181 protein-coding genes and 8 pseudogenes (1 of these 189 running past the window's edge) are annotated in these 230,686 nt (G+C 59.9%); 92 read left to right on the top strand and 97 right to left on the bottom strand.

The features are described 5' to 3' along the window. Positions 1-83: 83 nt before the first annotated feature. From FH08_RS53060 to FH08_RS0136010, 5 genes and pseudogenes are all read right to left on the bottom strand, one after another. Positions 84-185, bottom strand: a pseudogene (locus FH08_RS53060) (IS6 family transposase); the annotation flags it as partial. A gap of 356 nt (positions 186-541) precedes the next feature. Next, positions 542-925: a VOC family protein gene (locus FH08_RS0136025; protein WP_031362990.1), complete on the bottom strand. Its 384-nt coding sequence runs from the start codon at positions 923-925 to the stop codon at positions 542-544. A 112-nt stretch (positions 926-1,037) separates the two neighbouring features. Continuing rightward, positions 1,038-1,502, bottom strand: a complete 465-nt coding sequence (locus FH08_RS0136020) for a hypothetical protein (protein WP_035568380.1) — start codon at positions 1,500-1,502, stop codon at positions 1,038-1,040. A gap of 468 nt (positions 1,503-1,970) precedes the next feature. Next, positions 1,971-2,387, bottom strand: coding sequence for a cupin domain-containing protein (locus FH08_RS0136015; protein WP_152603001.1), 417 nt, complete (start codon positions 2,385-2,387; stop codon positions 1,971-1,973). 72 nt (positions 2,388-2,459) lie between these two features. Further along, positions 2,460-3,395, bottom strand: a complete 936-nt coding sequence (locus FH08_RS0136010) for a LysR family transcriptional regulator (protein ID WP_031362987.1) — start codon at positions 3,393-3,395, stop codon at positions 2,460-2,462. Here FH08_RS0136010 and FH08_RS0136005 point away from each other — a divergent pair. Further along, entirely contained in the window at positions 3,394-4,335 is a 942-nt protein-coding gene (locus FH08_RS0136005; RefSeq protein ID WP_031362986.1) for an MBL fold metallo-hydrolase, read from the top strand. The two genes, FH08_RS0136010 and FH08_RS0136005, sit on opposite strands and share 2 nt — an antisense overlap. A 422-nt stretch (positions 4,336-4,757) precedes the next feature. Here FH08_RS0136005 and FH08_RS0135995 read toward each other — a convergent pair whose 3' ends face one another. From FH08_RS0135995 to FH08_RS0135985, 3 genes and pseudogenes are all read right to left on the bottom strand, one after another. Beyond that, on the bottom strand, positions 4,758-5,441 hold the full coding sequence (locus tag FH08_RS0135995) for a glutathione S-transferase family protein (RefSeq protein ID WP_200878840.1): 684 nt from the start codon (positions 5,439-5,441) through the stop codon (positions 4,758-4,760). Between the two features lie 159 nt (positions 5,442-5,600). After that, positions 5,601-5,837: pseudogene (locus FH08_RS50860) on the bottom strand (glutathione S-transferase family protein); the annotation flags it as partial. A gap of 55 nt (positions 5,838-5,892) precedes the next feature. Then, positions 5,893-6,834 carry an alpha/beta fold hydrolase gene (locus tag FH08_RS0135985; protein ID WP_031362983.1) on the bottom strand — a complete coding sequence of 314 codons (942 nt, stop codon included), beginning with the start codon at positions 6,832-6,834 and terminating at the stop codon, positions 5,893-5,895. A gap of 182 nt (positions 6,835-7,016) precedes the next feature. Here FH08_RS0135985 and FH08_RS0135980 point away from each other — a divergent pair, with 182 nt between their 5' ends. Further along, a complete protein-coding gene (locus FH08_RS0135980; RefSeq protein ID WP_031362982.1) occupies positions 7,017-7,934 on the top strand; it encodes a LysR family transcriptional regulator in 918 nt (305 codons plus the stop codon). 345 nt (positions 7,935-8,279) lie between these two features. Continuing rightward, positions 8,280-9,944, top strand: coding sequence for an FAD-dependent oxidoreductase (locus tag FH08_RS0135975; RefSeq protein WP_031362981.1), 1,665 nt, complete (start codon positions 8,280-8,282; stop codon positions 9,942-9,944). A 244-nt stretch (positions 9,945-10,188) separates the two neighbouring features. Here the strand turns inward: FH08_RS0135975 and FH08_RS0135970 are convergent, their stop codons facing one another. Beyond that, positions 10,189-11,148, bottom strand: a complete 960-nt coding sequence (locus FH08_RS0135970) for a cupin domain-containing protein (protein ID WP_031362980.1) — start codon at positions 11,146-11,148, stop codon at positions 10,189-10,191. Between the two features lie 316 nt (positions 11,149-11,464). Between FH08_RS0135970 and FH08_RS0135965 the strand changes: the two genes are divergently transcribed. From FH08_RS0135965 to FH08_RS54210, 3 genes and pseudogenes are all read left to right on the top strand, one after another. Continuing rightward, entirely contained in the window at positions 11,465-12,004 is a 540-nt protein-coding gene (locus tag FH08_RS0135965; protein ID WP_031362979.1) for a carboxymuconolactone decarboxylase family protein, read from the top strand. A 151-nt stretch (positions 12,005-12,155) separates the two neighbouring features. Continuing rightward, positions 12,156-13,556 (top strand): FAD-dependent oxidoreductase, encoded by a 1,401-nt coding sequence (locus tag FH08_RS0135960; protein ID WP_031362978.1) that lies wholly within the window; start codon positions 12,156-12,158, stop codon positions 13,554-13,556. A gap of 151 nt (positions 13,557-13,707) precedes the next feature. Then, a pseudogene (locus FH08_RS54210) lies at positions 13,708-13,965 on the top strand (hypothetical protein); the annotation flags it as partial. 345 nt (positions 13,966-14,310) lie between these two features. Here FH08_RS54210 and FH08_RS0135950 read toward each other — a convergent pair. Next, positions 14,311-15,642, bottom strand: a complete 1,332-nt coding sequence (locus FH08_RS0135950; RefSeq protein WP_031362976.1) for a PLP-dependent aminotransferase family protein — start codon at positions 15,640-15,642, stop codon at positions 14,311-14,313. A gap of 88 nt (positions 15,643-15,730) precedes the next feature. Between FH08_RS0135950 and FH08_RS0135945 the strand changes: the two genes are divergently transcribed. The 3 genes and pseudogenes from FH08_RS0135945 to pstS all read left to right on the top strand — a co-directional run bounded on the left by FH08_RS0135945 (position 15,731) and on the right by pstS (position 18,060). Then, complete coding sequence (locus tag FH08_RS0135945; protein ID WP_031362975.1) at positions 15,731-16,327, top strand: DJ-1/PfpI family protein; 597 nt, start codon at positions 15,731-15,733, stop codon at positions 16,325-16,327. Between the two features lie 153 nt (positions 16,328-16,480). Continuing rightward, a pseudogene (locus tag FH08_RS53725) lies at positions 16,481-16,687 on the top strand (epoxide hydrolase); the annotation flags it as partial. A gap of 335 nt (positions 16,688-17,022) precedes the next feature. Next, positions 17,023-18,060 (top strand): phosphate ABC transporter substrate-binding protein PstS, encoded by a 1,038-nt coding sequence (gene pstS, locus FH08_RS0135935; protein ID WP_051888787.1) that lies wholly within the window; start codon positions 17,023-17,025, stop codon positions 18,058-18,060. 134 nt (positions 18,061-18,194) lie between these two features. Here pstS and FH08_RS53720 read toward each other — a convergent pair whose 3' ends face one another. After that, positions 18,195-18,374, bottom strand: a complete 180-nt coding sequence (locus tag FH08_RS53720; RefSeq protein ID WP_235210606.1) for a hypothetical protein — start codon at positions 18,372-18,374, stop codon at positions 18,195-18,197. A gap of 232 nt (positions 18,375-18,606) precedes the next feature. Here FH08_RS53720 and FH08_RS53715 point away from each other — a divergent pair, with 232 nt between their 5' ends. Both FH08_RS53715 and FH08_RS0135920 read left to right on the top strand, forming a co-directional pair. Next, positions 18,607-19,170 (top strand): LysR substrate-binding domain-containing protein, encoded by a 564-nt coding sequence (locus FH08_RS53715; RefSeq protein ID WP_326929002.1) that lies wholly within the window; start codon positions 18,607-18,609, stop codon positions 19,168-19,170. Positions 19,171-19,318: 148 nt separating this feature from the next. After that, complete coding sequence (locus FH08_RS0135920) at positions 19,319-20,899, top strand: methyl-accepting chemotaxis protein (protein ID WP_035568282.1); 1,581 nt, start codon at positions 19,319-19,321, stop codon at positions 20,897-20,899. On the opposite strand, the gene FH08_RS54495 is transcribed toward FH08_RS0135920, so the two are convergent. Then, entirely contained in the window at positions 20,896-21,243 is a 348-nt protein-coding gene (locus FH08_RS54495) for a hypothetical protein (protein WP_419178040.1), read from the bottom strand. The two genes, FH08_RS0135920 and FH08_RS54495, sit on opposite strands and share 4 nt — an antisense overlap. Then, positions 21,240-22,175, bottom strand: a complete 936-nt coding sequence (locus FH08_RS0135915; RefSeq protein ID WP_031362970.1) for a substrate-binding domain-containing protein — start codon at positions 22,173-22,175, stop codon at positions 21,240-21,242. Before FH08_RS0135915 ends, FH08_RS54495 begins: the two co-directional genes overlap by 4 nt. A 194-nt stretch (positions 22,176-22,369) precedes the next feature. On the opposite strand from FH08_RS0135915, the gene FH08_RS0135910 reads away from it, so the two are divergent. From FH08_RS0135910 to FH08_RS0135900, 3 genes are all read left to right on the top strand, one after another. Further along, on the top strand, positions 22,370-23,122 hold the full coding sequence (locus FH08_RS0135910) for an IS6 family transposase (protein WP_051888786.1): 753 nt from the start codon (positions 22,370-22,372) through the stop codon (positions 23,120-23,122). A gap of 247 nt (positions 23,123-23,369) precedes the next feature. Continuing rightward, positions 23,370-24,764, top strand: a complete 1,395-nt coding sequence (locus FH08_RS0135905) for an ISNCY family transposase (RefSeq protein WP_031362968.1) — start codon at positions 23,370-23,372, stop codon at positions 24,762-24,764. A gap of 617 nt (positions 24,765-25,381) precedes the next feature. Next, positions 25,382-25,864, top strand: coding sequence for a RidA family protein (locus FH08_RS0135900; RefSeq protein ID WP_035568280.1), 483 nt, complete (start codon positions 25,382-25,384; stop codon positions 25,862-25,864). 62 nt (positions 25,865-25,926) lie between these two features. Here the strand turns inward: FH08_RS0135900 and FH08_RS0135895 are convergent, their stop codons facing one another. After that, entirely contained in the window at positions 25,927-26,658 is a 732-nt protein-coding gene (locus FH08_RS0135895; RefSeq protein WP_051888785.1) for a porin, read from the bottom strand. A 53-nt stretch (positions 26,659-26,711) separates the two neighbouring features. Further along, positions 26,712-26,911 (bottom strand): annotated as a pseudogene (locus FH08_RS50845) (IS5/IS1182 family transposase); the annotation flags it as partial. Positions 26,912-26,991: 80 nt separating this feature from the next. Here FH08_RS50845 and FH08_RS0135890 point away from each other — a divergent pair. Next, entirely contained in the window at positions 26,992-27,564 is a 573-nt protein-coding gene (locus FH08_RS0135890) for an AAA family ATPase (RefSeq protein WP_051888784.1), read from the top strand. 191 nt (positions 27,565-27,755) lie between these two features. Here FH08_RS0135890 and FH08_RS0135885 read toward each other — a convergent pair whose 3' ends face one another. Then, on the bottom strand, positions 27,756-28,565 hold the full coding sequence (locus FH08_RS0135885; RefSeq protein ID WP_031362964.1) for an isocitrate lyase/PEP mutase family protein: 810 nt from the start codon (positions 28,563-28,565) through the stop codon (positions 27,756-27,758). 91 nt (positions 28,566-28,656) lie between these two features. Here FH08_RS0135885 and FH08_RS0135880 point away from each other — a divergent pair, with 91 nt between their 5' ends. Then, a complete protein-coding gene (locus FH08_RS0135880) occupies positions 28,657-29,577 on the top strand; it encodes a LysR family transcriptional regulator (RefSeq protein ID WP_051888783.1) in 921 nt (306 codons plus the stop codon). 242 nt (positions 29,578-29,819) lie between these two features. On the opposite strand, the gene FH08_RS0135875 is transcribed toward FH08_RS0135880, so the two are convergent. Beyond that, positions 29,820-30,278: an Lrp/AsnC family transcriptional regulator gene (locus FH08_RS0135875; RefSeq protein WP_031362962.1), complete on the bottom strand. Its 459-nt coding sequence runs from the start codon at positions 30,276-30,278 to the stop codon at positions 29,820-29,822. Positions 30,279-30,402: 124 nt separating this feature from the next. Between FH08_RS0135875 and FH08_RS0135870 the strand changes: the two genes are divergently transcribed. Both FH08_RS0135870 and FH08_RS50840 read left to right on the top strand, forming a co-directional pair. Then, positions 30,403-30,933, top strand: a complete 531-nt coding sequence (locus tag FH08_RS0135870) for an RBBP9/YdeN family alpha/beta hydrolase (protein ID WP_031362961.1) — start codon at positions 30,403-30,405, stop codon at positions 30,931-30,933. Positions 30,934-31,144: 211 nt separating this feature from the next. Next, entirely contained in the window at positions 31,145-31,348 is a 204-nt protein-coding gene (locus FH08_RS50840; protein ID WP_075583433.1) for a DUF1737 domain-containing protein, read from the top strand. 228 nt (positions 31,349-31,576) lie between these two features. On the opposite strand, the gene FH08_RS49765 is transcribed toward FH08_RS50840, so the two are convergent. Together FH08_RS49765 and FH08_RS0135860 are read right to left on the bottom strand one after the other, a co-directional pair. After that, positions 31,577-32,425 carry a hypothetical protein gene (locus FH08_RS49765; protein WP_051888782.1) on the bottom strand — a complete coding sequence of 283 codons (849 nt, stop codon included), beginning with the start codon at positions 32,423-32,425 and terminating at the stop codon, positions 31,577-31,579. A gap of 189 nt (positions 32,426-32,614) precedes the next feature. Beyond that, positions 32,615-33,547, bottom strand: coding sequence for a LysR family transcriptional regulator (locus FH08_RS0135860; RefSeq protein ID WP_031362959.1), 933 nt, complete (start codon positions 33,545-33,547; stop codon positions 32,615-32,617). A gap of 131 nt (positions 33,548-33,678) precedes the next feature. Here FH08_RS0135860 and FH08_RS0135855 point away from each other — a divergent pair, with 131 nt between their 5' ends. The 22 genes from FH08_RS0135855 to pqqE all read left to right on the top strand — a co-directional run bounded on the left by FH08_RS0135855 (position 33,679) and on the right by pqqE (position 59,195). Then, positions 33,679-34,542, top strand: coding sequence for an amidohydrolase family protein (locus tag FH08_RS0135855; protein WP_031362958.1), 864 nt, complete (start codon positions 33,679-33,681; stop codon positions 34,540-34,542). A gap of 170 nt (positions 34,543-34,712) precedes the next feature. After that, a complete protein-coding gene (locus FH08_RS0135850; protein WP_031362957.1) occupies positions 34,713-36,014 on the top strand; it encodes a dicarboxylate/amino acid:cation symporter in 1,302 nt (433 codons plus the stop codon). A gap of 112 nt (positions 36,015-36,126) precedes the next feature. Continuing rightward, positions 36,127-37,224: a porin gene (locus FH08_RS0135845; protein ID WP_031362956.1), complete on the top strand. Its 1,098-nt coding sequence runs from the start codon at positions 36,127-36,129 to the stop codon at positions 37,222-37,224. A gap of 97 nt (positions 37,225-37,321) precedes the next feature. After that, positions 37,322-38,347 (top strand): amidohydrolase family protein, encoded by a 1,026-nt coding sequence (locus FH08_RS0135840; protein WP_031362955.1) that lies wholly within the window; start codon positions 37,322-37,324, stop codon positions 38,345-38,347. Between the two features lie 2 nt (positions 38,348-38,349). After that, positions 38,350-39,033, top strand: a complete 684-nt coding sequence (gene ligK / locus FH08_RS0135835; RefSeq protein ID WP_031362954.1) for a 4-carboxy-4-hydroxy-2-oxoadipate aldolase/oxaloacetate decarboxylase — start codon at positions 38,350-38,352, stop codon at positions 39,031-39,033. Between the two features lie 13 nt (positions 39,034-39,046). Beyond that, the gene (locus tag FH08_RS0135830; RefSeq protein ID WP_031362953.1) at positions 39,047-39,754 is read left to right on the top strand and encodes a substrate-binding domain-containing protein; all 708 of its coding nucleotides are present in this window, start codon (positions 39,047-39,049) and stop codon (positions 39,752-39,754) included. Between the two features lie 363 nt (positions 39,755-40,117). Continuing rightward, entirely contained in the window at positions 40,118-41,347 is a 1,230-nt protein-coding gene (locus tag FH08_RS0135825) for a HAMP domain-containing protein (protein WP_031362952.1), read from the top strand. A gap of 340 nt (positions 41,348-41,687) precedes the next feature. Beyond that, a complete protein-coding gene (locus FH08_RS0135820; RefSeq protein WP_031362951.1) occupies positions 41,688-42,887 on the top strand; it encodes an NnrS family protein in 1,200 nt (399 codons plus the stop codon). 185 nt (positions 42,888-43,072) lie between these two features. Beyond that, on the top strand, positions 43,073-43,546 hold the full coding sequence (locus FH08_RS0135815) for a pyridoxamine 5'-phosphate oxidase family protein (protein ID WP_031362950.1): 474 nt from the start codon (positions 43,073-43,075) through the stop codon (positions 43,544-43,546). Between the two features lie 214 nt (positions 43,547-43,760). Beyond that, positions 43,761-47,585, top strand: coding sequence for a nitrate reductase subunit alpha (locus FH08_RS0135810; RefSeq protein WP_075583422.1), 3,825 nt, complete (start codon positions 43,761-43,763; stop codon positions 47,583-47,585). Further along, positions 47,582-49,123: a nitrate reductase subunit beta gene (gene narH / locus FH08_RS0135805; protein WP_031362948.1), complete on the top strand. Its 1,542-nt coding sequence runs from the start codon at positions 47,582-47,584 to the stop codon at positions 49,121-49,123. Before FH08_RS0135810 ends, narH begins: the two co-directional genes overlap by 4 nt. Further along, the gene (narJ, locus tag FH08_RS0135800) at positions 49,123-49,803 is read left to right on the top strand and encodes a nitrate reductase molybdenum cofactor assembly chaperone (RefSeq protein WP_031362947.1); all 681 of its coding nucleotides are present in this window, start codon (positions 49,123-49,125) and stop codon (positions 49,801-49,803) included. Before narH ends, narJ begins: the two co-directional genes overlap by 1 nt. Positions 49,804-49,857: 54 nt before the next feature. Continuing rightward, on the top strand, positions 49,858-50,541 hold the full coding sequence (narI, locus tag FH08_RS0135795) for a respiratory nitrate reductase subunit gamma (RefSeq protein ID WP_031362946.1): 684 nt from the start codon (positions 49,858-49,860) through the stop codon (positions 50,539-50,541). Between the two features lie 15 nt (positions 50,542-50,556). Continuing rightward, positions 50,557-51,354 carry a peptidylprolyl isomerase gene (locus FH08_RS0135790; RefSeq protein WP_031362945.1) on the top strand — a complete coding sequence of 266 codons (798 nt, stop codon included), beginning with the start codon at positions 50,557-50,559 and terminating at the stop codon, positions 51,352-51,354. Positions 51,355-51,453: 99 nt separating this feature from the next. Beyond that, positions 51,454-52,692, top strand: a complete 1,239-nt coding sequence (locus FH08_RS0135785) for an MFS transporter (protein WP_031362944.1) — start codon at positions 51,454-51,456, stop codon at positions 52,690-52,692. A 50-nt stretch (positions 52,693-52,742) separates the two neighbouring features. Then, entirely contained in the window at positions 52,743-53,159 is a 417-nt protein-coding gene (locus tag FH08_RS0135780; protein WP_419178038.1) for a ribonucleotide reductase subunit alpha, read from the top strand. Between the two features lie 603 nt (positions 53,160-53,762). Then, complete coding sequence (locus tag FH08_RS0135775) at positions 53,763-55,727, top strand: sigma-54-dependent Fis family transcriptional regulator (RefSeq protein ID WP_031362942.1); 1,965 nt, start codon at positions 53,763-53,765, stop codon at positions 55,725-55,727. Between the two features lie 278 nt (positions 55,728-56,005). Then, on the top strand, positions 56,006-56,080 hold the full coding sequence (gene pqqA, locus FH08_RS52185; protein ID WP_101613798.1) for a pyrroloquinoline quinone precursor peptide PqqA: 75 nt from the start codon (positions 56,006-56,008) through the stop codon (positions 56,078-56,080). 65 nt (positions 56,081-56,145) lie between these two features. Beyond that, complete coding sequence (pqqB, locus tag FH08_RS0135765) at positions 56,146-57,069, top strand: pyrroloquinoline quinone biosynthesis protein PqqB (protein ID WP_031362941.1); 924 nt, start codon at positions 56,146-56,148, stop codon at positions 57,067-57,069. 2 nt (positions 57,070-57,071) lie between these two features. After that, positions 57,072-57,791 carry a pyrroloquinoline-quinone synthase PqqC gene (gene pqqC, locus FH08_RS0135760; protein ID WP_031362940.1) on the top strand — a complete coding sequence of 240 codons (720 nt, stop codon included), beginning with the start codon at positions 57,072-57,074 and terminating at the stop codon, positions 57,789-57,791. Next, entirely contained in the window at positions 57,788-58,069 is a 282-nt protein-coding gene (pqqD, locus tag FH08_RS0135755; protein ID WP_031362939.1) for a pyrroloquinoline quinone biosynthesis peptide chaperone PqqD, read from the top strand. The genes pqqC and pqqD overlap by 4 nt, the downstream gene beginning before the upstream one ends. Before the next feature lies 1 nt (position 58,070). After that, positions 58,071-59,195 (top strand): pyrroloquinoline quinone biosynthesis protein PqqE, encoded by a 1,125-nt coding sequence (pqqE, locus tag FH08_RS0135750; RefSeq protein WP_031362938.1) that lies wholly within the window; start codon positions 58,071-58,073, stop codon positions 59,193-59,195. A 172-nt stretch (positions 59,196-59,367) separates the two neighbouring features. Here the strand turns inward: pqqE and FH08_RS0135745 are convergent, their stop codons facing one another. The 3 genes from FH08_RS0135745 to FH08_RS0135735 all read right to left on the bottom strand — a co-directional run bounded on the left by FH08_RS0135745 (position 59,368) and on the right by FH08_RS0135735 (position 62,874). Next, positions 59,368-59,679 (bottom strand): high-potential iron-sulfur protein, encoded by a 312-nt coding sequence (locus FH08_RS0135745; RefSeq protein WP_031362937.1) that lies wholly within the window; start codon positions 59,677-59,679, stop codon positions 59,368-59,370. A 136-nt stretch (positions 59,680-59,815) separates the two neighbouring features. Then, positions 59,816-61,051, bottom strand: coding sequence for a c-type cytochrome (locus FH08_RS0135740; protein ID WP_031362936.1), 1,236 nt, complete (start codon positions 61,049-61,051; stop codon positions 59,816-59,818). 77 nt (positions 61,052-61,128) lie between these two features. Next, entirely contained in the window at positions 61,129-62,874 is a 1,746-nt protein-coding gene (locus FH08_RS0135735) for a methanol/ethanol family PQQ-dependent dehydrogenase (RefSeq protein ID WP_031362935.1), read from the bottom strand. 449 nt (positions 62,875-63,323) lie between these two features. Between FH08_RS0135735 and adh the strand changes: the two genes are divergently transcribed. Next, the gene (adh, locus tag FH08_RS0135730; RefSeq protein WP_031362934.1) at positions 63,324-64,844 is read left to right on the top strand and encodes an aldehyde dehydrogenase; all 1,521 of its coding nucleotides are present in this window, start codon (positions 63,324-63,326) and stop codon (positions 64,842-64,844) included. Between the two features lie 104 nt (positions 64,845-64,948). Here the strand turns inward: adh and FH08_RS0135725 are convergent, their stop codons facing one another. After that, positions 64,949-67,243: a TonB-dependent receptor family protein gene (locus FH08_RS0135725; RefSeq protein ID WP_051888781.1), complete on the bottom strand. Its 2,295-nt coding sequence runs from the start codon at positions 67,241-67,243 to the stop codon at positions 64,949-64,951. Between the two features lie 314 nt (positions 67,244-67,557). Between FH08_RS0135725 and FH08_RS49760 the strand changes: the two genes are divergently transcribed. The 4 genes and pseudogenes from FH08_RS49760 to FH08_RS48890 form a co-directional block, all read left to right on the top strand. Next, the gene (locus tag FH08_RS49760; protein ID WP_235210605.1) at positions 67,558-68,424 is read left to right on the top strand and encodes an energy transducer TonB; all 867 of its coding nucleotides are present in this window, start codon (positions 67,558-67,560) and stop codon (positions 68,422-68,424) included. A 7-nt stretch (positions 68,425-68,431) separates the two neighbouring features. Then, complete coding sequence (locus FH08_RS0135715) at positions 68,432-69,169, top strand: MotA/TolQ/ExbB proton channel family protein (RefSeq protein WP_200878839.1); 738 nt, start codon at positions 68,432-68,434, stop codon at positions 69,167-69,169. Beyond that, entirely contained in the window at positions 69,166-69,591 is a 426-nt protein-coding gene (locus FH08_RS0135710) for an ExbD/TolR family protein (RefSeq protein WP_031362930.1), read from the top strand. The genes FH08_RS0135715 and FH08_RS0135710 overlap by 4 nt, the downstream gene beginning before the upstream one ends. Before the next feature lie 221 nt (positions 69,592-69,812). Beyond that, positions 69,813-70,151, top strand: a pseudogene (locus FH08_RS48890) (DDE-type integrase/transposase/recombinase); the annotation flags it as partial. A 126-nt stretch (positions 70,152-70,277) separates the two neighbouring features. Here FH08_RS48890 and FH08_RS0135700 read toward each other — a convergent pair. From FH08_RS0135700 to FH08_RS0135685, 3 genes and pseudogenes are all read right to left on the bottom strand, one after another. Further along, on the bottom strand, positions 70,278-71,876 hold the full coding sequence (locus FH08_RS0135700; RefSeq protein WP_200878848.1) for a methyl-accepting chemotaxis protein: 1,599 nt from the start codon (positions 71,874-71,876) through the stop codon (positions 70,278-70,280). A 121-nt stretch (positions 71,877-71,997) separates the two neighbouring features. Continuing rightward, positions 71,998-73,086, bottom strand: a pseudogene (locus FH08_RS48885) (IS630 family transposase). A gap of 533 nt (positions 73,087-73,619) precedes the next feature. Beyond that, entirely contained in the window at positions 73,620-74,450 is an 831-nt protein-coding gene (locus FH08_RS0135685; RefSeq protein ID WP_031362927.1) for a helix-turn-helix domain-containing protein, read from the bottom strand. A gap of 364 nt (positions 74,451-74,814) precedes the next feature. Between FH08_RS0135685 and FH08_RS0135680 the strand changes: the two genes are divergently transcribed. Continuing rightward, positions 74,815-75,363, top strand: coding sequence for a carboxymuconolactone decarboxylase family protein (locus FH08_RS0135680; RefSeq protein WP_031362926.1), 549 nt, complete (start codon positions 74,815-74,817; stop codon positions 75,361-75,363). Positions 75,364-76,291: 928 nt separating this feature from the next. On the opposite strand, the gene FH08_RS0135675 is transcribed toward FH08_RS0135680, so the two are convergent. The 5 genes from FH08_RS0135675 to FH08_RS0135655 all read right to left on the bottom strand — a co-directional run bounded on the left by FH08_RS0135675 (position 76,292) and on the right by FH08_RS0135655 (position 81,682). Further along, positions 76,292-77,539 (bottom strand): enolase C-terminal domain-like protein, encoded by a 1,248-nt coding sequence (locus FH08_RS0135675; protein WP_031362925.1) that lies wholly within the window; start codon positions 77,537-77,539, stop codon positions 76,292-76,294. 76 nt (positions 77,540-77,615) lie between these two features. Then, positions 77,616-78,908, bottom strand: a complete 1,293-nt coding sequence (locus FH08_RS0135670) for an MFS transporter (protein WP_031362924.1) — start codon at positions 78,906-78,908, stop codon at positions 77,616-77,618. A gap of 86 nt (positions 78,909-78,994) precedes the next feature. Further along, a complete protein-coding gene (locus FH08_RS0135665) occupies positions 78,995-79,762 on the bottom strand; it encodes an SDR family oxidoreductase (protein WP_031362923.1) in 768 nt (255 codons plus the stop codon). A gap of 110 nt (positions 79,763-79,872) precedes the next feature. Further along, a complete protein-coding gene (locus FH08_RS0135660; RefSeq protein ID WP_031362922.1) occupies positions 79,873-80,592 on the bottom strand; it encodes a FadR/GntR family transcriptional regulator in 720 nt (239 codons plus the stop codon). Positions 80,593-80,728: 136 nt separating this feature from the next. Beyond that, a complete protein-coding gene (locus tag FH08_RS0135655) occupies positions 80,729-81,682 on the bottom strand; it encodes a LysR family transcriptional regulator (protein WP_031362921.1) in 954 nt (317 codons plus the stop codon). 171 nt (positions 81,683-81,853) lie between these two features. Here FH08_RS0135655 and FH08_RS0135650 point away from each other — a divergent pair, with 171 nt between their 5' ends. Next, positions 81,854-83,209 carry an NAD(P)/FAD-dependent oxidoreductase gene (locus tag FH08_RS0135650; RefSeq protein ID WP_031362920.1) on the top strand — a complete coding sequence of 452 codons (1,356 nt, stop codon included), beginning with the start codon at positions 81,854-81,856 and terminating at the stop codon, positions 83,207-83,209. Between the two features lie 123 nt (positions 83,210-83,332). On the opposite strand, the gene FH08_RS0135645 is transcribed toward FH08_RS0135650, so the two are convergent. From FH08_RS0135645 to prpR, 3 genes are all read right to left on the bottom strand, one after another. Further along, positions 83,333-84,373 (bottom strand): glycosyltransferase family 2 protein, encoded by a 1,041-nt coding sequence (locus FH08_RS0135645; protein ID WP_031362919.1) that lies wholly within the window; start codon positions 84,371-84,373, stop codon positions 83,333-83,335. Positions 84,374-84,595: 222 nt separating this feature from the next. Further along, positions 84,596-87,727, bottom strand: a complete 3,132-nt coding sequence (locus tag FH08_RS0135640; protein WP_035568274.1) for an autotransporter outer membrane beta-barrel domain-containing protein — start codon at positions 87,725-87,727, stop codon at positions 84,596-84,598. A gap of 229 nt (positions 87,728-87,956) precedes the next feature. Further along, positions 87,957-89,939 (bottom strand): propionate catabolism operon regulatory protein PrpR, encoded by a 1,983-nt coding sequence (gene prpR, locus FH08_RS0135635; RefSeq protein ID WP_031362917.1) that lies wholly within the window; start codon positions 89,937-89,939, stop codon positions 87,957-87,959. A 195-nt stretch (positions 89,940-90,134) separates the two neighbouring features. Here prpR and prpB point away from each other — a divergent pair, with 195 nt between their 5' ends. The 4 genes from prpB to prpF all read left to right on the top strand — a co-directional run bounded on the left by prpB (position 90,135) and on the right by prpF (position 96,179). Further along, a complete protein-coding gene (prpB, locus tag FH08_RS0135630; protein ID WP_031362916.1) occupies positions 90,135-91,031 on the top strand; it encodes a methylisocitrate lyase in 897 nt (298 codons plus the stop codon). Between the two features lie 25 nt (positions 91,032-91,056). Continuing rightward, on the top strand, positions 91,057-92,223 hold the full coding sequence (gene prpC / locus FH08_RS0135625; protein ID WP_031362915.1) for a bifunctional 2-methylcitrate synthase/citrate synthase: 1,167 nt from the start codon (positions 91,057-91,059) through the stop codon (positions 92,221-92,223). Positions 92,224-92,307: 84 nt separating this feature from the next. Continuing rightward, on the top strand, positions 92,308-94,905 hold the full coding sequence (acnD, locus tag FH08_RS0135620) for a Fe/S-dependent 2-methylisocitrate dehydratase AcnD (RefSeq protein ID WP_031362914.1): 2,598 nt from the start codon (positions 92,308-92,310) through the stop codon (positions 94,903-94,905). 83 nt (positions 94,906-94,988) lie between these two features. Continuing rightward, positions 94,989-96,179, top strand: a complete 1,191-nt coding sequence (prpF, locus tag FH08_RS0135615) for a 2-methylaconitate cis-trans isomerase PrpF (RefSeq protein ID WP_031362913.1) — start codon at positions 94,989-94,991, stop codon at positions 96,177-96,179. Positions 96,180-96,223: 44 nt separating this feature from the next. On the opposite strand, the gene FH08_RS0135610 is transcribed toward prpF, so the two are convergent. Together FH08_RS0135610 and zwf are read right to left on the bottom strand one after the other, a co-directional pair. Beyond that, entirely contained in the window at positions 96,224-96,658 is a 435-nt protein-coding gene (locus tag FH08_RS0135610; RefSeq protein WP_031362912.1) for an RDD family protein, read from the bottom strand. Positions 96,659-96,684: 26 nt separating this feature from the next. Then, positions 96,685-98,148, bottom strand: coding sequence for a glucose-6-phosphate dehydrogenase (gene zwf / locus FH08_RS0135605; protein ID WP_031362911.1), 1,464 nt, complete (start codon positions 98,146-98,148; stop codon positions 96,685-96,687). A 637-nt stretch (positions 98,149-98,785) separates the two neighbouring features. Between zwf and FH08_RS0135600 the strand changes: the two genes are divergently transcribed. Beyond that, positions 98,786-99,709: a GGDEF domain-containing protein gene (locus FH08_RS0135600; RefSeq protein ID WP_160172539.1), complete on the top strand. Its 924-nt coding sequence runs from the start codon at positions 98,786-98,788 to the stop codon at positions 99,707-99,709. Positions 99,710-99,765: 56 nt separating this feature from the next. On the opposite strand, the gene FH08_RS0135595 is transcribed toward FH08_RS0135600, so the two are convergent. Beyond that, positions 99,766-101,877 carry a putative bifunctional diguanylate cyclase/phosphodiesterase gene (locus FH08_RS0135595; protein ID WP_031362909.1) on the bottom strand — a complete coding sequence of 704 codons (2,112 nt, stop codon included), beginning with the start codon at positions 101,875-101,877 and terminating at the stop codon, positions 99,766-99,768. An 864-nt stretch (positions 101,878-102,741) separates the two neighbouring features. On the opposite strand from FH08_RS0135595, the gene FH08_RS0135590 reads away from it, so the two are divergent. The 3 genes from FH08_RS0135590 (at position 102,742) to FH08_RS0135580 (ending at position 104,665) form a co-directional block, all read left to right on the top strand. Next, a complete protein-coding gene (locus FH08_RS0135590) occupies positions 102,742-103,263 on the top strand; it encodes a hypothetical protein (protein WP_031362908.1) in 522 nt (173 codons plus the stop codon). Continuing rightward, complete coding sequence (locus FH08_RS0135585; RefSeq protein ID WP_051888777.1) at positions 103,263-104,231, top strand: LysR family transcriptional regulator; 969 nt, start codon at positions 103,263-103,265, stop codon at positions 104,229-104,231. The genes FH08_RS0135590 and FH08_RS0135585 overlap by 1 nt, the downstream gene beginning before the upstream one ends. 203 nt (positions 104,232-104,434) lie before the next feature. Further along, positions 104,435-104,665 (top strand): hypothetical protein, encoded by a 231-nt coding sequence (locus FH08_RS0135580; RefSeq protein WP_031362906.1) that lies wholly within the window; start codon positions 104,435-104,437, stop codon positions 104,663-104,665. Between the two features lie 958 nt (positions 104,666-105,623). On the opposite strand, the gene yghU is transcribed toward FH08_RS0135580, so the two are convergent. Then, complete coding sequence (gene yghU / locus FH08_RS0135570; protein WP_031362905.1) at positions 105,624-106,502, bottom strand: glutathione-dependent disulfide-bond oxidoreductase; 879 nt, start codon at positions 106,500-106,502, stop codon at positions 105,624-105,626. Positions 106,503-106,730: 228 nt separating this feature from the next. Here yghU and FH08_RS0135560 point away from each other — a divergent pair, with 228 nt between their 5' ends. The 6 genes from FH08_RS0135560 (at position 106,731) to FH08_RS0135525 (ending at position 114,803) form a co-directional block, all read left to right on the top strand. Then, positions 106,731-107,849, top strand: coding sequence for an FUSC family protein (locus FH08_RS0135560; protein WP_081889676.1), 1,119 nt, complete (start codon positions 106,731-106,733; stop codon positions 107,847-107,849). A 655-nt stretch (positions 107,850-108,504) separates the two neighbouring features. After that, complete coding sequence (locus FH08_RS0135545; protein ID WP_235210604.1) at positions 108,505-108,996, top strand: polyhydroxyalkanoate granule-associated phasin; 492 nt, start codon at positions 108,505-108,507, stop codon at positions 108,994-108,996. Between the two features lie 98 nt (positions 108,997-109,094). Then, positions 109,095-109,880 (top strand): class I SAM-dependent methyltransferase, encoded by a 786-nt coding sequence (locus FH08_RS0135540; RefSeq protein ID WP_235210603.1) that lies wholly within the window; start codon positions 109,095-109,097, stop codon positions 109,878-109,880. 76 nt (positions 109,881-109,956) lie between these two features. Beyond that, positions 109,957-111,918: an acyl CoA:acetate/3-ketoacid CoA transferase gene (locus FH08_RS0135535; protein WP_031362901.1), complete on the top strand. Its 1,962-nt coding sequence runs from the start codon at positions 109,957-109,959 to the stop codon at positions 111,916-111,918. Between the two features lie 96 nt (positions 111,919-112,014). After that, entirely contained in the window at positions 112,015-113,679 is a 1,665-nt protein-coding gene (locus FH08_RS0135530; RefSeq protein ID WP_031362900.1) for an acetolactate synthase large subunit, read from the top strand. Next, the gene (locus tag FH08_RS0135525; RefSeq protein ID WP_031362899.1) at positions 113,676-114,803 is read left to right on the top strand and encodes a zinc-dependent alcohol dehydrogenase family protein; all 1,128 of its coding nucleotides are present in this window, start codon (positions 113,676-113,678) and stop codon (positions 114,801-114,803) included. Before FH08_RS0135530 ends, FH08_RS0135525 begins: the two co-directional genes overlap by 4 nt. Before the next feature lie 209 nt (positions 114,804-115,012). On the opposite strand, the gene FH08_RS0135520 is transcribed toward FH08_RS0135525, so the two are convergent. The 22 genes from FH08_RS0135520 to FH08_RS0135415 form a co-directional block, all read right to left on the bottom strand. After that, positions 115,013-117,028, bottom strand: a complete 2,016-nt coding sequence (locus FH08_RS0135520; protein WP_031362898.1) for an acyl CoA:acetate/3-ketoacid CoA transferase — start codon at positions 117,026-117,028, stop codon at positions 115,013-115,015. A 354-nt stretch (positions 117,029-117,382) separates the two neighbouring features. Further along, positions 117,383-118,567, bottom strand: a complete 1,185-nt coding sequence (gene tssA, locus FH08_RS0135515) for a type VI secretion system protein TssA (RefSeq protein ID WP_031362897.1) — start codon at positions 118,565-118,567, stop codon at positions 117,383-117,385. Then, positions 118,564-122,775 carry a type VI secretion system protein gene (locus tag FH08_RS0135510; RefSeq protein WP_031362896.1) on the bottom strand — a complete coding sequence of 1,404 codons (4,212 nt, stop codon included), beginning with the start codon at positions 122,773-122,775 and terminating at the stop codon, positions 118,564-118,566. The genes tssA and FH08_RS0135510 overlap by 4 nt, the downstream gene beginning before the upstream one ends. A 37-nt stretch (positions 122,776-122,812) precedes the next feature. Then, positions 122,813-123,568 carry a DotU family type IV/VI secretion system protein gene (locus FH08_RS0135505; RefSeq protein WP_031362895.1) on the bottom strand — a complete coding sequence of 252 codons (756 nt, stop codon included), beginning with the start codon at positions 123,566-123,568 and terminating at the stop codon, positions 122,813-122,815. A 64-nt stretch (positions 123,569-123,632) separates the two neighbouring features. Beyond that, positions 123,633-124,955, bottom strand: coding sequence for a type VI secretion system baseplate subunit TssK (gene tssK / locus FH08_RS0135500; protein WP_031362894.1), 1,323 nt, complete (start codon positions 124,953-124,955; stop codon positions 123,633-123,635). Positions 124,956-125,033: 78 nt separating this feature from the next. Further along, a complete protein-coding gene (locus FH08_RS0135495) occupies positions 125,034-125,549 on the bottom strand; it encodes a hypothetical protein (protein ID WP_051888776.1) in 516 nt (171 codons plus the stop codon). After that, positions 125,546-126,973, bottom strand: a complete 1,428-nt coding sequence (locus FH08_RS0135490; protein WP_031362892.1) for a dicarboxylate/amino acid:cation symporter — start codon at positions 126,971-126,973, stop codon at positions 125,546-125,548. Before FH08_RS0135490 ends, FH08_RS0135495 begins: the two co-directional genes overlap by 4 nt. Then, positions 126,970-127,671 carry an aspartate/glutamate racemase family protein gene (locus FH08_RS0135485; RefSeq protein ID WP_031362891.1) on the bottom strand — a complete coding sequence of 234 codons (702 nt, stop codon included), beginning with the start codon at positions 127,669-127,671 and terminating at the stop codon, positions 126,970-126,972. Before FH08_RS0135485 ends, FH08_RS0135490 begins: the two co-directional genes overlap by 4 nt. Before the next feature lie 8 nt (positions 127,672-127,679). Beyond that, positions 127,680-128,954 (bottom strand): dicarboxylate/amino acid:cation symporter, encoded by a 1,275-nt coding sequence (locus FH08_RS0135480; RefSeq protein WP_031362890.1) that lies wholly within the window; start codon positions 128,952-128,954, stop codon positions 127,680-127,682. 41 nt (positions 128,955-128,995) lie between these two features. Beyond that, complete coding sequence (locus tag FH08_RS0135475) at positions 128,996-129,889, bottom strand: substrate-binding periplasmic protein (RefSeq protein WP_200878846.1); 894 nt, start codon at positions 129,887-129,889, stop codon at positions 128,996-128,998. A gap of 95 nt (positions 129,890-129,984) precedes the next feature. After that, on the bottom strand, positions 129,985-130,233 hold the full coding sequence (locus FH08_RS0135470) for a hypothetical protein (protein WP_031362888.1): 249 nt from the start codon (positions 130,231-130,233) through the stop codon (positions 129,985-129,987). Positions 130,234-130,245: 12 nt separating this feature from the next. After that, a complete protein-coding gene (locus FH08_RS0135465; RefSeq protein WP_031362887.1) occupies positions 130,246-130,632 on the bottom strand; it encodes a DUF4280 domain-containing protein in 387 nt (128 codons plus the stop codon). A 2-nt stretch (positions 130,633-130,634) separates the two neighbouring features. After that, positions 130,635-131,375 (bottom strand): toxin-antitoxin system YwqK family antitoxin, encoded by a 741-nt coding sequence (locus FH08_RS0135460; protein WP_235210602.1) that lies wholly within the window; start codon positions 131,373-131,375, stop codon positions 130,635-130,637. Beyond that, entirely contained in the window at positions 131,372-133,264 is a 1,893-nt protein-coding gene (tssI, locus tag FH08_RS0135455) for a type VI secretion system tip protein TssI/VgrG (RefSeq protein ID WP_031362885.1), read from the bottom strand. The genes FH08_RS0135460 and tssI overlap by 4 nt, the downstream gene beginning before the upstream one ends. Positions 133,265-133,268: 4 nt before the next feature. Then, a complete protein-coding gene (gene tssH / locus FH08_RS0135450; protein WP_031362884.1) occupies positions 133,269-135,998 on the bottom strand; it encodes a type VI secretion system ATPase TssH in 2,730 nt (909 codons plus the stop codon). Then, positions 135,995-137,158, bottom strand: coding sequence for a type VI secretion system baseplate subunit TssG (gene tssG, locus FH08_RS0135445; RefSeq protein ID WP_031362883.1), 1,164 nt, complete (start codon positions 137,156-137,158; stop codon positions 135,995-135,997). Before tssG ends, tssH begins: the two co-directional genes overlap by 4 nt. Further along, positions 137,113-138,876: a type VI secretion system baseplate subunit TssF gene (tssF, locus tag FH08_RS0135440; RefSeq protein ID WP_031362882.1), complete on the bottom strand. Its 1,764-nt coding sequence runs from the start codon at positions 138,874-138,876 to the stop codon at positions 137,113-137,115. The genes tssG and tssF overlap by 46 nt, the downstream gene beginning before the upstream one ends. Further along, a complete protein-coding gene (tssE, locus tag FH08_RS0135435; RefSeq protein ID WP_235210601.1) occupies positions 138,869-139,297 on the bottom strand; it encodes a type VI secretion system baseplate subunit TssE in 429 nt (142 codons plus the stop codon). Before tssE ends, tssF begins: the two co-directional genes overlap by 8 nt. A gap of 99 nt (positions 139,298-139,396) precedes the next feature. Further along, complete coding sequence (locus tag FH08_RS0135430; protein WP_031362880.1) at positions 139,397-139,885, bottom strand: Hcp family type VI secretion system effector; 489 nt, start codon at positions 139,883-139,885, stop codon at positions 139,397-139,399. A gap of 65 nt (positions 139,886-139,950) precedes the next feature. Next, positions 139,951-141,471, bottom strand: a complete 1,521-nt coding sequence (tssC, locus tag FH08_RS0135425; protein ID WP_031362879.1) for a type VI secretion system contractile sheath large subunit — start codon at positions 141,469-141,471, stop codon at positions 139,951-139,953. A 72-nt stretch (positions 141,472-141,543) separates the two neighbouring features. Then, entirely contained in the window at positions 141,544-142,086 is a 543-nt protein-coding gene (gene tssB, locus FH08_RS0135420) for a type VI secretion system contractile sheath small subunit (RefSeq protein WP_031362878.1), read from the bottom strand. 617 nt (positions 142,087-142,703) lie between these two features. Next, positions 142,704-144,473 (bottom strand): hypothetical protein, encoded by a 1,770-nt coding sequence (locus FH08_RS0135415; RefSeq protein ID WP_235210600.1) that lies wholly within the window; start codon positions 144,471-144,473, stop codon positions 142,704-142,706. Positions 144,474-144,875: 402 nt separating this feature from the next. On the opposite strand from FH08_RS0135415, the gene FH08_RS0135410 reads away from it, so the two are divergent. The 3 genes from FH08_RS0135410 to FH08_RS0135400 all read left to right on the top strand — a co-directional run bounded on the left by FH08_RS0135410 (position 144,876) and on the right by FH08_RS0135400 (position 146,314). Continuing rightward, positions 144,876-145,061, top strand: coding sequence for a DUF3563 family protein (locus FH08_RS0135410; protein WP_031362876.1), 186 nt, complete (start codon positions 144,876-144,878; stop codon positions 145,059-145,061). Positions 145,062-145,189: 128 nt separating this feature from the next. Then, a complete protein-coding gene (locus FH08_RS0135405; RefSeq protein ID WP_031362875.1) occupies positions 145,190-145,696 on the top strand; it encodes a universal stress protein in 507 nt (168 codons plus the stop codon). A 225-nt stretch (positions 145,697-145,921) separates the two neighbouring features. Beyond that, positions 145,922-146,314 (top strand): hypothetical protein, encoded by a 393-nt coding sequence (locus FH08_RS0135400; protein ID WP_031362874.1) that lies wholly within the window; start codon positions 145,922-145,924, stop codon positions 146,312-146,314. A gap of 84 nt (positions 146,315-146,398) precedes the next feature. Here the strand turns inward: FH08_RS0135400 and FH08_RS0135395 are convergent, their stop codons facing one another. From FH08_RS0135395 to FH08_RS0135365, 8 genes and pseudogenes are all read right to left on the bottom strand, one after another. Continuing rightward, positions 146,399-147,160 carry a hypothetical protein gene (locus tag FH08_RS0135395; protein WP_031362873.1) on the bottom strand — a complete coding sequence of 254 codons (762 nt, stop codon included), beginning with the start codon at positions 147,158-147,160 and terminating at the stop codon, positions 146,399-146,401. Positions 147,161-147,541: 381 nt separating this feature from the next. After that, complete coding sequence (locus FH08_RS0135390) at positions 147,542-147,745, bottom strand: hypothetical protein (protein ID WP_031362872.1); 204 nt, start codon at positions 147,743-147,745, stop codon at positions 147,542-147,544. A 63-nt stretch (positions 147,746-147,808) separates the two neighbouring features. Further along, entirely contained in the window at positions 147,809-148,138 is a 330-nt protein-coding gene (locus FH08_RS0135385) for an HdeA/HdeB family chaperone (RefSeq protein WP_031362871.1), read from the bottom strand. A 263-nt stretch (positions 148,139-148,401) separates the two neighbouring features. After that, entirely contained in the window at positions 148,402-148,956 is a 555-nt protein-coding gene (locus FH08_RS0135380) for a glycine zipper family protein (protein ID WP_031362870.1), read from the bottom strand. 153 nt (positions 148,957-149,109) lie between these two features. Beyond that, positions 149,110-150,699 carry a class I adenylate-forming enzyme family protein gene (locus FH08_RS0135375; protein WP_035568269.1) on the bottom strand — a complete coding sequence of 530 codons (1,590 nt, stop codon included), beginning with the start codon at positions 150,697-150,699 and terminating at the stop codon, positions 149,110-149,112. A gap of 151 nt (positions 150,700-150,850) precedes the next feature. After that, positions 150,851-150,988: pseudogene (locus FH08_RS50830) on the bottom strand (DNA-binding response regulator); the annotation flags it as partial. A 24-nt stretch (positions 150,989-151,012) separates the two neighbouring features. Further along, on the bottom strand, positions 151,013-152,005 hold the full coding sequence (locus FH08_RS0135370) for a hypothetical protein (RefSeq protein ID WP_031362868.1): 993 nt from the start codon (positions 152,003-152,005) through the stop codon (positions 151,013-151,015). A gap of 579 nt (positions 152,006-152,584) precedes the next feature. Further along, the gene (locus tag FH08_RS0135365) at positions 152,585-153,478 is read right to left on the bottom strand and encodes an amidohydrolase family protein (RefSeq protein WP_031362867.1); all 894 of its coding nucleotides are present in this window, start codon (positions 153,476-153,478) and stop codon (positions 152,585-152,587) included. A 268-nt stretch (positions 153,479-153,746) separates the two neighbouring features. Here FH08_RS0135365 and FH08_RS0135360 point away from each other — a divergent pair, with 268 nt between their 5' ends. Beyond that, the gene (locus FH08_RS0135360) at positions 153,747-154,943 is read left to right on the top strand and encodes a helix-turn-helix transcriptional regulator (protein ID WP_031362866.1); all 1,197 of its coding nucleotides are present in this window, start codon (positions 153,747-153,749) and stop codon (positions 154,941-154,943) included. A 127-nt stretch (positions 154,944-155,070) separates the two neighbouring features. Here the strand turns inward: FH08_RS0135360 and FH08_RS0135355 are convergent, their stop codons facing one another. From FH08_RS0135355 to FH08_RS0135345, 3 genes are read right to left on the bottom strand one after another with little or no spacing between them, the layout of a single operon-like run. Further along, positions 155,071-156,582, bottom strand: a complete 1,512-nt coding sequence (locus tag FH08_RS0135355; RefSeq protein ID WP_031362865.1) for an aldehyde dehydrogenase — start codon at positions 156,580-156,582, stop codon at positions 155,071-155,073. 16 nt (positions 156,583-156,598) lie between these two features. Then, the gene (locus FH08_RS0135350) at positions 156,599-157,987 is read right to left on the bottom strand and encodes an MFS transporter (protein WP_031362864.1); all 1,389 of its coding nucleotides are present in this window, start codon (positions 157,985-157,987) and stop codon (positions 156,599-156,601) included. A gap of 47 nt (positions 157,988-158,034) precedes the next feature. Then, positions 158,035-158,766 (bottom strand): enoyl-CoA hydratase/isomerase family protein, encoded by a 732-nt coding sequence (locus FH08_RS0135345; RefSeq protein ID WP_031362863.1) that lies wholly within the window; start codon positions 158,764-158,766, stop codon positions 158,035-158,037. 68 nt (positions 158,767-158,834) lie between these two features. Between FH08_RS0135345 and FH08_RS0135340 the strand changes: the two genes are divergently transcribed. From FH08_RS0135340 to FH08_RS0135325, 4 genes are all read left to right on the top strand, one after another. Beyond that, positions 158,835-159,596: a GntR family transcriptional regulator gene (locus FH08_RS0135340; protein WP_031362862.1), complete on the top strand. Its 762-nt coding sequence runs from the start codon at positions 158,835-158,837 to the stop codon at positions 159,594-159,596. A 273-nt stretch (positions 159,597-159,869) separates the two neighbouring features. Then, complete coding sequence (locus FH08_RS0135335; RefSeq protein WP_031362861.1) at positions 159,870-160,385, top strand: hypothetical protein; 516 nt, start codon at positions 159,870-159,872, stop codon at positions 160,383-160,385. Between the two features lie 198 nt (positions 160,386-160,583). Continuing rightward, on the top strand, positions 160,584-161,009 hold the full coding sequence (locus FH08_RS0135330; RefSeq protein WP_031362860.1) for a hypothetical protein: 426 nt from the start codon (positions 160,584-160,586) through the stop codon (positions 161,007-161,009). Positions 161,010-161,018: 9 nt separating this feature from the next. Beyond that, positions 161,019-161,378 (top strand): hypothetical protein, encoded by a 360-nt coding sequence (locus FH08_RS0135325; RefSeq protein ID WP_031362859.1) that lies wholly within the window; start codon positions 161,019-161,021, stop codon positions 161,376-161,378. Positions 161,379-161,467: 89 nt separating this feature from the next. Here the strand turns inward: FH08_RS0135325 and FH08_RS0135320 are convergent, their stop codons facing one another. Beyond that, positions 161,468-162,610: a branched-chain amino acid ABC transporter substrate-binding protein gene (locus tag FH08_RS0135320; protein WP_031362858.1), complete on the bottom strand. Its 1,143-nt coding sequence runs from the start codon at positions 162,608-162,610 to the stop codon at positions 161,468-161,470. A 225-nt stretch (positions 162,611-162,835) separates the two neighbouring features. Between FH08_RS0135320 and FH08_RS0135315 the strand changes: the two genes are divergently transcribed. After that, positions 162,836-163,759: a LysR family transcriptional regulator gene (locus FH08_RS0135315; RefSeq protein ID WP_031362857.1), complete on the top strand. Its 924-nt coding sequence runs from the start codon at positions 162,836-162,838 to the stop codon at positions 163,757-163,759. A 44-nt stretch (positions 163,760-163,803) separates the two neighbouring features. On the opposite strand, the gene speB is transcribed toward FH08_RS0135315, so the two are convergent. After that, positions 163,804-164,781 (bottom strand): agmatinase, encoded by a 978-nt coding sequence (speB, locus tag FH08_RS0135310; RefSeq protein WP_031362856.1) that lies wholly within the window; start codon positions 164,779-164,781, stop codon positions 163,804-163,806. A gap of 685 nt (positions 164,782-165,466) precedes the next feature. Here speB and FH08_RS0135300 point away from each other — a divergent pair. Further along, on the top strand, positions 165,467-172,735 hold the full coding sequence (locus FH08_RS0135300; RefSeq protein ID WP_160172538.1) for a non-ribosomal peptide synthetase: 7,269 nt from the start codon (positions 165,467-165,469) through the stop codon (positions 172,733-172,735). A gap of 120 nt (positions 172,736-172,855) precedes the next feature. Here FH08_RS0135300 and FH08_RS0135295 read toward each other — a convergent pair whose 3' ends face one another. Further along, complete coding sequence (locus FH08_RS0135295) at positions 172,856-173,650, bottom strand: FRG domain-containing protein (RefSeq protein ID WP_031362853.1); 795 nt, start codon at positions 173,648-173,650, stop codon at positions 172,856-172,858. Between the two features lie 122 nt (positions 173,651-173,772). On the opposite strand from FH08_RS0135295, the gene FH08_RS0135290 reads away from it, so the two are divergent. Next, on the top strand, positions 173,773-175,827 hold the full coding sequence (locus FH08_RS0135290; RefSeq protein WP_031362852.1) for a M3 family metallopeptidase: 2,055 nt from the start codon (positions 173,773-173,775) through the stop codon (positions 175,825-175,827). Between the two features lie 158 nt (positions 175,828-175,985). Continuing rightward, complete coding sequence (locus FH08_RS0135285; protein ID WP_031362851.1) at positions 175,986-176,906, top strand: PhzF family phenazine biosynthesis protein; 921 nt, start codon at positions 175,986-175,988, stop codon at positions 176,904-176,906. 63 nt (positions 176,907-176,969) lie between these two features. Here FH08_RS0135285 and FH08_RS0135280 read toward each other — a convergent pair whose 3' ends face one another. From FH08_RS0135280 to FH08_RS0135230, 11 genes are all read right to left on the bottom strand, one after another. Continuing rightward, positions 176,970-177,803: a M55 family metallopeptidase gene (locus FH08_RS0135280; protein WP_031362850.1), complete on the bottom strand. Its 834-nt coding sequence runs from the start codon at positions 177,801-177,803 to the stop codon at positions 176,970-176,972. A gap of 19 nt (positions 177,804-177,822) precedes the next feature. Beyond that, positions 177,823-178,875: a P1 family peptidase gene (locus tag FH08_RS0135275; protein ID WP_031362849.1), complete on the bottom strand. Its 1,053-nt coding sequence runs from the start codon at positions 178,873-178,875 to the stop codon at positions 177,823-177,825. Beyond that, a complete protein-coding gene (gsiD, locus tag FH08_RS0135270) occupies positions 178,872-179,780 on the bottom strand; it encodes a glutathione ABC transporter permease GsiD (RefSeq protein ID WP_035568265.1) in 909 nt (302 codons plus the stop codon). The genes FH08_RS0135275 and gsiD overlap by 4 nt, the downstream gene beginning before the upstream one ends. Before the next feature lie 7 nt (positions 179,781-179,787). Next, complete coding sequence (gsiC, locus tag FH08_RS0135265) at positions 179,788-180,708, bottom strand: glutathione ABC transporter permease GsiC (protein ID WP_031362847.1); 921 nt, start codon at positions 180,706-180,708, stop codon at positions 179,788-179,790. A 114-nt stretch (positions 180,709-180,822) separates the two neighbouring features. Beyond that, positions 180,823-182,385: a glutathione ABC transporter substrate-binding protein GsiB gene (gene gsiB, locus FH08_RS0135260; RefSeq protein WP_031362846.1), complete on the bottom strand. Its 1,563-nt coding sequence runs from the start codon at positions 182,383-182,385 to the stop codon at positions 180,823-180,825. Between the two features lie 106 nt (positions 182,386-182,491). Next, complete coding sequence (locus FH08_RS0135255) at positions 182,492-184,405, bottom strand: dipeptide ABC transporter ATP-binding protein (protein ID WP_031362845.1); 1,914 nt, start codon at positions 184,403-184,405, stop codon at positions 182,492-182,494. 72 nt (positions 184,406-184,477) lie between these two features. After that, complete coding sequence (locus FH08_RS0135250) at positions 184,478-185,458, bottom strand: isoaspartyl peptidase/L-asparaginase family protein (protein ID WP_031362844.1); 981 nt, start codon at positions 185,456-185,458, stop codon at positions 184,478-184,480. Beyond that, the gene (locus FH08_RS0135245) at positions 185,455-186,444 is read right to left on the bottom strand and encodes a MurR/RpiR family transcriptional regulator (RefSeq protein WP_031362843.1); all 990 of its coding nucleotides are present in this window, start codon (positions 186,442-186,444) and stop codon (positions 185,455-185,457) included. The genes FH08_RS0135250 and FH08_RS0135245 overlap by 4 nt, the downstream gene beginning before the upstream one ends. 376 nt (positions 186,445-186,820) lie before the next feature. Further along, entirely contained in the window at positions 186,821-187,039 is a 219-nt protein-coding gene (locus tag FH08_RS0135240) for a hypothetical protein (protein WP_031362842.1), read from the bottom strand. A 118-nt stretch (positions 187,040-187,157) separates the two neighbouring features. Beyond that, entirely contained in the window at positions 187,158-187,976 is an 819-nt protein-coding gene (locus FH08_RS53710; RefSeq protein WP_235210599.1) for a Fic family protein, read from the bottom strand. Between the two features lie 836 nt (positions 187,977-188,812). Beyond that, complete coding sequence (locus FH08_RS0135230; protein WP_031362840.1) at positions 188,813-190,357, bottom strand: MFS transporter; 1,545 nt, start codon at positions 190,355-190,357, stop codon at positions 188,813-188,815. Between the two features lie 290 nt (positions 190,358-190,647). Here FH08_RS0135230 and FH08_RS0135225 point away from each other — a divergent pair, with 290 nt between their 5' ends. Continuing rightward, on the top strand, positions 190,648-191,553 hold the full coding sequence (locus FH08_RS0135225) for a LysR family transcriptional regulator (RefSeq protein ID WP_031362839.1): 906 nt from the start codon (positions 190,648-190,650) through the stop codon (positions 191,551-191,553). Positions 191,554-191,583: 30 nt separating this feature from the next. Here FH08_RS0135225 and FH08_RS0135220 read toward each other — a convergent pair whose 3' ends face one another. Together FH08_RS0135220 and FH08_RS0135215 are read right to left on the bottom strand one after the other, a co-directional pair. Beyond that, a complete protein-coding gene (locus FH08_RS0135220; RefSeq protein ID WP_031362838.1) occupies positions 191,584-192,207 on the bottom strand; it encodes a trimeric intracellular cation channel family protein in 624 nt (207 codons plus the stop codon). Between the two features lie 54 nt (positions 192,208-192,261). Further along, on the bottom strand, positions 192,262-193,155 hold the full coding sequence (locus tag FH08_RS0135215) for a LysR substrate-binding domain-containing protein (protein ID WP_031362837.1): 894 nt from the start codon (positions 193,153-193,155) through the stop codon (positions 192,262-192,264). A gap of 158 nt (positions 193,156-193,313) precedes the next feature. On the opposite strand from FH08_RS0135215, the gene FH08_RS0135210 reads away from it, so the two are divergent. Beyond that, complete coding sequence (locus tag FH08_RS0135210) at positions 193,314-193,931, top strand: glutathione S-transferase (protein ID WP_031362836.1); 618 nt, start codon at positions 193,314-193,316, stop codon at positions 193,929-193,931. Positions 193,932-193,993: 62 nt separating this feature from the next. Here the strand turns inward: FH08_RS0135210 and FH08_RS0135205 are convergent, their stop codons facing one another. Genes FH08_RS0135205 through FH08_RS0135195 form a run of 3 tightly spaced genes read right to left on the bottom strand, consistent with a single transcriptional unit; the run spans position 193,994 to position 200,967 of the window. Next, entirely contained in the window at positions 193,994-194,917 is a 924-nt protein-coding gene (locus FH08_RS0135205) for a transglutaminase family protein (protein WP_031362835.1), read from the bottom strand. Continuing rightward, on the bottom strand, positions 194,914-197,487 hold the full coding sequence (locus FH08_RS0135200; RefSeq protein WP_031362834.1) for a circularly permuted type 2 ATP-grasp protein: 2,574 nt from the start codon (positions 197,485-197,487) through the stop codon (positions 194,914-194,916). Before FH08_RS0135200 ends, FH08_RS0135205 begins: the two co-directional genes overlap by 4 nt. Before the next feature lie 24 nt (positions 197,488-197,511). Continuing rightward, positions 197,512-200,967: a DUF2126 domain-containing protein gene (locus FH08_RS0135195; RefSeq protein ID WP_031362833.1), complete on the bottom strand. Its 3,456-nt coding sequence runs from the start codon at positions 200,965-200,967 to the stop codon at positions 197,512-197,514. Between the two features lie 271 nt (positions 200,968-201,238). Between FH08_RS0135195 and FH08_RS0135190 the strand changes: the two genes are divergently transcribed. Next, on the top strand, positions 201,239-202,384 hold the full coding sequence (locus FH08_RS0135190; RefSeq protein ID WP_051888775.1) for a zinc-binding metallopeptidase family protein: 1,146 nt from the start codon (positions 201,239-201,241) through the stop codon (positions 202,382-202,384). Between the two features lie 140 nt (positions 202,385-202,524). After that, positions 202,525-203,328, top strand: coding sequence for a transglutaminase-like domain-containing protein (locus FH08_RS0135185; protein ID WP_031362831.1), 804 nt, complete (start codon positions 202,525-202,527; stop codon positions 203,326-203,328). A 106-nt stretch (positions 203,329-203,434) separates the two neighbouring features. On the opposite strand, the gene FH08_RS0135180 is transcribed toward FH08_RS0135185, so the two are convergent. Beyond that, a complete protein-coding gene (locus FH08_RS0135180; protein ID WP_031362830.1) occupies positions 203,435-203,869 on the bottom strand; it encodes a VOC family protein in 435 nt (144 codons plus the stop codon). Positions 203,870-204,086: 217 nt separating this feature from the next. Here FH08_RS0135180 and FH08_RS0135175 point away from each other — a divergent pair, with 217 nt between their 5' ends. Then, positions 204,087-204,953, top strand: a complete 867-nt coding sequence (locus tag FH08_RS0135175; protein WP_035568262.1) for a LysR family transcriptional regulator — start codon at positions 204,087-204,089, stop codon at positions 204,951-204,953. 104 nt (positions 204,954-205,057) lie between these two features. On the opposite strand, the gene FH08_RS48880 is transcribed toward FH08_RS0135175, so the two are convergent. Continuing rightward, positions 205,058-205,993 carry an alpha/beta hydrolase gene (locus FH08_RS48880; protein ID WP_051888842.1) on the bottom strand — a complete coding sequence of 312 codons (936 nt, stop codon included), beginning with the start codon at positions 205,991-205,993 and terminating at the stop codon, positions 205,058-205,060. A gap of 134 nt (positions 205,994-206,127) precedes the next feature. Between FH08_RS48880 and FH08_RS0135165 the strand changes: the two genes are divergently transcribed. The 3 genes from FH08_RS0135165 to FH08_RS0135155 all read left to right on the top strand — a co-directional run bounded on the left by FH08_RS0135165 (position 206,128) and on the right by FH08_RS0135155 (position 208,844). Continuing rightward, positions 206,128-207,039: a LysR family transcriptional regulator gene (locus FH08_RS0135165; protein WP_031362827.1), complete on the top strand. Its 912-nt coding sequence runs from the start codon at positions 206,128-206,130 to the stop codon at positions 207,037-207,039. A 136-nt stretch (positions 207,040-207,175) separates the two neighbouring features. After that, the gene (locus FH08_RS0135160) at positions 207,176-207,805 is read left to right on the top strand and encodes a TetR/AcrR family transcriptional regulator (RefSeq protein ID WP_031362826.1); all 630 of its coding nucleotides are present in this window, start codon (positions 207,176-207,178) and stop codon (positions 207,803-207,805) included. A 31-nt stretch (positions 207,806-207,836) separates the two neighbouring features. Continuing rightward, positions 207,837-208,844, top strand: a complete 1,008-nt coding sequence (locus FH08_RS0135155) for a DMT family transporter (RefSeq protein WP_075583420.1) — start codon at positions 207,837-207,839, stop codon at positions 208,842-208,844. A 366-nt stretch (positions 208,845-209,210) separates the two neighbouring features. Here the strand turns inward: FH08_RS0135155 and FH08_RS0135145 are convergent, their stop codons facing one another. The 4 genes from FH08_RS0135145 to FH08_RS0135125 all read right to left on the bottom strand — a co-directional run bounded on the left by FH08_RS0135145 (position 209,211) and on the right by FH08_RS0135125 (position 213,775). Further along, positions 209,211-209,444 (bottom strand): hypothetical protein, encoded by a 234-nt coding sequence (locus tag FH08_RS0135145; RefSeq protein ID WP_031362823.1) that lies wholly within the window; start codon positions 209,442-209,444, stop codon positions 209,211-209,213. 389 nt (positions 209,445-209,833) lie between these two features. Then, positions 209,834-210,601 (bottom strand): response regulator transcription factor, encoded by a 768-nt coding sequence (locus FH08_RS0135140; protein WP_031362822.1) that lies wholly within the window; start codon positions 210,599-210,601, stop codon positions 209,834-209,836. A 671-nt stretch (positions 210,602-211,272) separates the two neighbouring features. Continuing rightward, positions 211,273-212,334, bottom strand: a complete 1,062-nt coding sequence (locus tag FH08_RS0135135) for an NAD(P)-dependent alcohol dehydrogenase (RefSeq protein ID WP_031362821.1) — start codon at positions 212,332-212,334, stop codon at positions 211,273-211,275. 532 nt (positions 212,335-212,866) lie between these two features. Continuing rightward, the gene (locus FH08_RS0135125) at positions 212,867-213,775 is read right to left on the bottom strand and encodes an AraC family transcriptional regulator (RefSeq protein WP_035568364.1); all 909 of its coding nucleotides are present in this window, start codon (positions 213,773-213,775) and stop codon (positions 212,867-212,869) included. 279 nt (positions 213,776-214,054) lie between these two features. On the opposite strand from FH08_RS0135125, the gene FH08_RS0135120 reads away from it, so the two are divergent. From FH08_RS0135120 to FH08_RS0135095, 6 genes are all read left to right on the top strand, one after another. Then, positions 214,055-214,900: an oxidoreductase gene (locus FH08_RS0135120; protein ID WP_031362818.1), complete on the top strand. Its 846-nt coding sequence runs from the start codon at positions 214,055-214,057 to the stop codon at positions 214,898-214,900. Positions 214,901-215,143: 243 nt separating this feature from the next. Continuing rightward, complete coding sequence (locus tag FH08_RS0135115) at positions 215,144-216,268, top strand: PLP-dependent cysteine synthase family protein (RefSeq protein WP_031362817.1); 1,125 nt, start codon at positions 215,144-215,146, stop codon at positions 216,266-216,268. Positions 216,269-216,491: 223 nt separating this feature from the next. Continuing rightward, on the top strand, positions 216,492-217,313 hold the full coding sequence (locus tag FH08_RS0135110; RefSeq protein WP_031362816.1) for an isocitrate lyase/PEP mutase family protein: 822 nt from the start codon (positions 216,492-216,494) through the stop codon (positions 217,311-217,313). A gap of 461 nt (positions 217,314-217,774) precedes the next feature. After that, positions 217,775-219,655 (top strand): ABC transporter ATP-binding protein, encoded by a 1,881-nt coding sequence (locus FH08_RS0135105; RefSeq protein ID WP_031362815.1) that lies wholly within the window; start codon positions 217,775-217,777, stop codon positions 219,653-219,655. Between the two features lie 72 nt (positions 219,656-219,727). Beyond that, positions 219,728-220,942: a glycosyltransferase gene (locus tag FH08_RS0135100; RefSeq protein ID WP_031362814.1), complete on the top strand. Its 1,215-nt coding sequence runs from the start codon at positions 219,728-219,730 to the stop codon at positions 220,940-220,942. Positions 220,943-221,144: 202 nt separating this feature from the next. Next, the gene (locus tag FH08_RS0135095) at positions 221,145-221,519 is read left to right on the top strand and encodes a hypothetical protein (RefSeq protein WP_031362813.1); all 375 of its coding nucleotides are present in this window, start codon (positions 221,145-221,147) and stop codon (positions 221,517-221,519) included. A 199-nt stretch (positions 221,520-221,718) separates the two neighbouring features. On the opposite strand, the gene FH08_RS0135090 is transcribed toward FH08_RS0135095, so the two are convergent. Beyond that, on the bottom strand, positions 221,719-222,885 hold the full coding sequence (locus FH08_RS0135090) for a porin (protein ID WP_031362812.1): 1,167 nt from the start codon (positions 222,883-222,885) through the stop codon (positions 221,719-221,721). A 457-nt stretch (positions 222,886-223,342) separates the two neighbouring features. Between FH08_RS0135090 and FH08_RS0135085 the strand changes: the two genes are divergently transcribed. The 5 genes from FH08_RS0135085 to FH08_RS0135065 all read left to right on the top strand — a co-directional run. Beyond that, the gene (locus FH08_RS0135085) at positions 223,343-224,266 is read left to right on the top strand and encodes a LysR family transcriptional regulator (protein WP_031362811.1); all 924 of its coding nucleotides are present in this window, start codon (positions 223,343-223,345) and stop codon (positions 224,264-224,266) included. A 39-nt stretch (positions 224,267-224,305) separates the two neighbouring features. After that, positions 224,306-224,980: a response regulator transcription factor gene (locus tag FH08_RS0135080; protein WP_031362810.1), complete on the top strand. Its 675-nt coding sequence runs from the start codon at positions 224,306-224,308 to the stop codon at positions 224,978-224,980. A 252-nt stretch (positions 224,981-225,232) separates the two neighbouring features. After that, a complete protein-coding gene (locus tag FH08_RS0135075; RefSeq protein ID WP_031362809.1) occupies positions 225,233-228,463 on the top strand; it encodes an efflux RND transporter permease subunit in 3,231 nt (1,076 codons plus the stop codon). Continuing rightward, positions 228,453-229,652, top strand: a complete 1,200-nt coding sequence (locus FH08_RS0135070; RefSeq protein WP_031362808.1) for an efflux RND transporter periplasmic adaptor subunit — start codon at positions 228,453-228,455, stop codon at positions 229,650-229,652. The genes FH08_RS0135075 and FH08_RS0135070 overlap by 11 nt, the downstream gene beginning before the upstream one ends. After that, positions 229,645-230,686: the 5' portion of an efflux transporter outer membrane subunit gene (locus tag FH08_RS0135065; protein WP_031362807.1), read on the top strand. Its footprint extends 374 nt past the window's final position; only the first 1,042 of its 1,416 coding nucleotides appear in the window; it begins with the start codon at positions 229,645-229,647; the stop codon falls past the right edge of the window. The genes FH08_RS0135070 and FH08_RS0135065 overlap by 8 nt, the downstream gene beginning before the upstream one ends.

The following is a 230,686-nucleotide window of genomic DNA, read 5'->3' as shown; positions in this document are numbered from 1 at the left end:
TCGTGATCGAACATCGCGAGTGAGCAGGTCTAATTTTTCACGACAAATGGGAAGCATGACTTGTCGTGTTCTGCAGTCTCGCGCCGCACGCACAGCAACATCAAATCGAGCGGATAGTGGAGGCGCTTCAGCACCCGGGCGATGCCCGGAGCAAGCGTCTTTCGCCATGTTTGCGCTTCCTTCATCGCGCAGCCAAAGCATATTTGTCAGCCGCGAATACTACCTCTCCCGCATTAGCGCAGGAGAACCAGTTCGGGTCTCAGCGGACATTACCGAGCCAACTGTCCAACGCTCGCAAAGGCTGAGCCTGTGCCGTCAGGCGCGCTCAAGGCATCGGCCGTTGCTGCTTACTAACCGCCGTTCCTGCGGCGCTGCGTTAAACGGCGGCAGTGGGTCGCGTGCTGACTGTCGCGAGAACACCCGTGCTCGATCAACGTGCGATCGGCGACCAGCGCGCATGCCGAGAAATCCCCGGGCTTCTCATCAGGCCAATCATGCCGGACACGCATTCCCGGTCCGGACCGGAAGCCGACTGGATTCCTTATGCGCCGCTGCCGTACGGCTGCGTGATGATCTCGAGATTGTGGCCGCTCGGGTCTTCGAAATACGCGCCTCGACCGCCATCGTTCGTATTGATCTCGCCCTGCCGGCGGTGAAAGGGATCCGCCCAGTAGGGCAATCCGCGGCCCTGTATTCGCGCAAGAATGCAATCGAACTCCGTCTCGCTCACCAGAAACGCATAGTGTTCCGGCCGCGTTTGATGATCATCGCTGTAAAAGTCCAGCGTGACGCCGTTATCCAGTTGCACGGCAAGGAACGGCCCGAATGGCTTCGGCTCGGGAAGTCCGAGTATTTCTGCGAGAAATGCCGCCGATGCATCCCTGTTCCGCGCGTACACGATAGTGTGATTAAGCGTGATGCTCATGTTCGCTGCTCTCCTTTCGCCGCTTGCGTGACAGTGCCTGCTCATGGTGCCGGCCGGCGTCATAGCCCAACCCACGCTCCGTCCCTCGCGCAACCGCTGAACATGGCTCCAATCAGTGCGGCTGACCGAGGCACGCATCGGCGACGTCGACGATCGGCTCGCTATCGGCGTGGGCTTCGGGAAAGCGATCGACACATTTGATCTGTAGTAGCGTCCACCATGTACCTGGCGGATCGTGGCCGAGCCACATCACCGTCGCGGCCGCTTTGGTTCGAAGCCTCCATCGCTGCCAGTCGGCGCCCGTTGGTGAAAAATGGCCCTGACTGTCGGTGTATTGGCCCGGGTCCAGATCGTAGCGTTTCAGGTAGGCCGGATTAAGGCGCTCATCGAGCGTAACCTGCTCACCATGGGCGATGCGCGCCCGTTCCCGTGTCTCGTCCTGACTGAAATCGCTCACCGCACGGCTGATGACCGACAACTCGAACAGCAGCACTGCGCCAGTTGCCAGACATGTCGTGGCAAGGCAGAGCACGAACACCCAAAGAATCCGCCGACCGACTATTAGTGTGCGCGCCATCAAGTCCCCTGGCCTCGCAATGTGATGAAAAGAACTCGTGCCGTTCCAGCGCGGAAATTCAGCAGACGTTTCCGCTCCCCTCTTCAAACGATACAACTTCACGTGCCGGTGGTCCAGACTGACCGCTGCGATGTTCCCGGGCCTCGACACGGCGGCAATATGAACTGAAGTGGCCTGCGTCAGGAAACCATGCAATGGTGAGCGCCAACATGGAGTGGTGCCGCGGATCTTGCATCGCAACGGTAGTTGGTTCGGGTGGCCGCTTTTCACTCTGCATGAGGGGAGCTGACAACGAGCATCTATCTTTATGCCGACGATGATCAGCGGCATACCGGGACGGAGAAAAAGCATCGCGTCCACTGGCAATGTCTCGCGGTGCTATCCCCTTACCGGCGAGTGATCGGCCACAGGAGAAATTCGAAGCCAAGTGAGCATGGCCCGCACATGTCGTTTTGCTGCTCGACGAGATCAATGCAATGGATCGAGAAAAGGCGTGTCCGGGTCGCTGGTGTAAAAGACAACGACACGGAGCGAATCGCTATTGCTGCGGTTATAGCCGGTCATCTTCACGTGCGGCGGCTCCACCATTGCCTGACCTTGAGTGACGGTGACGGGTGCTCTGCCTTCCATCTCCAAAGTGAAGGCACCCTCCAGCACATAGACAGTCACCGGAAACCTGTGCGTATGAAAAACGGTTTTATCGCCGGGTTTGAAACTCGCTGTTAAAACGCGAAGTTCCTGTTTTTCGCCTCTCGGCATGCCCTCGACAACTTGTTGAAGAAGTATTTGAGGTTTGACGGTTCCCGACTCTTGTGCGGCGCAAGGTAGGCAAAAAGCCGAGCCCAAAGCGACGGCTGCGAAAGCCAGACAGGTAGTTGTTTTCAATTTGTATGCTCCATTCAATACACGTCCCGGTCACGTGGTGAGTATTGGCAGGACATCGTCGCGTGCCGCATCTCATGTGAGGCTACGCATCACCTCGTTCCTTACTCCGGGAATCGTCGCCAGTTCCTGCTTGAGTTCAGCACGCCACGTCTGCAGGCGATACGTCTGGGTCTTGACCGGAAACACCGCATGCACTGGCCACTCGGGCAGACGCCAGTCGGCGAGCAACTGGACGAGTCGCCCGCCGCGGATGTCGGCATCAACGGCGTAGCGATGAATCAACCCGACGCCCGCACCTGCCAGTAGCGCCTCGCGGTGCCCAACGATCTGGTCGATCCTGAGGCGGGGCGTAACCCTGACTTTCTGCTTGCGGCCTCTACGTTCGAGGCAAACGTCGTCGCCGTCCAGCAGTCCCGAGAATGCAACCCACGGCAACGACTGCAAGTCAGTTGGCCGTGCAACCGGTCGAATCAAACACCGAGGATGACTGACCAGAACCTCTTCCAGCACGGCCAGTGGTCTTGCAAACAGGGACGAATCGGCAAGTTTGCCAATGCGGATGGCAACGTCGATTCCTTCGCTGACCAGATCGCTCTGGCTGTCGGACAGGCAAAGCTCCAGGGTCACCTTCGGATGCCGTTCGACGAACCGACCGCAAAACGGCGCAATCACGAAAGCGCCAAATCCTGACGGGGCGGCAATGCGGATACGCCCTTCAACCTCCGCGTTATCGCCCGTCAATCGTTCTCGCAGAATGTCGTCCGATTGCACGATGAGCCGCGCCTGCTCGTAGACCATCCTTCCGGAATCGGTCACGCGCAGGGTGCGGGTGGTTCTGATGACGAGCGCGGTGCCGTAGGCCGTCTCGAGATCCTGCAGTTGTCGCGACACCGTCGGCTGCGTCGTGCCGAGGTCCCTTGCCGCCGCCGATAGGCTGCCACGCTCGACGATCCGCAAAAACGTTCTCAACTGCGACAGGGATGCATCCTTCGTCATGGCCTCACCCATGTGGTTTCCGTATGAATTATATGCGTTCTATGCACCTTCTCTCATGCCGGTCAGTGGTCAACAATTCAACGGCGTTCTCTTCCAACCCGTTCAAGGAATGGCCATGTTCAATGTTCACGTTTTCAGATCTGCCGAATCTGCATTTTTCGTCAACTCATTTATCATCGAAACTGGGCGCGGCCTCGTGCTCGTTGACACCCAGTTCCTGACATCCTCCGCGCGGCAGTTGTGCGAGGCGATCCGGGCCCACGGCAAGCCCCTTCTCGCAGTCTTCATCACTCACCCGCATCCCGATCACTTCAGCGGCACGGCCGAAATTGTGCATGGGTGGCCGGGACTACCGATCTACGCAACCCAGGCAACGATCGACGTCATCCGCACGACGCAAGCCGAGAAGCGTGCCGCATGGACTCCAGTCTACGGCGACGATTATCCTCAGGAGACGGTGCTGCCCAATACTGTGGTGGTGCCCGGTCAGTCTATCTTTGTGGACGGTCTTGAGCTGCGCGTAGACGATCTTGGCGAGGGAGAGTCCGCCGATATCACCGTTATCCACTTGCCGCAGAGCGATCAACTAATCGCCTCGGACCTGCTGTATCACCGCGTGCACCCCTGGCTCGCTGAAGGTCGGACAAAGCAGTGGCTAAGCCAGCTTGAAATCGTGCGTGAGCGATATTCGACTGCGACCGGCATCTTCGCGGGACACGGCGAAGCCGCCGGGCCGAACGCCCTGACGCAGCAGGCGGAGTACCTCAACACGTTTCGTAACTGGGTGCGCGACGGAATAGGCGACCTCAGGCACCCTACGCACGAGGAAAAGAGCATGGTCGCTGGAAAAGTACTTCAGCGATACCCGAACTATCCGCTTCAGATGCTCGTTGAGATGAACATCGATGGAGTTGCAAAGGAACTCGCAGCTGAGTTTGAATCGGCGCGCTGACCCGGCTATCGTTCACATGGGGGCGAGACGAGGAACTCCACAGTGCCGGGTGCTGCAACCGGAGCCAACGAAATGTTATCGACCGGATCGTCACCGAGTGCGACGGCGCGTGACACTAACTCGATGCGCAGCCCGCGGACTTCGAGCATCGCGAAGTCCGCGCTGACCGCGTCGAAACGGCCTCGCCCGGTTACGACGAAACGCAACCGGGATTCGTATCACGTGATCATCGCCCTCAGGTCGCCGACGGCCAGCGCCACGTTATGCAGCCGCAGACCGTGCGCGGGCGGGGGAGTGGGATGAACTCTGTACATGACGGTTGCTCCTATCCGTGCACGAGCCATACCGTTGCGCGTCATCGATTCAGGATTCAGGGCTGGCCACCCGCAGGTGACCAGCCCGGGTCGTGCTGCGAGTCGCGTTTAGACTGCCAGCGACGCGTTTTGCGGGAACAGCGCTCGACGGGTTTCCTCGTCGAACTCCGCTTTCAGTGTGAGCTTTTCCTTTAGCGCCTGGGCTCGTGCTGCGGCCGGGCGTGCGGAGATTTCTTCGACCAGATGCTTGACGTGCGGATAATCGGTGAGGCCTTTCTCGCCGAGGATGTAGCCCGCGAAATTGGCCCAGCCCCACAGCGCCATATCGGCGATCGAGTAGGTGTCGCCCGCCAGATACTTCGACGCAGCGAGACGCTCGTTGAGAATGCGGTAGTGACGCTCGACTTCCTTCAGGTATCGGTTGCGTGCATACGGCAGGGGTTCCGGCGCGTGGTGCTGGAAGTGCACCGCCTGGCCCGAAAACGGCGACAGGCCGGTTGCGACGAACATCAGCCATGACAGCATTTGCGCATGTTGCGATGGCGTGGACGGCACGAACTTGCCATGCTTCGTGCCCAGGTGCAGCAGGATTGCGTGGGAATCGAATACGGCGATGCCGTTGTCCAGGATAGCCGGCACCTTACCGTTCGGGTTGATCTTCAGAAACTCGGGCTTATGTTGCTCGCCCTTGAACGTATCGACGGCCACGAGTTCGAACGGCGTTTGCAGTTCTTCGAGCATGAGCGCGACTTTCAACGGATTCGGCGACGGATGGAAGTAAAATTGAATCATGGTATTTCCTTGGGGATAAGACGAGGCGGATCATGGCCACGTCGGATGGTGCGTGGCCAATCTTTGGTTTGGCGCGTGCCTCAGATCGCGCCATCAGATGAATTAACGCAGGAAGCGGGTTAGCGCCGCGCGGGTGGCAATCAGGCGCTACCTTTCAGCTCATGAACGCTGTGGCGTGAAGCCTGTGAGCCGTGCGCGGTTGTGCGGCGCGGAGAAATCAAGCACGGGGCCAAGCGGCACGATGCCGGCCGGATTGATCCCGCGATGGCTCTCGTAATAGTGCCGTTTGATGTGCTCGAGATTGACCGTGTCCGCCACACCGGGAAGCTGATAAATCTCGCGTGTGTAGGCCGAGAGATTCGGGTAGTCGGCGATCTGGCGCAGGTTGCACTTGAAGGGCTACTCCTTGTGTTGCGACGCGTCTCGTGTGAGCGGGGCGGTCGTGAACGGTTTATTTCGGCGATGGCGTATTGATGAACTGAACGATAGCCGGGATGGTTTGTTCGGACGCTTCTTCCATTAGCCAGTGTCCCGAACCCTGGATGACGATGCCCTGCACATTCGTATCGACGAGACGCGCCTGGTTGATCAGGAAGGTACCCGAGGCCTTTTCTCCGGTCAGCACCAGCATCGGTATCGTCAGCGGTGTTTTCGCGAACTCTGCAAAGTCTTGGGCGTCTTGCGGGAACGCACGGAAGTACTCGAACCCCGCGCGCATCCGCCCTGGCTGGGCGTAAGTCGCGGCATACAGTTCACGATCGGCCTCCGGCATCGAGTGCTTGGGATCTGCTGCGAAGTCGTTCCAGAAGTGTTCGAAGTAAATCCGCTCACGTCCCTCAACCAGCTTCAACGGCGTCTCCCCGTAAAAGTTGTAGTGCCACTTGTCGCGCAATAGCCATACCTTCTGCCAGTCGCCCACGCCGGGCAGGAAAGCATCCATCAGTGTGATGCTTTCGACCTCGTCCGGATACTGGGCAGCATACGCATAGGCCACCATCAGCCCGATATCGTGTCCGACGATCTTCACCTTGCGATAACCGAGCGCGTGAACCATTGCGTGAATATCCTGCGCCATGGTCTTCTTGTCGTAGCCGGTTTCCGGCATGCTTGAAGCACCGGCGCCGGGCAGATCAGGCGCAATGACGACGCGCCGGTCGTCGAGTTGCTGGATCAGCGGCAACCACATATGACTGGATTCCGCGTAGCCGTGCAGCAGCACGACGGGTGTGCCGGACCCATGCCCGGCTTCCACGTAGTGCAGTTCGACACCGTTCGTATTGATCGAATGATCCTTGATGCGCGGGCTCGTTGCGGCATGTGCCGCGGCTTGCAACGCTCCAGCAACCACAAGCGCGGCGCCGAGTTGACGTGCGACCTTACGGATAATTCTCATGACTTTCTCCGGTGATGAACCGTTGCGCTCCCGCCATGCTTTGAACCTGGTGCGGTGCGTCCGACGCCAGCGTCGGGATCCTGTGCGTACTGAATGGTTTCAGATCGCGTAGTGATATGGTGGACTGCAGGTATCCATTTGCCGTACGATTTTCCCGATGAACACGTTCGACGGAGTTGCACATGCTCTCTGAAGAAGAACTAGGATTGCTCAACGCGATTCGCGAAACCGGCAGCCTGTCGCGTGCAGCGGCCCGGCTAGGCAAGGCGCCGTCGACGGTGTCCCATGCGGCAAGACAACTTGAAACACGTTTCGACGCATTGCTGTTCGATCGCCGTCGTTACCGGCTGCAGCTCACCCCGGCGGGAAATCTGCTGACGGAAGAGGCGGGCCGGCTGATGCAAGACATGTCGCGCATGATGCAACGCGTGCGGCAGATCGCTAGTGGCTGGGAGGATCGCTTGTGGATCGTCAGTGACGAAATCCTCGAGTTCGAACTGTTGGTACCGGTGATCCGCGCATTCGATGCACTGGAGTCCGGGGTCAAGTTGCGTATGACGAATGAAGTGCTGGGCGGGACATGGGAGGCGCTGCGTGATGGACGGGCCGATCTCATCGTCGGCGCGACCAACGAACCGCCGGCCATTCCTGGCCTGCGCTGGTTCGAACTCGGCGTGATGGAGTGGGTGTTTGCGGTATCGCCGCGCCATCCACTGGCGGCTGCCAAAGGTCTGCTGAAACGTGAAACCATCTCGGCGCATCGTGCCGTGGTGGTTGCCGATTCGGCGCGTACGACGGCGGGGCGGGTGTATGGGCTCGTCGGCGGCCAGGCTTCGCTGGCGGTACCCAGCATGCGCGCCAAGATACTCGCGCAGCGCAATGGTCTGGGCGTCGGCTGGTTGCCGCGGCATCGGGTCGCCGGGTTGCTCAAACGTGGCGAACTGGTGGAAAAGACCACGATCGATCCGCGTGAACCCAACGTGTTGTACGTCGCGTGGCGTGGCGATCAGGAAGGTCGCGCGCTGCAGTGGTGGCTGGAACAACTGCGCCAACCACGGCTAGCCAAGCGGTTGGTGCGAGGTATCGATCTGTTTTTGTGAGTCTGCTTTTTATTTATTATTTTATAATACGTCATCCTGATTGATGGCCACGGCGCAGCGGTGCAGTGGCGTGGCACGCGCGACTGCCTCTTGTACGATTCAGCGTCTGCCATGCGAAACACGAGGGCTGCGATTGTCGTAGTTCAAAGACAAGTGCAAGTGTCCGGTCACAGTCAAAGTTGAGATATCCTGCTTGATTGGTTGCCAGAATCCTGAAAGAGATACCGCGATATATGGTCAGCGGGGAGAGCGGCTCGATCGCGTGTTGCAACCGGAGATATCATATCCCCAGTGGATGCAGCAGTTCCACGACAGGGATCACGTCTCAACTTGATGGAATCCGCCATGAGCAAAGACTCTTCAGGTAAGCCCAACGAGCTGTCGTCAGGCGGCAGCCGCTACCATCAGGTATATCCCACGCTGGACGAAAGGCAACTGGCGATATTGGAGCGATACGGCGAGCGACGCAAGCTCAAAACCAACGACATCCTCTACTCTGAAGGCGACCGGCACACCGCAATGTTCGCCGTTCTCTCCGGAACGATCGAGGTGATCCGAGCGTCCGTTCAGGGCCCCCGATTACTGGGCACACATGGCCCCGGCAGTTTCACCGGTGAGGTTGCCACGCTCGCCGGCCGGGCTGCGGTCGCAACAACACGCGTCGTCTCCGATTGTGAGGTCATTGTCATTGATGAGGAATCGCTGCGCGCGCTCGTGATCGCTGAAGCGGAGTTGAGCGAAACCATCATGCGGGCCTATATCTTGCGCCGCGTCGCTTTCATCCAGGGCCAACACGTAGGCCTGGTGGTGATTGGGAGTACGTCCTCGGCCCCAACACTACGCCTGCGCCACTTCCTGAGCCGCAACGGTGAGCCCTCGGCCTACTTCGATATCGTTGAACACGCAGAGGCCATGGAACTCCTGATGCACTATGGCGCAACCGAAGCCGACATTCCGGTTGTGATCACGTTGCAAGGCGTGGTGCTGAGGCAACCCAGCCACCGGGCCGTCGCGGACGCAATCGGTCTGAGTCCGGACAGGCTCAATGGCGAGCACTTTGATCTCGTGGTGGTGGGCGCGGGGCCCGCGGGGCTCGCGGCCGCGGTGTATGCCGCATCGGAGGGATTGAAGGTGGCGGTTCTGGATGCCAAGGCGCCGGGGGGCCAGGCCGGCACCAGCTCGAAGATCGAGAATTACTTTGGCTTTCCGACTGGCATATCGGGGCAGGCGCTAGCCGGCCGCGGCCTGTCTCAATGTCGTAAGTTCGGCGCCGAGGTCGGCGTGCCCATCGAGGCGTTGACGATCGACTGCACGGACGCGTCGTTTCACATGGGCCTGGATCAGGACGAGTGTGTTTACGCTCGCGCTGTCGTCATTGCCACCGGTGCGCGCTATCGGAAGCCGGACCTTCCCCGTCTCGAGCATTTCGAGGGGCGCGGCATCTACTACAGTGCGACATTCATGGAGGGGGCGTTCTGCAAAAACGAAGAGCTGATTGTAGTGGGCGGCGGGAATTCGGCCGGACAGGCTGTGGTATTTCTTGCGAGGTTCGCGCGTCATGTCCACGTCGTTATTCGCGGCGACGGACTCAGTGCGAGCATGTCGGATTATTTGATCAGGCGCATCAACGCGACGACCAACATCACGCTTCACACGCGGACACAGATCGTCGAGTTATGCGGCGAGTCGAAACTTGAGGCAATAAAGTGGGACCGGCAGGGGCAGGTCGAACAGAAGCCCATCCAGCACGTTTTCCTTTTTCTGGGAGCCCAGCCCAACACCCGGTGGCTTGGCGATTGTGTCGCCCTGGACAAGGATGGGTTTGTGCTGACCGGTGCCGATACGGGCGACAGCTGGCAAGCGGAGCGCCCGCCGCATGATCTGGAGACAAGCAGGCCCGGTGTGTTTGCTGCCGGTGACGTGCGGAGCGGCTCCGTCAAGAGAGTGGCGGCTGCTGTGGGAGAGGGGGCAGCCGCCATTCAGGCCATTCACCAATATCTTGCAAGGTGAGGGTGAGGTGGGTCGAGCCTTTGTCATACGCTCGCTCATCGCATAATCAACCGGTTCGCCGCTGGACAGGTCTTTCAGGCCAGGCGGCAATCCGGTCGGCCCGTAGCGTTAGCGTACGACCCCCCTTTCTCGAGAACACCCCGTATACATCGCTGTGGATAACGAGCAGGTAGAGAAGCTGCGCGAATTAGATGGAACGATTAGAGCGTACGAACCGGGATTGCTTCGGCGCGATGCCACGCCGTCATGCGTGGAGATTTCCGCCGGACGAGCGCCAACGCGCTGGCGAAACACCGATATGACGCTTGAAAACGCGTTGAAACGCCGCATTCGATTGATAGCCTACCGCCTCACCGATCTCAGCGACCGGCGTGGCGGTATGCAACAGCATTCGGCCCGCGATGGTCATTCGAACCTCAGTCAGGACATCCGACGCCGAGCGGCCGATGCCCTCCTGAAACTGACGTATGAAAGTCGCTCGGGACATATTGCAAAGCCCCGATAGCTGATCCAGGGTCCAAGGCTCACCCGGTGTTTCAAACATCGCGGATATCGCAGGTTGCAAACGAGGCCGCCTCGAGAGCGCGAGCAAACCATGCGGCGGCTCAGTACCTTCGGCGGCGAAACGCAACGTCAGTGCGAACAACGCCGCCGACAGGTGATTGACGAACATCTCGCTGCCAGGGCCGGGATCGTTGGCCTCCTCGTACATCAGTTCGATCAGTTGCCTCAGGCGGGTGCGGACAATGGATTGCGCCGAACCCTCGACGTCGTTACCTGGTTCGGGCAATGCGCTATGCACAACCAGGCGGCCTGGCAGATGGTCGCGTAACAGCCCGTCTGGAACTGCACCGAGCAGAAACCGTCCGCATAGGAAGTCAGCTTTTTCGCCTGTCCGGTCGTTCTCAAAGATAATCAGCGACGCCTTCCGGCTCCTGGTTTCCGGCGCCGCTGTTTCCCCGCTACCGTCATGAATAAGATGGGCGTTGCCCGCTGGAAACAGGATGATGTCGCCTGCTGTCAACCGTTCGGGCGGACCGTTCTCGTCTTCGAGAATGGCATGGCCGGACAACAGGATGTGGTAGGGGATTTCTCGCACGCCAGAGACGGCCTGATCGATTTTCCACGGCGCACCGAAAACACAGCGCAGCTCCAGCTGCCCTGTGACGGGTATCAGTGAAAGCAGTCGACTTAGCAGATCCATGTGAACCGGGTGAGCATGTTTTCGCGTCGTTCTGGACTAAGTACCAACGCATGCCAAGCGGAGCGTCGACGCAAACAATGACGTCGGATTCTACTTGGTTAATGCGCGGCTCTCATTGGTAACTTCGTACTGCGCTGCCCGACGGACCCGTCACACCGTTTGAGATCATCGTTGAAGCGTTTCGACGAGCAGAGTTATTTAAGCGGAGATTGTTTGATACTTTTGAGCATAATAATGGCAATATTTAGTATCGTAAATATCACTCGTGGAATCTAAAGTGGAGGCTCTTAATCACCACCTCTGAAGGAGTCCCACCATGAGCCGCATCACTTTCCCCGCTATCGCCACCGCCACCGGCGCCACCGCTGAGGTCTACGCGCAGGTCAAGAAGATCGCTGGGGGCACCGTGCCTAATCTCTTCGCGGCTGTCGGTCACGTGGCCCCGGAGACGCTCTCCGCCGTGCTGAACGCAGAAGGCGTGCTGGCAGTTGGAAGCCTGAGCAAACAGGATCTGGAAACCATCAAGCTGCTGGTCAGCGAGCAGACCGGCTGCGACTACTGCGTAGCTGCACACGCGATGCTGGGCAAGATGACAGGCCTGTCGACCGAGGCACTCAAGCAGATTCGCGCCGGGCAGGCCACCGGCGATGCCAGGCGCGACGCACTCGTGCACTTCGTGCTGAATTTGCAGAAGACGAGCGGCACGATCAGCGAGAACGAATTTGCCGCTATTCGCGCGGCAGGCTATACCGAGACGCAACTGGCTGAAATTTCGTTGGCCGTTGCCATGACGATTTTCACCAATACGTTCAACCGTATCAATGATACCGACGTCGATTTCCCGCCGGTCAAGTAACAGAAAACATCGCGCAGCGTGTAGTCCACGCGGTGGTTACACGCTCGCACCGCGCATGTAGGTGTTGTCACCATCACTGCCACAAGATCTGACACGCGATGAACGACGGCCGTGCCGGACTCAATAGACCTTTCCCCGATTGGAGGATGTTATGTCTCACGTTGAACATTTCGATACTGTGATCCTTGGCAGCGGCCAGGGCGGCAAACTTCTGGCATGGCACCTCGGGCGGTTGGGCCAGCGCGTGGCCGTCGTGGAACGACAGTGGGTGGGGGGATCATGCCCAGCCGTCGCATGCCTTCCCAGCAAGAACGAAATCTGGAGCGCACATGTTGCGCATGTGACGCGCCATGCTGCGGACTTCGGTACGGTCACGGGGCCCATCATCGTCGATATGGCAAAGGTTCGCGAGCGCAAGCGCGGCATGGTCGAGCGCGAGGTCACGGCTCACCTTGACGCCTATGCGGCGAGCGGCGCCGAACTGATCATGGGCAGCGGCAAGTTTGTCGGACCCAGGACGATCGAAGTTGAACTCAACGATGGCGGGAAGCGTACGGTTAGCGGCGACCAGGTTGTGGTCAATGTCGGAACCCACGCGGCCATTCCCGATATCCCGGGACTGCGCTCCGCTGAACCGTTGACCCACATTGGATCACTGGAGTTGGGCTACGTGCCGGAACATTTGGTGGTGTTGGGTGGGGGGTACGTTGGGATTGAGATGGCGCAGGCCTATCGTCGTTTCGGCAGCCGCGTAACAATTATCGAACGCGGGGAACGACTGATGATGCGTGAAGACGATGATGTCGCCGAAGTGATGCTCGCCATTTTGCGTGGAGAAGAAATTGACGTTATCTTGAACGCCGAAACGGTGAAGGTGGAAGGCCAGTCCGGATCGGGTGTCCGGGTTGTGCTGCATACTGATTCTGGCGAAAAGGTGATCGAAGGCAGCGACCTTCTCGTCGCGGCGGGGCGGGTTCCGAATACTGCGGGCATCGGTCTGGAAGCTGCCGGTATTGAGTTGAATGAACGGGGGTATATTCGTGTGAACGAGCGGTTGCAAACGGTCGCGCCTGGCGTCTGGGCGATAGGCGAAGCGGCGGGCAGTCCGCAGTTCACCCACGTGTCCGTCGACGACTTCCGAATCGTGCGCGACAACATGGCCGGCGCGGACCGCAGGACGACAGACCGGTTGATTCCGTACACGATGTTCACCGAACCGCCGTTAGCTCATGTGGGGTTGAGCGAACGCGAAGCGCAGCACAAGGGCATTGCGGTTCGTGTCGCGAAGCTGCCGATGACTAATGTGCTGCGAACCCTTGCGACCGATGAGACGCAGGGATTCATGAAGGTACTCGTCGGAGCGAAGGATGATCGCATTCTGGGCTTCACGATGATTGGCGCCGAAGCGGGTGAGGTGATGGCCGCGATGCAGACGGCTATATTGGGAGAGCTGCCCTATCAAAAGCTTCGCGATGCGGTGATTTCGCACCTGACTTATGCCGAAGGGCTTGGGCCGTTGTTGTCGAATGTACCAGCTCGGGCTGCAGGATAAGGTTTCGAACTGCACAATGTGCGCTTGATCTTCGGTAGACCAGATTAAATCTTGTATCGTTGTTTGAGTGAACGTTTCAACTCGCGACCAGATGGATCCTTGAGGCGGTCATGGCGCCTGGTTGCGAGACTTTTACCACACAGCGAGTACTTCACGTGGCATCGTTACTTCCGTCGAAGCGAGCGCGAAGAAGCACGGCATAATCCGGCAAACGCCTCGTGTGAGCATTTCCACCCGACTTATTGCACTCGCGAAGCGAACGTTGGGACGAAGCGACCTCAAGCAATTCACCGACTGGAATGACGGCCGGCCCGAGACTGAGCTCAATTTCAAATTCTATCGTCAGGCAACGAACAAGATCGCTGGTATCTCGGAAGAAGCCGCGGCGTTTCTCAGTGGATTCTTCTAGCGCAGTCGACTAGCGATAGAGGTCGGTCGGGTACGGTAGTTCGTCATCCGGCGAGACCCCGATGTTCGGACTGACCGTGTACTTCGGAGTTCGGCCAATTTCGGTCAGTCAACGCGGTTTCGTGGATCGTCGCCCATCGCTACTTAGCACGCACGGTAGTGGCGACTTAACGCCTCATGTTTTCGGGGATTTACTCGCCGCTGCAAGTGGGTGACTGTATCGGCCCATCACTCCAGGTGCACCCAATGCTCTGCGATCGCATCGATAGATTCGGTGCGCTGTCCGCAGCCTGCGGTACGAATTGCAAAACGTCGTTACTCGCGATGAATGTGTCCCTATCGGTGATCAGTAAGTCTGGTCCGCTATGACCCTGGCCACCGTTCCCAGGGATCGCTCGAGCGTGCTTAAGCTGACGGAACCAAGTGCCAACCGGATGGCGTGAGGCACATGCGCAGACGCTGAAAACGGATGGGCGGTCGACACTGAAATTCGCTCGCGACTCAACGCCATTGCGATTGCGTCCGCCCGCACCTCTTGAGCCAGAGGAAGCCAGAGAAAATACGACGCGGGATGGCCGACCCGTTTCAGGTCACCCAGCACGCGACCGGCGATATCCTGGCGAACCGCAGCATCCCGCCGTTTTTCAGCCTCTAGCATGGCGACGGTGCCGTCCTCGATCCAGCCGCACGCAATCGCCGTCATGGTCGCCGGGGTGTTCCAGGTTGTGGCCCGGATCATTCGTTCGAGCTTGGGAATCCATTCGGCCGGCGCATGGATGAAGCCGACGCGCAGCCCTGTCGAGACACTCTTCGACAGGCTCGATACATAGACTGTTATCTCCGGCGCAAGCGATGCGAGCGGCGGCGGTGCGGCCTGCGCGAGGAACGCGTAAGCCGCGTCCTCGATAAGCATCAGCCCATGCCGTCGTGCAATGGCGACGAGTTCCCGGCGCCGCGTCGCGCTCATCACCCAGCCGAGCGGATTGTGCAGCGTGGGCATCGCGTAGACAGCGCGCACTCGCCGCCGTTTGCAGAGCGTCGCCAACGCGTCCAGGTCCGGGCCGCTTCCTGCGGCTGGGATCGGTGCGAGTTCCAGGTGATTCGTCTCGGCGGCCAGTTTGAATCCTGGATAGGTCAATGCGTCCACGGCTACCACGTCGCCGGGCTCGAGCAACGCCATGGCGGTCGTCGTCAGTCCGTGCTGTGCGCCACTGACAAGCAAGGTGGTTTCGGCCGTTGCCTTCAGGCCCCGGCTGGCCAGGTGGTGTGCCACCGTCGCCCGCTCATGCTCGCGCCCGCCATGGGGCTGGTATCGAAGCATGGACTCAAGGTCGCCCGCTGCCGCGAGCTGGCGTAGCGCCGCCCTGAAGAGATCGGTCTGGTCCGGCAACGACGGATAGTTGAAGCTCAGATCGACCGTGTCCGCGCTCCACGCGGCAAGGTCATTGACTTGAGCGCGAGGCAGCGGCTCTTTGACGAAGGTGCCTCGGCCCGTTTCGCCACTGACCAGACCCATGACCTGCAGCTCGGCGTAGACCCGCGTCGCCGTGACCAGCGCAAGGCCTTCGCGAGCAGCCAGGTCGCGATGCGTCGGCAGACGCGTCCCGGGTCGCAGACGGCCTTCACGGATATCCGCCGCGAGGCGGTCGACCAGTTGTTTGTAGCGCCGATCAGGCATGCCAATGTATCCATGACAATTTTTTGATTGTATCGATTCTCGGTCTTACCATGGCGCAACACAAGCTCTCCACTCACACGAGGACGCCATGCACATCGCCATCCTGACATTCGAAGGCTTCAACGAACTCGATTCACTCATTGCTCTGAACATTCTTGCCAGGGTCAAAAGGCCCGGCTGGCGTGTTTCGGTTGCGAGTCCTGCGCAGCGCGTGCGCTCGATGAATGGCGTGGTGCTGGAGGCGCAAGCGTCTCTGCAGGACGCATGTGACGCGGATGCGGTGCTGGTGGGTAGCGGAATACGAACCCGGGACGTCGTCGCCGATACGGATTTGATGTCGCGAATCAGGCTCGACCCGACTCGCCAGCTGCTGGGCGCGCAATGCTCGGGCACCCTGATTCTCGCAAAACTCGGGCTGCTGGATGGCGTGCCTGCGTGCACGGATTCGACGACCAAGCCATGGGTCGAGGCGGCCGGCGTCGCGGTGCTTAACCAGCCATTCGTGGCCAGGCAGAATGTCGCGACCGCAGGAGGATGCCTGTCGTCGCAGTATCTGGCTGCCTGGGTGATCGCGCGTCTGGAGGGTGTCGAGGCTGCGCGCAGCGCGATTCATTACGTGGCGCCTGTGGGGGAAAAGGAGGCTTACGTGACGCGCGCGGTGGCGAACATTTCGCCATTTCTTTAAGGCAATCGAGTCGCTGCCTGCGATATGCGCTGCGCAACTCTCGACCGCGTCGGTCAGGATCGTGATGCGATCGGACACACCGGGCGCCGCCTCCTGAGAAGGCAATACGTCTCATGGGCTGTAGCGCGAGCGCCTCCGTTCACGCGGGCCAATTATTCGGAAAACAACGCGAACAATTTCAATGCGGTCGATATCTCGATTCCGGCGGCAGTCACGGTGTTTCCGGGCGAGATCTACCAGGCGCCTCGTACCTGGACGGAGCGCAGTTACCACCGCCTGATCTACTTCGACGAAGTGAGCAAAGGTGGACACTTTGCAGCGTGGGAACAGCCCCAGCTTTTCGCGCAAGAGCTTAGGGCTGTGGTCAAGAACTTTGCGCTAAGGTGTTCTGATTACTTTTGCCTGTCTGAGCGCCGGATTGATCGCCACCTGACACGCAGCGTCGATCCGCCTCTGCTGGGAAAGCGAATGTCTGCTTTTTCGGCCCGGTCATTCTGTTTGTTGGACTACGTACGAATACGAATTGACACTTTCACCTTCCTTGACTGAGGCTATTGCTCACGTATTCATGAGCCGTAAACGCTTGCGGGTACAGCGAAAAAGCGTACGCAGACGCAATCTCCTCTCACGACGTATCTCGTCTCTTGGCTCGCGCCGCTCAACGATGTCACACAACAATTCGAAGGGAGATAGTCGTGAGACCTTTTCTACTGTTGATTGGCGCTTTGGTTGGCGGGTCACTCGTCGTCGCGGTCCAAGCCGCCGACATTACTGGCGCTGGCAGCACGTTCGCGGCTCCTCTTTACTTCAGGTGGGCCGCCGAGTACCAGAAGGCCGGCGGAGGCAAGGTGCTCTACCATAGCGTTGGCTCATCAGATGGCCTCAAACAGATCCTTGCAAAGGAGGTCGACTTTGCGGGCTCGGACGCGCCACTTACCGACGATGAACTAACGAAGGATGGGTTGCTGCAATTCCCGACCGTTGTCGGGGGTGTGGTACCCGTCGTCAACCTTCCCGGCATCAAGGCGGGCGAGTTGACGCTGTCAGGTCCGTTGCTTGGCGACATTTTCCTCGGCAAGATCCAATACTGGGACGACCCGGCAATTGCTCAGTTGAATCCGAAAATCAAAATGCCCGATACCCCCATTGCCGTGGTGCGTCGCCAGGATGGGTCGGGCACAACCCTCATCTGGACGCACTATCTCGCGCAGGTTAGTCCCGAGTGGAAAAGCAAGGTTGGAGAGGGCACTAGTGTGCGCTGGCCGCGTGGATTAGGCGGCAAAGGAAATGAAGGCGTGGCCACCTACGTCGGGTATCTTCCCGGCGCGATAGGTTATGTCGCATGGGACTTCACGAAGCAAAACCATATGACATACGTGGCCATGAAAAATGCGTCGAGCGCCGCTGTCGAACCCAGTGCGCGGACCTTCAAAGCGGCGGTCGCAGACGCTGATTGGTCAGGATCGCACAACCAATTCCTGACCAATCAACCGGGCAAGGATGCATGGCCAATTATCGGCGCTACGTATGTGTTGTTGCGTATGACGCAGGACCAGTCATACCGCGGCGAGGAAACGCTCAAGTTCTTCGACTGGGCGTTCAAGAGCGGGGGGCAGGCTGCGGAAGACCTGGACTACATCTCACTTCCGGTCTCGGTTGAAACGGAAATCCGCTCGCAATGGCGCACAGGAGTGAGCGCTATTCCTTCGCGCAAATTCGTCGCCGGGCAATGATTCGACAGCCCTTGCGCGTGTATTCACTTGCAGGGAGGCGTATGAGACAGCGACATGCGTTTTCGATCCACCTGTGCGAGGAATTCGCGGTGCTCGTTGCAGGTATTTTGCTTGGCCATCTATAGCGTGCCTGGTCAGATGTCCGTATCAGTTTGCGCGTGGTTGAGGAAGCATCCCGTGAACATCGTCAGTCCCAGAAACGCGAATGCCTCGGTCAGATGCTCGTCGCCCCAGCCGGCCTTTTGAGCGGCTTTCCATGTGGCGTCGGTGACCTTTCCCGAATTCGCAGCGGCTTGCCTGACCACGTGGGTCAACGCGTCGGTCCTGGCGTCTCCCGTGGATGTGCTAGTCCGCAGCGCGGTTACCTGGATGTCTGTTCAACCGCTCATGCCGGCGAATCGACTGGCTATACCAATCATGTAGTCGTTCCCGACTGTGACCGCAGTTGCAAGATTTAGCGCCCCGCCCGCGCTTGACCAGATTCTCGAGATCGGGCGGCTCCATGCAGATGAGCAGGCACCGCCCGGCTCGGTTCGCGTCGCCGCGATGGCTCGCCCGTTCGAACTCCTCGGGATGGAATGGCTGGTCGAGTTTTACGCGCGCTATCCACACATCAGCCTCGAGTTCCTGCTCGACGATACGCCGACAGACCTGATCTCCGAGCGCATAGACCTGGCCCTGCGCATGGGCATTGAGACTGGTAGCGGCTTCAAGGTACGTCGGCTCGCGCCGAGTGCAATGATCCTGGCCGTAAGTCCGGCCTATCTGGAACGGCGCGCTGCGCCACGCACGCTGCATGAACTGGCCGAACCATGCAATTCGATAGTACGGATGTCCAGCAGAGGGTCCATCGTTATGCGGAGGAGGTCATTGCGCCAGGGTCGCCTTACTGGGAGGCGCGCAAAAAATATGTCGAGCTGGGGTTTGGCTGTCGACGGGCTTGTTCCCAGGAGGCGGTGGTTAGTATCTCGGGTTAGGGAGCTGACGAATGCACTCGTTGCTTCCTCCGTAGATGCGCGCTGGCCGTATACCCCAGCCAGCAATGCATCTATCGATCACACTCGCCGTTACATCAACCGGAGAAAAAGGCCTCCGTCCGAGGCGGCTTAAGGATATCCCTACCTCCAATTCAGGAACGACTCATCGAATGGTGTCTTCAGCGGTCGGAGTTTGCAGCCGTATACCTGTAGTGCGCGAACTCTGATAGTCCCTATTGTCGGCGGATATTTTTCCCTTAAGGTTATTGAAGAAACTGACTATGCCAACGTTTATTTCCAACCTTCCCATTGCCAAGCGACTGGCTGCAGGATTTGTTGTGGTATTGATTATGTCGATGATCAGCATCGTCATAGGGCTTGCCCGCCTGTCCTCTGTGGCGCAAGCAACCCGCGATCTGGTTGCCAATCCAATACAGACCGAGCGGCTTGTCAACGACTGGTCACGCAATATCAATACCGCGGTGACCCGCACGACCGCGATTGCCAAGAGCGCTGACCCTGGCCTTGCCAGTTACTTTGTGGAAGAAGCAATGGCTTCTTCCACGGTGTCAGGAGCGTTACAAAAGTCAATAGAAGCTTTGATGATCTCTGACGAGGAAAAGACCTTGTTTGGCGCAATTGGTGAACAGCGCAAAATTTTTATCTCTACCCGCGACCAGATTTATGCACTGAAAAAATCGGGCAAAGCCGAGGAGGCGAACCAATTGCTAGAGCAAGAGTTCATACCCGCGTCCAGGCTCTTCGTGACGAAGGTTGACGCTTTAGTGAAGCAGCAGCGCGCAGAAATTGACAAGGTGGCCACGCAGATTGAGGCCAACTACGAATTCAGCCGCACACTGATGATCGCTCTTGGAGTGGTCAGCCTGCTGCTGAGCGTGCTGTGTGCGTGGCTGATCTCCGGCAGCATCACCAGGCCGCTGCTGAAAGCCACCGGGGTAGCCCGCCAGGTCGCCGAAGGTGATTTGACCGCCCGTATTGATAATCACAGCACCGACGAAGTGGGCCTGTTGCTCAACAGCCTGAGAGACATGCAAACCAGTCTCGTGCGCGTTGTCTCCGACGTACGTTCCGGCTCGGAAAACGTGGCCACCGCCAGTGCCGAAATCGCCCAGGGCAACGACGACCTCAGCGCCCGCACTGAAAGTCAGGCCAGCGCCCTGGAAGAAACCGCCGCCTCCATGGAAGAGCTCAGTTCCACCGTGCGCCAGAACGCCGAGAATGCCCGCCAGGCGAACCAGTTGGCCATGAACACGTCTGACGTCGCCATACAGTGTGGCGGAGTCGTCAATCAGGTCGTGGAAACCATGAAAGGTATCAACGACAGTTCCAGGAAAATCTTCGACATCATTGGCGTCATCGACGGCATCGCCTTCCAGACCAACATCCTGGCCTTGAACGCTGCGGTGGAATCAGCCCGTGCCGGTGAGCAGGGTCGCGGCTTCGCGGTAGTGGCCAATGAAGTGCGCAGCCTGGCCGCACGTTCCGCCGACGCGGCCAAGGAAATCAAAAAGCTCATCAGCGCCAGCGTGGAACGCGTAACTCAGGGTTCGGCCCAGGTCGAGCAGGCCGGCCTCACCATGACCGAAGTCGTCCGCTCCATCCGCCGCGTCACCGACACCATGGGCGAGATCAGTGCCGCCAGCAACGAACAATCCCTGGGCGTGGCCCAGGTCGGCGAGGCTGTCACCCAGATGGACGAGGCCACCCAGCAAAACGCCGCGCTGGTGGAAGAAATGACCGCCGCGGCCAACAGCCTGCGCGACCAGTCCCACGAACTAGTGCAAGTGGTCTCGATCTTCAAGCTCGACGGCGGCGCAGGTCTTGCCACGTCGCTGGGTTAAGGGAAATGAGACGACAGTCTTGGGCGTGCTCGACATAGCCGACGAGCCACGCCGGAGTGGATTGAGCGAGGCCAACGCCTCGCGCAGCAGATCCGGTAAATATCGGTCAGGCTACCCTCAACGTGCAGGACTCCGATCTGGTGCCGGTCGTTGTCACAGTAATAAATGGGGAACTCCCTGACGACCGCATCTTTGACCTGTACTGAACCTCGGGAAACCTTGAACGGACTGGTGACGTATGTTTCGCGGACTTCGACATAGCGTATCAATGGCAGATGCAGCATGCCGTCGAGCTGATCCGGGTGAGATGACCGTCGTGCGAAAAGCTGTTCTGGAGTGCTTATCGGGTGTAATTTTCCAACACCGCACGGATCGCCGGATCATTCAAGTTGTCCGGCGTTACCGTGACCACGTTGACAAAAACTTTGGGGCGCGGCGGACGGCCTCGCAAGGCCCCAACCAATGCTTCCAGCGCAAGATAGCCCATGCGGTAAGGGTCTTGCAATATATCAACATACACGATGCCACGTCTGAGTCCATCCATGAATTCTGGACGCCAGTCGAATACGACCAGACGCGGGCGATCTCCGATCGACCGGGCGTCAATAACCCGCAAGGCGCCGTAGGCGATTGGCTCAGCGGGTGCAAAAACGGCATCGAGGTGACCCGGATAGGCGTTCAACGCCTTGGCGGTCAAGCTCTCCGCTTCACGGGGCCGGTAACCCACATAGATATCGATAACCACATTCCATCCCTCTTCCCGTGCCACGCTTATGAACCCGTTTTCTCTCGCGGTCGTGGAGCTGATGTTCGGTGCGAGCCGCAACACTGCTACCTTGGCGCCCTTGCGAAGGACGGGGACAAGGCTGAGCGCAGCCTTTCTACCTGCACCAAAATTGTCCGTATAGACGGTCGAAATGCCGTCGTAGTCAGCGCTGTCCCTATCGACGAGAACTACCGGGACGGAGATCGATACCGGGGTTTTGCCCACCAGCGGTTCCGGTGCCAGCACGACCCCAGCCACGCCCTGCTGCACCAGGTAGTCGATGATGTGCAACTGGAGATTCGACGTGTCGAGCGACGTCCCATCCGATGGGTTGCGAATCAGGAGCTGGACATGCTGATCGTGAGCCGCCTGTTCAATTCCCTTGATCATCGCTTGGTAGAAGAGAAGTGATGACCCCGGCAGGACGACACCGATTGTGGTCTCTTTCGCAATCAATTCGGTCCCGGTCAAAGCGGAAAGAAGGAAGAGAAACAATAGGATCTTGCGCATGGCGACTGACCATCCTTATCAAAATCGATCGGACCTGGTTTCGCTTGGGGAGGAAGATTCCCTCAGGACGATACCTCGTTCGAGGAGAGCAGCCACAACCAGGCTACCTCGCACAAGTATACGGCGGAGCAGAACCTTCGAAGGTATTGTCACGTCGTTGGCATGTTGCCGGAAATGCAGCGACAATTGTGGGCATGACACGAACTGCTCTCCAACACAACGCACCTGCCAACGACCCCATCTTCTATGCCGGCTACCGGTTCCCACCCGATGTGATCAGTTATGCGGTGTGGCTGTACTATCGTTTTCCGTTGAGCCTGCGCATGGTCGAGGAGTTGCTGGCTGCCCGGGGCATTGACCTGACGTACGAGACGGTGCGACGCTGGTCAGTGAAGTTCGGCCTGTGCATTGCCCGGCGCATCCGGTCCACTGCTCTCGAGCGAGGCGACAAGTGGCACCTCGACGAAGTGGTAGTCACCATCAACGGCAAGAAGCACTGGCTGTGGCGGGCGGTGGACCAGCACGGCGCAGTGCTCGACGTGCTGGTGCAAAGCCGGCGCCACAGGCATGCGGCACGGCGGTTGATGCGCAAGCTGCTCAGGAAGCACGGACGCGCACCGCGCGTTCTGATCACCGACAAGCTCAGGAGCTACGCTGCTGCGAACCGGGACCTTGGGCTGAACGTTGAGCATCGCCAACACAAGGGATTGAACAACCGGGCCGAGAACTCGCATCAGCCAACGCGGGTGCGCGAGAAGGTGATGCGCCGCTTCAAATCAGCGCGCCACCTGCAGCGGCTTACCTCGGTCCATGATCAGGTGGCAAACCTGTTCATGCACTGCCGCTACAACACGAACGCGCAAGAGAAGCGGGCCGAACGCACGCAAGCCTTCGAGGCGTGGGAGGCCGTGACCGGGCATTCGATGTTGGGTCGTCTTGCCGCGTAACACAGGATTCCATACGTTCTATGATTTCACTCGCACGACCATCAACAATGTGACAGTACCGCTGGAATACCTTGGACATGTTGTATTTTACATAATACAAATTATCAACTTTTAAGATCTAAGGGCAAAGTAGTAATGTCGTACTTAGGCAAAGTTCAAATGTCGTAGCTGAGCCAATTTCGGATCATGCTGGATACCGGTTCTCAGGCTGCCGGAGTCCATCGTGACGCTTACCGGGAAGATCACCATGACGATGCGTGAGCTGGATCGGCTCAAGGTTATTGAGGCCGTGATCGAAGAACGGCTGATGCCCTGGCGTGCCGCTGAGCGGCTCGGTATCAGCCGGCGTCAGGTGGAACGGCTGACGGGCCGGTATCGAAGCGAAGGCGCCGCCGGTCTGGTTTCCCGCCGTCGTGGTCGATCGAGCAATCATCAGTTACCGGTCGATCTGGGCGCCCAGGCCATGGCGCTGATCCGTGAGCGCTACGCCGACTTCGGCCCGACGCTCGCCTGCGAGAAACTGCGTGAGTGCCACGGGCTGACATTGTCGAAGGAAACGGTGCGCCATCTGATGAGTGATGCCGGGCTATGGGTGCCGCGCCGGCAACGCCCACCCAAGATTTACCAGCCGCGCTCGCGCCGCTCGTGCCTGGGCGAGCTGGTGCAGATCGACGGCTGCGAACACGCCTGGTTCGAAGCACGGGCGCCGCAATGCACGCTGCTGGTGTATGTCGACGATGCGACCAGCCGGCTGATGACGCTGCACTTCACTGCGACCGAGTCGACCTTCAGTTATTTCGAGGCAACGCGCCACTACCTCGCGTCACACGGCAAGCCGGTGGCGTTCTACAGCGACAAGGCGAGCGTGTTTCGCAGCAACCAGTACGCCACGAAGGGCGGAAAGGGAGTCACGCACTTTGGACGAGCGATGTTCGAGCTGAATATTGATACGTGGTGTGCAAACAGCAGCTCGGCCAAGGGTCGCGTGGAGCGGGCGCATTTGACGTTGCAGGACCGGCTTGTGAAGGAGATGCGTCTACGCGGCATCAGCACGATCGAAGCGGCGAATGCCTATGCGCCCTCCTTCATGGCAACCTACAACGCACGCTTTGCGAAACCGCCGCGCAGCAGCTTCGATGCGCACCGGCCACTGCGTGATGATGAAGAGCTCGATGTGATTCTCACCTGGCGCGAGCCGCGACGCGTGACGAAGTCACTGACGGTGCAGTACGACCGCGTGATCTATCTGCTTGGAGATACGCCGGCCAATCGCAAGCTGGTACACCGCTACATCGAGGTCTGGGAGTTTCCGGACGGGCGCATCGAGATTCGGGCAGACGGCATCGCTCTGCCCTATGTGTCCTATGACCGGCTCTCCGAGATCGATCAAGGCGCGGTGATCGATCACAAGCGTCTTGGCCATGCCTTGCAACTGGCCCAGGTGCTTCAGGCACAACGCGATAATCGCCGTGCGTCGGGTTCGCCGTCACGCACGAACCGTGGTGCAGCCGTACGCGAGAAGGAACGACTTCCGGGCACGAAGAAGCAGCGCGAGTTCACGAATGAAGATCTGAATGCGGCGCTCAAGTTGATTGCCGCTAAGCAGGCCAAACCTGCCACTCGACCAAGCAAACCGAAGTAGCGGATTGCAGGAACCGGCTGCGCGAACGTAAGCGCAGTGCCAGTTCAAAACTGTCCTTCAACACCGCGTGCCGTTTTAAACCAGGAGACAGACAGAATCTCGCTGACACACTCCCGGCTACGACATTTGTACTTTGCTGCCGCTACGACATCTGTATCTGGCCTCGACATAAACTCTAAGGGCAATATCCTAATGTCGTGTTTGAGCAAGATAGAAATGTCGTGTTTTGGTGCTGGTGCGATGCCGGGAGCTTCCGATTCAACGATGGGAACTTCGTTCGACCACACTTACGATTGATGCAATGGTCATAGGCGAAAATTGGCGCCGCAATCAACTTTTTTGCGTGGATACATGACTTGAGGTAATGCGTGCTGGCAGGCATCGAACGAAAACTGAGATGCACCCCACCATGCTTACAGCTAACCTGACACATGCTTCGCGCTCATCCGTGCCGTACTTATATTCAATTGTCCGGCGGTATCCGGATCGGCTAACATGAAACCGCGATAGCGGAGATGGATGGCCTGCTAACGGCGACCCTGCGGATTGGCAATTACCGCTCTCTATAGATGACCGGCCGCTAAACCAGCCGGAGATGAGTTTGGACTCTTTGAACAATGACTACTTCAAACACTCAGACAACCGATCAAATTACCCGGCATCGCAATCCTGCTTCCGAAACCGAACCTTGGGCGCGCGAATTCGCCGAGGTAATTGAAATTTCATCGGGAGTCGAGCAAGTTGTGCTGAGTGGCGTCGGTCCTCAGATCGCCGATCCAGAGGCGCAGCCCGACACGTCGTCGGCATATGGGAACACCGCAGTACAGACGTTGAGCGTGCTCACGCAGATCGAGAGAATCCTGAACGCTCGTGGCTACATCATGGCTGATATCGTTTTGATGCAGGCTTTGCTCGTTGCCGACCCGTCGGGTGACGGCTCCGCTGATTTCGCCGGGTTTTCGGAGGTGTACAACCAATTCTTCGGTACAGATGAGCAGCCAAACGTGCCGGCACGCACACGAGCACAGGTTATTCGCCTTGTCCCGCCAGGCTGGCTGGTCGAGATAACGGTAACCGCTTGTCGTGCAGCGTCTCGCTGAGCAGAAAAGTATAAAAAAGTCGAACCCATATTTGCCTGCAATGATGGGTTCGTCGTTGGATATCAGAACTTGTGCACGATACCTAGACGAAATGCCATCTGATTTCGGCCCGATGATGCGCTCGCAATTGCACCGTCGAAAATATCGGCTGTTTTCGCACCTGCAATCGCTCGTTGAAACGATGCCATTGCGTAGACCTCCGTCCGCTTAGAAAGCTTCTTGTCCGCGACCAGCCCCGCAAGGTGATATCCGATGTTTTCGCCCGAATATCCCAACTTGCCGTAGGTGAAAGTGTACTCACCCCCAACGGAAAGCGTCGGTTCGACAACGTAGTTCATCCAGACATCGTAATTGGAGAACGTCACGGTCGATGTCGTGCCGTTTGCGTCGTCGAACAGCGTGCGCGTGTAATCGCCGCCGAAGGTTGCCCAATCGAATCGATAAGAAGCGCCAAGACCGATGATCTGTTGATTCACCGGGTTGCCAACATAGCTGAACAGTCCGGCAGCGCCGATCGCGGCACCGCTTGTGTTGCCAACGAAATCGCCGTCGGGAAAGAGTGTTGCTGGATCCTTCGCGAAGAAATAAGCCCCCGCCAGCAGGAGACGTCCGTTTTGATAGCGTGCACCCGCACTCCACGTGCCGACTGTCGCGACGCCTGGCGCGTTTGAGTTCGTGAGCCCGAGCATGCCCGCGAATGAAACGCCGCGATAATCGACGCTCGTGAATTTCACAGAGTTACTTACGCGGAAAGAGTCGCTGGTGTTATCGATATCGCCTGAGTGAGCGAACATGGGTCCCCACTGACCGTTGAAGCTGGTCGGTTGGACGAAATCGACAATTTCGTCTCACGCATCCGCTGGGGCAAGATCGCGATCTTTTCGTATAGACGCACGGTCTTCACATCGAAACCTATCGGACTCATCCGGTCCGCGGTTGCAATCAGGTCGAGGGATTGCTGAACGCTTTCCTCAATCTGCTGCCGCTTGTCGATCTTGCCGGCCTGTAGTTCCTGTCACGGCTGTTCACAGCCTTAAACTTGCTGCCGGGATTACTCAGAGCGACTCTTACTTGTCTCATTCCGTGCGCTACTTTATGCTTTGGCACCCTAATTCGAGCGCCTGGAAATGATGAGTGAGAGCAGGTTTCTTGACGGTGTTGGATCTTGTAACGCAGCCACTCTCCATATGGTCTGCGGCAAAATTGCCTCGGGCAAGTCCACGCTAACGGCTCGCCTGGTGAATTCTCAGCGGACGGTCTTGATCAGCGAAGACGTATGGATCGCGCGTCTTTATCCGGAAGAAATTCATACGCTGGCAGACTATGTGCGCTGCGCGGGACGCCTCAAGACGGTCCTCACCGAGCACATTCAATCGATCCTCTCGGCCGGGATATCGGTGGTACTGGACTTCCCATTCAACACGGCCAACACTCGTGCATGGGGGCACTCTTTATTTCGGGCCGCCTGCTGCGAACATCAGCTTCACTATCTGGATGTGAGCGATGAGATTTGCAAATCCCGGCTAAGGGTGAGAAACGCGTTGGGCGAACATCCATTCCAGACGACCGAAGCTCAGTATGAGCTGATCACCCGCTATTTCGTCCCGCCCGCGCCAAGCGAAGGATTCAACATCGTGGTGTACGACGAGACAGGGAATGTCCGTTGCCGGAGCGCGCACGACATTGGATTGTCCAGATAGAAGCAAATCCCGATGGCTGCTCCTGGCCGCTCTGGGCTCGACGGCGATCGGCGGCACGGCTTGCGCGGTCTTCCTACCCCGCATGCCATTCTCATTATTAGGGTGTTAAAGCTGCGCGCGGTCGGACCGTGTCGCGAGATAAGTCGCAGCAATTCATCGATCGTCAATGATCAAGGGCCCACCAAAAAGCGTTAATTTGAAAATAACGCATCGACCTGTGAATAGGGCGCGGCACCCTCGAACAGAGGTTCCGATCTACCGTCGGTGAGAAAGTCTGTCACTAGTGTGGACGTGTGCGCCCAAAGACTCTGCGGAATCCACGAGCCAACGCTGACCCGACGCACGCCGAGTGCTGCCAATTCAGTCGCAGGAGGCAGTTCTGGCCACGCAATTACGTTCAGCAACAAGTCAGTTCCCGCCGCAATCTGCTTGATGTCCGCGCGGGCGGCGACGCCTAGCACGAACAATCCGTCCGCCCCGGCGTCGGCATATCGCTTTGCGCGCGCAAGAACTTCAGTAACACGGTCCCCTGTTGGCACCAGACCAAGAGCGTAAACATCGGTGCGTGCATTGATATAAATCCTAACGCCACAGCGTTCGCCCGCCTCTCGCGCTCTTTCGATTTTCCCAGCCAGTACGTCCGGAGTCGAATGTCCGTCCTGGATATTAATGCCGACCGCGCCAGCGTCGATGAACCGGCCGACCGTATTTCTGACGTCTTCAGTTTCGCCGGTGTAGCCGCTTTCGATATCGACGCTAAGGGGCACATTGATTACGCGGGCGATCGCTGCAACGCTTGCAAGATGCTGGCCAAGCGGCATTGCATCTCTGTCACGGTAACCCATCGACCATGCCACGCCGGCGCTCGTGGTCGCGATCGCTGAGGCACCGAGATTCTCAATCAAGCGTGCGCTACCTGCGTCCCAGGCATTCGGTAGTCGAAGGGGACTTGGCCCTTTATGAAGATCGGCGAAGACAACCGCGTTGCTCTGAGGATTCATCATGTTCTCCGTAGAAAACACTGATTTTATTGATCCTCCAACTGGATGATAATAACTACAAATCCAATACATTCATTCTCGGGGAGAACCAATGGAGGAACCATCACTGCACCTTGTGCGCGCATTCGTCACGGTGGTGGAACACCAAAGCTTCGCAAAGGCAGCGAAAGAACTCAGGATGACGCCGTCCTCAGTCAGTCGACTCGTAAAGGCGCTCGAAGAGCAACTGGGCGTCCTGCTTATCAATCGAACGACGAGGGCGATGTCGCTGACCGATGCAGGGCAACGTTATTTTTCGGATTGCGGGGCGGCGTTTGACCTTTTGCGCGGCGCATATGAGCGGACGCGAGACGAGCAGCATTTGCCGCGCGGTACGCTTAAGCTCAGTGTGTCGGTTTCGTTTGGCCGTGAGCAAGTAGTGCCGCATTTGTCAGCGTTCATGCAAGCCTACCCCCAACTCCAGCTCGACCTTCTCATGACAGATCGCTATGTAGACATCGTTGCCGAGGGCGTCGCTGTGGCAATCAGGATTGGTCACCTTCCGGACTCGACATTGATCGCTCGAAAGTTGCTGGAAAACCGCAGAATTCTGGTTGCAGCTCCTTGTTATCTCGAACGACACGGTGCTCCAAAGGACATCGAGGAACTTAATCGACACGAATGTCTAGTCTCAACGGCAAATCACGACGGTCAGATCTGGCGGCTGACTAGCCATGCCGGTGAGCGGTCATTTCATCCGCGCGGACGTACGCGGGCCGACAGCGGTGATGCAGTCAAACGACTATGCGTTGATGGACTTGGCGTCGCCTTTCACTCTGAAGTGACAATGGCCGAGTCAATACGTTCGGGCGAGTTGGTGCAAGTACTGCCGCAATGGACCGGAAAGGAGACCGGTGTCTATTGTGTCTGCCCTCCTCGGCCAATCGGAGCCGCCGCAAAGGCATTCATAGACTTCCTGAGCAGCCGCTGGAACGAATCTCTGCGCTCTGCGCTTATCCGACCCGAAACGTAGTTCGCAATGAGCCGATCAAATGACGGCTTACGTATGAGAGGTGGACACATTCGCCAGAGACGACCCTCGAGCGGATGCTCGCTACGCACGATTTCAACGTCCGATCAGCCCCGAAGTTGTTATCGATTTTGGATTCAGTGCGCTTTACCCGCTGACCTGATACACGCGGAAGCCGCGCCGCTGCCTGCCAGCGGTTCGCAAACCGCCGTCGACGCACGCTCGCATTTGCACATGGTAGCCACTCAACGTTGCGATCCGCATATCGTCTTCGGTGGATAGCTCGCCAGCACGACTGAGGTCGTCACTGGTCCGAATCTGGCCAACGCGTCGATTGCCGCTTCGAGCTGCGTCATCTCCTCGACCACAATGCGAACCATGAAGCAGTCTTCGCCAGTGATCCGGTGCGCCTCGACGATCTCAGCCATCGTTTCGAACGCGCTCAGGCAACGTTTTATCTCAGCGTGGGTTGTGCGGATCCGCACGATCGCTGCGATACCACGGCCCACTAGACCAGGATTGATCCGCGCCGAGTAACCCTCGATTACGCCTTGCTCTTCGAGTCTTTTGATGCGGGCGGTGACAGCCGGCTGTGAAAGTCCAATCTGCTTTCCGAGCTCGGTATTGCTGATGCGCGCATTGCGTTGGAGCACCTCCAATATCCCCCAGTCAAGCCTGTCCAACGTTACCTGCTTTTGTTTCATCTGTACGAACCCCCAACTCCAGTCGATTTGATTGTGCAGCGCCGTTAATTCATTTGATTCTCGATGTTGCCTGAATTCGCGCGCTTTTACACTGGATGCTCATTCAATGATGGAGAACTGGCAGATGGATCACCCCGTTTTCGTTGTCCCCGGCATCGGCAATTCCGGTCGATTGCACTGGCAAAGCGTGTGGCAGACGGCGCATCCAGACTGGCGTCGCCTCGTTGTCGAAGATTGGGATCAGGTCGTATGCGACGATTGGGTATCGGCAATCGAACGACAGGTAGCAGAAAGCGGCGAGGACACCGTCATCGTGGCGCACAGTCTCGGATGCCTGGCGGTCGTGCATTGGGCGGTTCGCCGTTCAACCCGGATCCGTGGCGCGATGCTTGTCGCCGTGCCGGACCCGGCCACATCGGCATTTCCCGCAGCAGACGCAACCGGATTTGCGCCTTTGCCATCGGAGCAGCTACCGTTTCCTACTATCGTTGTATCCAGCTCCAACGACCCCTATTGCGACGCAGACTATGCGCGTCGCTGCGCTAAAGCGTGGGGTAGCGTACTCGTCGAAGCTGGAGCACAGGGGCATCTCAACGCGGATACCGATATGGGCGATTGGCCTGAAGGATTTAGACTGCTGCAAACGCTGGCCTAAGAGGGTTACCGGGATTACGTCCGCCAACGCCCTGTTCATCGCGGGCCCGGGCGGTGGATTGGGCCGGTTCGACCTCACGGAATCCGCCGGTCCTCTACAAAGCCGCCGATCAAAGCGGAGACCCGATGTATTCTGGCGGGGAGGATTGACATTTATATTCAGGCAGCGCTTCGCTGTCACAATGCCGCACATCAAATTTGGGAGCACAGCTATGTCTTCTGAGCCGCCTGACGGCTTGCCACGCTATCGTCTTCTTACCGGAATGGATGACGCTGCTTTCTGCCATAGGGTTTCGGACGCGCTGGCGCTGGGGTATCAACTCTATGGCTCGCCCGCAGCGACTTTCAACGGGAACAACGTGGTCGTTGCACAAGCGATCCTTTGGGGAGCGAGGACTGCGCCTGGGGAATCATGATGTAAGTGGGGTCGTCTCAGAATTCGGAAAAAATCGTACTACAAGGGCCTCCCCGTTGAGCACAAGCTCAAACGCGGTTTTCTGTTGTTGACGAACTGCATTGCTTTGCCAGAGTGACGTGAGAAGGTGAAGGACTGCGGGAGAGCGTGCAAAAGTGGGGGAGATCGGTTTCGTCAGGCCGCCACGGCTTAGTGCAAGGAAGAGTGAACCAAACTGTGGGAGGTCAATTCACGCTGCTCGGCGCGCGTTCGGCGAGTTTGCAACTGCAGAAGTCTCGGTCAACCCGACAAGTTTCTTAACCGAAAATTCTTCGTTGAGAACGGCAACTCTGACTTGCGCCAGACAGTGCGCGCCCTCGTCCGTCCATCGCATTTGTTGCCTCTTCGCCATGCGATGGCTGACCACCAGGTTCACCGCGGACTCTGCAATGCTGCTGCTGATCGGTAGTCCCTTGTGATAGCGCATTGCATAGTTCACCAGCGTACCCGCGTTGTGCCCGATGTAGAAGTACAGGCGGCGCAGGTTCCAGTACAACGTCGAGTGCACATAGCCTTCCCTTGCCAACAGCGTGGCATCCAAGGCTTTGATGCGGAAAACCGATTGCCGGCTCTTTCCATGCCAGACCAGCCACTTGGCGTGATCGATCTCTATCTCTACAGCGATTCGCTCGTGGGGCTCCATCGTCTGGCTTCCTAACACCGAGTTCTTGGCAGCCTTGAACTTCATCGCGATGTGAAACCAGTCCAGGATCCTTCCCCTGGCGAGTTGGTTGCCGTCCACAGCCTTGCCGAATTCGCCAGCGTCATCGCTGATCACGGTGACTCGCTCGTCTGGAGCCACGCCGCTTGCAAAAAGAAATTGGTCCAGCCGCGCGGGCGCCGATGGCACCATCTTATGCACGTACGCGTAGAGACGCGGGGTACGATCAGCAAGAGTTGCACGGCCCGCAACGATGTTGACATGTCGATCCCGAGTCAACTTCTGCGCCCAAGGCGATTTCAGCTCGGCAAGGTCGCGCGCCGCTTTGCGGCTCTTGGGGCTGCTGCTGAAGCTCAGCCAAGCCGAGTCGACGCTCATGCAGCCGACGGTGGTCGATTCGCGAACCTGCTCTGCGCTGACCGCTTTTGGTCCAGACGCGATATCGCGCTCGATCTGCGCGTCCAGCGCCCTACCGATGGCGAGGATCCGACGGCGAGTACTACCGAAGGAAATCCCTTTGGGATGTCGAGTTGACCAAGAGAGCGGACGTGCGACGTAAACGTAGGGTCAGGTAGCAGTGCCGTAGAGCGGCAATATTCTGGATTCGAGCATTGCGATAGCCTGGATTGCGAGTTGCGACAGGGTGTGCTTGCTACTGGTCGCGATCGCAAGACGGCTGAAGAGCGTCGGCTCGGTAATGCGGATTACCTGGAAGCGCCGCTTGAGTGCATCACTGGTCGTCGCGTTAAGTGGAAGTACCGCGTAGCCGATGCCCTCGTCGACGAGATCGAGAATCGAAATCACCGCATCGACCTCCAGTTCGATCCGCAATCTGACGCCTTGCTCCGCGGCAGCCGCCTCAACCATCCGTCTGATCGCGTGCATCCGACCGGGAATCACGAGCGGATAACGCGTGATTTCCCGCAACGGGATCGCCGCTAGCGGCGCGCGCACTGTCTCGTCGTGCGTGGTGCCGTCCGTGCCATTGTCCGGGCCAATCAAAAACAGTTCTTCAGTGAAGACGGTTCGCTTGTCGATCAGCGGTGTATCGAACGTGTCATAGAGCACCGCCACGTCGATACGTCCCATCATCAGCCACTCGACCAGGTAGGTCGACAAGCCTTGCGCAACCGAGATGGTCGCGCCGGGAAACGAAGTGCGAAAACCCCGCACCAATTCATTCGTAGCGACCCTGGCAAAACTCGGCGTAATGCCAATGGCGAAATGGCCGCCAGCTGCGCCGCGCAACGCATCCAGATCCTGCGAGGCGCGCTGAATTTGCTGCAAGATGCCCTTCGCATGCGCGAGCATCCGCTGACCGGCGGGCGTGAGCGATACGCCGCGGCCGTTGCGCTCGAGCAGCGTGTGCCGCAATTCCACTTCCAGGTGCCGCACCAGCCGGCTCAAGGCGGGCTGGTTGGTGTCGAGCGCAATCGCAGCGCGCGTAAAACTGCCGAGTTCGGCGACATGAACGAAGGCCTCCAGCTGCTTCAAGTCCATTTTCCGTGAGCCATGTGAATTTTACATATCAGCTAGTTGAGTATTGAGATTGTAGCGACGCAGGCTCGCGGCCACAATGCGTTCAACCAGAGAAAGCCGCGCCCTGCGGCAATGATATCGAGACGACGCCCATGAAATCCTGCCTGCCGCCCGATCCCCTTCCCGTTCAGCCCGCCCAGCGCCTGCCGGCCGGCGCCTGCGACGCGCACTGCCACGTGTTTGGCCCCGCCGAAGTCTTTCCGTACGCGCCAGAGCGCAGTTACACGCCGCCGGACGCGCCGTTCGAACGCCTGGTTGCGCTGCACGATTTCCTCGGCGCGAGCCGCGGCGTGATCGTGCAGGCAAGTTGCCACGGCACTGACAACACCGCGATGCTGGATGCGATTTCACGCGGCAACGGACGCTATCGCGGCGTCGCGATCGTCGACGGCGCTGTCACCGACGAACAATTGGCCGACCTCGACGCGCGCGGCGTGCGCGGCGTGCGCTTCAATTTCGTTGCACATCTGGGCGGTGCGCCCGACCTCGACGTTTTCGACAGCGTGCTCGAGCGTATCGAGCGGCTCGGCTGGCACGTCGTGCTGCATCTCGACGCGCAGGACATCCTGCAATACGCGGAACGGATCGCACGCATCAAAGTGCCATTCGTGATCGACCACATGGGCCGGGTTCGTGCCGACGCCGGTGTCGATCAGCAGCCGTTCCGCCAGCTTCTGGAATTGATGCGCAATCCGCTCGCATGGGTCAAGGTGTGCGGAGCCGAACGCGTGTCCGCGGGCCACCGTCCATTCGACGATGCAATTCCCTTCGCGCGCACGCTGATCGAAGCCGCGCCCGACCGGGTCCTGTGGGGCACCGACTGGCCGCATCCGAACATCAGCCACGACATGCCGAACGACGGTGAACTGGTCGATTTGCTGTTCCGCTTCTGCCCGGACGCGGCGCTGCGCGAACAACTGCTCGTCACGAACCCGGCACGGCTTTACGGATTCTGAGCGAACCGTTCGCTTCACTCACTTTTGAACTGCCACACCAAGAATGGCAGTCAGGCGGAAATCCCGAATCGACCGGTTTTCCACCACCCTTCCAGTCAGGAGACAAGCATGACCGATACGCATCGCCACGTGGCCCATCCGGCCCATTTGGCTTATCTGGGAGCAGCGCCATGAATGACAGTGCCGTCATGACGCCCCCCGCACGAAGCTCGAAGAAACCGTTCTACCGCACGCTGTATTTCCATTTATTAGTCGCGATCTTTCTCGGCGTACTGCTCGGTCATTTCATGCCGTCGCTCGCCGTGCAGATGAAGCCGCTCGGCGACGCGTTCATCAAGCTCGTCAAGATGGTGATCGGCCCGATCATCTTCTGCACCGTCGTCTCCGGCATGGCCGGCATGGGCGACATAAAGAAGGTCGGGCGTGTCGGCGGCAAGGCGCTGTTGTATTTCGAAATCGTGTCGACACTGTCGCTCGTGATCGGGCTCGTGGCCGGGCATCTGTTTCATCCCGGCACCGGCTTCAATCTGGATCCCGCAACGATCGATACCAAAGCGCTCGCCGGATTCACGACTGCCGCGCATCAACAGAACACGGTCGAGTTTCTGATGCAAATCATTCCCGACACCGTCGTCAGTGCATTCTCGACCGGTAACGTGCTGCAGATTCTCCTGATCTCGGTGCTGTTCGGCGCCGCGCTCGCGGCCACGGGCGAATATGGCCGGCCACTAGTCCGCATGATCGACCGCTTTGCACACACGTTCTTCGGCATCGTCCACATCATCATGAAGGTTGCGGCGATCGGCGCGTTTGGATCGATCGCGTTCACGATCGGCACCTATGGCATCGGCGCCGTACTGCCGCTGCTGAAGCTGATCGGCGCGTTTTACCTGACACTCGCCTTCTTCGTGCTGGTCGTGCTCGGGATCATTTCCCGGTTGCTCGGTTTCAGCATTCTGCGTTTCCTGAGCTATATCCGCGAAGAAGTTCTGATCGTACTCGGCACCAGTTCGTCTGAGGCCGCGCTCCCGCAGATGCTCGAAAAGCTCGAACGGCTCGGGTGCTCGAAATCGGTGGTGGGTCTCGTGATTCCAGCCGGCTATTCGTTCAATCTCGACGGCACCAACATCTATCTGACGATGGCTGTGCTGTTTATCGCGCAGGCGTTCAACATTGAACTCAGCCTCACGCAGCAGCTGACGCTCGTGGGCGTCGCGACGCTGACGTCGAAAGGCGCGAGCGGCGTGGCTGGCGCGGCCTTCGTGATGCTGACCTCGACGCTGCTGGTCTTCCCGATTATCCCGGTGTCCGGAATGGTGCTGATCCTTGGCATTCACCGCTTCATGGGAACGGGGCTCGCGATTGTCAACACCATCGGCAACGGGGTCGCCACCTTGTTGGTGTCCGCGTGGGAGCACGAGCTTGACCGTTCGAAACTGAACGCCGAACTGTCCCGCCGTCACATCGAATGACCGGCTAGCCGGCGGGAAAAACCCTCGTGTGTTTCGCTGTCTGCGTGTGCTGCTCGTGCACGCAGCGGGAGGCGCTCGCGCATAAAACTACAAACTGGTTTGGAGATGAAACATGAAGTCAGCAAAAAACAGCGCAACCCCCAGGCTTCCAAAACTCAACGCCACCCGCCTCGGCACGGCATTGCTCGCGGCAAGCGGGCTTGTCGCACCTGCCGCGTATGCGGACGATTCGCAGGCAGCGGCCGGCGCAGCGTCGATGTCAAGCTCTTCCGTGCAGCTGTATGGGTTGATCGGTATGTATATCGATAGCTCGAAGCTGAGCACCACGCGTTCGAGCACGGTACAGGAAGGCGGCGGCGGAATGACAACTTCTTTTTGGGGCATGCGCGGCAAAGAGGACATTGGTGGCGGCAATGCGGTGTTCTTCGCGCTCGAAAGCTTCTTCAGGCCAAACACGGGGCAGATGGGGCGCAATACGACGGATGGTTTGTTCTCGCGCAACGCCTATGTCGGCTTGACTGGCGCATACGGCACGTTCAAATTTGGTGAACAAACCAATCCGACGTATTTCAATCAGATCCTCGTCAATCCGTTCGGCGGATCGGTGGTGTTTTCGCCATTGATCGTGCAGTCGTACACGGCAAGTTACAACAATACGCAAATCGGCGACACCGTTTGGGCAAACGCCGTCGAATATGTTTCGCCCAACTATGGCGGACTCACCGGCACGGCGATCTACGGCGTCAGCAGCACTACGGGTCAGCAGGGGAAGGACAATATTGGTTTGCATCTGACATACGTAAGCGGTCCGCTCACAGCCGTGCTCTCGGCGCAGCGTGCACGGGCGGCTGCGGTCGCGCCGTCGAGCGGACAATATCTGTATCTCGCAGGCGCCGCATACGATGCAAAACTCGTCAAGGTCTATGGAGCCGCGCAGATGACCAGTAACAACGATGTCGAGACCGGCTCGCATACGTATGAACTGGGCGTCTCGGTGCCATTGTCCCCGTCGAACCTGATCCTCGCCGAATGGGCGCGCACGAAGCACAGCGCGCCACTGAACCATAGCAACGTGCGCAACACCGGATCTGTCGCATATGAATACATTTTGTCCAAGCGCACGTATGTGTATGCGGTCTATTCCTACGACAAGCTGACGGCCAATCCGTCGGGCAGTACCTACGGTGTCGGCATGCAGCATTCGTTTTAGGACGAGGTGCCTCTGCAGGCGAACAAGGTGTACTAATGAAGTTGGCGCGCATACCACTCGGGTAATCGCGCCGGGAATTCAACTAGTTGGAGCGACGATGATCATCGACATTCACGGCCACTACACCACCGCGCCGAAGGCGCTGGAGGCGTGGCGCAACCGCCAGATCGCTGGCATCAGCAATCCGTCGGAGAGACCGAAGGCGTCCGAATTGCAGATTGGCGACGATGAGCTGCGCGAGTCGATCGAGGGCAACCAGTTAAAGCTCATGCGCGAGCGCGGCCTCGACCTCACCATCTTCAGCCCGCGGGCGAGCTTCATGGCGCATCACATCGGCGACTTTGAAGTTTCCAGCACATGGGCTGCGATCTGCAACGAACTGTGCTTTCGCGTGAGCCAGTTATTCCCCGATCACTTCATCCCCGCCGCAATGCTGCCGCAAAGCCCGGGCGTTGATACGGCCACCTGCATCCCCGAGCTCGTCAAGTGCGTGGAGCAGTACGGCAACGTGGCGATCAACCTGAATCCCGATCCGTCGGGCGGTCACTGGACGAGCCCGCCGCTCTCGGATCGCTACTGGTATCCGATCTACGAGAAGATGGTCGAGTACGACATCCCCGCAATGATCCACGTGAGCACGAGCTGCAACGCGTGTTTTCACACCACGGGCGCGCACTACCTGAACGCGGACACGACCGCCTTCATGCAATGCCTGACCTCGGACCTGTTCCGCGACTTTCCAACCTTGCGCTTCGTGATCCCGCATGGCGGCGGCGCCGTGCCATATCACTGGGGTCGCTTCCGCGGGCTCGCGCAGGAGCTGAAAAAGCCATTGCTGAAAGATCATCTGCTCAATAACGTCTTCTTCGATACCTGCGTTTATCACCAGCCGGGCATCGACCTGCTCACGCGCGTGATTCCCGTGGACAACATCCTGTTTGCGAGCGAGATGATTGGCGCGGTGCGCGGCATTGATCCGGAGACGGGAAACTATTTCGACGACACGAAGCGCTACATCGAGGCCGCGCATATCGATGCCGACGAGCGGTACAAGATTTACGAGGGGAATGCGCGCCGTGTCTACCCGCGCCTCGATGCAGCACTCAGAACGAAAGGACATTGATCATGTATGAGCTTGGAGTCGTGTATCGCAACATTGCGCGAGCGCACAGCGATGCGGCCACCGGACTGGGTGCGCTCGGTTCTGCAACCGTCCACGAGGCCATGGGACGCGTGGGCCTGATGAAACCCTATATGCGTCCAATCTACAACGGCGCGCAGGCGGGGGGAACGGCGATCACGGTCCTGCTTCAGCCGGGCGATAACTGGATGCTGCACGTCGCAGCCGAACAGATTCGGCCGGGCGACGTTGTCGTTGCCGCCGTCACGGCCGATTCCACCGATGGCTTTTTCGGCGACCTGTTGGCGACGAGCTTCAAGGCGCGCGGCGCACGAGGACTCATCATCGACGCAGGCGTGCGCGACGTGCGCGTGCTGGCGCAGATGAACTTCCCGGTGTGGAGCCGCGCGATCTCGTCCAAAGGAACGGTCAAGGCGACGCTCGGGTCCGTGAACATTCCCGTGATATGTGCCGGGGCATTGGTGACGCCTGGCGACGTCGTCGTGGCGGACGACGACGGTGTGGTCGTGGTGCCCGCAGCATGGGCGCAGAAGGTTCTCGAAAAGGCCACCGCCCGAGAAGCCAACGAAGGCGAGAAGCGCGCCAAACTGGCCTCGGGTGTGCTCGGCCTCGATATGTACAACATGCGCGAGCCATTGCAACAGGCCGGTCTGCGCTATATCGACTGATAACGGCGGTCAAATGGTCATTGATCAAAACATGCGCAAGAAGATCACCGGTATTTCATCGATGGCTACGCGTCAGGTGCTGGCAGAATTGGTCGAAGATTATGAGCGACGATCGGGGTGCACGGTGGTCATCGAGTCGGTCGGCGGCGTCGCCGCTGCCCGGCGCGTTCAGGAAGACGAGCAATTCGATATCGTCGTGCTCGCGGCGGACGCGATCGACCGGCTCGCCGTAGGCGGCCTGGTCGATCCGGCCAGTCGGGTCGACCTGGCCCGTTCGGGCGTGGCGATTGCGGTGGCGGCTGGGGCGCCGCGACCCGCAATCGGCTCCGAAGCGGCCGTTCGCGATGCCATTCTGGCCGCGCGCACCATCGGCTATTCGACAGGTCCCAGCGGTTCGCACCTGAGCCGTCTGTTCGAGCGCTGGGGCATTGCTGAAACCATCGCGGCGCGCACCGTGCAGGCACCGCCAGGCGTCCCGGTAGGCACGCTTGTCGCCCGCGGCGATGTCGAGCTTGGTTTCCAGCAATTGAGCGAGTTGATGCATCTACCAGGCATTGATGTCGTAGGCTCTTTGCCATCCGAAATCCAGATCATCACGGTTTTTTCGGCGGCCATATGCACAGCATCCAGACAAAAAGATGCCTCGAGGGCGCTGCTCTCGTTTCTGGCCTCCCCCGAGGCCGGATCCGCCAAGCTTCGTCACGGCATGGAGCCGGCATGACAAGAGATGACCTTGCTTTGAAACTGCCGTGCACGTGACCACGGCGCTCGTTACCAGGCAGGCATCGCGGCTACATGCGTGCGCGAAGCTTCATTGTGACAGCGTGTCCGCGAATGGAATCGTGTTGTGGAGCGGGCAGCTGCCACCCGCTCGGCGTATGGGCGGCGGCCTTGCGCGCCGGCCCCGGCTGCGAGTGCTTTCGAGCGCCGGAGCGTGATCTTCAGTAAGTCCCGCATGTCTTCGTCTCGCATCTAATGGTGTCCCACGCACCGCCATCCTCGCGGTAATCCCGCTGGGACATGTTGAGCGGGCCTACTTAAACGCAGTTGCCCCTTGCGCGACAGCTCATAGAACAAAGGTTGCATGAAACTCGCCACCAAACTCTGGATTTCAACTGCGTTGCTGCTTGTGCTGATTTTTGGCGTCGTCGGCCTGTCGATGTGGCGGTTCGCGAGCATGGAGGCGCAACGGGAAATCGCGCTGAAGATACTGTCGGGCAAAGTGACTGCAGCCTACGCTTGGTCGAAACTCGCGGACACCGCGGCATTGCGCACCCAGGCGATGATTATTAGCGCCGATCCGGCTTTATCAGACGTCTTCAACCACGACAACGCCGCGACAATTTCTCAGATCGTCGGAGTGCAGAAAACGATAGCCACCCTCGCGCACACGCCTGCTGACCGCAAGCAACTCGACACTGTCGCCGAGTTGCGCAAGCAGGTACTGGCAACCCGCGACAAGATCGTGGCAATGCGATCCAACGAGGCCGGGAAGCCGGCGGCGCTTGCCATGTTGAACGAAGAATACGTGCCGATTCAGACTGCTTACGGTAAGGCGATCAGGACATTCGTGGAACTGCAGGAGCAGCAGTTGGCGATGGCCCAGGAAAATTTCGAGCGTCAGCAATACACCATTGTTGCGACAACAGCGATACTGATTGTGATCCTCGCGCTTAGCGTACTTGCCGGTGCTGCTGCACTGATCCGATCAATTCGCAGCCCTTTGCTCGAAGTCAATCAATTAGCGGCGAGAATTGCGCAAGGTGATCTGAGCGCGGAGCTAACGGTATCCCGCGTCGACGAATTTGGCGAGCTGATGGGGTCCGTCCTCGCGATGAATCGCTCGCTGGCGGGCATCGTTCAGCGCATTCGTGCCGCATCCGAAAGTATCGGTACAGCATCCAGCCAGATTGCATCTGGCAATCTTGACCTGTCGCAACGCACCGAGCAACAGGCAGCGTCGCTAGAAGAGACGGCGGCCAGTATGGAAGAGTTGACCGGCACCGTAAGACAGAACACCAACAATGCGCGGCAGGCCGGTGCACTTGCATTGAGTGCTGCGGACACGGCGGCGGCGGGCAACGAAGTTGTGAGCCGTGTTGTCGCCACGATGGCGGAAATCAGCCAGAGTTCGGCAAAGATCGGCGTTGCACTGGCGCTCACGCAGATGGACGAAGTGACCCAACAGAACGCCGCGCTCGTCGAAGAAGCGGCGGCGGCCGCGCAGTCACTCGAAGAACAGGGCCGCGACCTGAAGGCGACCGTCGCCGTGTTCAAAATATCGGACTATAAGCCCCTCCCGAGCAATGAGTGAGCGGTGGCTCGCAGCATGCATAGACCATTTACGACTTCTGTTGCAATAAGGCGATCCACTAGATGTGCGGAACGACATGAACGACTGAAAGCTCGCTGAAGACGTTGAAGCCGGCGGTGGGCCGAGTGCTCAATCGCTTGCATCGACTTCCCCGCGGCATGTAGGCGGCGGCTGCGCACAGCAAGCGACCCATCGGGGCTTTTCGCTGCCGGCTCCAAGACTTGCCAAGTGCCGCCGAAACCATCTGCCTGCAATCGAACTTGAAGCGCGAAGATCTTTCCCCTTCGCAGTCAAATACACATTAAGATATATTTAGAATGCATGCTTTGTAGGAGCTGCAATGAGAGTCACCGAACCAGTCGCCGACCCACCACACCAAGAAGCATCAGACTTGGCAGTCCTTCGGCTCGGATTTCGACCGTTCTACCTTGGCGGGGCCTTCTTCGGCTCGCTTGCCATCGCGTTCTGGGTGTTCGCCCTTCACGGCTATTTAGTCGCAGGTCGTTCTGCAGCCCTGAGTGGCCTCCTCTGGCATGCTCACGAAATGATCTTCGGCTTTGTTGCCGCAATCGTGGTGGGCTTCCTGCTGACAGCCGTGCGCGCGTGGACCTCGCTCGACACGCCACGAGGCTCGTCGCTCGCGTGGCTCTGGCTCCTTTGGGCGGCTGGGCGTGTACTGGTCTGGACCGGCCCGGAGCCCGTCGCAGCAGTCGTGGATTGCGCCTTCCTGCCGATCGTTGCCGTCGTGTTGTTGCGGGTGTTGATCGCCGCAAATAATCGTCGCAACTTATTCCTGCCTGTTGCGTTGGCGCTCTTCGGGGTATTAAACGCACTTTTCCATTGGTGGGCGTGGCAAGGCCGTGGCGACCTCGCATTGCGCGACGCATACGCCTCGGTTGGACTCGTGGTTATGTTTGTCACTGTAATCGCGGGGCGCGTGGTACCGATGTTCACGGCGAATGCCATTCCCGGTTTCTCAATAAAACGCTGGAAACTGATCGAGACCCTCGCCGCGCCGGTCGTCGTAATCACCTTTCTCGCCGATGCGCTCCCGACACCGCCCTTGCTGATCGCGGCATGCGCGTGCACTGCGGCGGTAGTTCATGGCGTCAGGGCCGCGGGATGGCGCTCGTGGCGACTCGGAATGCGGCCCATTCTCTTGATCCTGCATGTCGCCTATGTGTGGATCCCCGCAGGATTCGTCATGCTCGCGCTGGCAGCCCTTGGCGCCGTGCCGCACACGCTTGCGCTCCACGCGTTCAGCGTCGGTGCGATTGGCTGCGCCATCATCGCGATGATCACCCGTACCGCGCTCGGACATACCGGCCGGCCGATTGTTGCGGGCCGGGCGGAGATCGCGAGCTACGGATTAATCATCGCAGCAGGCCTTCTGCGCGTCTTCGGACCGTGGCTGGGAGGCGGCACGGCGCAAGTCTGGATCGACACAGCGGGGCTGTGCTGGTTCGCGGCACTAGTCATTTATTTGCTGAAATACGTGCCCTATCTGATCGCGCCACGAGTTGATGGAAAGCCTGGTTAACACCCCCGAAACGATACTTTACATTAAATCACGTTGTGATATATAGACACGCCAGCGATGGCGAGACGCGGTTGGTAACGGATCGTTAGCGACTTGACATAGGTCAAACGAAGGTACCCGGTACGGAGCGAAGCTACGACCATTGATGAGACACAACCCGCTTCGCGCGGCAAGGAGACACATCGATGGATGCGAAGCTGAGACAACTCATATTGGAGATCATCGAAACAGGACGTGATCTGTCTCTGGCAACGCTGCGCGAGGACGGCTATCCACAAGCCAATGCGATCGGCTACGCCAACGATGGCCTGACTCTCTTCTTCGGAACGGCGCGCACCAGTCAAAAAATCAAAAATATTCTGCGATGCAGCAAAGTATCGCTGACCATCAACATGGCATACAACGATTGGGAACAGATCAGAGGTCTTTCCATGGCTGCGACTGCGCACATACTGGCAGATGATTCGCCAGAACGTGCGCGTGCGATGGACCGGCTCCTCGCGCGTTTCCCGACAGCATGGGACATGTCACCTCCCGCCGAGCCGGGCCAGGTTGTCTTCGTCAAACTTGTTCCGATCGTCGTCAGCGTGATCGATTACACGCGCGGTTTCGGTCACAGCAAACTGGTCGAAATAGGCGTACGTGACCTGCCTGGCTAAGCGCGCAAATCTGGAGCGTTCATAACCAGAAACAGGATTCTCTTCGCAATACGAACTAAAATTAATTTTTAAAAAAACAGAAAACGTCACCCTCGTTCTTAGGCACGTTTTCCCGTAGCCCCTTCAAACGGGGCTACTACCACCATAAAAATACACAAGAAATGCATATTTTATGCATAAACTTCGCGCAAACCGGACGTTAGGAGTAGATCGGATGAGCCATTTTATTGATCGCCTGAAATACTTCTCCACTTCGAGGCCGACCTTCTCGGAAGGTCACGGAATGACGACCCAGGAAGATCGTGGGTGGGAAGATGCCTACCGGCAGCGCTGGCAGCATGACAAGATCGTGCGCTCTACCCATGGCGTTAATTGCACCGGCTCGTGTTCCTGGAAGATTTACGTCAAAAGCGGGATTGTCACGTGGGAAACCCAGCAAACCGATTATCCGCGCACCCGTCCAGATATGCCGAATCACGAACCGCGAGGCTGTGCGCGCGGCGCGTCGTACTCTTGGTACCTCTACAGCGCAAACCGTCTTAAATATCCGCTGATCCGCAGCACGCTGCTCAGGCTGTGGCGCGAAAAACGACTGACGCTGGAGCCCGTGCAAGCATGGAGCGCTATCGTCGATGACCAGCAAGCCCGTGCCTCGTATACGCGTCGCCGTGGTCTCGGTGGCTTCGTTCGTTCAAGCTGGGACGAGGTCAACGAGATCATCGCGGCGGCGAATATCCACACCATCAAGCGGCATGGTCCGGACAGGGTGGTGGGGTTTTCGCCGATACCCGCCATGTCGATGGTTTCCTACGCGGCAGGCAGCCGCTATCTCTCGTTGATCGGCGGCGTCAACCTGAGCTTCTACGATTGGTACTGCGACTTGCCACCCGCCTCGCCGCAAACCTGGGGCGAGCAGACCGACGTTCCCGAATCAGCTGACTGGTACAACTCGACCTTCATCATGATGTGGGGGTCCAACGTACCGCAAACGCGCACCCCCGACGCGCACTTCATGACCGAAGTACGGTATCGCGGCACCAAAGTCGTGTCGATCTTCCCGGACTATGCGGAAGGCGCCAAGTTCGGCGACATCTGGCTGCACCCGAAGCAAGGCACCGATGCCGCGCTCGGTCTTGCCATGGGCCATGTCGTGCTCACGGAATTCCACGTTGCGGGCAAGAGCGCATATTTCGCGGACTACTGCCGTCGCTATACCGACATGCCGCTCCTCGTGCGGATCGTTAAACAGGGCGAGCACTTTGTGCCGGAGCGTCTGCTGAGATCAGACGAGTTCGACCACGCATTGGGTCAAGATAACAACGCCGCATGGAAAACAGTGGCCATCGACGAACTGAGTGGAAAGCTCGTCACCCCGGTTGGATCGATCGGGTTTCGCTGGGGCCAAAAGGAAGGTGGCGATGCCGGCAAATGGAATCTGAAAGAAGAGGATGCGCAAGGTACGCCGATTCGACCGGTGATGTCGTTTGTCGAGGATCACCATGAGGTGATCGATGTCGCCTTCCCGTATTTCGGCAACGTCGAACATACTCACTTTACTCATACAGGCCATGCCAGCGTATTGCCGCGCCGCGTCGGTGTGCGTAAGGTGACGACTCGCGATGGCGACGTGCTCGTCGCCACGGTGTACGACCTGTTCATTGCCAACTATGGCGTAGATCAGGGCCTGGGCGGCGCCAATGTCGCGGCCAGCTTCGACGACGACGTGCCCTATACCCCGGCCTGGCAGGAGAAGATTACGGGCGTCAAGCGACATGAGGTCATCGCCGTTGCGCGCGAATTTGCCGACAACGCCCACAAGACCGAGGGCAAATCGATGGTGATCCTCGGCGCCGGACTGAACCACTGGTTCAACATGGACATGAGCTATCGCTCGATCATTAACCTGCTTGTCATGTGCGGGTGTATCGGGAAATCGGGTGGCGGTTGGTCTCACTATGTCGGCCAGGAAAAGCTTCGCCCGCAAACGGGATGGTTGCCGCTTGCGTTCGCAACCGACTGGCACAGGCCGCCGCGCTTCATGAACGGGACCTCATTTTTCTACGCGCATACGGACCAGTGGCGCTATGAAACCATGAGGGTTACCGAGCTGCTCTCGCCGCTGGTCGATGGCAGCCAGTTTGCCGAGAGCCCGATCGATTACAACGTCCGGGCCGAGCGCATGGGCTGGTTGCCCTCCGCACCGCAGTTCAAGACCAACCCGCTTGAGGTCGGCCGCGCGGCAGCCGGGTCGGATGCCGCCGCCTACGTCGCAAATGGACTCAAGGACGGCTCGCTTGAAATGTCATGCGTAGATCCCGACGCACCGGAGAACTTTCCGAGAAACCTGTTTGTCTGGCGTTCGAACCTGCTCGGCTCGTCGGGTAAAGGGCACGAGTATTTCCTCAAGCATTTGCTTGGTGCCGAGCATGGCGTGCAGGGAAAAGACCTGGGCGCAAGCGCCGGGATCTTGCCGAAAGAAGTGAAGTGGCACGATAAAGCGCCGCAGGGCAAGCTCGACCTGGTAGTGACACTCGACTTCAGAATGTCGACCACGTGCCTCTATTCGGACATCGTCTTGCCGACGGCAACCTGGTACGAAAAGGACGATATGAACACGTCCGACATGCATCCGTTCATCCATCCGCTATCCGCAGCCGTCGATCCCGCGTGGCAATCCAAGAGCGATTGGGATATCTACAAGGGCATCGCGCACAAGTTCTCTGAATTGACCGTTGGTCATCTCGGCATAGAACACGATGTGGTGTTGTCGCCGCTTCAGCATGACAGTCCGGGGGAAATCGCTCAAACCGATGGGATCGCTGACTGGGGCCACGACGAATGCGATCCGGTTCCGGGCAAAACGATGGCGAGCGTCGTGACCGTCGAGCGGGACTATCCGAACACCTATCGCAAGTTCACCTCTCTCGGCCCTCTTCTCGAATCGCTCGGCAACGGCGGCAAGGGCATCACATGGCAAACCGGCGAAGAGATCGAACAGCTTCGCGCATTGAATTATCCGGTCACTGAAGAAGGTATGTCACACGGACGTCCTCAGATTCTTTCGGCAATCAATGCTGCCGAGGTGATTCTGTCGCTTGCTCCCGAAACCAACGGCGCTGTCGCGGTCAAAGCCTGGCAGGCTCTGTCGGCACTCACTGGCATCGATCACACCCATCTCTCGCGCGCACGCGAGGACGAAAAAATCCGCTTTCGCGATATTCAGGCGCAGCCGCGCAAAATCATTTCGTCTCCGACGTGGAGCGGGATCGAATCCGAGCATGTCTCATACAGTGCAAGCTATACGAACGTGCATGAACTGATTCCATGGCGCACCCTTTCGGGACGCCAACAGCTTTATCAGGATCACGCATGGATGCGCGATTTTGGCGAGTCGCTGTGCGTCTACAAACCACCGATCGATACGCGCAGTACGGTAGGCATGGCGGGCAGCCGCTCGAACGGGAACCTCGAAATTGCACTGAACTTTCTGACTCCTCATCAAAAATGGGGAATTCATAGCACCTACACCGACAATCTGTTGATGCTGACGCTCTCGCGCGGCGGCCCGATCGTCTGGATCTCCGAGATCGATGCCAGAAAAATTGGCGTGGTCGATAACGACTGGATCGAAGCCTTCAATGTGAACGGAGCGCTGACCGCTCGGGCGGTTGTCAGTCAGCGTATCCCCGTGGGCGCCGTCATGATGTATCACGCGCAGGAAAAGATCATTAACACGCCTGGGTCCGAAGTCACCGGCGTACGCGGGATCCACAATTCGGTCACGCGCATCATGCCGAAGCCGACCCACATGATCGGCGGTTATGCGCAGCTCTCCTACGGCTTCAATTATTACGGCACGGTCGGCTCCAATCGCGACGAATTTGTGATCGTACGCAAAATGAACACAGTCGACTGGAAGGATGAGTCGACCCCATCGTCAGTGCTCTCGCCGGCAGAGGCTGCCCGTCATCAACACACCCTCGCCCATGGCGCCCCGACGCTTGCGATGGCCAACGATGAGTCAGGAGATAAAAAATGAAAATCCGCGCTCAGATCGGCATGGTCATGAATCTGGACAAATGCATCGGCTGCCATACGTGTTCGGTCACTTGCAAAAACGTCTGGACCTCACGCGAAGGGATGGAATACGCGTGGTTCAACAATGTCGAGACCAAGCCAGGCATTGGTTACCCGAAGGACTGGGAAAACCAGGATCGCTGGAACGGTGGGTGGAAGCGCAAGACGAACGGCAAGATCGAGCTTCGCGCCGGTAGTAAGTGGCGTGTGCTCGCGACTATTTTCGGCAACCCGAACCTGCCGGAAATAGACGACTACTATGAACCATTCACCTTCGACTACGCGCATTTGCACGACGCACCGGACGTCAAGGTTGGACCGGTTGCCCGGCCGCGATCGCTGATCACCGGCGAGCGGATGGAGAAAATCGAATGGGGCCCCAACTGGGAAGAAATCCTCGGCGGCGAATTCGAAAAGCGTAAGCAGGACTACAACTTTGACCAGGTGCAAACGGACATCTACGGGGAGTTCGAGAACACCTTCATGATGTATCTGCCGCGACTCTGCGAGCACTGCCTGAACCCTGCATGCGTCGCCTCCTGTCCTTCCGGCGCGATTTACAAGCGCGAGGAAGACGGCATCGTCCTGATCGATCAGGACAAGTGCCGAGGCTGGCGCATGTGCGTGTCGGGATGCCCCTACAAGAAAATCTACTACAACTGGCAAAGCGGCAAATCGGAGAAGTGCATCTTTTGCTATCCGCGCATTGAGGCAGGCCAGCCGACAGTGTGCTCGGAAACGTGCGTCGGCCGGATTCGCTACCTCGGCGTCCTGCTGTATGACGCCGACCGGATCGAAGAAGCCGCATCGGTTGCGGATCCGCAAGATTTGTACGAAGCACAGCTTTCCATCTTCCTCGATCCAAATGATCCGGCCGTGCGTGAGCAGGCCGCTCGCGATGGCGTGCCGGACAACTGGCTTGAAGCGGCGCGTCATTCGCCGGTGTACAAAATGGCGATGGAGTGGAAGATCGCCTTCCCGCTGCACCCCGAATACCGGACCTTGCCGATGGTCTGGTATGTCCCTCCCCTGTCACCCATTAATTCGGCCACCAACGACGGCCGCCTCGGCATGAAAGGACTGCTCCCCGATGTCGATTCGTTGCGCATCCCCTTGCGATATCTGGCCAACCTGTTGACGGCGGGACGCGAAGCGCCCGTGCGCCTGGCGCTCAAGCGAATGCTCGCCATGCGCGCATTTATGCGTGAGCGCCATGTCGAGCGTCGTGAAACTCCCGAACTGCTCGCCGAAGTCGATCTGAGCAGCGCGCAAGTTGACGAGATGTATCGCTATCTTGCGATCGCCAATTACGAGGACCGCTTTGTCATCCCGACGGCACACCGGGAATATGCCGAGGATGCTTTCGACCTGCGCGCATCGTGTGGCTTTTCGTTCGGCAATGGGTGTTCGGATGGCACGACTGAAACCAGCTTGTTCGGAGGCCGCAAAGGCATCGGCAAGGATCGAAAGACGATTCCAATTCGCGCGGCGGGTGAGTAATGGACAACAACGGATCGATTTTCAGCATGTTGAGCGCGCTGCTCGACTACCCGGATGAATCTCTCGTTGAGGGGCTGGCCGAGATTCGTACTTCAATGGCACGTCATCGGGCCTTTGCACCCGCCACACGTGACGCTCTGATCGCGCTGGTCGACCAGTTGGCGTCGCGACCACTGCTGGACCTGCAGGAAGACTACGTGGAAACGTTTGATCGAGGGCGGGCAATGTCCCTTTACCTGTTCGAACACGTCCATGGCGAGTCACGCGAGCGGGGACAAGCCATGGTCGATTTACTTGCGATGTACGAAGCAAAAGGACTGTTTCTTGGCAGAGGCGAGTTGCCTGACTATCTTCCCGTCTTCCTGGAATTCCTCGCACAGGAAACACCCGCCAAGGCCCGGTCGCTGCTAGCTGAAATCGCCGACATCAACCGGCAAATTGCGACGAAGCTCGCCGAGCGCGGTAGCGCGTACTTTGCAGTGGTAGCCGCTTTGTTGCCGCTCGCCGGCGAGGCATCGCTGGACGTTACACCATCCGCGCATGTTCCAGACTCGAAGATCGATGGTGAGGCGCTCGATCGCGAGTGGCAGGACGAACCCGTTAGTTTCCTGGGTGCGCAAGCCCCTGTCTCAGCACAGTCTCAGCCTATCCAGTTTTACGACAAACGACCACCGCGGTAGCCCGGCAAAACTGATTACCGTGTTCAAAAGCATGATTCTCGTTGGAGATGCCTCATGAATCAGCACTTCATCAATTCGCTTTTGTTTGGCATTTATCCCTATGTCTGCCTCGCGATCTGGCTGCTTGGCAGCCTGATCCGTTTCGATCGTGAACAGTACACGTGGAAGAGCGATTCCTCGCAACTGCTCAGACGCCGGCAACTACGCCTGGGGAGCAATCTGTTTCACATCGGTGTACTGATCGTTATTGCCGGACACTTCGCAGGCTTTCTGGCGCCGCACTGGATGGTGTCGCCGTTTCTGAACGCCTCGCAACATCAATTCATTGCAATGGCTGCAGGCGGTAGTGCCGGCATCGTTGCAATCATCGGGTTGTCGATTCTGCTGTATCGACGGCTATCGGACCCGCGAATTCGCATCAACAGCGCGCATGCGGACATTCTTGTCCTGGTCATATTGTGGTTGCAGCTTGCGCTCGGACTTTCCACCGTCCCGCTTTCATTGGCTCACATGGACGGGCTCATGTTCGAAACGCTGAGCACCTATGTCAAGGGAATTGTCACGTTCCAATCCGTCGCCGATCTCATTGCTCCGGTACCGCTCGTCTACAAAATCCATATCGTGCTGGGCTTCACGATCTTCCTCATTTCTCCCTTCACGCGTCTTGTTCATATCTGGAGCGGCATGGCAACCGTAGGCTATTTGTTTCGGCCGCACCAGATCGTGCGTAAGCGCTAACGCGAGGAACATCACATGTCTTCAAACACGAACGGCGCATCGGCGGTATCAGACCCGGTCGAGCTCAGTGTCAACGGCGTCTTGATCGCTGCGGCCACAATCGATGCCGAATCTGCGTCCCATCTGAACGAAGCCGATCCGGACCGGGCCGCGCGTCTGGCATTGGTGGTGCGTGAGTTGCTCACACAGCGAGCTGTGACAATGGGTTTGCTTGCGGCGCACGCCGAACTTGATGATCCGATCACTGACCGCCTCCTGGAACTGGAATGTGCGACTCCCGTGCCATCCGATCAGGAATGTCAGCGCTACTACGCGGCAAACGCGCAGAAGTTCCGCAGTCCGGACCTGGTCCTGGCGCGCCACATCCTCTTTGCGCTGACAGACAAGTCGGCAATGACCCAGGTCCGCGCCCGCGCGGAAGAGGCGCATCGCGAACTCGTTCAGCACCCCGATCGGTTCGAAGCGCTCGCCGCGACCTTGTCAAACTGCCCGTCCGGTCAGGTCGGCGGAAATCTCGGCCAGTTGACCCGCGGCGAGAGCGTGCCCGAATTCGAGAGGGCAATTTTCGATAGCAAACAGATCGGCTTGCTGACGGGTCTCGTCAACACGCGGTATGGCTTTCATATCGTGTTGGTGGAGCGCCGGATCGAGGGGCTCTCGCTGCCCTTCGAAGCGGTTCGAGAAACCATCGGACGCTATCTTCTGGAACATGTCAGGCATAAGTCGATTCAGCAATATTTGACGCTGCTGGCCGCAAGCGCCGACCTGCGCGGCATCACACTGGATGTACGCCCCGGACTGCTATTGCAGTAGCGCTCCGGGCGTCGCCTCTGGAAGTTTTCTTCAAACCCGTGCCAATCGATCGCGCCCGAGTGCCAACCGGCACTCTGGGCATCCTGATCTGGAGCAACTATGGCCTCACGAAAAAGTCCGATGTTGGTGTTATGCGTCACCACGCTGGCCTTTATGGTCTGCTTCGTGGTCTGGATGATGTTCGGCGTAATTGGCATCCAGCTACGAACCGATCTCAACCTGAACAGCACTGAGTTCGGGCTGCTGACAGCAACACCGGTTCTGACTGGCGCGATGTTGCGTTTGCCACTCGGCATCTGGACCGACCGTTTCGGCGGTCGCTTGGTCATGACCGTATTGCTGGTTCTGTGTGCCATCCCCGTATTCCTGATTTCTTTTGCGACGGCGTTCTGGCAGTTTGTCGCGATCGGACTGTTTCTTGGCGCTGTCGGCGCATCGTTTGCGGTGGGCACGCCCTATGTCGCCCGCTTTTTCCCCCCTGAAAAGCGTGGCTTTGCGATGGGATTCTTCGGCGCCGGCACGGTTGGCGCTGCCGTGAATTTGTTCATCACCCCATCGCTGCAGGCAGCCTATGGCTGGAGAGCCGTCCCGAAGATCTATGCGTTGGCACTACTGGTCACTGCGGTTATTTTCTGGCTGGGATCGGCACCCGACCCCGGTGTCGGTAAGACATCAGGACCCTGGTACAAACAGTTCCTTGTGTTGAAAGACCCGAAGGTCTGGAAGTACTGCCAGTACTACTCGATTTGTTTCGGTGGCTTCACCGCCTTGTCGCTATGGATCCCTCAATACCTAAAGGGCGAATTCGGTCTGTCGGTTGTCGCCGCTGCAGCTTTAGCAGCGGGCTTCTCGCTTCCAGGGTCAGTACTGCGGGCGCTCGGCGGCAGTCTCGCCGATCGATTGGGCCCGCACAAAGTGACCTGGTGGGGATTGTGGGTCGCATGGATATGCTTGTTCCTCTTGTCGTACCCGGATACGGCCTTTGTCGTGAGCACGATCAATGGTCCGCGTAGCTTCCATATCCACCTGGGGTTGCCCGTGTTTATCGGGTTGCTGTTCATCCTGGGCGCGGTGTTTGCGTTCGGCATGGCGTCCACATTCAAATACGTCGCTGACGATTTTCCAGAGCAAATGGGTGTCGTGACCGGCATTGTGGGTTTAGCAGGCGGATTGGGCGGCTTTCTGCTACCGATCCTCTTCGGCATCATCCTCGACTGGTTTGGCCTGCGCTCAAGTTGCTTCATGTTGCTCTATGGAATTGTCTGGGTGTCCCTCATCCTGCTCTATCAATCGAGCGTGCGGCGGACCCGGTTAGATGGACAACTCGACCGCGGTTGAGCAGCTGGTCACCGCGTGGCGCCGGTGCCACGCCTTTAGGATACGCAAAAATGAGTATGAGCATTTCGAGTTTTGAGGACCTGGTCACTGTCGCGCGGCAACAAGCGGAGCCGCAACGGTTGTTGTTCGTCTTCACCCGAGTGGAGTTGCCCGAGGACTGCACGCCAGAGCAGCGAACCCGTTTCGAAGCGGGTGTTGGCGGTGTCCTGACGCCGTTGGCATGCCTCGACAAAACGCCAGAAGAATTAGGCGCATTTGACGAATTGCTCGAAGAATCCCGTCAGTTCCTTCAGGATTGGACGATCGTCTTCGTTGCAGCGCTGTCGGGCAAAAACGGGCGCGCACCAACTTCCGAAGAAACCGAAGCGCCTTTGAACAACATGGTGGAATCGATCAAGGCGGGAACCGTGGGCGTGTTCGTTTCATTCGGCTTCGACGGGCTACCGGTTATATTGAGTGCCTCTTGAACGGTCCACTATGTGGGCGCCTGTCGAGGTGGGCCTGGACCAGCTTCCGCGCGCATAGACTTCTGTCATCTCCTGATGAAAGGATAGTCATGTTCGGCAAACGAGACGGAGCGCCGAATCGGCGGCACCCGGCAGAATTTCAGATGGCAGAGCTCTGGATGAGTGCTTTTCTCTTTCGCGGAGCCGATAGCCGTGAATCTGTCAGTGATGCGGGTGCAGTCGCTTGGTAAGCGCCTCGCATACACAAGTTCGGATCCCAGGCCGAATGTCGCTGAGGCGACGGACGCCACACCCCATGACGGCATTCCACGGCAGTGGATCGCCTGCTCGTGCAAGATACATGACGATGACTTAGCGGTCGAAGCAGCGTGGTCAAGCGGGTAAACGCCTAGGCGCTGATAGAGCATCGGGATGGATGCACGAGCCATTGACCTTCGTCAATTGGGCCGCTTGACGGTGGGCCAACATGCAATGACAAGAAGGAGTCGTCCTGCGAAGAGCCCCATCAAGTGCCCCAAAATGCACACTGGCGCGGGACTTGCTCTAAGTTTTGCCTACGATGTTCCGGCGAGACGATCGGAGCCCAACGAGCAGGAGGAGACAATGCGCGATGATGCCAATCACGTTGATACGCCATTAGTACAACATGAAGCCGAATGGCTTACGCCATCAATCCAGAAATCGCACCAACGCTCTGAGACCTTCGGATTGAGCGCATTGATGCGGCCAGACTACGATGTACTGCCTGCCGCCGAACTTGCCCTAAAGCTTGAGCAAAGCCGCATATTGTGCGCACACGCTACCCCGGTGATGGAATCGCTTCATGAGCAGATCGTCAACACGCAAAACGTGATCGTATTGACCGACGCCGAGGGACTGATTCTTCATTCGATCGGCGACGATGATTTCCTGCGGCGGGCCGAGAAAGTCGCGTTACGTCCCGGCGCGAACTGGGCAGAACAGCAGCAAGGCACCAATGCGATCGGCACTGCCATCGCTGAATGTTGCCCGACCGTCGTGCATGGCGCGCAGCACTACCTGGCCGCAAACCGTTTTCTGACTTGTTCCAGCGTGCCGATCCTCGGTCCGTATGGGGACCTGATCGGCGTGCTGGACGTAACGGGCGATCATCGCAGCTATCACCAGCACACGATGGCACTCGCGAAGATGTCAGCACAGATGATTGAAAACCATCTGTTTACCAATACCTTTCGCGAGACGTTGCAGATTGCCTTCCATGGCCGCGCAGAGTTTCTCGGCACATTGATGGAAGGTATCGCCGCATTTACCTGTGACGGACGCTTCCTGTCCGCGAATCGCAGTGCCCAATTCCAACTCGGGCTGCCGCTTACGGCCTTGCGCGCTCACACGCTGTCGTCGTTGTTCGGCCTCAGTAGCGCACAGTTGATCGACCGCCTGCGAGCAAACCGGGATCGGCATCTGTCGCTGAACCTGAACACCGGTGCAGTTGTCTGCGCGAACGTCGAGTTTCGGCGCGCCGTGCTCGCTGACGGCGGATGGTCGCACAAGCCGAGCAGCGAGGCGAGGCCGGACGCTCTCCGTGCGCCGAAACCTACCGCTCCCGCCGCTCCGCTTTCGAGGCTCAGCTATCTGGACACTGGCGACCCGCAGGTGGCCAACGTCATCGCCAAGGTACGCAAGGTCATTGGCAAGGACATTCCTATCCTGATCACCGGCGAGACCGGAACGGGCAAGGAACTGCTGGCCCAGGCGATACATAACGATTCGCCACGCCGCTCGGGCTCATTCGTGGCGGTCAACTGCGCGTCGATTCCGGAAAGCCTGATCGAATCCGAGTTGTTCGGCTATGAGGAAGGCGCGTTCACCGGCGCGCGGCGCAAAGGCGCTGTCGGCAAGCTGTTGCAGGCGAACGGCGGCACGCTCTTTCTTGACGAAATTGGCGACATGCCTTATCCACTGCAAGTGCGCCTGCTACGGGTGCTGCAGGAACGTCTCGTCAATCCGCTCGGCTCGACCAAGTCAATCCCGGTCGATATTGCGATCGTCTGCGCGACCCATCGCGATCTGCGCGAGATGATCGCTCAGAACCGTTTTCGTGAGGACCTGTACTACCGTTTGAATGGACTGGTGGTTAAGTTGCCGCCGCTGCGCGAGCGAACGGATCTCGCGTCTGTGATTCAGAAGATGCTGCAATGCGAGTCGCTCGGCGACGCCGACGGAGCAAGCCTAAACGTTGATAGCGAAGTCATGACGCTCTTCAAACAATGCGCGTGGCCAGGCAACTTTCGCCAACTCGGCAACCTGCTACGCACAGCTTCAGCCATGGTCGACGCCGACGGGCAGATACGGCACGAACATCTGCCAGACGATTTCTTCGAAGATCTCGACAATGCGGGCACTGCGCCGCCGGGGACAATTGACGCCGTGGCGCGGCAAAGCGCGCGTCTCCAGGACGTTGCCGTCTTTGCGATCACCGCAGCCGTTGCCAAGCATCACGGGAACGTATCCGCCGCCGCACGTTCGCTCGGTATCTCGCGCAACACCATCTACAGGAAGATGCCGGCGCCGCCGTGCACCGATGACTGAACGGAAATCTCCTCCCCACAGGCTGCTTCACGTGTGTCATTTTGCAACATGGGTGCGCTGAAACAGAACACCGCTCAGGCAACGGATCGGGGAGAGGTTTCCGATGATCGACGGGCCGCAACGCGTGCGTGCAGTCCTCCAACTCTTCCTTCTGACCAGCACAGCATCCAAAGCGCTACGAACACCGCTTGCCACTCCCGGCACAGACCTTGCATTGAATGAACCGACCGCTTCCCAACTGCGGTTTTTCACTCACAAGCGTTTTCAAGGAGACAGCCATGCATTGGATCACCCCCGCCTATACAGACCTGCGTTTCGGCTTCGAAATCACGATGTACATCGCCAACCGCTGAAGCAACGACAAAGCGCCGCCCACTGCCGTTGCTGACGGAGTGTGGGGGCGCCCGGAGCATCGTTCATGAAGATCAAGATTCTGGGCTCAGGCGCAGGCGGTGGTTTGCCGCAATGGAACTGCAATTGCGCTAACTGCACCCACGCCCGCGACGGGACTGGCGATGTCACGCCACGCACGCAATCGTCGATTGCAGTCAGCGAGGACGGCATCGACTGGATCCTGATCAACGCGTCACCCGACTTGCTTGCTCAACTGCGCGCAAATCCCGAGCTGCAACCTGCCCGTTCGATTCGCGACACAGGCATAGCAGCTGTGTTGTTGATCGACGCGCAGATCGATCACGTCGCCGGGCTGTTGATGCTGCGGGAGCGCACCACTGCACTCCCGATCTACGCCTGTGCCCCCGTGTTCGCCGATCTGTCGAGCGGCTTGCCACTTATACCCTTGCTCGAGCACTACTGTGGCGTGGAACAGCACGCCATTACGCTCGATGAACCTTTCGCGATCGCCCCATTGAACGGCATCCGTTTTACCGCAATTCCAATCGATAGCAAGGCCCCGCCCTACTCGCCGCGGCGCAGTGAAGCGGTGCCTGGCGACAACATCGCGCTGCTGATCGAAAACGAAGCTACCGGGGCTCGGGCGTTCTATGCGCCGGGCCTGGCCAGCGTATCCGACGCGGTGCGTGAAGCGATGTGCTCGGCCCAGCTAGTGCTTGTCGACGGCACATTCTGGACTGCTACCGAAATGATCGATCTAGGCCTGTCGACGAAGCACGCCGGCGACATGGGTCATCTCGCCCAATGCGGACATGGCGGCCTGCCAGGCATGGTCCAGTGGCTCGACTCGCTTCCTGCCGCAACACGCAAGGTGCTGATTCACGTGAACAACACCAACCCGATTCTCGATCCGCATTCCCCCGAATATGCCGTGTTGCGCACCCGCGGCATCGACGTTGCGTGCGATGTAATGCAATTTCAGGTCTAGCCATGAACGCACCCCTGCACATCGGCATCCCCCAAGCCTCGCCCTGGCTGGCGAGCGAGTTTGAAGAACGCCTGCGCGAACTCGGCGCGCGTTATCACATTCATCACCCGTTCAATATGCGCATGAACAGCGGCCAGTGCTCGCCGCAGCAGATCCGCGGCTGGGTCGCAAACCGCTTCTACTATCAGATCAACATTCCGTTGAAGGACGCAGCCATCTTGTCGAACTGCCCGGACCGGCACACGCGCAGGCTGTGGATCCAGCGTCTGCTTGATCACGACGGCATGGGTGACGACGCTGGCGGGATCGAAGCATGGGTGCGCTTGGCCCATGCAGTCGGCCTCGAGCGTGAGGCATTGTGGTCGCTTGACCACGTGCTGCCAGGCGTGCGCTTCGCGGTCGATGCTTACGTGAACTTCGCACGGCGTGCGCCGTGGCAGGAAGCCGTGTGTTCATCGCTCACAGAGATGTTTGCTCCGCAGATTCACCGCGACCGCCTGGCCGGGTGGCCTTCGTTTTACCCGTGGATCGATGCCGATGGGCTGCAGTATTTTCGCAGCCGCATTCCACTTGCCCAGCGCGATGTCGAGCACGGGCTCGACGTCACGCTGGGCTACTTCCGCACGCCGGAAGCACAACAGCGTGCGCTCGATATCCTCAACTTCAAGCTCGACATCCTGTGGTCGATGCTCGATGCAATCGAAAAGGCCTATCCGGTATGAGCTCCCTGAACGCCGGCACTGACGACCACGCCCGTCCCCATTTGCGGCTGATGTTCCGGCTGCAGTGGGAAACTACACAGGATGCCTACGTGCTTCTCTATCCGGAAGGCATGGTCAAACTCAATCCGAGCGCAGGTGAAATTCTCGCGCGCTGCGATGGGACACGCAAACTGGACGACATCATCGATGAACTGGAGGATCTGTTCGGCGCATCGGATCTGGCCGCCGATGTCTACCGTTTCATCGATCATGCACGTCAACGTGGCTGGCTCGACTGATATGAATACCGATAGCATCCGCCCTTCCCAGCCTTTATGGTTGCTCGCCGAACTGACCTATCGCTGCCCGCTGCATTGCGCGTTCTGCTATAACCCGACCGATTTTGCTCACGATGCCACCGAACTCGACACGCACGCCTGGCTCGACGTGATCAGCCAGGCGCGCACGATGGGTGCCGCGCAAATTGGCTTCTCAGGCGGCGAACCATTGTTGCGCGATGACCTCGAAACGCTGGTGGCCCATGCACGGGGAATCGGCTTCTATACCAACCTGATCACCTCTGGCGTCGGACTGACCGAGACGCGGATTGCTGGTCTGAAGGAAGCCGGTCTTGACCATATCCAACTGTCGTTTCAAGACTCTACGCGCGAGCTGAATGATTTTGTCTCCAGCACCCGAACGTTCGACCTGAAGCAACGCGTCGCCCGCCTGATCAAGCAACACGGCTACCCCATGGTGTTGAACTGCGTGCTGCATCGCTACAACCTGCCGCACGTCGCGCAAATCATCGAGATGGCACTCGAGATGGAAGCCGACTACCTGGAACTCGCCAACACCCAATATTACGGCTGGGCGATGCTCAATCGCGAGCAGCTGATGCCGACGAGCGAGCAACTGCGTGAAGCCGAGGCGACTGTCAATCAATACCGCGAGCGCCTGGGCAATCGCTGCCGCATTCTGTTCGTGGTGCCCGATTATTTCGAGGAGCGTCCTAAAGCATGCATGAACGGCTGGGGCTCCGTATTTCTCGGCATTGCACCGGATGGAACCGCGCTGCCGTGTCACGCAGCGCGCTCGCTGCCGGGTCTTGAATTGCCACATGTACGTGACGCGTCACTGGCTCACATCTGGTACGAGAGCGCCGCATTCAATGCCTTTCGCGGTGACAGTTGGATGCGTGAGCCATGCCGGACCTGCGACGAACGCGCGGTTGATCATGGCGGCTGCCGCTGCCAGGCGTATCTGCTGACAGGCGACGCTGCAGCAGCCGATCCGGTTTGCTCGAAATCACCAGATCACGACAAGATCGAACAGGTCGTGATGCTCGCACGCCGTCCGGCGCGTGATGAAAATGTGCAACCGCTGATTTTCCGAAGTCGGGAAAACTCACTGCGCATTGGATAGTGGCGACCTCCACCGACTTTCGGCGTGCGTCCTGAGGAAGCGAAGCGCGAATAGCCACGATGCGAGGCCAAGGCACGGCTGAACCGCGTTTCGAATCCGAATCAAATCGCCGTCCTCCGCTAAGTCCCCGCCGCCGTCGCGACTGCACGAAAAGCGAGGTACCGGTCCACCGTCAGGTGCGCTTGCTGTAGGCGTTGCACCACCCGCTCGCGGCAACGTCCTTTGCGCCAAACATCGGACATCCGCCAAACGTGTCTCCCGATTTACCACCGAAAAACTGGCAAGTCGCACAATTCTGGCCAGGCTGATACTTCGGGAATCGAGCCCGGTCGACTGTTGCCGCATCCGACTTGTAACCGAGTGCCTGTGCCGCCGAATCATTCTCAGCGAGGTGCGGCTGCGCCGCGAGCGACTCCCGATAAAAGCTGAGGACCGCACAAAGGCCGGCTGTTCTGGCAAGGAATACTCTGCGTGTTGAACTCATGAATTTCAGTCCTGGAAAAAATGGCGTAGATGGCGCGAGTCCGCCGTCACTGCTCCGTGCCTTGTCGCGCGCACGGCATGATTGAGCGAGCGGCATGTCGCCGCTCGCGATCCGGCTGCCGAAGACGACCGCATGTTCAATGCGACGTACCCGCATTCAAAGGTGTCGACGAAGCCTTCGCGCTGTCGGCGGTCAGCTTCGTCGTACTCGCGCTGTAGCCGTTCGAATTCAACAGGAAGGCCATGAGGTCGGCGTAGTCATCGGGCTTTAGCTTCCCTGGACGATCCGCCGGCATGTTGCTCGCCATATAGCCAAATACGCCACCGATCGTGAGATGCGCATTGGCCGCCGGCGCAAACGCGGGGCCGCGAAGCGCGGGCGCATTGACGCCTTGCAACTGCGCACCGTGGCACTTCGCGCAGGAGCCGGCATACAGGGTCTTTCCGTGTGCGACCTGGCCACGACTGAAAGCTGGCGGATCACCGCCCATCGTCGCGTCGACCCGGATGAAATTACCCGCCCGGATTGGAAGCCGTGCGCGTGCCTGCGCCATGTCAGAGGACGCGGCGACGCGCACCGGCCCGTCCATATAGGCAAACCGGTCAGTAGCCGGCTGCGCCGCCTGAGCCGTGTCGGGCATCGCCCATTGCAGCGTCAGCGCGGCCAGCTTGCCGTTCGCAGTCATCTTGGCCAGCGCCGCGTCGATTCGTTGCTGCAACGCTGCGTGAGCCGGACCAAACGCGAAGACGAGTTGCCAGTCTGCATACGGCGAGGCCGTGCCCGCGACCTCGAAGTGCCGCTGCGGATGGGCGAGCGAGTAAGCGACCACGGCTGGATACCAGACGATCGCACGCTGTGCATGACCCTTGGCTACCGCTTCGACAGTAAGTTCGGGCGTATTCTCGAGATCGAGCGTAATGTCGTGCTGCTGCACGGCGATCAGTTGCGCCGGACTGGCGTAGGTCGCAGCAACAATATCGGTCGCTGCTGCTGGTTTAGCTGATGGATCTTTCACGCTCACGCTGACGTATCCGGAACGCAAGTAGCTCTGAGAGAAAAGCAATTTGCTACCCGTTCCGTCGGCGACCGATGAGCGCGGAAATCCAGCGATCACATCACAACTATGGCCGAGCGCCCGGCCAAGTTCCTTCAGCGAGATACCGTCGTCGTCGCTCCCGTCGAACCCGCCTGGAGCGAGCGATACCGCGATACCGGCTGTCTTAAAGGCCTCACGGGTAACTGCCTGATCCAGTGCTGTGGACGGACTGCCCGGAAAGGTGCAGACACGCACGCCAGCCGTCGCGATGCCTGGCAGGACCGCGCTGCAGGTCATCAGCAAACAGGTGACGAGGGAATTGAGTCGAATTTTCATGATCATGTTTCCGATAAGTGCCGGGATGCCACGGCGTCTGCGCGGAAGGCTCAGCACGCCGTGACAACACTCGGCGATCAGGCGTGATTCAATGCGAACACATACAGCGTTCCGCCAACTGGCACCTTCTCCGCTGCCTTGGCCATCGGGCCGCCCCATATCGGATTGGCGCCGCCGTAGCCGGTCAGGATCGCGACATATTCCTTCCCGTCGACTTCAAACACCGACGGCTGGGCAATGATCCCGCTGCCGAGTTTCGGGCTCTGCCACAACACCTTGCCGGTGGCTTCATCGAACGCATACAGGTGACCATCGAGCGAGCCGCTGAAAGCTAGACCCCCGGCCGTCGTCGCGACGCCGCCGTTCCACGGCATCTTGGTCCAGTGACTCCAGACTTTCTTGCCGGTGTTGACGTCGATCGCCTGCAGCTCGCCGTAGCCCTTGCTACCCGGCTCCGGCTTGATCTCGAACCCCTCACCAAGATAGGGCAGTCCCTCCATGTAGTTGACCGACTTGCCGGACAGCGACATGCACGCATGCAGGGCTGGAACGAACGCAAGATGCCGTTCCGGATCATACGAAACGGACCACCAGTTCTTGCCGCCGAGAAAACTCGGGCAGGTCTCGATCGTCGTACCCGCCTTCGGATACTTTGATTCGTCCTGGATCGGCGCACCGTCAGCCGAATAGCCGGTGACCGAGCTCGCCGTCACGAACGGCGTGGCATAGATCAGCTTTCCCGTGGTACGGTCGATCGCGTGAAAAAAGCCGTTTCGATCAGCATGAATAATTGCGTCGTAGTCCTTATCCTTGTACTTGATGGTCGCAAGCACCGGCGTATTGACGCCGTCGTAGTCCCACGTGTCGTGGCGGGTGTACTGGTAGTGCCATTTGAGGTCGCCGGTTTTCGGATCGAGCGCGAGCAGTGAGTCGGAGTACAAGTTATCGCCCGGTCTAAGATCGGCGAGCCACGGCCCCGGATTACCCACCCCCCAGTAGAGCGTTTTGGACGCTGCATCATAAGTGCCCGTCAGCCAGGCGGGAGCCCCGCCGTGGTCCTGCATGCCCTTCGGCCAGGTGTCAGCATACTTCTCCCCGGCCGCCGGCACCGTAAAACGTTTCCAGAGCACTGAGCCGTTATCGGGACTCAATGCGGCTATGAAACCCCGCGCTCCGTATTCGCCACCTGAACTGCCGACCACGAGCGCGCCGTCGAGTGCGAGCGGTGCGAGCGAGAACGCATAGCCGAGGCCCGGCTCGAACATCTGTTTTTTCCAAACCACAGCGCCGGTCTGCGCGTCGAGTGCTACGACGTCCCCGCTCAGCATCGCGACATAGACATTCTTGCCGTACAACGCCACGCCCCGGTTGACCACGTCGCAACACGCTGTCTTGAATGACTCCGCGCCCAGGTTCGGTTCGTACTTCCACAATTGCTTGCCGGTCACGGCATCGAACGCGTACACGTTGTCCTTTGGCGTGGTCACGAACATGAACCTGCCATTGATAATCGGTGTCGCTTCAAAGCCCTGCTTGAGGTTGGCAGGGAACTTGTAACTCCACACCTGCTTGAGTCCGCTGACATTGGCCGTATCGATCTGTTTGAGCTGCGAATGCGCTTGACCGTTGTAGGTGCGATAGTAAGTGAGCCAACCGGGGTCGCTTTGCGCAGACGTCAAACGCTCATAGGTGACGGCCGGGTAATCGGTGGCTGCGGCGGCTGCGGCGGCCGCGGCCGCCGCTCCGAATGCCAGACTGATGGCAACTGCGACGCCCATCGCAAGCGTCTTGGGCCGCGTCACCGAAGCTAAACGTGCTTTCATTCTTGTCTCCTGTTGAGTTGTCGACGCAATGCCTTGCGGCGGCGCCATCGCCTGGTGTTTGCATGCAAACTGCACACCCTTCAAGGCAAATCGCGTGCCATCGTGACCCGCATCACGGCGCGCCCCACAGGGCTCAGGGAAATGCGTGGTAGCACGCCCCCCATGCACTGCACACGAGCCACACGGCGTTGCATCGAGGTACAACAGGCACCACACGTGTTGCTAAATGGGACAATCGAAACGGTTCACCATGGCCGTTCAAACAGACCGACGTTTGTGCCAGTGACGCAGTGCGCCGGATAGCGCGAGGAATAACGGACTCAAGAAACGTAATGGCATGGTTCTCGCTGTTTGACTCCGCACCATGAAGAGCACTGGCGAAGTAGCACTGTCTGTGCATCGCAGTGCTCTACATCGGCTCGCTCACACAACTACTGGAGGAGTGCGGTATGAACCACGCAGATATGCAGTTTCTCGACGTCGAGTTTCCATTCGCAAAAAAATATGGCAATTTCATTGGTGGCGAATGGGTACCGCCCGTGCGCGGCGAATACTTCGACAACGTCACGCCGATCACCGGCGAACCGTTCACGTCGATCCCGCGCTCAACCGCAGAAGACGTCGAACTCGCCCTTGACGCCGCGCACCGTGCCCGCAAGGCGTGGGCCGACACGTCGCCGGCCACCCGCGCCAACATCCTGAATCGCATCGCGGAGCGCATGGAGGAGAACCTGTCACGCATCGCGTTCGCCGAATCCATCGATAACGGCAAGCCGATCCGCGAAACGCTCGCGGCCGACATCCCGCTTGCGATCGATCATTTTCGCTACTTTGCAGGCTGCATCCGCGCGCAGGAAGGCACGCTCTCCGAGATCGATAGCGACACTGTGGCGTACCACTTTCACGAGCCGCTTGGCGTGGTCGGTCAGATCATCCCGTGGAACTTCCCGATTCTGATGGCGGTATGGAAAATCGCACCCGCACTGGCCGCGGGAAACTGCATTGTCCTCAAGCCAGCCGAGCAGACGCCGGCATCCATCCTCGTGCTGATTGAGTTGATTCAAGACCTGTTGCCGCCAGGTGTGCTCAATGTGGTGAACGGGTTCGGTCTCGAAGCGGGCAAGGCGCTCGCAACCAGCAAGCGCATTGCGAAGATAGCCTTCACCGGCGAAACCAGCACCGGCCGTTTGATCATGCAATACGCAAGCCAGAACATCATCCCTGTCACGCTCGAACTCGGCGGCAAGAGCCCGAACATTTTCTTCGCCGACGTGATGGATCAGGACGACGGCTACTTCGACAAGGCGCTTGAGGGCTTTGCGATGTTCGCGCTGAATCAGGGCGAAGTGTGTACGTGTCCGTCGCGCGTGCTGATCGATGAGAAGATCTATGACCGCTTCATGGAGCGTGCTCTTAAGCGCGTCGCTGCGATCAAGCAAGGCCATCCGCTAGATCCACGCACCATGATCGGCGCACAGGCCTCGCAGGAGCAACTCGAGAAAATCCTGTCGTATATCGATCTCGGCAAGCAGGAAGGCGCTGAATTGCTGATCGGCGGAGAACGCAACTCGCTGGCCGGCGAGTTGGGCCACGGCTATTACGTGAAGCCGACCGTGTTCCGCGGGCACAACAAGATGCGCATTTTTCAAGAGGAAATCTTCGGTCCGGTGTTGTCGGTAACGACGTTCAAGACCGAAGACGAGGCTCTGGAAATCGCCAACGATACGCTCTATGGTCTCGGCGCCGGCGTGTGGACTCGCGATGGCGCCCGTGCTTACCGCATGGGGCGCGGCATTCAGGCGGGCCGTGTGTGGACGAATTGCTATCACGCGTATCCTGCACACGCTGCATTTGGGGGCTACAAGCAATCGGGCATTGGACGCGAAAATCACAAGATGATGCTTGACCACTATCAGCAGACCAAGAACCTGCTCGTCAGCTATAGCCAGAAGCCGCTGGGGTTTTTCTAAGCCGGCGACACCCAGAGCAGCCCCACGGCCGCCCTGGGTCATCCTGCGTTCTGGGTCGACCTGCGGGAGGCGCGTAGCCGATGTTTCGGCCACCGCGCCCCGTCCTACTTCCACGCATAGCGCAATCCCACCCAGAAGCCGCGTGGCGCTCCCATACCGAGAAACTGTTCGTTCGTCACGTCGTTGCCAGAAAACGAGTGCCCCGGCCCGTTGAAGAAGTTCTCCCCGAGGATGCCGAAGTCCGCATAGCGTTTGTCGAACAGATTGTTCAGGTGCGCGAACACCTGCAGCTGCTTGGTGACCTGATAGGTCGTATCAAGGTCGACGACGAAGTAACCGGCGATCTGCCCGTTGACGTCCTGATTGTTCTCGTCGCCACGGGCGAAGATGGAACTTCGATACAGCACGTTTGTACCCACGTTCCACTTCGATGTCGCCGCATAATCGAAGCGCAGTTTCAGCGTGTTCTGCGGAATGCCGGGAATCCGGTCGCCGGGATTCACCGTCACGTTACCTTGCGCATTGGCGCTCGAATTGCTGGCGCTCTGCTCCACAAACGAACTCTGGTACGTCGCGCGCAGATAGGTGTAGCTCGCGGTGACGGCGAGCGGCCCGGTTTGCCCACGTGCGTTGAGTTCGAATCCCTGCCTGCGCGTGGTCCCGACGTTCTGGAAGTAGCCGGTCGAGGACGATGCGCCATTGCTGCTGACAAACGCGATGTCGTCGTGCAGGTCGGTACGGAAAATCGCACCGCTCCAGTGAAATGCCGAGGTCAGGGTACCGCGTGCACCTGCTTCGAAGGTGCGGGATATGACGGGTTTCAGTGCTGGATCGGCGATGAAATCATTCGGCAGCGAGCAAGGCGCGGCTGGGTCGGCGCACGCGAGTTCGATCGCCGTTGGCGTGCGCATGCCCTCGTTGTAGCTCGCGTAGGCTGTGAGCCACGATACCGGGTTGTACGTGATGCCGAGCGCAGGATTGACGCGTGAGAAACTATTTGAGCCGTTGAGAAGCGGCTGCGTTCCGGTCAGATCCTCAATATTGACGCTCGCGTGGTTGTAGCGGGCCGACGCTGTCAGCGCGACGGTGCGTGTCAGTGAAAGCGTGTCGCTCACAAACACGCCAAGGTTGCTATTGCGTGTAGACGCATCTGTTTGCAGCGTGTAGTTGTCGGTACCCACGGTCTCGCGATCAGCGGTGAACTGCGCGTCCTGATAGTACTGCGAGAAGCGCGCGTTGGCGAAATCGCCGCTCACGCCCGCTGTCAACTGGTTGTTCATACCGGCGAGCTTGCCGGTGGCGCTCAGTTGCACGGCGAATCCGTAACTGTCCTGGGCGATGACCGAGCGAGTATTGTTCGCTGTCGTCAGATCGATCTGGCCTGTTAGCGGGTCGATCGAACCGTAATCGTTGTTCACGTTGCTACTGGTGTTGTCGTTGTTGTAGTGCCGGTAGTACGCGTTACCGGACAACTGCAGTGCATCGCTGAAATCATGCTTGCCGGTCAGGTTCAGCATGATCGCGCGATTCTGGTTGACGTCGGGATAGGTGTACGCCTGACGCGGATTGTCGAGGAACGAGCGAGGAATGGTCTGTGTTCCCTGCAGGTTGTTGTCAGCGGCAGTCAGGCTCAGGTCGATCGCGGTGTGCGCATCCGTATAGCCCACCTTGCCGAACAACTGCTTCACCCGGCTCGGATTGTGGTCGGCCCAACCCTGGTCCGCTTCATCATTGGCCGTGACAAAATAGTCGAAGTTGCCGTTCTGGCCGCCTTGCTGGAATACCATGCTTCGGCGTCCAAACGATCCGCCCTCCACTTCGACGCTGCCCCCGGGATTGTCCCGACCGCTTTTTGTCGTGATCGCGATTGCCCCGCCGAGCGTGTTAAGGCCAAAGAGCGGGTTGGAGCCAGGCATCACCTCGATACGCTCGATCGCCGACTGCGCAAGCAAGTCCCAGTTCACCACGTCGCCGAACGGCTCGTTGATCCGTACGCCGTCCTGAAACACTGACATCCCCTGTGGCGTGCCCAGCAACGGCGACGCGGTGAAGCCACGGTAGTTGACGTCCGGTTGATACGGATTGCCCTGACTGGAATTGAGCGTCACACCCGTCACGTTCTGCGCCAGATAGTCGGTGATCGTATTCGGATGTTGCGCTTCGATCTCCCTGGCGCCAACGATCTGCACGGCCGCCGGAATCTCGGTAAGCGGCATACCCAGACCCGTCAGAGGTGTCGTGCCGACGACGGTCACCACCGGCATCGTCTGGGTCGACGGCGAAGCGAGCGGCACGGGTACTGTTTGCGCCGCTACGGGCGCGCCTTGCATCATCGCCATTGCACCGGCCATGGCGAGTGCGAGTTGAGTGCGCCCGCACTCAAGATACTGCTTCTTCATCTGTCTCCTCCGCTGCACACATCGGTCTTTACGCCCGTGTGCTATTTGTCCCGTTGCCGGGTATATGCATGCTCAAAGCAACATCGATGCCTATCGCCAACGCCTTCGCACTCGATGCCGAATGCTACGCACCGTTGGCGAAAAGCCGATGTCGCCTATGTCTCAAAATGGCACACCGGTGTCACAAACGAGGACAGTCTCCAAACAGATTGCAACAGCTGACGCGGCGCAGTGAGACGGGACATCCGCGCGCTCGACCGGCACACATGTTGCGTACTGGTTCACAGCCAGCATGAGCATTAGGAGTCGCAGGGATGAGCACTTGGACATGCAACGGAATGGCCGCGACGCGGCGGCGCATGGCCGCATTGCAATGCGCCGTGAGTACCTCGACGGGTGGCGTCACGATGTGCCGACTGTTGCCGCGCGACAGTGGCGCATTCGGCGAAGTGCGGCGAAAGCGTCTAAGCGTGGTGGTATTGGCCGTGCTGGCGGCGCATGGACTAGTCTTAGTCGAGATGCAGCGCGCCATGATGTCGGACACGGCAATGACGAGGCCGCACGTGCTTGACGTCGAGTTCAGTATGCAAGACGTAATACCTCAATCGCCGGGCGTCATGCGGCAGCCTGCAGCACTCTCCCAAGAGAATGCTGCACGACCCACATCGCCGAGGCCGCGAACGTCATTACCCACGCGCAGCCTCAATGATGCGAAGGCGCACCGCAGCGTGTCAGAACCCCGACGCGCCATGCCGAGCGCGGACGTTACGCGTGCGAAGCCGCCTTCACCCACACCTGCTCCGGCACCCGCGCAGTCATCGACGGACACGTCGGTTGTGCAGACACCCGGGCCTTCGACAGTTGCACCACCCAGCCCCCTGCCGGTCGCCGAACCACTGACCGAACCCGGCTTTGGCGCCGCTTACCTGCACAACCCCGCGCCGGCCTATCCGGCCGTCGCACTGCAACGAGGCTGGCAGGGCACCGTGCTGCTCAAGGTCCACGTCCTCGCGAACGGCCGGGCGGATCACGTCGCGCTCGTGTCGACGAGCGGACACCCATCGCTCGACGATGCCGCCACCGAAGCCGTCGCCGATTGGAGTTTTGTACCTGCCCGTCGCGGCACTCAAGCCATCGATGGATGGGTCCAGGTGCCCATCGATTTCAAACTCGGAACCTGAGGCCCTGATGAACATGTCCGACTTCGCTACGCTGTATATCGTTGATGGTGCGCTTTTCGTGCTTGCCGCGTTCTCTGTGCTCACGTGGACTCTGATTCTGCACAAAGCCTATATGCATTGGCGGCTTGCGTCTGAAAACCGGCGCTTCACGGCCTTCTTCTGGAAGACTGCCGAACGCGATCCGACGGGCGCACTTGCCGGCCAGTTGCACGCGGCAAGCGGTTCGAAGGCGCGTGTAGCTCGCGCGGGCTTCGCGGCGCTTTCGAGCGCCGCGCCCGTCGAAGCGGACTCCCGGACGGAGTTCGCGACGTGGGACCGGCAGGAAGTGCTGGAACGCTTCCTCGCGCAACAGATCCAGCGCGAGCGGCGCGGTCTCGAACGCGGGCTGACGCTGCTTGCGTCGATCGCCAATGTAGCGCCCTTTGTCGGATTGTTCGGTACGGTATTCGGCATCATCCATGCGTTGCATACGCTTGCGGCAGGCACAACGGGCGGCGTCGAGGCGATTGCGGAACCGGTCGGACAGGCACTCGTCGCCACGGGCGTCGGAATCGCCGTCGCCATACCCGCGGTACTTGCCTACAATCTCTTTCTACGCCGGCTGCGCGTGACGATCGCCGACCTGGATGACTATGCCACCGACCTGGTCAATCTGGCTCGGTGCAACGGATTCCGGATCAGCTTCGCGGCGGACGCACTCGTCAGCGCCAGCCTGCCGTCGCATACCGGCGAGGTACGAGCATGAGGTCCCGTTCGAGTACGAGCGACACCGATGAGCCGCTCGCCGAAATCAACGTCACGCCGCTCGTCGACGTGATGCTCGTATTGGTTGTGATTCTTCTGGTCATCGCGCCGTTGCTAACGAGGACGATACGCATCGACCTGCCCACAGTGATGGCGAGCGCATCCGAATCGCGCGCTCACTCGGTGACGGTAAGCCTCGACGCGAATGGGAGGATCTTTGTCGACGGTAGTGAAATCGCCTTGGAGCAACTCGAACCAGCGCTCAGGCGCCTCGCGTTGCAGGACAAGCGAACCACTGTCAATCTACGCTCGGATAAAAAGGAATCGTTCGGCGCGGTCGCGAACGTGCTGGCCAGGATCGGCCGTGCGGGGATCGAGCATGTGGCTGTGGTGACAGCGCACACTGGCAACCCTTCTGAATAATGGCTTTCGAACTCATGCTGCGGATCGTGCACGGCGAAGCACTTCCTTCGAATTCTTGGTGCCCGGCGGCAAGCATGGCATTCGAAGGGTCATTATTCAACATCGGTGACGGGTTTGCCTCGGACCGTTTGGCTGGAGAACGCATTGAGCATCGCGCCGCCGACTGTGTCCATGACCAGATCGAAATTCCCGCCGGCAGCACACGCCTCAACGTATTGCTCGCTGCAGCACAGCGTTACTTTGAGAAATCGATTGATCAGAACGGCGAGCCTGAGACGATAACGATCGATAAAAGTGGCTCAAACCTGGCCGCGCTTGAAGCGCTGAACGCCCAGCGCGGCACGGCGATCAAGATCCGCCAGAACAAGTATTTGAATAATATTATCGAACAGGATCACCGGGCAATCAAACGGCGCACTCGCTCCATGCTCGGCTTCAAGACATTCCGGTGTGCACGCATTCTGCTGGGCGGCATCGAACTCATGCATATGATTAAGAAAGGCCAGATAACAGGCTCTGGCCAAACTGCTGCCGAGCAGTTTTACTCGTTGGCCAAATAAGCACTGCATATCATATCGCCTTTGCTTGCCCCTCCATCCTTATTGCGACAGAACCCTCGGGCGAGCTCTCCACTCGTCGTGACGTCAGCCAGTTGCGTCATCCACCTGCGGTTGCAGGCTTCGCAGTCAGGCGACGAGTGACTGACGTTGGTCGAACACTCCCGAACCTGAAGTGGCCGTTTCTTCGATTTTGAATACCGAGACAGCGTCCCGCAACGCCGTCGCCTGCTCAGACATGGCTTGCGCGGCAGCCGACGCCTGCTCGACGAGCGCCGCGTTTTGCTGCGTAACCTCGTCCATCTGGCTGACCGCGTCGTTCACCTGCTCGATCCCGGTGCCCTGCTCTTCCGAGGCCGCCGCGATTTCGCCCATGATATCGGTCACCTGCCGCACCGACTTCACGATGTCGTGCATCGTCGCGCCGGCCCGTTCAACCTGCTCCGAACCTATAGCCACACGTTCGACCGATTCGGTAATCAATTCCTTGATTTCTTTCGCCGCGCTAGCGCTGCGCTGCGCCAGCGTCCGAACTTCGCTAGCGACCACCGCGAACCCTCTTCCCTGATCACCGGCCCGTGCGGCCTCAACCGCCGCATTGAGCGCGAGGATATTGGTCTGGAACGCAATCCCTTCGATCACGGAAATGATTGCGGTGACCTTATCCGAACTCCGTGAAATCGACTGCATCGTTTCGACCACCTGATGTACCGCTTCGCCTCCGCGCATCGCGACTGTACAGGCTCCTCCAGCCAACGCGTTCGCCTGTTTCGCGTTTTCCGTGTTCTGACGCACCGTCGAGGTCAGCTCCTCCATGGTCGCCGCCGTCTGCTCAAGCGATGCCGCCTGCTCTTCCGTGCGCTCGGAAAGATCCCTGTTTCCTTCTGCAATTTCTCCAGCCGAAATCGTCATCGATTCGGCTGACGACTGGATGCCTGCAACGATGGTTCTAAGCTGCTGCCGCATAGACTCCAGCGACGCCATCAGGCTGCTGTGATCGTCCGGTGCCACCGGCACTGCAATCGCCAAGTTGCCTTCCGCGATGCGCGCTGCAACCTCCGCTGCGTCCACGGGCTCTCCGCCCAGCGACCGGATGATCCCACGGGTAATCAAAGACCCCAACGCGATCGCGAGTAGCACCGTCGCGACACCCGCTGCCGCAAGCGCAAGCTTGGTCGCCAGGGTCATTGCCGCCACCTCGTCAGCGCGCTTGTCGAGCTGAGCCTGCTCGGCGCTGTCGAATTGCGCCGAGACCGCTCGATAGCGATCCATGAACTGCTTGTCGTTACCCTGCCTGAAATAGTCCGTCAGCGCGTTCCACGGCTGCTCGCCAGCGGTTACTGCTCTACGCAATCCGATCAGCTTCCCGTCGATTTCATTGATCTTCGTACGCATCTCACTCAAAGTATTGAGTCGTTGTTGCTGATCGGGATTGTCGGCTGTCAAGGATCGGGACAGCTTCAGTGACTTGGCGAACTGATCGCGCCCCGCGTTGTAAGGCTCAAGCACCCGTTCAGTCCCGGACGCCACGAATTGACGCAAACTCGCGTCCATCTTGATCATATTGGTCAACATGTCGTCGCTGGTCCGGAGAACCTGGTAGCTACGGACGTTCCAGCCGTTCGCTTGATTGAGCCGGAGGAAGTTGATGATGGAGATCGTGTTTCCGATCAAAGAAACGACTACCACTGCCCCAAACGTTGCGGCGAGCTTCCTGCCGATCGTCATCCTCATGATCTTCTTCTCGGTGGTGATATGCTACCTTTACGGCGTAGATATTTCGAAATTAAGGGCATGAGGCGAAAAATCGATATTTTAATTCGCATTGCGAGTAGTTTTACTTCTGATACTAGTGTCCTGAGTTAGGGATTCGCAAACAAAATCGTTCGATACTGGCCATGACGTCGTCAGCGGATTTTGCCCAGATGAAGGGCTCCGGCTCAGCGTTGTAGATCTCGAGATAGCGACGAATCGCGTCTTCCAACCGGCGTGTTGAACGATGGGTGCCGCGCCGGATTTGTTTTTCAGTCAGCGTGGCAAACCAGCGCTCCACCTGGTTAAGCCAGGAAGCTCCGATGTTGGAGTGACTTGGATATGAAAGCGCGGATGACGAGCGAACCAGGCGCGAACGGTCGGTGTCTTGTGAGTCCCATAGTTGTCCATCACCAGATGCACGTCCAATGGAGGGGGAGCATTGGCTTCGATTGTGCGCAGAAACTTCAGGAACTCAGTGCTGCGATGGCGCCGATGCAATTGGCCGACGGACTTCTCCGGTAGCTATATCCAGGGCCGCGAACAGAGTCGTGGTGCCATGGCGCTCGTAGTCGTGCGTACGGCGCTCGGCTATGCCGGGGGCCAACGGCAGAATTGGTTGAGTCCGGTCCAGTGCCTGAATCTGACTCTTCTCGTCCACACACAACGGCATGGCCTTGGTCGGCGGATCGAGATACAAACCGACGATGTCACGCGTCTTGGCAACGAACTGCGGATCTGTCGACAGCTTGAAGGTTTCCTGACGATGAGGCTGCAGGCCAAACGCACGCCAGATCCGACTCACCGCCGTCTGCGACAGACCACTTTCACGCGCCATGGTGCGCGTGCTCCAATGTGTCGCTTTGGTCGGTTGTTCTTCCCGTGTCTAGGCAATGAGTGCATCGACCCGAGCATCATCAATGGTGCGTGGCGCACCTGCCCGGGGCGCGTCGAGCAATCCATCAAGTCGCTGCTTGAGAAAGCGCGCACGCCATTTCGTTACTGTCTGCGGCGTGACGCCAAGCGTGTCGGCTACGACTTTGTTGCTGGCGCCACTGACGCAACTCAGAACCATGCGCGAGCGCGGGGCGAGCACCTGAGCTGTCTTGCGCCGACGCGACCAGGCCTGCAACTGCTCACGTTCCGATTCACTCAACACCAACTCCGCTTTCGGTCGACCTCTCATCGCGCCTCCGTCGTATGGAACCAACTATACGACGGACAACACAGTGATCAATAAATTCCATGAATTTCTAACTCAGGACACTAGTAGGAAATGCGCTCCAACGGATTGCAGCCCATATTCGCGGCAACGATCTTGAGAGTTCCCAAAGCGATATTGCCGAGCGTGTGAATTAGATGCTTGTGCAACAGAGCTGTTATCGCTTCTACACACTTAATGTTTTTCGCGAGCTTGGGGCGCTTTGCGCTGGCGCAACTACAAATAGAACTCGGATTCATCGCGTGCGGTTGCTGAGGCTTACGGTTTCTCGCCACTTACTTTACGAATCGTTTTGCCGACAACGGTGCTAGAAACGGCTAAACATGTTGATTAGCCGCCATCATAGTCGAACACTCCGCTACATCAGCATGTGGTTGTACAGGACAAGCCGCAGTAACCAAATCGACGAGAACGGCAGCAATTTCGAGTACGTGTCTTCACAGCGGACTTTTCCGAATTTACGCATCACAAGCGGTCTCAGTAGCAAAGGTTCTCGGTCATCTTTCTAGTAATGCAGTGTGGCGAATCGCCGTTTCATCGTCTGCGGGAAACATACATTCTATTCGCAGCTCCTGCGCCGCGACAGTCTGTGGCGTCCCCACTGTAGTAATCATCGAAAAGTAGTTCAGCACCGCTCCGTCCTTGATGAAACCAATGGGTACCATTGGCATGCCTGACGCGGAATCGGAAGTGCCTTGCCATTTCCATTCAGGTCGCACGCCGGGGTAAAGATGCAGCGCGTCAAGGAGCTGTTGCGTCTGAATATCGATGACATGTCCGACCGCTTCCCGATACACGCGTTGGATCAAACTCTGTGCCACGATCTCCCATTTGGCCACGTGCGGCCGCATGCCTTGCGGATCGAAGATGAGATGCAGAAGGTTGCGCGGCTCCGTGCGGGCTTCCATATCAATGAAATGATTGAAAAGGCTTGGAGCAGCCTTATTGGTCATCAGCACGTTCCAGTAACGGTCCATAACGATGGCAGGAAATGGCTCATGCTGCAGCAAAAGACGCCCTATTGCCTTGGTGACGCTCGCCATCTCATTCGCGTTCCACCCTGCTTCCGAATACATCGGGGCGTACCCGGCGGACAGCAGCAACGCGTTGCGCTCGCGAAGGGGTACATCGAGTGACTGTGCGATATTCAGAAGTGTCTGACGCCCCGGGACGCTACGTCCATTTTCAATGAAGCTGATATGCCGCTGCGAAATTCCGGAACCGAGTGCCAGATCGAGTTGGCTCGCTCCTCGCACCTCTCGCCAATAGCGAAGTAATCTACCAAGCTTATTCGACGACACTCTCTGGTCAAGATCCACTGTATTCATGGTGTTCCTGTGCGAACTAGGACAAACGGTCTTTTTCGCGATCTTCACCACGATTAGCCGGACAACTGAATATATTAGCTTGATCCCACCATCCGCAATTACCTCGGATGTAATCAAGATCGGCCCTTTCCGGGTTGACCTTAGGGCGACGGGGTAAAGGACACAAAATCCGAATCGGCTAAGGAGGGATTACTTTCAAGGTAGTTGCGGCGGCGCCTAGCGTCGGTACGCGTAGTTGCGGCGCCTTGGTTATGCCGACAGGTCTTATTACCCGTGACGTAATTGCGGGGCCTCATGCTCATCGTTAATCTTCGGTTGTAGTTTGTCGTCCCCGACAGATACTTTTAACATTTAAGGAAATATCATGGTTAACTTTCCCATCTATACGCTCGAGTCTGCACCGGAGCAATCGAAGCCCGCACTGAACGGCCTCGCGCAGGCATTCGGCATGGTCCCCAATATTGCAGGTGCAATAGCCGGTTCGCCGCATCTGATTAATGGCCTCGTCGGCGTGTTTCAACAGGTTCACGGCGGAAGCTTCACGGAAGCGCAAGTCCAGACGCTGCTGCTGACCAACGCCGTCACGAACGGCGCGACTTGGGCGGTTGCGTTCCACACGTTTCTGGCGCTTAAGGAAGGGCTGAGCGAGGCTGATGTGAAGGCGATCCGCGAACGCCGTCTGCCGCTGGACGGTAAGCTTGCCGCACTTTCACGTCTGGCACGTACACTGATCGAACAGCGCGGCCGAATCAATGATCATGATGTTGCTTCGTTTACCGAAGCAGGATTTGACCAAGCTCTGGTGCTCGACGTCATCCTCGTCGTGGCCGCGTCGACCATGACAAACTACACCTCCAGCGTCACACAGCCGCCGCTCGAGGAACTTTTTCAACAGCACGCTTGGAAGGCTTAAATTGTCTCGGATTGGGTGAGTTTTTCCGCTAGCTGTTGTAGAAAGTCCAGGTCGAGCCCTCTCCCTCGTTGAGCTCGTTGAGGGAGCGTTTGAACTATCGGTCGTCTCGGCCCGGCCGCGTGGAGTTTGGAACTGCGCGGCAGCCGGTTCGATCGGTGGATGAAACTTAAGCTTCTCGTCCTTCATATCGATCAATGCGGTCATACATATTTTCCCCTGCTGTAGTTGGATTTACGGTGAGCGTCTCACCTGTTCGATTCACTGCTTGCACATATAGGTGGAGCGCCAGCACTGACGCTAGTACGAATCTTGGGTTCGGTCACTGTGATGAAGGCGGCCGCCAGCTGGCCTCACCCTCAAGATTGTCTGAGCTGAAAGGTTAATATTAGCGCGTTAGTTCAATAGATTTAATTCAGTTAAATACATCGTAATACTAACCATCGCGTCATCGTCGTATGGAATGCCGACCAACGGCACATCGGTATCGAGCATCGCACCAGCCAACGACGCCAAGTCGATCTACTTCGGTCACTAAGTCGCACGCAACATCGGACAGATGCGCCATGACCACGACGGTGACAAACTCGCGGTGCAACGATGTAGCAGTCTGGTCCAAGAACGCCGCCGGGGCATGAATCGATCTCGACCACCAGTCAGTATCTGCATGCGGACAACGATCGGCATCGGGCAACCGTGGCCGGACTGAGACTCGACTGGTAGCAAAACGACGATCGATCCAAGGTCTGCATCAAGTCGTCTGTGATCGGTATCCACCGAGCGGCCGCTATTGCGCACCGTGAATGCCTCAAGTCGACCAAACAGTTTTTGCCCTTCGGTGACGACGTGCGAATGTCCGACTTTGAATCAGGCCTGCAAATTAAAGCCTGGTCGTCTCTGAAGGAGGCTGACTGAAACTCGCTTTGCTCGCTTACGGAGTCTGCAGGGCGCCATCCTTCAAACGCGTCTGCGTCCAGGTAGTCACGGTGTTTTCGCACGGATATTTCGCGGCCTCGGCCTCGTCGATATCCACTCCAAGGCCCGGCTTGTCGTTGGCATACACGTGCCCATCCCTGAACTCGGGAAGACCGGGAAAGACATCCAGCAAAGCCGCTCTCGGCCCCTTGAGTTCCTGGATCACGAAGTTGGGCGGCTCGGTGCCCGACCATTCCTGAACGCCGAAATTGCGCGCCGCCAGGTCGATATGGATGTTCGCTGCATGCGCGAGCGGCGACATGTCGCCGGGACCGTGCCACGCCGTCCTCACGCCGAATTGCTCGGCAAAGATCTGAAGCTTGCGCGCGGCCGTAATGCCGCCGATCTGACTAAGGTGAACCCGGATGTAATCGATCAATCGCTCGGTGATCAGGAATCGCCACTCGGAAGGATTGTTGAATAGCTCGCCCTGCGCCAAAGGCGTCGTGGTTTTCGAGCGCAACTGACGAATCCATTCGCCTTCTTCCAAAGCGATCGCATCTTCGAGAAAGAACAGGTCGTACTGTTCCAGTTCGCAAGCGAACCTGATCGCTTCGACGGGTTTCAGCCGGCCATGCACGTCATGGCACAACGCGACGTCAAAGCCAACTCTGCTGCGAATACCGTCGAACAGCTTGAGCGTTTCGCGCATGTACTTTCTGCTGTCGAGATAGACACCGTCCGCGGCGCCCTGGGGCGCGCTCGACGGTGCACGGCCATAGCTGCCTCCACCGTAGCCGCCGCTCTGACAGCGAATGTGCGTGATGCCCTGCTCGCGGTACTTCTGGATGTTCTCGCACAACTCATTCAGGTCACGCCCATCAGCATGCCGATAGATCGGTACCCCTTCGCGGCACTTGCCCCCAAAAAGTTGATACAGGGGCATATTCGCCATCTTGCCCTTGATGTCCCACAGGGCCATATCGATGCCGGAGATTGCGTTGTTCTCGATCGGACCATTGCGCCAGTAAGCGTTCTGATGCATTAACTGCCAAAGCTCTTCGATCGCCTCGGCATCCCTGCCGATCAGGAGCGGCCTGAGATACTCCTCGATCAGACACTTGACCGCGACATGCCGGTAGGCAAAGGTCGCGCAACCGAGCCCATACAAACCGGCCTGGTTGGTCTCAAGTTTGACGACAATCAGGTTGATGCCTTCCGGCGCGGTCAGGATGACTTTTACATCGGTAATCAGGGTTGCCATTTTCAGTCTGCCAGAATCGAATCAATAAAGCGGAGCCGCATCGCGCGCTTACTTACCTACCGCGTTACGTGCGGCGTTACGTACGGCGCAGCGAGAGCGGCTCTTCGTGCTTCGCGCGCTGCCCGGAATGCGCCGGTACGGTGATCATCAGGATGACCGCGAGAAGCAGACCGGCCGCCATGAAGATATACGAGGCCGCGGGACTGCCGGTCACGCCGTTCAGATAGCCGACGACATACGAACCGGCGAACGCGCCCAATGCTCCACACGCGTTGACCAGGCCGATTGCACCGCCCAGGACGTTGCCCGGAATCAGTTCCGGTATCAGCGCGAAGAATGGGCCGTACGGTGCGTACATCGTAGCGCCCGCCACCACCAGCAGTGCGAACGAGATCCAGAAGTGCGATCCGCCGATCAGATACGAAGCCACGAATGCAATGGTCCCCACGAGCAGCAGCGGCCACACGAACAGCTTGCGGTTGCGGGTCTTGTCCGAGAGCCACGACGCGAGCAGCATCAGGATGATCGCCGCGAGATAGGGCACGGCGGCAAGCCAGCCGACCGACACGATATCGATGGTCGATGCGGCCTTGAGAATCGAAGGCAGCCACATGATGAAGCCGTACACGCCGATGCTCCACAGCGCATGAATCGCGCAGCATTTCCAGACGATCGACGAACGGAACGCCGCCTTGTAGTCGCGCACCGGCGCGATGTCCGCTTGCTCAGCCTTCAGGCGTGCGCTGAATTCGAGCTTTTCGGCGTCGCTCATCCAGGTCACTTCAGCCGGGCGATCCTGCACGGTGAACCACCAGACCCCCGCCCAGATGAGCGCCGGGATGCCTTCGAAGACGAACATCTCGCGCCAGCCAAAGCTGTGGACCAGATAGCCCGACACGACCGACATCCACAGCACCGTCACCGGATTGCCGAGAATCAGGAACGTATTGGCGCGTGAGCGTTCAGTGCGTGTGAACCACCGGCTGATGTACATCAGCATCGACGGCATCACGGCGGCTTCCACGACCCCGAGCACGAAGCGCAGCACCATGAGCATCGGAATATTGCTGACCATGCCGGTCGCCGCAGCGCACAGGCCCCACAGGACGAGGCTGATGAAAATCAGCTTCTTGACGCTGTTGCGTTGCGCGTAGATTGCACCGGGCACCTGGAACAGGCAGTAGCCGAGAAAGAACAACGAACCGATCAGCGACGAGGTGCCTTGCGAGATGCCGAGATCCCTGTTGATCCCGGCCGCCGCGGCGAAGCCGTAGTTCGCGCGGTCCAGATACGCAAGACTGTAGGTGATGAAGATGATGGGCATCAGATACCACCATCTTTGAGGTGCAACGGGTTTAACGCTTTCCATGATGTCTCCGGATCGGTACGGCGTACACACAGTTCGGTTAGTGCGGGTCATTCTTTTTGTTCTCGTGTTCCCGCGCGGACTTGCATTTAAAGCACGGCCAGCCAGCCTCCATCGACGTAGATGATCTGGCCGTTCACATAACTCGATGCGGCGGACGATAGGTACACCGCTGTGCCGACGAGCTCTTCCGGCCTGCCCCAGCGTTGCGAAGGATTGCTGCTCTTGACCCAGGTATCGAAGGCCTCGTTCTCGACGAGCGGCTTGTTCATGTCGGTCAGGATGTAGCCCGGACCGATCGCGTTCGCCTGGATATCCGACGCGCCCCACTCGGCGCTCATCGCTCGGGTCAGCATCTTGATGCCGCCCTTGGCCGCCGTATAGGCACCCACCGTCGCACGTCCGGCTTCGCTCGTGAGCGAGCCGATATTGATGATCTTGCCGCCTGTGCCGCGCGCGATCATGCGCCGCGCCGCCTGCTTGGAGACGATGAACGCGCTCGTCAGATTGGTGTCGATCACGCGCTGCCAGTCGCTCAGCTCTAGTTCGACAAGCGGCTTGCGAAACTGGATGCCAGCGTTGTTGATGACAATGTCGACCTGCACTCCGTCCTTGTCCCATTGCGCGAACGCATCGGCGACGGCCTGTTCGTCGGTCACGTCGAAGGCATGGCCTCGGGCGTTGAGCCCCTTGCTTTTGAGCCGGGCGGCCGCTTCGGCGACCGTGTCGGCACGTGTGCCGTTTAAAATCACGCTGGCGCCTGCCGTAGCGAGCCCCTCGGCGAGTGCGAAGCCAATGCCTCGGGCCGAGCCTGTCACGAGCGCCGTGCGGCCGCTCAAGTCAAATAGCTGTGTCATGCGCTGTTCCTTTTTCGGGTGTGCAAGTGCAAGTGCGAGACGCGAATGCGCCCCTCGCGACCGGGACGCCGGTCGCGATAACGTTGATGTCAGATCCGCTGGTTAAAGCGTCAGATGGGCGTGTCGTTGGCGACGTGATTCAGCGCGGCGCGGTCTTCGAAGTCCTTCTCCGCGCGCTTGATGAGCGTGAGAACCGCCTCTTCCGCCCCCGCCGGATCGCCTGTCTCGATCGCGATGCAAAGCGCTTCATGCATCGGCAGCGAACGGGCCGGGCCGCCGGCTATTTCGGAGCTGAGTTCGAAGCTGGTGCGCAGGATCGCCGACAGCGCGTTCTGCATCTGCTGGATGAACTGGTTGTGACAGGCGGCAAGGATCGCGCCGTGGAACGCGAGGTCGGCGGGAACGTATTCACCGTGGCCGGCGACGGCACGCTCCATCGACTTGAAGGCACGCCGCACCGCGACGCGATCCTCCGCCGTCGCACGTTTTGCAGCGAGCTTGGCCGCATTCGGCTCGATGATCAGCCGCAGCTCCATCAGGTCCTGGATCAGGCCCTCGTCTATTGCGCCCGCCCGCGCACGCCAGGTGATCACGTCCGGATCGAACAACTGCCATTTCGAACGCGGCAACACGATCGTGCCGTAACGCCGGCGCACTTCAAGCATGCCCTTGGCGGAGAGCGATTTCATCGTCTCGCGGATAGTGATGCGGCTCACCTGCATCTGCTCGGCGAGCACGGGCTCGGCGGGAAGAATATCCCCCGGCGCAAACTTGCCCGAGCAAATCTGCTCGCCCATCTGATTCAGGACCTGCCGATGTAGTGTTGCCACGATTTACACTCTAGATCATACGTATGATGTAGAGAAGATAGGCGCATCAATACTGTCCCGCAATTCGGGTTGACCCGAGGTCGAGGTTTGACTTGCCGCAGGCCAAACCTCCGCACCTTACATAGAGATCTACGCGTCAAACGGGCCGGCGGCGCTTCGCCGCGGCGAGTGTAGGCAGCGGAATCGGGACGGCACCCGACATGCCTTGCTCGATAAGGAAATCGCGAAACAGGCTGGCCACATGCGGCAGGCGCTTGTCGGAAACATGCATCACATACCAGTCCCGTTCGATTGGATTGGAAGGCAACGGCAGCAACGCGAGCAAGCCTGCCTGAAACTCCAGCGAACACGCATGCAACGATAAAAACGAGATCCCAAGGCCCGCTTCAACCAGTTGCTTGATCGCCTCGTTGCTCGATAGCTCAGAGCCAATGTGCAATTTATGGCCTTCCTGCTTGAACAGATTTTCGACGGTCGAGCGCGTACCCGAACCCCGTTCACGCACGAACATATTCGCGCTTTTAAGATCGTCGAGCGACAGGCGTTTCTTTTTCATCAGCGGATGCGACGGCGAAGCGACAAACGCCATGGGATGTTTCGCGAATGGCGTCGCCGACGTACGCAACTCACGCGGCGCGCTGCCCATTACCGCGAGATCGATCTCATGCGTCGCCAGCATGCGAATGATGTCCGCACGGTTGCCCACCTTCAATTGCACCTTCACCTGCGGCCGCTGTTCGGTAAAGCGAACGAGGAACGGAGGAATCAGATATTCGGCCGTGGTAATCGCACCAATGCGCAGCGTGCCGCCCTGCTCGCCCTGCAGTGCGGCCAGATCGTCGGCGGCGCCATTCCATAGATCAAGGATTTCAAGCGCGTAACGCGCAAGGATTTCGCCTGCTGCCGTGAGCTGTATGCCCCGGCCGACTCGCTGCAATAACGGCGCACCCGCTCCCTCCTCCAGCAAGCGAATCTGCAGCGAAACTGCCGGCTGCGTCAGACGCAACTCTTCAGCGGCGCGTGACACGCTGCCCAGCTTCGCCACGGTGTGAAGCGTTTTCAACTGGCGGAAAGTCGCTGCTTTTAGCATAAGTTAGAGCTTATATATTGCGTATAAACATTAAATTGTGCTGTGGTTTTACCAGATTCTATACTCGGCCTCAGAGAACGTGTCGATGACCTTGCGCAAGGTCTCATCAACATGTTCGTGGTGATCCGGAAAAATCGTCCAACGCAACACAACGCTTCTGGAGGACACATCATGGCGGCAATCGATCAACCCGCAGCACGCTCGAACTTCCAAAGACCGCATCGAATCGTTATTGTTGGTGGTGGTGTCGGCGGTCTCGGGCTGGCAACACGTCTTGGCGAGACGCTCGGAAAAGCAGGCGACGCGCAGATCGTGCTCATCGACCGCTCACCGACCCACTTCTGGAAGCCGCTGCTGCATGAAGCCGCGTCCGGACAGATCGACCCAGCCACGCATCAACTGCAATATGCGGTGCAGGCGCAACGCAACGGCTTTGAATTCGAGCAGGGTGAACTTGCCGGCATCGATCGCGCAGAGCGGCTCGCGATGATCGGCGCAACACACGATGCCGATGGGCGCGAGATTCTGCCTGCGCGGCAACTTGCTTTCGATACCCTGGTGCTCGCATTGGGCAGCGTGACCAACTTCTTCGGTGTGCGCGGTGCGGCCGAGCATGCGCTGCCGCTCGAATCAGTCGTGCATGCGGAAACCTTCAGACGCAAGCTGCTGGACGCATGCATTCGCGCGAACCATACACGTCGCACGAACCCGGCACAGGCGGTCGAGCCCGTGTCGATCAACATTGTGGGCGCCGGCGCAACTGGCGTTGAACTCGCGGCTGCGCTGCGCGATACCGTGCGGCTCCTCAATCGCTACAGCTTGTTTGCGCTCGACCCGGTGCGCGACTTCCGCATCCGGCTGATTGAAGGCAGTGCCCGGGTGCTGCCTGCGTTGTCCAACGAGATCTCCGATCGCGCGCAACGCATGCTCTGCGGCCTCGGTGTGGACGTACTGACCGACACGCGTGTCACCGAAGTGCGCACAGATGCAGTGTTCACGCACGGCGGCGTTCAACTACCAAGCGACATCGCTATCTGGACAGCGGGTATTGCCGGGCCACCAGTGCTGCGCGCGATGGATGGCGTTGCCGTGAACCGGAGCGCACAGGTGCTCGTGAACCGCACGCTGCAGACTACAGACGATACGAACATCTTCGCGCTTGGCGACTGCGCGGCGTGCCCGTCGCACAGTGCAGATGTTTTTCTCGCGCCGCGCGCTCAGGTCGCACACCAGCAGGCCGTATTCCTCGCACAGGCAATGAAGTGCCGCGTCACTGGGCGCGCACTGCCGGAATTCACCTACCGCGACGCGGGCACGCTGGTCGGGTTCGGCAACAAAGGAGCCATCGGCAGCCTGAGCGGGCTGCGAGCGCGGCCAATATTCGTCGATGGCTGGCTTGCGACGGTCGTGTACAAGCTGATATACCGCAAGCACATAATGACCCTGACGGGCTTCACCGGGATGGCGTTCGATACCGCAAGCCATTGGTTGCGGCGGTGTGCCCAGCCGTTGATCAAGCTTCACTGAGCAGGATACCGCCGGCCGGTCCCGGCGCTTGCACGGTTAGATCATAGGGGCCGGAGGTTCTTCGCCGCGCACGTTCAAGCTAGCTAAATAATGCTTTAAACCGCCGGCCCGTAAGTGCGCCGATCAGGCAGGAATCGCGGGCCGCTCGCGATGATGGCGATCCAGGTCACGACGCAGAACCTTTTTCGCTAATATTTTGGCAAAGTGCATTGAGCGGTCTGTACGAACGGTAAGCCCGAACCGCCCGAGCGACTCGGTGCTCGACGCATGTCGTTCAGCCCAGGCTGCCTGGATCTTTTCGTAATCAGCGGCCATTTGTTTAATCGTCACGAATCCGTCGCTGAATGAAGCTCGGTCGACGCGAGCGCAGATGTGACACGCTCGTATAAACAGTTTGCGAAAAATGGTCAGCCAGAATTCTTCCTGCTCGCCGTCCGTGATCTTTTCAAGTACTTCCCGGCCAGTTGTTTGCAAGTCGCGGACGTCCTGCACCGGCGCGCCTTGTGTGATGCTGCCAAACCGCCGACGGTAACCGATCAAAGGGCGAGCAATCTTGTACATGGAATGGGCACTCAGATAAACCGATGGCACCACCGCGATATCCTCGTAATGCCGGCCGAGCGGGAACGGTGCCGGCCCGAACAAACTGGTTCGATAGACGCGAGCCCAAACGAATGTGTGGAAGGCCTCGGCGAAATGCATGCGCGCAGTGTGATCGACTGGACTGCCGCCGCCGATGGCTTGCGGGACCAATTCGATAGTGTCGAGGTTTTGGCTATGGTCGTCGATAATGGACACGTTGTATTCGAGCATGTCCCATTTGCCTTCGGCCAACAGCGGCACAATGCTGGCTGAAAAATCCGGCAGGAAGATATCGTCGCCATCCAGAAATCCTACGTAGGGCGTCCGCACTGCAGCGATGCCCGCGTTGCGGGCGCCGCTAAGTCCGCTGTTACGCTGGCGGATCAAACGGATATGGCCCCCAGAATCCCGGTCCATTACCCTCTTGACGACAGCAGACGTAGAGTCGCTCGACCCATCGTCGATCACGACAATATCAATGTCGTCGATATAGCGCTGTGAAAGCACTGAATCAAGCGCCTCCTCAATGTATCCGTCCACGTTGTACGCCGGGATAACGACGGTGAGAATTGGGGTACGCATTCGATGCTGTGCGAGTGTCATAACGATCCGGTGAGTGAGTAGCGCGACGGTGCCTAAGCGAACTTCCGTAGCAACGCTTGTGCCCCATCGGGCATGGCACGTCAGAGTGTCAGAAAACGCCCTCGAATACGCACTTTCAATGCGGACCTTATTACGAACTCTTTCCGAGGGCGGCTTGTCTGACACGGGTTTGACTGAAACAACAAACCCAACGCGCAGTGCTTACCAGCTGTATCGATACCCAAGCTGACCAAACACGCCCTGCCGATAGTCGCCGCCAATGTTGCGGGAGTACTTGACGTTGGCATACATCTCCGAGGACTTGCTCATGCTCGTGGTGACACCCACACCGACTTCATACCAGGTCTTCGACAGACCGCTGTTGAACGACGCGCCATCCACTGCCGTATTACCCGGGTTCAGGAAGTCGTGCAGTACGTCGGCGGTGAAGTACGGTGTTGCTGTTCCCGTCTTCGTGTCGTTGGTCAGGTTCGCCTTGAAGATCCGGAAGCCGGCCCGTCCGCGCAACGCGTTGCTCGATGTGCCCGACACTGGCGAGATGCCATCGTCGAAGCCGTTCAGATGCAGGTACTGGTACATCAACTGGGCTTGCGGCTCGATTGCGATCGTTGTCGATCCGATCAGGAACGGCTTGCCCACTTCACCGGACAGACCCGTGCCAACGCCGTTTTGCGAAGCGCCGCCACCGTACACATCACCGAACTTGTTGCGATAGTGGGTGAGTTGCGCCACGGCGTCGAAGTAGCTGCCGTCTTTCAGGTACTTGGTCCAGTAACCGCCAAGCGATTGCGCCTGCGTTTCGACTGAGCCGGCTGCGTTCGTCAGCGTCGGATTAAGGCTACGCGCGCTGTCTTCGAAGGTTGCCGACGACGAGCCGATGGTGACCGTAACCCCTGCATGCGTGCTGCCGCCGGCCGGGTTCGTCGAGAGTGTCCAGTCCTTGCCGAACTGCGCGAAGAACGTGCGTTCATCGGCGGAGAAACGATCGCCCGAGTTGGCGTTCAGGCTCTGCCCGCCGATACGTCCCCACACGCCGTTGCCGTATGTTCCCTGCGCATTCTCGAGGCTCGCGACATCGCCGACACGCTCATGCAGCCGGCTCATGATCGAGAAACCGTAGTCGAGGTTGAGCGACGGCGTCATGGTGTAGCCGACCACACCGGGACGGTATGCAATGACCGACGGCTGGGCTGTGGGCGTTGAGTCTGGCGTGCCCGCGGATACGATCGGCGTCACCGGCGTGATTACCGCACCACCAGGGTTGGTCGGGGTGGTCGCCGGAGGCGTTGTAACTGGCGGCGTTGTAACCGGCGGTGTCGTAACCGGCGGTGTTGTGACCGGAGGCACGCTCTCGAGCGACGAACGCAAGTAGAAGTCCTCGGGACGGTTCGAGCCGCCTTGATACAACAGATACTGGTACGCCCCGGCCTGAACCGGCGCAAGCGTATGGAAGGCCGTGGCGGCAGCAGTGCCGTTCACCTGGACGATCTTGATGCCGTCGCCGACCGTCAGCGCGCCCAGGCCGCTCGGGCGCACAGTCACGACCGTGCTGCCGGTCGCGTTGCCGCCAATGACCAGTTGGTCGGTGAACTGATTGGACGCTGCGCCGCCCGCGTTCATCACCGTGTTCACGATCAACTGCGCGTTGGTCCCGCCCACGTAGTTGCCGCTCACATTCAATACGTTGCCCGTCACGCCCGATGCAGCCGCCAGATTGATCGTGGCGTTGTTGGTGAGCTCGCCGTGGATCGCGAACGTACCGGTCGACGATGCCGAGAAAGCCGGCAATGCGTTTGCCGCGGCGATCGTGCCCGAGTTGACCACGGAGCCCTGCACAGTACCGAAACCGCCGAGCGTGGCGCCCGGCGCAACCGTAGTCGTGCCGGTACCGATGCTTGCCAGGTTGTGCTGTGCATCGCCTACCGCAAGGGTGCCCGCCAGCACGTTCGTGTCGCCGTAGGTGCTTACGCCGTTCATCGTGAGGATGCCGCTACCGAGCTTGGTCAACGAGCCGGTTCCGGTCACCCCTTGTGCGAGCGTCGATGAATATTGCTGCGTGTCGATCGTGCCGCCGTTGTCGCCGATCGAGATCGCACGTGTCGCGGCGAGGTCGAGGTTGTTGTTCAGTTGCAGCGTGCCGCCGTTGAACGTGAGACCGCCCGTGGTCGCGCCCAATGCGTTATCAGCTGCAATGTTCAGCGTGCCTTGCGTGATCAGCGTGCCGCCCGAATACGTGTTGCCGCCGCTTGCAGCGGGCGCAAGGAACAGTGTGCCCGCACCGGTTTTCTCGATTGAGCCCGTGCCGCTCAACAAGCCCGCGTAGGTGCCGTCATCGGTCTGCGCAAAGCGGACCAGCCCGTTGTCAGTGATCGCGCCGGGCAGGCTCTGTGCGCGCCCCTGGAGCGTGCCAGCGGCATCGACGAGCATCTGGCCCGTGTAGGTGCTGTTATCGCCCGTCAGGATCAACGTACCGCCTGCTACTTCCGCACTTTGCACGTCGACCGGGATGCCGTTGACGGTCCACGTACCCGCGTCGGTCTTGACGAGCGTCTGGAAGTTGACGATGTTGCCCGTCAGCGTGTCCACGCCGAGTCCGCTCAGGAACAACCGGTTATTGCCTGCGCCGCCGTCGATCGTGCCCGACACCGACGAGCCGGTGTAGATGCGCATGACGTCGTCGCCACCCGCGAAGTCGATATCGCCGATAACCGTGCCCTTGTTGGTGAAATGGATAGGCGCGTTGCCGGTCGAACCGATCACGCTGCCGGGCGACTGGATCACACCGGTTGCGTTGTTGATGATCGTGTTGGTGCCGGTCTCGTTCTGGAACCAGATGGCGCGGACATTGATCGCCTGGATCAAGCCGCTGTTGGTGATGACGTTGCCATGGCCTTGCACGTTGACGGCCTCGGCAGTGTCCTCCGTGCCAGTGGACAGCACCTTGCCGCCGGCTTGAACGGTCAGCGTACCGTTGTTCCGGAACTCGATGGTGTTCACGCCGGTGCGATAGTTACCCCACGCTCCAACGGCAGAAGTGGTGACCGTGCCGCCCGACCGAACCGTGATTTTGGCGCGGTCAGCGAGGCTGATCGCCGATACTTCTTGCGTGGAAATCGTTGCGCCGTTCAGGACAGTGACCGTTCGATTGTTATTGCCCGGTGCAGGGCCTGTACCGATGGTCGTAGTCCACGGGTTCGGCGATTTTGAATTGCAAATCGTATCGAGTCCGTTCACGGCGCATGCTGCTGCCGCTGCAATGGGACTCAGGAGAAAAGGAATCAGCAGCAGTGATGGAGCAAGCGAGATCGCCCGCGAACGAACTGGATTAGACATGGACCGCCCCGGTGTTTGTTATTTGTAAGCGGGGCGGAATTTAACAAGCAGGCTATCTTGTGAATGTGGCTAGCCGAACAAAGGAGGCCGGAAACCTTACCAAGTGCTACCTGCTTTGTGCAGCATCGCGCTTTGAACAGCAGAAAGGGGCTGGCTATTTGTCAATTGTTGTTAACTCAGAACAGGATCGGCAAAGCTGTGTGTGGTAAGTCCCCGTGTCTTTTGCGCTTTACTTGCGGCTTGTGACCCCGTTCAATTTTCTCCACAGGGTCGTCTTACTGATTCCGAGCGCCTTGCAGACGGCCTCCCGGTCACCGTTGCAGGAAGCGAGTGCCGCGCGGATCTCGTCCCCCTCGATGTGGCGGCTGCGCTCGCGCAGCGTCAGCGCTTCCTCTCGCTCGTTTGAAAGCTCGCCTGAAAGCGCGCTTGAACGTACATCCAAGAGTTCCGGCGCGATCGCGTGCAAATCCTCGCTGGTAAGCGCGTTTGCTCCGGCGCCATCCGCATCGGCCAGTTCGACGGCAATCCGTTCAATCACATTCTGCAATTCACGCACGTTGCCCGGCCACGTATAGCTGGACAGTGCGTCGCCAATCCCGCCAAGCGCGTGCGCCGCGGCCTCCGCGTTACGGACCCGCGCACGCAGCTGCGGCTCGCGCTTCGCCACCTGCAGCAGCAGTTCGATGGCAAGCGGCATCAGGTCCGCCGGCCGCTCGCGTAATGGCGGCAAACCTATGTTCAGGATGTTGAGCCGATAATAAAGATCCGCGCGAAATGTACCGGCCTCAATGCCATCGGTCAGCGCCTGGTGAGTGGCTGCGATCACCCGTATATCGACGCGCGTGGGTTCCGTCGAGCCGAGCCGCACGACCTCGCGTTCCTGCAATACGCGCAGCAGCCGGCTTTGCAGCGGCAAGGGCATCTCGCCAATTTCATCGAGGAACAACGTGCCGCGATGGGCCACCTCGATCAGCCCGGCCTTGCCGCCCTTGCGCGCCCCGGTGAACGCGCCCTCCTCATAGCCGAACAACTCGCTTTCGAGCAACGCCTCCGGGAACGCTCCGCAGTTGATCGCGACAAACGCGAAGTCTCGCCTCGCGCTCAACTGATGCATGCTTTGCGCGACCATCTCCTTGCCGGTCCCGCTTTCCCCGAGGATCAGCAACGTTGCGTTCGATTTCGCGTAGCGTTGAACGAGCGTGCGAACCCGTTGCATGGCCGCACATTCGCCGACCAGATCATCGAGCCGGTAACGCGCAGTGAATTGGCGGGGCCGCTGCGTCGAGCGCAGCGTGCGGTCGAGCCGCTCGACGGCACGCGATTCCTGGAACGTCAGAACTGTGCCGGCCGCCGCACCATGTGTCGCGAGCGGGCCGCGATGCACGACATAGCTCACACCGCGTACCGAGCCGAGCGCGTCGCCGTCGGCGTCCGGCAAGGCGGCGGCTATATCGGGCGCGAGCTCGAGCAGCGAGCGGCCCACGGCGTTCGCTGCATCGATGCCAAGCACCTCCGCCAAGCGCCGGTTGATCGCCTCGACCCTGCCCTGATCATCGAGCGCGACGACGCCGTCGCGCATGTGCTGCAACAGGTTATCGAGCCGTTGACGGCGCAGCGCTTCGCTTCTCGTCGCCTGCGCAACTTCCAGCGCCGTGTCGAACGCCGACCGCACGGATGCGCGCGAATAAAGAAACACGGCCTCCATGCCGGCGCGCGAGGCCAGATCGGTGACAAGTCCGGGGCCGACGACGGCACCCACTCCCCGATCGCGAAGATCGAGCACGCATTTTTCGGCATCCTCCGTGGATTGATACGAGGCAAACACGACCTCGATTCCGTAAGCGGCGACGAACCGCCGTACCTCGTCGGGCGTTTCACCATGGGTAACGAGGGCCACTGACGCCGCTTTGCGCCTTGCTCGTGCCAACGCGTGCATCACGTCGAAACCCGTCGGGTTGATCAGCACGACGGGGACGTCGACCCGGGACTTCAGAAAAGCCCCGTTCGCGCCACCCGCGACAACCACGTCAGGCCGCGCCTCGCCCGCCGCGCTGATTTCCTTCACCGCGTCCTCGAAACCACGCGACACGATGCGCAGATCGGCGCGTGCGCCATACTCGTTCGCAATGTCGAAGAACAAGTCTTGTAATCGGCTTATACCCATTGCCCAAAGGCGAGGGCGTTCAACGGAATCGGAGATTTGAGGCGTCATAGAAACAGGCGAAGCAGCGAATTGGCGGTGCATTCATTATGCACCGGCGTTTCGAATATGAAATCTATATTTCATATTCGAAATTAAGTGTGAGTTCAGTGTTTTTAAATAGCCATGCAAATCAAATAGTTACAGCGCTCTCGATGCATGGCCCGTCTTTTGCATCTGGAAGTGCACCTTTATCGGAGCGAACAATTGAATTCAGCTAAACAGGAACCCACCAGCGCCGGCGCGCGATTTCGCGTCGCTGTGTCTGAAGGACAGCCCTTGCAGGTGGTGGGCGCAATCACCGCTTACGCTGCAAAAATGGCTGAAGCCGTCGGCTTCAAGGCGCTCTACCTCTCCGGCGGAGGCGTGGCGGCAAATTCACTCGGCATCCCCGATCTAGGCATCAGCACGATGGACGACGTACTGATCGATGCACGCCGCATTACCGACGCGTCTAACCTGCCGCTGCTTGTCGATATCGACACGGGTTGGGGCGGCGCGTTCAACATCGCGCGCACGGTGCGCTCGTTCATCAAGGCAGGGGTCGCTGCCGTGCATCTGGAAGACCAGGTCGGCCAGAAGCGTTGCGGTCACCGGCCGGGCAAGGAAGTCGTACCGATGGACGAAATGGTCGACCGCGTGAAGGCCGCCGTCGATGCACGCACGGACGACCAGTTCGTCATCATGGCGCGTACGGATGCAGCGGCGGCGGAAGGAATCGACGCGGCGATCGAGCGCGCGGTGGCGTATGTCGAAGCCGGCGCCGACATGATTTTTCCCGAAGCGATGCAATCGCTCGATGATTACCGCCGCTTCAAGGCCGCGGTGAAGGTACCCATCCTGGCGAACCTGACCGAATTCGGCTCGACGCCTTTCTTCACGACTGATGAGCTGCGCAACGCCAATGTCGACATCGCGCTCTACTGCTGCGGTGCGTATCGTGCGATGAACGCGGCGGCGCTCAACTTCTACCAGACGGTGCTACGCGACGGTACGCAGAAAGCCGCCGTCGGAACCATGCAGTCGCGCGCCGATCTGTATCAATACCTCGGCTATCACGAATACGAAGACAAGCTTGACGCGCTCTTCGCCACGAAAAAGTAACCCTCACGCTGGAGACGACATAGACATGAGCGACGCAAACACCACCACGCCGGCCACCGGCGCATTCAAACCGAAGAAGTCAGTCGCGCTGTCGGGCGTGACAGCGGGCAACACCGCGCTGTGCACCGTCGGACGCACGGGCAACGACCTGCACTACCGCGGCTATGACATTCTCGACCTTGCTGGCGCGTGCGAGTTCGAAGAAATTGCTCATCTGCTGGTCCACGAAAAGCTGCCCACGCAAGCCGAACTGACCGCGTACAAGGCCAAGCTCAAGGCGTTGCGCGGATTGCCCGCAAGCTTGAAGACCGCACTTGAATGCGTGCCGGCGTCCGCTCACCCGATGGACGTGATGCGCACCGGCGTGTCGGTCCTCGGCACGGTGCTGCCGGAGAAGGACGACCACAACATCGCCGGCGCGAAGGATATTGCGGATCGCCTGATGGCGTCGCTCGGTTCGATGCTGCTCTACTGGTACCACTATTCGCACAACGGCAAGCGCATCGAGGTCGAAACCGATGACGACTCCATCGGCGGGCACTTCCTGCATCTGCTGCACGGTAAAGAGCCGTCGAAGTCGTGGGTCGACGCTATGCACGTATCGCTGAACCTGTACGCGGAACACGAGTTCAACGCATCGACGTTCACCGGCCGCGTGATCGCGGGCACGGGCTCGGACATCTATTCGGCAATCACCGGCGCAATCGGCGCATTGCGCGGCCCGAAGCATGGCGGTGCGAACGAAGCAGCGTTCGACATTCAAACGCGCTATCAGACGCCGGACGAAGCAGAAGCCGATATCCGTCGACGTGTGGAAGCCAAGGAAGTCGTGATCGGCTTCGGCCATCCGGTGTACACAATCTCCGATCCGCGAAATGTCGTGATCAAGGAAGTGGCGCAGAAGCTTTCGAAGGAAGCGGGCAACACCAAGCTCTTCGACATCGCCGAGCGGCTCGAGTCGGTGATGTGGGAAGCGAAGAAGATGTTCCCGAACCTGGACTGGTTCAGCGCGGTTTCGTATCACGCGATGGGCGTGCCCACCGCGATGTTCACGCCGCTTTTCGTGATCTCGCGCACATCGGGCTGGGCTGCGCATATCATTGAACAGCGCATCGACAACAAGATCATTCGCCCGAGCGCAAACTATACGGGGCCAGACGATCTGCCCTTCGTGCCGCTTGCGAAGCGTTGACCGTGACACGGGATAGTTGACCGGCAAGGTCTTGTTCGCCACACCGGCAATTATTCCGACCATTACTATTTATTCCCCCACGGTATGAATACTGCAAACCGCAAACCCCTGCCCGGCACGACGCTGGATTATTTCGACACGCGCGCCGCAGTCGAAGAACTCCAGCCCCGCGCCTACGACACGCTGCCGTACACGTCGCGCGTGCTCGCCGAGAACCTCGTGCGCCGCTGTTCGCCGGTCTCGCTCGCCGCATCGCTCAGACAGATCATCGAACGCAAGCGCGAGCTCGATTTCCCCTGGTTTCCGGCGCGCGTCGTGTGCCACGACATTCTTGGCCAGACCGCCCTCGTCGACCTGGCCGGCCTGCGCGATGCAATCGCTGCGCAAGGCGGCGATCCGGCGCTGGTGAATCCGGTTGTGCCGACGCAGCTCGTGGTCGACCACTCGCTTGCGGTCGAGCGCGGCGGCTTCGATCCGGACGCCTTCGAGAAAAACCGCGCCATCGAAGACCGTCGTAATGAGGACCGCTTCCACTTCATCGACTGGACCAAGAAGGCTTTCAAGAACATTGTCGTGATTCCGCCGGGCAACGGCATCCTTCATCAGATCAACCTCGAACGCATGAGCCCGGTCGTGCAGGTGAAGGACGGCGTCGCATTTCCTGACACGCTCATCGGCACCGACTCGCACACGCCGATGGTCGACGCGCTGGGTGTGCTCGCGATTGGCGTGGGCGGTCTGGAGGCCGAAAGCGTGATGCTGGGCCGGGCTTCGTACATGCGCTTGCCGGACATCGTTGGCGTCGAACTGAGCGGCAAGCCGGGACCTGGAATTACCGCCACCGACGTGGTGCTTTCGCTGACCGAATTCCTGCGTAAACAAAAGGTCGTTGGCGCGTACCTGGAGTTTTATGGCGAAGGCACGGCGAACCTGACGCTCGGCGATCGCGCGACCATCGCGAACATGGCGCCCGAATTTGGCGCCACTGCCGCGATGTTCTATATCGACGAACAAACCATCAAGTATCTCAAGCTCACCGGCCGCGACGACGAGCTCGTCAAGCTGGTGGAAACGTATGCGAAGGAAACCGGCCTCTGGGGCGAGACCCTGAAGGACGCCGACTATGAGCGTGTCTTGCAGTTCGACCTGTCGACGGTGGTTCGTACGCTGGCCGGCCCGTCCAACCCGCACCGTCGACTGCCCGTGTCTGAGCTGGCGGCGCGCGGCATCAGCGGCAAAGTCGAGAACGAGCCCGGCCTGATGCCGGACGGCGCCGTAATCATCGCAGCGATCACGAGTTGCACCAACACCAACAACCCGCGCAACATGATCGCCGCCGGCTTGCTCGCGCGCAACGCCAACCAGCGAGGCCTCACACGCAAGCCGTGGGCGAAGACGTCCCTCGCGCCGGGCTCGAAGGCGGTGACGCTGTATCTTGAGGAAGCAGGCCTGCTGCAGGAACTGGAACAGCTGGGTTTCGGCGTGGTGGCGTATGCCTGCACGTCGTGCAACGGCATGTCCGGCGCGCTCGATCCGGTGATCCAGAAGGAAATCGTCGATCGCGATTTGTACGCGACCGCCGTGCTTTCGGGAAACCGCAATTTCGATGGCCGCATCCACCCGTATGCGAAGCAGGCGTTCCTCGCCTCGCCGCCGCTGGTGGTCGCTTACGCCATTGCCGGCACGATCCGCTTCGACATCGAGAAGGACGTGCTGGGCACTGACGCCGATGGCAACGAGGTGAGGCTTGCGGACATCTGGCCGTCGGACGAAGAGATCGATGCGATCGTGGCGTCCAGCGTGAAGCCCGAGCAGTTCCGCAAGGTGTACGAACCGATGTTCGCGCTCGCCGCCGACGCCGGCGAGCGTGCCGCCCCACTCTACGACTGGCGCCCACAGAGCACCTATATCCGCCGTCCGCCCTATTGGGAAGGTGCGCTTGCCGGCGAGCGCGCGTTGCAGGGCATGAGAGCGCTTGCGGTGCTGGGCGACAACATCACCACCGATCACCTGTCCCCGTCGAACGCAATCCTCGCCGACAGCGCTGCAGGTGAATACCTCACAAAGATGGGCCTGCCGGAAGAGGACTTCAACTCGTACGCAACGCATCGCGGCGATCACCTGACCGCGCAGCGCGCCACTTTCGCGAACCCGACGCTCCTCAACGAAATGGTGCTGGAAGACGGCAAGGTAAAGGCGGGTTCGTTTGCTCGCATCGAGCCCGAGGGCCGAGTGACGCGCATGTGGGAAGCCATTGAAACCTACATGGAGCGCAAGCAACCGCTGATCGTGATTGCCGGCGCGGACTACGGACAAGGCTCGTCGCGCGATTGGGCCGCCAAGGGCGTGCGTCTCGCGGGTGCCGAAGCGATTGTCGCCGAGGGGTTCGAGCGCATTCACCGCACGAACCTGGTTGGCATGGGCGTGCTGCCGCTGGAATTCAAACCCGGCGTGAACCGCACGACGCTCGGTATTGACGGTACTGAAACGTTCGATGTGCTCGGCGAACGCACGCCGGGCGCCGACCTGACGCTCGTGATCCATCGCCGTAGTGGTGAGCGCGTGGACGTATTGGTGACTTGCCGGCTCGACACCGCGGAAGAGGTATCGATCTACGAAGCGGGCGGCGTGCTTCAGCGCTTCGCGCAGGACTTTCTTGAATCGTCGCAGGCGGCGGCTTAGCAATGCAATCCGGGCGGTGAACGTGTTAAACGCGATAAACGCGTACCGCCCGGCTTCACCAGATAATCAAGGACAACAACATCATGGCCCACGCGCCCCAGATCAAAATTCCTGCGACCTACATGCGTGGCGGGACCAGCAAAGGCGTGTTCTTTCGCCTGCAGGATTTGCCCGAAGCCGCCCGCGTGCCGGGTGCGGCACGCGACGCCCTGCTCTTGCGCGTGATTGGCAGCCCGGACCCGTACGGCAAGCAGACCGACGGCATGGGCGGCGCGACGTCGAGCACCAGCAAGACGGTGATTATCGCCAAGAGCAGCAAAGCCGATCACGATGTCGATTATCTTTTTGGTCAGGTCGCCATCGATTGCGCATTTGTCGACTGGAGCGGTAACTGCGGCAATCTCTCCGCTGCGGTGGGACCGTTTGCGATCAGCAACGGACTCATCGATCCCGAGCGCGTGCCGGATAACGGCGTGGCCATCGTGCGTATCTGGCAGGCGAACATCGGCAAGACAATCATCGCGCATGTACCCATCACGAAAGGCGCCGTGCAGGAAACCGGCGACTTCGAACTCGACGGCGTCACCTTCCCCGCTGCCGAAGTGCAGCTCGAGTTCATGGACCCTGCCGCCGATGAAGACGGCGCGGACGGCGCGATGTTTCCCACGGGCAATCTCGTCGACGACCTTGAGGTTCCGGGCATCGGCACGCTGAAGGCCACGATGATCAACGCAGGCATCCCGACCATCTTCGTGAATGCGGAGGCGATCGGGTACACGGGCACGGAATTGCAGGACGCCATCAACAGCGATCCGAAAGCGCTGGCGATCTTCGAGACCATCCGCGCACATGGCGCGATTCGCATGGGCTTGATCAAACATATCGACGAGATCGCGAGCCGGCAGCACACGCCGAAAGTTGCCTTCGTCGCGAAGCCCGCTGATTACGTCGCGTCCAGCGGCAAACAGGTTGCCGCTCATGATGTCGATCTGCTCGTGCGGGCGATGTCGATGGGCAAACTCCATCACGCGATGATGGGAACGGCAGCCGTGGCAATAGGCACGGCCGCGGCAATTCCGGGAACGCTCGTGAGTCTCGCCGCTGGCGGCGAAGGGCGCGACACCGTGCGCTTCGGGCATCCATCCGGCACCCTGCGCGTGGGGGCTCAGGCGAGCCTTGTAGAGGGCCAATGGAAGGTCACCAAGGCCATCATGAGCCGCAGTGCCCGGGTGCTGATGGAAGGATGGGTGCGTGTGCCTGTAGACACACTCTGACGATCGACGATGCATCGTCGCTCACCTCGGTGAACAGGACCTGGTTACAACTTCTTGCCGGGTCCGTCATCGATCACAACGGTATTGGCGATCCGGTCATGCAGCGCCTGCTTTCGTTGGTTGAATAGCACCCACAGGAATCCTGCACCGCATGTTGCAAAGCTCAGCAAGTAGCCCAGCGTGCGCAGACCGGCTTGCCTCGTTGTCATCGGTTCTCCTGTGTCTGCATCGACAATCCGCAGATGCAGCGCTCGTTTCCCCGGTGACGTGCCCCATACAGCCCATAAAACTCCGGTAACCAGGATTGGTATGCACTGGCCTATCGCCAACCATAAAAGAATGGTCGAAGCGAACGACTCCGGCGCCATGAGCAATTCGTCCATTGATGGCCCGAGAGGGATGAAAAGCGCAATCACGGTCCACCAGATTGAATCGATGGCCAGTGCGCTGGCGCGTCGCGAGTAGGAGGCAAAATGCATCGGATGCTTGATGTGCACTGAACGAGTCAACTACCCAAGGCGTTTGGATCCCGCCACGCTCGCTCGAATGGAAGCCGCCACGCCCGGGGCGCGACGAGTTGATGGATAGCATTTGGCCCCCACGATCCCGGCGCGTAGAAGCGAACCGGCGGAGGAGATTCGATCAAGGCCGTCGATACTTGCCACAGCCGCTCGATGCCCTCGGCGGTCGTGAAAAGCGTACGGTCTCCCCGCATGGCATCGAGGATCAATCGTTCATACGCTTCCAGTACGTCGCCAATCAGACCGGTATCGCGCATGGCGAATTGCAAGCTCAGTTTGTCCAGCCGCATGCCGGGACCCGGGCGTTTGCCATAGAACGAAAGCGACATCTTCGAGGCGTCCGCCAGGTCGAACGTCAAATGGTCCGGTCCTTGCGAACCGACACCTGATCCAGCCGGAAACATGCTCTTCGGCGGTTCGCGAAATGCGATGGAAATGATCCGTTGTCCCTCAGCAAGCCGCTTTCCCGTGCGCAGATAAAATGGCACGCCGGCCCAGCGCCAGTTATCGATCGAACATTTCAACGCGATGAATGTTTCGGTTTCCGATTCCGGACTGACGCCTTCTTCGGTTCGATAACCGGTGTATTGCCCCCGGACGACATCAGTTGGCTGTATCGGCAGCATGCTGCGAAAAACCTTGTTCTTTTCCTCGCTGATGGGCGACGGTTCCAGTGATGTGGGTGGCTCCATTGCCATGAACGCGAGAATCTGAAACAGGTGCGTGACGACCATGTCGCGAAACGCCCCTGTCTGTTCATAGAAACCCGCGCGCTTGCCGAGTCCCAGCGTTTCAGGCACATCGATCTGAACGTGGTCGATGAAGTTGCGGTTCCAGATCGGCTCGAACAGGCCGTTCGCGAAGCGGAAAGCGAGAATGTTCTGGGCAGGCTCCTTCCCTAGAAAATGATCGATCCGGAAGATCTGCTCTTCTTCGAAGACTTCGTGTAACCGGGTATTCAGCGAAACAGAACTCTTCAGATCCGTTCCGAACGGCTTCTCCATGATGATCCGCGAGCGGTCCACGAGGCCCGCTTCCTTGAGCATGCCGACTGCGGAGAGTGCAGCGCTGGGTGGAACGCTCAGGTAATGCAGCCGCCGGCACTCGCCATCGAAACTCATCTCGGCGTTCAGCACGGCCGCCTTGAGCGCCTCCGCGCCTGCTGTCAGCGGCACGTAGTCCAGATTGGCGGCAAACGTGTCCCACTCCGTCTGGGCGACCTTGCGAGAAGAAAACTCGTCAAGCGCTCCGCGCGCCGTGCGACGAAAGTCGTCAATGTGAATGTCGTCGAGCGCGACAGCAATGATCCTGCAGCCCGGAATGAATCCTGCGCTCGCCAAATGGAACAAGCCTGGTAAAAGCTTGCGTCGCGCCAGATCGCCAGTGGCGCCGAACAGGACAACGACTTGTGGGAACTGCGGACCTACTCCTGCAGAGATCTTGGCCATCGTGCAAATCCTTTCTGGGTTGTCGATGCCTTGAGGACGAGCCCTGACGGAGCCCTTGCACTCGTCATAATTCGATTGGCCTGACAAGATTTGACATCAGGCCGGGTGGTTTTGCTGCCACAGTATCACGCGCTTATAAGTCGAACTCGCGATGCTGGCCGCGCACCGGCACGGTGTTCGCATTGTGACTTTTTTCCGGACCCGACAAAATTGCTGATTTTTGCGCACGTGCTTTCTCAGACCTTACCGACTCGCAGCCAAAGTGCGCGCTCAGCGTTCGTCCAGACCGTCTTGCTGCGGATAGGGATGACCCTCCGCAAGAAAGCACTCCGTAAGGCATTTCGCGAGAACGAGTGATCTTTGGATCATTTATCGGGCAACACGTCTATCGTATGAAAAATCCGAATCCTGAGGCGACCCCTAACGTATGAGATTTCCATTGCAGCGCCGTCTCGCGATCGCACTTTGGACCGATGAGCGCAACACCAGGATCAGGCTCCAGCATTGGTGGCTGACCTTTGTCATCTATGCGGGTTGCGCCGGGGTAATGAGTTTGTTCACGCGCTCCAAAGTCGTCTCGGGCGATGCCATCCTGGCGTGGATTGTTTGCGTGCTGATCTGTCTCTGCGTTTTTCACGTGCTGATCCGCAGCGGTTGGAGCCGCCGGTTCGAGGACGCGGCACTGAGCCAGGCGCAGATCGTGTTTGCCATTTTCGCGGTCATGGCGGGGTATACCATAACGGGGGCCGCACGTAGCGCCGTTCTGCTTCCATTCGTCGTTGTCTTGAACTTTGGCGCGTTCTCTATAGGGTGGCGCCGCATGGTTCAACTGACGGTGTTTGCGCTCGTGGTCATGGGCGCGGTCATAGTGTGGATGCATGCCCGCTGGCCAGGCCGCTATTCAACGGTCGTGGACCTGTCCAACTTCCTCATATGCATGATTACGTTGCCGGGGGTATCGGCGCTGGCCATGAGGCTCAACTCATTGCAGGCACGACTGAAACAACAACGATTAGATCTGAAGGCCGCGCTGGACCGCATCCAGGACCTTGCAACGCTCGACGATCTGACGGGCCTCGCCAATCGTCGCCGCGCCCGGGAACTGCTGCTGACCGAGGTAACCCGCGTGGACCGTGCGGTGCAGCCATTTTCCGTAGCATTGCTTGATCTTGACCATTTCAAGCAGGTCAACGATCGCTTCGGCCACGCCGGCGGCGACCAGATACTGCGTCGTTTCTCCGAGGTCGCGCGCGCAAGTGTGCGCAGTGTCGACACGGTAGCGCGCTGGGGAGGAGAAGAGTTTCTGATTCTCATGCCAGAGGCCGATGCGTCCCACGCATTCGAAGCGATGGAGCGACTACGTGAGCGCATCGCCGTGCTTGGGGTCACAAGCGCGCAAGGCGACATGCACTTTACGTTCTCGGCTGGTGTCGCGGGTCATCGCTTGGGCCAGTCTGTTGACGATACGATCATTCGGGCCGATCGCGCGCTTTATCGCGCCAAGGCAGCGGGCCGCAACCGTGTCGAGCTCGCAGACAATGCAAACGACATCCAAAAATAATGGCCACTGCTGAGTGAGCACCGGGAGGCTCGAACCCGCCTGATCTTCACCCGCCCTCACCCTGCGGGCGCGGCGCAAACGCTCCCGGCGACGACGATCCGGTCCGCAGCGCTACGCAGGAACGCAAGGAACTCGGCGGCGGGCAACGGCCGGCTCAACAGGAAACCCTGCGCCTGATCGCAGGCAAGTTCGCTGAGCGTACGGAATTGCGACTCCGTCTCGACGCCTTCCGCCACGACCTCGATCTGCAACGCGCGAGCGAGCGACACGACGGCGGACAACAATGCGCCGCCGCGCTGGCCGGCGGAGCCGAGATCGCTCATGAACGAGCCGTCGATCTTGATCTGGTCGAATTTGAAGCGCTGGAGATAGCCGAGGCTCGAATACCCGGTGCCGAAATCGTCGATGGCGACGGTATAGCCGCGCGACTGCAGCGCTTCGATCGTGCAGCTCGTCTTCTCGATGTTTTGCATCGCCGTCGTTTCCGTGATCTCGAACATCAGCCGGGACGGATCGACGCCGGCCGCGCCGATCAGCGCATCGATGCGGGCCACCAGGTCCGGCACGTTGAACTGGATCGGCGAAAGATTCACCGCCACGGCAATTGCGGGCAACCCTTGCGCGTCCCATAGCGCGATGTTGCGGCAAACCTCATGCAGCACCCAGTCGCCGATCTCGACAATGAGGCCCGAGCGTTCCGCGATCGGGATGAATTCGAGCGGAAGAATCTCGCCGAGTTCAGGATGATGCCAGCGGATCAGTGCCTCGACGCCCGTCACCGATTGCGATGCAACGCTGAACTTCGGCTGGAACGACACGCTTAGTTCGCCGTCGCTCAACGCACGATGCAAATCGCGTTGCAGGATCAGCGACTTGAGCGCGACGTGGTTCATCTGTGGCTCGAACACGCGGAACGTATTGCGCCCGCTTTGCTTGGCGGCGTACATCGCAGCGTCCGCACTGTGGAGCAGTTCGTCGGAATTGCCGCCATCGCGCGGATAGAACGCAATGCCGATGCTCGCACTCACGCGCAGCGGCAATCCGTTGACGATGACCTCCTCGCTTAGCCGCCGCAGTACGCCGTTGGCGACCGCCACGGCTGACGCTGCATCGTCCACATCTTCGGCTACGTTTTCAACCACGATCACGAATTCATCTCCGCCGAGGCGCGCCACCATGTCGGTACGGCGCAAGTCCTGGCACAGGCGCTCGGCACACACTTGCAGCAAGTCGTCGCCAACGCCGTGACCGAGCGAATCGTTGATCGACTTGAAGCCGTCGAGATCGATGAAGAGGACGGCGAACGCCGATTCTTTCCGCGTGCATTGGTCGACCGCCTGCGCGATTCGCAAAGAGAGTTGCTGGCGGTTCGGGAGCTTCGTCAGCGCATCGTGCGTGCCGAGATAATGCAGTTGCCGGTTCGCGCGCTTGAGCGAGATGGAGAGGCTGCTCGTATGGAAACCGAGCAAGGCGAGCGTGCCGACCAGCACGGCGAACGACGTCGCCGTGACAATGAGCGCAAGCCAGTTCGGATTGAGCTTTTCGCCCGAGAGGCATATGCTGCCGTCGGCGAAGTTGGCCGCACTCATGCCCAGGTAGTGCATTCCGGTGATCGCGATTGCCATGATGAAGGCCGCGCCGAGCCGCTTGACGACGAGATTCTCGATGCCCGACGTTCGCAGCGTGAAAGCGAGCCAGAGCGCCGCCATTGAAGCGGCGATCGCCACGCCCACCGACAGCGCGACTTTCCAGATCGTGTATCCGATTCCCGGCGACATCTGCAACGCGTGCATACCGGTGAAGTGCATCCCGGCCACGCCGATGCCCATGATCGTCCCGGCGACGCACAGGCGCCTGCGCGACAGCGCGCCGCGGCTCGCCGTGGCAAGCGCGATCAGCGACACGATGATCGCGAGGAGCAGCGACGCCGCGGTGATGGAGAAATCGTAGCCGACAGCAATCGGCAGCGAGAACGCAAGCATGCCGATGAAGTGCATCGACCAGATGCCGAGGCCCATCGACACCGCGCCGCCGACAAGCCATAGCGGCCGCCGTTTCGCGCTCGCGAGCGCGTTCAGCCCGCCGGACAGTTCCACCGCCGTGTAGGACGCAAGGAATGCGACCATCAGCGACAGGCTGACAAGCAGGGGGTTGTAGACACCGGTCATCGGCCCTCTCTCTCGTTTCGTATCAGTCTTGTGCGACTGTTTTTATAGCGCCTCGGCGAGCCGCGCCACATCAGTGCGCGGCGCGTCCTCAGCGCTGTTATATCGGCAGACTGGCGGATAACTTTATGCTTTCGTCATGCGCATGTGAGGCCCGCCTGGGGCGCAAGCGCGAAATTTGGGGGCTGATCGGCAGGGCGAAGTTCAGCAGGCGCCGCGAACGAGTGAGCTTAAAGCCATAGAAATCCCTTGACTCAAGCGGCGCGTTTCACTATCGGTCGGAAATGTTCGTTCGAACTATTTCATCGGCGAACACCTCTGTCGCGACATCTTGCCTGCGTGAACGGACGGGCGGAATCCGCACGAGCGGAGTTTTTTGTTCAGGCATTGGCCCTCAAGAACTCGCAATTTCAGATGATCGAGCAGTTAAAAGCCCGCCTCGCCACGCGTCAAAACTCTGGCTCTTTGGGGGATTGATTGAGGTTTGATTGAGGTTTATCAGCCGAAGGCGACGCGCAAGATCTTTGCGTCGCCTTTGCCAGTTATCCTCAACGAATCAGCATGACTTCGCTTCGCGGGCAACCGTTGTTGTCGAGACATCGGTCGTTCATCAAGTTCAAGTTAATGTCTCGAACAGGCTTGGATCTGCCTGCACGCTACATCGGCGCCAGTTTGCATAACGAAACCTCTTTCATAAGCGGTCAGGTTCGAGTCACCACTGGATCGGGTTGGCGAGCGATGCCGACCGGCAGCGGTTCCTGCTCCTGGCAGCTAAGGCCGCGCGAGTCGTCATACCTCGTATTGGGCCGTTTTGCGTCTCGTGACTCAAGCGGCCGCTGGGGAAGCCAACCATCGTAGAAAAGGACCATGAGCAAACTGACCGCCACGATCAAGCATGGCTTGATGGAAATGTTGCCACCGACAATCTTTTTTTTCATCATCCTCCACATTGTCGTGATCATTCGCGCGCTGATGACTCATGGCACCGGCATCACGTTGCCGACGTCCGCCTCCATAACCATCGCCGCCCTGATTCTTGGCAAGTCCGTACTGCTCGCCAACCTGCTGCCATTCATCAATCGCTTTCCCGAGAAGCCGCTGATCTGGAATACAGCCTGGAAGACCGCCATTTACGCCGTGGTGGCGTTGATCGTTCACTATCTGGAGCGCGTTTACGAGTACTGGAAGGAAGCGCCCGGCTTGGTCGCCGCCAACCAGAAACTCCTCGCCGAGATGAACTGGTCGCATTTCTGGGCCATTCAGATCCTGCTGGTAACGCTGATCGCCCACTACTGTGTGCTCGCCGAATTGGCGCGCGTGATCGGCCACGACAAGCTGCGGAAAATGTTCTTCGGCCCGCTGCCTGCCAGACCAACGGAGAAGATTTGATGAACCTGATCGAGAGCATGCGCATATTCGTACGCATCGCGGAACTCACAAGCTTCCGTTGCGCCGCCAAGGAGTTGGGCTTGAGCAACGCCTGCGCGACGCGGACCATCGCGGCTTTGGAAGCCCGGTTGAACCTACAACTGCTGGATCGTTCAACGCGCTCAGTCAGGTTGACACCATCCGGACATAACTATTTAACGATGTGTCGCGTCTGGCTTGAACACCTTGACCATCTGGAGGGAGCCGTTCGTCACACGGAGGATGAGCCTGGTGGTTCGCTACGAATCGTCGCCTCCAACGCGCTACCGCTGTCCTCGTTGACCTCTCTCGTTAGCGCCTTCCATCGTCGTTACCCCAATGTAGATTTGCAATTGACCGTGTCAGAGCGTGACGACAATTGCCTGGATTCAAGCTACGACGTGGCGCTCGTTGCCAACGTAGATATCGACGAAAAGGGACTGACGGCGCACCCCGTCTGGACAAGCCCGTTGATTTGCGTTGCGACGTCGCAGTATCTTGCAGTTCACGGTGCGCCGCGAGTACCTCAGGACCTCTGCACCCACTCTTACATTGCGTTATCCACTGAGACTACCAACGCACGACTGTTGTTTTTGAATTCGGCAGGACAACGAGAGCAAGTCGCGTTGACGCCTGCATACACGGTCAATAGCGCAACTGCCGTACATGCGGGTTTGCTTGCAGACATGGGCTTTTCTATCGTACCGGCTGGTTCAGTCGCCGAGGACGAACAGCGTGGCGATCTGTTGCGGCTGTTACCGGGCTACACCGTCGACGCGCGTGACGCTGGAGCGGTCGTTGTTTACCGCAGCGGCACTGAGCCGACGCCTGCAGCCCGGGCCTTTATTGCTTGCGCTCGCGCAAACATTGCCCAGGAAGCGATGTGGGCAAGTGACGTCTGTGTCACGATTCCAGAAAACACGCTCGGCAAATGTCGAGCTGTGGGCTGATAGCCGTAAGCCCGGCTCGGCGGCGGGAAGACTTATTGGTTGCACAGTCCCCGAGTGCGACTGAACAGTAGTTCCAGACCGCTCCGGTTTGCGACCTTGCACCAGCGGGTTTTATCCGGGAGTCGCCGCGCGGGTCCGTCGAGGGTCGACTCTCTGAGCATCTGGGAAGCCAGTGCTCGCAACGCGCAATGAGGATATTCCAAATGGCACCGAAAACTTCTAATCCCGATAAGCCGCTGCGCCGCAGATTACTTCTCAGCAAAATACACATCGGTCTTGCTGCTATTGGCACGTTATCTTCGGTAGTTGGCATCGGAGTCGCGATAGATGGCGGACTTGAATTCAACCGGACGAAGGTGTTTGTTGGTGTTGGAATCATAGTCGCCTCAACGATTCTCTATATCTCCATGCTCTTCGTCCCGGACGTTGAATAGGACAGAGCTCTTTTTTGGTGTCCGCAGGAAGCTCCGCCAGGAGCCGGTCGAGGACGTTGTCCTTGTGCGTTGCGATGGTGCCAAGGCGCTTTTCCAATAATCCCGCGAACATTCAGGCGGCCGAGCAACGTGTATGGATCGCCGCATCAGAGGGTGCACGTCGGCAGTGTCAAGGTAATGAAATTGTGGTGCATAAAATCAGGCACGTAAACTGCTGGTGTTCTTATGCCGCACGCATTCAAAGGCGTCGATCAGGCATGAGAGCGGAGACATAAAAATGAACGTACTTGAATCAGCCCGTAAGTCGGGGCTGGCCATCCTCTTGGACGGGCGGATCGGATGCCAGGACTACACGAGCGTGTCCGGTTCGATGGATGCATTGTTACGCTTCGCGGCGGTCGTAAGAATGGCTTCGCTGCGAGAACGCAACCGATGTCCGCGCCGCGTTAGCATTGGTCGATTAGGACGGCGTGAACCTCTTTCAATGGAACCGAGGCTCAACAAAGAGCTTTTACTAACGAACCAGCGTAAACGCAGGTCTGTCACTGATTCGCCGAACACCGCCAGCTGCCGGATAGAGTGGCGCCTAAGGTCGCTGCGGCCTGCCCTGTGCCGATAGCGCAGCGCAATTTGATGACTCGCTTCCGAACACGGAGCGAGTCTTTTCTTCTTGGAAAAGCGGTTGAGAAGCACTCGGGCGAAGCACCCGGGTGAAGCACTCGAGCGCCGTCCGCGCCCCTTCCGAGACGATCTTCGGCAAGCGGGTCAGGTGCAGCGTGTTTCACTGCTCAACGTGAGGCCGGCCCACTGTCTCGTGCCGATGCCTTTGCGCACGGATGCCAGGTTATTCAGGCGGCTCAAAGTTGCCGGCGTCTGGCTGATGTGACCGGCCGTGCCCTGTACAGATGGCGACGGTCCACGTCCTCGGCATGAAGGACCTCCGTGATGCCGCTGCGCTTCACTCCTCCTGGGGCGTCAACTTGTCCTGGGTCCTGGTTTCGAAGTCCGCGGCGTCATGGCGCTCGTGCAGTTGACTGGAAGGCTCGCCAAAAACACGGTTGACCATCCGCCCACGCCGCACGGCCGGGCGTTCGCCGATCGCATCAGCCCAGCGCTGAACATGTTGATAGTCCTGCACGGCCAGGAACTCGGCCGCCTCGTATAGCCAGCCCTTTACCAAGCCACCATACCAAGGCCAGATCGCCATGTCGGCTATCGTGTACTCGCTGCCAGCTATGTATTCGTTGCCCGCGAGCTGCTTATTGAGCACATCGAGCTGACGCTTCGTTTCCATCGCGAACCGGTCGATTGCATATTCGATCTTCGTCGGCGCGTAGGCATAGAAATGGCCAAAGCCTCCGCCGAGATACGGTGCGCTTCCCATCTGCCAGAACAACCATGACAGGCATTCGGCGCGCGCGCCCGCCTCCGTCGGCAGGAAAGCGCCAAATTTTTCGGCAAGGTACAGCAGAATCGCGCCGGACTCGAAGACGCGGATCGGCTTCGGGCCGCTTCGGTCCAACAGCGCGGGAATCTTGGAGTTCGGATTCGCTTCGACGAAGCCACTGCCGAACTGCTCACCATCGCCAATTCTGATCAGCCAGGCATCGTATTGCGCACCGCTGTGGCCGAGAGCCAACAATTCCTCCAGCATCGTCGTGACCTTCACGCCGTTCGGTGTCGCCAGCGAGTAAAGCTGAAGAGGATGGCGGCCGACCGGCAGGTCCTTGTCGTGGGTCGGCCCCGACATCGGGCGGTTGATGTTCGCGAAGCGGCCGCCGTCGGACTTATTCCAGGTCCAAACCTTCGGCGGCACATAGTCAGACGAATCGGTCATGCTCACAGCTCCTTGTGTCTCAATCCTTGCATCTCAGGGAAAAGCCAGTGCGGAGCGAGAGTAACAAATTGACGCAAAGTATGCCGAAGCCCCCTTCCGCCCGGAAATGCAGTCTCAACACGATCACGCCGTCATCCTGGTCGATACTTCCCGTTTTTCCCGCGACCAGATAACCTTGCATTTACGCTGCTAGTCGAATTAGCCCTGCCAAGCGATACGGTGAAGCCAATGAATGACGATCCGCAAAGCTCCATGGACCATGGTGGGAATTTTCGTCGGGGCATCCTGCGGCCTGTTGAGGCGGTCGGCCGTTGGCTGGACCAGGTTGACCCCGGTACGCACCGTCGCATCAAGGGGTTGCGACTCGCGACGGCGTACGGCATCGCGGCCGCGCTCGGGATGCTGCAGGATATTGCGCACAGTGTGCCCAGTAGCGTATCGCTCGGTTACCTCGCCGGAAACTTCGCGCTTTGGGCGAGCGTGTCCGAGGGGAAAACGACGCGCGCCGAGTCAAGCCGCGATCTCCTTCTGTTGAGTTTTGCCGCCGCATTAGGCGCAATGCTGTTCGTGCTTTTCCTCCGGCCATTACAGCTTGCCGGGCGGGCGGGCCCGGAACTGATTCTTGTGACCGGCGCATTCCTGGTCGGATATTTAAAGCAATTCGGCGTGCTGGGCGCCGGAATTGGATCGCAAATATATATTGGGGAGTTGCTCGCGTACGGCACCCGGCTGACGGCCACCGACCTGTGGGCCATTGGGATTGCCGCGTTGATCGCCGCGCTGGCGTCCATCGTGCCACGCGTGCTAAGCGGCCCCGCGGAGCGCCCCGTCCAGATAGCTGCGCTCGCGGCCGGCACGGCAGCCGGTTCCCGTAGATGCTCGCCGGAATTCTTCATGGGATTACAGGCGGCCACTGGCGCCTTGATCATCGTGGCCCTGAACGGTTTGATTGGCCTCGAAGAATCTGCCTGGGCAATCACTGCAAGCACTTACGTCGTCGCGGGGTCGGCGACCGGCACCCAACAACGCGTGCGTCGCCGCATTATCGGCACATTGATCGGCGTTCCGTTAGGCCTTGCCTGTCTGCCGGTCGCGGAGCATGCACCGCTGCTGATCTGGGCTGCGGCCGCACTCGCCATGGTCGTCTATGCGATGGCATTGCCGGAGCGCTATGACATCGCCTGTGGGGCGTTCGCTTTTATCTTGATCGTAACGCTCGCGGCAAGTGGTGTGCATTCAATCCCCCTGCTTGCAGCACGCGCCTGGGAGACCCTACTCGGTGGGGCAATCGGTCTCGCGGCAGCTATGTTTATTTTCCCGCTCCGATCCCCTGGCCCCGGCGAATAGACTGCATCGAATTCGACGTTATCCACCCGCGCCAACTCGAGCGTAAGACGGGACCAGCGCATTGCATGCGTGCCGATAACGCTCTTTAATGAATTGTTGCGACGCAACAATTATCGGCCTATGCTGTAGCCCAGCGACGGCGACTTGACGGCTCATGCCAGTCGCAGAAACCTTACTAAAGTGCAGGCACGGTATGCACATCGCGTATCTGAACCTGAACGTCTTCCACTCGGCGGGGTTGAAACCGCAGATCACAACGAGCGCAGTCCGCGTGTTCGCATGATCGGCGAAAAGTCGTTGCGCTCAAATCTTCGCTTGGTTCGAATACTATCCATCGCCTGCAGTGCCGCAGCACCGTCTTTATTCAAAAGCAACTTGACGTCAGCCGGGCGAGAAGTCGACGATTAACAATCCCGCCACCATGCGGAATGGTCCATCGCACGCACCTTTTCGTATTGACGAATACATATAACGGAACCGATGCTGGTTCACCGCCTTGTCTTGTTTGTTAATCAACATGGTTATGGCTAAGCGGCAGTTTTTTCCTGCATCAGCCTCAATCCTCCCACCAAATTTCCGATTTGGCTCATTCATCGACTGTAGATGATATCTTTATTAGGTATCCGTATCAGACAGACCGACCCTGGAGCACTTCATGACTTACTCGACTTTCTCGCCGTCTCTCAGTGAACTTTCCAGGAACTGGATGCGCCTTTTCACTGAGACCTGCGAAATGCTCGGCGCGACCGCACAAGTCGTTAAAGTTCGCAGCACTCGCATGGCGATGGCGGGGCCGCTCCCCAACGAGCGAGACCGGGTCGAATTCAGTCTGATGAGCCAGGAAAAGAGCGAGGCGGCGTCCGAGTCCATCCAGGCGATGGGTTCAGGATTCGTCAGTCTGGGCATGGCGCTGGCAACCGATACCAGCAAACATATCTGGGCTACGTCCGCAGCGGCCTCAGCCTTGGGGTCGAGCCAATCCTTGACACAATGGATTGAATGCCAGGCAGCGCTGTTGAAGATCGCAGCAGCCTCTCCGGCCAATCCATTGCGGCTGGCCAATTCAACCGCGCGTGTGGTCCAGGAGAGTCTCGCACCCATTCGCGACCGTGCGACCGCAAATGCCAAGCGTCTAGGTGTGCTTTGACAGCCGCCGTTCTAGGCGAGCCGATTCGTGACGAGGCTTCGCAGGCTCGCAATCACAGCGCCGACACTTTCCCGAAGATCCAATGCAAATTGGAGGGCGTGTCAGAAACCATGCTGTGGACCCTCTATGACCGTGCGTGCGAAGCGCGCCGGCCTGACGGTATTCTCAATGATCCCGACAGCGTGCGCATCTGCAATGCCATTGACTACGATTTCGTGCGTCGTTTTGGAGAACCCGTCGGCTCGTTTGCCGCACGGGCGGCCAGGATAGACCAATTGTTGACGCGATGGCTCGAACGCCATCCGGATGGGCTGGTTGTGTCGCTCGGTGAAGGCCTCGAAACGCAGGTTCACCGCGTGGACAACGGCCAGATGCAATGGATCACGGTCGACCTGCCGGCTGCGATCGAACTGCGTCAGCACTTTCTGCCTTCGACCAAACGCTTTCGTCACGTCGCAGCGAGCGTGGTCGAGCCAGGTTGGATCGAAAGGATCGAACCGAACCCGGATGTATTCATCGTTGTTCAAGGCCTCTTCATGTATCTGGAGCCGGAAGCAGTGCGACGCTTGTTTATCAGGATCGTCGAGCGTTTTCCGGGCGCGGAGATTGCGTTCGACGTGATTCCGCGGTGGTTTTCCCAGCTAACCCAATGGGGCGTCATGCAAACGCCACACTATCGCCTGCCTCCTATGCCCTGGGGCATTAACAGCGATGAGATCGCAGCGCGCCTGCGCAGCTGGTCATCAGCCATAGCGACATTGAGCGTGCTCGAGTACCGTGCCCCCCGTGGTTGGCCAAGGATGACGGAGGACCTTTTCCTGATGAATCCGCTGGCTAAAGCTCGTTTGCCTTGCCTGGTACATGCAAAGGTTGGGAATCGTTGATTGCTCGCCTGGCAGTTGATGTTCAGCTGGAAGCGGCAGGGGCGTCCGCACATTCACCTCTTCTTTGAGCTGCGCCATGAAAGACAAAATTGTCACCGCTGACGAAGCGATCGCACTCATTCGCGACGGCGACACGGTCTGCTGCTCGGGCTTTGTCGGCATCGGTACGCCGGACGAATTGATCATGGCGCTGGAGCGGCGGTTCACCGGCGCGGGTGAACCGCGCAATCTGACGCTGGTGTTCGCCGCCGCACCCGGTGACGGCCGGGACCGTGGACTCAACCGCCTGGCGCTGCCGGGACTGGTCAAGCGCGCGATCGGCGGGCATTGGGCGCTGTTGCCGAAGCTCGCTCGCATGGCGACTGACAACTTGATCGAGGCGTACAACCTTCCATTGGGAACGATGTCGCATCTGTACCGGGACATCGCGGCACATCGGCCCGGCACGCTCACGCAGGTCGGACTGGGCACTTTTGTCGATCCGCGTCACGGCGGCGGAAAGATCAACGCGAGCACGACCGAAGACCTGGTGAGCACCATCGACATCGACGGCAAGACCTGGCTTTTCTACAAGGTCTTTCCGCTTAACGTGACCCTGATCCGCGGGACCACGGCCGACCCCGAAGGCAACGTCACGATGGAACGCGAGGCGCTCGTGCTCGACGCCATGGAGGCCGCCATGGCCGCTCACAATTCCAACGGACTGGTGATCGTCCAGGTCGAACGGATCGCCGCTAGCGGGACGCTCGATCCGCGGGCAGTGGTGGTACCGGGAATTTTTGTGGACCGTGTTGTAGTCGCCCGCCCTGACACTCACGCCCAAACCTACGGTACGGCGTATAACCCTGCGTTCTCCGGCGAAATGAAGGTCCCGTTGGACACGATGGAAAGCCCGGTTCTCGACGAACGAAAAGTGATCGCACGTCGATGTGCCTTCGAACTGCCGCTCGGTGGCGTCATCAATCTGGGTATCGGAGTGCCTGAAGTCGTCGCGGCCGTGGCTGCGGAAGAACGTCTGCTCAGCCACCTGACGCTGACCGCCGAACCCGGCTTGATCGGCGGCACGCCCCAGGGCGGCTTGAATTTCGGCGCCGCAATCAACATCGATGCCCTGCTTCATCAGAACCAGCAGTTCGACTTCTACGATGGTGGAGGGCTAGACTTGGCGTGTCTCGGCATGGCGGAGATCGATCGGTGCGGCAACGTCAACGTCAGCCGTTTTGGACCGCGCCTGGCCGGTGCCGGCGGGTTCATCAACATCAGTCAGAACGCCCGTAGCGTGGTATTTGCGGGAACGTTCACGGCTGGCGGCCTCGAAGTGGTGGTCGAGGACGGACATCTGCGTATTGTCTCGGAGGGGTCGAAGAAGAAACTCGTCGAGTCTGTCGAACAGATTACATTCAATGGATCGCTCGCTGCCGAACGCGGTCAGTCCGTGCTGTATGTGACCGAGCGATGCGTCTTTCGGCGCGTGCCCGAAGGACTCGAACTGACGGAAATCGCGCCCGGCATCGATATTGACCGCGACGTTCTTGCTCGCATGGACTTCGCTCCTATTGTGCGAAACGTGCGATTGATGGACCCTCGACTATTCTTGCCGCAGCTCATGGGCCTCGCAACGGTGCTGCTCGATCAGCAAATGAGCGAGCGGCTCAGCTACGACGCTGGGCGAAACACGATGTTCGTTAATTTCGAAGGCATGTCGATCCGCTCGAACGGCGACATCGAAACTGTTCGGCGTGTGCTCGGCGCATTCTGCGCTCGCATCGGCCATAAGGTTTCGCTGATCGTCAACTATGACGGCTTCCGACTGGACGAGTCGGAAGCCGATGCCTACTTCGAGATGGTCAGGCAGTTGCAACTCAAGTACTACAGTTCGGCGACTCGCTTCACCACCAGCGCATTCATGCGCATGAAGCTTGATGCTGCGTTTAGCAAGCTCGATTCTGCATCACATGTTTGCGAAACCCATGAGCAGGCAGCAGCTCATGCGACTCGCCGACTCGAGGATATTGGAGGGCGTTCAGCCGGCAGGTGATAACCCGCCGGTTCACGCCGCGATTGCATGTTGCCAGCACGTCCATTGATTCGACCCGCGACTAGCTGTGGGTCTAAAGAAACAAGGTGAATACCCATGAAAGCATCCGACCTGTTCGTCAAGGCACTTGAGAATGAAGGTGTCGATCGCATTTTCGCCGTGCCCGGCGAAGAGAATCTCGACGTCGTCGAGTCGCTGCGACGCTCCAGCATTCAGCTGATTCTGACCCGCCATGAACAGTCTGCAGCCTTCATGGCGGCGACCCACGGCCGCCTGACAGGAAGGCCGGGCGTCTGCATGGCGACGCTCGGCCCCGGTGCGTTAAATCTGGTCACTGGCGCCGCTTACGCGCATCTTGGCGCCATGCCAATGGTGCTCATTACCGGGCAGAAACCCATCATGACCGCGCACCAGGCGCGCTTCCAGATAGTCGACATTGTCGCCACGATGAAACCACTGACCAAGGCGTCCCGGCAAATAGTCAGCGGGAGCAGCATTCCGACCGTGGTGCGCGAAGCGTTCCGGCTGGCTGCAGAGGAGCGGCCCGGTCCGGTCCATCTCGAGTTGCCTGAAGACGTGGCCGCCGTCGAGGTAGACGATGACGTGGCGATCGTTCCGCTGCATCCCGTCGAGCTCCCGGTGGCGCAAGAGGCCGCCATTGAACGGGCGGCGTCTTTGCTCATGAAAGCCGAGCGTCCGCTGGTCATGTTCGGTGCCGCCAGCAACCGGCCGCGGCTGGTGGGTCAATTGACCGAGTTCATTCGGTCCACCGGTATCCCGTTCTTCAACACCCAGATGGGCAAGGGCACCGTTGCCGCCGTCGGCCATGACGAGGCCAGCGAACTCTGGATGGGAACGGCCGCGCTAAGTGCGCGCGACTACTTGCACGAGGCGATCGACCGCGCCGACCTGATCCTCGCGATCGGGCATGACACCGTCGAAAAACCGCCGTTCATCATGGGGCCGAAGGGACCGAAGGTCATACACGTGGGTTATACGCCGGCGCACGTCGAACAGGTGTTCTTCCCGCATGCCGAAGTGGTGGGAGACATCGGCCTGAGTCTGGCGCGGCTTGCTGATCACGTGCAGGGCAAGCTTCCGAATGCGGCTGCACTGGCGCCGCTGCGCGAAGGTATCTTGAGACGCACGCTGGACCGGGCAGAGGAATCACGCTTCCCGCTGACGCCGCAGCGCATCGTCCACGACGTGCGCGAGATCATGCCGGTCGACGGCATCGTCGCACTCGATAACGGAATGTACAAGATCTGGTTCGCGCGGTGTTACCGGACCCGCAGCGCCAACACGCTGCTGCTCGACAACGCATTGGCGACGATGGGGGCGGGCTTGCCGTCGGCCATGATGGCGGCACTCCTCTACCCTGCCCGGCGCGTGATGGCGGTCTGCGGCGACGGTGGTTTCATGATGAACTCGCAGGAGCTCGAAACCGCCGTCCGGCTGAAGCTTAACCTCGTTGTACTGATCATCCAGGACGACGCATACGGAATGATCCGATGGAAACAGGCCGTCGACAACTTCGCGGATTGGGGTCTCACTTTCGGCAACCCCGATTTCGTCAAGTATGCGGATGCCTATGGGGCTAAAGGACGGCGAGTCGAGTCGGCCGAAGCACTGGCACCGACACTTGAAGCGGCGTTCCGCGAAGGCGGCGTGCAGTTGGTCATCGTCCCGGTCGACTACTCGGAGAACACCCGCGTACTCGTCGAGGAACTCAAAAACCGCGTGATGGAGGTTGCACAATGAAGATCAAGGCAGCAGTCCTGCAGGCGATGGGCGCAACACCGCCCTACGCCGTCTCCCGTCCTTTGCATATCGAAGAGATCGACCTGGCGCCGCCAGGCGCCGATGAAGTGCTGATCAAAATCGCGGCCGCCGGCCTGTGCCACTCCGACCTGTCCGTGATCAACGGCGACCGGCCGCGTCCGATGCCAATGGCCCTCGGCCACGAAGCCGCCGGTGTTGTCGAGGAGTTGGGTGCTGGTGTGACCGACCTCAAGGTTGGCGATCATGTTGTCGTGGTGTTCGTGCCGAGCTGCGGCCACTGTGCGCCCTGTGCCGAAGGCCGCCCGGCCTTGTGCGAGCCCGGTGCTGCCGCTAACGGCGCCGGCACGTTGCTGTCCGGTGCACGCCGCCTCACGCGCGGCGGAGAAGCCTTGAACCATCATCTGGGATGTTCGGTGTTTGCCGAGTACGCGACCGTGTCGCGCCGCTCTGTCGTCAAGATAGATCCTAGTGTTCCGCTCGACGAAGCCGCGCTGTTCGGGTGTGCCGTGCTCACGGGTGTCGGCGCGGTGGTCAACACGGCGCAGGTAAGGGTCGGCGCCTCGGTGGCGGTGATCGGCCTCGGCGGTGTCGGGCTGGCGGCCCTTATTGGTGCGCAAGCAGCGGGCGCGCGGCAGATCATCGCAATCGATTTGTTCGATGACAAGCTGGAGCAGGCGCGCGCGCTTGGCGCCACGCACACGGTCAACGCCGGCCGGGCTGATGCGGTCGAGCACATCCGCGCGCTCAGTTCCGGTGGCGTCGAGTTCGCCTTTGAGTTCGCCGGTTCGATCAACGCGCTGGATCTGGCTTACCGCATTACGCGCCGTGGCGGTTCGACCATCACAGCCGGGCTGCCCCCGTCGACCGCGCTTTGGCCGCTTCCAGCGGTCAGCCTGGTGGCAGAAGAACGCACCCTCAAGGGCAGCTATATCGGCACATGCGTGCCTTCGCGCGACATCCCGCGCTACATCGATCTTTATCTGCAAGGCCGTCTGCCGGTGAACAAGCTGCTCACGGGCCGGTTGAAACTCGATGAGATCAATCATGGCTTCGACATGCTGCACGAAGGCAAGGCGATCCGCCAGGTGGTGGTATTTGACTGAGCTAATGCGCAGATCGGTAGAAAACGTGAGGAGTCCTGTTGCCGATAGAGCTTAGCCGCTTGATCCGATCGGCGGCAGCTCGGTTTGCCCGAGAGCATCGGGATTCGGCGCCGAGACGTGCAATACCTCGTCGCTGCCTGGGTTTGCCGACAGAGCATCGTGGGCACAGGTCCAAAAAAGCTCCGCCTTTCCTCGGCCAAGAGAGAAGCTCAGTGCAGCGTTGAGCGCCCGCCCCCGCCGTCTTTTTGTGCAGTTGCTTCCTCCGGGCTTTCGTAGATATATGAGGAAACACCCCGCTCACTCAACGCGCTACCTAGCTTCATTTTCAGAAAGCTGCTGGTCGTGTATCGCGTCACCGCCGAATAGAACTGACTCACCAGCCTGGAAACCATCTTCGAATAGTCGTTGATGATTTCGGGGCGAATGGTGAAATTGTCGTAGTTGACGATAGCGTGGGGGCGCGACAGAACACGACCCAGCCTTGATTCAACCTCCGCGTATATCGCCTCGACATCTTCGTGAGTCGCAACGTCCAGCCCTTCAAAGTTAATGAAGAACATGTTCTTTTCGGTATCGAGGCTAAAGCGCTCGCTCAGTTTCAGCCGGAGGAGAACGCTGCGCAAGCCCATCGGCGTGCTAAGGAAAATTCGTTCGTCCATGAGTCGCGGCGGCGCTTTGATGACGGGAGCGAATCCCATCTGAGAGACGATGTCGCGTTGCACATCGACGCCGGGCGCGATTTCAATCAGCTCGAGTCCGTCCGGACCGAGCGAAAAAACACAGCGTTCCGTGATGTACAACACGGGTTGCCCGCGCTCACGCGCATACTGACCGCTGAAAGTGCGATGCTCTACTGCATCAACAAATTTTCGGCACGTTCCATCCTGACGGATGTTAAGGCGACCATCCTTGATCTCGACATCCAGTTTCCCGGCGTTAAATGTCCCTACGAACACGACCTTCTTGGCGCTCTGGCTGATATTGATAAACCCGCCCGCTCCCGCGAGTTTTGGACCGAACTTGCTGACATTGAGATTGCCTTCGCGGTCTGCCTGAGCGAGCCCAAGAAAAGCGATGTCGAGACCTCCTCCGTCATAGAAATCGAATTGATACGGCTGGTCAATAATCGCCTGCGTGTTGGTCGCCGCGCCGAAATTGAGGCCACCTGCAGGGATGCCTCCAATCACACCGGGCTCGGTCGTCATGGTGAAGAGGTCGATTACTTGCTCTTCATTGGCCACACTTGCGATGCCTTCGGGCATCCCGATACCGAGATTGACTACGCTGTTGGCCATCAATTCAAACGCTGCCCTGCGGGCAATGATTTTCCTCTCGTTCATCGGCATCGCCGCGACGGAGCTCGCTGCTACGCGAAGCTCGCTTGAAAACGCGGCGCTGTAGGGTTCGGCGAAGGTTTGCCAGTGGTTCGATGGTTGCGCCAGAACCACGCAGTCGACCATGATTCCCGGAATCTTGACCTGTCGCGGGTTCAGCGTGTTTGTGTCGGCGATCCGCTCGACCTGCGCGATGACGATGCCGCCAGAGTTTCGCGCTGCCATCGCAATGGAAAGCGCCTCGAGCGTCAACGCCTCCTTTTCCATCGTTATATTGCCGCTCGCGTCAGCGGTCGTCCCACGGACGATTGCGACATTGATTGGAAACGTTTTGTATAAGAGACAGTCTTTCCCGTCGACTGAAATCAGACTGACCAGGTCTTCAATCGTGCGGGAGTTGAGCTTTCCTCCGCCGTGACGTGGGTCGACGAACGTGCCTAGACCAATGGTCGAAAGATGCGCTGGACGATGCGCGGCAATGTCCCGGAACATCTGGGAGATGACGCCCTGCGGCAAGTTATAAGCCTCGATAAGGCCATCCATCGCCAGGCGCTGCAGCCCGGGTACCAGACCCCAGTGACCGCCGATGACCCGACGAACCAGCCCCACATGCGCCAGATGATTCAAGCCCTTGGACTTGCCGTCGCCTTGTCCTCCGGCATAGACAAGCGTCAGGTCTCGCGGGAAATCGCCGGTCGACTTATTCTCCTCGAGGTAAAGCGCTTCGAGCGCGATCGCTATTTCCTCGGCAAAACCAATTCCGACAAAACCTCCCGTCGCGACGGTGTCACCCGGTCTGATCAGTCGTACGGCTTCACGGGCGGTGACCACCTTGCCGCGCTCCGAACTGCGCGGCGACGATAGAAACGGATGCTGAAAGCCTGCGCTCATGATGTCTCCTCGATCAGCGGCGAGCGAACGAACCCCGGGCAAGCGAACCTGCGAGCGGACATTGTGCGCCGCTCCCTCTTTTGCCAGAGTCCGAGATAACCCTACCGGCCGGGGAGCGGACAGCGAAAAATCCACGCAAGAGCGGCTCAAAATGGGCTTGACGGCGATCGGCTTGCGCCGGTCGCTTGCCTTCTATGAGTGATTGAGGCGACGTTGGACTGACACGACCAGCTGCCGCAATAGGCGCGGCACTGGCTCCGTTCAGGAAGTGATTGTTGGTGCGGAGATTGACCGCTGGCCCGAGCATCCGCACGAAACCGCGCGGAATTTGATTGGTTTTTGCGCCGGCTTGCGCTATTCCAGTCCGAGCAGCGCGAGATAACGCGTCAAGTCGCCCTCGGTGCGAACGATCTCGCGCATCAGGTTCGCGAGTGGCATTTGTCCCCATGACACGGCTCGTTTGAGCAGATATGGCGTGGGACTATGCGGCTCGTTTTCCTCGAGATAGCGTGCGACGATTTCGATCAGCTGGTAGGCGTGCGCGCGACTCTCGATATGTCCCGGCGATAACGCCACCGCATTACGCCCCAGCTCCACCTCGCGTTGCGAATCGCGGACGAGTGCCCCAGATCCCAACGGCCCCTCGTGTTCCGCAGATGCAAACCCGTCTGCAACCGCCGGCAAATGCGTGAACTTATCCTGCCCGCCATTAAGCTGAGTCTGCGGCAACGCGTGCTCGCCAAGCAGGCTGGTCGTCGCACGCGCGAGGCGCGCCAACACGTCGCTCACGCGCGAAAGATTCGGACCATCGTCGTGCAACCGTTCGTCGACCAGACCGGTTAGCGAGCGCCAGGCGCCCAGCGCGCCGTCCAGTTGCTGATGCAATGACCTGAGGTTCGCAAGATTGCGCCCTTTGTTCAGATTCTGCGCGAGCAGATCGCGCGTTAATACGCCACTGCCGGCGTCGTCATCGGCAAGCTGCAGAACCCGCTGCCAGTCGTCGAGATTGACCTCGGACGGTTCGCGCCCTTCGATGGTCATCAACGGCACATGCAACGACAGCATCAACGAAAAGGCATCGTTCATCCAGACGAACGGCGCGATCCGCGCGTCCACGTCGTCGCCCTCGATCTGCGGCCATGCGTGGTCCCAATAGCGCTCGACCAGCGCGGCCAGCAGCCGCGTCCCGGCAACGAACCCGTCGATCCGGTGCAAACGCGTCCACGCTTCGCACAGCCATGCGGCCAGTTGAAAATCCTTGCTGCGGTTGCCGAGCGCGTCACTGCATAACGCCGCGACCGTTTTCCAGTCGGCCTTGATCAGCGGACGCTCCCATTCGCGCATCGGCAGGGTAGCGTCGTCCTGATGCCGGGCATCGCGAATCCGCTGGTAGAGCGCGTCGTAGCGCAGCGAAATGCCGGCGCCACCCTCGCCGCCTTCGACAGGCGCAACAAGCGAGCCGAGATCAGCGCCAAACGCCGTCGGCGCAAAATCCAATGCGGAATCCAGCGTGGAATCCATTGTGTCAGCCAGTTTCATAACGCGGTCCAGTCCGGCGCGCGCGCCGGGAAACTGCCGGGCCACGGCAGTGGGGTTTTCTTGCCGGCAGGCATCAGCGTGAGGCGCAGGAACGCGCTGCCCCGCGCCTGCTTCGGCAACAAGGCCAGGTCGGCCGGGCTCGCCGTTGCAAGCGGAAAATCAAAGCCCAGCAGTTGCGACGCGCTATCGCCTCTCAGGCTCGCATCCGGCACGCGCTGACGCCCGATGAACGACAGCAGCGCCCAAGGGTCCGCGAATTGCCAGGTGAGCGTGTGTCCGTCGGTGGACAGTGCGCGCTGCTGCGGGTCGCTTGCCGCCGCGAGCGGCGAGTCTTTTGCAAAGCGCAGCACCAGTGTCACCGGCGTGCCGTAATCCCAGTGAAGCGCATGCGGCGCATCGTGTAACGACAGACTCTGCGAACCGATCGACAAGGTCCAGTCGATCACCTGGTTCGCAGCCACTTCAGCGCCGCGATTGGCGCGGAATTCGACGCCTACGTCGTAACCGGTCGGCGCGCCATCGTCAGCGGGATAAAGCGGCGCGAGCAGTGTTCTGACCTGATCGAAATTGTCGATGAACTGGCGCACCGAGGCATTTGTCAACGACGTCTGCGTGCCCGCCCCCGCGCGCGTGGCGCGGACCGTATCCGACACCGCCGCGTAACGCTTGAGCACCTGACCCAGTTCGCCGAAATCCGCCGGGCTGGCGTCGCCCCGGTTCACCACATGGATCAGCATCGAGCCGCTAAAGGGTTGCCGCCCCGCGACGTTCTGGTTGAAGGCTGTCGCAAAGCTGTCCCACTGCTGCCGCAGGTCGTACACGTAGTTCTGGCTGCAGCGCGCCAGCAGGCTATCGTAAAGACGCGCATGCAACGCCGCGAAATAGTCATCGGCTCCGTTCGCGGCAGGCCGGCCGGCAAACTTGGCCATGCAACTGCCCGCGCCAGGGTCGGCCGCGGCTGTTGCTACAAACTGCTCGAGCCGCAGCAGGCTGCTGTTCGGATTTTTCAGCCGATAGCGTTCGAGATCGCGCACTATCGCCTGCCAGCGCTGCGCCAGCGGCGACGCCGCATCGGCCTCGTTGAGCGCGGCCAGATAGGTCGACGCCTGCTTGCCGAGCGTGAGCGCACGGGCCGATTGCTGGTCGAGATATACCGCGAGCGCACCGGCATCGGGGACGCCGAACGCCACCAGCACGGGCGAGCGGCTACTGCTGGCGTGGTCGTACACGACGCTTTCGCGAGTCGCGTACAACTCGGACTGCGTGAGCGCATCGTCGACGAGTTTCAGGTGCGCCGTTGCATCGCGTGACATCACGCTGTCCAGATCTTCGACCTGAGCCGAGGCATTCATCTCCGCCAACAATGATTCGATCCTGACGAGGCGTGCGCGCGACGCGTCGAACGCGGCGCTGTCCGTGTCGCCTTGAGCTTGAGTAACGGTCGCGGCGCCCGCAGTCTGATCGAGGATCAACTGCGCGAACTGCACGTCGAGCGCCTGCTCGATCGCCGGCCGGGTTGCCGCCGGCAAGCTCGCGAGACCATCGGTCATGAAGCGCTTGTGCACGTCACCCAGCGTCAGCGCCTGGTCGAGTTGCGCCCGATCCCAGACGATCGTCGAGCCTTCGCCAAGGTCAGGCAGCGTGCGGCCTCGCGGCGCCGTCATGAACGGCTGGCCCAGCAGATTGGACAGGCCGTCGCGCAGGGCAAGCCGTGCCGGCGAGACCGCATAGCGGGCGTCCTTGTCGAGCCAGACGAGGCCGCTGTCCGGTGTGTCAAAACGCAGTGCGAGTTCGCTGCGAAATGCCAGGAACGCGGTGTCATCGCGCTCACGAATACGCGCCACGAGATCGGGCCCGAGCAGACGGTTCTGTGCGGCATGCGCGAGCGTGCGTTCATAGACCGGCCCCGGCGTGAATTGCGGCTGGCGCAGCCAGCCACCGTTGCCCGACGCCAATAGTTCGCGCTGCGAATCGATACCCGCCACGATCGCACGATAGTTATTGGTCAGCTGCGTGAAATCCGCGGCGCCTGCGGTACCCACCGACAGGTTGTTCAGATGCTCGGTGACCGAACGCTCCGCAGCCAGCAATGCGTTGTTGGTGAACAGGCCGCTGTCGACCTGTTGCGCGCCCTTGTCGAGCGTGCAGCGCAGTGCCTGCTGGATCACCGGCAGATTGACGCCGCCCACGGGGTTGGCCGCAAAATTGGCCGCGAAGTTGGTCGCACCGCGTCCGGCCGGATCGCGATAGAAGTAAGGCAAGGTGCCGGCCACGCTGCCCTGCAGTTCCGCGCCCAGCGCATAACGCACCACCAGCCGCAACGCGTCGGCATTGTCCGGCGACGGCGTTTGCAGGCGCTGCAGCGCCTGCAACGCGGCGTCGAGCTGATCGACCGAGCCTACATACTGCTGCAACGCGCGCACTTGCGGCGAGTTGTCGACAGAGAGGCTCGACGCACCGCGCACGTCGCTGCGCGCCGCGGCCGGCGCCGTGCAGTCGTCGTTGACGATCAACTGGCCGGTGCTCGGATCGCGGCTTTCGCCGGTCAACTGACTCACGCGCAAGAACATCTCGCGCTCAAGCGCAGTCACCGCGATCTCGCCGAATTCACGCTCGAAGCGCTCTTTCACGTGGGCGTTCAGATCGTCCACCACGCTCCACGAGCCCGGCATGAAAACCGTCCACGTGCTGTCGGTTTTCAAATGCTGGTTCAGGGCAATCAGCGCGAGCGCCTTGCGCCGATACCAATCCGCCGGGAGGTCCTGGGCCTGCTGCGCGGCCGCGGCACGCTCCTGCGCATCCCTGTGCAGCGAGCCGAGCGCTGCGACCAGTTCGCCGTTGCGATGGCTCAGTTGAACGGTCGCCACGACCAGCCCGAGACCCCAGCCCCCAAGCAGCGCGATGCCGCCCCAGCGCAACGCCCGGCTCAGCACCGGACGCGCCAGGTATTGAGAGCGCGACGGCCGCGTCAGGCCGTACTCCAGGAAGATCTTCTTTTCGAACAGGTCGCGCAGGAACGCGGGCTGCAGCATCAGGTCGTTGAGCGAGCCACCTGGTTCGCGGCGGCCCATGGGCGATCCGCCGCCGGCCGGCTGCAACGCTGAATCGCCCGCGTCGTAGACGGCCACGCCGCCCGTCGCCAGGTCCTCGCTGAATGCAGGCGATGCAAGCGCATCGCGCTTCACCGCGGCTTCGTCGCCCTGCCCCACGCTCCATTGAGCAAATTCGCTGCTGTCACCGGTCAGGTAGATGCCGCGGAAGAAAAACGGCTCGTGGTAGGCGCTCGCGCGCAGCAGTTCGTCCACATAGCGCTGCAATTGTGCGCTCATCGCCTCGATCCGCGACGGCAAGAGCAGGAACTGGCGCGCGTCCATCTGCCCCGCATCGAGCGCGAACAATTCGGCGCTCGCATCCGAGACCGAACGCATGATGCTGTGCATCGCGGTGTCGACCCAATCCGACGAATACGTGGTGGACAAGTCATACGGCGACGACCAGCCGAGCATGCTCGCGCGCAACGCCTCCGGCAATGCGCGGGCAAACGGCGCGAAGCCCGTCAGCGCCTCGCAGCCGGTGACCACGACGTACACCGCGAAGCGCATCGCGAAACGGTTCTGCGCGAGCCACAGGCGCCGATGCGCAAGCTTCGCATGACGAACCAGTTCGAGTTGCGCATCGGTATCGTCGGCCAGCAGGGTTGCAGCTGGCACGGTGATGACGACCGAGTCGAACGGCCGCTGCTGCCTGTAGTTCCGGCACAGGCCGAGAAACTCGTCCCACGGCTTCTCATCGCCGTCGTCTTCCGGAGAACCCAGATAGGCCGCCTTGATATCGACGACAATGCCGCGGTCGAAGAAATGCCACGAGATCCCTTGCGTGGCGGCAGGGCTGGCCGCCTCCGCGCTCAGCACGCTCGCGACACCGGATTGCGCGATGGGCAACGGGCACGGATCGTCGCCTTCGTTGAGGATCATGATCCACGGAATGTTGTAGCGCTCGGCACGCGACGCAATATTCCCTTCGATCAACTCGACAGCCTGGCGAAACGCACTGCGCAGCGAATCCGAACGCAGGCGGACGATCTTTCGATCCGGGGCCGGCTTGCTTTGCGCGCCATGCAACGCGAAGTACAGCACGGCGCCGAGCACGACGCATACGACCAGCGTCAGCACGGCAATGGACAACAGGAACAGATTGCTCGTCAACATGCGCGCGCTCCCGCAACCCTGATCAGCTTGAGTGAATTCACGGGTTCACCCCCGTCACGGGATCGGCATATAACGCTTCGCGCACCGGCCACGATTGCCACAGCCAGAGCACTTCGGAAATCGCCAGCAACGACACCAGCGAGAGCAGAAAAATGACTGTCCAGCGACTGACGGTCGGCAGCTTGCGGGGCGCCACGTGCGACAGTGTGTTCGCGTACGCCGGCTCGGCCAGCACGCGGTCGCGGCCGCCCAAATCCGCGCGGCGCTGGTAGACGAACTCGTAGAGTTCCTCGCGGTAGCTGCGCAGCCGCGGGGCCGCGTCGGCATCACGAAAGCGGCCCTGAAAGCCCATCGCGAGCGCGAACAGGTAAAGCCGCGCGACGTGACGGCGCGACGGTTCACGGTCAGACAGCAGTTGCTCGATGCGGCGGAACACCAGGTCACCCGCGACATTGGTGCGAAACAGCGTCGATTCGAGCAGATACGCGGTCCAGCGCTCGCGCCCGGTCCACGGCGTATTGAGCAGGATTTCATCAGCGAGCACGGTTTTCAGGTAGCGCGCATCGGCGACGTTTTCCATCTCGAAGCGGGTGGTGTCGCGCCGTGACTGCAGCGTCTGTACCTCGAGCAGATTCAGAAGATGACGGCTCAGGCCCTGAGCGGCGACATCCGGATCCGTGCCGGGCACTTCGGAAAAGCGCGCCTGCGCCTTGACGAGCTCATCGAGAAAAACCCGGAACTGTTCAGTCACGAGGTCGTCTTCTTCGGGTTCAAGCGGTCGATTGCGTGCCATGCTCAGCGTACCTTCATCGTTGCTTTCATCTTCTCTGTCTCACTCTCAGGCCGAGCGTCAGCCGTCAGCCTTTCACGAACAGCAGCATTTCCTGCGGCCGTTGGGCACTCGCACCTTCGTTCGGATTTCCTATCACCAGCGGCTCGGTGGCATGCACGAGCGCCGCTTCCGCATCGATTTCGAACAGCAGGTACCCGGAGCCGGAGCGGATTCCAAGCTCTTCCGCATAATCGACGCCGCGTCGCGTGGCTCCCAGTACACGGCGCGCCCGCAGCGCTGCATACACGGACTGCGAGCCGATCACCGCACCCTCCATCCATGCGAGCAGGTCACGCTCGGACTGGCCGCGCAAGCCCACGACGAGACGCTCGCCGACCCAGTCCGGCTGCAAGCCGATTTCGAACGCGCCGTGGCGGAAATCGAACTTGTGCTCGCGGTAGTCTTCGCTGACTTCGGAAACCGCTTCGCGCAGCGAACGCAGCAACGGCGTGAATACCGCCAGCGGATCTGCATGGTCGTAATCGGGCGGCACCGGAGGCAGGCCTCCGGGCTTGATCGTGGCGAGCGCTCCGCTTAGCGATGCCAGCGACCAGAACAGCGCGAGCGGATGCAGATGCGGCGTGCGCAGCACCGCTTCGGCAAGCGGCAACGCGCTCAGCAGGCTGCGCAGGCGATCCTTCAATTCCAGTTGAGTCAGGCGGTCGTCCACCTTCGACGACGGATTGGCCGTCTGCCGCGCGACGAAGGCCGCCTTGCCGCGCAACTGTCCGAGCAACGAAGCAACCGCGGTCCACAGCGGGTTGTCGCGGGCTATTTCGAGCAGCGGCGGCAAGCTGTCGCCGAGCCGCACCACCTCGTTGTCGCGATACACCGAGCCGAGCCGCAAATGGACATGTATGCCCGAGGGCAGCTCGCCCGCGGTGAGCGCGAGATTCGGCAGGAGGCGCGGGATATCGGCAGGGGGAGCATCGGACACTTCGTCTTCAACCGGCACACCCGCGGTTGAACGAAAGCGCTTCACCTGCGCATCGCGGCGCATGGTTGCGGCGACCGGCAGCACGAGATAGAAATCGAGCGGCCCTTTCGCCAACTGCTCGGCAAACGGCTCCAGCGACAGTTCAAGCCGCCCGTGCTGGCTCGACTCGGCCGCATAGGAAACCGCCGTGCCGTCGGGCATGATCGCGTCGAGTTCGAGAATCCGCACGAGTCCGGTCGGCAACAGGCCGTTGTCGAACACCAAGCGCCGCACGCCCCAACTGAATGGCGCGGCGGCCAGAGTCTGCCACGCCACGAGGGAATCGACCCGCGCGCCCATCAACTGAAAATGCTGCGGTGACAGCAGCATGCCCTCGAACCACTCGATGCGATCGGTGACCGGGTTAGCCATGGTTGTTCCCCCATACGCCGCGACGGTGTGCATCCGCCGGGTTGGCGGCGTAATCTTTTAATTGGCGCTCACACGCTGTCATTTCGTATCCGCGACTGAAAAACTATTGCTGTCCAACTGCACGACAAGGCGGCCGTTGAACTTCTGTATCCGGACGCGATGCGCGCCGGGGTCGGGGTAATTGGCAAACACAAAAGCCGCGACGACACGCGGACCGCTGAATGCATCCTCGGGCAGGTCGACCCGCTGGCCGGGCACCAACTCCCAACTGCGGAAACGCAGGCTCTTCGGGAAGGTACTGAGCAGATCGGCGCGCCCTGCAAACCATTTCGATGCGGGCAACTCGGCGAGCCGTGCGAGCATCGCGTCGTCACTCACCAGCACCACGTCTACCGCCAGAGGGCTGTTGTTGTTCATGTCGTCGCTGGCGGTCAGCGTGACCTGCGACCACGACGCTTTCTCTCCGCTCAAACCCATCATGCCGCAGCTCGCGAGCAGGCACGCGAGACCGCAGGCGCAGCCGATTGCCATCAGCAGGCGAGCGCCGCGACGCGACATGCAGCGCACACCATCGCTCATCAACCAGTTCGTCATCTCGCTCCAACTCCAATGCCCATCAATACGATCAGCGACGCCGCCACCGCCGCGCAGCCCACCGCCAGCACGAGTTGCGCACGCGTGAACTCGAAGCGCAGCACCTGTCCGAGTTGGGGGCCGCCATGCGAATGCCCATCGGCAAACTGGGTCCGTTCCGAAGGCAACCCCGCCGACACGAGCGCAATCACCGTGCACACCGATAACAGGCTCAGCACGTTGCGCGGCCCTTCGCAGATAAGATCGATGGTAACGAACAGCACGCCTGCGGCTTCCACCGGCAGATGCAGGAACGACAGCACGACGCCCGTATAACCGACTGTCGCCACGCCGTTCTGCCCTGCCGAGATGAACGAGGCCAACGTGGCGGCAGCGGCGATCATCGCGATGTCGCTGGCATCGAGCGGTCGCTCGTACAGGTTCGCGACGAACACCGTCGCCAGCGCGAAGTAGAGTGCGGAGCCGGCCCGCACGAACACCGAGCCGAACGGCACCACCAGTTCGACAATACCGCGGCTAAAACCCAGTCCCGCGCTCATCGCCTCGATGGTGTGCGGGATCGGCGCCGTCGCGCTTCCCGACGTGAGGCCTACCAGCAGCGGCGCCTTCAGGCCTTTGATCACCTGCCCGAGCGGCTGGCTGCTGCGCGCCGTGATCATCGCCAGTGCGAAGCCGCCGAGCAACAAGGTGACCAGCAGGAAGCACAGCAGGAAACCGCCCATGGCGCTGAGCGTGGCGCGCTCCGTATGCGATGTGAGATGCGCGGCCATGCCGAACGCCAGCACGGGAATCAGCAGGTTCGCATGCGCGATAATGACTTCGAGTGTCCTGTACACGCCCTCGAACACGTTGTTCAACATGTTCGACTGGTCGCGTGAAAGCGTGGCGAACGCCATGCCGAAAAGGATCGTGCCGGTCAGGATGCCGAGCGAACGGCCTTCGGCGAGCACCCGGTAGAAATTGTCCGGAAATAAATCATGCACGCCATAGGCGCCCACGTTCGACGCAGCGTGCGCCGCCTGGCCGAACAGTGTGACTCGCACTTCCCCGCCATCGCCCGCGCTTTTGAGCACCAGTCCGCCGAGCTGTTCGTGCGCTGCAATGGAGAGATGCTGACCCGGCATCATGAGCACGCCCGCCAGCGTGCCGCCGATTGCGCACAGCACGACCAGTCCGACAGCCAGACCGACTATGGTGCCTGTGCGCACAGTCGGCCTCGGCAATGCCAGCACCTGACGCAACCCGAAGAACGTCGCCACCACCAGCAGCGGCACGGCCGCCATGTTGACGACCGACAGATACAGTTCCCCGATGAAATACGCGAATGCGCCGGCCTGTGCGGCGAACACGCCGCACAGGCCACCCACTGCGAGGCACAGCAGCAAGCCGAGGGTGCTCTGCGAGAGCGTCTGCAAAGTCTTCATTGCGGCCGGTTCCAGCCGCGCGCAACCGCGAACGATACCGTGGCGCGCGCCAGCTCCAGGGAACTGTCGATCAACGCTAGCGGTGAATCCGGCAGATGCCGTGCGGCCAGTGGAATCTCCGTGCAAGCCATTACCGCCACCTGCACACCCTGTGCGGCCAGCTTGTCGAGCACCAATGCCAGATGCCCGGCGGCATGCTTCAACGCGCCAGCCTTGACCTCATGGATGCACGCGGCGATCTCTTGCTGCATGGCGGCGTCGGGCACCACGGGTTCGATGCCGCGCGCGGCCAGCGCTGTCTGGTAAAAGCCGGACACCAGTGTGCCGCCGGTGCCGAGTACGGCCACGCGTCGCACCGAATCGGGCACTGCGGCGACGCAAGCATCGGCGATGTGCAGGACCGGCGCGTCACTGCGCGCCAGCATCTGCGCATACCAGTGATGAGCCGAATTGCACGGGATCGTGACGAGTCCTACGCCGTTGCGGTTCAGCAGATCGATGCCCTCCAGCAGGCCGTCGAGACAATCCTCGCCATCGCCGAGAATGGCGCGCGAGCGGTCCGCGACGTGCGGCAGATTGGCGACCAGCATCGGCAGATGCTGCTGGTCACAGGAAGCGTCGGTGAGCTGCACGACCTTGGCCATGAAATCGACCGTCGCGAGAGGACCCATGCCGCCGAGAATTCCGATGAGTGCCATCAATGGTCCTAGATTTTCAACGGCCGCGGACAGATCAGCGTCACCGCGGCTGCGTTGCCGATCACGAGGATCAGCGTGCGCAGCATGTCGCACAACGGATCGACCGCGAGGAACAGGATGAACGCGGCTTCAAACGGCAGGCGCAGGTACGCGCACGTCATGCCCACCAGCGACACCGTGACGAGCCCGGTCATGCCCGCCGATGCAAAACCCGCCAGCACCGACGCAAGCAGCACCGTGGCCAGCTCGACGATGCCAAGCGCGTGCCCATACAGTTGCGCGATGAAGAGCGTCGCGCACACGTAATAGACCATCGGTCCCACACGCAACAGCGAGATCGTGAGCGGCACCAGCAACTCGACGCGTGAACGTGCAAAACCCAGTCCGTCGACCAGGCTTTCGATCATGCTTGGCATGCATGCCGCGCTATTGCGGGTCGCGAGTGCGAGTGCGAACGGCGCGCGCAGTTCGTCCAGCGTCTTGCCGAGACTATGACTCGAACGTTTCCAGATGATCGCGGTCGCGAGCAGCAGCAACAATACGGACGCGACGAAAAACGCTATGACGAAGTGCAGCATCGCGTGCAGCGGTCCCACGCCCGACTTGCCGAGCTGGGCGGCGCTCATGCAAATCAGGATCAGCGGGAGCGGATAGCTGAGCCAGTGCATCAATCTCTGGCAGGCGTGATAGATGGTTTCCAGCGACTGGCTGAGACCGGCTGAAATGCGCTCGGGCACACGTCCGACCGCAAGACCGAACAGCAGTGCGAACACCAGCGCCTTGAGCGCGTCGCCGTTCGCGAGCGCCGCGAAGATGTTGGTCGGCACGAGGCTCGTCAGGACGTCGGAGAAACTGAGCGACGGTTGCGCGACATCGGCCCCGTACAGGCTCATCACGGTATCGCTGGATGTGCTGTCGCTGCCGACCATCAGGCCGAAAGTCTGCATAGTCGCACTCGACAGGTTCTTGCCGGGATGAAGCACCAGTAACACGATCGCGCCAACCACCGCCACGGTCGCCGAGGCGCACAGGAACACCGTCACCACCCGAACCAGCAGGCGCGAGGTGCCACCGTCGCGAAACAGTCGCTGCAAGCTGAAGATGACTGCCGAGATCATGAACGGCAAGGTCGTCATCTTCAGCAAGTCGACATAGATATCGCCAATGAAGCCAAGTTTCTGCGCCTCGACGGGCAAAAGCAGGCCGAGTGTGCCACCGATCGCGAGGCTGCCGATCACCACCCACGGGTTTAGGGCGAATGCATAGATCCTGCTGGAATTCATGGTCTGCTCTCTCGCGTATGTGTGTGCTTATCGTGCGCGTATCAGTCGTTAGTGGCCTGCAGGACCGTGCTCACATCGAACTTGGTACTGCGCTCCGCCAGGAACTGGTTGATGAACGCGAGCAATGTTGGCTCGGAAACGTTCACACCGATTGCGAGCGTGTCTTCCAGATCCTGCAGCGTGACCACACGAAGCCGCAGCGACGCGGTCGGGTCGAGCTTCAACACGCGCTTCACCTCGAACTCGTCGCGATAAGCCGCCGTTACTTCGCCCATATTCAGCGCGCGGAGCACCGACTCCCAGGTCGGATAACTGTGTACCTGTGCCTTCGGAAAATTAGTGACGACATAACTGGCGTACGACGAATTGGCGACTACGCCTATCGAACCATCGTACGAACGGATCACTTCCGGTACTCCCCGGCCATGCGCGAGTTGCGCAAACTTCACACGATTGAGCAGCAACGAACGCTTCAGGCTCAGGTAAGGCGTGCTGAAACTGATGACCTGTGCGCGCGTCAGCGTCCGCGACAACTTACTAACGGCCAGATCCGCCTGGCCTTTAGCGAGAAGGCTCACAACGTCGTCGAAAGTTTTCGCGTCGCGATTGAAACGCACCTTCACACCGAGCTTTTTGGCGATGTCGCCGGCTAGGGTGATATCGAGTCCGGTGAGCTGGCCGGCGCGTTCTTCGAAGAACGGCGGCTGGTCGACGCCGAGTACCGCGACCACCAACTCTCCCCGTTCGATGATGCGTGCGAACTCGGGCGCGAGCAGCCGGCCGTCAGGCATCTGGACGAGACCTGTGGATGTCATTGGTAAGGCGGCTGTGGCCGTGGCTGAGGCAGCAGCGGCGGGCGCGGCTGGCGGCGCCGGCCGATTGCTCGCAGCGTCAGCGGGCAACGCAACCAGCGTGACGACGGCCGCGAGCAGCATGCCGCTCGTAAAACGTGCCGCCTGCGCACGTCGGTCGAGGGTCCGGGTAAACCTTGTAAAGATACGAAGCAGAGACGACATGAAAAGCACCAGTCTTAGAGAGTCGAAGAAGCGGGAACCGCGGCGAGGTCATTGGCACCTTGCTGTGCCGGCTGCGGCGGGACACTGTCGGTGGATACCGCCGAGTGAGCGGCCGAAGTCATGGGTGCGTCGGCCGACGGCGTCGTGTTAAACCGCGCGCCGATCTCGATGCCCAGCACGAACAGCAGGACACAGAGCAACAACGCGCAGGCCGCGGCGATGGTCACCATCCGTGAAGTCATCGAAAAAACGTATTGCTGCATCGCGTTCTATCCTTAAGGAACCATGGTGGTGAACTGTGCGGGCGCGACGATCTGGATCACGCCGCCCCACGAGCACATCAGCTTCGACGAGTTCTGCAGCGCCGGCTGTCCGCCGATCAGCACGGTCGGAGATCCCGGCACCCACGGCGCGGCCGTGACCGGCAGGCAAGGCATGGGCGTCAGCACGCCGAGCGCGGCGGCCGTCGCGGCGGCCACCATCGGATTACCCATGCACATGCATGTGCCGAAGGGCATCACGTTGACCATCGGCAGGTGGTCCATCACGGTTGCCGCTGGCGCCCCGGACAGCACGGCGTTCAGCGGCAGCACGCCGAGCGTTCCGGGCGCGGCGCCGAAGCTGCATTGCAGCGTGGTCCCTGCTGTGACCTGAATGCCCACGTCTAGCCCCTCACCCATTTTTCAAAATTCTTGACCAGCCGCGGCGCGCCCGGCGAGCTTCCGGCTGCCGGCGCTGCGTCGACGCTGCGCCATTCGCCCTGCGGCTTGCCCTGCTGGAAGACGCGCTCTTCGAAGACGCTGCCATCGGGCGCGAAGCGGCGCACGGTCCCATGCAGCAGATTCGCGCGGTAAGGCGACGACTGAACCAGCGCGCCGTCGCGCGCGTATTCGCGCGTTTCCCCTTCAAGCAGTCCATGGCGATAGTTCGTGCGCCGGACCACGACGCCGTCGGTCATGAACAGCGCCTCACGATCGAGCTTGCCTGCCTCATAGGTCATCCGTGACGTGACGAGCCCCGACGGTGCATACGACACGCTCTCGCCGTGCAGCACGCCTTGTACGTAGTGCTGACGCGCGGCGAGGCAACCGTCCTGATAGACCGTCACCACGCCATGCGGCTTGCCGTTCAGGTAATGCGCGTGCTGGAGCGGCGCGCCTTGCTCGTCGAATGAGCGCAGCGGTCCGTTCAGTGCACCGTGCGCATAGTTGGCTTGCAGCAGCATGGTGCCGTCGGGCGCATAGCGCGTGCTCTCGCCATGCGGCACGCCGGCCATCAACGACGCGCGACCGACGAGGCGGCCCGCGTCATCGCGCTCTTCGACGATCTGCGTGACTTCACCCGCGGACGAAGCGTCAGGCGTTGCGGCTGGCGGTGACAGGAAAGTTTCGATCGCTTGCCTCAATTCAGTTTGACCAGCCCGCCTTTCAGCGCGAGCATGCCGCCACCGTCGACTGTTTGCGTCGCCGATGCCTTGTGTGAAATCGTCATTCCTTCGCCACTCAAGGTCGTGCCCGCCTTGCTCGCGTGCGTCGTGCCGCCCTCGCTCGCCAGCGACGTGCCCGCCTTGATGCTGATCGACCCCGTTACGTCGATCACCAGGTTACCGGTGACCTTCAGCGTGTAATTGCCGCTGACGTTTTGGGTGAAGGCCGCATGATTGGTGTGCGTCTCGTCGCCGGTCACATCGAGCGTGCGGGTGCCCTTGACCGTGTGCGTCTCCTTGCCGGTCTGCACGTCGATCGTGCGGTCGCCCTTCTGGATGACATGCGATTCGGCGCCGGCGATCAGAGTAGTGGTCAGCCCATTCTCGATCGCGACGTTCATGTCTTTTTGCGCGTGGAAATAAAGCTCTTCGGAATCGAGCTTGTCTTCCATACGGATTTCGTTGCCGGCGGTGCCGCCCTTCGATGAGCGCGAGCGCATCACGCTTTGCGTCTGCAGCGAAGGCAGCGCGACGGGCGTCGCGTTCTCGCCGTTATAGACACTACCGGTCACGAGCGGCCGGTCGGGGTCACCGTCGACATAGCTCACCACCACTTCCTGCCCCATGCGCGGCAAGAACAGGTGCCCCCATCCCTGACCCGCCGATGATTGCGATACGCGCACCCAGCAAGAGCTGTTTTCATCGGCGCCGGCGCTGCCGTCCCAGTAGAACTTCAGCTTCACGCGGCCGTTTGAATCGGTCCAGATTTCTTCTCCCGATGAACCGACCACTTTCGCCGTGTGCGTGCCGGCGACCAGCGGACGCGGTGTCGTGAGCGGCGCGCGAAACGGTACCGATTCCGGAAACACATGGAACTCGTTGCTGTAGGTATCGTTGGACGCTGTGTGCGTGACGGCACGCACCACATACGACACATTCAGCGCGCTGTTCACATGCCCGCTTAATGTGAAGGACGTGCCCGCCGTCAGCGCGTAGCAATAGCCGGCGCCGCGACCGGTCTGCTGCTGGACGGTTTGCGCGGCGAGCCGGACCGCGGATTTACGCGTGCCTTCCGCGCTGGTCGCGTACTTGCCGGGAAACGTAAAGCGCCGTCCGGTGGGCACGGACGCGCTCGCGCTCGACGATGCCGTCGAGCTAGCGGCGGTGAGATAGTCGTAATCGGCAAGCACGTGAACGCCTGACACAATGTCCTGCGTCATCGCGAATTCACCGACCCGTTCGGCGCGCGGCGCCACGCTGCTGTCGGGCGAGAAATACAGCGTGGGCTGACCGACTTCATGTGCGGATGCGCTGTCGGCAAGCACCATGGTGTGAGCACCATTAGCGAAGGTGAAGAAGTAGAAGATGCCCTCTTCTTCCATCAGCCGCGAGATGAAGGCAAATGCACTTTCGTCGTACTGCACACAGTACTCGCGCACCGCATAGTCGCCGCTGATGCGCAATTCGAGCGGCACCTGGAAGGTACCGAGCACGGCCTTGACGATATCGAGCGCGCTCTGGTTCTGATAGATCATCCGGTCCTGGCCGAGCGTCAGCAACCACAGGCGCGGCGCCAGTTCGGCCGAGTAGAAGCCGTACTGCGAATTCGCGCCCGTGTGCGCGAAGCGCTTCACGATACCGTTGAAGTAACGCGCCGTGCCGACCTGATCCTTGACCGTCACCGTGACGGCCTTGCCGATGATGGTCTGTGCATCCAGCGCCTTGTTCGTCGAGTGCATCCGCAAGTCGAAATGAAATGGCTCGGAGATCGCCTCGCGACCGCCGAACCCGTCGAGCAGCAGCGCATCGGCACCGAACGGCGTCGTGACCGACACAAAGCAGTCAGCCTGGCTGGGCACAGTCGACATGCTGCTACGCCTCCTCGACAGACTGGAAGCGGAATTCGATGCCGCCCGCACCGTTCAGCGCGAGGTGTACGCCGCCGAACGGTTCCGCGATCGAAATGCGCTCCAGCACCTGGCGCGCCAGCTCGGGCAATACCGATTGCGTCAGGATGTGATCGACATTGCGCGCGCCGCTATCGACTTCCTTGCAGCGTTCGGTAATCAGCGCGGCCAACGGTTCATCCCACGTCAGGCGTGCATGATGATTGCGCTCGAAACGCTGCGCGAGCCGCGTGAGCTTCAGGTTGACGATCGATGTGATCTGCGCGTCGCCAAGCGGGTAGTACGGCACGAGCACGAGACGGCCGAGAAACGCCGGACTGAACTGCTTGAGCAGCGCCGGACGCAGGCGTTCGATCAGCGCTTCGGGTTCCGGGCGCCGCCCGCCCTGGCACGCGTCGGTGATGATGTCCTGGGCCGCATTCGATGTCAGCAGGATCAGCGTGTTCTTGAAGTCGATCGGCACGCCTTCGCCGTCTTCCATCACGCCCTTGTCGAACACCTGGAAAAACAGTTCGAGCACATCAGGATGGGCTTTTTCCATTTCATCGAGCAGCACGACGCTGTATGGGCGACGCCGCACCGCTTCGGTCAGCACACCGCCGCGTCCATAGCCGACATAACCCGGCGGCGCGCCCTTCAGGCCGGACACGCTATGGGCTTCCTGGAACTCGGACATGTTCACGGTGATCATGTTGCGCTCGCCGCCGTACAGCGTATCCGCGAGAGCGAATGCCGTTTCGGTCTTGCCGACACCGCTCGGGCCCACCAGCAGGAACACGCCGACCGGCTTGCCTGGATCGTCGAGATCGGCGCGGAACGTGCGCACGCGGCGCGCGATGGCATCGAGCGCCTGGTTCTGGCCGACCACACGTTCGGCGAGCTTGTCCTGCAGATACAGCACGGTGTGCAGTTCGTCGGCGAGCATGCGGCCAACTGGAATCCCGGTCCAGCCGGAAATCACCTTGGCCACCGTGCTGGAGTCGACGCAGACCGGCACCATCGGCTCATCGCTTTGCACGGCTTCGAGCCCTTTCTCGAGGCGCGCAAGATTCGCCGTCAACGAGGCGCCGTCTTCACTATCCTCGCCTTCCGCCGCCTTGCCTTCGTCCGCCAGATGAAGGCCGATCTTCTTGCGCCACGCGATGATTTCACCAACCGCATGTTTTTCCGTGGCGAGCTTGTCGCTCAGCCGCGCGTGCTGTGCGCGGTGTTCCTCGAGTTGCTTCGTAACGGCAGCAATAGAGTCAACGTGATCGCTGCCGGTGGCGGCTTCGTGACGCAGGATGCGCAACTGGTTTTCGTTGGTCTCGATCAAGCGGCCCAGCGCTTCGATCTCCTCAGGCACGCCGTTCTGGCCGATAGCAACTCGCGCGCAGGCGGTGTCGAGCACGCTGATGGCCTTGTCGGGCAATTGGCGCCCTGAAATGTAGCGATGCGACAGCTTGACCGCATCGCGTACCGCGTCGTCCAGAATTTCAACGCCGTGATGTTCCTCGAGCTTTTGCACCATGCCGCGCAGCATATCGATTGCAACCGCTTCGGTCGGCTCTTCGACCTTCACCACCTGGAAGCGCCGCGCGAGCGCCGGGTCACGTTCAACGTATTTCTTGTATTCCGCCCAGGTCGTCGCAGCGATGGTGCGCAGTTCGCCGCGTGCCAGCGCCGGCTTGAGCAGGTTGGCCGCATCGCCCTGTCCTTCGCTGCCGCCCGCGCCAATCAACTGATGGGCTTCATCGATGAACAGGATTACCGGCACCGGCGACGCCTTCACTTCCGCAATTACCGACTTCAGGCGGTTCTCGAATTCACCCTTCACGCCCGCGCCCGCCTGCAACAACGCGAGATCGAGCGAGCGCAACGACACGTTCACCAGTGCGGGCGGCACATCGCCCTGCACGATGCGTTGCGCGAACCCTTCGACGACTGCCGTCTTGCCGACACCCGCTTCGCCGGTCAGGATCGGATTGTTCTGGCGGCGGCGGAGCAACACGTCGATCAGTTGACGGATCTCGGCATCGCGACCGCGGATCGGGTCGATTGCGCCTTCGCGGGCCAAAGCGGTGAGGTCGACCGTGTATTGGTCAAGCGCGGTGCGCTGTGTTCCTCCTGCCTGTCCGCGAGGCATTGACGGCATCGCAGGTTGCGATGGCGAGGCAGCCTGTTCAGCGTCCGTGGCTTTGCTGGTTGCCGCTGCGCTGCGCGCAGCGGCTCCGCCGCCGTCTTCCGCCGAACCGGCCAGCACCGTTGGCAACAGTTCGCGCAAAGTCGCACGCGGAATATTCAGCAACGCCGGCGCCGAATCGAGCAGCAGGCCGCGCAAGCTATCGACTTCGAGCAGTGCCAGCAACAGCGTGCCGGAGCGGATCTGTTGCTCTGCAAGCAGCATCGAACTCAACAACCACGCTTCCTGGAAGAGCGACGAGAAATTCGGCGACAAGGCCGGCGTGCGGCCGTTGCCGCGTTTGAACTGGTCGACCGATTTCTGCAGTTGCGCAATCAGCGTATCCGGCTTGATCTGGAAATGCGCAAGGATCGCGTGCAGATCTGGCGCATCCAGTTCCAACAACGTCAGCAGCAAATGCTCGACATCGACGTTGTAGTGAGTCTGCCGCACGCACAATTGCGCGGCCTGTTCCATCGCGTGCTTGCACTCCGGGTTGAGCCGGCTCAGCAGCGTACGGATATCAATGTTCATGCGCTGCATCCTTCGTAATGGCGCTCGGGTTGGCCGGCCGCGCGCAGCGCAAGCCGAACCGGAGCCGGCGCTTCGGTGGTCATACCGGTTTTATAGGGTGTATCGGTCTCTCGCGCGGCGCTGCTCTGCACACCTGTTACCCATGAGGTCCAGCCGAGCCGGGCCGCATTCGTGCCACCGAGCGCGCAGGTCACTTTTTGCGGCGCAAGTTTCAGCACGAACTCCACATCGAAATCCTGTTGCACGTAGCAGCGAATCAGCCACTGCGCCAGCACATGATCCGGGCCGCCGGGCAGCAACGCCGCAAAGCGCCCACGCGAAAGATTAGCGAACTCGATGCGAATGCCCGCAGCCTGGTCCCACGCCCGGCGCCCAAGCATGCTCTGTCCGCCGAGCCGGGGCGCACGCGAACCCACGCGCGCGAGCCGCAGCGAATCCGTCTTGTCGATCTCACGCCAGCCACCGACAAACTGCACACCGCGCACCGGCATTCCGAGACGATCGGAGAGCAAGGCGAGCAGGCCCGTCATTGAGCGCGGCGCCGCACTGAGCAGCCCGGCATGACGCAGCCACAGGTGTTCATCGTGCGGGCCTCGCAGCGCTCCGCGCAGCCCAAGGTTGCTTAACGCATCGAGACAGGCAGCCAGCGCCGACGAGTGCGGCGAGCGCCAGTTAAGACCCGGCGCGTGCTTCTTGCGGCTGCGATAGAGAAACGACAGGAAGCGGTGATTGAAGATATCGAGCAGGTCGGCGGTGGCGGAGTCCCGCTGTGCACGGCCTTCCAGCACGAGTTCGGTGAACGGCATGGGCAGCGGGCCGTTCGCGCCGGCCAGCGTCAGCACCGGTGTTGATAGCGTATAGGCGGGACGGTGTGCAGCGTGAACTTCATGAGCCTCGTTAGCTTCATGAGCGGCAGTACGCTTGGGCAGCTCGCCTTGCCGCACGCTGCGGACATCGCTTGGCTCGAAGGTGAGCGATACAAAGCCGCTCAGCCGCACGGCTTCGCCCGCGCCGTTGCCGCGCCCAAGCGGACGCGCGTGAGGCACTGCGCGCTCGAGCAGACTGATCGCCTGGAACAAATCGAACCCTTGCGGATTCGCAATGAGCCTGGCGATCAGAGCAGCTGCTGGCAACCGGTCATCGGCTCCCATTGCTTCCATATCTCGTCTCCACGGCGCACGACCAACCGCACAAAAGAATTGACCGATGTGTACATCGCGAAAAAGCGCGCGAGCACCGCGCCCATCAGCAACGGCGAGCCACCAACGAACGCATGGGCGTCGAACTCGATGCTGACTTCTGTGCCGCGGCAGTATCCGCGCCACGCATCGGCGCCAACATGCGCGGTCACGTTGCGTGCCTGAATGCTCTTGATGCCGTGAATCTGGTCCTGCTCACGCGTGCTTTCCGACGCGAACAGACGCAGCATTTCCTGCAGTTGCTTGTGCCCCGTCGCGCCGCTTACGAGCGAGTGATAGTTGAGCGTCAACATGGAGATCAAGCGCCACAGCGTCTCGCTGCCGAGCGGCGGGCTGCGCTGCAGGGTCGGTTCGTAAAGGCAACGCACGCGTACGTTCTGCGAGACCTTTTCCAGCATCATGCGTGCGCCGACCGGCAACTGTTCGGCAAGATGACGGTTGGTGCACATCACATTCGCGTAGACGACCGGCTCGGTCGGCTGGCTGCTGACGTTGCCTGCATCGACGAAGCTCAGGAACATGTCGGTGCCCTGCACGTTCTCGCGCAGACTATGCTCGCGGCGCGCCGACCAGAAGACGGTCGCGCCGTTCGCGTCTACATGGTCGATCGCGGAAAACCCCGGCACGGTCGCCGAGCGTTCCATCGACGGGTCCGACGCGACCACGGACACAATCGAATGGATTTCGGTCATGGCGTCGCGCCGCTGGTCCGCAACCAGCCGGTATTCGTACTGCCGATGATCGATTGCAATGGGCTCGCTGGTCTGCGAGAACAGGTTCACGATCGGGGTGCAGCCAAGCTTGAAATGTTGCGCGCCCAGCATGCCGAGTCCGCGCGGCACCCGCTCCAGATGCAGCACGATTTCGCATGTGCGGCCAGTGCCGAGGCGGCCCGCCAGATGATGCAGATCGAAGAAATGAAACTTGCGCGGAAAGGCGAAATATTCCTGCATCAGCCCATAAGCCGGCTGCGCATGCGGTGGTTGCGGCAGCACGCTGTCGGCTTCCGCGTAACCCACTTCACGCCATGCCGACGCGGGCAAGACGACACCCCCGCCACTCTCCGGCCGCAGCGATACATCGGTCACACCCGACGCGAGCAATTCATAGAGCGGCATTGTCACCATCCAGTCGCCGTGCAGATGGATGCGCAATTGCTTCAGTTCGAGTTCCGAGAAATCGACGCCCGGTTCGCACTCGAGCGTGAGCCGTAAGGTCGAGTCGTCGCCGAACGCGGCCCGGCTGATCCTCAGCGGCCAGAGCATCGTTTCCCACGCCGTGCGGAACCGGCAGGCGTCGCCGCTCTCAGTGAGCGCCTGCAAACCCGTATGACGCGCCACCTTGAAGCCCGCCGTCACCTTGCCCTGGCTCGGATCGAGTTCGAACTGTGCGACGGTCATCGACGGCATCGGCTGAACGAGCGACGGGCAAACGTTGTCCAGCAAGGCCGAAGCAACCTGCGGAAATTCCTGATCGAGATCACGATGGACACGTGCCGCGAGAAATGCCGTGGCTTCGATCAGCCGCTCGGTGTGAGGATCCAGCGATTCGGTGCCATGCAACGCCAGCCGTGCCGCAACCTTCGGATAACGCTGCGCGAAATCGGCGCCTTGCGTGCGCAGATAGGACAGCTCGCGTTTGTAGTACTGGAGGATATCGTCGCGGGCCAGGTCAGCCATGTTCCACCCAACGCGGGTCTGCGGTGTAGTGGCCCGACGGTGCCAGTTCGAAGGCCACATGGTCCACGCCTGTTCCCTCACGAATCTGGCCGCCGATCAGCAGGATGGCGTCGGGCGCGCGATCGGCGGGGAAAGCAAAGCTGACGGTGACATTCATGAGACGCGGTTCGAACAACTGAATCGCGTGCTGGATTGCCGCGGCAATGGCGTCGCGATCGCCACCCGAGCGCATCGAACGTTCCGAGAAGTCCGGCACGCCGTAGTCGATGACACTTCCATCGGTCGCACCGAACGCCTCGAAGGTGAGCCGCGAACGCGTGTTCAGCAACCTGCCCAGATCGCGCGCCACCGAATCCCGCAGCCCATTCTTGCCCGGAAATTGGGTCTCGCCGCTAGCGGCGAGACGGTCGAACAGGGGCATGACTGAACCCCTTGAAGTTGCCGGCATGACGCGAATACTCCTGAGACGGATAGGCAGATTGTGAAAAGTCTGTCGCTTGACGCGACCCACTCTCGGCTATCAGGCAGCGGGCGCCACCGGGACGTTCTTCGACAGGTCCCAACCGAACGATGCGTTGCCCTTCTTGGTCGAGTCGATGTTCTGCTGCGTGTATTGCGACGTCATCTGCGTGAAGTTGAGCGAGAACGTGTCGCCCATTTCACCGCCGCCGCTCGTGCCGATGGACGACACCATCGAATTGGTCAGCACGTACTTCATGTGCAGCATGAACTTGCCGTTCTCATTGCGGCCGATCGACAGCGTTGCGTCGCCGAGCTTGGTGCCTTGGGCGCAAGCCGCGAACAGACCCGGCGTCGCCTGGTCGGTGCTCTTGGAGAAGGAGAACTCCTGGAAATTCGGGCGGCCAAGCGTGCGCTCCGTGTTGGTCGCGTCCATGCCCATTGGCAGCGAAACAGAGTGCGAGAACGAGTGGATCACGATCTGATCGGCGTAGCCGTCGATCATTGCGTTACCCTTGATGTCCTTGATGGAGAGAAGAATCGTATCCATGACTGTCCTGGTTTATTGGGTGAGGTTGAGCAAGGCTTGCGTGCGGCCCGGCCGCACGCAATGCATCAGGCTGCCGCTGCCGGCAGTTCCGCGACGAGGCGAATCGACGCGGTCAGTTCTTCCATCTGGAAATGCGGCTTCAGGAAGCAGGTGGCGCGATACGCACCCGGCTTGCCCGGCACTTCCGTCACATCGACACGCGCTTCGCCCAGCGGATAACGCGCCTTCGACGCTTGTGACGCCGACGGATTGATCAGCACGTAGTCGGCAATCCAGTTGTTCAGATAACTTTCGACATCGGCACGCGTCTGGAAGCTGCCAATCTTGTCGCGGATGATGACCTTCAGGTAGTGCGCGAAGCGCGAAGCGGCAAGCACGTACGGCAGGCGTGACGACAGTTGCGCATTCGCGTTCGCCGAGTCCTTGTTATAGGCCTTCGGACGGTTGGCGGTCTGGCTGCCGAAGAACGTCGCGAAGTTGGAGCCCTTCGAATTGACGATCGCGATAAAGCCGAGGTCGTTCAGTTCCTTCTCGCGGCGATCGGTGATCGTCACTTCGGTCGGGCACTTCAGCACGACATCGCCTTCGCCGGTCTTGAACGTGTGAGCGACCATGCCGTCCACCTTGCCGCCGCCTTCAACGCCGCGAATGGCCGTCGACCAGTTGTACTTGGCAAAAGCGTCGGTAATACGCAGGCCCAGTTGATAAGCCGAGTTGGCCCACAAGTACTTGCTGTGGTCGGTACCGTCGACGTTTTCTTCGAAGCTGAAGCTGTCCACCGGCTTGGTCTTCGCGCCATACGGCAAACGCGCGGCGTACGACGGCAGCACGAGCGACACGTAGCGGGAATCCTCAGAGTCGCGGAAGCTGCGCCATGCGGCGAGCTCGGCGCTTTCAAACGTCTTCGAGAGATCGCGCGTGACGCCCAGTTCCGTGTACGACTTCATGTCGAACAGGCTCGGTGCGGCCGCGGTGATGAACGGTGCGTGCGCGGCAGCGGCCACCTTCGAAATGCGTTCGAGCAACGCGATGTCTTGCGGATGACGGCCGAAGCTGTAATCGCCGATCAGCAGCGAATACGGATAACCGCCGAACGTGCCGTACTCCTCTTCATAGATCTTCTTGAACAGCACGCTCATGTCGTGATCGACGGCCGTTTCGAGATCTTTCAGCAGTTCTTTCTTAGTGACGTTGAGCAGGCGCAGCTTCAGCTTCGTGCTCGTCTCGGTGCCGTACACCATGTCGTGCAAACCACTCCACGACGCTTCGAGCGCCTGGAACGACGAGTCGTGCATGATCGCGTTGAGCTGGTCGGTCAGGAGCGAATCGATTTCGGCGACGCGTTCGTTGATCATCGCGACAACGCTCTTGTCCGGACTCGTGCGCATGCCTTCGTCGAGAATCTGCGACGCGAGTTGCCCTATCAGCTTCTTCGCGTAGACGCTTTGCGACTCCTCGACCGCCATGTTGCCTTCATGAACGATGCGTTCAAGCAGGCTCAGTTCGGCGCCCGGCGCCGGTGCTTCGAGTGTCTGGGTATCGTGTGTATCACTTGCCGCCGTGCCGGCTGCATTCTTGCTTGCCATCTGGATCACCTATGAAAGTTCGTTACGCCCGCGGTTGTGGGCATGCAATGCCATTGGGCTCATTGCGGCCGTTTAAGCGGCGGGTGCGGCTTCGTCGGCGGCAACTACGGCCACCGGCTTGTCCCCGGCGTGAGCCTGGCTTTGAACTTTCTTCAGCTCCTCCGAGTTTTGGACGATGCGTTCCAGCATCAGGTCGAGCTCGTCGTTACCGTCGAGCTTGGCAAGCAGGTCACGCAGTTGCTGACGGGCTTCGAGCAGCTTGGCCAAACGCGGAACTTGCTGAACGATCGCTTCCGGATGGAAATCACCGAACTTGGCGAAGTTCAGTTCGACCTTGAGGTTGCCTTCGCCTTTCATCGTGTCGGGAACCGACAGGTCGAGGCGCGGTGCGATCTTGCTCATGATCTCGTCGAAGTTGTCGCGATCGATTTCGACCAGCCTGCGTTCTTTCAGCTTGGGCAGAGGCTCTGCCGGTTGGCCCGACAAATCGGCGAGCAGGCCGACGACCATCGGCAATTCACGCTTTTCAATTGCGTCGCCGATTTCCACGTCATAGGTGATCTGGACACGCGGCGGACGATTGCGCCCGACCCACTTCTGCAAACTATTGGACATACGTATCTCCCAGGGAAGCTCGAGGCATTGAGGAAACCGCCCGCTCGCCCAGATTCGAAGGCGACCGGAAAATCAGGTAATTCGGGGTAGAACACGCAGGAATCGCAGTACGAGGACGGGCGCGCGCGAACGCCGCTAAAAGCCCTCATACGTATATCGGCCGGGGGGGTTCGGTTCTTTAGACCTTTTCCTCAGGTTTCGGGTTAGTCCCTATGACGGGGCTTTACAGACAGTATTTTCGGATTGAGTTATTTGTCTTATCAATATCAAGTTAGATCATTCATCTAATTAATACAAAGACTTGTGCGGCTATTTGTCTTATAAAATATCGCTGCTTTATGACAATCATAAAATTGGCTTTAAGCACGCTCGTTTTGTAGTCAGCATGCCTAAGCGGCAGGAAGAGCTATAAGGTCTAATTCGCGGTTAAAACGAAAGGAGTGAATTCTGTCGGTCAAGGACGGACGAGTGTCGGGCGGGAACGGCCCTCGCATCGGGCTGGCGAACGTCTGTGGACGAACGGCGAGTCGCCACTTTGCGATGCGAGGTCCTACCGGCGCCTGGGCAGAACAGCGTGCACGCTTCTCAAGCAGGCGCGCATTCGAGCTGGACTGTGCCTAAGTTGCCGCAATGAACGCCGCGGCCTTGCCGGCCATCGTATCGTTGCCGTGGTGGTGCACGGCGTGATCGAGCAGGCCTTGAATGGCACCGCGTGTATCTGTTTGACGTGCCTGGAATTTGAAGCCGGCAGTCTGCAAATACCGCGCGCCGAAGCCCTTCAGCCGGGAAAAATAGGCCACGCCACTGTCGTAGGTCGCTCGATCAACCACCTCGCGACCCGTTTTCTCCTCGTCCCTGAACAAGTTAACGAGGGTCATCAGGCTGCCGCAAATCCCGGTATTGAGCGTGAGCATCGGGATCAGCGGGCTGGCGTCGCAACCTTCCTGGAAGAATGCCTTGAACTTCTCCAGGTCGTGAATAATGCCGCCTCGGGTGGGATCCATATTCGGCTGGAACTCCAGGCCGCGCGGGCCCGGATCGCGCGTGGCGAGCTCCCGCTCCGCCAGATAGAACTCGCGTGCCTTGACGAGAAACGCCTTGATCTTGCTTTGCTCCCACAAGCGGAAGGTGAACTTCACCAACCACTCGACGCCTGTGACAATCGCCGACACGAGGCTGCCGGCGCCGGGCAGGAATGAGTTCAGCGCCATGGAAATCACCCCTTTCAGCGTGGTCCACAGACCCTGGAAGATGCCCGATTCCATTTCGCCCTCGAGCGCCGCGGCAATCAGCTCCGGGTGTCCGGGGTTCAGTTCGATGCGTCGCCGTTGCAGCCAGGCGCCGACCTTTTCCGCTGCCGCGCGCAAGGTCTTGACGATGCCCGCGCCAATGTCCATGGCAGCACCAATAAAAGGCGCCGCGCTGGCGAGGCACTGTGTGACGACAATCTTGATCAGCGAACGGACGACGCTGCCGGCCAGGTTGAACGTGCCGGCCGACGAGCCGAGCAAGGCATTCTTGATTTTTTCGAAGGCCCACGTGACGGCGCTGTCTATCTCGCGGCGCAAGTTGTTAAGCGTTTCAGTAATGGTGACAAACGCCGTGCCGACCAAGGTCGCGGGCAGCACCCAAGGGTTGAGGAACAAGGCTGGATCGTCCTTGATCATTTCAAAGCCGGCCTGGGTCACCGGGTAGGTCCAGGTCACCTTGGACTTTACAACCGAGCTTTCGGCGTTATCCATGCCGGGCCTGACGGTGCCTGTGGGCGACCATAACCGCTCGCGGCCATTGGGGTCGCTGAGGCCGAAAGTCGAGTCGATCGTCTTGCCTGCCTTGGGCACCAGTTTGACGGCCGTCGCGGCGCCCCTGGAGATCGCCTGGGCAGACACCTGGTGCCCAGCCACCGCGACATGCCGGACGCCCTGCGTGGCGCTGTTCAGATGTTGCATGTTGGTCGCGAATCCCGATCCGACTGCGCCGCCCACCACCGCTACGCCCTCCATGGCGACGGTGAAGCAGTTCATGTCGATGTCGATATTACCCAGGAGGTAAAGCACACCGTAGCGCGAGTGCGGGATATCAAACGTCTGGATTTTGCTGCGTGCGGCTGCGGCCGACGGCCGGGGCGGTGCAACGGCTGTTGCCTCCCGGAATATGTATTCCATCAGGCCGCCGCTTTCGGTGTTGCGTGGTACTCGGGACCAGACACCGCCCTTCTCTGCCACGTAGTCGTCGAGCGCGTCGCGCAGGGTGGCGGCCTTGAGCTGGTCGAAGCGCGCGGTGCACCAGGCGGTGTACGCAGCATCGACCCGGCGCGTGCTCGCGCTTCGCGAACTGAGTGTCAGCGCCGTGCGCCGGATCCACTCGGTTGCATTGACAACGGCCAACGGTCCTTTTGCGCCCATATCCAGATCCCCTGTCGCCGATTCAACGGCTTATCCTAGTATCGAACCCTATTTCGTCAAATAAGGTAAGTGAACTTCTACACCGAGCTCTTATGCGTCCGCCGAAATGCCGTCAAGTAGTTAACGGCGCGCGCGCGGCGGACTTTAGTGGGAAATTCAAGTCTCACAGGCTATCCGCCGAGCGTCACTGGGAGGCTAATCGCCCTCCTGGCCGATGTTTTTCAACCGCACGCGTCGCTCATTTTCCGCTCATTCTTCAGGCCTACGATGCACTCCATCGACGAGCGGCACCCTGTTTAACGGCTCATTCCAATTGCCTGCAAATCGTCGCGACGAGGTGGACCGACGGTCCGCCATCAATCGAATCACTGACGGGAGTGCATCATGTTTGCAAAATTCGCTAATACGCTGAATGAATTTTTCTCCACTACTGAAGAACAGAAACGCGAGGCTTATCTGGGGGAGTCAGTCGACTTCGTCGATCTCGAACGTCGCATACACGCCTTCGAGATGAATCACCAGCCGATCAGTTTGTATTCGAATGGCGCGCCGCGTGACTGGCATGTTTGATTTCGAGGTTATTCGCAAGGCATGACGCGCTAATTTTGTTCTCACTCTGCCGCGTGATGATACGGCCATGGATCACGAACGGCACAGTCCGCAGTGGTCCACTGTTCCACTACAAAGAGGCACCCAGAATGTTCACAAGGATTCTAGTTGCGGTTAGTGCAAGCTCGGTCGATACAGTATTGGAATCGGCCATCGACATCGCCAAAAAATACGATGCACACATTTCAGTGCTGCACGTGGTCGACCCCGCGCCCTGCTGGATGGGGCCAATGGACTACGACTTCGGACTCGCCGTCCAGTTGCTGGAAACACATGGACGAGAAATCGTCACGCAAGCGGCCAATGTGCTTGACGACCATTCACGTCCCGCCGAAACCCGTATGGTCACGCTGCCGATAGCGGGTCAAACGGTCGGCCAGGCGATCGCCTCTGCCGCTGACACGTCGGGTGTCGATCTGATTCTTCTCGGCGAGCGGAAATCGGGCTGGTGGCACTGGCTGAGCGCAGACGTTGCATCGGAGGTACGGCGCCATACGAACACGCCGATTCAGATTGTCTCCAGCAAAGTCATTGGCGGCTCGACGCGTCGCGCCGCATCACGCTGGGCAGAGGCGTCGGCCGCTGACGCCCGATAGTCCGGGCGCCGGCATCGATCGCGACATTCGCCGCTGAGCGGCGACCACGCGATTCCCCAAGATTCATTTAACGATCAATCCAATCCTCGGCATGACACATCAATAAATTCGTTATCCTTATCTAAAGAATAAATAGGGTGAATCGAATTTTCACGGTGACTCATCTGGATCATTTCAGAGTCCATATCACCGGGCCATTCTTGCCGAGATAACAAGGAGTAGAGAATGCGACACTATCACCGCAACAGTCCTGAGGCCGCGGGCCGTATCCTGGCCGCATGCCTGCTTTCCGATGGACACCTTGGCCTCACGGAACTTGAGGCGCTCGATCGCTGCGGCATGGAAAGCCGGCTGTCGTTGAATCGCAGCCGTTTGCTCTCCATCGTGCAAACGCTTTACGAAGACCTGACGCGCTCCGGGTATCTGAGCTGGAACGACGTATGTCAGGTCGATCCCGCGACACTCGCCTGGCTGGCGGCTGATGTGCACGACCGGCAACTGCGTCGAGACATCATCGACCTGTGCAATGAGGCCGTCATGGCGGACCGTAGCCACTGTGATCGGGAAGCCGACTTCCTGAGGCTGCTGCGCGACGCGTGGCAAATTCCGGCGCATTGAATTCAGGCGCATTCTGCTCGCCTGAGCGAGCGGCGCCGGCTCCAGCAACTCGTTTTCGAGTCGGCGCCCTACCTCAAGTTCAAGTTATCGTCCTATGAACTTGAGCGCATCCATCATCGGCGTCTTCGACACGTTAACCATTCCCTGAAATGGCGTGTCGAGGTCGAGCACCACAAACACGGCGGTTGTGGCCGATAAGGCGCAAAGAAGAAATACGACGCACATGCTCCAGTTTCTTGGCGCACTGAAGCCGAATATGCCGAATATCACAACCAGCCATCCAATCAGAATCGCAATGAGAGGGGTTGGAATCGAGCCCCTCCTGTGTTCGAGTGCAAACCATCGACCCGCAAATATGTTGTCCCACAGTTCCATCGCATGGTCACGGAGTTTTTCCTGCGAAGGGCCGAGGGTCTGCAAAGCAAAAATGCGCCCCTGAATATCATAGGTACTCGCGAGGACTTCTCGCGATTCCGCCTCCGCAGTCGTTCCCCTTTCGTTGGAAAACAGGAAGGCAATCCATCGCGCATAGTCGCTCTTGATGTCGACGCGCAGACCTTCGGCCGATGGGCCAAACTGGGACAAATTTCGGTCCAGCTGGATCATGGCGACACTATTATGCTGGAGCGCGGTGTTGACTAGGTCGAGCGAGGACTTTCCCGACGAAATCAGCAGGCTGAGCACTAACGCCGACAGCGTTGCTACGAGACCAACCGCAATACGCATCGCGGCAAGCGAGTCTTCCGAGAAATGGTGATCTGCGAGTCTTGCGCGTACGCGTGATCCAAGCGCTGCTCCCAAAAGAATGAGCAGAAGCACAATGGCGGAAAAGACATAGTGATCCATGTGGAAACGGTTTCCTTCGATCGCGTGGGCTGGGTGATTCAGGTCGAGCCGCCGCGGCAATCATGCTGCAGATGATAGGAATGAGCGCGCAAGAGACTTGCGGTATCCGGCATCCGATCTGGCGGGTTCAAATAGGCGGCTAGTCCGGTGTTCCACCGGGCCGCATCAGGTATGGCGATGGGGATTTCGAGGTCGCCCCGCATGCAGGCCACGCGGACCTTAGGTGCGGTGATTGTTTGTGAGCAAGCGTTACGTAGAGGGGTAGAGATCAACCACCGGATTCAAGAAATTTCAGGAAATGCGGCTTCTTGCGCCGTGGTGCCACTCGCCAGCGAGCGCGGGCGGATAGCTGGCTGCCAGCAGCCAGCTATCCCGACACACTCACGAATCCCGATCGGCGACGAAGCCACGACAAGGCGTGTCAGAGGTCGGCTTATGATGGAACCTACGCTTTACCAGGGTACTGTCCGTATGGAACGCATCGGGACATTCCGTTTTCAACTTTTCGATCATCATTTCGACATGCTCGATGCCGAACTTTGACGCGTTAATCAATTCTACTTGATGAGGATAGCTGATCTTCATGGTTTATCATCCTTCCAGAAATGGTTCACTAAAATACAAGCGGAAAAATTGGAGCGGCGACGCTCAGCTGTGGCTGAACAGCGTCATTCGACCGCTCTTGTACAGGTCGTGGACTTTGCTCGCGAACGGCGCCTTCGGCGTCTGCTTGCACTCGCCAACTACCATGGCTACCGGAGTTCCAACATCGACGACTGTCGTCACGGTTTCCTTCACGCCTAGCTTGTCGACGCCTGAGACCCAATAGACGAGCGCGGGTTTATAGGCATCGTCCACGGCAAGGAAATCCGAGCAGCTCATTTGTGCGGGCGTGACTGGCTTTGCTGATTGTGCAAAAGCAACGGAGGACACACATACGCTGGCCAACACGACGGTCGCAATAACAAGGTGTTTCATAACATTCTCCAGATAATGTTGCGGGTCTTTCCGCCTTCGCGGCGGCAGGGTCCTGCTTGTTGATAAATCAATACGCCCGGCTTCGAGAGTGAATGCCCGGGCTGATGGTAAGTACCCTTTCGAATCGGGTACGCTTGCTGCAAATTGAAACTTGTCAGGTGGTGTTCACCGCAAGTGCCGGTGTGCATCGACTGGATACATCGTATAAGCGCTGAGTTAGGGAAAAATTATGTCGCCGCCATCGACCGGGGGCGTCGTCCGTATTACCAGTAGCCGAAAGCAGGTTGCGGATAACCATAGACGACCGGCGTAGGCGCCATGACGGGCGGCGGTGCGTACATGGGCGCGGTCGAATAGACGGCCGGGTGCGTGATTTCATTTCCCTTGGACGCCATGCATTGCGAATAGGCGGCGTCGTAGCGGGCTTGCAAACTCTCCGAGGTGGCCTGAGCGCCGTTGGAACCCACGGCGCTGCCAAACAGCAAGCCGGCGCCCGCGCCGATCGCCGCGCCAATACCTGCATCGCCTGCTGCCGCGCCCAAAAGCGCGCCTGCCGCGGCACCGCCTACGGTGCCGATCGCCCCGGTGCGCAGACCGTCATTGGTCGCCGCTGCCGCTGGTTGCGATGCGTTGTCAGAGCGGAACGCATAATCCCTGCAGGCGTAATCTTCCTGCTGGAATTTGCTCAGCGACTCTCCCTTGGGGGGCAACGCGACCACGGTCGGGCCGCTGGGAGGAATGACGGCGCACCCGGTCAATGAGAGGGCGATCAGGCATAGAGGTGTGGCCACGCACACGAGTTGTAAACGTTTCATGATGTTAGATATCCAGTGAGTACACAGATGCCATGGTGACGTCGAAGAATTAGCGCTGAATTACTTCGCAGGCCGCGACGCATGACGACGATGTAATGCGGGTTGAACCGTAGCCGGCAAGCGTGGGCCGCGATGCCCATCGCTCGACGGCGTGAATCACATTGATGCGTCGACCAGGCTTGCCTGCCGACGCGATTGCGGATCGAACTCGATCCGTCGCGTTCTATTACGCAGCCCATCCTGAAGAACCGCTTCAATCGCCATGCGGTCCACTTTGCCCTGTTCGGTTTGTGGCACGCGATCGACCGGGATAATGTTCACCCGGTTCGCAATGGAAGTGCCGAACACTGATTCGAGAATGCTTGCGCAGCGCGCAACCTCTACGCGTCTTCCTGCCCATGGCTCAACCAACGCGTTCCATGTATAGGCCGCTGAACCGTTTCCTGGTGCATACGCCGCGGCATACCGTACGTCAGGCAGCCAGCAGAGGATTTCCTCGATCTTGGTCGGGCTGATGCAAACACCGTCGATTACCGCAACATCGGACGCGCGCCCGAAAACATGCAGGTGGCCATCCTCGTCGATGAAACCGGTGTCGCCCATCCGGCACCAGCCGTTGCGAAACTTGTGTGACTCCGCTTCCGGCTGCCTGTAGTAGCCCTGCGCCACACAGCACGACCTCACCTCGATGTTGCCAATCTCGCCGACATCCGCGAATCGTTCGTCTGCGCGGCGGATGCGTACCTCGACGCCATCCACAATGCGCCCTGCGCCGAATGACATATCGATGGTCGGCTCGTACGAAGGCGTTGCAAGCACGCTCACCAGACCCGCCTCGCTCGCGCCGTACATATGCTTGAGCACCGGGCCGAAACGCTTGATTGCGCGTTGTCGCAGAACCGCGGGCGCCGAGCCGCCGATGTGTGCAATCGAACGCAACGATGACAGATCGCGCCAGCGTGCGTCCGGATGATCCATCGTTTCGAAAAGCTGCGGCTCAACCAGCAGCAAGTCGGTGATGCGTTCCGACTCGATCATCGAGAGCGTCGCGGCAGCGTCGTATTGGCGCTCGAGCACGACCGTGCCTCCACCGATCAAGGTCGAGTCCACGAGTACTTGTGAAATGTATGCGAGCGCTCCATTGACCAGTTGCCGCTTGTCTTCTGCCTTCTCTGCCCTGACCATTGCCGAATACGCCGCGAAAGATCGCCGGCTGCATTTCGGCATGCCTGTCGTGCCACCGGACGATACGATTACCGCGAGATCATCGGCCATGGCACGGCTGTGCAAGGGCCGATCCGACTGTGTTGCGGCAAGCCGGTCCAGCCGAAAAGTATCCATGTCGAAATCCACTGGCACGACGCGCACAGTCACGCCGTCAGGGACGAGATGCTCTGTTTCTCCGAACACGACCAGGAGCGTGGGCTGGATTCTGGCAAGCAGTGCACTGAGTTGATCGCGCTTCGCGAGCGCAGGCATGAACAGCGTCGCGGCGCCAAGAAGATTCGCCGAGTAGCGGATGGCGAGTGCATCGGGACAATTGGGTGCGAGCAATGCGAGCAGAGAGCCCCGGCCAATACCGAGTGCCTGGAGCGCACGTGCGTAGCGGAAGATCGAGCGACGCAGCGCGCCGCCGGTCACGTCAGCATGAAGATAACGCAGCACGGGTTTATCCGGCCGTATTCCAAACTGGTCGAGTAATGCATCGACATAAAGCCGCTCTGTTGTTTCGCTGTCATTTTTCATGATCGATCCTCCTTGGTGAATGATGGGGTGGGCATTGCTGTGGGTTTGGCTGTCAGCCTGCGCGTTATCGCAAGCCAATCCCGCTCTTGCGTTCAACGCATGATGTACGGGAAAAATGAGCGCAGAATGAGCGCGGGATTAGCTGACCGAATTAGCTGACCGACGGAGTACTCACGGTCCAGCCGAGACCCCGTATATTTCGGATCAACGATTGCCCGAACCTCTTGCGCATCGAGTGAATCAGCACGTCGACTGCATTGCTTTCCACCTCTTTACCCCAGCCGTATAAATGGGTTGAACAAGCAGAGGCCGCTTACTGCACCGGACTGATCGAGAGAATGACGTTGTCGTCGAGATCGCTGGCATAAAGCGACTGCCCGAACAACAACAATGCGCCGATGTCCGGCAGCGGCGCGGGAAGCGGACCCGTGACGAGGCCGTTCTGGCCTGGAATCCCCGCCAGCGTGCTGACAACGCCAGCTGGCGATATTTCGCGAATCGTGCCGTTGTTATAGTCGCTCGCGAATACGTTGCCCGCCCCGTCCAGAGCGAGTGCATCGAGACCGTTGAAGCTTGCGACGTTCCCGGGACCGTCTGTTGCGCCCGAGACCGCAGTGGAACCGGCAAGCGTGGTCACGACCCCGTTCGTGCCGGTCAGCGTGATCTTGTAGAGTGCGCCTGCATCCTCGTTCAGGTCATCGTCCGACACATAGATGTTGTTGGCCGAATCGATCGCGATAGCCTGCGGATTCACCAACGCCATCGGCGCCCCGCCCAACATTGCGGTCAGCGAGATCAGGTTCACCTGGCCGGCAGGTGTGATCTGCTCGAGTACGCTGGGCTGCGTCGGCGTAGACGTGAAGACGTACACATTCGAATTGCTGTCTACTGCGATCGCACCACCGCCGTCAGTCTGGATTGCTGTGCCCGTGGCGGCATTAGTGAGCGTCGTCACCTGAGCCGCGGGAGTAATCTTCCGGATGACGGCGCCTGCTCCGTTGCTGCCCTGATCTGTCACGTAGAGGTTTCCGGCACGGTCTGAGGCGATCATCCACGGACCGGCAAACAGCGCGCCATTGGCAACATTACCCGGGCCGTCCGCGCTACCCGCCTGACCCGGCGTGCCCGCGAAAGTCGACACCACCCCGTTGCTCACCTTGCGTATGGTGTAGTTGGCTGTATCGGCGATAAAGACATCGCCTGCGGCGTCGGTCGCCAGACCTTGCGGAGCGTTGAACTGCGCGGTACCAGTCGTTCCGTTGACAGCGCCCGTTGCACCCACGACGCCGGCGAAGATATTGACCACTGGTTGCGTCGCCGGCGGTGGGGAAGGTTGATTGGACGAACCTTGGGAACCGCCGCCTCCGCAAGCACCCAGAAGTCCAGCCAAGCAGCCAATCACAACAAATTTAGCAACGGCAGACGAGCGCGGAATAGATGAAAGCAATTTCATTTGAGACCTGTACCTGTATTAGTGGAAGCCGTGCTGTTGGACGGCGGCATACACGGAAAGCGGCTGGCGCTGGATAAGAAAATCCGGACCGGCACACCGCCCGCACGTTGAAGAAGGACCACTTGGGATTCAAGGTGCGTCGAATTTCGCGTGGGTGAATTCTGCTGAACACCGGCGCGATTTCCATCACCAAAAATGGGGATAAAAACGACTGGTTTTACGCAACTGGCAATTACGCGGACAATAAGCCAACAGCAGCCTCGACCTGACATGCGCAACGACGTTAAAACGTAGCGGGAGTATGTCTGCCGAGTTCCTGCCAATCATCCCCAAAATTGGTGATAACGGCACCGGCTCTGCCCTTGATTCAGGCGTTGATAAAAAATGCGGCGGAAGCCGTTACTTTCGCGCGTGTATTTTTATTTGAAGCGCTTACTTCGGACGGAACCAGAGGTCTGCCACACGATAAAACAAGCTATCCGCCTCGGATTCGGAAAGTTGCTGCGTGAGCCGGTTGTAGCGCGCTAGCATCTGCGCAAACCCGGATGCCGCTTCGGACGCCGTCATGTGACTGGCGAACATGCACCGCGATACGCCCATCGTTTCTATGACTGTAGTGATCCATGTGCTTGCAAGCTCGAACGACCAGCGCACGCCAAACACGCGCTCCAGCGCGGAGACGTCCACTCGCACGTTGTCGCAATCGGCCAGGTCAACGAGCCCGCGTTTCCATCGAACGTAGTTTTCCGGATCGCCATTCAGCGGCCAGCCCATCGGTTCAATCGTGAAGCCGATCTCCGGATATTTCCGAACGACGGAGACAAGAGCCGGTAACTGATAGGCAAGGACCTCGACACCGAACCTGAAGTCATGTCGTTTCAACAGTTCAAGCCGCTTTCGCCAGAATGGATCGATCAGCAAGTTGATGCTTCCTGGACGGTATGTCCGGCGTACTTGATCCCAGGCCATCAGCTGGCGCACGCCCGTGATGCGGTCCATGCCAGCGTAGCAAGCCAGTGTTTTTTCGATGTCCGGATCGAGCAGATCGACTTGAGCGACGAAGGCATGGCGTAACCCGTGCGCCTGTTCCCAATGCCGTATTTGCGCGCTCGCCCCATCAGGAGAAAAAGGAATCTTCCCGGTGCAGATCAATCCGTCGAGATGGTAGTCCCGCCTCTCGCGAGGAGAGTCCTCAGGACGATTTCCATTGACCAGGTCGCCCGCAAAGCGTTGCATCAGCAGAGGCGTTTCGACTGATTCAAGCGTAGTCGCCGTGTCCCTCTTCAGGCGCAAATGGGCATCGATAAACTTTTGTTGTTGAGGCATGTGAACACAGGACTGTTGGCTTTGAGAATTGCGTCGGACGGCGCCTTGATACGGTCCGCAAACCCGTACGCTGCGCGCCAGCACATGCATTGTTCGCTAGCAGAATTAGATTCCCGTTAAGAGCAGACGCGCGCACCACAGTATTTATCTAATTGTCGTTTTATAACTGCATCGCATCTGACGATATCCGTTGAATTGACTAAACTAGTTTCTCTACCGGGATATCATTTCTCGTCGACATTCCCACTCCCGTTTGTCGGAGGCCAAGGTGCCGCAGTCCGAGCTTGCGGATCTTATCGACCTTATCTATGCGGCCGCGCTGGCTGAAGGCGCGAGCTGGCCGGAGGTCGCACGCCAGATTGTCACGCTGACGGGAGCCCAGCAAGCCAGCCTGGTTCTTCCCGCTGCGAACGGTAGAGAACACAACGTCTTCCTGGAGCCCGGCACTTACGATGAGCGGGTTCGCCATTACTACCGGGACATCTCTCCCTGGCGCGTGGAAGCGGAAAACGCGATTCGTAGCGGTTTCGCTCCTATCGGGCGGGTCGTGCGCGGCGAAGATATCGTGCCGGATCGTGAGTTTTTGAACAGCGAGTTTTATAACGACTTCGGACGCCACGCCGGTTTCCGGCACATGATTGGCGGATTGCTAAGCGCGGAAACGGCTGTGTCGATCGCATTTACGCGCGACGTCGCGGCAGGACCGTTCGACGAGCGCGACCGGCATACGCTGCAGTCGCTCATGCCGCACTTGCAACGCGCGCTTCAGTTGCGCAAGCGGTTCGAGCCGGATGCATCCAGGCTTGGCGCCGGCGCGCTGGATGCCCTTTCGATAGCCGTTATGGTTGTAGACGGGAATATGCGCGTCAAACACGCGAACGCAGCAGCAGTCGCACTAACGAACGGGGTGTGTGGCATGACGGTGAGCCGGGCCGGGCCGGACCCGAGCCCGGGAAGCACAACGCTTTCGGCACGCCACCCAGACGATCATTCAAGATTGAGCCAGCTCGTTGCCGCAGTCGCAAAAGGCGGTTCCGGATGTGCGCTAAGGATGCGCAATACGCGCGACGAACCTGCGAGCCGAGCCTCGCTCGCCGTCCTCGTCTCTCCTGCCATGACTTACTTCCTTTCCGGCCCAGGTACTGGAACGGGAACGGGAACCGGAACCGGCTGTCGCATCCAGCCAGGCACTGCGATGATCGTTGCGCGCCATTTGAACCATCCTTCGTTGCCGCACCCTGGTCTGATGTGCGACCTGTATGGGCTTACAAAAGCCGAGGCGGCCGTCGCGCTTTCATTTGGCGGAGGCGCGACCGCCGAGGACGTTGCAAGGACGAGGTGTGTATCGTCTGAGACGATCCGAAGCCAGGTCAAGGCCATCCTGCGCAAGACCAACACGAGCAACTTGCGTGATCTGGAACGCGTCATCGCAATCAGTTCCGCGATGCTACCTGCTCCGTTGTGATCAACCGTGCTGCGGCATGAGGATAGGGTCAACATGCCCGAGCACCTGTCGAGCGTTCACTGGCGCACACCAGTCGGGCGAGACGATGCCACTGAACGCGACGGATGAGGTACCTGCCGCAGTCGCTTCAGTTGAGTCGCTTCAGCTGACCATCGTCGGCGTACCAGTCGACCGTGGTGCCGCTCGTATTAACGGTCACCGCGCGCGGCTCGCTGAATTGATCGAAGGATTCGATCCCGGTTTCCCGTCCCACGCCGCTATTCTTGAAGCCGCCCCAAGGCGAAGCCGGATCCAGCCGATGGTGATCGTTGATCCAGACCATGCCGAACACCAGCTTGCTCGCCACGCGATGAGCACGCGCCACGTCCATTGTCCAGACAGAAGCCGCGAGGCCGAACTGCGTGTCGTTGGCAATGCGCAGCGCGTCCGCTTCGTCCTTGAACGGCATGATCACGGTGACGGGACCGAACACCTCGCCCTGCCCCAATTCCGATTTCGGATCGACATCGTAGAACGCGGTAGGCTTGAGATAAAATCCCTCCTTCAGATGTGCCGGAATACCGCCGCCTGCAAGCAGCTTCGCACCGTCCTTAATCCCCCGTTCCAGCATGTCCAGGATGCGCGTACGCGAACGCTCGGAGATCACCGGGCCCAGTTGCGTGTTGAGATCGGCGGGGTTCCCCACGCGAATTGCCTCGACCTTCGCGCGGAATTTATCGAGGAACTTTTCGTAGATGGACTCGTGCACAAGCAGGCGCGCACCGCACACGCAAGTCTGTCCGGCGCCGATAAACGCCGCGAACGCCGCGCCGTTCACCGCGCGATCGATGTCCATGTCGTCGAACAGGATCACTGCGCCCTTGCCGCCCAGTTCGAGCGTTGTCAGCGCAAACGTCTGCGCCGCCGCCTCGCCGATGGATCGGCCCACTTCCGTACCACCGGTGAACACGACCTTGGCGATCAGCGGATGCCGAGCCAACGCAGCGCCCGCTTCCTTGCCCTCGCCGTTGATCACGTTCACCACGCCGTCAGGAACACCCGCCTGCTGCAATAACGCGACCAGCCGCACCGTGGTGAGCGGGGTCTGCTCCGACGCCTTGATCACGACGCTATTTCCCGTTGCGAGCGCCGGCGCGAGGCTCTTTGATAAAATCATCAACGGATGATTGAACGACGTCATCAGCGCGCAAACACCCAGCGGCACGCGCTGCGTGTAGCAGAGATACGGACCTTCGATCGGGATCACGTCGCTACGGCGTGTGAGTGCAAGCGCCGCGAAGTATCGATAAAACTGCGGCAAGCGCGAAATCTGCGCGCGCGTCTCAACGATCGGCCGGCCATTGTTGAGCGTCTCCAGCTTGTAGAAATTCTCCAGGTCCGCTTCGAACAGATCGGCGAAACGGTTCAGGATACGAGAGCGTTGCGTAAACGGCATATCGCGCCAAACACCGCTTTCAAATGCATCGTGCGCGCATTGCACGGCACGGCCTACGTCCTCCGCCGACGCCTTCGACAACGAGCCGATCACTGCACCATCGGCAGGATTGATGATGTCCATGGTCTCGCCCGACGCCGCATCGACGAACTTCCCGTCAATAAACAACTGCGCACTCAGGAACTGCTTGTTCACTGCATCCATCTTGCTTTCTCCGTGTTTACTTGAGCGGGGAAACCCGCGTATCAGCGCCGATATCAAGACGCGCGGGCGCGTCCGTCGGCTGAATGTCTTCCAGGCGCTGACCGGTCGGCTCGACGCCAAGCCATGCCACCACCACAATTTGAATTGCCAGCAAGCCGATCATCAACGCAAGCACGCCGACTACGCCGTAATGTCCGAAGAGCGCCACCACAATGAACGGCGTGACGATCGTCGCCCCTCGACCGAGGGTGTTGCAGATGCCCGATGCACGCAGGCGTACTTCAGTCGGAAACAGCTCGGGCACGTAGATCGCGAACAGCAACGCGACAAGCACATAAATAGGGATCACCAGCAGCAAGCCGACGGCCGGCAACATGATCGGGTTGCTCACAAACGGATAGATCGCACCGAAGATAATGGCGAGGATCGACGCGCCGATGATGGTCGGCTTGCGACCCCACCTGTCGGCAGTCAGGGCACCGATGCCCGAGCCAATAGGCGCACCGAGCGACATCACGAGCGCGTAGCCAAACGACTTTGCAATGCTGAATCCTTGATGGACGAAAAACGTCGGCAACCACGTCACGAAGCCGTATAACAAGGTATTGATCACCACCAGCGTCACGCAGCCAACAATCATGCGCGGCAGCATTGCGCCCGTAAAAAGCGAGCCCAGCGCACGCGATGGCGCAACCGAGGGCTTGGGCGATGGCGCGGGCAACGTGCCACCGTGTTCGGCCTTTACCTCGCTCTCGATCTTCGAAAGAATCGCTTCGGCATCCTGATGACGACCTACCGACTCGAGCCAGCGCGGCGACTCCGGCAACGACTTTCGCGCATACCAGACGCCAAGTGCGCCAATTCCACCAAGCACGAACATGGCTCGCCAGCCCATCGCAGGAATCAGCACGAGTCCGATCAGTCCCGCTACGGGCAATCCCGAGACGACGAACACGGCCATCAATCCCTGCATCTTGCCGCGTGAAGCAGGCGGCGCGAACTCGGTGAGCGTGGAATATCCAACGACGTTTTCCGCGCCAAGCCCGAGTCCCATCACAAACCGGAACGCGATCAGGACCAGCATGTTCGGCGCCATCGCAGCGCCCAGCGACGCAATGCCGAAGATCATGAGATTGGTCTGGTACGTAAAACGACGGCCAAATCGATCACCAAGGAAACCTGTGGCCAGCGAGCCGAGCATCATCCCGAGGAATGTCAGCGATACGAACAGCGCATTCTGGCCGAGCGTCGAAAAGCCGCTTTGCAACGTGGCGCCGAGGACCGTGGAGGCTACGTAGATATCGAAGCCATCGAAGAACATGCCGATCCCGATCAGCGACATGATGCGCTTGTGGAAGCCCGATACCGGCAACCGGTCCAGACGTGCGCCTGCATTCACATTCATTTGCGTCTCCTGCAAACCTTCGTGGGTTTGTCGTAATACATGAGCGACTACTTCAGCGCCATCAGTCGCAACGCCGAGACCGTCAGCGTTTCCGTCGCGCATCGGAAGTTATGTTCGAGCGAACTTTCCTCGGTCGCCTGGAAGAAGGACTTGCACTGGCGCGCGCCGGTATCGTCGAGTGTGAGGATTCGATCCGCGAGTGCATCGGCTTCGGCTTGCAGCGTATCGGGCGGACAAACTCGGGTCACGAGCCCGGCATTCAATGCCGCCTCGGGCGTGATTGCATCGCCGAAAAGAACCATCGGGAACACTTGCTTGGGCAAGGTGTAGCGGCCAAGGTAGGCCATGATCGCGGCAGGTGGCAAGCCCTTGCGCATCTCCGGAAAGGCAAGCTTCGCGCTGCTAGATACCAGCGTGAAGTCGCACAGGATCGCTAGACCAAAGCCGAAGCCGAACGCGTTGCCCTGCACTTCGGCAATCGTGATCATGGAAGACGCCCGCAATAACCGCTTCAACTCGATCAGGCGCGATACTTCGCGATGAATGGACACCGCGTCCGTGCCGGCGCGCTCGCGCCCCGTGCAGAACACGTCACCGCGTGCGCGGATACGCAGCACGCGCGCCGTGGGCACGGTCGCTTCGCTGCGGAGAGCTGCGATCATCGCGTCGAACATCGGCGCGGTGACTTCATTGCCGGCTTCGGCATTGTTCAGGGTAAAGGTCAGAACTTCACCCGATCGATCGATGACGACCGGGTCCGGCAAGCGCGCATGATCCAAGCAGCCTCCTGTTGTATAATCGCCTGTATAAGCTGTATACAGCGTATTCACTGGATAACGGAAAGTCAATGGCCTCTGCAACGAAACGCGCTCAAACGGCAAATCTCATCGAGGCGCCGGAGCAGGCGCTCGAGACGATCGGACGCAAATATCACTCGAAGATGCGCATGGTCGACGCATCCAGCGATTCGCTCAGCGACGGCGTGGTGGTCCCGGCGTTGCGGGAAGCGATTGTGGAAGGCGTGCTGGCGCCGGGAAGCCGGTTGTCGGAGGTGCAGGTCGCGAAGCAGCTGAACGTTAGCCGCACGCCAATGCGTGAAGCGTTCGCACAGCTTGAACGCGAGGGTCTCGTGACGGTGGTGGCGCGTGTTGGCGCATTCGTGCGGTCGGTCACGCTGCGTGACGTGGCGGAGATCTACACGGTGCGAACCGCGCTCGAGTGCCTTGCGGTCCAGCTTTGTGCACAGAACATCACGACGCTCGGGCGCGCTCAATTGGAAGACGTCATAGGCGAGATGCGCGCGAACGTAGCAGCCGATGATCCCGCGGCCTATGTCGATGCGCTCGACCGATTTTATTCAATCGTGATGACCCTCGCCGACAACCGTACGCTGCAGGCGACGCACGCGAGCCTCATGGGCCCCGTGCGTCGATTGCGACGCATTGCGATGGCGCGCGGCGGGCGCATGCGTGCATCGTTTGAACAGGCCGTGAAGATCAAGGACGCAATCTCCACCGGCGACAAACGCGTTCAGGACCTGATGCGTGAGCAATTGCGCGGCGCTTGCGAAGCGGCGACCGCAGTCCTTAAAGAAACTGAGGGTGATTGAGGGGAAAGTCGAAAACAGGAGATCAGCGGTTTCGTCACTCCGCGTCGAGTCCCCCAACCCGCATGAAACTTGACCCGTGCTTACCGAATGTAGGCATCTGGGTTTCGCGAACTCATCGATACGTTCCGCAGGCCGACCGGCATTCGACCAAATAGAGGCGCTAAACGTCCCTAGTTCGTTCGATCGCATTTGTCGGTGCCCGCTAAACTTACCTGTCGCAAGCAATTAGGCGCACGCAGGCTTGCATTCCGACGGCTAGCATAGGAATCGATAATGAGCAAAACCGGCACCCACTCGAGCAATGGAAGAACGGCCAAGCGGCAACAGCTGAGGCGGTCCGATCTCCTGCCAATGTCGGCGGCTGCCTTCCGGGCTGCGTCGCTGCGCAATCATTTGGCGCTGGTCGCGATGCGCCAGGGTTTCGGCCATGCCGAGATTGCTGGCGACTTGTTGCAAACCGCCTATCTAACCTACTTCATATGCGGCATGGACGCGGACCAGGATTCGCTCGAGACCTGTGTTGCCGCAGAACTGACGATCAAGGCGAGTGTTGCCCATGCAAAAATGGCGGGCGAATGGACGTTGAAGTCCGAGCACGCTCACTACGTCGAGAAAATGCTGCGTCAGCATGATGCCCAACTGACAACATTAGCTCTCCGCACAATTGAGGCGGCAGCGCGGCGACTATCTCAGGTGTTAGAAGACGGTGGGATGCCGAACCTTGCCTCGACGTACATGAGAGTGCTGAAACAGCGCTGCGAATCGCCGGCTTGTGTAGTCCCAGCGTAGAGAGATGGCAACCCTTGCCCTTTCGCAGGCCTCGATTCTCATGCCAGCGATTCCCGAGCCCCTGTAGCACCCCGCTCGAATTCGAACATCCCCGCCTTGCGATATCGGGTTAGTCAGCATATCGGCCGGTTCTCATGGCGCCGATATACATACTAAGGATATCGGATATCCACCGCATGCCGACCAAAGGGGCCGATCATGAAAACCTCGCACTTTCTCTCTCACCAAGAGATTTTCGATAAAGCCGCGCTTCACCTGTTCACCCAAGGCCACGCTGTGCTATTACCGCATGGAGGCGGCGCATACCGTGGGTATTGCGGGGGATGCCCGGTGGGCAATTTCATTGCCGCCCGAGATCACATGACCGCTATGGAAGGCGTACCTGTGCGCTACATTGGGGCGTCCGTGCGCTCTGTGCCGGCTTACATGGACGTGGGCGTCGCAGCGCTCAAACGCGCGTTATTGCGTTCACGGATCAACGTGTACGATCCGACAACTGTCGAGTTACTCAGTTGCCTGCAAAACGTCCACGATGTCTTCGGCAAATGGGAGTGGCGAGATCGTCTGGGATCGATCGCACGCCAATTTGCCCTTTCCGACGCCCTTCTCGAGCACGCCGCGTGAGTTACCTCCATGTTAAACGCCAAGGAAATATACGCACGCGTTAGCGCCCACCTGCTGACGCAGCAGGCTGTTTCAGAAGACGAAAACGGGACCTGCCGGCTGCATGGCGACAACGACCGCCAATGCGCAATTGGATCACTCATTCACGATGAAGTGTATCGCCCGGAAATAGAAGGAGTGGGCATCTCCTACTATCAAAACACTTGCGACGGCGCGCTCCTGCAGGCGCTGTACGCGTCTGATGTCAACGTCTACGATGAAACGATCATCGAACTGCTGACAGAGTTGGAAGAAGTGCATGACAACGCCCAAGTTGACGAGTGGCCAGCGTTATTAACCATGATCGGCCGGCGGCATGCGTTGATCTAGAAATCGTCCGCAAGCGCGCCGCTCGTCCAACGCTCAAACCTGATGGAAAGCTACCGTATAGTCGCGCAAGCGGCGCGACTGCCGTAAGCCTAGGGTTGTGCAGACGCAAGGGGCGTCGGCTCTCCATTTCGATAGTTATAAATGGTGATAGGAGAATCCGTGAGATCGCGATTCTTGTCGAACTGGTAGTGGCCGGAAACACCGCGAGCATCCATGTTCGCCAGCGCGGTGCGGTATTGGGCCGGTTCGATCGAATTGGCCTTCGTCATCGCTTGCGCGACGATGTTCACGCCATCGTACAAGGCAGCGCTATAGGTCAGTGGATCGGTATTAAAGCGTTGCTTGTAGTCTGCCTTGAACCGCCGCCCTTCCGGTGTCTGATCGAGAACGGGGCCGCCTTGCGGGCAATACACGCGCGTGTCGACCGCGTCGCCGCCAAGTTTCGCCAGTTCGGCATTGCACATTGCGTCGCCGCCCAGCAGGTAGCCATTCATTGCGAGGCGCTTCATCTGCTTGCGCAGTGCGCCAGCCTGAGCGTAGTAACCACCATAGAAAATCCCTTCGGCGTTCGAGCCCTTGACGTGCGTAAGGATGGAGACGAAGTCGGTCGCCTTGTCGGTCGTATATTCGCGATCGACGATCTCGATGCCGTTGGCTTTAGCCGCGTTGATGAACTCGTCGGCGACGCCCTGGCCGTACGCAGTGCGATCGTCGATCACGGCAATACGTTTGACCTTCAGCACCCTTGCTGCAAACTCCCCCATCCGGCTGCCAAGTTGCGTATCGCTGGCGGAGATGCGAAACACGAACGGATAGCCATGCTGCGTGATCGAGGGGTTCGACGCGACGGTCGCCATCACAATGCCAGACACGTTCACGAGGTTCGAAATCGGAATCGCGACGCCGGAATTGAAGGGCCCGAAAATAACCTTGACGTTCGCGTCCACCAGGCTTTGTGCGACCGTCATGCCGGTGCGCGGGTCGGCGGCGTCATCCTGTGAGACCAGTTCAAAGCGCGTCTTCTGGCCGCCGATCACGAGACCCTCGGCATTCAGCCGCTCGATCGCCATTCTCACCCCGTTTTCGTCGTCCTTGCCAATGGCGGCCTGCGCGCCGGTCAATGGCCCCGTCAAACCGATCTTGACGACCTGATCACCGGCCGTCGCGCTCAGGGAGATCATGCTCAAAGCGACTGCTGTCAACCAGCTTGCACCTGCGTAGGGCTTGTTCATCATGCTCTCCTCACCTCGTGTGGCGTGCCAGACCGTGTCGTCGCCGAGGGGCGAAGCGTATCAGTGTGGGCACAGAAAACAGCGCGTGGCCCCGTCCGCCGCGACGCCTCTTCCGAGGTCTGGGCAGTGGGGTTGACAGCAATTCTGCGTAGCCAAATTCCCCAATAAAATGCATGATTGATGGAACACATTTCGGCAATTCCCGAAGTAACAAGGGGCGGCACGATGCAAGTTCAGGACACGGATCTCAAGCTGTTGCGGATCTTCGAAACCATCGTGCGATGCGGTGGTTTCGCCGCGGCGCAGCCCATTCTCAACATCGGCGCATCGAGCATCAGCGAATATATGTCGCAACTGGAGACGCGACTCGGGCTGCGGCTATGTGAACGCGGACGCGCCGGTTTCCGGCTCACCGAGGAAGGCGCGCAATTGCACGCCGCCGCGCAACGCCTGCTTGGGGCCGTCGACACGTTTCAAATGGAAGCCGGCGCACTGCGCAATGAGCTGTCCGGCGTGCTGCGGTTCGGCATGATCGAAGCGACGTTGACCGACAAGTCCTCGCCTCTGCCAATAGCCATTCGAGAGTTCGGTCAGATGGCGCCGGAAGTGCGCCTGCATGTGCAGATCGAAACGCCCGGCAGCATGGAGCAGCACGTGCTCGACGGCCGTCTGCATCTTGCCGTGGGGCCGTTCCCCGCGCAGATTCCTGGCCTCGATTACTTGCCGCTCTATCGTGAGGAACAAGGGCTCTACTGTGCGTCGACCCATCCGTTGCACGAGCGGGCGAGCGGTCGGGTTCCTGTTTCACTGCTCAGCAAGCAGCGGCTGGCGGCCCGCGCCTATCTCGGCAGCCAGGAATTGAAGTTGCTCCACATGCCGGAAGCCGCGGCCTCCGTCGATAACGTCGAAGGCCGGGCCATGTTGATCCTGTCCGGCAACTACATCGGCTTCCTGCCGCCGCACTATGCCGAACCTTGGGTGGACAGCGGTTTGTTGACCCGCATCGATCCGGGGCACTACGCGACCCATCTGGACTTCCAGATCATCACGCGCAAGGGGGGTGAATCGGCACGGGTCGTACAGGCCTTTTGCAAGCAGTTGCGGGCAGCAGCCCGGCAACTGGACCACACCATGCGAAGCGGTAAATAGCGCGCGGATTAATGTGTGGATTAATGCGTGGAATAACGCGTGGATCAGCGGGAAAGGTTTCGTTTGACCTTGCGTTGATGCATGACACGGCCGATGGTGTTCAGCAGCAATTGCGCCGCAAGAATTGAAGTGGAGGCTGAATGGTCGTAGTCGGGCGCCACTTCCACGAGGTCGATGCCGATCACGTCGCCCTGCTCTGCGAGGCCAGCGAGCAGTTCGAGTCCTTCGTAGTACAGCAGACCGCCGTGACTCGGTGTGCCCGTGCCAGGCGCGATCGAAGGATCGAAACCGTCAATATCAATCGTCAGGTAATAGCGCACGCCCTTCGGGATGCGCTCCAGCACGCCCTGAATGCCGAGGCGCCGGAGATCGCGCACCGAAATAATGTCGGAGCCCATCTCGCGAGCCTGAGCGTAGCCTTCGCGTGCAGTCGACGACACGTTGCGAATGCCGATCTGCGTCATGCCCGACACCACGTTTTTCTCTGCCGCGCGCCGTAGCGGATTGCCATGGCCGTATCGCACACCATGACGCTCGTCGACGAAATCGAGGTGTGCGTCGATGTGAACGATATGAAACGGCTCCTGGCCTTCGAACGCGTTGATACACGGAATGTTGATTGAGTGATCACCGCCCATCACGACCGGCAACGCGCCCGCCGCCAGGATCTTGCGCACGCCGTACTCGATGTTTGCGTGGCTCTTTTCAGTGTTGGTGTGCACCATGTCCGCATCGCCGATATCGACTATACGAACTTCGTCGCTAGGCAGATAAATAACATCGTCTTCGAAGTCGTACGCGCCGCCGTGGCCGAACGAGAACAGCGTCGACGCATCGCGAATCGAACGCGGGCCGAAGCGTGCCCCGGCGCGCCACTGGGTGCCGCAGTCGAAGGGCGCACCCATGACCGCGACGTCCGCATCGATCTTGTCCCAGTCAAGACACAACGGGGATTTTGCGAACGTGCAGATACCCACAAACGGCAAATTGAGCCGACCCGTTTCGTAGCTGTTTTCAGACATGATTGTCTCCGTTTTGTTCTATTCGTCCAGATAGGTGCGACGTGCGGGCACCGCTCTCTCCATGGCTGCAGCAACGCCCTTTGTCAGGCGCGGCTGATGCATCTGAAACGGAGTCTAGGCAAACAAATTCAACGGAAAAATACCAAAAATAAGAAATACACTTCGGGATAGTCCGAAGCGATGTTAAAGCGTAGCGATTTCGCGAATTTAAAGTGAATAATCCGGATCGTGTTTGTTCAGGATTCGCTTGATGCTCTCGAGATGGCGGCGTGCGCTTTCACGGCAGCGTGTTGCGCGTGCAGCAGAACTTCCTAACGTGTCAGGCACCACGGTGCTGGTTGCATCGATGGCCGCCGGCGTCGAGTCCCCCTCGTATCGGGTCCGGCTTTTTATCAAGCATGGCCAGCCGCTGCTCATTGCATGCGTTTCTATCGACCTGCGGACAAAGCCAGAAACTTTTTCGCGAAGATTGAATCCGCGACCGGGACGCTCTATTACGAAAAACTTTCGATGCGAACCTTTCGGAAAAGTCTGATTGTCCAGAATGCCTCGCATCACTAGCGTTCACATCCATAGATCGAATCGATGTGCAAATGCGCGGAGAACGGTTCTGCTACTGCACATTGTCTATTCCCGGATGTTCAAAACAGAACGAGGTATTCAATTGGCATTCCAGTCTTTTGCATTGACCCAATCTCAAGAACGGACGCTCGCCCGCAGCGACACTGCTAGCAACGTGTGCGCGGTCTACCGGCTCGACGCTCACCCAGACGCAACTCGCCTCGCCAACGCCATTACCCAGGCGACCAACCACTGTGAACAGCTTGCCTACCGGACCATCGACTCGGAGGATGGCACACGCTTCATTGTCCAGCGCGACGCCGGCTTCGAACTGAAGATCATCGATATAGGCGAAAGCTCCCAAGGGACTGAGCATTCGTTGATCGAAAGCTTGTGTGCACGCAAGTTCCGCATGGACATGGGGCTGCCCTGGTCGTTCACATTGCTGCTCGCGGGCGAACAAAGTTTCCTCGTGTTCGCCTGTCACCCCGCGCTGCTAGACCGTTTCTCGCTGAAGTCGCTGTTTGACGCACTCTCGGATGCCTATGGCGGTGAAGCACTTGCGCCGGCACTCGGCCTCGACCAGCGGGGTCTGCTCGAAGCAGAACAGTCGTTGCTGGCGAGTGAACACCTGGCGACCAGTCGCGAATTCTGGATAGGACAGGTCGGCGAATCGTCGTTCGAATGGCATGCACCGCGCAACGAAAACGGGTCGGCTGAAAACTGCTTCACGACCTCCCTCGACGGTGCGGCAAGCCGGGACTTTTGTGCCCTCGCCGATACGCTCGGCATGGCGCCGGACGTTCTGCTGCTGTTGTGCGTCCATGTCTTGCTGCACCGTCTCACGTCCAACTCGACGGTCCTCACCGCCTATCACCAGCGCGGTTGCGGGCGCACCAGCACCGGCATCGGCTTTGATGAGCGGCGGCGCATTCTCAGGACAGAGTTTGATGATGCAATGACACTGCGGGAGTTTTTGCGCCACGCGGCCGCGCGGCTCGACATGAACTACTTCCATGGGGATGTTCCGGCGTTCGAGATACTGGACGAGATGGAGCACCGCATACCGGGATACGTCAGCGCCACCAATGTGCTGTGCGAGGCTGATTCGCTGCCCTACGATGCGCTGCGGCTCGGCACACTCAAGGCGGCGCTGCTAGCACCGTTCTCCCGCGGCACCACGCAACAGGATGTGGCGATCTACCTTGATGTGCGCGAGCAAGTCGCCTTGCACATCCAACTCCGACATCCGCAAGAACTGGACGGTGTGCGCGTTGCGTTCGAACACTGCATGGCGTTGCTCATGCGCATCGGCGATGTCCTTGATCAGGAGATCGACGCCATCGATTTGTACACACCGGCGCTGCATGCGCGCCGGCTCGCTTGGTCGGATGGCGGACCGATCGCCGTGCCTGCCACGGATGTGCTCGACCTGTTTGCGGAGGCCGTGCGGCAGCATGGTCACCAGCCGGCCGTTAGCGGCCCTGACGCCGTCTACAGCTACGCAGAGTTGTCGGCCGCTGCGCAGCAAGTGGCATCGTCTCTGAGCGCAGCGGCGCCGGACACCCTGATAGGTATTTGCATGTCGCGCGGTGCGCTAATCGTGCCTGCAATCCTCGGCGTGCTTGCTGCCGGCGCCGGCTATCTGCCCCTTGACCCGCAGATGCCGGACGAAAGGTTGCGCTACATAGGCCGCGATGCGCAACTGGCCGGAGTAATCGTCGATGGCGAGACGGTCGACCGCGTGAGGGCTGCCGTCGATTGTCCGGTGTACTTGCTCAGCGAACTCCTGGACGGCGCTGCGGCAAGCGCGCCGTTCACGCAGCCCTCTGTTGCCCCGACAAGCACCGCCTATGTGATCTATACCTCGGGCACCACGGGCAAGCCGAAAGGCGTCGTGATCGAACGCGGAATGCTTGCTCATTTCATTGCGTCGCTCGATGGCCTCTACGAGCGCTCCGCCGGTACGCGCTGGCTGCAATTCGCATCGGTCAACTTCGATGCCAGCGTGCTGGAAATATTCAATCCCCTCACGCACGGCGGTCATTTGATCATTGCCCCAGAAGCGGTCCGCACGGATGCCGAGGCGCTATTTTCATTCCTGCAGACGCATCGGATAAGCCACGCATTCCTGCCGCCGGCGATCCTCAAGCTGTTGCCGCGCCGGCCGTTGCCGGATCTGGCGACGGTGCTATGCGGCGGTGAAGCCAGCGATAACGATACGATCCGTTTCTGGTCAAAAATGCTACGGCTGTCGAACATCTACGGTCCGACCGAGACCACGGTGATGGCAACCGAGAACACCTTCGGCTGGTATCAGTTGGCCAATCATCTGGGTCGCGCCTTACCCGGCTATCAGATCCATTTGCTGGATGACCGGGGGCAGCCTGTTCCGCTTGGCGGCGTCGGCGAAATCTGTATTGGCGGGGCGTCGGTGTCGCGCGGCTATCTGCGCCGGCCTGATTTGACCGAGCAGAAGTTCGGGCCCAATCCGTTCAGCGCCGGCCGCCTGTATCGGTCCGGGGACCTCGGACGGTTCCTGCCGAACGGCGAGATCGAGTTCCTCGGCCGCCGTGACTTCCAGGTCAAGATCCGCGGCTACCGGATTGAAGTGGGCGAAATCGAAAGCGTCGTCGCCGCGCAGCCGGAAGTGAGCGGCGGGTATGTCGGCACGTGCAAGCGGCAGAGTGGCCTGGCGCTCGCCGCATGGTATGTCAGCGACGGTCTGGACCCCGAAGTATTGCGCCAGCGGCTGGCAAACTGCCTCGTGCATTACATGGTGCCGTCGTTCCTGATCCCGGTCGCAGCGCTGCCGTTAAATCTTAACGGCAAGATCGACCGTTCAAGGTTGCCGGAGCCGCAAGCGGTGGCTCTCCAGGAAAGTGAGCGTGAACCCGATGCCTTCGAACGGGCCGTGCGCGCGATCTGGGCCGACACGCTCGGCGTACCGCTCAAGAGCATCGGCGCAAGCAGTCATTTTTTTCAGCTCGGCGGCCATTCCCTGCTCGCGACGCTAGTGTGCAACCGCGTGAGTTCGGCGCTGAACACACCCGTCAAACTCAAGGCTCTGTTCGAGCATCCGGTCTTCAGCGCGTTCTGCACACACGCGCGCGACAGCGATCCGCTTGAGGCTAGCTTGCCGCCGCTCGTCGCGGCGTCGGGCGGCGCAGCGTCGGCACCCGTAGCGGTACCGGTCGAAAATCTCCTTGTGCGAATGATGGTCAACCGCTCGATCGCCAAGCCGGACGACAACACATACCACATTGTCGTGCGAGTCAATTTCAACCGCGAAACGAACCCGCTGCGCTTGCATCAGGCGCTGAGCGGCGTGCTCGCCCATGATCCCCTGTTTCACGCGTGCCTGATCGAGCGCGACACAGAATTGCTGCTCCAGGCAGGTCCGGCAGCCGCGCCGGTGATCCGCGTCGAAAGCCGTGACGCGCAGGCCATTGCCGCACGAATCGATGCATTGCAAAAAGACCCCCTGCCGCTCGGCGAATCACCGCTATGGCGCGCCGAGTTACTGCTGTGCCCGGACGACGGGTCCACCACGTTGCTGTTGTGCATCCATCATGCGATTTTTGACGGCTGGTCGCTGAAGCTGCTGCTGGACGAACTTGCACGGCGCTACGACGGCCAGCCGATTGCACCGCGCCCGCTGTCGTGGTTCGACTACTGCAAATGGGAGCCACAGCTGAGAGCGTCGCCGTTATTTACGGAGGCTCGCGATTACTGGACCCGCAAGCTGGCACCGGCCACGCTACGCACAGAATTGCCCTTTGATTCGCTGCGGCGTACGGATAACGCGAACCGGTCATTAGCGGTGTCTGTCGGGCCGGCGCAGGTGGAGCCCCTCAAGCGGATCGCTGAGCTGCACGGCATGACGTTGCCACCGGTATTGTTTGCCCTGTTCCTGGTCTGGATCTGGCGCGTCAGCGGGCAAGCGCAACTCACCTGCGCGTATCCGAACGCCGGCCGCGACGTGGCCGGCAGCGAGGATATCTATGGGATGTTCGTGTCAATGGCCGTGCTCGTGCAAGGCATCGAGCCGCGCCAGACGTTCTCCGAACTCGCCCGGGCGGTCCAGCGCCAGATGCTAGACGACCAGGACCATCTGACGGCGACGCCTTATGACACGGACAACGTGCAACTGGGCGCTCTCAATACAATTTTCAGTCTGCAGAACGGCATTGATCTGGAGGGCCGGATCGGCGATGCCTCGTACCAGGCCGAAGAGTTGCCATCGCTGACGTCGAAAGCGGATCTCACGGCGATCTTCTACGTGCGGCGAGACGGCGGACTGAATGGACGGTTCGAGTACGACGGCTCTTTGTTGCACGCAAGCTCGATGGAGCGGATGGCCGAGGTGTTCCATACGCTCATCGAGACAGCCGGTCAGAACCCCGGCGCGCAAGTTGGCGAGTTGGGATATTTGAGCGAGCGTCAACGCGCGCAATGTTTGACGTTCGCATGCGGGCATCCGCTGCCGGATGCGTCGCTGTCCATTCCGGTCCGCTTTGCGCAAACCGTTGCGACGTTCGCGACGCAGGATGCGCTCCGCTTCGGCGATGAGACCCTCACCTACCGGGAACTCGATCTCCTGAGCGACCGTATTGCCTACAGTCTCGCCGAGACCATGGTGCCGGGCGCATGTGTCGGCCTGAGTATGCGCAAGGGCACACTGCTGGTGGCTACGGTGCTGGGCGTGCTGAAAGCCGGCTGCGCGTATGTGCCGCTGGACCCGGACTATCCACCGGAGCGGCTGCGCTATTTCGTCGAGAACTGCTCGATCGAAAGCGTCCTCGCGGATGCTCCAAGCTGGCTCGCGCTCGATGCCGCCGGACTCGGGGGATTGCGCCAGATCGATCCGGCGGAGCTGGCGAAGCGGACACTTGCACCCACGGCCGCCCTCGCGCCGGTCGCGCCGAACGCCCTCGCGTACGTGATCCATACCTCCGGGTCGACCGGCACGCCGAAAGGGGTTCTGGTGGAACATCACAGCGTGGTCCGGATGGTGGAAGGCGCGCGCCTCGCGCTCGACTACACGCCGGGCAGCATCAGCACGCTGGCCGCTTCGACCAACTTCGACGCGAGCGTGCTCGATATCTTTCTCGCGTTGTTGCACGGCGGCACATTGGTCGTGCTGCCGGACGAGGTGCGCCGCGATCCCGTCAGGCTGCACCGCTTGCTCAAGGATGCCCGTGTCACGCATGCGTCGCTCGCGCCGGTGGTCGTGCAAAGCCTGCCTCGCGAAGCGCTGCCCGATTTGCGCTTGCTCGGGTTCGGCGGAGATACGATCGACGAACCGACCGCCCGGTGGTGGGCTTCGCACACCCGGCTGTTCAGTCTCTACGGGCCGACCGAAATCACTGTCATGGCATCGTGTGGCCAGGTGATGCCGGATGGACCCATCCGGATCATCGGCAAGCCGTTGCCGGGATATCGCCTGTACATGCTGAACGCGCAACGGCAACTGACGCCGCCGGGAACGGTCGGTGAAATCTATATAGGGGGAGACAATCTCGCGCGCGGCTACGTGAAGCAACCGGCGATGACAATGGAACGCTTCGTCGTCGACCCGTTCAGCCAGACACCGTATGCCCTGATGTACCGGACCGGTGATCTCGGCCGTCTCCTGTCCGACGGCACGATCGAATACTGCGGGCGCAACGACGCGCAAATCAAGCTGCGCGGGTTTCGCATCGAGCTCGGGGAAATCGAGAGCTGCATCGCGGCTGCAGCCGGTGTGGCGCAGGCGGCCTGCACGGTATGGGGCGAAGGCGAACAGCGTTACCTTGCGGCGTATTACGTCGCTGAGACAGATGCGGCTCTCGACGAAGACGTCTTGCGTCAACACGTAGCGAATGCGTTGCCGGACTACATGGTGCCGGCGTGGTTCATGCAGCTTGACGCCATTCCGGCCTCGTCCAGCGGCAAGGTCGACCGAAAGGCGCTCCCCGCCATGCAGCCGGGCACCGGTGGCTCGCCGCCGCGTGATGGCGTCGAACGGCAGCTCGCTGACATTTGGGAGAGACTGCTGCAAATTAACGACATCGGCCGGGACGACAATTTCTTTCGGCTGGGCGGCAATTCGATTCTCGCTGTCCGGATGCAGGCAGAAGCGCGCGAGAAGCTGGGTATCGATTTCTCGATGTCGGTGTTTTATCGATCGTCGACTGTCGCCACGCTCGCGGCGGGCCAGCAGGAAGACATGGTCGAACTCGCGATAGCCGATGCAGGGACGCCGCTAGTCATCAACGACCCGGCGCCGCCCCTCTGCGGAGAGGCTCGGACAGCCCCCGTCCGTTCGATGTTGCTGACCGGTGCCAGCGGGTTCCTCGGCATCTATCTGCTCCATGATCTGGTCAAACATGTTGACAAGGTGGTCTGCCTGCAACGCTGCGATAGCGCCACCACAGGCGAGGAGGATTTGCGACAAAAGGCACAGGGCGCAGGACTCCTGATCAACTTTTCGCGCGTTGAAGTGATCGCCGCCGATCTCGCCGCGCCGGATCTCGGACTTGATATCGTGCAATGGGATCGGCTCGCTGGAGAGGTCGACGCTATTCTGCATTGCGGCGCGTTCGTCCATCACCTGCACAGCTATGCGCAAATGAAGCGGGCGAATGTCGACGGCACCGAGAGCTTGCTGCGCCTCGCACTGACGCAACGGCAAAAGCCGCTGTGTTTCATTTCAACGATGTCGGCTCCAGCAATGCAAGAGGGGGTGACGCGAATCGAGGAGCAGGTGCAAACAGGCCGCCCGCAAATGGACAACGGTTATCTGCTGACGAAGTGGGCCGGCGAACAGCGCGTCGCCGAGTGCGCCCGGCGTTTCGGACTACCGGTCATCGTCGCGCGTCCCGGCAACATTACCGGGGACAGCCGAAGCGGCTATAGCAACTACGCTCACAACCACTTCTGGCTTTACAACAAGGGCTGCATCGAACTGGGGACATTTCCGGACACCGGCCAGGAAGTCGAGATGATGCCCGTCGACCAGCTTGCTCGCGCGGTCGTCGCGCTGACGCTGAGTCACCGCGATGGCTTGCGCGTAGCGAATTTGAGCAATCCGGTGACGCTGAGCCAGCGGCGCTGGTTCAACTTGCTTGCCAAGGACGGCTTGAAGGTGCTGCCGGAAACACCGCTCGAATGGCAGCACCGGTTGACCGATCTCTCGTCATCGAATGGCCTCGCACTGATTCGCGACTTCTATACCGGGGACTTGTCGGAGAGACCGCTGCCAATCGAGCAGAGCGGCACGATAGCTGAACTGACGAAGCACGATGTTCAACTGACGGTCGACTACGAGCGGCTGATCCGGCTATATCTCGCGTATCTGCGTGCCAAAGGGTTTTTTGATGAAACTGTCGCGAGCCTGGCGGTTCTATAGCCGATGACTTTGGGTTGCAGGGACTCGGAGGGCCAGATATTTATGGGTGGCTGGCCCCTCCGATTCCGAAACAACCTCATACAGAATCGCGGCCCTTTCCCTCCCCTGATTGAGCCGAAATCAATCGCGCGTCTTGACCACCTGCGCCGGCCATACGATCTCCAGCTCCAACGCAATGGAACGCGCCAGTCCTTCGAGGTCCGGGAAAAGCGATGCGTTCGTGATGTTCATCCTGTACAACGAACGCATGGCTTCGTCGCGTAACTCCGACGGCAATACGATCTTGCGCAGCAGTTCGTCACTGCAGGTGTATTGATCGAGGATCATGTCGAGCGGCTGATGCAGCAGGCCCGGCAACACGAATGTGCCCGCTTGCGCGATCAGCCGCTGGTCCATTTCGGCGGGTTCCCCAAACCACATCACCGGGTTCTCGTCGCTAAGATAAAACCTTTCGAAATTCCCGGGCAAGCGTGGGTCGATCATCTCCCGTACAAGATGCGGCGCCGAAACAGGGACCGCGCGATTCGTCCACAACGCCGGGGTGTTGACCGCGAAAACGGCTGCATCAGTCACGGCGCGCTCGAGCGCAAAGAACGCGGCAACAAAAGGCGACTTGGTGAAATCGAGCAGTCTGGTGGGCGCGCCGTGATGCTGCATCAGCCCGAGGCAACGCAGGTCGTCCGACAGCGCGCGGACATCGGAAAGATAGTTATGCGCTTTTCGCCTGAAGATGCGAATGGCGCGCTGCTCCTGAATTCGCCACGCAGAACGGTCGGGCACGAACGCGGACAGGTAGCGCGATAACGAACTTTGCAACGGCCATCGCGCGTCTTGCTGACCGCGAAACGCCCAGCCATCGAGCTCGATGGTGAGCCTCATGAACTCCTGCCAGTTCGACACAATAATGGTTTGCATTGTCACTTATCCAGAGTAGCACTCGCTCTTTCCTGCCCGATCAGACCCGGCTCGAAAACTTTCAACCGCGATGTCATATCATGTTCACTTCGTGACCATCAATACCCAACAGGCGGATCGACATGACCGACAACCGCAACCCGCTGCTGCAAGACTGGCAAACGCCCTACCAATTGCCGCCCTTCCACCAGATCCGGCCCGAACATTTCGCACCCGCATTCGCCGCGCTCTTCGAGCAGCATCTGGGGGGAATCGATGCGCTTGCTGACAATCAGGCCGCGCCCACCTTCGACAATACCGTGGCCGCGTTCGATGCGGCCGGCGCCTCACTCGATCGTGTGCGGCTAACTTTCGAAAACCTGTGCGCCTCGGAGTCGCCGGCCGCGTTGCAGGCCGTGGAGCGCGAGATGGCGCCGCTGCTGGCCGCGCACGACAGCAAGGTCGCCATGCATGCCGGTTTCTTCGCGAGGCTCGACGCTGTGCACCAGCAAGCTGCCGTGCTAGATCTTAACGAAGAGCAGCAGCGTTTGCTGCAACGCATGCATATCGATTTTGTCCGTACCGGCGCTACGCTGCAAGGGCTCGACCGCGAGCGTTTCGCGGCCATTGCTACGCGGCTCGCGGATCTGCAGACGCAGTTCGCGCAAAACATACTCGCGGACGAATCCGGCTACCAGTTGCCGTTGACATCGGAAGCGGACCTGGCTGGCTTGCCCGATTTTCTGCGCCAGTCGGCCCGCGGCGCTGCAAAGGAACGCGGTGCAGAGGGCTACGTCATCACGCTGTCGCGTTCGCTGGTGCAGCCGTTTCTTACATGGTCCACTCGTCGTGATCTGCGTGAAACCGCATGGCGCGCCTGGACTAGTCGCGGAGAAAACCCGACACGCGATAACCGGCCAATCGCTCGCGAGATACTGATGCTGCGGCAAGAACAAGCACGTTTGCTCGGCTACGAAAACTTTGCCGATTACGCGCTTGCCGATCGCATGGCGGGCAAAGCGTCTGCGGTCCACGCGTTGCTTAGCCAGGTATGGGAGCCGGCGAAGGCCAGCGTTGCACAGGAGCTGAAGGCTTTGGCTGCACAGGCTGCCGCGCTGGGTGAGCCTACCGGCATTGAACCGTGGGACTGGTATTACCTCGCCGAGAAGGTCCGGGTTGCCCGCTATGCACTCGACGATGCGCAGGTGAAACCGTACTTCAGCCTCGATGCGATGCTCGCCGCCATGTTCGATTGCGCCGATCGCCTGTTCGGAGTGAAGTTTATTGAACAAACCCGTGAACAAACCGGCGTGCCGTTGTATCACCCGGACGTGCGGCTTTGGGAGGTGCGCCGCGGAGACGAACTGGTGGGACTCTTCCTTGGCGACAACTATGCCCGGCCCAATAAACAGGGCGGCGCGTGGATGCATGTTTATCGCAGGCAAAGGCGTCATGGCGGCAAGGTAACGCCGATCGTGGTGAACAACAACAACTTCGCCCGCACCGACGGCGGTCCGACGTTGCTGAGTTTCGACGACGTACGCACGCTGTTTCACGAGTTCGGTCACGGCCTGCACGGCTTGCTGTCCGATGTGAATTACGGTCGCCTGTCGGGTACGAATGTCCCGCAAGACTATGTGGAACTTCCTTCCCAGTTGATGGAAAACTGGGCCACGGTGCCGGAAGTGCTCGCGAAGCATGCGCGTCATGTGACGACAGGCGAGCCTATCCCGGCTGCGCTGATCGAACGCATCAGGGCTTCGCAGACGTTCAACCAGGGGTTTTCGACGGTTGCCTACACATCGTCAGCTTTGATCGACATGGCGCTGCATCTGCGCCGCGATCCTGCCGGCATCGACATCGCCCAGTTCGAGATAGATGAGCGGGAGCGGCTTGGCGTACCGCGCGAGGTGGGCATGCGCCACCGGCTGCCCCACTTTGGCCATATCTTCAGCGGCGGATATTACGCCGCCGGGTACTACGTCTATATGTGGGCTGAGGTCCTGGAAGCCGATGCGTTCGACGCATTCGAAGAAGCCGGCGATGCGTTCGATTCCGCGTTAGCGGACAAGCTGCATCGGTACGTGTATAGCGCGGGCGACAGCCGCGAACAGGGCTCGGCGTTCCGCGCTTTTCGTGGCCGCGATCCTCGTGCCGAACCCATGTTGCGCAAACGTGGATTGCTGCGGACCGAGTGAAGTGACCTTGTTGTGCAAGGCCAGCCGCACACGAACGCGTTGAATCAGGTGGACTGGCCCGATCCATCCTCGCCTATCTGTATAGGGCGCCTCGACCATTCCCGAAGCAATAATGGCGGCTTGTCATTGGTCAGCACTATCAAACCAGAGAGGCATTCATGAACCGTCGTTATGTCACGGCAGATGTATTCGCGGACGAGAAATTCAAGGGCAATCCGGTCGCAGTCGTGTTGGATGCTGAAGGTTTGTCGACGAACCAGATGCAGGCGATCGCAGTCGAATTCGGGTATAGCGAAACTACATTTGTACTGCCGCCCCGCAATCCCGCCAACACGGCCTGGGTGAGAATCTTTACGCCGAGCCGCGAAATACCTTTCGCCGGGCATCCGAACATCGGCACGGCGTTTGTATTGGCTTCAAGAGCGGCATCGGGTCGGACACCTCTGCCGGATCAACTCGTGTTTGAGGAAGCCGCGGGCCTGGTTCCGGTCATTCAACTGAAAGAAAACGGCAAGCTGGTTGGAGCGGAACTCACTGCGCCCGAGCCATTAGTCCGGCTATCGCAAGTGCCGCAAGACCGCATAGCCGAGTGTCTTTCCCTGGATTCCGCCGATATCCTCATCAACGCTCACGCACCACAGGTGGCCTCTGTCGGCCTGCCGTTCGTCGTTGCTGAACTAGCTTCCCGAGATGCGCTCCGCCGGTGTACACCTAACCTCATCGCTTACAAAGGCTTACTACCCATTGACGGCGCTGTGTCTATCTACGCCTATACACGCGACGCAGGCCCGGACGCGACTGGCGCCGGCTGCGATGTGCAAGCCCGCATGTTCACGCCCCGCATGACCGAAGACCCGGCGACAGGCAGCGCAACTGCCGCCATGGCCGCACTCGTTGCTCAGGTCAGGGGTCAGTCAGAGCTGGTGCTGCGAGTAAGTCAAGGTGTAGACATGGGGCGGCCGAGCATCTTGATCGCCAGCGTGGATAGTGACAATGGCAAGACAAGGGTCCGCATTGGCGGTAAATGTGTCAGTGTGATGGAAGGATCGTTTTGGCTCGCTTCTTCCGACCAGAGCTGAGCGTGAGCCGCAACCCGGCGACCTGCTAGCGGTTAAGTGAAGCTTGATCGCCGGCCCGGCCTCTCACCGCAACATGAACGACATCGCCGATAAACAGTTCAACATCCGCACCACATGTTCGACGGACGTTGCGTCAAAGCGCAGCGTCACGCCATCCACTCGCGTAAGCGATGGCCACTGACAAAACAGATCGGCAAGCGCAGTAGTCTGCACACGCAGTTCGCATTCAACCGGTGCGGATGGCACACGCGCGGCATGCCGGATCGTGCCCGCCGCCACGTGACGTTCAACAACCGCACGCGCCGCACGCTCGATCGCGATGCACGCGCTTTCCGGTGTCTGCGTCACGCCGCTCGCATGACCGGTCGCGTTCTTGGTAACGACGAAACTGGCATCGGGGAATTGCGGCCGTGTTTCCTCGGCGAAGACATCGTCGCCTGAAAGCAGCGCGACCCGCGCACCGTATTCCGCAGCGAGTGCAGCGTACAACCCTGCTTCACCGGTCTCCACGCCGTTCAACAGCACTCGCGCAAACGCGAAGCTATTTACCGTGTGGGCGAGAATGCCGCGGCTCTGCGACATCGCGTGGTAGCCGATCATGAATACGAGGGTGGCTCCGTATTCCAGGCCCGCCATCATCCCAAGCGTCCGCGGTTTGCCGAGCACGACTTGCGCGCGAGCATCGAGCAGATCCGGTAGCAAGTTGCGGAATCCACCGTGCGAATCATTGACCCAGACCTGCGTTGCGCCGCCCGCAAATGCCCCTTGTATCGCGGCGTTTGCCTCAAGCGTCATCCAGCGGCGAGCGCGTTCATATTCGCCGTTGCCCGCACGCGTTTGCTCGGGATGGAACACACCCGCAATACCTTCTATATCGACTGAAATCAGGACGTTCATCGGGAAAATCAAAGCCAGGTCAGGTTAGCAATTGCGCGATGTCCGGCGCTGCGTCGAGTAATGAAAGACGTCGATGGCCATCGCGGCCCGGCAGCGAGGTCGCGCTCCAAAGCGCATCGACGATAGCCTGTTCGACGCTATCCGCACAGGCCTGGAAGAGCGGGTCGAGGCGGGTGTCGGCGAGGATGGCGGGCAGAGAAATATGGGTGACGTTGTGGGGCATTGTGTAGGCCGTGGAGAACGCCAAGGCGATATCTCCGCTGCCGTGTCCGTAGACGGAACCGGTGCGCGCCAGACCCGCAGCAGCACGCATGGACAGGCGTTTCAGTTGCCTTGCGTCGAGCGCGGCATCCACGGCGATGATCATGATGATCGAGCCCTGCTCCGGTTTTGTAGCGGTGGCATGGGCGTTGCGCTCCGCCAGTATCCGGCCGACCGGTTTGCCTGCGAGCGTCAGCATAGGCAGCCGACCGAAGTTAGCCAGCACCAAAGCGCCGACTGTGACCGTCTGCCCCGCTACGGATACCACGCGCGAAGCCGTGCCTATGCCGCCTTTCAGATCGAAGCACGACATGCCGCGCCCGGCGCCCACCGAGCCCCTGGCTACGCTGGCACTCGCCCCATCGCTGGCACGCCAATAGTGTTCGCCCGTGACCGCCAGCGCCTGGATATCGTTCAGGTAACCGTCGTTGCATTCGAAAACAAGCGGATTCACTGTCGGCCATTCGCGCCCGACTTGCGGATTTGCACGGATCGCAGCGCGAATCTGCGCGTCAGCAACCGCCGCTACCCCAAACGTATTCGTCAACGCAATCGGCGTCTCCAGCACCCCAAGCTCTTCAACTTGCATGAGACCGATGCTCTTGCCGAAGCCGTTGATCACGGTCACGGCAGCCGGCACCTTGCGGCGATAAGGGTCGCCCTCATGCGGACGAATGACCGTGACGCCGGTTTGCACCGACCCGTCATCCAGCGTGCAATGGCCTACTTTTACGCCCGCAACATCGGCGATCGTTCCAAGTGGCCCGCAAGGCAATACGCCAATAGAAGGCGCCAAACACGTATCGCTCATGGCCGGTCGAGTTTTGGATCCAGCGCGTCACGCAAGCCGTCGCCGAGCAGGTTGAAGGCGAGCACAGTCACGAAAATGGCGAGGCTCGGAAACAACGCGATATGCGGCGCCGTCACCATGTCGGCGCGTGCTTCGTTGAGCATCGCGCCCCACTCCGGGGTGGGCGGTTGCGCGCCAAGACCGAGGAACGAGAGGCTCGCTGCAGTGATGATCGAGGTGCCGATACGCATCGTGAAATACACGACGATCGACGATATAGTCCCCGGCAGGATATGCCGCACAATGATGGTCCAGTCCGACGCGCCGATGCTTCGCGCCGCTTCGATATACGTCAGTTGCTTGAGCATCAGCGTGTTGCCGCGCACGAGTCGCGCAAACGCTGGAATGCTGAAGATGGACACCGCGCAGACCACGTTGACCATGCCGTTGCCAAGAATGGCTACCACGCCGATCGCGAGCAGAATGCCCGGGAATGCAAACAGCACATCCGCCACGCGCATGGTGATGCGATCCCACCAGCCTTCGTAGTAACCGGCAAGCAGACCGAAGAAAGTGCCGATCGCAGCTCCGATAGCAACCGACAGGAAACCCGCCGCCAGCGAGATGCGCGTGCCCGACAGGATCCGGCTGAAAATATCGCGGCCCAAGGAATCGACGCCAAACCAATGCGCTATGGACGGCCCCGCGTTCAGCGCGTCGTAGTCGAAATAGTTCTCCGGATCATACGGAACGATGTGCGGCGCCACGATCGCCACCACCACGAGCAGCAGCACCAGCACGCCCGCTGCGAGCGCAACATGTTGCTTGCGGAACTTGCGCCAGAACTCACCCCACGGCGTGCGAATCGCGCTGTCTGCCTGCCTTACCGGCGCCACGATACTCGTCTCACTGCCTGTCGTGCTCATGCGGACCTCACTTGAAACGGATGGTCGGATTGATGACGGCGTACAGCACGTCGACAACCAGATTGATGACAATGAACTCGAGCGAAAACAGCAGCACTTCCGCCTGGATCACCGGATAGTCGCGCATGGAAACGGCATCGACCAACAAGCGCCCGAGTCCGGGCCAGTTGAATACGACTTCAACGACGATGGAGCCACCTAGCAGGAAACCAAACTGCAGCCCCATCATGGTGACGACTGGAATCATCGCGTTGCGCAGGCTGTGCTTGACGATCACCAGCCATTCAGGCACGCCCTTGGCGCGTGCGGTGCGCACGAAGTCCTCATGCATCACTTCGACGAAGGAGGCACGCGTGAAGCGCGCCATGACCGCGGCAACGGCTGCACCAAGGGTCACTGAAGGCAGCACGTAGCTCTTCCATGAACCGTCTCCGACAACCGGCAGCCAACCCAGCTTTACCGAGAAGACTTCCATCAGCAACATGCCGAGCGCGAAAGCGGGGAATGAGATTCCGGATACCGCCAAGGTCATGCCAATGCGGTCTGGCCATCGATTACGCCAAACCGCCGACGTTATCCCCACCGCCATCCCAAAGACTACTGCCCACACCATGCTCACCAGCGTCAGCAGCAAGGTCGGCATGAACCGCTGACTGATCTCCTCGCTGACAGGCCGCTTGCTGCGCGTCGAGACACCGAAATCGCCATGCGCGATGCGCCAGAAAAAATGCACGAATTGCTGCGGCAGCGGCTTGTCGAGACCAAGGTCGCTGCGTACCAGCGTGACGGTTGCATCGTCGGCTTCGGGACCGGCGGCAAGACGCGCCGGGTCCCCCGGCAGCAAATGCACGAATAGGAACACGAGCACCGCGACGATGAAAAGCGTCGGCAGCAGGCCCAGGAGACGTTTGAAGAGAAAGTTCAGCATGAAGGCAATCCGGCTGTCATGCAGCCGCCATGACCGGACATTCCGGCCACAGCCCACGACAGCAAAAGAGAATACGGAGCGTCCGGCATGACGAGCCGGACCACGCAAACAACCTTACTTGATCGCGATCTCGTCGAAGTTGAACGAACCGTCCGGCGCGACATACGCACCCGACAGGCGTTTGCTGCGCGCATAGAGCACTTTCTCCTGGACCAGGAAGATCCACGGCGCGTCGGTCCAGATGTGCTTTTGCGCGTCCGTGTACAGCGCCGTCTTCTGCGCGCGGTCGGGGGTCTCGAGCGCCTTCGACAGATCCGCATCGACCGTATCGTTCTTGTAGTAAGCAGTATTCGTGAGCTTCGGCGGTATTGAAGCCGACGCCAGCAGCGGCGAGATCGCCCAGTCGGCTTCACCGGTCGACGACGACCAGCCGGCGTAATACATCCTCACGGGTGCGCTTGCCGGGTCCGGTGCGCTCTCTACCTTCGCCACGCGCTGGCCCGCTTCCAGCGCTTCCACTTGCACCTTCACCCCGACTTGCGCGAGTTGCTGCTGCACGAATTGAATGACCTTCTGCGAAGTCGAATTGTTATACGCCGACCAGAGAGTGGACTCGAAACCGTCCGGATAGCCGGCTTCTTTCAGCAGGGCGCGCGCCTTTGCGGGATCGTACGGCCAAGGCCCCGTCTTCGACGCGTAGTCCACGCCCTGGGGCACGACACCATCGGCCGGCGTGGCGTAGCCTGAGAACGCCACCTTCGTGAGCGCGTCCTTGTTCACCGCGTAGTTCAGCGCTTCGCGGACCTTCGGGTTGTCGAACGGTTTCTTCGTCACGTTCAGGCTGATATAACGCACGATAATCGACGGCCCCGCGAACAGGTCGACCTTGGGATCGGTCTTGAGCATGGCGGCCTGTTCATAAGGCACTTGAAAGGCGAAGTCGGCTTCGCCGGTGCGCATCAACGCGGAACGCGTGTTGTTGTCGACGACCGGTTTCCAGTCGATCGCATCAATCTTCGGATACCCCGTCTTCCAGTAGCCGGCGAACTTCTTCACTGTCAGATCGCCCGCCGGGTCCCACTTCACGAATTCGAACGGGCCCGTGCCGACCGGATGAAAACCGATGTCCTTGCCCCATTTCGTCATGGCGGCCGGCGAGATCATCACTGCCGACGGATGGGCGAGCACGTTGACGAACGCAGAGAACGGCGTCTTGAGCGTGATCTTGACCGTGTACGGATCGATGACCTCGGTTTTATCGATGCGGTTGAACAGGTTGTAGCGCTTGAGCTTGTTTGCCGGATCGGTCACGCGGTCGAAGTTGGCCTTCACCGCTGCCGCGTTGAAGTCGGTGCCATCCTGGAACTTGACGCCCTGGCGCAGCTTGAACGTGTAGACGCGCGCATCGGGGCTCGCCTCATAGCTGGTTGCCAGCACATTGACGAGCTTCATGTCCTTGTCGAAACCGAACAGGCCTTGATAGAACGACTTCGCGGCGGCTTGCGAAAGCGTGTCGTTGGCGTCGTAGGGGTCCAGGCTCGTAAAGGTCGATGCAACGGCCATCACGGCGGTTTGTTCGGCGTGCGCCAACCCGCTCGCGAGCATCGAGAAAACTACCGCGCCGCCAGCAAGCAGCGCACGCAAACGAAACGGAGAAGACAGGACAAGCGAGTTCATAAGGGTGGGCTCCAGGCAGCTTGATAGTAGAAACAGGTAAGCAAAGTCGCGATGAAAAATGTGGCGCGTTGTGTGATCAGAAGCGATCAGAGGCGATCAGAGGCGATTAGTAAGCACCGCCAATCCGATGCTCGGCAACAAAATGGTCCGGGCCGACCATGACAAGCGGAGCGAAGACCGGCTCGTCGTCGAGCGCGCGTATCGGGCTTGGCATTTCATCGACGGCAAGCACGCGCTTCGCATGACGCCGCGCCGGGTCGGCGACCGGCACCGCACCCATGAGTTTTTTCGTGTAGGCATGGCGTGGTCCTTCGAACACCGCGCGGCGTGGCCCGATCTCGACGATCTGCCCGAGATACATCACCGCCACGCGATGACTGACCCGCTCGACCACCGCCATGTCATGCGAAATGAACAGATAAGCCACGCCGAGTTCACGTTGCAGATCGAGCATCAGGTTCACGATCTGCGCCTGCACGGACACATCGAGCGCCGAGACGGATTCATCGGCGATCACCACTTTGGGGTTCAATGCGAGCGCACGGGCGATGGCTATGCGCTGGCGTTGTCCGCCCGAAAACTCGTGCGGATAACGGCGTGCTGCTTCGGCCGGCAGACCCACCTTGTCAAGCAGCCATGCAACCCGCGCCTGCGCCTCGGCACCTTGCGATACACCGTGCACCAGCAGCGGCTCCATGATCGAGAAGCCGACAGTCAGGCGCGGATTCAAGGATGCAAACGGGTCCTGGAAAATGAACTGGATGTCGCGGCGCAATGCTTGCAGGGCGGGTCCGGTCAGCGAACTGATCTCGTTGCCGTCGAACTCGATCGAACCACTCTGGCTTTCAACGAGCCGCAGCAGCGAGCGCCCCGTGGTGGATTTACCGCAGCCTGATTCGCCCACTAGCGCAAGCGTTTCGCCGGGACGCAAGTCGAAACTCACGCGTTCAACTGCATGCACGCGACCCGTCACGCGGCCGAACAAACCGGTCCTGACCGGGAAGCGCGTGACCAGATCACGCACGCGCAAGATCGGCGGCGTGGTCTCGGCAATAGCCGGCTGCGCTTCGTGCGCGACCGCTGGGGCGGGAACCAGCGTTTCATCGGCGCCGGCCCGTTCCACCGTGAGAATCGGAAACTTGGCCGGTGAGTCGGTGCCTGACATCGCGCCAAGACGCGGAACGGCGGCCAGCAACGCCTTCGTATAAGGATGCGCGGGTGCCGCGAACAGGGGGCCGGACGCGCCCTCCTCCACCTTCTCGCCGTGATACATCACCAGCACGCGATCCGCCACTTCCGCGACCACGCCCATGTCATGCGTGATAAAGATCACGCCCATGTTCATCTCGTCCTGCAAGCCGCGGATCAGCTGCAGGATCTGCGCCTGGATCGTGACGTCGAGCGCGGTGGTCGGTTCATCGGCGATCAGCAGCGCGGGCTTGCATGACAGTGCCATTGCAATCATCACGCGCTGTCGCATGCCGCCCGACAACTGATGCGGAAACCGCGCTGCGACCCGACGTGCCTCAGGAATCCTGACGAGTTCAAGCAAACGCAAGGTTTCTGCGCGAGCAGCGCTGCGGCTCTTGTGCTGATGCAGTGCGATCGCTTCGCCAATCTGGTCGCCCACAGTGAACACGGGGTTCAGCGATGTCATCGGCTCCTGGAAGATCATCGCGATGTCCGCGCCGCGGATTGAACGCATCGTGGCGGACGAGGCGCGCGCGAGATCGAGCACGTGCCCGTCGCGCCGCCGGAACGCAATGGAGCCGCCGGCAATGCGGCCGCCGCCATGCTCGATCAGGCGCATCAGCGCGAGGGATGTCACCGACTTGCCCGACCCTGATTCACCGACGATCGCCAGTGTCTCGCCGCGATCGACCGTCAGCGACAGGTTGCGCACCGCGTTGAACGCCTTGTCGCCCTGGCGGAACGCGATCGAAAGATCGTCAACGGCGAGCACGCATTCGGACGGCAAGGTGTCGAGACGCGAGCGTGCAATGTGCGGTGAAATCGGCACGATGTTTTCCTCTGGAGGTGAACGCGGCTCGGGCGATGATTCGCACAGTGCCGAACGACAGATAAACAAACTTCAGCGATAGATCGCCGTGACGGGTGCTTCTCCGACCCGCGCAAAACCGCGGTACATGCCCTCGGTGTTGAACGGCAACGTGACGTTGCCGAGTGCGTCGACGGCGATCAAGCCACCGCGTCCATTAATACGTGGCAGGCGTTTCATCACGACGTCCGCTGCAGCTTCTTCCAGCGATACCCCGCGATACGCCATTTGCGCCGCAACGTCGTAAGCGGCGACCATCCGCATGAACATCTCGCCCGAACCTGTCGTGGACACTGCACAGGTTGCATCGTCCGCATAGCAGCCCGCGCCGATCAACGGGGCATCGCCCACCCGCCCGACCTGCTTGTTGGTGACACCGCCGGTCGACGTGGCGGCAGCCACGTGTCCGTGTTGATCGAGCGCAACCGCGCCGACCGTACCGAACTTTCGATTCGGATCGATGGGTTCGTGTGGCGTGGGCTCTGCGTCGCCATCCGTCAATGTGGCGCCGTCGTGATCGAGCATCACGCGTTGCTGGCCGCGTGCAAGCAGCCATTGTTTGTAGCGGGCATCGGTATGAAAGTACGAGGGGTCGACCGGTTCAAACCCCTGTGCCACGGCGAATGCTTCAGCGCCTGCACCCGTGAACATCACATGTTCGCTTGCCTCGAGCACGCGGCGCGCAACCAGGATCGGATTGCGCACGCGCTTGACGCAACAGATCGCACCGGCTTCGAGCGTGCTGCCGTCCATGATGGAAGCGTCGAGTTCATGCGTGCCATCGGCGGTAAAAACCGCGCCCCGTCCCGCGTTGAACAACGGGTTGTCTTCGAGCAGGCGTACGGCTTCGCTCACGGCGTCGAGTGCGCTGCCGCCAGCGGCCAGAACGCTCTGGCCTGTTGCCAGGATGTCGTTCAGGCTCGCGTGGTAGCGCTGCTCTGCGTCGGACTCCATCAGCGTGCGCAGGATGGTGCCTGCGCCGCCGTGAATGGCAATGACTGCGGTGGGATTCATCGTTTCGGCTTTTTGTCAGGGCGTGGAGTAATGGACGTCCGGGGTATGCCCGGCGGACGATTCGACGGACCCGGCGTCGACGGGCTGCTTTCGCCGGACGGCATCTCGGTCAGCCATGGCAATACAAATTCGGTCATGTCCGCGGCCGCTTTCGCCGAGCGTTTGGTGCGATATGCAACGGCGTCGCAGAGTGCTTCGATCACGGCCAGCACCGCTGCGTCCGAATTTGCCGCGAGCCGCCGTTCTGAGCGCACGCACAGCGTCAGGTCGGCGAACTGCCCGAGCGGTGAGTTGACGCTGTCGGTCAAGGCTAGTACGCGGGCACCCAAGCTCGCGGCACGGCGCGCGAGCTGGATCGTGTCGTCGACATAACGTGGAAACGCAATGCCGATCACGAGATCGCCCTCGCCAGCGCTGAAGAGACGGCGCGCAGCGTGTGTCGGCCCGCCAACGAACGCCAGCGATTGCACGTTGTTGTGATACGGCATCAGACCGTGCTCCATCAGCCCCGCCAGAAACGCGCTCGAGCCGGCGCCAAGCACGAACACGCGGCGCGCAGCAAGAATGGCTTCGACCGCTGCATCCGCCGCAGCGCCGTCAATGGCGCTGCGTGTCAAACGCAGATTGACTTCGGCCTGTTCAAGCGACGCGCCGAGCAATTCGTCACCGCTCGCAGGCGATTCCTGCGCTGAACGCAAGCGCTCAACCGGCGCAAGCGTCGCTTCAAAACCGCGCACGAGCGCGCCGCGAAATGCCGGATAGCCGTCGAAGCCAAGCGCTCGCGCGAAGCGGTTTGCAGTCGCCACTGAAGCGCCGACGGCATCCGCCAGTTCATCGATACGCATGGTCGCCGCACGGAACAAGTTGGCCTGCACATAGGCGCCCATGCGGCGATGGATTGGCGTCAGGCCAGGCATTGCCGCCACGATAAGCGCCGCGATGCTCAGTCCGGACGGACCGGATACAGCGGGCGGATGATCTGCCATGAAGAAGGATCAGCGGGAAGCCGAGGAAGTCTCGATGAAAGTATATTTACACAAAACTTCTCTGGAAAAAAATGTATTTTCATTGAGAGGGTTTCCCCTGAGCAGGTCCGGGAACGCGAAAACCCGGCGGAAGGGGGTACATTGCGATGGTTCATAACCGCGCTATCGCGCGGTTCGAAGCAGGCGGAATTTCTGTTGCTGCGATGGACGCAAGCGTTTAGAGGCACGCGAGGGATGCTCAAACAACAAGGGAATTTCTCGGACTGGTAGGTATCCTGATTATTATTCAGAAAGCCTCAGCCTAACGGATGCAACACCCCGCCGACCGCCGCAGAGTTCCACTCAAGCCGCACCAAAAACGAGGCCAGCACTCCGCTCAGTGCCGATGATGCATCCACCAATGCCGATGATGATCATCCGTGCGCTCACGTGTTTGACCGGGCCGTTTCGACTCGTTAATTAACAGAATAATTGCCACCAGCGCGAGGCCACCGAGACCGATCAGTACGTTGATCAGATCGATGGCGGAACTGTGCAGGCTTAATCGCGACGCGGATCCAAGGATATCCATTACGGTGTTTACAAACTGATCCATGATGCCCTCCCGCGTCCTCTGTACCTACCTCTACATGATAGGTAAACAGAGGCTTAAGAGTAAGCGGTCGTGCTTCAAATTTTTAAGGATTTTCGGGGGTGGGTTGCGGCGCTGCTTGCTAGTCGATTAATGGGCGACCGGCCGATACCCATTGCTCCAGCTCTTTCAACCGCAACCGATAACGGGCGAAGTTGTGTTCGCCGAGCCTGGAAATGTCGCCTCTCACCATGTCGCCAAGGCGAGCCGCTTCGTCGTCCCGAAGCTTGAACTCGGCGAGTACCGCTCCCAGTGCTTCCCGATCCCGCACGATCCGCGAGACCATCTCATTGATGGTTTCGCGATACCTTGCCCGGAACGGATCCGGCACTCCGGCGGCGTCGATCTGCGCCGCATACTTGGCAATGGAGCGTCGATAAGTCCAGGCAAAGAGGTCGGCTGCAATACTCGTGTCAAGTCGCTCATAGACACCGATTTTTGCACGGGCATAGTCTTCGTCACCCACATCCAGAAAGCTGAGCGGCGCACAGTTGTACAACAGCAGCGGGATGTTGGCGCTCAGGCGACCAGTCCGCTTGTTGCCGTCTTCGAAAGGCTGAAGGTAGGCCAGGTTCACCCAAAGGAAAAATGCGGCTTCGACTGGATTTTTAATGTGACGCGCCTTCTCGGTGATTTGCTCCAGCATTTCGCCAAGCAGAGAAGGAACATGAGACGGGATATAAACGGTGTTGCTGATGCTGACGACTCTTTCGCGAATCGAGCCAAGTGAGTTCTCGTCATTGAGCAGGCCTTGCATCAACAGCGTGTGGAGGTTCCGAATAACCATGGTAGTCAATCCGTACGACGGCACGTCGTCAATCAGGAATTCGATCGCCCTCTTATGATTGAGCAGCATGGTCGCGTCTTTATCGGCAGGATCAGCGGTTCCCGCGTCGAACAAGACCTCGGTGTCGAGCCTCGAATATCGATTGCCCTCGAGCCTTGACGACGAAAAAGACAGATCAATCAACAGCGGCTCAATGACCTTGCGCGCGTAGGTACCGGCAGGTTGCTGCCCCGGCGATCTTCCTTCGTTATACAGATCATTCGCGAGAGCCTGTGGAAGAAGGAAACTCTGGTTGGGGACATAGCCGTCAACGAAACGCCGTTGATAACTGATGGGCCGACGCGCACCCAGAGGCACGTCCAGTTCTGCGATCAGCGCCGCAGCAGCCTCAGACCAAACCGGCGAAGCCGTCGGTTTTGCGTTGCCTGAATTTGCAATGACAACGGGAACAGCATGTGGAATCGTTCGCCACAACAATCTATAGCGCGCCGCAGAAGTTGCTCCAATCCGTTCAAGCTTTCTATCGCCGATGAGTTTGTCGATGTAACGGAGGACCGTTGCAGGCGGAGCGCCGAGCGCCGCGGCTATGTCAGCGCGTGACATGAGGTCCTGACCACCGTAGGCGCGTTCTGCAAGGAGTTCCAAAATAGCGCCGTATAGCTCGCGTCTTGCCATGGTGGTGGGCTCGAAAGGTCGGAAAATGATCTAAGAATGACTCTTGAATCAATCATAGATCAAATTCGATGCGATTGGCTAATTTTGATGTGAGAATGAAGCGAAAATGATTCAAGAATGAGGCAAGGACACGAAATGAGCCGAAAATGATCCAAGAAGAGACGGTAGCGCGAAAATAAGACGATTCCGATCCTCGCGCGTTGAATCATGCAATCGCGCCACTTGTGCTGATGGGCGCTCCCAGCGCCCATCAGCGAAGAACCGCGAACCTCCCGTCAAACCACCGGACTGGTTTGCCTCACCTGTTTCCTCGGACCGAACATCACGAAACTGGCCACGGCCAGCACCCACGCGCCAATACAGCCGTACAGCATGACCAGGCCAAAGCCATGCACGAGCGCGGCATGAACGACCGTTCCCGATGAATCCAGGAGGGTCAGCCCCGGCAACCCCTGCTTGAGAGAGGCAACATCGCCTGCGGCTATTCGTTCAGCTAGCGATCTCAGTTGTTGCGCATCGAGAGACCCAGCAAATGTGTTCGTCAAAGACGACAAGATGCCTTCTATCAGGATGTATCCCATCAGCGCGATATTGATGGCCAGCGAAATGAGCCTCGCACTCATGTCGATGCCCGAAGCCATGCCTGCGCGCGTGCTCGGAACCGAACTGGTCGTCGTATTGGTCACGGGCGTATTGGTCAGGCCTAATCCGATGCCGGCCAACAGGCACCCCGGCAGCATGGTCAGCCAACTCGCATGCTCCGCACCACTGCCCGCGCGCATCAGGATAAAACCCGCGCCAATGGTGAACAGGCCAAGCGGAATGACGACACCCGGGTGATACCGAAGCGAAAGACGCTCGGCCAGCGGCGGTATCACCAGCGTGGGAAGCGTATAAGCCAGAAGTGCTGATCCGGCAGTTACGCTGTTGTATCTCAGGCTACTCTGGAAATAAATTGGCAGATAAATCATGAACGGCCAAAAACTGAAGTTCATGCCCATCGATCCAAACAGCGCCCCCGAAAAATTACGTATCCTGAACACGGAAAAATCGAACATCGGATGAGCATTGCTCTTTTCCGCGATTATAAAGAGGATAAAACTGATCGCCACTGCGGTAATGATGCCAATGCCCGCGATACTGGTAAAACCAAGGTCGGACCCTTGCGTAATGAAATATGCCAGGCCGAATACCGACAGGGAAAGCGTGACCATTCCGAGCAGGTCCAGCTTTTTCGCCTGCGGGTCGCTGGATTCCTGAACCCCGTTAAAAACGAGAATCAACGTCACTGTCGCAATCAGAACGTGAATCAAGAACACCCATTGCCAATTCGATACCGCGACAACGACTCCGCCCACAAGCGGACCAAAACCCAAGCCAATGCCGAATATGATCCCCCAGGCGCCGAAGGCTCTGGTACGGGCCTGTCCCTCCTGGAACTGATGCGATAACACCGCCACCTGGCAAATCAGCATCGCCCCGCCGGCTATGCCTTGAAGAAAGCGGCTCACGATTAACACTGAAACGCTCTGCGCCATTCCGCAAATCAGCGATGTGATCCCGAACAGGACAATAGCGATCATAAAAATGCGTTTCCTGCCAAACCGGTCCGCGAGCGTCCCAGTCGCCATTAAAACCGTCGTGCAGGCGATGGTGTACGCATTCATGATCCATTGCATTTCCTTGAAATCACCGTGCAATACCTTTTCAAGGGTGGGCAATATCACAGGCACGCTTGAAATTTCCAGGCCGAACATGAGCGAAGCCAGACAAATGGCGGCTAATGCAATTGAGTTTTTGTTGGGTTGAGCAAGTGTCATGAATATCACGGGTTGGCCAGATGTTCCGGCTATCCGCGCCTCCCGCATGTCGGCGTGAAACGTTGGTGCGCAGGCTTGCCATACGCACTGGATAAACCACTGAGCTCGATTCGATAACTCTGCATGTTGGATTTACACCGGAAGATTGAATGGAACCGCTCACTAAAAAACTAAAAATGCGCACCGTGCGGCATCTGCGGGTGAAAAGGTAATATAGAGGGAATTGAAGTCGTCATTGATTCATTGATTTCCTATCAATGAATCCTCCATGGAACCAATAAGGGATGGGTATGAGTGACAAGCTCCATGGCGTGACAACCTTCGTCCAGGTGGTTGAATCCGGCAGTTTCGCACTGGCCGCCGAGCGTTTGAACCTGACGCGCTCGGCCGTCGGCAAGGTGATCGTGCGACTCGAATCGCGACTCGGCGTGCGTCTGCTCCATCGCACCACGCGCAGCCAGAGCCTGACCGAAGACGGCCAGACTTACTACGATCGCTGCGTGCGGGCGCTGGCCGAACTCGATGCGGCCGAGGCCGATCTGGAAAGCGGCCGGCGCGAACCGCGTGGCCGCTTGCGCGTCAGCGTGCCGATCGCTTTCGGCCATCTCTGCGTGGCGCCGGTGCTGTTGCGCCTCGCGTCCAGGCATCCGCAATTGCAGATCGACATTTCGTTCAGCGATCGCGCGGTGGATCTGGTGGAAGAAGGATTCGATCTCGCGGTTCGTATCGGCGAGTTACGCGATAGCGTAAGCCTCGCGGCGCGCCGTCTGGGTACGCAGTACTCGAGCATTGGCGCCGCGCCGTCGTATGTGGCGCGGCACGGGCTGCCGGCGAGTCTCGAAGAGATGGACGGACATGCGGGCATTGCTTACTCACGCGCCGGCGCGTTGTCGCCCTGGCAAGTACGGGATATCGACGGCCAGGTGCGGCAGGCGCGCATCCAGCCGCAAGTGAGCCTGGACGATGTGCAGGCGATAGCCGCGGCGGCTATCGAAGGGTTTGGGCTGGCGTGGTTGCCCAGCTGGCTGCTGACGCGTTACGAGAAGACCGGTGAACTGGTGGTGGTCATGAATAGCTGTGGCATGCTGCCTCAGGATATTCACGCAGTGTGGCCTCAAACGCGCTACCTGCCCTTGAAGACGCGGCGTGCTATTGACGCACTGGTCGCCGAGATTCCCGGGATGATCGGGGGTTGAAGCTAAGGCCGCCGGGGGGTGCTTTCCTTTTCACCAGTGCGCGACTTTCGGCAACTGCCACCCATACGTGACAGACGCCACGCGCAAGATGAAACACGCGGCGCCGCTGAGGAGTGCGGCGGCCATCGGCGAAAGACCCAGCCGGCGGCTAACGACCAGCACGACCCCTCCCACGAACGCGGCGCTCGCATAGATATCGGCGACGAGCACCATCGGCACGCGGGCCAGCAGGATGTCGCGTATCACGCCACCGCCTACGCCGGTGATCGTACCCATCAGCGTCGATATGAAAGGCCCAATGCCGTAGCTCAGCGCCTTCTGCGCGCCCGCAACGGCGAACAGCGCAAGCCCGGCTGCGTCCAGCACCATGAGCAAGGGCGCGGAGAGCGTGCGGGCCTCGCTGTGAAAGATGAAGGTCAGCAAGCCCGCGAGGAACGCGATCGCCGGATAGCGCCAGTCGCGCACGGCATTGGGGGGCGTCGCGCCGATCAGCAAATCGCGAATCACGCCGCCGCCCAGCGCCACGACAAACGACAGGACCATCACCCCGAGCAGGTCAAGTCCGCTTTGCATGGCGGTGATCGCGCCCTCGGCGGCAAACACGGCCGTGCCCGCGAGGTCAGCTACCAGGACTGTCGTTTCTATTTTCTTCATCGTTCAGATCTGCGTTTGATAGTGCTCGAGTATCGGGGAGCACGCGGCATAACATCAAGCGGCGCGCCCCAGATAACGCTTCACCTCAGCGTCGATCCATTCCATGAAATGCGCCTGCTTCACGCTCAACACTTCACGTTGCTGCCAGACCAGCCAGTACGGATAGGGGTATGGCACGTGTATATCGGTAATCTGAACGAGCTCGCCGCGAGCAATGGCGTCTGCAACGAGCGTGCGCCGTTCGAGCGCGATCCCCTGCCCCAGCAGCACTGCGCCCAATACGATGTTCGAATCGTTCGCGAAGAGCCCGCTCACGTTGCCGGGTTCGCGCACATTGGCCGCGTGGCACCACTCGGTCCAGGGGGCATCGGTGCTTCTTATCAACGGGCACGCCAGGATTTCCTCCGCGGAGCGAGGAAGCCCACCTCCGTTGAAATGAGGCGCCGCGACGACCAGCAGTTCATCGCTGAACAACTCTTTCTGGGCGAGACCGGGCCAATGTCCTTGGCCCATTCGAATGCTGACATCGGCAAGACCCTGCCGCATGTCCTGGATCTCAAGGCTCGTCTGCAAGCGCACCCGGTAATACGGATGATGCTCGCGCAAACTCGATAAGCGAGGCAGCAGCCAATGCAGCGCAAACGACGGCAGCGTTGCAATAACCAGTTCGCTTTCTTGAGGACGGGCCTGGGCCAGAAGCGTCGCGTTCGCAATATCGCGAAGCGCCGAACGTATTTCGAGCGCATAGAGACGTCCCTCTTCCGTGAGCCGCAATCCTCTTGCTTCACGCACGAAGAGCGCAATGCCCATGCTGTCTTCGAGAATCCTGATCTGCTGACTGACCGCCGAGTGCGTCACGTGGAGTTCGCGCGCAGCGAGCGTGACGCCGCCGAGCCTGGCGGCCGCTTCGAAACATCGGAGCGCGGTTAGAGGCGGGATGTTTTTCATGTAAGATTTTCTTACGAAAGACGTTTGTTTATGTCGCTTTTCATACGTCGTCTAAATGGATAACCTGATGGAATCGTCTGTCTTAGGGGCCCTTGTGCAAGCGCGTTCAGCGGTGCGCATAAAGACGGCTACATGATAGATATTCTAACGGGAAGTGTATGCAACTGATTGGAATGCTGGACTCGCCCTATGTTCGCCGGGTGGCTATTTGTCTCAAGCTGCTTGGGCTTGATTTCGAGCATCGTTCGATTTCCGTGTTCAGTGGCTTCGAGGAATTCCGCAAGCTCAACCCGGTCGTGAAGGCACCAACCTTGATTCTCTACGATGGTCAATGCGTGATGGATTCAACACTGATCCTCGACTATGTGACATCCATTGCCGGGTCGACCGACACGTCGACACCCGGCCGCGCGGACGATCGGTTGCGCGCAACCAGGCTCACCGGCCTCGCGTTGGCAGCGTGTGACAAGACGGTTCAGATTGTCTATGAACGCAACTTGCGTCCTGTCGAAAAACAGCATGAGCCGTGGGTCGATCGCGTCAGTGTTCAGTTGCTGGCGGCGTACGCTGGGCTCGAGGCCGAAGTGGCCTTGTTGGGTGCCCTGCCGCTCGACGCGGATCGGCTTGGACAGGCGGGCGTCACGGTTGCCGTCGCCTGGAGATTCACCCAGATGATGGTGCCGAAGATTGTTATCGCAGCGGAGTATCCGAACCTGCAAGCGTTCTCCGCTTTCGCCGAGCAACAACCTGCTTTTGAGAGCACGCCGCCGGAATGAAGAGAAGCGCTCGCGCCGGCGCACCGCTCGCAGTGCATCCGGCGCGTACGAACAACGCCCCCTTAATCAGCGCCAGCGCCCATATCAGACTCGGCATCCATCGCCAGCACGGTCACCCCCACATCGATCCGATGTGACCCGCCGCCGAGAATCATCCCGCGCAGCAGCGACACGTCGCTATAGTCCCGCCCCGTGGCAAGCGTCACATGTTCGAGATCGGCGAGCACATCGTTCGTCGGATCAAGATCGATCCACCCGCTGCCGGGGCAAAACACCGACACCCACGCATGCGATGCATCCGCGCCGATCAGCTTCTCCTGCCCCGGCGCGGGATCATTGCGCAAATATCCGCTCACATACCGGGCGGGCAACCCGAGCGAGCGCATGCATCCGATCATTACCTGCGCAAAATCCTGGCAGACGCCCCGGCGCATTTCAAACGCGCGATGCGCCGGCGTGTCGTAGGAAGTCGCCAAAGGCTTGTACTTGAAGTCGGCGTGAATCCGGTGCATCAGGTCGATGGCCCCCTGCGCCAGCGGCATCCCCGCAGGAAAGCTCTCCAATGCATAGTCCCGCAAATCCTGCCCGAGACTGACGTTGGGCGACGCAAAGCAAAACTCCGTCTCCGGGCGAAACGGGGCGTGGGCGCTAAAACGCATACCCTTCGCGACCTCGTCCCACGCCGGGGTGGTCGCCGGATCGAGCGAGGCCCATCGCGGCGTCAGTTCAACGGTCGTTTCGCTGACCATCTGCAATGACCGGTGCGGTGACTCGAGCGAAAAATACAGCACGTCGTTACCGAAGGTATCGACGCGACTGTTGATGTACGGCGGCTTCGGCTCAATGCTTTCGGTGTGCGAGATCACCCGCTGCCACGCGCAGCTCTGCGGCCGGATGGTCGCGAGATGCTGAGCGGTTTCCACATAGGTTGAATAGCGGTAGGTCGTCCGGTGCGACACCCACAACACGGTTTTCGGAATCTTCACGACGACACCTGCAATGCCTGCGTATTCGCGTGGCTGAAGTAACGCGCGCTGATTTCATGCGCAGCGGCGCTCACGTGATCGCCGAGTGCTTCGCAGGCCTGGATGAGCTCGCTATAGTTCCCTTCCTCGTCAGTCGTGCAAAGTTGCTCGAGTCCTCGCAGCGACTTGAGCAACAGCGTGGCGTCGCTGAATGCGCCGTAGTTCGTATTGCCGGCCGCAATTGAAATCTCGTTGAGCTTTGTGCATAAGCGCTTGTACACGCCATACAGGCCGCGCGGGTTGGTCGGCTCGACCACCAGCAAGTCGATCAGTGCCGGAACCTCGAAACGTCCCGGATAAAGCGATCGATAGGTGAGCGTGCTGTCGAACAATTGCAGCAGCAAATCGAACCCGGCCGGCGTCGTCATCTGGCCATGCTCGGCGGCCACGCGCAGGAAGGTGGTCATCGTCCATACGCGTTCGATGTGCCGTCCCGCAAACACCAGCTTCCACGCTTCGTCGCGCGTCATGCGGTCGCCCTGCGCGCCGCTGATCGCGAGCAGTTGCGCCGACAGCGTTTCAAGCGTTCGCGTGAGCTTCACGCGGTCATAACGCTCCACGTCCGGTCCCGGCTTGAAGTGCTGGATGGCATCGCGGAAATCGTTTCGCGCGGCCAGGATCGTGCGCCAGTGATCGGTCGAAAGACGTCCGCGGATCTCGCTGCTCGCACGCACCTGGCTCGCCAGGTTCTGGCCTATGCTCGCCGCGGCGCCGTTCTCGCCAATGTTGGCGACCAGCAGGCGTTCGAGCCCGCGCGCGGTGTGTCCCTGCAAAGGCGTACCCGGCGGCAGCAGGCCACTCTGCCACGCGAGGTCCACCATGGTCTCCAGCATGCCCTCTGAGTCGTTGCTGTCGATCGACGAGAGGATCACGCGCAGTAGCCGCACGTTGTTCTCGGCGCGCTCTCCGTATCGTCCGGCCCAGAAGAGGTTTTCGGCTGCCCGGCTCGATACCGTCCGATGCTTGCGCGCAAGGTCAGCCGGTTTGATCGGTGTGGGGAGCAGCGAGAAGCTTGAACCCGGCTTGCTCGACAGCACCCAGGTGTCGACGCTGCTGCTGCCGTATTGCATCGATACCGACGGTTGGCGCTCAGCCCCAAGCCGCGTGAATCCGCCCGGCATCACTGACCAGCCGCCATCGATATTCGCAATCGCGAAAACACGCAGCACCGACGGCCGTCCTGTCAACGTGTTGTCTTCGTAACGCGGCGCGTGCGAACTCGGGAACAGGTTCTGGATCGTGAAAGCATCAGGCATGGCGTCGATCCGCGTGCGCCAGCCGGCTAGCGGTTGCAGGCCGTCGCCGAAACCGCGCGGGCCGCCGCCATTGAGCGCCAAGCCCGGCCAGGTGGGAATCACGAACGCCTTGTCCAGACGCGCCAGCACCGCTTCGCGCGCCGCTTCCTCACCGCACCACCAGGTGGGCACGCTGGCGAGTGCCAGCGGCTCGTCGAGCAGCGCCCGCGAGATGGCCGGCAGGAAACCATGCAGCGCCGGCGATTCGACAAAACCCGAGCCCGGCACGTTGGACACCATCACGTTGCCGGCCCGCATCACCTGCAACAGGCCCGGCACGCCGATGGTCGAATCAGCGCGCAATTCGACCGGATCGCAGAATGCATCGTCCAGGCGGCGCATCAATACATGAACCCGTTCCAGTCCGGCGAATGTCTTCAGGAACAGCATGTCGTCGCGCACGGTCAGGTCCTTACCTTCGACCAGCGTGACGCCAAGGTAGCGAGCAAGGAACGCATGCTCGAAGAAGGTTTCACTGAAAGGCCCGGGCGTGAGCAGCGCGATGTGCGGCGATCCTTCTCCCGACATCAGCGCCCGGCCGCCCTGGACCAGTGCTGCGATCAGTTGCGAGTAGAACGGGGCGAGCCGCTGGACCTTCATGGAACGGAACGGCTCGGCGAATACGTCGGAGACGATCAGCCGGTTTTCCAGCGCATAACCGAGTCCGGAAGGCGCTTCCGTCCGGTGCGCCATCACGGTCCACGCGCCGTTAGGGGCACGCGTCAAGTCCACTGCCACAAGCTGCAGATACTGCGAGCCGGGCGGCACGAAGCCCTTCACCGAGCGCAGATACCCCGGATGTCCAAACACCAGCGCGGGCGGCAGCAGGCCGTCGTGCAGCAGTGTCTGCGGCCCGTAGATATCGGCGACTACGGCATTGAGCAACTTCGCGCGCTGCGTCACCGCGCGCTCGATCACCGACCACTCGTTTTCATCGATAAGAAACGGCAGCAGGTCCAGCGACCACGGACGAGGTTCGCCCTTGTCCGCGTAGACGTTGTAGCTGATGTCGTTATCGCGGACCTGCTGCGCAATGGTCGCGGTCGCCCGGTCGAGGCCGGCTATGCCGTCGTCGCCGAGGAGATCGAAGAATTGCTGCCAGGAAGCGCGCAACTGGCCCGACGCGTCGCGCAGTTCGTCCCAATGACCCTCCCGGGCCGGGACCGCGCGAAGGTGTGACGACACACTCGCGCGGTTCGTGATTGCTTCAAACGGAAGCGTGGATTGGAAGGCCAAATTGAGCAGTTTTAGTTGTTAAGGCTACCGTCGGCGCAAATCGAGTGTGAAAGGGAATTCCAGGCTGCGCTTTGGTTCCTCCACGACCATCCGTCCAGGTGTATGGCCGATCCTGAAAAAACGTGCGCGCCGCCGGCTTTCAGCCTCGTATGCGTTGACCGGATAGGTCACATAGTTGCGGCCACCCGGATGGGCTACATGATACCGGCATCCACCTATGGAACGGTTGCTCCAAGTGTCAACTATGTCAAAGGTAAGCGGCGCATCTACACCGATTGACGGATGCAGCGCCGTCGGCTGGGACCATGCCCTAAAGCGCACGCCGGCCACATGTTCGCTCACCCGGCCGGTCGGTTGCAACGGCAGTGGCACGCCGTTGACCGTCACCACATGGCGGTTGTCGTTGAGCCCGAGCACCCGCACTTCGAGCCGTTCCACCGACGAATCCACATAGCGCACCGTCCCGCCCGGCGACCCCTGCTCGCCCATCACGTGCCACGGCTCCAGCGCGCTGCGCACCGTCAGTTCGATGCCGTTCGTCTGGACCGCTCCGACAAGCGGGAAACGGAATTCGAAATGCGGCGCGAACCACGCGGCATCGAATGCATAACCGGCTTCGTTGAGGTCCGCGATGACATCGTGGAAATCCATTTCGATGAACGTGCTGAGCATGAAACGGTCATGCAGTTCCGTGTCCCAGCGCGTGAGACGCGTGGTGTACGGCTTGTCCCAGAAGCGCGCGACCAGCGTGCGCAACAGCAACTGCTGGACGAGGCTCATGCGCGCATGCGGCGGCATTTCAAAGCCCCGCAGTTCGAGCAGGCCGAGGCGGCCGGTCGGGCCATCGGGTGAATACAGCTTGTCGATGCAGAACTCCGCGCGATGTGTGTTGCCGGTCACATCGATCAACAAATTGCGCAACGTCCGGTCGATCAGCCACGGCGGCAGCAATGCACTATCGCGTCCGCCCAGGCGTTCGAGTTGATGCTCGATCTCCTTGAACGCAATCTCGAGTTCGTAGAGCTGGTCGTTGCGTGCTTCGTCAACACGCGGCGCCTGGCTCGTCGGCCCGAGGAACAATCCCGAGAACAGGTACGACATCGACGGATGGTTGATGAAGTACGCGATCAGGCTTGCAAGCAGGTCGGGACGTCGCAGGAACGGACTGTCGGCAGGCGTCGCACCGCCAAGCACGAAGTGATTGCCGCCGCCCGTGCCGGTGTGACGCCCGTCGGTCATGAACTTCTCGGTGCTGAGGTAACTTTCGTGCGCCGATTGATACAGGAACTCGGTGTGATCGACGAGTTGATCCCAGCTCGACGCCGGGTGAATGTTCACCTCGATCACGCCCGGGTCCGGCGTGACTTGCAGCATCTTGAGACGGGCATCGCGTGGCGGCGGATAGCCTTCTATCACCACTTTCATGTGCAGATCGGCGGCGGTTGCTTCAATGGCCGCGAGCAGGTCGAGGTAGTCATCGAGTTCGGTCAGCGGCGGCATGAACACATGCAGCAGGCTCTTGCCGCTTCCGAATGATTTCTCTTCGACGTCCGGTCCCGCCGCACGCGCCGGATCTCGCGCTTCAACGCACAATGCCGTACGCCGGATCCATGAAGCCGACTCGCCGCGCGACGGCTCGCGGGTTGAGGTTGCAGGCGCGCGCCCGGTACCGGCGGCTACGCCCGCGCCCGTGCCTGCTCCGGCAGCCTCGCCCGCTCTTCCTTCTAAGGTCTCGCCGGGGATCGCTTCCCCGCGATATTGCATGCGCAATTCCATCGCCTGGCGCAACGGCGCAGGCGGCCCGAACGGATCGTGCGGATGTTGATAAGGAAAGTCCCCCTCGCTCACCCACGGCAGCGATTCAAGCGGCAAGCGGTAACCCATCGGCGAGTCGCCGGGAATCAGGTACATGCGGCCATCGCGGAAAAACCAGGGGCCGCTGACCCATGTCGGCGCTTGCAGCGGAACATCACGTTCGCGCGCGATAGGCAGCACATAACCCGTCACCTGCGACAAACCTGCATCGAACACACGACGCAAGCGCATGCGTTCCATCTCGTCGTCGAGTTCGGATTCGAACGGGTCCACGTTCACCGGCAAGCGGCGCTCGCGCCACAGGTAGTAGAACGTGTCTTCGTAACCGGGCTGGATATACGACGGATCCAGCGAGACCTTGTCGGCGAGATGTTCGATAAACCGCCGTGCATCTTCGGCCGTGTATTGACCGGGATCGCGTTCATCGGCGAAGAGTTTGGGGTCTTCCCAGATCGGCTCGCCATCCGCGCGCCAGAACAGCGACATGGCCCAGCGCGGCAACTGCTCTCCCGGATACCACTTGCCTTGTCCGAGATGCAGGAAACCGCCCACGCCGTAACGCGCACGCAACTTGTCCATCAGCGAGACCGCATAACCGCGCTTCGTCGGACCCAGTGCGTCGGTATTCCATTCGGCAGCATCGCGATCGCTCACGGCGACGAACGTGGGCTCGCCGCCCATGGTCAGGCGCACGTCCATGTCGGTCAGTTGCTGGTCGACTTGCGCGCCCATCTTCTGCACCGCAGTCCACACTTCTTCCGTGTACGGCTTCGTCACGCGGGGCGTTTCGAGCACGCGCTGCACCTGCATGATGTGCTCGAACTCGACTTCGCTTTCATCGACCGCGCCGGAGATGGGCGCAGCGCTCCCCGGCTCAGGCGTGCAGGCGACGGGGATGTGCCCCTCGCCGGCCAGCAGCCCCGAGGTCGGGTCGAGTCCGATCCAGCCCGCGCCAGGCAGGAAGACCTCGCACCACGCGTGCAGGTCGGTGAAGTCGACTTCGGTGCCGCTCGGGCCATCGAGGGACTTCTGGTCGGGGGTGAGCTGGATCAGGTAACCCGACACGAACCGCGCGGCCAGCCCGAGCTGCCGCAAGGTTTCAACGAGCAGCCAACCCGTGTCGCGGCATGATCCCAACGCTTTGTCGAGCGTCTCTTCCGGCGTCTGGACGCCGGGTTCCATGCGGATCACATAGCCAATATCGTGCTGCAACCGCTGGTTCAGTTCGACCAGGAAATCGGCCGTTACCTTGGGCGTCTTGTCGATGCTCTCGACAAACTTGGCCAGCAACGGCGTGGGCTCGCGCTTGATCAGATACGGCGCCAACTCAACCGCGAGTTCCGGTTCGTACTCGAACGGGAATTTCTCGGCGTAGGGCTCGAGGAAGAAGTCGAAGGGGTTGTACACCGCCATTTCGGCAACCAGATCGACTGTGATCTTGAATTCCCGCGTTTTCTCCTGGAAGACGAGCCGCGCCTGGTAGTTGGCGAACGCGTCCTGCTGCCAGTTGATGAAGTGATCGGCTGGCTCGACCCGCATCGAATAGGAAACGATCGGGGTACGGCAATGCGGCGCAGGCCGCAGGCGCACGACCTGCGGTGAAAGGCCGACGAGGCGGTCATAACGGTAGTGCGTGACATGGTTCAACGCGACACGGATTGACACACCTGACTCCTGGACGAATTTTGGCAATCTTCAAAAGCAAACTCCATGCCGTTTGGTCGAATGCACCATCGGGCAAGGCTCCCGGCGGCTTACATGCACGAAATACTGCGTACAAGCCGTTTCAAGTGTCCGTCGATGCACCAAACTGGCGCGTAAAACGCCCCTTGCATCGGGACCGGACCGTTCCTGCAGCGGCACGTGGCTTGCTTGGTACTTGCTTGATAGCCACCGTCAAGCCACCACGCTCCGCTTTCCAGCCTATCTCTTTTATATGAAAACATTTCATTGCGGCCGTTGCCAGCATCACGTTTTTTTCGAAAACGTCAAATGCGAATCTTGTGCGGCGTTGCTGGGCTTCGTGCCTGATTTGTCCGAAGTTTGCGCGTTCGAACCCGCCGGCACGACTGATGTTCCGCTGTGGCGGGCTCTGAATCCATCGGCGAACGGTGCGTTGTTCCGGCAGTGCAACAACTACGCGCTCGAGAATGTCTGCAACTGGATGATCCCGGCCGACTCGCCGGACGTATTGTGCCCGGCGTGCAGCCTGACGCAGACCATCCCCAATCTCACTCAGCCGAATAACCGCGTCTACTGGTACAAGCTTGAGACGGCCAAGCGGCGCTTGCTGTTTGCGCTCTCGGCACTCGGGCTGAACACGGACTCCCGGCGGACCAATCCGGAAACCGGTTTGCAATTCGAGTTTCTTGAGGACGGCGACATGGGGGCCAAGGTCCTGACCGGTCACGACGACGGCCTCATCACAATGAACATAGCCGAAGCCGACGACGCGCTGCGTGAACGCATGCGCGCGGATATGCACGAGCCGTATCGCACGCTGCTCGGGCATTTCCGGCATGAGATAGGTCACTACTATTTCGACCGGCTTGTGGCGAATACAAGTTGGGAAGAGCCGTTTCGGGAGATGTTCGGCGATGAGCGCGCCGACTACGCCCAGTCACTCCAGGCGCATTACGACAATGGACCGCCGGCCGACTGGGAACAGTCTTATGTGAGCGCGTACGCCACCACGCATCCGTGGGAAGACTGGGCCGAGACGTGGGCGCATTATCTGCATATCGTCGATACGGTGGACACCGCCGCCGCCTGCGGATTCAAGCTCGATCCCAAGTCCGACAACGAACCGTCGCTCACCGAGATCGAGCCGGTCGAGAACGCCAGCTTCGATAAACTCATGAAGCAATGGTTTCCGCTGATGTACGCGTTAAACAGCTTGAATCGAAGCCTGGGACTCGCCGATGCGTACCCGTTTACGCTCTCGCCGAAGGTCGTCGCCAAGCTGCGTTTCGTGCACAAGGTGATTGCAAGCGCTGGTGCTCAGCAGCAAGCGAAGGCTGACGTGCAGCAGGAAAGTCCGCAGGAAATCAAGCAGGACCAGCCAGCGGCAGCAGCTGGTTGATCAGCAATTAATCAGGAATCCGATTGTTTTTACCTAGGCTTGACCGTCGTCCCTAATGAAACAAGCGAGGTCGATGCCAGTAGCTCCGCGGCCACGCCTCGGCCATTTATTAAGTGCCTCAACCTAAAAAGGTCAGTCCGATGAAGCTCCGCGTTGGTTACGAACTGGTCTATGAATGCGTGCAGCCGACACCGATGCTGCTGATGCTGAACATGCACGCGTCGCGCGCGCAGAGCATCCTTGTCCCGGACATCCTGAGGGTCAACCCGCAGGTGCCTTACTCGCAGTATCACGACTCATTCGGCAATCTGTGCAGCCGGTTGGTTGCACCGAAAGGCTGGCTCACGCTGTCCACTGAGGGGCTGATCGACGTGCCGCCTTATATGGAATTGCAGGAGCCAAACGGTTATCAGCATGCGGTTGAAGAACTGCCCGACGAGTGCATGCAGTTCCTGCTCGGCAGCCGCTACTGCGAGACCGACCTGCTGTCCGATGCCGCCTGGAAGATGTTCGGCCATACGCCGCTCGGACGCGCGCGGGTGCAGGCCATTTGCGACTATGTTCATCGGCACATACGCTTTGACTACAACTGCGCGCGGCCGACCAAGACGGCGTTCGAAGCGTATCGAGAAGGCGTGGGCGTGTGCCGGGACTTTGCGCATCTGGCCGTCGCGTTATGCCGCGCGATGAACATTCCGGCGCGTTACTGCACGGGGTATATCAGTGACGTCGGTTTGCCGCCGCCCTACGCACCCATGGATTTCTGCGCCTGGATCGAGGTGTATCTGGGCAACACGTGGCAGACATTCGATCCGCGCAACAACGCGCCGCGCACCGGACGTGTATTAATGGCTCGAGGCCGCGACGCCGCCGATGTCGCGTTGAGCAACACCTTCGGCACCACCACCCTGGTCAGGTTCAGCGTGGTCTGCGAGCCTCAATAAACAGCACGACGTATTCAACAACCCAACTCAACAGAGTGCGGGCGCCGTGCGAGCCAGCCAATGATTCAGTGCCTGGGTTTGCTACGTGCGGAGCTGGCTGCCCGCGTTACTTCGCAAACAGCGAAGCAATATTCGCAAACGCCTTGATCTCGAGCGCATTGCCCGACGGGTCCAGGAAAAACATGGTCGCCTGTTCGCCGACTTCGCCCTTGAAGCGCACATGCGGTTCGATGATGAATTCCACGCCGGCCGCCGTGAGTTTGTCCGATGCCGCTTGCCACTGATCCATCGGCAGCACCACGCCGAAGTGCCGGACCGGGACTGCATCGCCATCTACCTCGCTCGTCTTCCGATGACCGATTTCGTCCGGCGCGAGATGCGCCACGATCTGGTGCCCGTAGAAATTGAAGTCCACCCAGTCGGCAGAACTCCGGCCTTCCGGGCAGCCGAGCAGGTCGCCATAAAACTCACGGGCGGCCGCGATGTCATGAACCGGAAAGGCGAGATGAAAAGGGGAAATGGCAGCAGTGGTGTCGCTCATGGCGGGCTCGGATATCGGTTAAATGCTACGGATTCGACGACACGGACTAGCTCTGTCCGCACCGCCGTCATGGTGCGCGAAAAATGAATCTCACGCCATCGGAAGACAGTTTAAGGGCAACAAGAATAGTTGAATAACGATAGTTTTTTTAGCTCAGTATCAATAAAATCGATTGATTGAAACCTGCCAAAGCTTCACCAGAGCGGTCGATAAAATCATGATGCGAGAGCTGAAAACCTTTTTGGCGGTGGTGCGTTTCGGGACGTTCGCGAGTGCCGGGGCGCATATTGGACTGACGCAATCGGCTGTCAGCGCGCAGATCCAGCGGCTGGAGGAAGACCTGGGTTTCCCGCTATTCGACCGAACCGGCCGCTCGGCCACGCTTAATGCCGCCGGCAAGCAGACTGTCGATACCGCCGAAGAATTGTTGTCGGTTTATGCCCGCCTGGCCGCGCGTGGCGGTGCCGTGGAACAGTCAGGCCAGCTGCGAGTGGGGGCTATTGCTTCGGCGCAGGCTTCGTTTCTTGTCAATGCAATCGAACTGTTCAGACAGACTTCGCCAGGGTGGCGAATCCGCGTGGTTCCCGGGGTGTCGCTCAACTTGCTCGCACAAGTGGACTCCGGCGAGGTCGACGTCGCGGTGATCATCAAACCCCCTTTCGCGTTGCCGGCCGAACTGCACTGGCGCACGCTGCTCACCGAAACCTTCGTGCTGCTGGTCCCGCGCGAGCTTGCGGACAGACCGTGGCGCGCGCTGCTGAAGTCGGAGCCCTTTATTCGATACGACCGGAGTTCCTTTGGTGGCCGCCTCGTCGACCGCTTTCTCAGACGGATTCGCGTGACGGTGCAGGATGTCGTGGAGCTGGATGAATTACAGGGGATCGTCGGGCTCGTGGCGCACGGGGTAGGCGTTGCGCTGATTCCACAGTCGTCCGCGCTGCGCGTGCCGGAGACCGTGCGCGCGTTGTCTCTTGGTGACGACACCTTCACGCGGGAAATCGGCCTCGTCCAGCGGCATACGCGAAACGAACAAACCGTCACCGTGCAGTTTGCCGGGTCCGTCTGTGCCGTTCTGCTGCGATGAGGGATGCCGGTTTAGTAGGGTCCAAGGCAAAACCAGATTAAAAGGTGCTCCCGCTGGAGCGCCGATATCTACCTGCCCGCAGCAGTTCCCCTGAACGCGTCGCTCTACGCCCAGTGACGGCTCAGGAATGCCGCTACCGCGTCGAGCGCGCGGCGCGCGGGCGGCAGGTCTCTCGTCGCACCCTGGAAGACGTGGTGCAGCCCTTCGAAGATATCGAGCCGCACCTCACCACCCTTCTCCCCGGCCGCTTGCGCATAGCGTAGCGAGTCGTCGAGCAGGATCTCGTCGCCGCCTACCTGGATGAGCAACGGCGGCAGGGCCTCGGGCACGGCGTAGAGCGGCGACGCCCGGCCGTCCTTCGGATCGGCGCCGGCGAGATAGACCGCGGCTGGCCCGGCAAGCATTTCCGGCTGGAAGATGGGGTCGTGGATGTCGGGACTGCCGAACGAGGCGCCGGTCATCGCCAGATCGAGCCAGGGCGAAAAGACCGCGACGGACGCTATAGACGGCGAGGTCGTCGCCGCATCGCCCAGCACGCTGAGCGCCAGACCGCCGCCCGCAGAGTCGCCGACCAGCGCGACCTGCGAAACACCCTGGCTGCCCAACCAGCGGCGAACGGCGGCGGCGGCCTCGGGCGCGGCCGGGAACACATGCTCGGGCGCCAACGGATAGTCGGCCACGAACGCCGCCACCCCGGCGCGGACCGCCACCTGGCTAGCCAAGCCTCGATAAGCCTTGGCCGAACCCAGCACGTAGGCGCCGCCGTGCACGAAGAGGATCGCCCGGTCGGCCGGGGCGCCGGCCGGCCGCACCCACCAGCCGCTGACGCCGTCGCGGTCGATGGCTTCCAGGGTGACGGCATCGGCGATCGGCGTCTTGGTGATCAACGTGTCATAAGTCTCGCGCTGATTGCCGGTGGGGTTCGAAAACAGTGCGTGGATCTCGGCGAGCACAGCTTGCTCAATTTGGCGCTCGTCGTCGGACAGAACGTGCCGGGTCTCAACGGTGGTCGTCGTGGTGGAGATGGTCGCGCTGGTCATGGAAATGTCCTCTGGGTTGTTTGACCGGAAAGCTCCGGCCGCGTCTGACAAGAGGATCATCCATTTCCATTTGGCGCGGAAGCCATGCCCCTGGAATACAATCCATTCCTGATCGGAAGTATTGGGAATCTTCTATGGACCGGCTCGACGCAATGCACCTCTTCGTTCGTGTAGTCGAACGCGGCAGTTTCTCGGCCGTTGCGCGGGAAGCCGGGGTCGGCCAGTCTGCGGTGAGCAAACAGATCGCTGCACTCGAAGCCCACCTGGGTGCTCAACTGATGCGCCGCACCTCGCGGAGCATGACCCTTACCGACGCCGGTCAAATCTTCTACGAATCCGCCTTGCGGCTGGTCGACGAATTCGAAGCAGCGGAGTCGTTGGTTGGCCGCGGCCAGTCCGCGCCGTCCGGCCTGATCCGGGTGACCGTCGCCCCGGTGTTCGGACGGCTCTACATCGTGCCGCGCCTTCGCGAGTTTTTCGCTCGCTATCCGGACATCTCAGTCGAGCTCACCGGCTCCGGGCGCAACATCAACCTGATCGAGGAAGGCGTCGACCTGGCGATCCGCAACGGTGAACTCGCCGACTCGAACATGATAGTGCGCCGCATCGCCATGGCGCCATTCGCGACCGTCGCCACGCCGGCGTACCTCGCAGTCCGCGGCGAGCCTCGGACCCCCACTGACCTCGACGCACACGCCTGCCTGATTTTCGCCCCGCTCCACGAGCCGCTGCCGTGGGAGTTCCGGGACGGGTCGAGGTCCGTTCTGCATCACCCAAGGGCGAACTTCCGCACCGCCGACGCCGAGCAGATCCGCGCCGCGGTGCTCGCCGACCTCGGCCTGGCCCACGGCCCGGTCTGGGCGTTCGCACCTGAGATCGCCTCGGGCGCGCTGCGTGTCGTGCTGGCAGACTACGCGCCCGGGCCGCTGGCCATCAGCGCCGTCCACCCCGCCGGCCGCCGCCTGCCGACCAAGGTCCGGGTGTTCATCGATTTCCTGGTGGAGATCCTGGCGAGCAATCCGGCGCTGACGGGGCAACCGGGCTGAGTCCACATTTAACGGCGTCGGCGTTCCCGGCTCGCGGTTCACCAGGGAACGCGCCGAGTCGATGCGCCTCAAGTGCTCCCGTCCCATGCGCACAAGCCACCTTGATTTATTGAACGACAGGTCATAATATCCACGCATGACAAAAACCTCTTCCCTGCCGCAGCCTGCCGACCGCTCTCAGGAGCGCGGACGGCCTCGTGAATTCGATCTCGACGAAGTCGTCGATTCCGCCGCCCGGGTGTTCTGGGAAGGCGGTTATAACGCGACCTCGGTCGGCACCTTATGCGAGGCAACCGGCCTACTGCGCGGCAGCCTCTACGGCGCATTCGGCGACAAGCACGGGCTGTTGATCGTTGCGTTCGAACGTTATGCCGACGGCGCGGTTGCCCGGCTCAAAGAGCGTCTGCAAGCCGATCTGCCGCCGCGTGAATGCTTGCGTGAGGCGTTGCTTCACTACACCCGGCTCAGCGCCGACCTTGCCGGCCGCCATGGATGTTTCATCACCAATGCGGCACTCGAACTGCTTCCGGCAGACGAAGTATTGCGGCCTTACATCGAAACGACGCTGCAGCGCATTAGCGCCCAACTGACCGCGGCCGTGATTCGCGGCCAGCAAGCGGGAGATTTCGATGCTGATCTCGACGAAAACGACGTTGGTACTTTCCTGCTATGCATCGTGCAAGGACTTCGGGTGCTGGGCAAAGTCGAGATAAGCGAAAAGAAGTTGGCTGGCATTGTCGATATGACCCTGCGCGCGCTGCTCTAAAAAATTTTTCCTAATTTTTGAACGATAGGTCATGAATAAATTATATGAGCCTCAAGCGACAAATCCTGCCCCGGTTCGCAGCGCATCTTTTGTTAGTGTGCGTCCCGGATACTTGACAGGTGTATTGCTCTGCGTATGCGCGACAGTTTTGATGGGCATCATGTTTCCCGTCATGACAAGCGCACTCCGTCATGTCGATCCATTCACCTTCACATCGCTGCGTTACCTGATCGCTGGCAGCGCGTTTCTCGTCCTGTTGCGGCTGAAAGAAGGCCGAAGCGCGTTCCGGTTCAAAGGAGAACCTATAGCGCTTGCCTGGTTGCTGGGGTCAATCGGCTTTTGTGGATTCGGTTCTTTTGTTTTTCTCGGACAGCAATTGGCTGGACGCGACGGCGCGCTGACCGCATCGATCATGATGGCAACCCAGCCGATGATGGGCTTGATCGTCAATTCGATCGTGCGCCGCGTCCTGCCGCCGCTGGTTTCGTTTTTGTTTATCCTGATGTCGTTTGCCGGCGTCGCACTGGTCGTGACAAAAGGCAATATTGCGGCGCTCCTGAGCGAGCCTCAGCACTACTCGGCGAACGCGTTGATTGTGGTGGGTGCGCTGTGCTGGGTGATCTACACGTTCAGCGCATCGACCTTCACGACCTGGTCCGCGCTCAAGTACACGACGATGACAACCGTGCTCGGCCTGACCACGATCATCGGGCTGAACGTGCTGTTATTCGTGCTTCATGTCGTGCCGGTACCGACCACGGCGATGCTGATCGCCATCGTCCCGCACCTGCTTTATATGGGACCCGTTGCGGGTTTTGTCGCCATTCTGTTCTGGAACATGGGGAACAGGATCCTTACGCCGCTCAATGGGGTGCTGTTCATGGACGTGCTGCCCGTGACAACATTTGTAGTGTCGGCGATGAGCGGATTAATCCCGACCCACATGCAGATTACAGGCGCTTGCATGACAGGCGCGGCGCTGATTCTCAACAACCTTTATTTACGCCGCCGCACGCGGCGCGTTGCTGCAGGTTCGTAGAGCCGGGCCAATACCGAATGGCACCGGCCCACGCCATCAAATAACCTGGAACGGCGCTCGCGGGACTGCATCTCCGTCCAGACTGGCTATCGCCCAGATCACCGCAAAATTCGTCGCGGCATTATGCGACGCGAAACGGCCAAGGGTGCCGTGCGAGCGTTGATTTCCATGCTCGTCCCGGATGATCACGGATGAATCAAAGGCGCCTTGGGCGGGGGCAACCATGGGTCGTATCGTCGCCCCCCGGTATTGCATTTCCATATTCAGCCCTCTCTCTTAGGTTGATGCAATGGAAGCTGGAGTAAAAATCAAAAACGTTTTAGTAATCGAAGCATCTATGCGCAAGGCCTACTCTCCGCGCCACGATCAAATTGCCGTGTTCACGCATTCGAGCATTCGCCGCACAGTCGCGTGCTGGGTTGGCGTCAATTCCGGATAACACGCCAGATCGACGAAACGCTTGCGCCAATAAGCCTGGCCGAGTACCGAACCACCGCCCTCGTCGCTCCAGCGCGGAACGATCCGCTCCAGATGCGCGATCTCTTCCTCGACCGATAACGGATGTCGAGGGACTGTTGAGAAGGTCTGGTCAAAGCTCACGGCTCATGCTCCAGTAACGAAGGAGCCGACAATACCGTGACTTCGCCGATAGCGAATCCTCAATTCTGAGGATTTACGCTAGGCGGCAACATCAAGAAATCACCTTCTGGTAAAAACAATAATTAGAATGCATACGCGCACCGGGCAGATGCGCTAAATGACCGTTGTTGGGCAAAGGGGAATGGTGTCCACTGCTTGCAATGGCGAGACCGAATTTAATTCAGTTGGCATACCGGGCTTACATTTTTCACAGGATTTCTGCTGAAGCGGTTATTACGCTAGTGTTCGCATTCCATGCTCAAACAGCCCCTCGGCCGAGCGCAGCGTTTAACGACGATTATTTTCCGCCCGGGGGGAGTTATAAAAAACCCTTTCGCCCGCATGCCGCCCTACTGCTGCCCGTTCGCCTGCACCGCACGAATCAGTTTCGAGCGGCTTCCGACACCGAGCTTATGGAAAGAACGGTCGATGTGAGTTCGGACCGTCGTATAAGAAATGCCCAGCCGGAATGCGATTTCCTTGTCGAGCAATCCCTCCACCACCAGCCCGACCACATCCCGCTCTCGCGCCGTCAGGTTCTTCAACACGTCCTCTGAAATCAGCTTGGCTTGCGGTCCAAACGGCTTTGACATGCCCGCTTCGGCGCGCGCTCGCGCGAGTGCTGCGGTAAAAGCCGGGCGAATGAATTCGGCCATGGCGAGGTCGTGATCGGAGAAATCTTCCCGATGTTTACCGCGCCAGATGCGCAGGTCGCCGATGTTCGAATCGCCGGCCCACGCGTAGACGTTCATGCCCCAGCGCAAACCGTCACGACGCAAAAAGTCGTTGAACAGTTCGGTCCGCATCAGCTCGCCTTGCGGAATCACGTTGGTCACTCGAACCGCCTCGCGGCAATTTTGCAGCCGAGGGGTCACGGTATCGCGGTACTGGTAGTACTTCTCGTACTCGGACAGGTTATCTTCCGACATGTTGAACGAGACCCGGTTGACGAATTCCTTCTTCGTCTCGTCCCAGACATAAGACCCAAGATGGTCCGCGCGCAACAAGCTAAGCATGCGAACGCCCACTTCCTGCCGCATTAACTGCTCAGGAAGCGAATCGGCAAGCACGGCGAAGATATCGGAAACCAGGCGGGTTTCCCGGCTCGTCAAATACATTTCACGGACATGCTGATCGGTCCCGGTCAATGGCTCGCGAACGTTTTCTCCACGCGCAAGCCTCCCTATTTTTAAAATGCTGTCCCGCAGACTACACGGACGATATTGCCGATTCAAGCCTGTTTTATTCGTGCCGTTAAATAGTTTGTCATTATTTTAACCGACGAGCCAATCTTGTGAACGCATTGCGAGGCGGCGGCTAACCAACCGGATAAGGCCGCCGGCACCCAATCCCGACTTCTACTGCCGCGGAAGTACTTCTAATAAACGGGGAAATGCTTGGCCTTCATTTCGAATCTACGTTGCCGCAAGCCGATTATTGCAGTTGGTGAAACTGCTCGGGCTCCGTAACCCAGCTTTGGTTATATCGATACCCTGTTCGACTATGGCGCGTGGCGCTAAAAATCGGCCCAAAAAAAAGACCCGCACAAGGCGGGTCTTAGTCTCTCAGTTTCGTATGGCGGAACGCGTGAGCATTCTTTGACACGTTCGCTTTTGCCATCGGAGTGCGGTGTAGACCTTAGCCCCCCGGCTCTGAATAAGAAGTTAACCGATTAGCGTGCGCTACGCATCCTCATTTCTGGGGATGCGTAATGACAAGAAGCGGCCAAAACAGGCGTATTGAAAGCCCGCCAGGTTCGGCCCTGGGTTCAACAGGGCTTCACCAATACTCAGGCCTCTTCTTTCAGCGATGCCATGTCGATCACGAAGCGATATTTCACATCGCTTTTAACCATGCGCTCGTAGGCCTTGTCGATTTCGTCCATGCGGATCATCTCGATGTCCGACGTGATGCCATGCTTGCCGCAAAAATCGAGCATTTCCTGCGTTTCCGCAATGCCGCCGATCAACGAACCGGCCAGCGCACGGCGCTTGAAAATCAGGTTGCCGACAGACGGCGACGGATGCGCATGCTCCGGCACGCCGACGAGCGTCATCGTTCCGTCACGCTTAAGCAGCGCCGTGAACTGGTCGAGGTCATGGGAAGCCGCAACGGTGTTGAGGATGAAATCGAACGAGTTGACGTGTTTCGCCATCTGCTCCGGATCTTTCGAAATCACGACCTCATGTGCGCCAAGCCGCTTCGCATCTTCAATCTTGCCGGCCGACGTGGTGAACAGCACGACGTGCGCGCCGAACGCCGCCGCGAGCTTCACGCCCATATGACCGAGCCCGCCCAGGCCAACGATGCCGACCTTCTGCCCGGCCTGGACGTTCCAGTGACGCAGCGGCGAATACGTGGTGATCCCCGCGCACAACAACGGCGCCACGGCGGCGAGTTCAAGGTTCTCGGGAACCAGCAGCGTGAAGGCTTCGTCCACGACGATAGACTTCGAATAACCGCCGTAGGTCACGCCACCCGTATGTTTGTCGGGCGCATTGTAGGTGCCGACAAATCCGCTGCCTTCGCAATACTGCTCGAGGCCTTCCTGGCATGACGGGCAAGTCCGGCACGAATCCACCATGCAGCCGACGCCCGCCAGCGCGCCAACCTTGAACTTCGTGACCTCAGAGCCGACCTCGGTCACCCGGCCGACAATTTCGTGTCCCGGGACGTTCGGGTACACCGTACCCGCCCATTCGCCGCGCGCGGTGTGCAGGTCCGAATGGCACACGCCGCAGTACAGGATTTCGATGCGGACATCGTGCGGACCCGTGTCCCGGCGATCGAAGGCGAAGGGAGCAAACGGCTTATCGGCGGAATGCGCGGCGTAGCCATAGGTCTTGTACATGGTGTGGTCCTTGAAAATAGTTCGTTGGTTTGTTACTGATTCGTTGCCTGTTCGTCGATACCGGGGCGCGCTGTCCGTTCAGAAAGCTCGGAACATTCGCATCCATCGGTGGACAACCCCGGCACCGTTCGTCACCACAGCCGGATCGATAGGCAACAAGCTTGATAAGAAGGTTTCCCGGGCTTGGCGACGTCTGGAACCGCGCCAAAACCTGACCTCACTTGTATCGACATTGCCCGGTTGCGCCGCTGCAGAATTGCGAATGCGCATGAATGCGCGCTGCCAGGCTTCGTTTCGATTCTGAATCTGAATCCGAACGCTCCGAAGACGCGAGCGCCCCTTCGCAGACCAGTATGCGAATTCTGGACCAACCGCTCAATGGAAATATTGCGATTTCACAATTCCAATTAATGGAATGTCGTGTTGCAGCAATTCGGGGATTGATATCACGACGTTATTTGCAGAAGCGAGGTGCGCTGTTTGCGCTTCGCTTGATGGTGATCAAACCGGATCATGCATCATCATGCCCGGATCAATGCGACGCAACGTAGATGGAATCGTGTCCGGTTTGAGGAACGGCGAAGGTCTTTTTCATCCGGTCCGCCTCTTCTATCGGACTACGCCCGAACAGCCGCTTGAATTCGCGGCTGAACTGCGACGAACTTTCATACCCTACCTGAGCGCACGCGACCGCCGCCGTTACGTCGTTTCTCACCATCAAAAGGCGCGCCTGATGAAGCCGCGTCGACTTCAGGTATTGCATCGGCGAGGTATTGGTCACCGCTTTGAAGTGCGAATGAAATGACGGCACGCTCATGCTCGCCTCCAAAGCAAGCCGCTCGACATCCAGTGGTTCGCGGAACGACATATGGATTTTTCGCAGCGCCTTCGCGATCTTGCCGAAATGCCCTTGTCGCGTGAGCGCTGCGCGCATCGACCCGCCCTGCTCGCCCGTCAGCACGCGATAGTAGATTTCACGCACGAGTCCGGGGCCAAGAATGTCAGCCTCCAGCGGCGAACTCATCGCCTCGAGAAACCGCAGTACCGATAAACCGAGCCGCGCATCGAGCGGTGTCGACATCATCCCTTTGGGCTTCGCTGGAACAGCGCTTGCCCGTTCGTCGAGTTGCAGCATCAGGTCAGCCGCCACGTTGAAGTCGAGGCGAAAATAGATAGCCAGCATAGGCTCTGCTTCGCTTGCCTCGGTTTCCATCGAAAACGGCACCGGCACCGATACCGCCAGATAGTGCTGCGCGTCATAAACATAAACGTCATCGCCCAGAAAGCCGCGCTTGCGTCCCTGGCAGACGATCACAATACCTGGTTCATATAGCACGGGGGTTCGGCTTAGCGGACGGTTCGAACGCAGGAACCGCACGTCGGGCAGCACCGTCAGGTTATACCCCTCCGCTGGCGCCAACTGCTTCAATAACGCGACCATGCGTTGCTGCGCTTTTGTCCGATCATCGTGTTCATCGCGAGCATTGTGTAAAAGGTGCACGCCAGGTCTCGTCAGTTTTTGCAGTGAGCTTGCAATGTGCCACTTGCCAGAGCAGAAATCCACCGGCTCATAGGATTAGGCAAACACAACAGATGAACCGGCATTCGCGTTCTGACGCTGCACTTCTAACATGCAATCGTTGCTGGGGTCGCGATGTGTCACCGGAGATGTATCTCGACGCTCGGCCTGTCCACGACTACCGACAAGGAGTGCAACACCATGAGCACCATCCAGGGCAAGAAGACCTTCCTGATTACCGGCGTGAGTTCGGGTTTCGGCCGCGCGTTCGCAGAAGCCGCATTGAATGCCGGCCACGTAGTCGCGGGGACGGTGCGCCGCGACGCAGACGTACAACCATTCGAGGCGCTCGCAGCCGGTCGTGCACACGCTATCGTCCTCGACGTGACCGATTTCGCGGCTATCGGCCCGGCCGTCGCGACGATAACGGAAAAAATCGGAGCTATCGACGTGCTGGTCAACAATGCAGGATACGGCTACGAAGGCGTGCTCGAGGAGTCGCCGCTGGAAGACCTGCGCCATCAGTTCGACGTCAACGTGTTCGGCGCCGTCGCGATGATCAAAGCCGTGCTCCCCGCCATGCGCGAACGCCGGTCGGGCCGCATCATCAACATCACGTCGATGGGCGGCTTCGTCACCATGCCGGGGATTTCTTACTACTGCGGCAGCAAGTTCGCTCTCGAAGGCATCTCTGAAACGCTGGCGAAAGAAGTCGCCGGTTTCGGCATCAAGGTCACCGCGGTCGCACCCGGCTCTTTCCGCACCGATTGGGCCGGCCGCTCGATGGTGCGCTCGGGCCGCAGCATTGCGGATTACGATGCGCTGTTCACCCCGATCCGTCAGGCGCGGGAGGCGAAAAGCGGCAAGCAGGCCGGCGATCCGGTCAAGGCGGCCCATGTGCTGCTGGAGGTGATTGCCGCAGACAATCCGCCGGTACATCTGCTGCTCGGCACCGATGCGCTCGGCCTGGTCAGGGACAAGCTGGCGGCCCTCAACACCGAGATTGAAACGTGGGAAAAGATCACGCGCTCGACGGACTTCTCGTGACGCTTTCATGACTTGGCTCTATGACGCGCCTTCATGACCGATAGCCACGAAAACACCTACAGCATCCCGTGGCAATTGTGAAAACCGGGCTGCCGCTCTCGTGTACGATGGCTTCACATCGAGCCCCCGGCCAAGCCGAGCGTTACAGACAACGCCATGCCGCGAGCACGCTGCAATAGCCCGCGCGCTTGAGCCGGATTTGCGCGCCGGTCCGCTGTTAGCCGTCACTGGGTAGGGATTTTCATGCCACGTTCCGACTGGACCCGTGAAGCGATTCGCAAGATTGAAGCGGACTTCAACCGCTCCGCCGACACCCACCTGATTCCGCTGGACCTGCCCGGTTATCCGACCATCCGTTTCTATTTCAAAGATGAATCGAGCCATCCGACCGGCAGTTTGAAACATCGCCTGGCGCGATCCTTGTTTCTCTATGCGCTTTGTAATGGCTGGCTGCGCGAGCAAAGCACGATTGTTGAAGCGTCCAGCGGATCGACCGCCATTTCCGAAGCGTATTTCGCGAGACTGCTCGGCTTGCCCTTCGTCGCGGTGATTCCGGCGGGCACATCGCGGATGAAAATCGAGGCGATAGAGTTCTACGGCGGGCGCTGCCATCTGGTTGCGAAGCCCGCGGACATCTATGCGGAATCGCATCGGCTCGCGGCGGAAACCGGCGGTCATTTCATGGACCAGTTCACCTACGCCGAACGTGCGACCGACTGGCGGGCCAACAACAATATTGCCGAGTCGATCTTCAAGCAGATGGATGACGAGGAGTATCCCGTGCCAATGTGGCTCGTGTCCAGCGGGGGCACCGGCGGCACCATCGCCACGTTGGGCCGCTACGTCGCATACCGTCGGCATGCCACGCGCATTCTTTGCACCGACCCCGAGAATTCGGTGTTTTTCGATTATTTTAAAAGCACACTCGCGGGCACACCGGACAGCAGCCTGACGCTCGATGCCGGATCGAAGATTGAAGGCATCGGCCGTCCGCGGGTTGAACGCTCCTTCATTCCGACATGTATCGATGCCATGCTCAAGGTACCCGACGCGCTGTCCTTTGCTGCAATGCGCTATCTGGCCGGGCGCTTCGGGCGTCGCGTCGGCGGCTCGACGGGGACCAATTTTGTCGGTGTCCTGTATCTGGCCGAGCGCATGAAGCAGGCGGGCAAAGAGGGTTCTATCGTCAGCCTGATCTGCGATAGCGGTGAACGTTATAGCAACACCTACTATGACAATGCCTGGTACCAGGCGCAGGGAATTCCGGTTGCGCAGCCCGATGCGCTGATTGCTCGCGCAATAGCGGGCGAAGCGGTGCTGACCCAGCAGAGCATGGCGGGGTTGGAGCCTGCGGGAGCGGGAATTTGAAGCGCTTGGATTACGTCTTGCCGTACGACGCGTTGTCAGGATCTGATCCGCCCGTACGACTTTCGTATCAGCATCTTTGCTTCTGTCACCACGTCCAGCCTTGCTGACAAGGCCTGCGGTAGATGAATCACGAAGTTACCCGAACTCGAAGCCGCTCGAACGGTCTCGTATTTGCGAGCCCGATTTATTCGCCCACCAGTCGCCCACACACGATGAGGTTCTGATGACCCGTACTGTCGCCGAAAAACGCGCTGCCTTTCGCGCGCTTCACCAGCAAGGTTGTTTTGTGTTGCCCAACCCATGGGATGCAGGTAGCGCGCGGATGCTGCAGCATCTCGGCTTTGCCGCGCTGGCATCGACCAGTTCAGGTTTCGCGTGGTCCACAGGCCGGCCCGACTACGCGGTGACCTGTTCCGACGTCCTGCAACATCTCGGAGCGCTCTGCGAGGCTGTAGACCTGCCGGTGAACGCCGATTTCGAGTCCGGCTTCGCTTCCGACCCGGCCACGCTCGCGGCCAACGTCAGCCTCGCAATCCAGACGGGCGTGGCGGGTTTATCGATTGAAGATCGTGACGTGGAAGCATCGTTCGGACTCTACGAGACCGATCTTGCTGTCGAACGCGTGCGTGCAGCCCGAGCGGCGATCGACCGGTCCGGCGATGACGTGATCCTGGTCGCGCGCACCGAAATCCTGCTCAGTGATCCGGGCGCGCTCAGTCAATCCATCGACAAACTCGTGGCTTTCGCAGCCGTTGGTGCGGACTGCTTATACGCGCCGGGAGTGGTCGACAAGGCCGATATAGCGGTCATGGTGCGCGCCGTGGCGCCCAAGCCGCTCAACGTACTGATGATGCGGCCCGGGCTGAGCGTCGCCGAACTGACTGACCTTGGCGTACGTCGAATCAGCGTCGGCGGAGGGTTGGCGCGGGTTGCTTGGCAGGCCATGCTGACGGCCGCTGAACAAATGAAGACCGGTTCCTTCGATGGCCTCGCCGGCGCCGCATCGGGCAAGCAATTGAACGATGTTTTCGGCGGATTTTCCTGAGCCGGAGAGCCCAGCCCGAGCCTGGTCTTTTCCTTAATGTCCCTGTGTTGAAGGGACGTTCAAGCGTCCTGATTGATCGCGTGGCGGCTATGCAGTCCTATGCAGCAGTCGCTCGGACCGTATCGGCTCGACAACATGTGCTCGGCCGAAAGGGGTTGGCAAGCGCCATAAGTGCCTGATAATATTGGGACGTGGATGGCCGCCCGGTCCCACCTCAGGTACCACCTCACGCAAGCTTCATTTCTCAAAGGGAGGCGAAAAGATGCTCACATTCATTACCGCCGTCCCTTGCCCGGCGCGCCGGCCAGTTTAGGTCGCCGTCAGCGCGGGCACAGCAGCCTGCGCCATTTCCAGACAGTCTCGTTGTTAGTTCGCCCGCTCATGCAGGTGCGCTCCGGCTGTCGCTCTCATCTCTCTCGACCGGATAGCCTCGTCGCGTTTTGCGCCTCGGGCTGTGGCAAATGGCTTACACAAAAAAACTCGATTTCGGCGGACGGGCGTTCAAGGACGTTCTCGGTTTCACTGTGGTTCACTGGGGCAAACAGCCGTGGCGCATCGTCGCCATTGTTGTGCTCGCCTTGCTGTCGGCACTCGCCGATGTCCTCACGCCGCTCTTCGCAGGCCGGCTCGTGGATGCGCTCGCCGCGGGCGCGGCCGGCAAGGAGCTGGCTTGGCGTGCAGCCACGACCGCGTTCAGCATCCTGGCTTGCCTCGGGCTGGCCGGCACGCTGCTGCGTCAGCTCGTTTTCATGAACATCATCGTGTTGACACTCAAGATGATGAGCGAGATTGCCGCCAACGCGTTTCATCGCGTGCAACGGTTTTCCGCTGACTGGCACGGCAACAGCTTCGCCGGCTCGACCGTGCGCAAGATCACGCGCGGCATGTGGGCGCTCGACCTGCTCAACGACACGTTGCTCATCGCCCTGCTCCCGTCACTGGTGATGCTGGTCGGCGCAACCGTGCTGCTCGGCATGCACTGGGCGGTGATGGGCGTGGTCGTTGGCCTTGGGTCACTGCTCTATATCGCGGTGACGGTTGGCCTGTCGCTCGGCTTCGTTGCGCCGGCCGCTCGCCTGGGCAACGCGTGGGATACCCGCATGGGCGGTGCGCTGGCCGATGCGGTGAGCTGCAACACCGTGGTCAAGGCCTTCGGTGCGGAAACGCGCGAGGAAGCGCGGCTTGCCCGCGTGATCCGCAAGTGGCGTCACCGCACGCGGCGCACGTGGTCACGCGGCACGATCAACGGCGGTGTGCAGGGAGGCATGCTGGTGCTCATGCAGGCGGCAATCCTGGGCGCTGCGCTGTTGCTGTGGGAAGCCGACAAAGCCAGCGTGGGCGACATCACGTTCACGCTGACCATGTTCTTCATGTTGCAGGGTTATCTGCGCGAAGTCGGGATGCACGTGCGCAATTTGCAGCGTTCGGTCAACGACATGGAAGAGCTGGTTTCACTTGAAGGTCAGCCTCTCGGCGTGGAAGACAAGCCCGACGCCGGGCCGATCGCGATCCGTGAAGGCGAGATCCGCTTCGAGCATGTGACCTTCAGCTATGACGGCCACGCGAAGCCGCTCTATGACGACTTCTCGGTGCGGATTGCGCCGGGGGAGCGTGTCGGGTTGATCGGCCACTCGGGGTCCGGCAAGACGACGTTGATCAAGCTTATCCAGCGGCTGTACGACATCTCGGGCGGCCGGATCATGATCGACGGGCAGAACATTGCCGATGTAGGCCAAGCGTCGCTGCGCGGCCAGATCGCGATCGTCCAGCAAGAGCCGGTGCTGTTCCACCGCTCGCTCGCTGAGAACATTGCGTACGCGCGGCCGGGTGCAACCCGCGCGGAAATCGAGCGGGCCGCAAGGCAGGCCAGCGCCCACGATTTCATCGCGGCGCTGCCTCAGGGTTATGAAACGCTCGTGGGTGAGCGCGGCATCAAGCTGTCAGGTGGTGAACGTCAGCGTGTGGCGATTGCCCGGGCGTTCCTCGCGGATGCGCCCATCCTGATTCTGGACGAAGCAACATCGAGCCTCGACAGCGAGAGCGAAGTGCTGATCCAGCAGGCAATGGAACGGTTGATGGTCGGCCGCACGACGGTGGTAGTTGCTCACCGGCTTTCGACGGTGCGCGCGCTAGACAGGCTGCTGGTACTCGACAAGGGCAGGATTGCGGAGGAAGGCAGCCATGAGAAGCTGATCCAACTTCACAACGGCTTGTACCGGCGGTTGTTCGAACGGCAAGCGCTCGGCCTGACAACCGATCATGCAGAGCCGGCGAGCGCGGCAAAAACCGTCCACTTGCCAAGCGGTTATGCCAACGATCCTACGTTAAGCACGGGGAAATGATTCGACGGTCCGGGTAGGCCCCGGACCGCTGCATCTTCTCTACATCCCGAGTTAGCACTAAATGGGCTTCAGATGAAACTCCTGGCATTGACCTACGGCACCGAAGGCGACACGAGACCCCTGGCTGTACTGTGCCGCGCCTTGATAGATGCGGGACACGACGTCACCCTGCTCGCCGATGGGGCAACGCTTGGGAGCGCTCGCGCCCTGGGGGTTCCTCATGCGGCGTTGAGCGGAAACATGCAAGACGAGTTGAGCGCCCTGGTGTCCAGCGGCAAGGGCGTCAACGCTACAGCCGCGGGTTTGGCGCGTATCGCAAACGCTCAGGCGCACAGCTGGATGCAACAGATCGCCCAAGCGGCTACAGGCTGCGACGGGCTGATTGTGTCGGGACTGGCCGCCTTCGTGGGCTTATCCGTAGGCGAGCATCTTGGCATACAGGTTATCGGCGCTGGCCTGATACCCATCTCCCCGACACATGCATTTGCCTCGCCGTTTCTTCCTCCTCGCTGGATCCCTGCAGTGTTGAATCGGACAAGCCATCAAGCAGTGAATAGTCTGCTATGGCACGCTTTCCGCAAAGCGACAAATCAGGCGAGAAGGAGCGTGCTAAGACTGCCACCACGCCAGAAGCCATGGACAGAGCACCCCATGCTGTATGGCGTCTCCCCTACTCTGGTGCCCGCACCACGGGACTGGCCTGCGCACACCAGACTGTGCGGGCAATGGGTGGCCCCTCCGGATGCCTGGGCGCCCCCAGCGGCCCTTGAAGCATTTCTGGATGCGGGTGAACCGCCGGTTTATCTGGGGTTCGGCAGCATGGTCGGATTCGACCAGAAAGCCATGCTTGATGTTTTCATAGACGCAGCGAAAGGGCTCCGGGTGCTCTTGTATCCAGGCTGGTCTGGCACCCCTGACATGGTAATGCCCGATAATTTCTTCATCATCGAAGAAACACCCCATCAATGGCTATTTCCCCGTACGTCGCTGGTTATACATCATGGTGGTAGCGGCACGACACACTCGGCGTGCCGTGCAGGGGTGCCATCGGTCGTGTTGCCTTTTGCTGGAGACCAGTTTTTCTGGGCTCATCAACTGAACCGCTTGGGCGTAGCAGACCGCGGAGTATCAACGCGCAAGCTGGACCGGGAGAAACTTGAACAGGCGATCAGATTTGCGCAGCGCGCAGAGACAAGACAGCGAGTTTCGACACTGGGAAAACAGATGGCACAGGAAACCGGAACAGCAACCGCTGTTGCGGAGATAGAGACCATCCTGAGCATATGAACCAACTCATGCACAAAGAGAGCGGTTGATTGCGAATATCTCCTACGGCAATGCTTTCGTTTTTCTTTCCCAAGACTCCCCGGGAACATGCATGACCCGATCAAATCTAAAAAAAACTTCATGCTTCGATAGCATTGTTTCAGACTTCACGACTCCCGGAATCACATAATGAATGGACCGATTCCACATGGGGAGTTTCGCGATGTACCAAACACTATTAGTCGAGGCGGTCCACGATTCCGGGCGTCAGGCAGTGCGCTTCGATATTGGATCGAACGCGGCAATCCTGGATGTCGAAGACATCGACTTGTTGATCGAACGTCTCAGCCACATCCGTTCGGGGCTCTCGCCAGCCTTGCCGCACGAACCGTCGCGCACGCATAACTATGTGATCGAAATTGATCCGTGCTGGTACCTGGACAAGAATCCGCTGTTCGACGGGGTCGTTTTGTTGTTGCGTCATACCGGGCTCGGCTGGGCCGGTTTTGCGATTCCTCAATCCAGCCTCGAGCGCCTGCAGGACGCTATCGTCAAGCCAGTGCCGCAATCGTTTGAAGTGAGCCAGATACCGAGTTGATCATGCGTGCGGCCGCCACGTTTATCGTGCGTGTGCTGAGCCGCCTTACAGCTACGCGTTCATGAAGATGTGGCAGCGGCACAGCCCGCTGCTGTTTTCAACGCTTTTTTAGCCGCCTCGCAGACCCATCCACAATCAAAAAACCGACGCCGCATGAAACCACGCGGCGTCGATCCTTGATCAACTCACACCCTGCAACTCAGAACCGGTGACGCATGCCAACCGTCACAGCCACTTGCTTGTCCGTCGTAGACGGGCTCAGGCCGTTGATGGCTGCGTCGCCCAGCACCGTACCGTCGCCTCCCGACGCATGTTGAAACACGCCTTCCGCATACACGTCCGTGCGTTTGCTCAGGTCATAGTCGGCAAGCAGCGAGAACTGATGATACTTCGGCTTTGCATCGCCAGCGGCCGTGTTGAATGAGCCGTTCGTGAACGTGTAGGCGCCTTCGAGACTCATGGCCGGCGTCAACGCATAACGTGTATTCACTTCATAGTTGTCCAGACGCAGGCTGTTGCCCGACAAGGCCGTATAACCGTCGTTCATGTTGATCGCATCGAGACCGTCAAGCTTCGTGTGGGTGTACACGAAGCCAACCGTAGCCGGCCCGAAAGCGTAGTTGACACCACCACCGAACGTGCGTTGACGTGCCGCGACGAACGTCGATGTGTTATTCGCTCCCGACACAGCACCATTCGCGTTATCGCTCTGGCCGGGGTTGTTGATCTGCAAATACGACGCAGCGATGCTCAACGGGCCATTGGAGTAAGACGCGCCTGCGCTATAAGCGCGATTGTCCGAGAACGCGCCCGCCTTGTTCGAAAAGCCGTACAAGCCGCCGAACTTGAAACCGGCGTAGTCAATGCTCGCAAACTTCACCGAGTTGCTGATGCTGAAGCTATTGTCCAGATTGTCGTTATCGAACGGGTGGGCGGCCAGGTTGTTGCCCAGGCCTTGCCCGGCTTCCGACAGCGGCGCCAGATAATCAACCGTGGAATCGTACTGCTTGCCGAGCGTCACCGTACCGTACTGGTTCGATTGCAAACCCACATACGCCTGACGTCCGAAGATCTCGTTAGACTGCGTGAATGCGCCGTTGTTCACGTTGAAGCCGTCTTCCAACTTGAAGATGGCATGCATGCCGCCACCCAGGTCTTCGCTGCCCTTCAAGCCCCACAGCGTGTCGCTGACGTTGCCGCTACCCACACCCCACGATTGACCCGACGTAGCCGAACCCGGCGTGTGCGCGTTGTTCGCGTACACCACGCCGGCATCGATCACGCCATACAGCGTGACGCTGCTTTGTGCGTGAGCGGCTACTGCGAACAGGCTGGAAATAGTTGCAGCCAACAGAACTTTCTTCATCTTGAACTCCACATAGATAACGGGTTCCGGGACAGGAGGCAGCTTGCAACGCTGCGTGACTTTGGCATTGCGCTAAACAAAGCACCAAGCGAAGCGGACAACGCTTCGAGCAGGAGGACATGCAGCGTTGAGTGCGGCCCTGACCTCAGAGCATCGAAGTCTACGGAGCGAGTGGCGCCAGGCAGCGTGGTCGAACTGAATGACAGACTTTCAATTTTCGCAAGCGAGGCGCGCGCAATCAGCGCGAACGCAGACGTGCGCTAGGTTTGAGCGACATTCTTCTTTTGTGACACCTCCATCATCGAGGGTTTGCGTGTATCGAATGCGCCACGCCATTGATTTATGGTTGCCTTAAGAACAGCCGACAAAGTTAAAAAAGACTTAATGAAGCAGGCGTGTCCTTGTTACGTCGCGGAGCAGATCATGCGTGCAGTCAAATCGATACAGGCTGCCCGTCATGAATCAGCTACAAGCAATGCGCGTGTTCACCCGCGTCGTCGATCTCACCAGCTTCAGCATGGCCGCCAGGCAACTTGGCATGTCGGCCGCAGCAGTCACCCGTAGCATCAGCATGCTGGAAGCGCACTTGAACATGCGCTTACTGAACCGCTCCACCCGTCGGCTCTCGTTGACCGAAGCAGGACAGGCCTACGTGGATGGTTGCCGCACGATCATCCAGCAACTCGATACGATTGAAGAGAATCTCGTACGCTCGACCCGGGACCTCAGCGGCACATTGCGCGTAGCGGCGTCGACTACGTATGCCGCATGCGGCTTGAGCAACCTGCTTGCTGCGTATCGGGCAGCCTATCCGCGCATTGGCTTTGACGTGACCACTTATGATTCGCCCATAGAGCTAATAGAAGGCGGTTTCGATGTTGGTTTTTCTGCTGATCGCAACCTGCCCAACTCGTCGCTGGTCTGCCGTCATCTGACCGCGTTCAAGGAGGTGACAGTCGCCTCGCCCGGTTATCTCTCCCAGAACGGCACGCCCGTTAATCCTGCCGCGCTCGCGCATCATCACCTGCTGTCGATCTCCGACGGCTCCGCACGCAATTGGGAATTCTCGGATCAGAACGGCGTGTATCGCGTGGCGACCGGCAACGCACTGCACGCGACCAGCAGTGCAACGGTTCGTTGCGCAGCGCTGGCGGACATGGGGATCGCATTGCTGCCGGCACCGCTGGTAAAGGACGATCTGGCGAAGGGCTTCTTGCTTCCCATCCTTGGCCAGTTCCAGATTACGGGTGGCGTGCGTCAGGTGTCCATTCTCTACACGGGCCGCAACTATCTTTCAGCGAAGGTCCGGCATTTCATCGACTTCTCGGTGAGCCAGTACCGTGCCCCTGATAACGCGGTAGGGCTTCGTGCTGCGGCCTGACGTGCGTTCCGTGCATCCCCAACTCTGGAGCGCGTTTTAATGCCGAAAGTACTTGCCATAGAAGACGACGAACTGATGGCGCAGGAAGTGTCTCGCGCATTGTCCGCACCCGGGTATACGGTCCAGGTTGCCCGCACCGGCCGCGATGGTATTGCGAAAGCCATTGGTGGCGGTTATGACATTGTCACGCTTGATCGCATGTTGCCGGACCTGGATGGCCTCACCATTGTGACGACCATGCGAGGCGTCGGCATCGACACGCCTGTGCTGATCGTCAGTTCAATGAGCCACGTGGATGACCGCGTGCGTGGACTGCGAGCTGGTGGTGACGACTATCTCACCAAGCCCTTCTCTCACGATGAAATGCGCGCCCGCGTGGAAGCCTTGCTTCGACGCAAGGCCGGACCCGCATCCGACGAAACGGTCTTGCGCGTGCATGGTCTCGAGCTCAATCTTGTGCGCCGCCGCGCCACGCTTCATGGCCGCGTGCTCGACCTGCAGCCGACCGAGTTTCGCGTGCTCGAATTCATGATGCGTCATGTGGGCCAGGTGCTCACACGCACGATGATCTTCGAAGGCGTGTGGGGCTGCCGTTTCGATCCGGGCACCAACCTCATCGACGTCCACGTGGGGCGTCTGAGAAAGAAAGTGGATGACGCGAGCGGCCGCCCGGCGATTCGCACGATTCGCGGCTCCGGCTATTTGCTGGACTAATTTCCCCAAACATCGAGCGCAGCCACAAGGTGCGGAACACCTTGTGGCTGCGCTCGAGTTTCGTCATGCACCCGCCCTTCCCGAAACTAAAACTAGTTTCATTTTTCCCGTGCGTGGGTGTTAACCCGATCCTTCCAGAATGACTGACACCGGCGCTGTCACTGCGCAATTGGTCCGATGTCCTTAATTCATCAAGTCATCAAGTCACTCAGTCAGCGCTAACCACGCGCACCCTGAACGGAGCCGTTCTCAATGTTGAAAATTGTCCGATTAGCTTTGTCTCGGCCCTATACGTTCATCGTGCTGGCGATGCTGATCGTGTTGATCGGTCCACTCGCGGCACTCCGTACGCCGACGGACATCTTTCCCGATATCCGCATTCCCGTCATCAGTGTCATCTGGAACTATGCAGGGCTTCAACCAGACGACATGTCTGGCCGGATTGTCACGTACTACGAACGCACGCTCGGCACGACCGTCAACGACGTCCAGCATATTGAGTCGCAGTCGTTCCGCGGTTACGGCATCGTCAAGATATTCTTCCAGCCGACTGTCGACATCCGGACGGCGACTGCTCAAGTCACTTCCGTCTCGCAGACGGTGCTCAAGCAGATGCCGCCGGGCATTACCCCACCTCAGATCCTGAACTACAACGCGTCAACGGTTCCGGTCCTGCAGATAGCCCTCACCAGCAACACGATCGACGAGCAGAAGCTTGCCGACTACGCGACCAACTTCATTCGTCCGGCGTTGGTGAGCGTGCCTGGCGTGGCGATCCCGACACCGTACGGCGGCAAGACGCGCGAAGTACAGATCGACCTGGATCCCCACGCGTTGCAGGCGGATCGGCTATCCGCTACAGACGTAGCGACCGCGTTGGCGCAGCAGAACCAGATCGTGCCGGCGGGGACCGAGAAGATCGGCGACTTCGAATACAACATCAAGCTGAACAACAGCCCGCTTGCACTCGACGAACTGAACAACTTGCCCGTCAAGACGATCAATGGTGCAACCATCTATATCCGCGATATAGCACACGTTCGCGACGGCAATCCGCCGCAGAGCAATATCGTGCGTCTCGACGGCCACCGCGCTGTGCTGATGAGCATTCTGAAAAACGGTTCGGCCTCCACGCTCGACATCATCGCGGGCGTGAAGGCGAAGCTGCCGCTGATTCGCGAGACCCTGCCGCCCGGCCTCAAGCTCGTGACCCTGGGTGACCAGTCCGTATTCGTGAAGGGCGCAGTAAGCGGCGTGGCGCGCGAAGGCATCATTGCCGCCGCCCTGACCTCGCTCATGATCCTATTGTTCCTGGGAAGCTGGCGCTCCACGCTGATCATTGCGTCGTCCATCCCGCTTGCCGTGCTGGCCGCCATCGCAGCGCTTTCGGCGATGGGCGAGACGCTCAACGTCATGACGCTCGGAGGACTCGCGCTTGCGGTGGGTATTCTCGTCGACGATGCGACCGTCACCATCGAAAATATCAACTGGCATCTGGAACAGGGCAAATCCGTCAGGGACGCCATCCTGGACGGCGCCGCGCAGATCGTGACGCCCGCGCTGGTCTCGCTCCTGTGCATTTGCATTGTGTTCGTGCCCATGCTGCTGCTCGACGGCATTGCACGTTTCCTGTTCGTGCCCATGGCCGAGGCCGTGATCTTCGCAATGATCGCCTCGTTCGTGCTTTCACGAACCTTCGTGCCGATGATGGCGCAATACCTGCTGCGGCCGCACGCGTCAGGCGGTCACGCGTCAGGTGAGCTTGCCGCGAGCATGGACCCGCACGGCATGATGCATCACGCACCTTCGAAAAATCCGTTGGTCCGGTTCCAGCGTGGCTTTGAGCAGCTGTTCGGGCGCTTTCGCGGCATGTACCGCATTCTGCTAGGGATGGCGCTCAGCAGCCGCAAGCGCTTCATCATCGGCTTCCTGGCGGTGGTTGCGGCCTCCTTTTTGTTGTCACCCTATCTTGGACGCAACTTCTTTCCGAACATCGACTCGGGTGAAATCGCGTTGCATGTGCGGGGTCCGGTCGGCTTGCGGATCGAGCAGACCGCGGACCTCTTCGATCATGTCGAGAGCACCGTTCGCCGGACTATTCCGCCGAACCAGTTGCGTGCTGTGATCGACAACATCGGCTTGCCCAACAGCGGCATCAACATAACCTATAACAACAGCGGCACGATGGGACCTTCGGACGGCGACATCCTCATCTCGCTCGGCGAGGACCACGCGCCAACGGCCGAGTACGTCAAGAAATTGCGCAGGCTGTTGCCGCGTGCCTATCCGGGCGTGACCTTCTCGTTCCTGCCCGCCGACATCATTTCGCAAATTCTTAACTTCGGTTCACCCGCCCCGATCGATATTCAGGTCGCCGGTCCGAACCAGGTGGGCAACTATGCGTATGCGCAGCAACTGTTGCGCAAGGTACAACTGATTCCAGGGATTGCCGACACACGTATTCAACAGGCGACGACCTACCCGCAATTTTCTGTTTCGGTTGACCGGACCCGTGCCAACGAACTGGGCATTACCGAGGGGGACGTGACCAACTCGGTAGTGGCCAATCTCTCCGGCACGAGCCAGGTTGCCCCGACCTATTGGCTCAACCCGCGCAACGGCGTGTCGTACGCGGTCGTCGCGCAAACACCGCAATATCGCATGACCTCGCTCAATGATCTTGGCAACCTGATGGTCACCGGCAAGACCGGCGAAGCGCAGATTCTCGGGGGCATTGCGACGATCAAGCGCGGCGTGGGTAACGCAGTCGTCTCGCACTACAACATCGAACCTCTGTTCGATATCTATGCGACCACGCAGGGCCGCGATCTTGGCGCCGTGGCCGCACAGATCAACACGATCGTGCACCAGAGCACCAAGGACGTGCCCAAGGGCTCTCAAGTGACGGTGCGGGGTCAGGTTCAGACCATGAATAGCGCGTTCATGGGACTGGGCCTCGGGCTGATCGCGGCAATCGCGCTGATCTACTTGCTGATCGTGGTGAACTTCCATTCGTGGAGCGACGCGTTCGTGATCGTGACCGCCTTGCCTGCAGCGCTCGCGGGCATCGTGTGGATGCTGTTCATTACGCACACGCCACTATCCGTCCCGGCGCTGACGGGCGCGATCCTCTGCATGGGGGTGGCTACGGCGAACTCCATTTTGGTCGTCACCTTCGCCCGCGAACGGCTGGCCATTACCGGCAACGCACTGGTAGCCGCAATGGAAGCAGGGTTCACGCGATTCCGCCCGGTGCTGATGACCGCGTTGGCCATGATCATCGGCATGTTGCCGATGGCGCTGGGTCTCGGCGACGGCGGCGAACAGAACGCACCGCTCGGCCGTGCGGTGATCGGCGGCCTGATGTGCGCCACCATCGCCACGCTACTGTTCGTACCTGTCGTGTTCAGCCTGGTGCATCGCAACGACCAGGCTCAAGAGGATCACAAACTTTCCGGATCGGGAGAATCGCATGTCCACTGAAATTGAAATCAATTCCCCTAAGCGCCTGCGTCATCTGAAGCTGGTCAGCGTGATCATTGCGTTGATTGCCGCGGGGGTCGTGACCAACGGCATCATCAGCCGCTCGCGTGCCGAGCGTGAGCTGACGACCTGGACCGACGCGCAAGCGGTGCCGACAGTGGCGACCGTCACGCCCCAGTTGCCCGCGGCCGAACAGTCGCTGGAACTGCCGGGGCAGCTCGCCGCCTTCGTCAATGCGCCTATCTATGCCCGCGTGTCGGGCTACCTGCAAACGTGGTACGCCGACATCGGCACGCACGTGAAGGCGGGCCAGTTGCTCGGCCTGGTCGATACGCCCGATCTCGATCAGCAACTGCAGCAGGCACGTGCCGACCTCGCCAATACGGTGGCGAACGAAAACCTCGCGGCGACCACCGCACGACGCTGGACGCAGATGCTGAAGCAGGACTCGGTCTCGCAACAGGACGCCGATGAAAAGACCAGTGACCTGATTGCGAAGCAGGCCACGGTCGATGCCAGCCGCGCCAACGTTGCGCGCCTTGAAGCGCTTGAATCGTTCAAGCGCATCACGGCGCCTTTCGACGGTATCGTCACCGCGCGCAAAACCGATATCGGCGCGTTAATCAACGCGGGCGGCGGCACCGGGCCCGAGTTGTTCGCCGTGTCCGACGCGCGCCGCCTCCGTCTCTATGTGAACGTGCCGCAAAGCGACGCGGCAGCGATCAAGCAGGGACTCACCGCCAAGCTGACTGTGCCTGAACGCCCGGGCATGACCTTCGACGCGAAACTCGTCGACACGGACGACGCCATCACGCCCGCCTCCGGCACGTTGCTGGTGCAGTTGTCGGTGGACAATTCATCGGGCTTGCTGCTGCCGGGGGAATACACGCAGGTGCACTTCGCGCTGCCCAACAGCAGCAGCGCGTTGCTCGTGCCGGCGAGCACGCTGATCTTCCGCACCGACAACATGCAGGTTGCGGTCATCGATCCAAACAACCACGTGCATTTGAAAGACGTGAAGATTGCGACCGACCTCGGCACTCATGTCCTGATTGCGTCGGGATTGTCAGCGAGCGACCGGATCATCGACAACCCGCCGGACTCGCTTGCCGAAGGCGAACTCGTGCGCAGCGCCACGACGGCCGTGGCCACCGCGGCGACCGGCCAGCCGGAGCATGAGCATGGTTAAGCGCCGTCTCCTGGTAGCGGCAGCGTGCGCTGTCGCGCTGAACGCGTGTTCGTTCGCGCCCACCTACAAGGTGCCCGTCACGGCGATTCCCACCACCTTCAAGGAAGCCGGTCCGTGGCAACCGGCAAAACCCGCTGACCGCATCCCGCGTGATGGCTGGTGGACCATGTATCGTGATCCGGTGTTGAGCGGGCTCGAAGCGAAGGTCGCCACGGCCAATCCGAATGTGGCAGCAGCGGTTGCCCGGCATGACGAAGCCAACGCTTATCTTCAGGAAGCGCGTTCAGGGCTTTTTCCCACGATCGGCGCTGAAGCCGATGTTTCGCGGCAACGGCAGTCGGATAACCGACCGTTGCGTGGCACGGATCAGCCGTCGACTTACAACTCGGCGACAGCCGATGTTGGTATAGGTTATGACCTTGATTTGTGGGGCAAGGTTCGCAATCAGGTCAGCGCCGGCCGCTCACAAGAAGAAGCTAGCGCCGACGATCTGGAATCGCTGCGTCTGAGCCTTCAGGCAAGCCTCGCGTCGACCTATTTCGAATTGCGTGGCCTTGACCAGCGCGCCAAGCTACTCAACGACACCATCGACACATACAAACGTGCACTGAAGCTGACCGTCAGCCGTCACGACGGTGGCCTGGCCTCCGGCATGGATGTATCGCGGGCGCAGACCCAACTCGCTTCCGCCCGTGCAGCCGCCGACGATACGCAGGCGAGCCGCGCGCTGCTCGAACATGCAATCGCGACGCTCACCGGAACGCCGGCTTCATCGTTCTCATTGCCGCCGGACGTTGCGTTCAACTATCTGCCCCACGTGCCCCTCGGGATGCCTTCAACACTCTTGCAACGCAGGCCCGATGTTGCGGCAGCGGAGCGGCGCGTGGCTGCGGCGAACGCAAATATCGGCGTGGCGAAGGCCGCGTTCTACCCCGACATTTCACTCGGCCTGGATGGCGGATATCAAAGCGATACCTTCTCGCCCTGGCTCGCGGCGCCCAACGAAATATGGTCGGTGGGACCGCAGTTGCTGT

The organism is Caballeronia sordidicola, assembly GCF_000729995.1.
Lineage (GTDB): Bacteria > Pseudomonadota > Gammaproteobacteria > Burkholderiales > Burkholderiaceae > Caballeronia > Caballeronia sordidicola_A.
The sequence above is the reverse complement of the archived record's forward strand: the minus strand, read 5'-3'. Positions and strand labels throughout refer to the sequence as shown.

What these genes read in the sequence shown, in the direction of transcription:
- FH08_RS0136025 (WP_031362990.1), bottom strand. Translation starts at nt 925, where the DNA reads ATGAGCATCACGCTTAATCACACTATCGTGTACGCGCGGAACAGGGAT.
- FH08_RS0136020 (WP_035568380.1), bottom strand. Translation starts at nt 1,502, where the DNA reads ATGGCGCGCACACTAATAGTCGGTCGGCGGATTCTTTGGGTGTTCGTG.
- FH08_RS0136005 (WP_031362986.1), top strand. Translation starts at nt 3,394, where the DNA reads ATGTGGTTTCCGTATGAATTATATGCGTTCTATGCACCTTCTCTCATG.
- FH08_RS0136010 (WP_031362987.1), bottom strand. Translation starts at nt 3,395, where the DNA reads ATGGGTGAGGCCATGACGAAGGATGCATCCCTGTCGCAGTTGAGAACG.
- FH08_RS0135995 (WP_200878840.1), bottom strand. Translation starts at nt 5,441, where the DNA reads ATGATTCAATTTTACTTCCATCCGTCGCCGAATCCGTTGAAAGTCGCG.
- FH08_RS0135985 (WP_031362983.1), bottom strand. Translation starts at nt 6,834, where the DNA reads ATGAGAATTATCCGTAAGGTCGCACGTCAACTCGGCGCCGCGCTTGTG.
- FH08_RS0135980 (WP_031362982.1), top strand. Translation starts at nt 7,017, where the DNA reads ATGCTCTCTGAAGAAGAACTAGGATTGCTCAACGCGATTCGCGAAACC.
- FH08_RS0135975 (WP_031362981.1), top strand. Translation starts at nt 8,280, where the DNA reads ATGAGCAAAGACTCTTCAGGTAAGCCCAACGAGCTGTCGTCAGGCGGC.
- FH08_RS0135970 (WP_031362980.1), bottom strand. Translation starts at nt 11,148, where the DNA reads ATGGATCTGCTAAGTCGACTGCTTTCACTGATACCCGTCACAGGGCAG.
- FH08_RS0135965 (WP_031362979.1), top strand. Translation starts at nt 11,465, where the DNA reads ATGAGCCGCATCACTTTCCCCGCTATCGCCACCGCCACCGGCGCCACC.
- FH08_RS0135960 (WP_031362978.1), top strand. Translation starts at nt 12,156, where the DNA reads ATGTCTCACGTTGAACATTTCGATACTGTGATCCTTGGCAGCGGCCAG.
- FH08_RS0135950 (WP_031362976.1), bottom strand. Translation starts at nt 15,642, where the DNA reads ATGCCTGATCGGCGCTACAAACAACTGGTCGACCGCCTCGCGGCGGAT.
- FH08_RS0135945 (WP_031362975.1), top strand. Translation starts at nt 15,731, where the DNA reads ATGCACATCGCCATCCTGACATTCGAAGGCTTCAACGAACTCGATTCA.
- FH08_RS53715 (WP_326929002.1), top strand. Translation starts at nt 18,607, where the DNA reads ATGGCTCGCCCGTTCGAACTCCTCGGGATGGAATGGCTGGTCGAGTTT.
- FH08_RS0135920 (WP_035568282.1), top strand. Translation starts at nt 19,319, where the DNA reads ATGCCAACGTTTATTTCCAACCTTCCCATTGCCAAGCGACTGGCTGCA.
- FH08_RS0135915 (WP_031362970.1), bottom strand. Translation starts at nt 22,175, where the DNA reads ATGCGCAAGATCCTATTGTTTCTCTTCCTTCTTTCCGCTTTGACCGGG.
- FH08_RS0135910 (WP_051888786.1), top strand. Translation starts at nt 22,370, where the DNA reads ATGACACGAACTGCTCTCCAACACAACGCACCTGCCAACGACCCCATC.
- FH08_RS0135905 (WP_031362968.1), top strand. Translation starts at nt 23,370, where the DNA reads ATGACGATGCGTGAGCTGGATCGGCTCAAGGTTATTGAGGCCGTGATC.
- FH08_RS0135900 (WP_035568280.1), top strand. Translation starts at nt 25,382, where the DNA reads ATGACTACTTCAAACACTCAGACAACCGATCAAATTACCCGGCATCGC.
- FH08_RS0135895 (WP_051888785.1), bottom strand. Translation starts at nt 26,658, where the DNA reads ATGTTCGCTCACTCAGGCGATATCGATAACACCAGCGACTCTTTCCGC.
- FH08_RS0135890 (WP_051888784.1), top strand. Translation starts at nt 26,992, where the DNA reads ATGATGAGTGAGAGCAGGTTTCTTGACGGTGTTGGATCTTGTAACGCA.
- FH08_RS0135885 (WP_031362964.1), bottom strand. Translation starts at nt 28,565, where the DNA reads ATGAATCCTCAGAGCAACGCGGTTGTCTTCGCCGATCTTCATAAAGGG.
- FH08_RS0135880 (WP_051888783.1), top strand. Translation starts at nt 28,657, where the DNA reads ATGGAGGAACCATCACTGCACCTTGTGCGCGCATTCGTCACGGTGGTG.
- FH08_RS0135875 (WP_031362962.1), bottom strand. Translation starts at nt 30,278, where the DNA reads ATGAAACAAAAGCAGGTAACGTTGGACAGGCTTGACTGGGGGATATTG.
- FH08_RS0135870 (WP_031362961.1), top strand. Translation starts at nt 30,403, where the DNA reads ATGGATCACCCCGTTTTCGTTGTCCCCGGCATCGGCAATTCCGGTCGA.
- FH08_RS50840 (WP_075583433.1), top strand. Translation starts at nt 31,145, where the DNA reads ATGTCTTCTGAGCCGCCTGACGGCTTGCCACGCTATCGTCTTCTTACC.
- FH08_RS49765 (WP_051888782.1), bottom strand. Translation starts at nt 32,425, where the DNA reads ATGAGCGTCGACTCGGCTTGGCTGAGCTTCAGCAGCAGCCCCAAGAGC.
- FH08_RS0135860 (WP_031362959.1), bottom strand. Translation starts at nt 33,547, where the DNA reads ATGGACTTGAAGCAGCTGGAGGCCTTCGTTCATGTCGCCGAACTCGGC.
- FH08_RS0135855 (WP_031362958.1), top strand. Translation starts at nt 33,679, where the DNA reads ATGAAATCCTGCCTGCCGCCCGATCCCCTTCCCGTTCAGCCCGCCCAG.
- FH08_RS0135850 (WP_031362957.1), top strand. Translation starts at nt 34,713, where the DNA reads ATGAATGACAGTGCCGTCATGACGCCCCCCGCACGAAGCTCGAAGAAA.
- FH08_RS0135845 (WP_031362956.1), top strand. Translation starts at nt 36,127, where the DNA reads ATGAAGTCAGCAAAAAACAGCGCAACCCCCAGGCTTCCAAAACTCAAC.
- FH08_RS0135840 (WP_031362955.1), top strand. Translation starts at nt 37,322, where the DNA reads ATGATCATCGACATTCACGGCCACTACACCACCGCGCCGAAGGCGCTG.
- ligK (WP_031362954.1), top strand. Translation starts at nt 38,350, where the DNA reads ATGTATGAGCTTGGAGTCGTGTATCGCAACATTGCGCGAGCGCACAGC.
- FH08_RS0135830 (WP_031362953.1), top strand. Translation starts at nt 39,047, where the DNA reads ATGGTCATTGATCAAAACATGCGCAAGAAGATCACCGGTATTTCATCG.
- FH08_RS0135825 (WP_031362952.1), top strand. Translation starts at nt 40,118, where the DNA reads ATGAAACTCGCCACCAAACTCTGGATTTCAACTGCGTTGCTGCTTGTG.
- FH08_RS0135820 (WP_031362951.1), top strand. Translation starts at nt 41,688, where the DNA reads ATGAGAGTCACCGAACCAGTCGCCGACCCACCACACCAAGAAGCATCA.
- FH08_RS0135815 (WP_031362950.1), top strand. Translation starts at nt 43,073, where the DNA reads ATGGATGCGAAGCTGAGACAACTCATATTGGAGATCATCGAAACAGGA.
- FH08_RS0135810 (WP_075583422.1), top strand. Translation starts at nt 43,761, where the DNA reads ATGAGCCATTTTATTGATCGCCTGAAATACTTCTCCACTTCGAGGCCG.
- narH (WP_031362948.1), top strand. Translation starts at nt 47,582, where the DNA reads ATGAAAATCCGCGCTCAGATCGGCATGGTCATGAATCTGGACAAATGC.
- narJ (WP_031362947.1), top strand. Translation starts at nt 49,123, where the DNA reads ATGGACAACAACGGATCGATTTTCAGCATGTTGAGCGCGCTGCTCGAC.
- narI (WP_031362946.1), top strand. Translation starts at nt 49,858, where the DNA reads ATGAATCAGCACTTCATCAATTCGCTTTTGTTTGGCATTTATCCCTAT.
- FH08_RS0135790 (WP_031362945.1), top strand. Translation starts at nt 50,557, where the DNA reads ATGTCTTCAAACACGAACGGCGCATCGGCGGTATCAGACCCGGTCGAG.
- FH08_RS0135785 (WP_031362944.1), top strand. Translation starts at nt 51,454, where the DNA reads ATGGCCTCACGAAAAAGTCCGATGTTGGTGTTATGCGTCACCACGCTG.
- FH08_RS0135780 (WP_419178038.1), top strand. Translation starts at nt 52,743, where the DNA reads ATGAGTATGAGCATTTCGAGTTTTGAGGACCTGGTCACTGTCGCGCGG.
- FH08_RS0135775 (WP_031362942.1), top strand. Translation starts at nt 53,763, where the DNA reads ATGCGCGATGATGCCAATCACGTTGATACGCCATTAGTACAACATGAA.
- pqqB (WP_031362941.1), top strand. Translation starts at nt 56,146, where the DNA reads ATGAAGATCAAGATTCTGGGCTCAGGCGCAGGCGGTGGTTTGCCGCAA.
- pqqC (WP_031362940.1), top strand. Translation starts at nt 57,072, where the DNA reads ATGAACGCACCCCTGCACATCGGCATCCCCCAAGCCTCGCCCTGGCTG.
- pqqD (WP_031362939.1), top strand. Translation starts at nt 57,788, where the DNA reads ATGAGCTCCCTGAACGCCGGCACTGACGACCACGCCCGTCCCCATTTG.
- pqqE (WP_031362938.1), top strand. Translation starts at nt 58,071, where the DNA reads ATGAATACCGATAGCATCCGCCCTTCCCAGCCTTTATGGTTGCTCGCC.
- FH08_RS0135745 (WP_031362937.1), bottom strand. Translation starts at nt 59,679, where the DNA reads ATGAGTTCAACACGCAGAGTATTCCTTGCCAGAACAGCCGGCCTTTGT.
- FH08_RS0135740 (WP_031362936.1), bottom strand. Translation starts at nt 61,051, where the DNA reads ATGAAAATTCGACTCAATTCCCTCGTCACCTGTTTGCTGATGACCTGC.
- FH08_RS0135735 (WP_031362935.1), bottom strand. Translation starts at nt 62,874, where the DNA reads ATGAAAGCACGTTTAGCTTCGGTGACGCGGCCCAAGACGCTTGCGATG.
- adh (WP_031362934.1), top strand. Translation starts at nt 63,324, where the DNA reads ATGAACCACGCAGATATGCAGTTTCTCGACGTCGAGTTTCCATTCGCA.
- FH08_RS0135725 (WP_051888781.1), bottom strand. Translation starts at nt 67,243, where the DNA reads ATGAAGAAGCAGTATCTTGAGTGCGGGCGCACTCAACTCGCACTCGCC.
- FH08_RS49760 (WP_235210605.1), top strand. Translation starts at nt 67,558, where the DNA reads ATGAGCACTTGGACATGCAACGGAATGGCCGCGACGCGGCGGCGCATG.
- FH08_RS0135715 (WP_200878839.1), top strand. Translation starts at nt 68,432, where the DNA reads ATGAACATGTCCGACTTCGCTACGCTGTATATCGTTGATGGTGCGCTT.
- FH08_RS0135710 (WP_031362930.1), top strand. Translation starts at nt 69,166, where the DNA reads ATGAGGTCCCGTTCGAGTACGAGCGACACCGATGAGCCGCTCGCCGAA.
- FH08_RS0135700 (WP_200878848.1), bottom strand. Translation starts at nt 71,876, where the DNA reads ATGACGATCGGCAGGAAGCTCGCCGCAACGTTTGGGGCAGTGGTAGTC.
- FH08_RS0135685 (WP_031362927.1), bottom strand. Translation starts at nt 74,450, where the DNA reads ATGAATACAGTGGATCTTGACCAGAGAGTGTCGTCGAATAAGCTTGGT.
- FH08_RS0135680 (WP_031362926.1), top strand. Translation starts at nt 74,815, where the DNA reads ATGGTTAACTTTCCCATCTATACGCTCGAGTCTGCACCGGAGCAATCG.
- FH08_RS0135675 (WP_031362925.1), bottom strand. Translation starts at nt 77,539, where the DNA reads ATGGCAACCCTGATTACCGATGTAAAAGTCATCCTGACCGCGCCGGAA.
- FH08_RS0135670 (WP_031362924.1), bottom strand. Translation starts at nt 78,908, where the DNA reads ATGGAAAGCGTTAAACCCGTTGCACCTCAAAGATGGTGGTATCTGATG.
- FH08_RS0135665 (WP_031362923.1), bottom strand. Translation starts at nt 79,762, where the DNA reads ATGACACAGCTATTTGACTTGAGCGGCCGCACGGCGCTCGTGACAGGC.
- FH08_RS0135655 (WP_031362921.1), bottom strand. Translation starts at nt 81,682, where the DNA reads ATGCTAAAAGCAGCGACTTTCCGCCAGTTGAAAACGCTTCACACCGTG.
- FH08_RS0135650 (WP_031362920.1), top strand. Translation starts at nt 81,854, where the DNA reads ATGGCGGCAATCGATCAACCCGCAGCACGCTCGAACTTCCAAAGACCG.
- FH08_RS0135645 (WP_031362919.1), bottom strand. Translation starts at nt 84,373, where the DNA reads ATGCGTACCCCAATTCTCACCGTCGTTATCCCGGCGTACAACGTGGAC.
- FH08_RS0135640 (WP_035568274.1), bottom strand. Translation starts at nt 87,727, where the DNA reads ATGTCTAATCCAGTTCGTTCGCGGGCGATCTCGCTTGCTCCATCACTG.
- prpR (WP_031362917.1), bottom strand. Translation starts at nt 89,939, where the DNA reads ATGACGCCTCAAATCTCCGATTCCGTTGAACGCCCTCGCCTTTGGGCA.
- prpC (WP_031362915.1), top strand. Translation starts at nt 91,057, where the DNA reads ATGAGCGACGCAAACACCACCACGCCGGCCACCGGCGCATTCAAACCG.
- acnD (WP_031362914.1), top strand. Translation starts at nt 92,308, where the DNA reads ATGAATACTGCAAACCGCAAACCCCTGCCCGGCACGACGCTGGATTAT.
- prpF (WP_031362913.1), top strand. Translation starts at nt 94,989, where the DNA reads ATGGCCCACGCGCCCCAGATCAAAATTCCTGCGACCTACATGCGTGGC.
- FH08_RS0135610 (WP_031362912.1), bottom strand. Translation starts at nt 96,658, where the DNA reads ATGCATTTTGCCTCCTACTCGCGACGCGCCAGCGCACTGGCCATCGAT.
- zwf (WP_031362911.1), bottom strand. Translation starts at nt 98,148, where the DNA reads ATGGCCAAGATCTCTGCAGGAGTAGGTCCGCAGTTCCCACAAGTCGTT.
- FH08_RS0135595 (WP_031362909.1), bottom strand. Translation starts at nt 101,877, where the DNA reads ATGACCGGTGTCTACAACCCCCTGCTTGTCAGCCTGTCGCTGATGGTC.
- FH08_RS0135590 (WP_031362908.1), top strand. Translation starts at nt 102,742, where the DNA reads ATGAGCAAACTGACCGCCACGATCAAGCATGGCTTGATGGAAATGTTG.
- FH08_RS0135585 (WP_051888777.1), top strand. Translation starts at nt 103,263, where the DNA reads ATGAACCTGATCGAGAGCATGCGCATATTCGTACGCATCGCGGAACTC.
- FH08_RS0135580 (WP_031362906.1), top strand. Translation starts at nt 104,435, where the DNA reads ATGGCACCGAAAACTTCTAATCCCGATAAGCCGCTGCGCCGCAGATTA.
- yghU (WP_031362905.1), bottom strand. Translation starts at nt 106,502, where the DNA reads ATGACCGATTCGTCTGACTATGTGCCGCCGAAGGTTTGGACCTGGAAT.
- FH08_RS0135560 (WP_081889676.1), top strand. Translation starts at nt 106,731, where the DNA reads ATGAATGACGATCCGCAAAGCTCCATGGACCATGGTGGGAATTTTCGT.
- FH08_RS0135545 (WP_235210604.1), top strand. Translation starts at nt 108,505, where the DNA reads ATGACTTACTCGACTTTCTCGCCGTCTCTCAGTGAACTTTCCAGGAAC.
- FH08_RS0135535 (WP_031362901.1), top strand. Translation starts at nt 109,957, where the DNA reads ATGAAAGACAAAATTGTCACCGCTGACGAAGCGATCGCACTCATTCGC.
- FH08_RS0135530 (WP_031362900.1), top strand. Translation starts at nt 112,015, where the DNA reads ATGAAAGCATCCGACCTGTTCGTCAAGGCACTTGAGAATGAAGGTGTC.
- FH08_RS0135525 (WP_031362899.1), top strand. Translation starts at nt 113,676, where the DNA reads ATGAAGATCAAGGCAGCAGTCCTGCAGGCGATGGGCGCAACACCGCCC.
- FH08_RS0135520 (WP_031362898.1), bottom strand. Translation starts at nt 117,028, where the DNA reads ATGAGCGCAGGCTTTCAGCATCCGTTTCTATCGTCGCCGCGCAGTTCG.
- tssA (WP_031362897.1), bottom strand. Translation starts at nt 118,567, where the DNA reads ATGAAACTGGCTGACACAATGGATTCCACGCTGGATTCCGCATTGGAT.
- FH08_RS0135510 (WP_031362896.1), bottom strand. Translation starts at nt 122,775, where the DNA reads ATGTTGACGAGCAATCTGTTCCTGTTGTCCATTGCCGTGCTGACGCTG.
- FH08_RS0135505 (WP_031362895.1), bottom strand. Translation starts at nt 123,568, where the DNA reads ATGGCACGCAATCGACCGCTTGAACCCGAAGAAGACGACCTCGTGACT.
- tssK (WP_031362894.1), bottom strand. Translation starts at nt 124,955, where the DNA reads ATGGCTAACCCGGTCACCGATCGCATCGAGTGGTTCGAGGGCATGCTG.
- FH08_RS0135495 (WP_051888776.1), bottom strand. Translation starts at nt 125,549, where the DNA reads ATGACGAACTGGTTGATGAGCGATGGTGTGCGCTGCATGTCGCGTCGC.
- FH08_RS0135490 (WP_031362892.1), bottom strand. Translation starts at nt 126,973, where the DNA reads ATGAAGACTTTGCAGACGCTCTCGCAGAGCACCCTCGGCTTGCTGCTG.
- FH08_RS0135485 (WP_031362891.1), bottom strand. Translation starts at nt 127,671, where the DNA reads ATGGCACTCATCGGAATTCTCGGCGGCATGGGTCCTCTCGCGACGGTC.
- FH08_RS0135480 (WP_031362890.1), bottom strand. Translation starts at nt 128,954, where the DNA reads ATGAATTCCAGCAGGATCTATGCATTCGCCCTAAACCCGTGGGTGGTG.
- FH08_RS0135475 (WP_200878846.1), bottom strand. Translation starts at nt 129,889, where the DNA reads ATGCTGCTCGCGGCCGTCGTCACGCTGGTTGCGTTGCCCGCTGACGCT.
- FH08_RS0135470 (WP_031362888.1), bottom strand. Translation starts at nt 130,233, where the DNA reads ATGCAGCAATACGTTTTTTCGATGACTTCACGGATGGTGACCATCGCC.
- tssI (WP_031362885.1), bottom strand. Translation starts at nt 133,264, where the DNA reads ATGTCGACTGTGCCCAGCCAGGCTGACTGCTTTGTGTCGGTCACGACG.
- tssH (WP_031362884.1), bottom strand. Translation starts at nt 135,998, where the DNA reads ATGAACATTGATATCCGTACGCTGCTGAGCCGGCTCAACCCGGAGTGC.
- tssG (WP_031362883.1), bottom strand. Translation starts at nt 137,158, where the DNA reads ATGGAAGCAATGGGAGCCGATGACCGGTTGCCAGCAGCTGCTCTGATC.
- tssF (WP_031362882.1), bottom strand. Translation starts at nt 138,876, where the DNA reads ATGGCTGACCTGGCCCGCGACGATATCCTCCAGTACTACAAACGCGAG.
- tssE (WP_235210601.1), bottom strand. Translation starts at nt 139,297, where the DNA reads ATGCCCCTGTTCGACCGTCTCGCCGCTAGCGGCGAGACCCAATTTCCG.
- FH08_RS0135430 (WP_031362880.1), bottom strand. Translation starts at nt 139,885, where the DNA reads ATGGATACGATTCTTCTCTCCATCAAGGACATCAAGGGTAACGCAATG.
- tssC (WP_031362879.1), bottom strand. Translation starts at nt 141,471, where the DNA reads ATGGCAAGCAAGAATGCAGCCGGCACGGCGGCAAGTGATACACACGAT.
- tssB (WP_031362878.1), bottom strand. Translation starts at nt 142,086, where the DNA reads ATGTCCAATAGTTTGCAGAAGTGGGTCGGGCGCAATCGTCCGCCGCGT.
- FH08_RS0135410 (WP_031362876.1), top strand. Translation starts at nt 144,876, where the DNA reads ATGTTTGCAAAATTCGCTAATACGCTGAATGAATTTTTCTCCACTACT.
- FH08_RS0135405 (WP_031362875.1), top strand. Translation starts at nt 145,190, where the DNA reads ATGTTCACAAGGATTCTAGTTGCGGTTAGTGCAAGCTCGGTCGATACA.
- FH08_RS0135400 (WP_031362874.1), top strand. Translation starts at nt 145,922, where the DNA reads ATGCGACACTATCACCGCAACAGTCCTGAGGCCGCGGGCCGTATCCTG.
- FH08_RS0135395 (WP_031362873.1), bottom strand. Translation starts at nt 147,160, where the DNA reads ATGGATCACTATGTCTTTTCCGCCATTGTGCTTCTGCTCATTCTTTTG.
- FH08_RS0135390 (WP_031362872.1), bottom strand. Translation starts at nt 147,745, where the DNA reads ATGAAGATCAGCTATCCTCATCAAGTAGAATTGATTAACGCGTCAAAG.
- FH08_RS0135385 (WP_031362871.1), bottom strand. Translation starts at nt 148,138, where the DNA reads ATGAAACACCTTGTTATTGCGACCGTCGTGTTGGCCAGCGTATGTGTG.
- FH08_RS0135375 (WP_035568269.1), bottom strand. Translation starts at nt 150,699, where the DNA reads ATGAAAAATGACAGCGAAACAACAGAGCGGCTTTATGTCGATGCATTA.
- FH08_RS0135365 (WP_031362867.1), bottom strand. Translation starts at nt 153,478, where the DNA reads ATGCCTCAACAACAAAAGTTTATCGATGCCCATTTGCGCCTGAAGAGG.
- FH08_RS0135355 (WP_031362865.1), bottom strand. Translation starts at nt 156,582, where the DNA reads ATGGATGCAGTGAACAAGCAGTTCCTGAGTGCGCAGTTGTTTATTGAC.
- FH08_RS0135350 (WP_031362864.1), bottom strand. Translation starts at nt 157,987, where the DNA reads ATGAATGTGAATGCAGGCGCACGTCTGGACCGGTTGCCGGTATCGGGC.
- FH08_RS0135340 (WP_031362862.1), top strand. Translation starts at nt 158,835, where the DNA reads ATGGCCTCTGCAACGAAACGCGCTCAAACGGCAAATCTCATCGAGGCG.
- FH08_RS0135335 (WP_031362861.1), top strand. Translation starts at nt 159,870, where the DNA reads ATGAGCAAAACCGGCACCCACTCGAGCAATGGAAGAACGGCCAAGCGG.
- FH08_RS0135330 (WP_031362860.1), top strand. Translation starts at nt 160,584, where the DNA reads ATGAAAACCTCGCACTTTCTCTCTCACCAAGAGATTTTCGATAAAGCC.
- FH08_RS0135325 (WP_031362859.1), top strand. Translation starts at nt 161,019, where the DNA reads ATGTTAAACGCCAAGGAAATATACGCACGCGTTAGCGCCCACCTGCTG.
- FH08_RS0135320 (WP_031362858.1), bottom strand. Translation starts at nt 162,610, where the DNA reads ATGAACAAGCCCTACGCAGGTGCAAGCTGGTTGACAGCAGTCGCTTTG.
- FH08_RS0135315 (WP_031362857.1), top strand. Translation starts at nt 162,836, where the DNA reads ATGCAAGTTCAGGACACGGATCTCAAGCTGTTGCGGATCTTCGAAACC.
- speB (WP_031362856.1), bottom strand. Translation starts at nt 164,781, where the DNA reads ATGTCTGAAAACAGCTACGAAACGGGTCGGCTCAATTTGCCGTTTGTG.
- FH08_RS0135295 (WP_031362853.1), bottom strand. Translation starts at nt 173,650, where the DNA reads ATGCAAACCATTATTGTGTCGAACTGGCAGGAGTTCATGAGGCTCACC.
- FH08_RS0135290 (WP_031362852.1), top strand. Translation starts at nt 173,773, where the DNA reads ATGACCGACAACCGCAACCCGCTGCTGCAAGACTGGCAAACGCCCTAC.
- FH08_RS0135285 (WP_031362851.1), top strand. Translation starts at nt 175,986, where the DNA reads ATGAACCGTCGTTATGTCACGGCAGATGTATTCGCGGACGAGAAATTC.
- FH08_RS0135280 (WP_031362850.1), bottom strand. Translation starts at nt 177,803, where the DNA reads ATGAACGTCCTGATTTCAGTCGATATAGAAGGTATTGCGGGTGTGTTC.
- FH08_RS0135275 (WP_031362849.1), bottom strand. Translation starts at nt 178,875, where the DNA reads ATGAGCGATACGTGTTTGGCGCCTTCTATTGGCGTATTGCCTTGCGGG.
- gsiD (WP_035568265.1), bottom strand. Translation starts at nt 179,780, where the DNA reads ATGAGCACGACAGGCAGTGAGACGAGTATCGTGGCGCCGGTAAGGCAG.
- gsiC (WP_031362847.1), bottom strand. Translation starts at nt 180,708, where the DNA reads ATGCTGAACTTTCTCTTCAAACGTCTCCTGGGCCTGCTGCCGACGCTT.
- gsiB (WP_031362846.1), bottom strand. Translation starts at nt 182,385, where the DNA reads ATGAACTCGCTTGTCCTGTCTTCTCCGTTTCGTTTGCGTGCGCTGCTT.
- FH08_RS0135250 (WP_031362844.1), bottom strand. Translation starts at nt 185,458, where the DNA reads ATGAATCCCACCGCAGTCATTGCCATTCACGGCGGCGCAGGCACCATC.
- FH08_RS0135245 (WP_031362843.1), bottom strand. Translation starts at nt 186,444, where the DNA reads ATGGCAGATCATCCGCCCGCTGTATCCGGTCCGTCCGGACTGAGCATC.
- FH08_RS0135240 (WP_031362842.1), bottom strand. Translation starts at nt 187,039, where the DNA reads ATGGATCAGTTTGTAAACACCGTAATGGATATCCTTGGATCCGCGTCG.
- FH08_RS0135230 (WP_031362840.1), bottom strand. Translation starts at nt 190,357, where the DNA reads ATGACACTTGCTCAACCCAACAAAAACTCAATTGCATTAGCCGCCATT.
- FH08_RS0135225 (WP_031362839.1), top strand. Translation starts at nt 190,648, where the DNA reads ATGAGTGACAAGCTCCATGGCGTGACAACCTTCGTCCAGGTGGTTGAA.
- FH08_RS0135220 (WP_031362838.1), bottom strand. Translation starts at nt 192,207, where the DNA reads ATGAAGAAAATAGAAACGACAGTCCTGGTAGCTGACCTCGCGGGCACG.
- FH08_RS0135215 (WP_031362837.1), bottom strand. Translation starts at nt 193,155, where the DNA reads ATGAAAAACATCCCGCCTCTAACCGCGCTCCGATGTTTCGAAGCGGCC.
- FH08_RS0135210 (WP_031362836.1), top strand. Translation starts at nt 193,314, where the DNA reads ATGCAACTGATTGGAATGCTGGACTCGCCCTATGTTCGCCGGGTGGCT.
- FH08_RS0135190 (WP_051888775.1), top strand. Translation starts at nt 201,239, where the DNA reads ATGAAAACATTTCATTGCGGCCGTTGCCAGCATCACGTTTTTTTCGAA.
- FH08_RS0135185 (WP_031362831.1), top strand. Translation starts at nt 202,525, where the DNA reads ATGAAGCTCCGCGTTGGTTACGAACTGGTCTATGAATGCGTGCAGCCG.
- FH08_RS0135180 (WP_031362830.1), bottom strand. Translation starts at nt 203,869, where the DNA reads ATGAGCGACACCACTGCTGCCATTTCCCCTTTTCATCTCGCCTTTCCG.
- FH08_RS0135175 (WP_035568262.1), top strand. Translation starts at nt 204,087, where the DNA reads ATGATGCGAGAGCTGAAAACCTTTTTGGCGGTGGTGCGTTTCGGGACG.
- FH08_RS48880 (WP_051888842.1), bottom strand. Translation starts at nt 205,993, where the DNA reads ATGACCAGCGCGACCATCTCCACCACGACGACCACCGTTGAGACCCGG.
- FH08_RS0135165 (WP_031362827.1), top strand. Translation starts at nt 206,128, where the DNA reads ATGGACCGGCTCGACGCAATGCACCTCTTCGTTCGTGTAGTCGAACGC.
- FH08_RS0135160 (WP_031362826.1), top strand. Translation starts at nt 207,176, where the DNA reads ATGACAAAAACCTCTTCCCTGCCGCAGCCTGCCGACCGCTCTCAGGAG.
- FH08_RS0135155 (WP_075583420.1), top strand. Translation starts at nt 207,837, where the DNA reads ATGAATAAATTATATGAGCCTCAAGCGACAAATCCTGCCCCGGTTCGC.
- FH08_RS0135140 (WP_031362822.1), bottom strand. Translation starts at nt 210,601, where the DNA reads ATGTATTTGACGAGCCGGGAAACCCGCCTGGTTTCCGATATCTTCGCC.
- FH08_RS0135135 (WP_031362821.1), bottom strand. Translation starts at nt 212,334, where the DNA reads ATGTACAAGACCTATGGCTACGCCGCGCATTCCGCCGATAAGCCGTTT.
- FH08_RS0135125 (WP_035568364.1), bottom strand. Translation starts at nt 213,775, where the DNA reads ATGGTCGCGTTATTGAAGCAGTTGGCGCCAGCGGAGGGGTATAACCTG.
- FH08_RS0135120 (WP_031362818.1), top strand. Translation starts at nt 214,055, where the DNA reads ATGAGCACCATCCAGGGCAAGAAGACCTTCCTGATTACCGGCGTGAGT.
- FH08_RS0135115 (WP_031362817.1), top strand. Translation starts at nt 215,144, where the DNA reads ATGCCACGTTCCGACTGGACCCGTGAAGCGATTCGCAAGATTGAAGCG.
- FH08_RS0135110 (WP_031362816.1), top strand. Translation starts at nt 216,492, where the DNA reads ATGACCCGTACTGTCGCCGAAAAACGCGCTGCCTTTCGCGCGCTTCAC.
- FH08_RS0135105 (WP_031362815.1), top strand. Translation starts at nt 217,775, where the DNA reads ATGGCTTACACAAAAAAACTCGATTTCGGCGGACGGGCGTTCAAGGAC.
- FH08_RS0135100 (WP_031362814.1), top strand. Translation starts at nt 219,728, where the DNA reads ATGAAACTCCTGGCATTGACCTACGGCACCGAAGGCGACACGAGACCC.
- FH08_RS0135095 (WP_031362813.1), top strand. Translation starts at nt 221,145, where the DNA reads ATGTACCAAACACTATTAGTCGAGGCGGTCCACGATTCCGGGCGTCAG.
- FH08_RS0135090 (WP_031362812.1), bottom strand. Translation starts at nt 222,885, where the DNA reads ATGAAGAAAGTTCTGTTGGCTGCAACTATTTCCAGCCTGTTCGCAGTA.
- FH08_RS0135085 (WP_031362811.1), top strand. Translation starts at nt 223,343, where the DNA reads ATGAATCAGCTACAAGCAATGCGCGTGTTCACCCGCGTCGTCGATCTC.
- FH08_RS0135080 (WP_031362810.1), top strand. Translation starts at nt 224,306, where the DNA reads ATGCCGAAAGTACTTGCCATAGAAGACGACGAACTGATGGCGCAGGAA.
- FH08_RS0135075 (WP_031362809.1), top strand. Translation starts at nt 225,233, where the DNA reads ATGTTGAAAATTGTCCGATTAGCTTTGTCTCGGCCCTATACGTTCATC.
- FH08_RS0135070 (WP_031362808.1), top strand. Translation starts at nt 228,453, where the DNA reads ATGTCCACTGAAATTGAAATCAATTCCCCTAAGCGCCTGCGTCATCTG.